Genomic DNA, 224,829 nt, shown 5'->3' with positions numbered 1-224,829 from the left:
TGAAATAGAACCTGAAACCGGATGCCTACAAACAGTCGGAGCCCGCAAGGGTGACGGCGTACCTTTTGTATAATGGGTCAACGACTTAGTGTAACGAGCAAGCTTAAGCCGGTAGGTGTAGGCGTAGCGAAAGCGAGTCTGAATAGGGCGTTCAGTTCGTTGCATTAGACCCGAAACCGAGTGATCTAGCCATGAGCAGGCTGAAGGTTGGGTAACACCAACTGGAGGGCCGAACCCATAACTGTTGCAATAGTTCGGGATGACTTGTGGCTAGGGGTGAAAGGCCAATCAAACTCGGAAATAGCTGGTTCTCCGCGAAATCTATTTAGGTAGAGCGTCGACCGAATACCCTCGGGGGTAGAGCACTGGATGGGCTATGGGGACTCACCGTCTTACTGATCCTAACCAAACTCCGAATACCGAGGAGTACTAGTCGGCAGACACACGGCGGGTGCTAACGTCCGTCGTGAAGAGGGCAACAACCCTGACCTCCAGCTAAGGTCCCCAAGTCATGGCTAAGTGGGAAAGGATGTGAGGATCCCAAAACAACCAGGATGTTGGCTTAGAAGCAGCCATCATTTAAAGAAAGCGTAACAGCTCACTGGTCTAAATAAGGGTCTTTGCGCCGAAAATGTAACGGGGCTAAAGCCATGCACCGAAGCTGAGGATACAACGTAAGTTGTGTGGTAGCGGAGCGTTCCGTAAGTCTGTGAAGGCGGACCCGTGAGGGCTGCTGGAGATATCGGAAGTGCGAATGTTGACATGAGTAACGATAAAGGGAGTGAGAGACTCCCTCGCCGAAAGACCAAGGGTTCCTGCTTAAAGTTAATCTGAGCAGGGTTAGCCGGCCCCTAAGACGAGGCGGACACGCGTAGTCGATGGGAACCACGTTAATATTCGTGGGCCTGGTGGTAGTGACGGATCTTGTGTGTTGTTCAACCTTATTGGATTGGTTGGGCGGCGAAGAGGTTCCAGGAAATAGCTCCACCGTATAGACCGTACCCGAAACCGACACAGGTGGTCAGGTAGAGTATACCAAGGCGCTTGAGAGAACTATGTTGAAGGAACTCGGCAAATTGCACGCGTAACTTCGGAAGAAGCGTGACCCTTTTGCACGCAAGTGTGATGGGGTGGCACAGACCAGGGGGTAGCGACTGTTTATCAAAAACACAGGGCTCTGCGAAGTAGCAATACGACGTATAGGGTCTGACGCCTGCCCGGTGCTGGAAGGTTAAAGGGAGAGGTGCAAGCTTTGAACTGAAGCCCCAGTAAACGGCGGCCGTAACTATAACGGTCCTAAGGTAGCGAAATTCCTTGTCGGGTAAGTTCCGACCTGCACGAATGGCGTAACGACTTCCCCGCTGTCTCCAACATAGACTCAGTGAAATTGAATTCCCCGTGAAGATGCGGGGTTCCTGCGGTCAGACGGAAAGACCCCGTGCACCTTTACTATAGCTTTACACTGGCATTCGCCAAGGCATGTGTAGGATAGGTGGTAGGCTTTGAAGCAGGGACGCCAGTTCCTGTGGAGCCATCCTTGAAATACCACCCTTATCTTCGTGGATGTCTAACCGCGGTCCGTTATCCGGATCCGGGACAGTGTATGGTGGGTAGTTTGACTGGGGCGGTCGCCTCCGAAAGAGTAACGGAGGCGCGCGATGGTTAGCTCAGACCGGTCGGAAATCGGTCGTCGAGTGCAATGGCATAAGCTAGCCTGACTGCGAGACTGACAAGTCGAGCAGAGACGAAAGTCGGTCATAGTGATCCGGTGGTCCCGTGTGGAAGGGCCATCGCTCAACGGATAAAAGGTACGCCGGGGATAACAGGCTGATGACCCCCAAGAGTCCATATCGACGGGGTTGTTTGGCACCTCGATGTCGACTCATCGCATCCTGGGGCTGGAGCAGGTCCCAAGGGTATGGCTGTTCGCCATTTAAAGCGGTACGTGAGTTGGGTTCAGAACGTCGTGAGACAGTTCGGTCCCTATCTGCCGTGGGTGTAGGAATATTGACAGGATCTGTCCCTAGTACGAGAGGACCGGGATGGACGTATCTCTGGTGGATCTGTTGTCCTGCCAAGGGCATAGCAGAGTAGCTATATACGGAATGGATAACCGCTGAAGGCATCTAAGCGGGAAACCAACCTGAAAACGAGTGTTCCCTATCAGAGCCGTGGAAGACGACCACGTCGATAGGACGGGTGTGGAAGTGCAGTAATGCATGAAGCTTACCGTTACTAATAGCTCGAGCGACTTCTTCGTTCCCATTGTTCATGCTCATCGAAGATGAGCATCATCTCTTCTGTCCTGACGCGCTTAGCGCTCCGGACGGGCCGCGCCACAAGGCGCGACGACCGCTGGTCTGTATGGCTGCCCAACTCAAACTCGAGAAAGGCAACACACAGACAGGTCGGAGAAAGACGTGTTCAAATCAAATAGAGCAAAACGCTCTCCAGCTTCTCGATACAACAGCACATGCAAAAGCATGTGTCAGTTGCGTTTCGCCGACCTGGTGGTTATCGCGGGGCGGCTGCACCCGTTCCCATTCCGAACACGGCCGTGAAACGCCCCAGCGCCAATGGTACTTCGTCTTAAGACGCGGGAGAGTAGGTCGCTGCCAGGTCTGCTAAACGCAACAAAAAATCTTCTCAAATCAAACTCCTCCGGCCAAGGCCGATACCAAAGGCCGCATCCAAAGCGGCCTTTTGCAGTTCTAAAGATTACTCGACATCCAAGTCGATCGCAGTCAACGCGGGGTGGAGCAGCCCGGTAGCTCGTCAGGCTCATAACCTGAAGGCCGCAGGTTCAAATCCTGCCCCCGCAACCAAATATCTACGTCACCATCAAAACCCCGTAGCCAAATGCTGCGGGGTTTTGACGTTTAAGGGAGGTGCGCTTGCCTACACAAGAAGCCGGCGTTGATCTCATCAAGCGTGCGTCGGCTGCTGTCGGGGATGAGCGTGCCAAGCTGTGGTCGGAATTGATCGCCTACCTGCATGACGATGTGGTTGCAGATGCATTGCTATTCCACATGGTAGGCTTCGCGCGGGTTTCCGAACGTCTCGATTTCAAGCCGACGATTGCGACGAACTCGATGCTGCAGCTTTCCGAGATCAAGATCAAGTAAGATCACATCAGCCAGAGATGGCGGCCAGAGCCGCCATCTCGTTCGCACAATGCGCGGCGATATGACGTCGCTGCACAGGTTTCTTCGAGGATTCCATGCTGAGTTTCATTCGAAAACGGGCCGTGGCCAGTTTGATCTCGTTGGTCGGACTAATCGTCATGGTTTTCTTCCTCTCCCGCCTGACGGGTGATCCCGCAGCGCTCTTCCTGCCGGTCGAAGCTTCTGCCGAGTTGAAGAACCAGTTTCGCGAATTGCATGGCCTCAACGATCCTCTGCTCGTTCAATTCGGTCGCTACGTTGGTGATGTGCTAACCGGCGACCTGGGAGAGTCTTTACGCAAAGCCCGTCCCGCGCTCGACGTGGTGCTGGAAGCCTTTGTCTGGACGTTGTGGCTTGCGGTTAGCACCATGACGCTCGTAACGGTCGCGGCGATCGTCGTTGGGTCCTTCGCCGCCTTCCGCGTCGGTGGTTTTTTTGACCGCTTCTCGTCCATCGTCTCGCTGATCGGCGCATCGGTGCCGGATTTCTGGCTGGCGATCGTTGCGATCGTGGTCTTTGCCGTCAATCTCACTTGGTTGCCGACGTCTGGTACAGGCTCCATCTGGCACTGGATCTTGCCGATCGGCGTGCTTTTTGTTCGCCCCTTCGGCATTATTGTTCAGGTGGTGCGCGGGTCCATGATCACGGCGCTGTCTTCCGCCTATGTGAAGACGGCGCGCGCGAAGGGCGTCAAATCCGGTCCGATCATCTTCATTCATGCACTTCGCAACGCCATGTTGCCCGTCATCACCGTGCTGGGCGACCAGGCTGCAAGCTTGTTGAACGGCGCCGTCATCATCGAAACGATTTTCGGCTTTCCGGGCGTTGGCAAGCTGATGATCGATTCCATTCTGCAACGCGACTTCAACGTCGTTCTAGCCGCCATTCTGGTCACGGCGGTCGCGATTTTCATCATGAACCTCCTGATCGATCTCGCCTATGCGTTTCTCGATCCACGCATTCGGCATTGAGGAGGAACGACGATGACCGACATGACGACTGCGACGGATATCGCCCACGAGCCGCCCTTCTATCAGCGCATGTTCCGTATGCTCCTGGCGGATAAGTTCGCACTCGCCGCAGCCATCTTTCTCGTATTTATCATCATTCTGGCAGTGATCGGCCCAAGCTGGCTCGGCGATGTCGCGACAAAGCAGAACTTGCGCGGCCGCAACGCCGCACCCTTCGACTTTGAAAAGGCGTGGGTGTGGTGGATGGGTGCAGATGCGCTCGGCCGTCCGCTTCTCGCCCGCATCATCGTCGCGACCCAGAACACGTTGATGGTGGCGGCAGGTGCGGTACTAATTTCATCGATCATCGGTACCGCCCTTGGTCTCGTTGCAGGTTTTTCCTCCGCACGCGTCAATCAGGTCATTATGCGGCTTGCGGACGTGATCATGTCATTTCCGTCGCTTTTGATCGCCGTTATCGTGCTCTACATCCTCGGATCGTCGATCCTCAATCTGATGCTGGTTCTGGCGATCACCCGTATTCCGGTCTATCTGCGCACCGCCCGCGCTGAGGTTTTGGAAATTCGCGAACGCATGTTCGTGCAGGCGGCACGGGTGATGGGCGCTTCCAACAAGCGCATTCTGTTTCGCCACATCCTTCCCGTTGTGCTGCCAACGCTGACGACGCTTGCCACGCTCGATTTTGCCTATGTGATGCTAGCCGAGAGCGCGCTCTCCTTTCTCGGCATCGGCATCCAGCCACCGGAAATCACCTGGGGTCTGATGATCAGCCAGGGTCGGCAGTATCTCACCAACGCATGGTGGCTCTCCTTCTGGCCGGGACTGGCGATCATTCTCACCACCATGTCGCTCAACCTCCTGTCCAACTGGCTGCGCATCGCGCTTGATCCCGTGCAGCGCTGGCGTCTGGAAATGAAGGGCCGCAAGAATGGCTGATCACCTGCTCGAAGTCCGCAACCTCTCGGTCGAATTCCACACCGTCAACGGCGTGGTCAAGGCGGTGCGCGACATCTCCTATCATCTCGACCGCGGTGAAACTTTGGCCATCCTTGGCGAGAGCGGCTCCGGCAAGTCCGTTTCCTCCTCGGCGATCATGAACCTCATCGACATGCCGCCTGGCCGCATCACCTCCGGCCAGATCCTGCTGGACGGCGTCGACCTGTTGACCATGCGACCAGGCGAACGGCGCGAGATCAATGGCCGTCGCATTGCTATGATTTTTCAGGACCCGCTCAGCCACTTGAACCCGGTCTATACTGTCGGCTGGCAAATCCGCGAAGCGCTAACGACCCACGGTACGGATGATGCCGAGGCAAAGGACGAAGCCCTACGACTGCTCGGCCGTGTAGGCATTCCGAGCCCCGACACATCGCTCGACAAATATCCGCATGAATTTTCCGGAGGCCAGCGCCAGCGCGTGATGATTGCCATGGCGTTGGCCTTGCGCCCGGATCTCCTGATCGCTGATGAGCCGACGACGGCGCTCGATGTCACGGTCCAGGCCGAAGTGTTGGCGCTTCTCAAGGAGCTTCAACAAGAAACCGGAATGGCGGTGCTGATCATCACACACGATCTAGGCGTGGTCGCCGAAATTGCGGACCGCGTGGTGGTGATGGAAAAGGGCGTGCTGGTCGAATCCGGCACGGTGCGCGATGTCTACAAGAACCCGCAGCACGCTTACACGAGGAAGCTGATTGCTGCGGCGCCTGGCAAGGGCGAATTACACGCGCCGCTTCCAGGTGCCGATCCGGTGTTGAAGGTTCGCAATGTTCGCAAGAGCTATGGCGCATTCGAAGCGCTCAAGGGCGTTTCCTTCGACCTGATGGCTGGAGAAACCATGGCTGTCGTCGGCGAGAGCGGATCGGGGAAATCCACACTTGCGCGCATCCTGCTCAGGCTGGACGAGCCCGATTCCGGCGAAGCTTTCTGGAAGGGCAGGGACCTCTTCACTCTGTCGCCCGCTGAACTTTACAAGTTGCGTCGCGACCTACAGATGGTGTTTCAGGATCCGACGCAATCGCTGAACCCACGCATGACGGTCTATCAGCTGATCTCCGAGGCCTGGGTCATTCACCCGGACATCCTGCCGAAGGCGAAGTGGCGTGAGCGAGTGGCGGAACTCCTGACACAAGTGGGGCTTGGACCCGAACATATGGGCCGCTACCCACACCAATTTTCCGGCGGGCAGCGCCAGCGCATCGCGATTGCACGGGCGCTCGCGCTTGAGCCGCAATTGATCATTTGCGACGAGGCAGTTTCAGCACTCGACGTATCGGTGCAGGCGCAGGTCATCGCGTTGCTCGACAAGCTGCGCAAGCAGATGGGCATCGCCTTCATCTTCATCGCTCACGATTTGCCGGTGGTTCGCGATTTCGCCGATCATGTCATGGTCATGCAAAAGGGTGAGGTGGTTGAAATGGGCACAGTGCGCCAGATTTTCGAGACGCCACGTCAATCCTATACTCAGGCCCTGCTGGCCGCCGGCCTCGACCCAGACCCGGATGTGCAAGCCGCGCATCGCGCTGCTCGCCTTGCGCGCGCATCCTGATTTGTAATTTCAAGGAGTCTTCATCATGTCAAAAAAGGCCTTCGTCGCTCTCGTCACATGCTTCAACGAGGACGAGACCATCAATTACGAGGCCACGCGCGCGCAGGTGCGCCGACAGGTGGCAGCTGGCAACAACATCATGTGTGCTGGCACCAATGGCGATTTCTCCGCGCTGACCTTCGACGAAAAGATCAAGCTTGCCGAATCTGTGGTGGATGAAGTCAATGGTCAGGTCGACGTCATCGTCAATGCTGGCATGCCCGCGACATTCGAGACGCTGAAGCTTGCACGCGAATTCGACCGGATCGGTGTGAATGCAATAGCAGTCATTACGCCTTTCTTTATCGCATGCACGCAGGACGGATTGATCCGGCATTTCTCCACCGTTGCCGATGCAGTGAAGACACCGATCTACCTCTACGATATTCCAGCCCGCACGCAGAACCACATCGAGCCTGAAACTGCGCGGACGCTTTCGGCACATGGCAATATTGCCGGGATCAAGGATAGTGGTGGCGCGAAGGAGACGCTGGAAGCCTACCTCGCGGTCGCCAGAGATGTACCCAGTTTCGAAGTCTACTCCGGCCCCGATCATCTCGTGCTCTGGTCGCTGCAAAACGGTGCAGCGGGCTGCATCTCTGGCCTGGGCAACGCCATTCCCCAGGTGCTGGCGGGGATTCTGAGGGGCTTCAACAGTGGCGACCTTGCCGAGGCGGAGCGCCAGCAAGCTCTATTCACCGCTTTTCGCACAGATCTTTATGCGCTTGGATTTGCGCCCGCCATGGTCAAGCGGGCTCTTTATGTCCAAGACAAGTCTGTCGGCGCTAGCCGTCAGCCGGCGCTTCTGCCCAACCCTAAGCAGGATGCGCAGATCGCGGAGATACTGAAGCGATTCAACATTATCGCCAACGCCTGATCGCCACCCGGTCTGTGTTTCCACTCGCGTTTTGATGCTCATTTTCACTATCTTAACCAACGACAGACAGCAGCGCTTTAGCCGCTGACGAACGTGCCGGGATTTCCGCTTCCGACCAGATAGCCGCAGATGGTAACGCCGCGGAGACCTCCTACCTGTCCGCGCCGCGGAGCACGCCCAAAACCACACTGGCGCGAGAGGGTTTCACGGAGGACCGCGTCAAGCTTGTCATGGCTGGCCCCATCGGGGCAATTCGCCGGACGCCAGATGCCTGGAAGGGCAAGCAGCGGGTAGGAGACACCGGGTGCTGATCGAGAGGAAAAAATATGCGATTGCCGCAAGCGACCGGCCAAGACCATTAGACCCCGAGCACCCAGCCTTGTGATGCGTACACCGTAAAGATGGTCATCGCCAAGAGCAATGATTGTGACCGGACGGTCAAACCCGTGGACTGCACGCAAGCATTTTGTTGCATTCTACGCAATCGAAGCCACATTAAACGTAAAGAGACATTAGGCCAACGAGAATGCGGACCTCCTCCAGGAACTGCCCGTTTCGATCCGCAGTCTTTTGACCACATGGGCCTCTGACGTTGCCATCATATGTCCAGTATGCAGTTTGACTGTTTGCTTAGCGGGATGGCTTGCCGGCCATTGCCAATTTCATGATCTGCACCTCCTGCTCCGTCCGGCTGATCTGTCTCGATAGCAGGACAGCTTCGGCTGTTCTTTCGTCGCGACGTAAGACGTTGTTGGCAATTACCCGGTTAACGGCTTCAAGCAGATCCTGCTTCCGCACCGGCGTTGTAAGGTTGCCGATTATGGTCAGTGGGCACACGCTGTGCTAGCCAGTATCAGCTAGGAGCCAACGCAAGGATAGCCTAATCTTTTTGCAATGCGATCTTTCTCGTTCCCTCCCGATCTCAAGATAACGAGGGCGCGGTGCTTGTCTTATTCCGGCATGGGAAGAGCCAGTCTAAATGAAATTAGGAAACTAATTTTCGTCACCGTTTGCCCAAAAGAGATGATGCTGGCGGGCGCGCATGGCGATATTTTTAGGCGCTCGGCCCAGAGGCGGCGGAGATATTTTTCGCAAAGTTTGAAGAAATATTTTCACAACAAATGCGAACATATCGCGGAATAGATAGCAAATTAGGCTAGTTGAACGTTACGTCAAAGCTAGTAGTTGACTATTTTGTTGCGAAATTTTCTTCCGAATTTTCATATGCCCAAAATATGCGCTGTTCGTCCATCTATTGCACTGCTCACGGCGTTTGCAAATTTAATTTCATCGATAAACTGATGGGCAACAGACACCCATAAGAGAATGTCGATGACCGCACCAAACCGCTCTGATTTCTCCTTTTCACACGATTACCGCCGTTTTGAACGCCTGCTTGATGGATTCAAGCCTAGCTTCGAGTTCGAGCCGGTGAGTCCGCTACCTGAGAGCGAGTTTGTCGACCGGTTGCGACGTATTCGTCGAGAAGCGGTCATGGCTGGACATGACGTGCTTCTTGTCCATGCTGACTCTATTGGATCATATCGCGTTTCGAACTCGTACCTGCGCTACATCTGCGATTGGGTGCGCGAAGGCGTTCTCGTCATTCCGACAGATGAAGACAAGCCGCTCACCCTCTTTTCAATATTCAGCAGCTCTGTGATCCTGCCGCCAGCTGGCGAGCCAGTGCTCGTTGAGGACATCTGGCAGGTCGGCACCTGGGGTCGTGAAACTTATAACCGCCCTGGCAAGACAGTTGATAAGGTCGTCGAGGCCGTTGCCTCCTTCGTCGAGCGCGAAGGCTTTTCGTCTGCACAGATCGGCTTGATCGGCGATGCGACATCGACCAGCTACTGGAACGGTCTCGCCAAGCGCTTGCCTAAGACTTCCCAGATCGCATGCAGCGCAATAATAGATCGTATGCAGAAGATCCGCTCACCACGTGAACAAGCGGTCGTTAGGGCCGCCGCACAGCTGGCAAGCATAGGGATTGAAGCGGCCTATCATGTCACCAAGCCAGGCGTGACCGACTATGAGATCTATGCGGCCTTCACTTATGCCCAGATGTCACGCGGGGGCGAAAGCGGTGACGGCTACCAGATCGGCATAAACGAGCATGGTACGCATTGCGGTAAGCCTTATGGCCATATCGTGCGCGACGGCGACCTGATCAACCTCTACATCTCGGCCGTTATCTACCAGGGTTATACCGCCCAGATCGCGCGCATGATTGCGGTCGGTGACATGACTGCCAAGCAGGAAGAAGTGCTTCAGATGTGCACCGAAGGCGTAGAAAAGGCAGCGTCCCTGGTCAAGCCCGGCGCTCTAATCTCTGATGTCGCCAATGCCTCCTTTGACCCTTATATCGCCCGTGGTTACCTCTCTTCGTCCGACAGCCGCACGATGCCCTACAACTGGGCTTCAGAGGACGACGGTAAGCCGCGGCTCGTCCCGCGCAAACATGTCTTCGACGAGGACTGGGAGCGTCAGGGTCGCAAGCTGATGCATGTCTATCCCGCAACGCTCGGGCCGCATAACCCGAATGTGGGACATTCGGTCTCGATGGTGAAATTCACCAACTACAACATCCAGTCCAACAACCACGATAAACTGGAAGAGGGGATGACTTTCGTCCTGCACTCGCAATGGCTGGAGCCCGAGGTCGCCGGTTGCAACGTCGGTGACTGCTATCTTGTGACGGAAACAGGTTCGGAAAACCTTAGCCACCACACACCCCTTGCCGTGCACCGGGTAAAAGCAACCTGACGCACTGTCTGAACGTGAATGCCAAAAATCATAATCCAGATGGAGAACAGATGATGTTTGATAATTTTCGTCGCCGCAAGTTTCTGGCCACGGCGGCCATCACCGTATTTGCGCTGACCACCGGACTCAGTGTGGGGGAAAGTCTTGCGCAGTCGGGTGAAAAGGTCACGCTGAAACTGGCCAATTCGCAATGGCTCGATGCCCTGCGCGGTAAGAACCTGTGGGCTGCCGTTGCCAAATACCAGGAAACCAATCCCAATGTGACGCTGGAACAGGTCGCCATTCCATCCGCCGAATTTAACGACAAGCTGACGACCGAAATGGGTGCGGGCCAAGGGCCGGATATTGCAATGATGCAGGAGGGTCTTTTCTACGCTATAGCAGACGCTGGCTTTCTCGTCGATCTTTCGGCTGCCACCGAAGGCATATCCCTCAACAAGACGAACGAAAACGGCAAAATCGACGGCACGCAGTATGGCCTCGCATGGCAGCGTGCGGTCTATGCCCTGATCTACAACAAACCGCTGCTCGATGCAGGCAATGCAAAGGTGCCGACCACGGTCGACGAACTGATTGAATCCGCCAAGGCGGCATCCGCCGCGACCCCAGGTGTAATCGGGTTTACCGGCCGCCACCAGATGAACGATTTCAGCGGCTGGTTCATGGACTTTCAGAACTGGGCCTACGGCTATGGCGTTAACTGGGTGGACGCGGACGGTAAGCTGACGATCGACACGCCGGAGGCTGCCGCGGCCGTCGCTGCCTTCAGGAAGGTCTATGCGTCAGGCATAATGCCGATCGGCGACAGCATGCCGACGCAGCGCACCCGGTTCAAGGAGAAGCACGTAGCATTCTCTATCGACAATTCCGGCGGTACGCTGAACATCGCGTCTGGTGGGGCTATTCAGAGCGGCGAACTCGGTTCGGCCCCGATCCCGTTCCCGCATCCGGGCGCGCATCAGCAAATCTTTGTCGGCGTCAGTAGCCATAGCAAACATCAGGAAGAGGCAGTCGCCTTCGTAAAGTGGCTGATGGGGCCTGTCGGTCAGCAGGCGATGCGTGATGCATCCGGTCCGGACACTCTGGCAACAGACGTCCCCGTCAGCGAGGCCTATGCCAAGACAAATCCCTGGGCTCCCACCTTTGCCAAGCTTGCTGAAAATTCCAGAAGCACATTAATCAAAGGGCATGAGGTCGAGACAGCACAGATCATGCGCTTCGTCATGCAGGCGGTCGAAAAGGTCATCCTCACCGATGCAGAGCCCAAAACAGCACTGGCCGAAGCTCAGGCAGCCGTTGACAAGCAGTTTTGATCCGGTTGCATCGGAAGGGAGCATGACGTGAGTGCGAGTGGCCTGAAAAACAGGAGCGGCATGGCCAGTTTTGTGCCCTATGCCTTCATTCTCCCACCCATGATCTATCTGATGGTGTTCATGTTCTGGCCGCTTGCGCGGCAGATGTACATGAGTTTCACCAACACGCGGATCATCAACCCCAACCGGGGCCGCTTGATCGGCCTCGGCAACTTCGAACGGTTGTTCGAAGACCCGGCCTTCTACCTCTCGCTGAAGGTGACGCTGGTCTATACGGTCTTGACCGTGATCATCGGTGTCACCCTCGGGCTCATCGCTGCGCTGGCGATCGACCGCCCATTCAAGGGTCGATCGGTGGTAAGGGCGATCCTGCTGTTCGGCTGGGCTGTTCCCGGCGTGGCGGCATCGCTGATATGGCTTTGGATGTTCAACGAGCGGTCCGGCATTCTCAACCGGATTGCAGAACTGATCGGGCTTGGCCGGTTCTCCTGGCTAACGAGCACCGATTATGCGCTCGGTTCGGTGCTTGCAGTCACCGTCTGGCAGGTTGCTCCCTTCGTGATGCTTGTCGTGCTGGCGACGCTGCAATCGGTTCCTGAAGAGGTGCGCGAGGCGGCCAAAATCGACGGGGCTGATCCGATCAGCACCTTCCGGGCGGTGACCCTGCCGCACATCCGCCCTGCGATACAGCTTGCCGCATTGCTGGTCACGGTCTGGTCGATCCGCCGCTTCGACGTAATCTACCTGCTCACCGGAGGCGGCCCGCTGGGGTCAACCAGTACGCTGGTCGTCAAACTAAGACAGACGGCTTTCGAAGGTCACGAACTGGGAATGGCAAGTGCCTATGGCGCGGTTGGTCTCGTCCTCGCGCTGTTGGTAGCCGCGATACATTACGTTGCCGAACAACGACGGATGAAAAGGATGTCGCGCTAATGGTGCCCCGGAAACTTCTTAACAAGGCATTGCGATATCTGCTGATCGGAGTACTGGTCATCGTTGCCGGATTTCCAGTCTACTGGATGGCGACTACGGCACTCAACCTGAACTCGCAGCTTTATGGCACCGGTCAGATTGGCTGGCCGCAGCTTCAAAACTTCCCCGATCTCGTCAGTGAACTGGGCAAGGTTCCGATCGGTCTGTGGCTGTTTAACACCCTGCTGATCGCGGCGGGAGGAACGATACTCAGCCTGACGCTCGGCGCGCTTGCAGGGTATGCGCTGAGCCGCTTCAAGTTCCATGGCAAGGGCATGGTCGGCTTTTTTCTGTTCATGACCCAGGTCGTGCCTGAAGCCCTTATCCTGGTGCCGCTCTATGCGATGTTCATCACTTTCGGGCTGCTGAACAGCCTATGGGGATTGATCCTTGCAAATGTCGGCTTCTCCTTGCCAGTCGCATGTTTCGTGCTGAAAGGCGCAATGGACGCAGTGCCTTACGAGATCGAAGAGTCCGCTATCATCGACAACTGCCCGCGGTTCAGTGTGCTGACGATGATCATTCTTCCGCTCATCATGCCTAGTATCGCGGCAGCGGCGGTCGTCTCGTTCTTTGCCGGCTGGAACGAATTCCTGTTCGCTTCGACCTTCCTCATGGACCGGAACCTGTGGCCGGCCAGTGTGGGGCTGGCCTCCTTCGTTGGACAGTATGAAACCCCAATGTCTGCAGTTCTGGGCGCAGCACTTGTTTTCAGCCTGCCCGCCATCGTTTTTTTTCTCCTCATCCAGCGCAAGATCGTGGCTGGTCTTACGACTGGCGCCGTGAAGGGATAATCCATGCCCGCTTTGTCATTCAAAGATATCTCGAAGTCTTTTGGCGATAACACCGTCATCAAGGCGTTCAATGCCGACATTCACGACGGCGAGTTCCTGGTTCTTCTAGGACCCTCCGGCTGCGGAAAGTCCACCTTGCTGCGGATGATCGCGGGTCTGAGCGAGATCACGACTGGAAACCTGCTGTTCGACGGTGAGGTTGCCAATAACTGGGAGCCGAAAAAACGCGGCGTCGCCTTCGTTTTCCAGACCTATGCGCTTTACCCGCATATGACGGTGCGCGAAAACATCGCCTTCCCGCTGGTCATGGATGCGTTCCGCAAATGGTACCATCTGCCGATCGTCAATATCGTCGCGCGCCACCGGCTGATGAAACGAGCGGATATCGCCGAGCGGACGCTCAAGATCGCCCGTCAGCTGGAACTCGAGCCACTGCTCGACCGTCGTCCGGTGAGCCTTTCGGGCGGCCAGCGCCAGCGCGTCGCCCTGGCGCGTGCGCTAATTCGTGATCCGCAACTCTATCTTCTTGACGAGCCGCTTTCCAATCTCGACGCCAAGCTCCGCACCCAGATGCGCTCCGAGATCTCGGCTTTGCATCACAAGGTCGGCAAGACCTTCGTCTACGTGACGCACGACCAGGTGGAAGCCATGACCATGGCAAGCCGCATCATCATCATGGACAAGGGCGTGGTGCAGCAGGTCGATACGCCGGACAATGTCTACGATAACCCTGCCAACACGTTCGTTGCGAAATTCATCGGTTCGCCCCCTATGAACCTTATCCCCGCGTCTATCCGTCCGGAAGGTGTAAAACTTATGGGACAAATTCCGGTCGACCATGGCGCAGAGGTACCGACCCGCCGCGAAGTAACCTTCGGCATTCGACCGGAAAAGCTCGAACTCAGAGCGGAAGGAGAAGGGCGCGTTCCAGCTCAAGTCGCCGTTGTTGAGCGCCTCGGAGCCGAGACCATCATTGGCTGCCGCCTGATGACGGACAAGGCCGGTAACGAGGATCTGCTGATCGAGCATGATCTCGCTTTCGTGCGGGTTTCCGGAAATCCCGGCATGCGGGTCGGTCAGGCTTGCTCGCTGGATTACCGATCTGAGGACGTGCTTTGGTTCAACGTCGATACTGGCGAACGCCTTTCTCTCAAGCAGAAGTGACAATCATGCAGAATTTCCATGTTTCCGCGACTGGTCACAGCCTCAACTATCTGCCCGAATATGTCGCAGTCTGGAAGGGTTTCTTTGCCGAAGAGGGCCTCGAAGTATCCGCCAGCGTTCCGGCTCCCTGGGATCTGGTGCTCAGTGACATCGCCGGAGGCAAGGCGCAGGCAGCGCTCGGCGGTATCTGGGTGCCGTCGATGTTTCTCGGCCGCGGCCAACGCTATGTACCTTTTGCGCAGGTTGCCGCGCGCGCGCCGCTGGCTATCGTCGGGCGGGAAAAGCCCGAGGATTTCAGCTGGCAGAGTATGCCCGGAAAAGTGATGTCGATGAAGGGCAGCAATGGTGCAAGCGTCGGTCTTTTTGTCAAACTGGTACTGCGGGAAAATGGCGTCGATCCTGCTACGGTCCGGTTTGTGCAGGATCTTGACGGCAAGATGCTGACCGACTTGTTTACCGGTGGGATGGGCGATTATCTGGTGATCGACTATCCTTCCGCATTGACACTTGAGGCGGCCGGCGGTGGATATATCGTGGCGCCGTTGGCGACAGAAGGCGGGAATATCCCATGGAGCGTCTATTACACCCTAGGTGAAATCGACGAGGCTCGTCTTGAGGTTTATACGCGGTTCGCGCGGGCATTGGGTCGCGGAATGAAATGGATCCAGGCAAACGATGCGGAAACTTTCCGCGACTTTCTGACAAAGACCTTTCCGAAATTCTCACCGGACCTTTTGGTCAGCCTTGCAAATGTCTATCGTGCCAACGGCATGTGGACGACGCCGCGTATTGACCCGCAAGCCTATGCACGCTGGCAGACCGGCATTGCAGGAGGATACCTCACCGAAGCAGCGATCCCTTACGCTGATCTGATCGATGAACGTCCGACACTTCAGTTCCTCACGGTTTGAACGTTCCCGGAGGACACGCATGCGCATAGCCATCATCAATCACAATACACGGCGTCCATGACACACTTCATCGCGAAGGCAGCACGACTGGTTGCCGTAACCGGTACCGCTATAGAAGGTCCTTCCGACGGCGCCCTTTCGGTGCGGGGGCTTATTGAAGGAGATCGTGAAGGCGCAGGCCGAAGGTTTTGATACGCGTATCAGCGCCTGCCTCGACGAGACCGGCCTAGATGCGGCATGCACGATGGCGGCAAAGCCGGTAACCGCCATTGGGGAGCCATCGTTTCATGCGGCCAGTCTGGTGGCGCACAGTTTCTGCGTGGTGACTACCCTGTCACGATTGGCCTCGGTCATCGAGGATAATATTCGGCGCTATGGTTTCGCCAATCGCTTCCGTTGCAGCTATGCAATCAGTATTCCGGCGCTAGCACTTGAAACAGGTGCCTTTGAGAAAATTTGAGATTTTCATTCGTGAGGTCATTGCAGAAGGCTCGGCTTTGGGCTGCGCGGGCATGGCAGAATTCGCCGCCGATCTGCAGCGTACCCACGGTATCCCCGTTGTCGAGGGCGTAGAATCGACCGCGACCCTGGTCAGATGCGGGTTGTCGACATCGAAGGGCAACATATAGCTGCGCCAACGCGGATTTTCGCTCTGGACAAACTCTCGTGAACACTTCGACTCCTCAGACGCCTTCAGCGCCCGGAACTTGTCTGAGGCGTCGAAACATCGTCGAGCAGTTTGACTAGACGGTCAATCTTTTCGTAGCGGGCAAGGCTTTCCGAACCCATGGCGGTTGCCACGCTCCAGGCCAGATAATTGATGACCGTCGTCGCTGCGACAAAGGAGTTGAAGGGCGAAGGCGACTGACAGCGGCATCGCAGGACGTGATTCGAGGCCTTAGCGCTAGCGGCGGCGCTGAGGTCGGTGATCAGCACGGTGATCGCGCCCGCCGCCCGTGCCTCTTTGATGATCGTCGGCAACAGCCGTGGCCTTCTGCGAAACGCGATGACAAGCAACACATCGCCTTTGGCGATCGAGGCAATTTCGTGGGAATAGCTGGCGCCGCCAGCTGGCAGAACCTGTACATCGTTTTTCATCAGCGTCATATAGTGTGCGGCCTGGTGAGCGAGACCGTATCCGCTGCGAAGCCCCATGATCCAGACACGGCGGGCCGCGACGATTGCGTCGCTGACCTCCTCAAGCGTCTTTTCGGATAGGCCTTCAGCCGTGGTGCGAATATTGTTGATGTCCATCTGGACGGTCTGAGCAAGGGACACTTTTTCTGATGGCACATGATCGGGATCCATTAGTCCGCCGCGCGGCGAACCCCAATGCTGATCGGCGCGGATCTGCCGCTTGGCATCCGGATACGTTTCATAACCCAAGGTCCGAATCAGCCGAGCTGCTGTCGCCTTGGACACCTGCGCCTTGTCCGCAAGCTCGCCTGCGGTATAGCTCGGCAAATCCATCTGATACTGGAGAAGGACGTCCGCCAAGCGTTTCTCCGCCGGCGATAGCGACGCATAGACCGCGTAGATTCTTGCTTCCAGTGAACGTGGGCGGCTTTGGGCATGCGCTGTAGCGGGAGATTTCACAGGAATTCCTTGGTTGGACAGCAGTACTGGCTGGAATCCTAACGCAATGTCGGACACAGCGGAATCTGTTTTCCGTCAGACAGAGGCGCGTATTGGCAGCGCCCTTCGCGAGGCGGTGCCAGCGCCTCGAAGTGGACGTAACGGCCTGCTCGATAACGTGATCCCGCCATCATTCGGATGCGCGCTGAGCTCTATACATTGATCTAGGAAAATCGATCATGGCTTTGACGGGCACTGTCAAGTTATCGGCCTCGGATTAAAGTACAGCACGAAGTCTGTGGTCAAGCGACCTGCAGATGGGTGATCTCGCTCCACATCTGCATCGCCGCCCCTCGCAGTTCGCGATAGTGGTGAGATGGGATCTCGTGGCGGGGAATTTGGAAGAGGTTGGCGCTTGGATCATGGATCGAGACGAAGCGCTGAAGCTGTCTTGGTGACTTGAGGCGTTTCATGATCCGCTCACGCCGCCTGACGGGTTGATGAGAATTCTCCGCCCGATTGTTCAGGCCCTTGTGCGAACGATGCTCGACGCCAGGCATGATTTCCCGCTTCGCCGCACCATAGGATCGAAGCTTGTCGGTGATCATAACGCGTGCGGCAGAAACTTGCCCTTTCAGAAGCTTGCACATCAAACGCTTTGCAGCCCTGGCATCACGGCGGCTCTGGACCAGAACGTCGAGGACGAAACCATCCTGATCCACGGCGCGCCAGAGCCAGTTTTTCTTTCCCGAATGGTGATGACTACCTCGTCAAGGTGCCATTTGTCGCCGAGCCTGCCGGCTGAGCGCTTCCGGATATTCTTGGCGTAGTGCCTGCCGAATTTCTCCGCCCACAATCTCACGGTCTAGTGAGAGACGATGATGCCTCGAGCTAAAAGCATATCCTCGACCATTCGCAGGCTAAGCGGAAACCGGAAATCAAGCCATACGGCATGGGCAATCACCTCCGCCGGAAACCGGTGACGACGATAGAGAGGAGCACGTCCAGATCTGGTCATGCCGACAGATCCCACAGATCGATCGCTGCTCGGGTAACGGTACAGTGCCGCCATATTTCATGAAGGATCTTTTTGAGGAGGTAGGTCAGTTGTGCATCATCATCCAAACAACCAACATTTTGGAAAGTGCACGCTTGGCACTAGGCAGAGCACGCTGATCGAAGTCGTGTAATTGCTAGCCCAAAACCTTCAAGCGAAGAACGCCCGATGGCAGGCAATACATCGCATCGCAGCCAAAAACGATCTATGCAACAGAGCCCGCTACCGAAATATTTGCAACCAACCCGTCTCAAATCTTTAAATGAGCGACGGGATTGCGCTAAGGGACATAGGAGGCGGATGGAAAGCTGTCTGCAAAGCCAAGACTTTCATGCTAGACAATCAGGAAGACACGAAATTGAGGGGCAAGCATCCTACAGAGGACATCATCTATGAACGCCTGATCGATGCGATCATCGACAAGCACCTGCGGGCCGGCGAGCATTTGAACGAGGTCAAGCTCGCCGAGGCTTACGATGTGCCGCGGTCGCGCGTGCGGCGTGTTCTCGAACGTCTTCGGGACGAAGATGTGGTCATCTTTGAACTCCATCGCGGCGCTTTCATCTGCCGCCCTACAGTCGAAGACGCCCGGCAGGTCTATGAGGCGCGGCGCGAACTCGAATGTTCTGCTGTCAGGCTGGCCTGCGAACGTGCCGTTGCGGACGATATCGTCCGGTTACGAGACCATGTTGAAAGGGAAAAGGAAGCATTCACCAACAAAAACGCCAGCGCAAACCGCGTCGCCAGCGAATTCCATTGCCTGATTGCCGAAATTGCGCGCAACCCGGTCTTCGAACGCATGTTGCGCGTCCTCGTCCGTCGGGGTGTACTCATCCAGTCGGTTTATGAACGAAAAGGCGGCAGTGCTTGCCTAACGCATGAGCATTCAGCATTAGTCGATTACATTGAGGCACGCGACGCCGAAAAGGCCATTGCCGAGATGACGCATCATTTCGATCATATTCTGGCAAGTTTCGATTTGACCGAGACGCGACGCTCGGAAATTGACATTTACGAATTTCTGCGTAACTGACGCGTTCAAACTCATTCCTTCATCCATTTGATTTCAAATCAAAAAGCTAATTCTCTGAATTGATATTCTCCGGCTGCGAGGACGTAAACAAGCTCGCAGCCCGTCATCAGGGATCGAAGTTTCAAGACGTTTTTTTCGATTTGCCTCGTCCTCGAAGGCGGAATTGGCACGTTTTATGCTCTCCATAATTGCACGCAATATTGCAGACATTATAGCGGGGAACTGACTTGCCCTTATTATTGAACACTCCTTGTCGCGATCTCGTCGGTTACGGGCCCACGCCGCCTTGCGGCACATGGCCGAATGGTGCGCGGCTGGCGATCAACGTCGTCGTCAACTACGAGGAAGGTTCTGAACGGTCCTTTGCCATGGGCGATGCCGATCAGGAACCCATGACCGAATGGGGCACCTATCCCTTCCCGAAGGAAATCCGGAACCTCGCTATGGAGTCCATGTACGAGTATGGCTCACGCGTCGGCATCTGGCGAATTCTCGATGCACTTTCCGAAGCCCGCATCCCCGCGACTTTCTTCGCCTGTGCCATCGCCTTCGAACAGAACCCGGACGTTGCAAAAGCCGTCATTGAGGGCGGCCACGAGGTCTGCAGCCACGGCTACCGCTGGGAGGAGGTATTCCGTCTCACGGAGGAGGAAGAGCGCGAGCACATCCGTCTGGCTATCCTCTCCTTCGAGAAGACCTGCGGCAAGCGGCCGGTCGGCTGGTATTGCCGATACGGTGCCAGCATCAACACCCGGCGGCTGATCGCCGAAGAAGGTGGCTTCCTCTACGATTCGGACGCGTACAACGACGATGTTCCCTATTTCGTCGACGTGGAGGGTCAGCGTCGGCTGGTCGTGCCTTACACCTGTGACATCAACGATCTCCGGTTCTGGATTTCGCCAGGGCTGGTGCAGTCGGAGGATTTCTTCCTCTACATGCGGGAGAGTTTCGAGGTTCTTTATGAGGAGGCCGCAAAGGGGCCGCGCATGATGTCGATTGGGCTCCATCCCCGCATGATCGGTCGTCCTGGCCGCATCCGCGCCCTCAAGCGCTTCTTCGACTTTGCCTGTCAGTATGGCGATGTCTGGTTCGCAACCCGCGAAGACATCGCGCGGGCTTGGCTTAAGCGCACAGTATGAGGCGGTGGGCGACGTCGCACCGGGTTCGAAATTAGCCTCTCCACGCTGCGCGTGGTTGGGTCAAAAACATTTCCCCGGGCGCGATGCGGCCCGGTCAGAAGATCGGAAGCATGACCAGCGTCGTGCCGCCCGAAATGCCGTAAATCTCACCCCGTAACCTTCGAGAAGGAGATTAACCCAATGCGCAAACTTCGACAGTCTTTAACATGGTCGCTCCTCGCCGCAGCGCTGCTGGCGACCACATCAGGCGCAATGGCGCAGGGTGCGAGCGAAACACTGATCGTGGCTGGCCCCCGTACGCCAGAATCTCTTGATCAGGAATATCCTCCGACCGAGGCCGGCCATGAAGCGCGGCGTAATATTTTCGAGCGTCTTCTCGTTTACGCGATGAAGGCCGATGCCAGTGGCGCGCAGGTCGAGGATTTCTCCAAGATCGAAGGCGCGCTTGCAGAGCGCTACGAACTGGCGCCTGACAACAAGTCAATCACTTTCTATCTCCGCAAGGGGGTCAAAAGTGCCGCCGGCAACGAGATGACTGCTGATGATGTCATGTGGACCTTCGAACGCGGCTGGAACATGAAGGCCACATTCCACTGGTACATGACGCAGATCCTGAAGATCGAAAGCTTTGATTCGTTCCAGAAGATCGACGACTACACGGTCAAAGTGACCATCCCGCATCCGTCACTGCTTCTCGCCCGCCTCTGGATCAACAACGACCTCGGCATCATCGATTCAACCGAAGCCAAGAAGCATGTGAGCGCCGACGATCCCTGGGCTTCGCGCCTTCTTTCAACCGACTCGGCCTCCTTCGCGCCCTATCATGTCACGAAATTCTCGCCGGGCCAGGAGGTCATCTACGAAGCTAACCCCAACTATTACCGCGGCGTGGCCAAGCTCAAGAAGATCATCTTCCGCGAAATGCCCACGTCTTCCAACCGTCTCGCAGCGCTGCAGGCCGGCTCGATCGACGTTGCCGAATGGCTGACGCCGCGCGAGATCGCGATGGCCGGCAACGTGCCCAATATTAAAGTCTGGAAGGTCTTCGGCAACTATACCCATCGCCTTGAAATGAACAATTCCAAGCCACCTTTTGACAAGGTCGAGGTGCGCCAGGCCCTCAACTATCTGGTGCCGCGCGACGAAATCGGAACGAGCGTCTACATGAACACCGCGCGCCCGACGAAGAGCCCGGTGTCGGAAATCTATCCCGCCTACACCGAAGACGGATTTGCCTATGAGGACAATCTGGCAAAGGCCAAGGAGCTGCTTGCGAAGGCCGGATATCCGGATGGGTTCAAGACCGAGCTCGGTTACCGGACGGGCGAACCGCTCGAGGAGCAGATGGCGGTGATCCTCAAGACCGCCTTCGCAAAAGCCGGGGTCGACATCGAGCTGGTCAAGCTGCCGGCCTCCAGCCTCGTCGAGCGCTACACCAAGGGCAACATGCCGATGTTCTTCATCCGCGACATGGCGATCGTTCCGGATGCAGCCTATGTCGCGAACCTGTTCATCAACAGCCAGTCGATGGTGAACTTCTCCAAATACAAGAACGCCGATGTCGATGCCCTGATCAACAAAGCGCTGACCTCAACGGACGAAGCTAGCCGCGAGGCCGATATGAAGAAGGTTCAGGAAACCGTGGTCAAGGAAGCGCCCTGGGTCTTCCTGTTCAACCCGGGTTATCAGCTTGCGGTGAGCGCCAAGGTAAAGGGCTTTTCCTGGTACACGCCCAACAGCAACAGCTGGTATGACTTCTCCAAATAGGCAGATTGTTCCAGGCCTGCTCCCGGGCGGGCGGTGTTGCCCGTCCGGTTCTTCGTCAATTTCGACTCGGCTATTCGCGATCGTGGAGAGAAGCCTATGTTCACCTCATTCCAGCAGGCGTGGCGGCAATTGCCCCGGAGCCTCCAGATCGTCTTTTCGCGTCTGGCACTCGTCGTCCCACAGATGTTTGGCGTCCTTTTCGTCACTTTCTTCATGATCCGGCTCCTGCCCGGTGACCCGGCGGTCCTACTGCTCGGCAACATGGCCACGCCGGAAGCCGTGGAGCGGCTGCGTGATCGGCTAGGTCTGAATGACAGCATCTGGACGCAGTTCGTAACCTATTGCGCCAACGTGCTGAAGGGAGATCTCGGTATCTCGATCTTTACGTCCAATCCCGTGACCGTGGACCTGATGGAACGGGCTCCCGCCACATTGGAACTGATTTTCTATGCCATGCTCCTCACTGTGCTCATCGGCATCTCCGTTGCCGTGATTTCGGTGGTGCGCCAAGGCGGGGTGGTGGACATCGGTTCGCGCATCTACGGTCTGGCAGCGGGTGCCATTCCCGATTTCTGGATCGGCCTCATCCTGATATACGTTTTATTCACGTTGCTGGGCTGGGCTGCTGCACCATTCGGTCGGCTCGACGCCCTCTTGTCCACTCCGCCGTATGTGACCGGCTTCTACACGATCGATGCCCTTATCGCCGGTGATATCGAAGCGTTTCGCTCGGCTTTCGGACGGCTTCTGTTGCCAGTGGTGACGATTGCCCTGGTCAATGCCGGCGCTCTTATCAAGATGACCCAGAGCATCTTCGCCGGTGTCTGGAAAAGCGAGTTCGTCCGCCATGCCCGGGCCTGCGGTGTGCCGGAGCGGGTCATCGTGCGTGCAGCGCTGCGAAACAGCCTTCCGCCGATCATCACAATGATTGGGTTCCTTGTCGGCTTCCTGCTCGGCGCCGCCGTACTTGTGGAGACCATCTTCTCCTGGGGCGGTCTTGGACAATACGCAGTTCAGGCGGTCATGAGCAGTGATTATCCCGCGCTTCAGGGCTTCATTCTGGTCGCCGCAGCTTTCATCCTGATTGTCTACCTGATCGTGGATATCCTTTACGAACTTGCAGATCCGAGGATCAAGGTATGAGTTCTCTTGGTCACGCACTTCGCCGTCCAGCGGCGATCATCGGTTTCAGCCTGTTGTTCCTGCAACTGGTGCTGATTGTCTTCGCGCCGGTTCTCAGCCCTTACAGTCCGGTTGACGCCGATCCTCTGGCAGCCCTGCAGCCGCCATCGCCAATACATTGGTTCGGGACCGACATAACCGGGATGGACGTACTTTCACGTGTGATCTACGCAACGCGCATCAATCTGCTCATCAGCGTCGTTTCCGTCGCAATCGCCTTTCTGATCGGAGTACCAGTCGGACTGCTGATCGGTTTTTACCGCGGCCTTCCATCGGGTCTCGCCATGCGTCTCTTCGATTTCATCCAAGCCTTTCCGATCTTCGTGCTCGGCATGGCGCTTGTTGCTGTCATGGGACAGGAGATATGGAACGTGGCAATCGTGCTTGCGGTGCTCTTCATACCCATTTTTGCTCGACTGATCCGCGCGGAGGTGTTGTCGCTCCGCGAACGGCCCTTCGTCGCCGCCGCACGCTGCGCCGGTGCCAATGATGCGGAGATCATGTTTCGCCATCTTCTTCCCAACGCGCTGATGCCTGCAATGGTGCAGGTTTCCATCTCGATTGGCATGGCTATCCTTTTGACGGCAGGATTGTCCTTCATCGGCGCCGGCGTGCGAATGCCTGTTCCAGAATGGGGTCTTATGGTGTCGTCTGGAGCACAGCAGATGATCCTCGGCGTATGGTGGGTTTCACTGTTTCCCGGCCTTGCGATCGTGATTTCGGTGCTCTGCTTCGCGCTGCTCGGCGACGTCCTGCGCGACATGCTGGATCCGACAAAGGTCTCGAACCCGTCGCGCAGGCAGGCGGTTGCAAACGATCCGGTGACAGCGGGAGAAACCAAATGACCCAAACTGGAAACATCACCGGTACCGCACCAATTCTGAAAATCGACCAATTGACCGTGGTTGCCGATACGCCGCGTGGTCCGCATGAAATCCTGCGTGCTATCGACTTCACGCTCATGCCGAATGAAATTCTCGGAATTGTCGGCGAGACGGGGGCCGGAAAATCGGTACTGGCACGCGCGATGATCGACCTTTTGCCGGACGGCCTCCGGCGGGGCAGCGGGGAAGTCTTCGTCAACGGGCGCGTTTTGAGCCAGATGCGCGACAACGAGCGGCGCAAGCTTCGGGGCGGCGAGATCGCCTTGATCGGCACAAATGCGAAAGCGCTCCTCGATCCGGTAGAAACCGTCGGCAACCAGATCGTGCGCGTGCTGCTCAGCCATCGCAGACTCTCCAGGGCTGCCGCCTGGGATCTCGCGGTGCAGTTGCTAGCCGACGTCGGCATCGTCAATGCACAGGACCGCGCCAAAGCCTACCCGCATGAACTTTCTGGGGGTATGGCGCAGCGTGTCGTCATCGCTATGGCGCTGATTGCCGAGCCGAGGATCGTGCTGGCCGACGATGCGACCCTTGGGCTTGATGCCACCGTCTCGGTACAGGTGCTCGATATGCTGGTCGAGCGCTCACAGCGCATGGGCGTTTCCGTCGTTCTGATCACCCACGATCTTGGCATCATTGCCCATTACTGCAGTCGCGTGGCCATCATGCGCGGAGGTCGGATCGAGGAAATACGCGATACCGCCGACTTCCTGACCAAACCGCAGACCGCCTATAGCCAAGCCCTACTGGACGCCGCCAAGGCTCGCCCGGTACCCGCCTCCCACAGATCGAAGGCAGAGGCGACGCCGCTGCTGGACATCCGAAATCTCGAAAAGACGTTTGCCGGCAGCCGGCCGGGAGACGTCGTCAGGGCGGTCGATGGCGTATCGCTGTCCATCGGCCGCGGCGAGACGCTGGCGCTTGTCGGCGAGAGCGGGTCCGGCAAGACGACCATCGGCCAGTGCCTTGTGCGTCTTATTGAAGCGTCGTCCGGGCAGATCGTCTTCGACGGTGAGGATGTGACGCGATGGCCGGAAGCGCGTTTCCGACCGCTTCGCCGCCGCATTCAGATGGTTTTCCAAGAACCCTACGTTGCCCTCAACCCGCGCTGGCGCGTGCGCGATCTGGTCGGAGAGCCTCTGCGCCTGGTGGGGGAAATGCCGACGGCCGACCGACTGAAGCGAGTACATGAGGTCCTTGAACTCGTCAATCTCACTATTGGTCACGCAGACCGGTTCCCGCACGAACTGACCGCCGGAGAACAGAAGCGGGTTGGCATGGCCCGGGCGCTCGTGACCAGACCGGACTTCGTAATATTCGACGAGCCGACCACAGCGCTCGACATTCGCGTCAGAGCGCAGATCATCGATCTGGTTCGGGATTTGCAAAGCAGAATGCAGCTCTCTGCTCTCTTCATCACCCATGACCTGAATTCCGTGCGGTCGCTTGCCCACAATGTCGCGGTCATGAATAGGGGCAGGATCGTCGAGACCGGGACGATGGACGAGGTGTTTTCCTATCCGAAAGATCCCTACACCCGCAAACTTCTGGCGGCCGAACTTGCCATCGAGAAGCAGGCCGAAGCCCTCGGCGTCCTTTCGTCACCTGTTATGGGAGAAATCCATTGACCACCGGTTCGATCCTGATCACCGGAGCATCCGGCCTCATTGGCCATCAGTTGCTTGCCCGCCTGACCAAGGAAGGCCGTCGGACAATTGGCATCGATGTCGTCGCGAAGCCCGGCCATCTGCCTGTCACAATTGCCGACTTGGGCGATGTCCACCGTCTCCATGAGCTTGCGGCGCGGGAAAATGTCACTTCCGTGATCCATTGCGGCGCGGTTTCCGGGCCGATGGTAATGATCGAAAATCCCCATCGCATCATCGAAATCAACGTTGGCGGAACGGCGAACGTTCTGGAACTGGCGCGCGTTTGCCGCATGAAACGCTTCGTCTTCTGCTCCTCGACCAGCGCCTACGGGCCGACGGCCGAAGAAGATATCGGCGAGCAGGGCATTCCAGAAGATGTGTGCCTGCGCCCGTCCAGCGTCTACGCCTCGACCAAGGTAGCCTGCGAGCAGTTGCTTGCAGGCTACCGGCAGCAGCATGCGCTTGACGCCGTTGCCGTGCGACTTTGCTGGGTCTACGGCCCGGGCCGCACGACCGATTGCGTCATCCGGACGATGATCGAGGATGCGTACGCCGGCAGACCAACGCGGCTACCTTACGGCGGAGGCTTCCCCCGGCAGTTCATTCACGTCGATGATGCGGTCGACGCGCTGCTACGCGCCCATGACGCCGCCTCTTGCCCCCGTCCTGTCTATAACGCCACAGGAAGGTCCTTCCTCACCATCGGCGAAATTGCGGAGACCGTCCGCACGGTCCTGCCGCAGGCGAATATAACCGTCGATCACGGTCCTGATCCGCTCGATGATTTCCAGCACAGGTTCGATATCAGTGCGATCCAGGGGGATCTTGGTTTCGCGCCGCGCTTCAGCCTGGAGGACGGTATCCGATCCTACTCCACCTGGCTACAGAGCCGGTAAACGCACTTCACTGTACGGAGAAACCATGACGACCTTCAGCCTGGAAAACCGCACCGCACTCGTAACCGGCGGCAGCCGTGGCATTGGTGCCGCGATCGTTGCACTTTTCGCCGAACGGGGAGCACGTGTCGGCTATTGCCATTATGACGACCATACCAATGCCGAAGCCCTTTCGGCACGTCTTGCGGCCGATGGATACGCCGTGTCGCACACTGCCTGCGATGTATCGCACGCAGAGGATGTCGATGCACTTGCGCTCTGGGCCTCAGGCACGCTCGGCCATGTTGATATTCTGGTGAACTGTGCGGGAATTGCCGGCGACGTGTCGTTTGACGATATCACGATAGAGCTCTTTGACCGGATGATCGGTGTCCACCTGCGCGGCACCTTCATGGTCACGAAGAAATTTTATCCGGCGATGGTCGCGCGCGGTTGGGGCCGGATCATCAACTTCTCCTCGCAGCTCGCCTACAAGGGTGCGCCGGACCTCTCGCACTATTGTGCGGCCAAGGCCGGGATCGTCGGCTTTACGCGCGCCTTGGCGTATGAGGCGGCTCCGAAGGGGATCACCGTCAATTCCATCGCCCCGGGACCCATCGAGACCGAGATGCTCAGAGGACTGAGCGACAGCTGGCGGGCCATGAAGCAGGCGCAGCTCCCGCTCGGTCGTTTCGGCACGGTGGACGAGATTGCGCCGACCGTGTTGCTGCTCGCCTCCGAAGAAGGCGCTTATTATGTCGGCCAGACGCTGTCGCCGAATGGCGGCGATGTGATGATCTGACGCATAGATACAGGAACCGTGACCATGTTCGACCTCGTTATCCGCAATGGCCGTGTCGCCACCGCTTCCGATGTCTTCGGTGCCGATATCGGCATCCGTGACGGGCGCATTGTCCAGATTGGTGAAGGACTGGGGCCTGGCGCCGAGGAGATCGATGCAGCCAGGCGCTTGGTCCTCCCGGGCGGCATCGACAGCCATGTGCATCTGTCGCAGAATTCCGGGGACGGCATCGTCATGGCGGATGATTTCGAAAGCGGCACGCTGTCGGCGCTCTATGGTGGCAACACATGCGTCATGCCCTTCTGCCTGCAGACGAAAGGCCAGTCACTGCGCGACGCGCTGGCAGCCTATCATGCGTTGGCAGAGGGCAATTGCTTTACGGACGTGTCGTTCCACATGATCATATCCGATCCCTCGCCGAATGTTCTCGGCCAGGAGCTTCCGGCACTCGTGGCGGATGGCTACAGCTCGTTCAAGGTCTTTATGACCTATGAGGGCCTGCGCCTGAACGATGCTGAAATCATCCGGACCATGGATGTCGCCCGCCACACCGGGGCAAAGGTGATGGTTCATTGCGAAAACGAGGATGCCATCCGATACCTGATCGGGCTGCACGAAGAAGCCGGGAACGTCAGCCCGCTGGCTCATGCCACGACACGGCCGGTAGCGGTGGAGCGAGAAGCGACGCATCGCGCCCTGTCACTGGCCGAAATCGTCGATGTGCCCGTGGTCATAGTCCATGTCTCGAATGGTGCCGCCATCGATGAGATTCGCTCTGCCCGAATGCGTGGCAGGGCGGTCGTTGCCGAGACCTGCCCGCAATATTTGATGCTGACGGCGGACGACCTCAACGGGATGGATTGGGAAGGCGCGAAGTTCGTCTGCTCGCCTCCGCCACGCGACAGGAAGGAGCAGGAGGCCTGCTGGACAGGTATCCAGACCGGCGTATTCGATCTCTTCTCATCCGATCATTGTCCGTTCCGCTACAATGATCCCACCGGTAAGCTCAATCCGCAAGGGCGAAAGAGTTTCCGGCATGTGCCGAACGGGATACCTGGCGTGGAAACCCGTTTGCCTATTCTGTTTTCGGAAGGCGTGATGAAGGGGCGGATAGACCTTCAGCGCTTCGTGGCCGTGACATCAACCAACCATGCCAAGGCCTACGGGCTTACCCGCAAGGGAAGCATTGCCGTCGGAATGGATGCCGATATTGCCATCTGGGACCCGGAAATCCGGCGGGTGATCCGGCACGCCGATCTGCATGATGGCGCCGATTACAGTCCTTACGAAGGCTTGGAGCTTCGCGGATGGCCGGTCAGCGTCATTCTCGGCGGCAAGGTCATGCTGAAAGACGGTGTGCTTCTCGGGAGCAGGGGTGACGGTCGGTACCAAAAACGTCCCGTTTGAGATCAGCGCTGCGAAAGTCGGTCATGGTAGTAGTAGAATAATCCCCCGCGGGCAGCGTAATCCGACCGGAGTGAAACAAGGATCCGCGTTGGTGCATCGATCACTAAAAAAACGCACTTCGGTCTTTGATGCGGGGACATAACAAGCTGGGCTTTGCAGTTCAACTCTGCATACTGCGTTAAACGGGACGGCTTTTGTGGGATAATAAGCAGCCGCTCTTGGCAGTGATTAACTATCTCGCGGATCAGCTCGGTATCGATCCACGTATATATGATCTCTATGCACATCTGGTACAGACTCGCTTTGATCACAGCCAGCATTTTTGAACTATCTAGGTTTGCCGGCCGCCTGCAAACAGGATCGGCGTGCGGCTCTGGTCGCTGTGTTCGAAGCGGCAGTAGATGGTGATTCCGGTTTGGGAAAGAAGTGGTGACGCCCGCAGCAAGGCGAAAAGCTGTCGCGCATCTAATGGACCACCACCAGATGAGCGAACGGCGGGCGTGTAAGCCATCGGCTTTTGCCGGATGATGATCCGTTACGAAACCAGGCGCAGCGATGACCATGACCTTCGCAAGCGCTTGAAGGCGCTGGCGCATGAACGCCGCCGCTTTGGATATCGACGCCTTCATGTGCTGCTTAGGCGTGAGGGTCACCTTGTGAACCACAAGCGGCTCTTCCGGCTCTATCGGGAAGAGAAACTGACGGTGCGCAAGCGCGGCGGTCGGAAACGAGCGATAGGCACACGATCACTGATGCTGATCCCGCTTGCCGCCAATGATCGCTGGTCACTGGACTTCGTGTCGGATCAGCTCACCGATGGTCGCAGGTTCCGGGTGCTTACGGTCGTCGACGATTGCACCAGGGAGTGCTTGGGCCTCGTCGCCGATACGTCTCTTTCTGGCCTGCGGATTGCCCGTGAGCTGGACCGGATCATCGAAAGACGTGGCAAGCCGAAGATGATCGTCAGCGACAATGGTAGCGAGTTCACCAGCAACGCGATCTTGCAATGGACGGATCGGACCAAGGTGGAATGGCACTACATCGCACCGGGCAAGCCGATCCAGAACGCCTTCATCGAAAGCTTCAATGGGCGGCTGCGAGATGAGTTCCTGAATGAAACTCTCTTCTCATCAGGGACCCATGCTCGATCAGCGCTTTCAAACTGGCACTACGATTACAACGATCATCGACCACACTCTGGACTCGGTCGGATGACACCTGCCGAGTTCGCTTAGACAATCAACCCGCGACGTGATGCGGTGCTGCGCAGCCGGAATGGCTCCGCACCGCAACCCGCCGCTACCGACCCGAATACAGCAACCCAAAACCGCTGGAGCGAACTCAAAACTGGATAAAACTTGGGGGCAACGTCACGATCTTTACACTTCTTTAAAGACAGATGGGCCGAGACGGCGTATTAATTGCCCCATGAGAGCCGCCGCCGGCAATGTCAATGTCTCCCGCGCCGGTCCCGAGGCGGACCAGCTCAAGTACGGGTCCAGCAAGATTTTGGCCTAAAAGGCGAGTCAGTTCATTTCAGAGAATTCATCAGATGCATCTCCGGCTTGCGAGGTCGGACCCAGCATGTCATCTTCCCCTGTCAGCAGGTTGGGAGATAGGTCCATGGAAATGAAATGGTTGGAGGATTTCCTGTCTCTCTGCCATTACAAGAGTTTCACGCAGGCTGCCAATGACCGCAATATCACACAGTCGGCGCTCAGTCGGCGTATCCAGCAGCTGGAGCAATGGGCCGGCCTTCCGCTGGTCGATCGCTCCACCTATCCGGTACACCTCACGCCTGCCGGCGAGAGCTTCCTGCCGCGCGCTAGGAAAGCGGTCGACGCCATTTCGGCGTTGCGCGAGGAAACGCTGCAGCGCCATTCAGCACCTGACGAGATCTTGTCCTTCGCTACCATGAGTACTCTGGTGTTGACTTTCTTTCCCCTCTGGATGGAAAGGGTGGAAGCGTCCGGTGAGCCATTCCGTACGCGCTTCTCGGAAGCCTATTCGTCTTTCGCCACCAATGTTTCCAAGCTCTTGCGCAGCGAATGCGATTTCCTGCTCACCTATGCTCACGATTGTGTTCCGGCGATCCGTGAACTCGTCGACTACCCCTATCTGACGCTCGGGTCCGAACGGGTGATTGCCGTTTCCGCTGGGGACGGTGAGGGCAAACCGATCCACAAGCTCGCGCTCGATGGCGCGCCGGTGAATTACCTCGGTTATCGCGACAGTTCCTTCTTCGCCCAGGCGCTGCCTCAGGCGATTTTCGATCGAGCGTCCTTCCAGCTCAACACCGTTTATGAGAACGGAATGTCTGCCGCACTAAAGGCCATGGCAGTTGCCGGACACGGCGTCGCGTGGGTTCCCGAGAGCCTAGCGGTGGCCGAGATGAAGAATGGGCAGCTGGTTAGGGCGGCAGATCCCACGTTCGACATGATCGTAGAAATCCGCCTTTACCGCTCCTTTCGCCTGCGATGCAAAAGCGCCGGCCGGTTCTGGAAGCGCGCCGAGGAGGTCGGCACGCTCACGGACCGCGTCGCTCTTTCTGCTTGATCTTCACGCAGCCTTCGCTGGCGGAGAGAACAGGCCTTCGAGAAAGCGAAGATCCGCCTTTTCATCGAGTCGCTCAAGGCCAGCGGAAATCGCCTCAGCTTCAGGTGCGCCGTCGAGGCAATCGGCAAATTTCGCCTGGCGATCCTCCTGTGAGAATGGATTTGCCAAGCCGCCCCGCGCAGCCTGACGCTCAGTCTCCAGTACGCGTCCATCAGCCAGTGTGACCTTGAGCCTGTGCGGCAGCTGGTAGGTTTTCGCTTCTGCCTCCTCGGCCGCGCTGTAATGGGTCATGCCAATCTTCGCGAGCAACGGATCGGCAGCGAAGACGTCGACTGCGGCCGGGGTGAAATCGGACAGAGACAGGGTTTTATTTCGTAGCGCCAGTGCGAGGCAATATTGCATGGAAAACCGCGCCTGCATCTCGTTCTTCGGTTCGGGATAGGCAAGATTGCGATAGTTGGCGATGCCGACATGGCAGTGCGCGGATACGATTGCATCCGGATCGATGTCCGTTTCGCGCGTGAGGTCCAGCGCCGCATCGACGATGAGGTGGGTAGAGCCGCAGCAGGGATGCAGCTTCGGCATGACCCCGACTGTCTCGATCGTATGTTCGCGCGTCGCCGCGATGTCCGCAACGTCATAGCCTACGGGCCGTGCGCCGCCGAACATTTCTACAAAGCCTTGCTCGCCCTCTAGGATATCAAGTCGCCCGTGCATGCCTTCGGCCGCCAATAGGGCCGCTTCCACCGCGTTGCGTGCGGCCATGCCCGCGTGGAAGGGTTTTACCGGCGTGCCGAATTGGCCCTTGGTGCCGGACGCCATGCTGGCACCGAGCGACAATGCGCGGGCGATGCCCGCCAAATCGAGACCGATCAGTTTCGCCACACCTGCGGCCGTGCCGATACTACCGACGGTGGAGGTGCCGTGCCAGCCTGCAGTATAATGCGAACCTGCGACGCCGCTACCGACAAAGGCCTGCGCCTGCAGCCCCACGAGATAGGCATCGACCAATGCGCGCCCGCTCGCGCCGACGCGATCGGCAACCGCAAGCAGGGCCGGCACGATGACCGCCGACGCATGGCTCATCCCCGGGCGAAAATTGTCGTCATAGTCCAGCGCGTGAGCCGCTGTGCCATTGACCAACGCGGCGAAGGACGGAGACTGCCGGCCACCGGTGACGAGCGCTGCTTCTCCGGTGAGTTGCCAGCCTAAAGCGCGAGCGACGGCAACCGTGCTCTTGTCGTTGCGGCCGGCATAAAGGCAGGCGATCGTATCGGTGATCGCTTCCCGAGCTAAGCGGCGAGCGGTGTTGCTGGGGGCGGGCGGAGCGGCGCACCAGGCGGCGATGGTTTCGATGACGGTCATGATCAAAGGCCTCTTGTCTGCTTTTGGCAATGCACTTTCTGGCGGTCCCGACAGACACGGTTCGTAGAAAACTGAGTTTGATGAGATCAACCATCAGGACGTGTCATCGAGCGCGGCAAGCAGCAGGCGCAGCAGCCTTCCCATTTTGAAGCGGTTGACTTCGCGGCAGGCAATCCCCGTATCGACGCGGTGGACGACAACCATGTCCAGCGCCGGGATGACGATGCAGTAGTGCCCACCGGCACCCATGGCGGCGTAACTGCCCTTCGGGGTTATGGCGCCGGGCAGGAACACGCCGTCCCGTTCCAGCCACCACATGTAACCGTAGCCGCCGTGGGTGCCCGCGTCGGAATAGGGCATGACGCATTCCTGCGCCCAGCCCGTCGGCAGGATATGCACACCGTTCCAGATTCCCTGCTGCAGGAAGAGTTGCCCGAAGCGGGCAAGATCCCGGCTCGACATCCGGAACGGATAGGCGCGGTGGTGGCTGATATCGAAGCTCTCGTGCCATCCATCCGGCGTTTCGCCCTCAAGTGCAAAATCCTCCATGCCGATTGGCCCGGCGATGCGGCGCGCAAAAGCGTGATGCACCGTTTCACCGGTCACATTTTCGAAGATCGTGCCGAGCGCATTGAAATCCCAGTTGTTGTAACACCAGAAGGTGCCGGGCGCATGCGAATGACGCTTTTCCTTGATCCGCTGCATCCATGGGGTTTCGTAGCCCGCCGGATGGTAGATGCCCGACCGGGCCGTCAGGAGATCATAGATGGTCGCCTGCCTTTCGATGGTGCTCAGCCCTTGGTAGTCGTCGATACTGAGACTTTCCAGCGTGGCCGAGAGGTCGATCCTCCCTTCCTCAACCTCAAAGCCGATCAAAGCCGCGAGGAAGCTCTTGCGCATGGAGTGGCAGAGAAACTTCTTTTCTGCGTCACCGATCGACAGCACCACCTTGCCGTGGCGGACGACGAGCAGCATATCGGTTGCCTGCGATGCCACGCAGGCGCGCACCGCTTTCAGCCGCTCCTCGCGAAACGCGGCATCGGTCGCAGTGGCTTTCCCTTGCCGATCGTGAACCGGATGCGAGTTAGAGGAGCCCTTGGTCACGCCACCACCTCGGCATCGCGGGCAACGGCCTCGATGCTGGCTTGCAGGAACTCCCGGGTATAATCCTCCTTCGCTTCGGATTTGCGAATCTGTCCAGCCGTCAGTTCCTCGATGATACGCCCCTTGTGCATCATGCCAGCCCGCTCGCAGATATGGGCGATGACCGCGAGGTCATGGCTGACCATCAGATAGGTCAAGTTCCGCTCGGACCTCAGGCGTTTGAGAAGATTGAGTATTTCGGCCTGGACGGAGACGTCGAGCGCAGAGGTGGGCTCGTCGAGCAGCAGAATATCCGGTTCGATGATCAGAGCCCGGGCGATCGCCACGCGCTGGCGCTGGCCGCCCGACAATTCATGCGGATAACGGTAGCGGAAGGACGCACCGAGGCCGACGGCGTCGAGCGTCTCCGCAATGCGTTCGGATTGCCGGTCGAAGCCATGGATCTTCAGCGGCTCGGACAGGACCTTTTCGACGATCTTGCGCGGATGGAGCGAGCCGAAGGGATCTTGAAACACCATCTGCACCCGGCGGAAAAAACCTTTGTCGCGCTTCTTCGGGAGTTCGCGCTCGTTGAGCGTCAGTGCGCCATCGTACTCTACGTTGAGACCGGAAAGCGCCCGCAAGATGGTGGATTTTCCGCAACCTGATTCCCCGATCAAGCCGTAGGCTTCCCCCTTGCCGATGCGGAACGACACGTCGTCCACCACGTGATTGCGGGCGTGCTGCGGGCCGAAGCTGATGGAGAGGCCAATTGCCTCAATGAGGGGTCGGCTCGGTTTCATACGAGAACTCCGTTGCGATAGACGGGACCATCGAGCCAGGACGGATCGCGTACCGGCACTTTCAGTTCATCGGTTTCGGCGTCGAGACGCGGCAGGCTCTGCAGCAGCGCCTGGGTGTAGGGATGCTGCGCCTTGCGCAGGTCCCTGGCCGGCAAGTCCTCCATGATCCGGCCGGCATACATGACCAGCACACGGTCGCAGAAGCCGGCGACGAGATTGAGATCGTGGCTGATGAACATCAGGCCTGTGCCACGCCGCGTCACCAGTTCGTCGAGAATGGTCAGCACCTGGCGGCGCACCGTCACGTCGAGCGCTGAGGTTGGTTCGTCGGCGATGATCAGGTCAGGCTCGGGGATCAGCATCATGGCGATCATGATGCGCTGGCCCATGCCCCCGGAAACTTCGTGCGGAAACAGTTTGAAGACGCGCTCGGGATCGCGGATTTGAACCGATTCCAGCATAGCGAGCGCCTTCACCCGCGCCTCCGCCTTCGGCGATCTGTGATGCAGGCGGTAAGCCTCGACGATCTGCTGGCCGATGCGCATCAACGGGTTCAACGAATATTTCGGATCTTGAAGGATCATCGAGATGCGGTTGCCGCGGATTTTTCGCATGTCCTTTTCGCTTGCCGCGAGAAGGTCGATATCCTTGAAGCGCATGTGGCCCGCGCTGATTGTTGCCACTTTCGGCGTCAGTTTGAGGAGTGCACGGCCCGTCTGCGACTTGCCCGAACCGGATTCTCCGACGATGCCGACTTTCTCTCGGCCGATGGTGAATGACACGCCCCGTACGGCATCGAATGTGCGTTGCGGTGTTTCGAAGCGGATCGTCAGATCCTTGACGTCGATGAGCGGCTTATCCATGTCTGGGATCCAGTATGTCGCGCAGGCCATCACCTAACAGATTGAAGGCGAGGCTGGTGAGCAGGATAGCGATTCCGGGGATCGCGGCGATCCACCAGCTGGTCATGACGAATTCGCGGCCGGAAGACAGCATCGTGCCCCATTCCGGGCTGGGCGGCTGAGCGCCGAGACCGAGAAAACCGAGACCGGCGGCGGTGAGAATGATCGCGGCCATGTTGAGTGTGACGCGCACGACGACGGAGGGAATACACATCGGCATGATGTGGCCGAAGATGATGCGCAGGCTCGAGGCGCCCTGCAGGCGTATGGCGGCGATGTAGTCCGACTTGCGGATAGTCAGCGTTTCGGCGCGCGCAAGCCGCGCGATCGGCGGCCAGGAGGCGAGCGAGATGGCGATGATCGCATTTTCGATGCCCGGTCCGAGCGCCGCGACGAAAGCCAGCGCGAGGATAAGGTTCGGGAAGGCAAGGAACACGTCGACGATGCGCATCAGCACGGTATCGACCCAGCCGCCGAGATAGCCCGCCGTCGTGCCGACGATGAGGCCGATCGGCGCCACGATGACCGTCGTCAGAAGCGCGATGTAAAGGGTGATCCGGGCCCCGAAAAGAAGACGGCTGTAGACGTCCCGGCCGAGTTCGTCAGTGCCCAGCCAGTGCTCCGTGGACGGCGCGAGAAGACGGGCCGCGAGGTTTTGCTCGAAGATGTCGTGGGTTGCGAGGAGTGGCGCGAAAAGTGCCGCCAAAAGCAGTATGACGATAACGCACAATCCGAAAAGTGCTGAACCGTTGGCGCGTAAGCGTCGCCATTGCAGCCAGAATTGCTGCATGCGGGCATGGAAGGGCGAGGTAGGCACCGGCGCGCGCAGCCACGCGCCAAGCCCGCTTCGGGCGTTGGCGGCAGGAAGGGGCGGAGAGATGATGGCTTTTTCTCTCATGTGGCCTCAGCGGGTTCTGGGGTCGAAGACGCGATAGAGAAGATCGCAGATCAAGTTGAGGGTGACGAAAATGACGCCGACCAGGAGCGAGCAGCCCACGACCGCATTCATGTCACCAACGAGCAGGGCATTGGTGAGGTAACGGCCGAAACCGGGCCACGCGAACACCGTCTCGGTTAGCACAGCGCCTTCGAGAAGGAAGGCATAGGAGAGCGCCACCACAGTCATGACCTGCACGGCGACATTGCGGAAGGCGTGGATCCATACGGTGCGCGCCCAGGACAGGCCTTTTACGCGAGCGGTGACGATATATTCCTGTGACAGCTGCTCGATCATGAAAGAGCGTGTCATGCGGCTGATATAGGCAAGCGCACCGAAGCCGAGGATCGAGGCGGGGAGGATGATGTGGCCAAAGACGTTGCGAAAGACTTCCCAGTTGCCGACGATGGCCGTGTCGATCAGGTAGAAGCCGGTGATCGGTTCGATATCGAATTCATAGATGAAATCGATGCGTCCCGGCCCGCCGATCCAGCCGAGCGTGGCGTAAAACAGCACCAGCCCCATCAGGCCGAGCCAGAAGTTTGGCGCCGAATAACCGATCAGCCCGGTGAAACGGATAGCGTTATCAAGCCAGGAATTGCGATACATGGCCGAGAGTACGCCGGCTGGAATGCCAAGCCCGGTGCCGATGATGATCGACAGTGTGGCAAGCTCGATCGTCGCCGGGAAAACGCGGGCGATATCGTCGATAACAGGCTTGCCGGTCGTCAGCGCATTGCCGAAATCGAGCGACAGGATGCCCTTCACATAAACGCCAAACTGATACCAGAGCGGCTTGTCCATGCCGAGCGCCACGCGCATCTGCTCGTAAGCCTGTTGCGTGGCGTTATCGCCGAGAATGGAGGCGACGGGATCGATCGGCAGCATTCTGCCGATGAAGAAGGTCAATGCCGCAAGCCCGAACAGGGTGACGAAGATCGGCAGCAGCGTCTTGCTGAGAATGGTCAGCAAGACGAAAACCGGATTGGGCTTCATCCTGTTCCCCGCATCGCTGCTGGGATCCGAGTGGGTGAGGTCCGCCATGATCGGGCCGCCTACTTGGATGCCAGGTCGTAATAGACACGGAAACCGTTCCAGGTCCAATTCTGAACCTTATCGCTCATGCCGAGAATGTTATACATCTGGAACATGATGGCCATCGGGCCGGTCTCCATGACGTCCTTCTGCAGAGAAGCATACATTTCGTTGCGCTTGGCGGGATCGCTTTCCAGTAGCGCCGCCTGAACGCGCTTGTTGTAATCCTCATTCTGGAATGCTGCGCGCCAGGATGGATACTGTGTCAGCTTGGCTTCCGGGCGGTTGTCCGGATTGAAGACAAGACGCGATGCATTGCCATGCGCATCCGGAACGCCCGTCTGCCATGCCTGCATGCCAGTCTGGAACTCACGACCACGAATGCGGGCGAACAACTGGGCATTGGCCATGCGCTCGATATTCAGTTTCACGCCGATCTTGGCGGCATTGGCCTGAACACTCTGGGCGATCGGTGCCGAATGCGGCAGGGTGCCGATCAGAACGCTAGCTTCGAAACCATTCGGATAACCGCCCTCGACCAATAGTGCCTTGGCCTTTTCGATATCGAGCTTGAAGGGCTGGCCTTCCTGGGCATCGAGAGCGCCAACGGCACCGAGCTGTGCGAAGCTTGCACGTGGTACGCCGAGATAGGTCATGACCGATTTGCCCAGACCGTCGTAATCAATGAGGTAGCGCATGGCGAGGCGCACCTTTTCGTTCTTGAAGATCGGGTCGTTAGCGTTAAAGGTCCAGAAGAATAGCTGCGGTTTGAGCACGCGTTCGACCTTGAGGCCCGGCTTGCCGTCGAGATCGGCCAGATCGTCCGGCGACAGGTCGCGGGCGATATCGACGTCGCCCTGTTGCAGCAGAAGGCGCTGCGTGCCCGGCTCGGCGACGTGGCGGATCAGCACGCGTTTCAGCTTCGGTGCTTCACCATAATAATCGTCGTTGGCCTGCAGAACGATGGACTCGCCGGCATTCCACTGGACGAGCTTGTAGGGGCCGACGCAGGCTGTGTTGGTCGCCAGGTATTTGTTGCCCATATCTCCGTTGACTTCCTTCGAGGTCAACGTCTTCTGGTCGAGGATGGCCGACACCCGGTTGGCGCCAATCGCCTGCAGGATCAGATTTGTCGGATAGGGCTTGTCCAGCTTCATCACCAGTGTGTTGTCGTCCGGCGCGGTGATGAGATCCGCGACGTTTTCCTTGTTAAAACCGTATTCGGTCATCGCCGCGGCATTGCCGAAGCCGAGCCTGATGACGCGCTGCATCGACCAGGCCAATTCCTTGGCGGTGGCGGCTTCACCAGTCGGGAATTTCATCCCCTCGTTCAAATGGAATGTGATCTGCTTGCGATCCTCGGAAACATCCCAGCTTTTGGCCAGCAGCGGCACGACCTTGGATTCGTCATTCGGATCGAAATCCACCAGTGAATCGCAGGTGTTCTGCAAGAGTTCGTTGGTAACGACTTCGCCGACCTGGGCCGGATCGAAAGTGCTGATAGCATCGATGTTCCACGCCATGACCAGCGCCGATGACGGCGTGGCCGCCTGCGCCGGCAAGGCGATGGAGGAAAGAAGGGCGGTCGCGGCAGCGATTGCCTTCTTATGATCGGAAAAATGTTTCGTCATCATGCTTTCAGTTCCCCTTGTTTTTAGATCTTGAACGCTGATTTTGGGCCGGGGGGCCTTTTGGCGCCCCCGGTTATTTCGTCTCACGCGGCCTCCTTCGGGCGCGGTTGCAGCGGTGGCTGCACATCGGCCGGGATCGGGCAAACGTAGGCGGTCTTGCCTAAGCGCGCCTGATGGTCGGCCTTGGCGGCGGCCAGGAGATCGGCGTCTTCCAGAAGGTCGATCGCCGTGCCGGCCATCATCTTTGCGGCATGGGTCATGCCCTTGTGGGCGGCGGGCGTCTTGCCCTGCGCCGTGACCTGCCAGGAATGTCCCGGCGTACCGATCGCGATCGTTGCGGCATGCGCCTGCACGGTTGGCATCAGCCAGCTGACGTCACCGACATCGGTGGAGCCGATCATCGGTTCGCCATGAACGTCGAGCGGAACGATGAAATCACAAAGTGGCGTATCTTCGCGGCGCGGCAGGCCGGTGCGCTGATAGGCGTTGTCGATGTCCTCGTCGCTCAGCGTCGCCTGGATCTTTGCGGCAAACGCCTTGTCCTCGGCATCGAAGGGGACCGGGCCGAGACGCTCCAGATTGCGCTGCATCGCCTCTTCCAGCGGTCTGTTGGCAAGCAGATTGGAGACGGCGCTCATGATCGAGATTTCGACAGTGGTGCCGGTCATCATGGCGGCACCGAGCGCCACCTGCTTGACGCGCTCGTTGAGGTCCAGCATGCCCTTCAGGTCACGCGAGCGGATAGCATAACGCACGGCCGACTTTGCCTGCACGACGTTGGGCGCGATGCCGCCGGAATCCAGCATGGCATAGTGGATGCGGCTGGAGTCCGGCACGTGCTCGCGCAGATAGTTGACGCCGACATTCATCAGTTCGACGGCATCGAGCGCGGAGCGGCCGAGATGTGGGGCGGCGGCAGCATGCGAGGCGCGACCGGTGAACTTGAAATCCATGCGAGTATTGGCGAGCGACTGCGCACGGGCGACTTCCGTGAAAGCGCTCGGATGCCAGGTGATCGCCGCATCAACGCCGTCAAAGGCGCCTTCGCGGGCCATGAAGGATTTTGCCGCGCCGCCCTCTTCGGCTGGGCAGCCGTAATAGCGCACGCGGCCCGGCTTGCCGGTTTTTTCCAACCAGTCCTTGATCGCGGTCGCAGCAAGCATCGCGGCGGAACCGAGCAGGTTGTGACCGCAGCCATGGCCGTTGCCGTTGCCGGGCATCGGCTTCGGCTCGGCAATCCCCGCTTCCTGACTCAGCCCCGGCAGCGCGTCATATTCGCCGAGGATAGCGATGATCGGCCCGCCTTGGCCGGCTTCACCCATGACGGCCGTCGGAATGCCCGCTACGTTATCGGTGACGCGAAACCCCTGCTGGCGCAGCATCGCCGCATGTTCGGCTACCGAGGCATACTCGGTGTAGGCGATTTCCGGCATGCCCCAGACGCGGTCGCTCAGGGCTTCGAACTCCGTCCTGTGCTCATCGACGAGATCCCAGATCGGCTCACTGTTCTGCATGTCAACACTCTCCAATACGACTTGCTGTCAAAGATGTTTTCCGAGGAAGCGGGCAAAGGTGAGGAACACCTTCAAGCGGTTTTCGAACCGGGCGAACCCATGCCCCTCATGGTCGATTCGCAGATACTCACAGTCGTGGCCGAGGCCGCTCAGGCAGGAATAGACGTCCTCGCTCTGGCCCATCGGTACGCGCGGATCGCGGTTGGCGTGGACGATGAGAAGAGGTGCCTTCATGCGGGAAATCCGGTTGATCGGCGAAAACCGCTCCAATGCCTCGCGCATCGCTGTCGGATCGCCATACTCGGCAGCACGCTGCTGACGCCCCCAGGGGCCGGTGGCAATAAGATGGGTGAGGAAATTGCCGACACCGTAGAAATCGACGCCGAGCGACCAGAGTTCGGGATCCTCCGTCAGCGCGGACAGAACCATGAAGCCTCCATAAGAGCGACCGAACACGCCGATACGGTTGGTGTTCACGTCATCGCGGGCGCCCACCGCCAGCCGGATCGCCTTCAGGTCGGCGACCGAATTCATCCGCTTCTCGCGATCGTCGAGCTCATGGAATGTCCGGCCATAGCCGGTGCTGCCGCGCACATTGGGCGCCACGACCATAACTCCCTGGCTCAGCAGGAACTGCACGTCAGCGCGAAAATCCGGCCGCCACTGCATTTCGGGTCCGCCGTGTACGATGAAAAGTACGGGGTAGCCATCGGTCGGCGGCGGCGTTTTCGGTGTGTAGACGCAGGCCGGTATGCCGAGGCCGTCGAAGCTCTCGAAACGCTCGATGACCGGATCGACAAAGCTCGACATATCGAGCCCTCTCGCATCCACGCCCACCAGTTCCTCGAAATGACCGACTCCAAGATCGAGCCTCCAGATTGTCGGCGGTCTCGATGCGCTCTCCAGCGGAAAAATCAGGGAGCTGCCATCTGGCGTGAAGGCGATCGAGCCGATCACGCCGGATGGTTGCTCCTCGAAAGAGATGAGGCCGCTGCCATCGCGATCGACGATGCCGATACGGCTCCAGCCATCTTCGTTTGCGAGAAACGCGATGCGGGTCTGATCGGGAGATAGCGCGAGCGCCTCGATATTGCGGTTGGGAAGCTCCACCACCGGCGCGGCGCTGCCGCCCTCAGCCGCAAACCGGCTGATTGCCATGAAGTCGCTGTCCTGGTCGCAGACGGTCACACCGCCGCTGCCATCCTTGAAAAGTCGGGCGGCAAGATAACGCGCCTTGCCCTCATGCGGCATCAGAGGGGTGAGGGCACTTTTGTCGATATCGAGACGGTAGATGTCCTGGTCGTTGCCTGAGCGGACAGATTCCCGCACTAGAAGCGATTGACCGTCCGGGGAAAAGGCCATCACTTCGCGCATGCCACGACCGCTGAACACGGTTGAGACCTCGCCGGTGGCTATGTCCATGACTTGCACATCCATGTCATGGGGCGATCGGGCGTTCGAAGCGTAAGCTATGCGCTTGCCATCCGGCGACCATGCACCCCACAGATGCACGACGGTCGGCGCTTTTGTCAGTGGCAGGGGCGCGGAGTCGAGATCCGGTAGCAACCATAGTTGATGGCGTTCGTCGCCGCCGCAATCCATGGTGAAGAGAATTCCGGCTCCTTTAGGGTTGAAAGCGAAAGCGCCGACCGGCTCCGGCATGCGCGTCAGCTGTCGCGCTGTCCCGACATTCTCCGTCAGGGGCCTGACAAAAAGCTGGTTGAAGCCGGTCTCGTCGGAGAGGTAGGCAAGCCATGCACCGTCGGGCGAAACCGCAGGCGTCTTGACGGCGCGAACTTCCAAAAATGGATTTATGGCTGCGGCTGTAAACATCTTCGCTGTCATGCGCCATGCTCCATCACAGCCCGCTCGGTGGGATGCAGCTGATGGCGAAGCCTCTCACCCGCAGCGACCAGCTCCTCGAACATTGCGCCCTTGGTGGATTGGTGATTTGCTTCCGTGACGATCGTGAAGCCTGCTTCGGGCCATGCCCGGTGCAGCCGCCAGGCCGACAGCATCGGCGTGACTGTATCATAGCGACCGTTGACGATCTGGCAGGGCAGGTGGCGTATCCGATCGACACCGGCGAGCAGCTGGCCAGGCGCCAGAAATGCGCCGTTCATGCAGTAGTGCGTAAACAGCCGTGCCACCGAAAGCGCTGACTTGGGATCCAGCAACGTTGCCACATGGGCGGGGTCGGGAAGAAATGTCTGGGTCTTGGCGGAGAATTCCCGCAAACTCAGTGCCGCGGCCACTTCCGTCTGCGCGTTACCGCATGTCAGTCTGCGATAATAGGCAGACAGAAGATCATGGCGCTCCGCCTCGGGAATGAAGGCTGCGAACTCTTCCCAGTGATCCGGAAAGATTGCGCGCATGCCGTTGAACCACCAGTCGATGTCGTCCGGCCCCGCCAGGAAGATGCCGTGAAGGCGAAAGCCGAAGCAGCGCTCGGGATGCGCCTGCCCATAGGCGAGTGCCAGACAACTGCCCCAGGACCCGCCGGCAACAAGCCAGCGATCGATGTCGAAATAATTGCGGATGGATTCGATGTCGGCGATCAGTGCCGAGGTCGTGTTGCCCTCAATGCTCGCATGTGGCGTGGACTTGCCCGCGCCACGCTGGTCGAACGTGATGACGCGGAATGCAGAGAGATCAAAACTTTCGATCTGTCCGCGGGATATGCCGGCTCCGGGCCCGCCATGAAGCAGGATGACCGGGATCCCTGTGTGGGCTCCGTAATCCTCGACATTCAGAACATGGCCGCCCCCCACGTCAAACTCGAAAATACGCTTTTTGCTGTCACCGTCTGTCATCATAGAAGGCCAATCACGACAAGCAGAAATGTGCGCATTTCTGCTTAAATTGTAGTCGGAGTTATATTTTGGGCATCATGGGCGAGAAGGTGCGCGAGCGTCCAATGCAAAATTGAAATCGCCCATTCCGCTTTGGAATAGTTTGGGATCTTAGCTGGAGAGCGGGTTCGAACGCAGTGTGGTCGGGCCCGACGTCGTCGAGATTCGATGTCTCCCTGCCAAAACAGGTCCGCGTTGGAGTGTTGATCGCCCAGTAACACTGATCGGTTTCGTTTGAATTAAGCGATCGGGAATTTCAATCGTTTTGGCCAACCATAGCGGTGTCGATGGTCCGAATCCATTCAACAGCGATGACCAGACGTAATTACCCGACCGTCGGGATACGATGTCTCACAGGTCGTTCATCAGCAATGTCTTTGATTGACGTCAGCCCAAGCAAGCCAATGTTGCGGTGAAGTTCATCATGCAAGATTGCGGCCGCTTTTGCCACGCCCGCCATACCACCAACAGTGGCAGCATAGAGGAACGGTCTCCCAACGAAAACAAACTGTGCGCCCAAGGCCAGGGCCTTTACGATGTCGGTGCCTCGCCTAATGCCCCCATCCAACATGACGGGAACGGCGTCGCCGATACTCGAGACAATACCGGGCAACGCGGTAAGTGGAGCTATTGCTCCGTCGAGTTGACGTCCGCCGTGATTCGAAACAATGATGCCATCAACCCCGTTCTCTACTGCGATCTTGGCGTCCTCGGGGTGTAGAATACCTTTGATGACGAGGTTGCCAGTCCACCTTTCGCGGATTCTGGCGACGTGGCTCCAGTCCAGGTGATCCTTCTTTCCGAAATCGCGCATCACGTTCGAGGCGATGATCGGAGCGCCGCGTGTGGCAAAGGAGTTCTCAAAATGCGGTATACCGTGGTTGATGATCGTCCGCATGAAGGTTGCGACCGTCCACTTGGGGTGAGTGAGCCCTTGCCAGGCGAGACGTAAGCTGGGGCGCAACGGGGTCGAGAAGCCCGCTCGGACGTTGTTTTCGCGGTTAGCCAGCACTGCCGTATCGACGGTGAGGACCAATGTCTTGAAACCCGCTCTCGCAACGCGTTCGATGAGAGCGTCGATTTTCTCAGGCTCACCCGGCAGATAGGCCTGAAACCAGGAGCGGGGTGCGGCCGTGGCAACGTCCTCAAGCCGGATCAACGAAGACCCGCTCATGATCATTGGAATGCCTGAGGCCTGCGCCGCCTCGGCTAGGACGAGATCACCACGGTAGGCCATCAGGGCGCTGATGCCCATCGGTGCGATACCGAAAGGTGCTGTCCACTCTTCTCCAAACAGCTTAGCCGCCGTGGTGCGGGCCGAGACGTTTCTTAGAACACGCGGCGCAAAGCCTATCGCCTTGAATGCCTCCTCATTCATCCGACGTGAGGCGTTCGTTTCACTTCCGCCCGCGATATAGCCGAACAAAGGCGCAGGGAGGTGGCGCCTCGCCAGCGCTTCAAAATCATCAAGCGAAAGGACGCTGTCCAAACGTCGTGCAGATTTTGCCGCGAAGATGGGGGATGTCATCTGCCATATCCAAGCTATTGACCGAGCAAGAAGCGCCGGAACACTGCCGAAAGTAGAAGGGCGCCGCGTGGCGCCCCAAGTTTTAGTCTTCGCTCGCCTCGAACGCAGCTTTCCTGTTTTTGCGAATGGTCGGCAAAATCAAAGTCAGCAACATGAGGGCCGTCAGTGCCAGAAGGACGGCGCTTATCGGTCGCTCGAAGAACACCAGCCAGTCACCCTGCGAAAGCAGCATGGCGCGTCGCAGGTTCGTCTCCAGCAATGGACCGAGAACAAACCCGAGAAGGAGCGGGCCTGGTTCGCATTTCGCCTTACGCAGAACGTAACCCAGAACACCAAACAGGATGACCAGGGCGACATCGAAACCACGGTTGCTGACGCTGTAGACACCTACGCAGCAGAACAACAGGATGGCCGGGTACATGATGCGGTAAGGGATTTGCAGCAACTTTACCCAGAGCCCGATCAACGGAAGGTTGATCACGAGGAGCATCGCATTACCGATCCACATTGACGCCACCAGCCCCCAGAACAGGCCGGGCTGGTTCTGGATGACGGATGGTCCGGGCGTGATGCCGTGGATCGTCATCGCACCAAGCATCATGGCCATGATGGAGTTGGAGGGAATGCCGAGAGTCAGGAGCGGAATGAAGGACGATTGCGCACCGGCATTGTTCGCGGCTTCCGGTCCAGCCACACCGGCGATAGCGCCGTGACCGAACTTTTCCGGCGTCTTGGACATGCGCTTCTCGACGGAATAGGCGCTGAACGCGCTTAAGGTTGCTCCGCCGCCAGGCAGAACGCCCAGAATGGTGCCGACGCCTGTGCCGCGCAGGACCGCGCCCCAGCTTTCCTTGAATTCTTCACGCGTCGGCCATAGGCGACCGATCTTGCTCTGTAGAACGCCGCGGACCTCCTTCGACTCGAGATTGGTTGCGATCTCCGCAATCCCGAAAAGACCAACAGCGATGACGACGAACTCGATGCCGTCATAAAGATCCGTCGATCCGAAGGTCATGCGGGCCGAACCGCTGTTGACGTCGATGCCAACCATGCCGAGCACAAGGCCAAGGCAAACCATACCGATTGCCTTGACCACGGAGCCATGCGCCAAGATCGTCGCTGCCAACAAACCGAAGATGCAGAGCGATACGTATTCTGCGGGCCCGAAGGAAAGAGCGAAGGACGAAAGCGTCGGACCTGCGACCGCCAGCGCAATCGTGGAAACAGTGCCCGCGAAGAATGAACCTAACGCCGCAATCGCCAATGCCGCGCCGGCCCGACCTTTTCGAGCCATCTGGTATCCGTCGATCGCCGTGACGACAGCCGAAGCTTCACCGGGAAGGTTCACCAGGATCGCCGTTGTGGAGCCACCATATTGCGCGCCATAAAAAATGCCGGCCAGCATGATCAGCGCGCCGAGTGGCGGCAGGAAGAATGTGACGGGTAAGAGAATTGCAACGGTCGCGGTCGGGCCAATGCCAGGCAAAACGCCGATCAAGGTGCCAAGAAGCGCCCCGATGAAGCAAAACATCAAATTTGTCGGTGTCAATGCTTCGGAGAAGCCAAGCATCAAGACGTCGAGAAATGCCATCGAAGTAATCCGATCAGGTCAGGATGGCGATCACAGAGGCCAAATGGGCATCTGGACGCCGAGTCCGTAGATAAAGAGAAGCGCGCCGAGCGTGGTCAGGATCGCGGTCGAGATGAAGATTTCTCGCCATCTCGATTCCGGGTCAGCGAGACTTCCAACGACAAGAAGCCAGATTGTCGCAACAACGAAGCCAAGGCTTTCTGCGGCGAAAGCAAATCCAGCAATGCCGATGACCAGAATGATCAAGGGCTTTGGATTGACGGCATCAAGGGCTTCGTAAGGTTTGGTCAAAGCTTTGATCAGCACAACGGCCCCGATCAAAGCAATGATGACGCAAAGCGACCTTGGCAGGAAGCCCGGCCCCATCATCGCCGGCGTGCCGAATGACAGGTCACGCCCGGCCCAAAGGCCAAGCGCTCCCAGAAAGATCATGACACAACCAGCAAGAATATCGGGAAAGTCCCGGGTCTTGGTTGCAGATTTCATGTTCATTGCTGCACCCACGGCGTCTTGTTCCAGATTTCCTGGAAGCGGGCGAGGCGGTTTGGCATTTCCTTTTCCCAATCGGGACCACTAAGATACGCCAGTGGCAACGCCATTTGCTTGGCCTGTTTCTGGAAGTCGGGATTGTCGAGCGTCGCCTTGACAGCTGCTGCAAAGCGATCGGCAATCTCGGCAGGCACTTCGCGGGGTGCGGCAATACCGCGCTCCGAAGTCATCTCTACGTTGAAGCCAGACTCGATGGCAGTGGGTACGTCTGGGAGCTGCGGCGACCGCTCTTTGCCGAAGGTGTTGATCATCCTGAGACCGGATGTGTCGTTGCCGGCAAATTCACTGACGTTCAGGCCGCCGCCATTGACCTGAGAGCCCAGGATTGCCGTGCGCGTTTCGCCCGCGCCATTGAACGGAATATGCGTGATCGTCGTGCCGGACTCGGCGCCGAGAATGATGATCGCCAGATGGTCATCGGTGCCGATACCCGAGGAGCCGTAGGATACGGCACCGGGCTTTGCCTTCGCCGCAGCCACGAAATCAGCAAGCGTTTTGATCTCAGAGTTCGCTGGCACAACGATTGCGGCCGGATCATCAACGATGCGCGCCACCGGCTTTATCGTCTTGGGATCGTATCCGAGCTTCCTCTGAACCTGCATGGAGAGAAAACCCGGCGTATTGATGAACGAGAAGGTGTATCCGTCAGGCTTTGCCTTTGCCAGCGCCGTGTAGGCGATTTCGCCGGATGCACCTGGGCGGTTCTCGATGACGATGTCGGCCCCGAGCTCCTTTTCGAGGAAGGGCTGCATCGCGCGTGCCATGACATCGGTGCTGCCACCGGGTGCAAAAGCAACGATCATCTGGATCGGACGATCCTTGGGCCACTCGGCATGAGCAAATTGGGCGGATGCGGTGAGAGCCGCGACCGCGAGCGAGAGAGCGAAAACGTTTCTTTTCAAATCCAATCCTCCTTTGGATGGTGGCCGTCAAACGGTGCGAAGACGTCACTGCCAGGGCAGACGCTTGGCGGCCGTAGAATGCTGCTGTGGTAATTGTGGATGAAGAAATGGCGCCGTGCGCGTAAGCACGTCATCCGACGCCGATATCCGTTGTGTGCTTGGTCAGTCGCTCGCGCGTCGATCAGCCAAGCTGTGCGCGCATGATGTTTTGGGTTGAACCGATCTTAGCTGCCTTGGCCAGTTGCGACAGGCTCAAAAAACACGTCTTGCCACGTGGCCAATTTCGACTTCAGCAGGCCTGCTTCAAACATGAAGTCCGCGAAGACCATCACACCTTTGGGCTGAACGCCCCACTCGTCTTTGACGGTCGCCAGCATTTTCTCGATTTGGTCGGCATTGAGAGACGATTTCTCCGAGGCTAAAAAGATTTCAGCCGCTTCTTTTGGATTGTCGCGAATGAAGTTGTCGGCCTCCTGGATCGCTGCGACGACAGCGAGCGAGGCGTCCTTACGATCTTCGATGAACTTGCCCGTCGTTGCCAGCAATCCGCTCGTGACCTGCTGTCCGAGATAGTCTGAGAAGTTGAAAAGCTTGTGGACCTTCGGGTTCGCATCTAGCACATCGCTGTAGGGATGGGGCGCAACATAGGCGCTGATGGTACCACCAGCAAGAAGGCCGCTCGTTGCGTCAGGATGTGGCAGTTGCACCATCATCGTGTCGAAGTGCTTTGCATCGCCGAAGGCTTTCTTTGCCGCCATTCGGACCAGCAGACCCTGTTGACCGGTCGTCGATGTGACGGCAATCCGATCATTGGCTCCGAGATCCTTGAGGTCCTTGATCTCTGCCTTGTTGGTGTAGAAACCATTGTCGCCTGCGACAAGTGCCGCAAGGCCGCGAATCTTGATTGAGTTCTTCGTCTTTTCCGCAGCGATCAGCATGCCGGGAAGGCCATAGGCACCGATGTCGATCGTTCCGCTGATCAAGGCGTCGTTGATGGCAGGCGCACCGCTGATCTTTTTGATCTCAACGGTCGTGTTGATGCCTTTTGCGGCCAGTTGCTTGGAGAAGAAGCCCTTCTGCTCCGCGACAACAACAGGCAGATAGGCATACCCATACTGGATAGCGATCGAGATCGGCTTTTCTTCTGCGGCTCTGGAAACGGTGGTTGAAACTGTGAAAAGCGACAGTGCGGCGATCGCGGCAAGAGCGGCGCGCCGGCGAAGTTTCTGTTGCATACTTCCTCCCGAAGTGCTTTTTGAAACGGCGTTGCAAAATAATGATGTCATCTCGGCTGCGCTGTCAACCGCTTTTGTGACGATCGTTGATTACTGCTGCCGGTGCCAAGACTGTGAGGAGGACAGATGGCTGGACATTCGCCCCATATCGCCGTGCGTGAAGACTGGCTCGCTTTGGAACAGGAGGAGGTTCTTTTCCCTGAGATGCCGATTGTGGACCCTCATCACCATCTGTGGGACCGCCCCGGTTCTCGATACTTGTTCGACGAACTCCTTGCTGACGCCCGGCAGGGCCATAGCGTCCAGGCGACGGTCTTCGTGCAGAGTAGGTCCATGTACAGCGCCGATGAACCCGACGAATTGCTCAAACCCGTGGGGGAGGTCGAATTCGCAAACGGCGTTGCAGCGCGCTCCGCCTCCGGGCTCTATGGATCGTTCAGAGCGTGTGCCGCAATCGTTGGCTCGTGCGATCTGATGGCGGGTGAGCGTATCGAACCAGTGCTTGATCGCATGGCCGCTGCTGGCGGAGAGCGCTTTCGCGGCATCCGCAACCAGACCGCCTGGCATGAAGATCCCGCGATTGCGACCAATCCCGTCCCCCCGGTAAAAGGGCTGCTTTTAGAGCCCGCATTCCGTGAGGGCGCACGCCGACTGGGCGCACGCGGTCTGACGCTCGATGTTTGGGCCTATCACACGCAACTCGCAGAGTTCGAGGATCTTGCGCGTGCCTGCCCGGGTACCACGATCATTCTCGACCACCTTGGTGGCCCGCTTGGGGCTGGCGCCTATAGAGGCAGGCGAGACGAGGTGCTGGCCGTATGGCAGGCTTCCATGGCGAGGATCGCTCATCTACCGAATGTCTCCGTCAAGCTTGGTGGTCTGGCAATGGGGGCAGGCGGGTTCGACTTTCATCTTGCCCATCAGCCGCCATCGTCTGAAGCGCTCGCAGCGGCGTGGGATCCGTACATCTCGTTTGCGATCGAACGCTTTGGCACGCAACGCTGCATGTTCGAGAGCAATTTCCCCGTCGATAAGGGCATGGTGTCGTACCGAGCGTTATGGAACGCCTTTAAACGGCTGACTCAAGGCGCCAGTGCTTCGGAAAAGCAGGACCTTTTCTTCTCGACAGCAGCGCGGATCTACAAGCTCGGCATTGAGCCGGAAGGAGAATTCTGATGTTTTTCGCACCGCCGCCGACGATAGAGACGGAAATCTTTTCCCGCATGCCGGGCCGCTTCCGGAGCCCCCGAAGAACCCGCTGGGCGGACGTAAACCGCTCCGGTATGGCGATCGATTCGTTCCTCGAAGGCCCTTGTTTCGACGGCCATGGCAACCTTTACGTCACTGATATCCCGTTTGGCCGGATATTCCGAATCATGCCCGACGGAGAGTGGGAGCTTGTCAGCGAATATGACGGCTGGCCGAATGGGATGAAGTTCCACAGCGAAGGCAGAATCTACATCACCGATTACAAACGCGGGATCCTGCAGCTTGACGTGGCTACCGGAGCGGTTTCGCCGGTGATCGAAGAATACTTCTCCGAAGGCTTCAAGGGGGTCAACGACCTCGTCTTTGCCGCCAATGGTGACCTCTATTTCACCGACCAGGGGCAAAGCGGACTTCATTCGCCGACCGGCCGGGTGTTTCGTTTGTCTGCGGCAGGGAAGCTCGAATGCGTCTTGTCCGACATTCCCAGCCCCAACGGGATCGTCATTGCCAAAGACATGAGTTATCTCCTCGTCGCGGTTACCCGCGCGCAGCAGATATGGCGGGTGCCGCTCCACGAGGGGATTGCAACCAAGGTGGGGGTCTTTCTCCAACTGCACGGGGGCATGGGCGGGCCTGATGGCCTGGCGCTGTCGGAGGATGGGGAGCTTTTCGTTGCCCATACGGGTTTTGGCTCGATATGGCATGTATCGCGTGTGGCAGAACCCCTGCACCGCATCCGATCATGTGCTGGTATTTCGACAACCAACATGGCCTTCGATCCAAAGGACCGGCACGTGATCTACATCACCGAATCTCAGACCGGCAGTATCTTGCGCGCGAGGTTGCCTGTGCGAGGGGAGGAATTGTGCATGGGTGCGGTTGTAAGCTAACGATACGCTGACCGGATTGATGAAGAAGAGGGTGATTATGGACGACGATTACGAGCAAGGTTTACCTCGGGTGAAAGGCGTGGCTTCCGCCGATCGGCTCCTTACCGTGCTGTCGGCGTTCCGTAGAGGTGACGATGCCCTTGAACTGACACAACTCGCGGAACGGACTGGCCTCGTCAAAAGCACGATCATGCGCTTGTGCGTTTCGCTTCAAAGTTTCGGTTTCATTGAGCGGATGCGGGACGGCCGGTATCGTTTGGGAACGGAAATTGCCAGACTTGGCTCCGTATACCTTCAATCCTATGCGCTTGAATCTGAAGTGATGCCGGTTCTGGAGCGGCTTGTCTCCATCTCGGGCGAGACCGCCTCGTTCTATATCCGGCGCGGCGATCAGCGCCTTTGCCTGTTCCGTCACGACTCGCCGTCGCCGCTCCGCATGCATGTGCGACCAGGTGATCTCAGACCCATGGATGCGTCTTCGATCGCGCAGGTTCTGCGCATGTTCGAGGCGGGCCAGACGGAGAGTCCCAAGGATATTGAGCTGCCCATCTATTCCAACGGGGTGACGGACCCTCACGTTGCTTCGATGGCCGCCCCTGTGTTTGGGGCTGGCCAACGCCTCCTGGGCGCGCTCGCGATCACCGGTCCCGCATCGCGGCTCACTGCTGATAAGGCTGCGGAGGTTGCTCAGCAGTTGAGCAGCTTTGCCGAAGGCCTGACGAAATCACTGGGTGGCGAGTTTTAAAAATGCAACGGCGTTGCATTTATTATTTGCAACGCCGTTTCAAAATGCTAACAAGGTGCTGCTCATCGGGAGGATGGGTACGCGCTCATGATTGTCGTGAACCCTCCGAGAGCTCATTTTCGCTAGGCGAAACTCGTGGAGGAGTTCATGATCAATTTCACAAGACGTCAGTCTTTGGCCTTTGCCGGGATCGGTCTTCTCGCAGCGTCCGGAGGGCCTATGGTGGCCCGGTCGCAAGAGAAGAAGACCATCAAGGTTGCCACACAGTACGGTACAAGCCATCTGGCGACGACTGTCGCGGAAAAGCTTTCGCTCTTCGAAAAGCACGCACAGAGCAATGGTATTGCCGGAACCGAATTTCAGATTCAGCGTGTCAGTGGCTCGACGGTCATCAATGACGGTATTTTCAGCGGCAGCCTTGATATTGGCGCCTATGGCTCAACTGCCCTGATCGCCGCCTGGGCCAAGACCAAGGGCTCCTACGACCTCAAGGGGATCGCGGGATGCAATGAAGCGGTTTTGACTCTGTATACCAACGATCCGTCGATCAAGTCGATCAAGGACATCAAGCCCACGGACCGTATCGCGGTAACTGGCACGACGTCGCCGCAGGCCATCATGTTGCAAATGGCGGCAGAGAAAGAATTCGGCAAGGGGGAAGCCAAACGCTTTGATAAGCAGATGGTCCAGTTGCCGCACCCGGACGCCACGACCGCACTGATATCCGGCAACGGAGTGACACTCTACTTCGCCTCGCCGCCGTTCATCAGCACGCTTGAGGCATCGAAGAAATGCTTCAAAGTCACCGACGGTCGCGACATCATGGGAGGGCCTTACTCTGGCGCGCTCTATGCTTCGACCCAAAAATTCGCTGAGGCCAACCCGGAAGTGCTGACAGCATTTGTCGGTGCGCTGAAGGAAGCGATGGACCTGATCCAGAGCGATCCCCGACAAGCTGGCGAAATCTATATGGCTGCAGAAAAGACGAGTCTGTCAGCAGCCCAGGTTGAAGAGGCCATCCGCGGTCAGGTCTTCACCACCGAGCCAAGCGGGATGCAGAGGTTTGCGGACTTCCTCGCCGGGACCGGCGCGATCAAGCAGGCGCCCGCCAGCTGGCGCGATATGTTCTTTGAGCCTGTCAGTAAGGGGAATGGCAGCTAATGGATATGAACAACCAATTCGCAAACGGCGCTCAGGGCATGGACACATCCTCCCCATTGCTCTCGGTCAACGGTGTTACGCTCCAGTACAAGACCGGTGCAGCCATTCTCACCGCGACCTACAAGGTCAGCTTCAACGTTCAAAAGGATGACCGTTTCATCCTGCTGGGCCCGTCTGGCTGTGGAAAGTCGACACTGTTGAAGAGCGTTGCCGGATTCCTGGCGCCGGTCGAGGGCGACATCAAGCTTGCAGGCAAGCCGGTTAAAGGACCGGGACCCGATCGCATGATGGTGTTTCAGGAGTTCGATCAACTTATGCCGTGGATGACGGTGATCGACAACGTCATGTTCCCGATGCGCCGGGCCGGACGCTTCCCTAAATCCGAGATCCGCGACCGGGCGAGGCGGGTGATCGACAAGGTGGGACTGTCGAAATTCGAGAATTCCTACCCACACATGTTATCCGGCGGCATGAAGCAGCGCGTGGCAATTGCACGTGCTCTGGCAATGGAGCCGGCGATGCTTCTGATGGATGAACCCTTCGCCGCTCTCGATGCCCTGACGCGCCGCCGTATGCAGGAGGAGCTTCTGGAGTTGTGGGACGATGTGCGTTTCACGCTGCTCTTCGTGACGCACTCGATCGAAGAGGCAATCATCGTCGGCTCGCGCATTCTTGTGCTCTCACCGCATCCTGGCCAGGTTCGCGCGGAACTGGACGCGACCGCCTATGGGCATCAGCACCAGGGCGATGCGGACTTCATGGCCTTCAATCGAAAGATCAACCAGATGCTTTTCGGCGATCAGGAGGTTGCTCATGACTAAGGTTCTCACGGCTCCGGCGAGCCTGCCAGCCAGACCCGATCTCGAATATAAGACCCTCGATATCGCACAGATCGGTAGCATCAAGCAGGATGTCGGCTTTTGGGAGGGTCTGTTCAACATCACTGGATTTCGTCGTGCGCTGGTTCTGATCGGGCTGTGCATCATCTGGGAGGCTTACGCCCGTTATCTCGGCAACCCGCTGATGTTTCCGTCTTTTAGTGAGACCATCACGACGCTCTGGGCCGACATCGTTTCCGGGCGGCTGCCTTCAGCGGCAATAACATCCCTCCAGGTTCTTGTAACCGGCTATGCGACCGCGATTGCTCTTGCAGCAGTGATGACAACACTTGCAATCTCGACCCGTTTCGGGACCGATCTGCTGGCGACGCTGACGGCAATGTTTAACCCGCTGCCCGCCATCGCGGTTCTTCCGCTCGCACTTTTATGGTTTGGCCTCGGCACCAGCAGTATTGTCTTCGTGATCGTCCACTCCGTCCTTTGGGCGGTATCGCTCAACACGTTTACGGGTTTTCTTTCCGTCAGTCAGACTCAGAAGATGGCTGGCCGGAACTACGGCCTCGGCGGGCTGCGGATGGTGTTTTTCATCCTCATTCCTGCAGCCTTCCCGTCGATCCTGTCCGGTTTGAAGATTGGCTGGGCGTTCGCTTGGCGCACCCTGATCGCTGCCGAACTTGTCTTCGGTGTTTCAGGAAATGCTGCTGGCCTTGGCTGGTACATTTTCGAAGCCCGGAATGCACTCGAAACCTCCGGCGTGTTTGCTGGCCTGCTGACCGTCATCGTCATCGGCCTCGTGGTTGAAGGACTTGTCTTCCGTACGATCGAGCTTTTGACGGTTCGCAAATGGGGCACCCAGAACGGCTAACGGCAACACAGCAGAGGCTAGCCGGTGCAAAAACAGATTGGTGCCGGCTGCCAGTCTCAGAGAGATCGCGTTGACCTTTTGCCTTGGCCAAAGCCTCGTGATCTTTCCCAATCACCACCGATTTCTAAAAAACGAGGCGCACAAATGAATGCGACTGAAATGACAGACGCGCAGGTTCGAGGCCGAGTCATGGTCACGGGAGCCCAACTGGTCTCCGAAGCCATGCAACTCTTGGCAGACCACCGGCTTGAGCCGATTTTTGCACCCGCCTATTCGACGCCCGATGATCTTGCCGCCATGGCACGGGATAACGAGGTCGATGCGATACTGGTGCGGCAAGGGTCGATCGACCGGTCGGTGATCGCGGCATCGCCGCGGCTGAAGGTTATCGCCAAACATGGCAGTGGCGTCGACAACATCGACCTTGCGGCAGCAACTGAAGTGGGCGTCCCGGTTCTCAGGGCGCTTGCCGCCAATGCCCAGTCGGTGGCGGAACTCGCGATCAGCCTGACGGTTAGCCTGATGAAGGATGTCCTCTCGCTTGATAGTCAGGTGAAGGCTGGCGGTTGGCCGAAAACGAAGTATGTGGGACGCGACCTTGCCGGCGCTGTCTTCGGCGTGGTCGGTTTCGGGGAGATCGGCCAGCGCGCCGCTGCCCTTGCCCGTGGACTTGGGATGAAGGTTATCGCCTATGATCCGTTCGCGGCGGACACGTCCGAGATCACGGTCAGTCGAGACCTCAGCGAGATACTGAAAGCTGCTGATGTTGTCAGCCTGCACTGCCCGCTCATGCCGCAGACACACCATCTCATTAACGCCGAGCGCCTGTCACTGATGAAACAGGATGCCTTTTTGATCAATACGGCTCGTGGGGCGGTGGTGGATCAGGCCGCGCTCGTTACAGCGCTGCAATCGAAGTCGATAGCCGGCGCCGCCCTCGACAGTTTCGAGGAGGAGCCGCCTCCCAGCGACAGCGTGCTTTGGACTTTGCCCAATCTCATCGCTACACCGCATGTCGGCGGCGCGAGCCGCTCGGCCCTGCGCAACATGGCGGTACAGAGTGCCACCCACATCATCGGCGTGCTCGAGGGCAGGGGCTATGACAGCCAGGCTCTTGCCAACAAAAACCTCGCTTCTGCCGCCTGAAATCATCGATACTGAGGAGAAATAGAATGATTGGATTCCGCGTTTGTAAGCGTGAACGCAAGGTCGAGGCGAAATGGGTAGACGCCTTTCGTGCTTTGCCCGTTGCCAATATCAGCGACGTCATGAGCCGCATGACGGCAGGCGGTGCGGCTCTTCGTCCCTACTATACCGGCGGTATGATGGTCGGTCCGGCAGTTACGGTGAAGGCTCGCCCTGGCGACAATCTCATGGTGCACAAGGCGCTTGATATAGCGGAACCCGGTGACATCGTGGTTGTCGATGCTGGCGGTGATATCACCAATGCTATTATCGGGGAGTTGATGGTGGCGCACGCGGTTCAGCGCGGCCTCGGCGGAATCGTTATCAACGGCGCGATCCGCGATAGCGCCGAGCTTTCCGCCGGTACTTTCCCGGTCTTTGCTCTTGGGGTCACTCATCGCGGCCCTTACAAGGATGGGCCAGGCGAAGTGAATGTTCCGATCTCGATTGGCGGGATGGTGATCAACCCCGGCGATCTTGCATGCGGAGATGCGGATGGATTTCTCAGCGTCCATATTGACGACGCGGAAACTGTTTTCGAAGCGGCGGCGAAAAAGCACGCGGCGGAGACGAAGCAGATGGAAGCAATCCGCGCAGGCAAGAACGACCGAGCCTGGGTCGATGCTGCCCTTTCGAAGCTAGGTTGTCTCTCTGCCTAAGAAGCACTAGCCGCCGTACCTTACGGCGGCTACTCTTTGACGGGATGAAAGCACGCATACGTCAGAGCTGTCTGTCGAAGTAGGTGGCCGTCTGCTCATACCCCTTCAAGCGCCGGCTAATGAAAGAGTTTGATCGGGCTTGTAACTGGCCTTTGCTTCAACGATACGGATATTGGGAGATACGGCTTTCAAAGGCACGCTTCCACACGTCTCTACGTCTGAACTAGAGATCAGCGCTATTTGACACTCTCACCTCGACGCTGATTTGGAACACCGCTGGCTAAGGTGACAACTTTTCGAAACATGTGGATCGATGCTTCGGCACACGCAAAGTCCATGACGGCCTTAGAATAGGTCGGTGTCCCTGGTACGCATCTCCTAGCCCATGGAGTGACCTCAGGGCCGGATGTCGAGGTCAGATCACTTGAACACGGTGGGCTTCATCTGATTGCCGTCGTGATAGAAACCTCCCGGTCGCTCGCTTTAGGGAGAACCGCCACGGTCGCACTCGTTCCGACAATAAGGGCGCTGGCATCCGTGTCCTTGTCCAGCCTGACGCGCACCGGTACGCGTTGTGCAAGCCGAACCCAAGTGAAATTCGGCGTGACATTAGCCAAAAGGGTGCTACCCGCTGTTCTCTCGCGATCCTCGATACCCGCCGCGATGCTCTCGACATGGCCCTTCAGCGGATCTTTCATTCCCATAAGCGTAATCTTAACTGGATCGCCGACAGTGATGTGGGACAGTTGGCTCTCATCGAAATATCCCTCGACGCGGATCGTACTGGTAGCGACCAATGCCATCACGCCCTTGCCAGAAGCCACATAATCACCCGGACTCAGTGCAAGATTGGTAATAATACCGTCAGCGGGCGACACAACGTCTGTACGAACGAGATTGAGTTGGGCGAGATTGTAACTCGCCTGCGCCTGTTCATAGGCCGCTTCGGCTTGCTCAAGGGCAAGTTGGGCCTTGTCCACGGATTGTTGCGAAACGGTAGAGCCTTCCTGTAGTCTCCTGTATCGCTCAGCTTCGGTTTTGGCATTATCCAGCGTAGCGGTTGCCTGCGTGACGCTTGCCTTGGCGCTGTCGAGTGCAATCTGGAAGCGCGAGGGATCGACCTTAAGAAGCGTCTGGCCCTTTGTCACTCTCTGATTGTCATGAACGAAAACCGCCGAGACAAGCCCGGTAACATCCGGCGTAATTGTGACGACATTGGCGCGCACATGGCCGTCTCGAGTCCACGGCGTCTCCATGTAGGCGATCCACAATTGCCATCCGAAAAAAATGGCAACGACCGTAATGCCAAGCGTGACGACCAGCCTCATGGAACGGAAAAGAAAGGACTTCATGACGCATACCTTTGAAAGACATCCGCTGTCGCAGCAAAAATCAGCACGAACAATGACAGGTTGAAGAGTGCGGGGTGCCAGACCAGACGATAGACATGCAAGCTAGCAAGACCCTTCTTTGCTAGTCCATGCAGCACGAACGCAAGGATCGACAGCATCAGCAGTTTGGGGAGATAAACTCCGAACAATACGACTTCGCCAAACATGCGCGTCTCCTACTCTGCCGCCATGGGGTTTAAACGGGTCAGGCTTCGAGCACGCGTTCGTTCGAGTATCGGGGGAGAGGCGTGCGGAAACAGGCTGCATCTAAGGTCGGTCAGGGCCGCAAGCATGCGAGGCTTGTCGAATTCATCAAGTGCGTCATCGATGCTCGACAGGATCGCTGGCGAAGGAGCATTCGTAGCATCGTGAACTGTCTTTGACCTAAACCAGATTGCGACACCGGCGAAAATGGGATCGAGCCGTCGCGCTTGCGACGTCGTCATGACAGAAGCTTCTTCGTGCAGAGCGGCTAGTCGCGTCCCAATCCGCAATTCGGTTATCATGTCCAGGTCGCTCAGCGTGGTGCCGGAAGTTGCAGCCCGACGCGGTACAAATTGAGCAAGCCGATCGAGTCCTCGGGCGGCATACCAGGTCGGTGATCTCAAGAAACGACCGTCAGCGATGGCGGTCGCTTCACGCCAACCCAGCTTGGCAATGCGCTGAGCCTTACGCGATGCACCGAGCGAGTGTGTCAGTGCGCTCCACGCGACGGCGAATAGCACGCCCAGCGTCGAGGCCACAGCACCGTCGGCAAATGAAATGAAATCCGAAGAATAGGTTGCCGTCAATGCGATGGTCGATGCGGTACCGACCGTCATGACCATACCCGGGAGCATGAATTGCGGTCGACTCATGATCGTTCCGAACAGTATGAAAGGGAGCGCAAATACCAGCACCAACCCCCAGAACGAGCTGACGCCCGGGAGAATTCCGAACAAGAATATGCCAGCTCCTAGATTGCTGACGGCATTGAAGATCGCCATAGCCTTTAATCCCGGCAGGGGGTTGTCCAACGCTCCGAAAAATGGCCCGGCAATGAGTACCATCAGAGCGAAACCCGCACCGGCCTGCCAGCCCGAATAGAGCCAGAGAAGGCTCGCGATGAAGCCGGACAGCGCGATAGATGCGCCCGTAATCGCAAAGACGACGATGTCGTGATGCCAGCTGGTTTGAACCGAACGCGTAGACTGAAGCTTCACATGGCGGCGCGCCAGGGTGCCGGCTGAAATCTCTCTCAGCAAAACCTGACAATCCTGCGTCATATCGATGAGATGCAAAATATCGACGAGCGTGCTTCTGATCAGCAAGCCATCCCAATCTCGCCGCCCCTCCACGATATGGGTCAGTTGCGCATGCTTCTCGCGAAGACGCGCTGCGGTCTGGTCACTATCTTTCTCGCCTTGATCCTTCGACGAAATCCAGAGCTGGAAGTCCGTAAGGAGATCGGCGAGGTCGACATCGATGGCGCCCCTTTCCCGAAGGATCGCCAGTCGGTCGCCAAATGCGTGTAAAACGATCGGTACAGGCGCTATCCGCTCCTTGAACGCTTTAAGGTGGAACGTCAGGTTCGCCGCAGCGACATCGTAACGAAGGTGAACGATCAGATTATCGAGGGCACCGACATCTGAGGCGAGGCGTTCGCTCTGCTTTAACGCATCGCTGTCGCGGCCGTTTTCGATGACTGCGCCAATCCAACGACAGATATCCTTCAGGAGGTTTTCAGCTGTTTTACGCACCGTTCCTGTGAGGCCGGTAGGAAGCACAACGCTGTTGATGACCGCAGCACAAACGATGCCCAGAATGATTTCCTCGGCGCGGGCAACGCCGGTACCGAAAACGCTGTCAGGAGCATAGATCGAAGGGAACGCGATCAAAGGGACAGTGTAACCGGAAAGCAAAAATGCATAGGATCGGGGAGACCTGTCGAACAATGCCAGGAAGGTCAAAAAGCCGGTCCACAGGCACACGACAAGCACAAACAGGACAGGGGCGTTCGCAAGCTGCAGCGTAAAGAAAACAGCTACGCTTGCCCCAACTACTGTTCCTGCCGCCCGGAATGCCGTCTTCGACTGCGTAACGCTAGCCAGCGGATTGGCGACAATGTACACAGTGGCCATAGCCCAATATGGGCGGGGGAGCCCTGCCGCAAGAGCGATGTAAAGGGCGGCCATGGACGCTGCGAAGGTCTTTATTGAAAAGATCCATTCGGTCAACGTCGGGAACGCGATGCGTGCTCTCATGTCGCGTTGTCCGCGAACATTTCGTCCAGTACTCCATCATCGACGAAGGTGGACATCGTACGGATCACCCTTAGTGCGGCAATAAGATCATCCCGACTATGGGCTCGCAGCACCTCGGCCCGGATTTTCGTCAGATGGGTTTCGACTCGCAGTCGTAGCTTCCGACCCTCATCCGTGAGCCAAAGCATCTTGGCTCGTCGGTCGCCGGGGTCTTCTTGCCTTTCGATAAGCTTCTGCTCGGCAAGCAAATCCAGAAGGCGAACGAGAGCTGGGCCTTCGACCCCGATTTCTTCTGCGACCGCGTTCTGCCGGACACCCTCTCCCAACCTGCCGATGGTGATCAAAGGGAAGATCGAAGCTTCAGATAGGCTTCCTGGTGGGTACCCACACTCGCGACACAGCATGTCTGCAAGCTTGCGCCCGAGCTTGCGCAACTGCCGCTCTGCACGCGGCAGGGAACTGGTCACTAAAAATCTAAGCTCATCATCGGTCATATGTTTATAGATAATATGTTATCTAATTCAGTCAAGTGCCCATCCGGGATCATCATGGAGAATTTTTCAAGCGTACCAGGCCTAGCGAAGATGAGACCTCAAAGGTGGCTCAGGTGTGAGAGCTGGACACAACCCACCACGCGATGAATATCGGACTGCGGGACGCGCAAGCGTAACGGTTCCGTTCAGGAGCTAGGGAAGTTTGGTCCTCGCTGTACGTTACCTCAGACTGCGTGCCCCGCTGGGAGCGTCATCCGAGTGACGCATGGGTATTCGCTCATAAAAATATACGCTCTTTGTCCGGGTTGTGGGAGAAGAACGCGGCTGATTAACAGTCCTTCAATGTGACAAAAGCGGAGTGGTACTTCCGCTCCACGGCGCCATTCAGGGTGAAGGTCTGTTGTCAGGCGCAGCGAAGCGGAGCCGGATGCATCGAAACTGCTCAGTTCGGCTGCCTCGAAGATGAAAGACCGTTTCACCGTTGGATAAAGCGCCTTGAACAGGCTTTCCTTGGCTGAAAAAATCAGCCCGGTCATGAAGGGATCGACATCGTTGCCGAGATTATAGCGCTCATTTGCGGTCAAGGCCTGCGGGGCGATATCGTGGGCTTCCTCCTCGGTCAGTAGCTTTTCGATATCGATGCCGACGCCGCGAAAACGCAGGGAAGAGCTTACGAGGGCAATCGCCTGTCCTTGGCTATGGGAGATCGCGCCGATGACGCCTTCGGGCCAGATGGGGGCACGATCCTCACCCATGCCGGGAAAGATGGTGCGGCCGATTATGCGGCGCGTGCCCTCCGCCGCGCATCTGCGCCCGGCAATGAATTCCGCCTTGCGTCTTTGCGTGGCGTTTGAAAGCTGGAGCGGCAAGGAGGGAACCTCGCCGCCGCCGTCTTCGGCGCTGTAACGAAGGGTGAGGCAATGGCAATCGTGTCTGTCGTCTGGCCAGGGCCAGATTGCTTCCGGCGAAGCACCGGGCGCGGCTTCGCGATGAAACGCTGTAGCGACGGACATTTTCTTTTCCCTCAATGAAACGCCTCGAATTTAAGCCGCAAGCGTGGCGCCGCCATCAACCACGATCTGCTGCATCGTCACATGGCCGGCCTGATCGGAGGCGAGAAACAGCACGGTATCGGCAATGTCGTCAGGCCTTGCGATCTTGCCCAACGGAATGCCGAGTTTGAACTGTTCGGGAAGACCGGCAACCAGCCGTTCCTTGCCGGCGGGATCGCTCAACATGCCCGCCAGCATGGGCGTATCGGTGGAGCCGGGTGAAACGACATTGCAGCGCACGCCATAGGGAGCGAGCTCAAGGGCGGCGCAGTGGCTAAGGCTGACCAGCGCGGCCTTGGACGCGCAATAGGCCATCATGCCGATGCGCGGCACGACAGCGGCGTTGGAGCCGACATTGACGATCGCGCCACGCCGCTGGCGCTTGAAGGTGCCGCTCCACTGCCGCAGCATATGGAACGGCCCGGCGGCGTTGACATCCATGCAAGCCTTCCAGTCCTCAGGTGTGAGGCTTTCACTGTCCCCCAACCGCAAGATGCCAGCGGCGTTGACCAGAATATCGAGCCCACCCCATTCGCTTTCGATTGCCTTGCAGGTCGTCTCCACCTCCGTCGCATGGGTGATGTCGAGGGCGATCTGACGGAAGGGCGCTTCGGCCGTTTCCGCCAGAAGATCGAGGCCGATGACGTCGGCCCCTTCCTCGATGAAACGTTCGGCGATGCGGCGGCCGATACCCTGCGCCGTGCCCGTCACCAGCACGCGCCGCCCGATAAATCTCTGTAGTCTCATCTTGTCCGTCCGCTCAGGCCGCCAGCCGCTTTTGGTCGATCAACGCCCACCAGGCGGACAGTGTGGGCACACGTGCCAGTTCATCGAAGCCGACTGTCACGCCACGCTCCTTAAGTTCGCCTGCAAGTTTCATCACCTGCAGGGAATCCAGGCCGTAGAAGATGAGGTTCTCATCAGGGTCGATTTCGCTTTCGTCTTCCACCATTTGCAGGACGCGTGCTTTCAGCCATTCACTGATATTCCCTGCCTCTCCAGCGCCGACAACGGTTGCGGTATCGATCACCACCCCGCAGCGTGTCGCTACATATTGCAGCGCCATGCGATGCTCCGCCTCTGAAAAATCGGCAACGCCGTCACCAATCATGAAGGGCTGAATATCTTTCATGAAGGCTTCCGCCGCTGTCATCATGCAGCCGATATGGGCGTAGACGCCGCCGATAATGATCTGATCGCGGCCCCATTCCTTCATTCGCTCGGCAAGATCGGACCGCTGAAATGCGCTGTATCGCCACTTGGTCAGCACGACGTCGTCCGGTGTAGGCGCAAGCTTATCCACTACCTTCTGCAATTCGGGATCGACCACGGTAAGCCCTGGTCCCCACATGTCGTTCAGCAGCGCGCGATCGCCGGGCGGTTGGTTATGGGGCTGGGCGGTATAGATGACCGGTACGCCGTTCTGAACGGCCCATGCCTTCACCTTGGCGAGATTATCGATGAGGGTGGTCATCAGCTTGCCGTCGGCCTCGTAGAACCGAAGGAAGTAACGCTGCATGTCGTGGACGAGGAGCACGGCGCGTTTCGCATCGGGCTTCCATTGTGTCTTGTTGGCCGGAAAGCTCGCGGCGACCGGCATCGGATAGTCGGAAATGGTGGGGATTGTCATGATGACCTCGGTTTGTGCTGCGCTAAGGTGCGCTTGATCTTTGGTTTCGGGACGCTCTTTTGAACGTCCCTTTTGCTTTGCGCTGTGTCTCAGGCGCTGATGGCGACGGGTGTCGCAAGCAGGTCGCGCAGGCGCTTCTTGTCGATCTTTCCGACGGCAGTCAGCGGCATGGCGTCAATGAAGCGCACGCGGTCCGGTAGCTTGTAATCTGCGACGCCGAGACCAGCGAGATGCTGGCGGATGGCCGGCGCCTTAAGAGCGGGATTGCGCGAAACGACGAAGACGCAACTCTTCTCGCCGAGAAGTTCGTCCTGCATCGCCACAAGGGCGGCATGGGTGACATCCGGGTGCCGAAGAATGAGGTTTTCAACCTCTTCCGAAGCGACCTTTTCGCCGCCGCGGTTGATCTGGTCCTTTACCCGGCCCACGACCCGGAGATAACCTTCGGGCGTGCGCTGCACGACATCGCCGGAATAATAGAAGCCGTCCCTGTCAAAGACCCTGTCATTGTGTTCAGGTGCGCGGTAATAGCCGCGAAACGTATAGGGGCCGCGGGTCGCCAGCATGCCGGCCTCGCCCTCGGGCAGGTCATTGCCGTCTTCGTCAACGATGCGGATTTCGTCATCGGGGCTGATCGGCCTGCCTTGCGTGGTGAAGACGAGATGCTCGGGGTCACCGGCGCGGGTGTAATTCACCAGACCTTCCGCCATGCCGAACACCTGCTGAAGGTTGCAGCCCAGCACCTCCGGCACCTGACGAGCAAGCGCCTCGGCGAAGCTTGCGCCGCCGACCTGCAAGAGCTTCAGAGATTTCAGCCGTCCAACATGGGCGGGAGCGGCCTGCAGCCATAGCGCGACTGCAGGCGGCACCAGCGGCACGATGTCGATACTGTGCTTTTCGATCAGATCGAAGCAGGCCAGGGGCTCCGGGTTTGCGGCGAGAACGACGGTGCCGCCTGCGTGAAAGACGCCGAGCGCACCGGGCGAACTCATCGGATAATTATGCGCGACCGGAATGGCGCAGAGGAAGCGGGTCTGCGGTGATAACTTGCAAATCTCGGCACTGGCACGGATGCTGTAATCATAGTCGTTATGCGTGCGCGGAATGAGCTTCGGCGTTCCCGTGCTGCCGCCGGAAAGCTGGAACAGCGCCACCTCGTCGGCTGCCGAAGGTGCGAAAGCGGGCGGATTGTCCGGCGGCTCGGCCATCATCCGTTCCAGGCTTCGCTCGGGATCGGTCTTCCCAAGCAGCAGGGTGAGGGCAAGCCGAGGGGAGGCGAGTTTTAGCGCATCCAGAAACGCGTCGTCGGTGAAAAGCTCGTGCGCGCGGGAGGCAATCACCAGTTTTGGCGCGATCTGTTCGGCATAGGCGGTCATTTCCAGCCGGCGATGGCTGAAGATTGCATTGACGGGAGCGGCGCCGATTTTCATCAGCGCGAAAAAGACGATGTAGAACTCGGCGACATTGGGCAATTGCACCAGCGCCGTGTCGCCCCTGCCGATGCCGGCCACGGAAAGATGACCGGCGAGGTTCGAGGATTGCCGATCCAGATCGGCATAGGTGAAGCGGCGATCGCCACAGATCAGTGCGGTGCTATAGGGATGACGCGCCGCCTGTTCAGTCAGAATGGCGCTCAGCGGCCGGTCGATCCAGTAGCCGCGTTCGCGGTATCGGCGAACGAAAGAATTGGGCCAGCGTTGGAATTCGATTGTCATGATATGTCCCTGGGAAAAATCAGGCAGAAAGACCGCAAGCGTTCAGCATGGTCTTGAGCTTCGTCTGTACCTCGGCCCATTCGGCATCGGGCTGCGAGGCCTCGACGATCCCGGCGCCTGCGAAGAGCCGCACGGTTTGCCGCTGCACGGTGCCGCAGCGGATCGTCACCACCCATTCGCCGTTGCCCTGTGCATCCGTCCAACCGACCATGCCGGTGAACAGGCCGCGCTCGAAGGGCTCGACAAAGCGGATCAGGCGACGGGCGCGCTCGGTTGGGAAACCGCACACCGCTGGCGTCGGGTGCAGTAGGCACGCCAGTTGCAACGCATTGGTATCGGGATATGCGAGACGGCCTTCGATGCGGGTGGAAAGATGCCACAGTGCCGCCGTGCTGATGAGCGACGGCTTTTCGGGCACATCGAGTTCGGCGCAGACCGGTGAGAGCAGAGAACGGATATCCTCGATAACCAGGCTGTGCTCGTAGTGGTCCTTTTCGGAGACCAAGAGCCGATCCGCATTCGCCTTGTCCGCCGTCGGATCAACCATGCGCTTTGCCGATCCCGCCAGCGGGTTGGAGGTGATCTTGTCGCCCTGCTTACGAATGAGCAATTCCGGGCTGACGCCGATCAGATCGCCGCCATCGGGCAGCGGAATGCGGAACTGGTAGCCTTCGCGGTTCTGCTTGGCGAGGTTCGCCAGCAGTCCCTCGACATTCACCTCGGATGCGAAGGTCAGTTCGCGCATGACGGAGAGTACCGCCTTGCGCACATCGGAATGGCGGAAGTTGACGATAGCGTGTTCGACCGCGCGCTTGAAACCGCTCTCGTCCGGCAGGCTGCTCTGGCCCACAAGCGCTGGCATACCTGAATCGGTAACAGTCTTCACTGTCGCCCCGAAATTCCACTCATAGTTGTGCGGCACGTAAAGGCATGACGCCTCACCGACATCGAAGGGGATTGCGCCGATGGCGATCGGGTTCTCCTGTCCAGCTTTGCGCGCACGCTCGAAAGCCCTGGTCAACGTCTCTTGCAGCGGGCTCTGCGCGCTCTCGCCGTCGCGTGCAGGAATGGAGATTCTTTCACGGACACCCTTGGCGCGTAATTGGCCGCTGCCCGAGGTAAATAGAAATTCTTTCGTAAAATCAGAGACGTCGTCGGAATCGACATCATTCGTCCTGAGCGCTCCCGTTTTCATGGGGTGCCTCCTATGTGGTGGTTGACGATGGCTTATACTTGAGTATGTTGATCATGTTTTGTCAACCGGTACAAATTCACATGCAAGATTTAACGCCGATGCAAGCGGCCTATTGGGTCGGTCGCGAAGTGGGCGGACCACTCGGAAAAGTTACACCGCATCTTTACCTCGAATTTGAGGGACCGACGCTGGACACGGAAAAACTGGCCGTGGCAGTCGATAGGCTTTGCCAGCGTCACCCCATGCTCAGTCTCAGGATCGATGCGGAGGGACGCCAGTCCACCGATCCCTTTGCCCGCTCGCTTCGCCTCGATGTGGAGGACATGACCGCGCTCGATTCGCAGGCGCTGATGCGCCGGCTCGAAGCAAAGCGTGAGGAATGGGGCCACCGTCGTGCCGATCTTCGCGTGGCGGCGCCAGCGGCAATCTCGCTCAGCCTGTTGCCGGAGGGACGTTGCCGCTTGCATGTCGACACGGATATGCTTGCCATCGATCCCGCCAGTACGCGCATGGTCGTGGAGGACCTCGCCATGTTCTACGAGACGGCGGACGAGGAATTTTCCGGAGAGGCACCTGTGTCCTTCTTCGACTGGGCCGGGCGTCTGGCATCCGATCCTGCTTTAAGGGAGCGACAACACAGGGATCGCCTGTGGTGGCGGCAAAGGCTTATCGGTATGCCCGATGCGCCTCCGCTGCCGTTTCTGCCCGACGATCCGTCGCGCGTAGTCCGTACAGATCGGCTCTCTGCAATGCTTTCAGCCGCCGAACTGCGCAAGCTGGAACAGGCCGCACGGCGGTGCTCGGTGACCACATCGACACTTTTGCTCGGCGTTTTCGCGATCACCTTGTCGCAAGCGACGCGGGCGAACAACTTCCGTCTATCCGTGCCGTCCTTCTGGCGTGAGCCGCTGGTGGAAGGCGTCGACGATATCGTCGGTGAGTTTTCCAACGTGCTGATGCTGAGCGTGGATATCCACCCTGAAGACCGGATCGAAACGCTCCTTTGCCGGCTGTTCGAACGAATGGCTGAACTGCTGGCCCATCAATCCTATCCGGGCGTCAGCGTTATGCGCGATCTTTCCCGTCAGCGCGGCAGCATGCAAAACTCGCCGGTGGTCTTCACCGCCGGGGTCGATCTGCCTGGAGCCGATCTTTTTTCTGAGCGTGTTCGACAGCTCTTCGGTCCGATGATCCACACCGTTTCGCAAGGGCCGGGCGTGGCGCTGGATGCACAGGCGACAGCGGTGGATGGTGGGTTGCTGATCAACTGGGATGTGCGGCTCGATGCGCTGCCGGAACATTGGCTGGCATCGCTCTTCGAAACCTATACGGGCCTTTTGCGTCGGCTGGCAGAGAAGCCGGATCTCGTCTGCGAGAGCGTCCAGCGCTTGCATGGCGCACAGCCGGAAACAGTATCGAATCCAGAAAGTAAACGCATGGAACGCCCTCTCGAACCGCTGCAACAGGCCTATCTGCTCGGTCGTGGCACGCATTTGCCGCTCTCCGGCGTGGCGATGCAGGAGTTCCGTGAATATCGCGGCCGCATCAGTCTTTCCCTCCTGCAAGCTCGTCTCGCCGAGATGGTGGGACGCCATGAAAGCCTGCGAACGCGCATCGATGAGCGGCGTCTGGTGCAGACGGTTCACGATGAAACACAGGTCAATCTCGCTGTGGTCGATCTGTCAGGCCTTGCTCCTGCCGATGCAGAAAAGCGTCTGGACGCGGCGAGGGAGGAATTCTCCCACGCGCATTTCGACCTTTCTTTCTCCCCATGGCAGGTTACGGTTTTTCTCCTGCCGGATAGCGGCGCGAACGCCGATACTATCGTCGTATTCTTGCGTTTCGATGCGCTGATCCTCGACGGTCGCGCCATTGCCAGTCTTGCGGCAGAGCTTTTCGATGGCGTTGTGCCACTCGAAAACCCCGTCGTCGCCGGACCGTCGAAGCAGGATTTGGCGGCGCTGCGTCCGAAAGATGCGGCCTATTGGGCGGAGAAGCTGAAACAGGCCGAGGTGCCATCGCAACTTCCGTGGAAAGCGCCCCTCGAAACCATATCCACCTCCCGCTACAGCCGCCGAGGTTTAACGGTTGAGAAACAGCGTTTTTCTGCATTCTCGCGGATCGGCGCAAAGCAACGGCTGTTCAAGAATTCGGCGCTGATGGCCGTCGTTCTCGATGTGCTTTCGCTCTGGCTTAACGAGGGCGCTCTGGTCGTCGGCGTTCCCGTCGCGCCGCAGGCGGAGGGCGCGTTCGCCAATCGGTCGAGCTTCATCGCCGTCCAATGGGATGCCAGTAAGGGCGAATTTGCGCAGAGCGCATCCGAATTGCAGGTGGATGTGCTGGAAGGGCTGGATCACCTTGCCTTTTCCGGTGTGGATCTCAACCGCGTGTTGCTCAACGCCAATCCCGGAGGGCTTGCCTTGCCCATCGTCATCACCAACGGGCTGAGTTGGCCCGCGCTGTCGCCGCAATCGACCATGCGTTGGACAGATGGGCTGACTCAGACGCCGCAGGTGGCGATGGATGTTCGCTTTTCGCACAACCCCCATGGCGATCTCGTACTCGATATCGATTATGCCGAAGAGGCCATCGATGCCGACATGGTGTCCGACATCCTCGCCGCCATCGATCGCGCTATGGCGCGGATTACGGAAAGCGGTGATTTCTCGTTCAACGCACGGGACGTTGTCGATCTGGCCCATTACCGGTTGAACGGCGACGAAAGGACTGTCGTCTGCCCGCCGTTTTTAGACCGGATCGCCGGACATCTGTTTGATGGAGATCCGGACCGACCGGCGCTCATCAGCGGCAAACGCCATATCTCCTATGGCGAACTCGGCGATATGGTGGCGGGTGCCATGGCCGGCCTGAAAGCACGCAACATCGGCCGTGGCGACGTCGTGGCAATCTGCCTGCCGCGGAGTGTCGAGCATACGGCGATCACGCTGGCCGCTGCGCTGACGGGCGCCATCTGGGTTCCGATCGATGCCGCTTCGCCGGAAGATCGCCTGCGTTACCTGTTGACCAATTGCCGCCCCGCCATCATCATCTCCAGCACTGTGCCGCAGGGTTTCGCAAGCGTCGATCCCGCAGATATTTTGTCCGCTTCCGCGGGTGCCCACACGTCCATGGAGGATATGGCGGCACTGTCGCGCAGCGAGGAGCCGGCCTATTATCTCTATACCTCCGGCACCACGGGCAAACCGAAATGCGTCGTGCTTTCCAATCGAGCGACAGCCAATGTCATCGGCAGCACGCTTGACGAATGGGCGGTGACGGAAAAGGACGTGTTCATCTCGGTTACTCCGCTGCACCATGATATGTCTGTCTTCGATGTGTTCGGCGCGCTGGTCGCAGGCGCGACGCTGGTTCTGCCGGAGCCGGGCGAGGAAAAGGATGCCGTTCGCTGGAACGAACTGGTGGCGGAACATAAGGTGACGCTCTGGTGCTCGGTGCCCGCCATCCTCGAAATGCTGCTCTCCTGCCGCCAGGGCGATCAACTCGCCTCGCTGAGGCTCGTCGCCCAGGGAGGAGATTACATCAAGCCGGTAATCATCGACGAACTACGCCGCATGAATCCCGCGACGCGGCTGGTTTCACTCGGTGGCCCGACGGAGACGACGATCTGGAGCATCTGGCACGAGATTGCCACTGAGGATGTCGCGGCCATACCCTATGGCCATCCGCTGCCGGGCAATCGCTATTTTATCCTGAATGATCGCGGCGATCATTGCCCGGTCGGCGTCGTCGGGCGCATCCATACGGTCGGCGTCAACGTCGCGCTCGGCTATCTGGAAGAGGGCGCCATCACCCAGACCGATTTCGTCACCATCAAGGATGATCGTGGCCATTCCGTCCGCGCCTTCCGCACCGGAGACCGGGGCCGCTATAGGCCAGATGGCAAGATCATGTTTGCCAGCCGGGTGAATGGTTACGTCAAGGTGCGTGGCGTTCGTGTCTCGCTGCCGGACGTGGAGAACGAATTGATCCGCCATCCCGCCATCCAGCGGGTGCTGGTGGTGGATTATGGTGTGGAGCAGAAGGGCGAGGCGGCCATCGGGGTGCTTTATGTCACGGCACCCGGCCTCGAACTCTCCAGCGCGGATCTGCGCAGTTTCGCCCGCAGCCATTTGCCGGAGTCGCATGTGCCGGGCCGGTTCCTCAAGGTCGAAGACCTGCCGCTCTCGGCCAATGGCAAGCCGGATCGCCGCCGCGCCCGTGAGCTGTTGATGACAGCGGGGCTCGGCGCGGAGCCGGTGACGAAGATCGCAGCACCCCGCCCTGCCGCAAATGATCGAGGCGACAGGCGGATACTCGATATCTATCTTGGCGTACTCGGCAAGAACCCGGTGAATGTGGATGCCAATAGCGACCTCATCGCGCTTGGTCTTCTGCCCTCCCATCTCAAAACCGTCTCGGCGGAAATCCGCACGGCCTTCGGCGTGGAGCTGACCGCGCAACAGCTCTTGCGGTGCCGCAATGCCAACCAGGTTGCATCGCTGCTGGCTGCGAAGGCGGCGTAAGCCAAATCCGGTCGGCCAGGCCCGATCACAGAAACAGTGCAAGGAAAGAAAAATGGCGCAAATGAATACCGCCGATGGCTGGCTTCCGCTGACGCAGCCCCAACTCGATTTCTGGGAAGAGTTTTCCTTCCATCCCGACGAGCCGGTCTCCACCGTCGCCCATTACATCGATTTTTCCGGTGCCGTGAACGAAACTGCGCTCATTGCGGCGATCACGCGCACCGTGCGCGAATCCGACGTTCTGTCGATCCGTTTTCGCCTCGGCGAGAATAGCGAGACGCCGCAGCAATGCTGCGATCCCGCTCATGCGCCGCAGGTGATGCTTGTCGATCTTTCCGCCGAGCCCTCACCCTTCGATGAAGCGCTGCGCCGAATGAACGCCGACGTGGAAGCCAGACTCGACCTTCGCGCCGACCGGCTCTCCGCCCAGGTGCTCTACCGCATCGCGGATGATCGCTATCTCTGGTACATCCGCGCCCATCATATCGTTGTGGATGGATATGGCCTGACACTGGTCGAGCAGCGCTGCGGCCAGCTTTACGGGCATTATTGCGGTAACGGCGAGCCGGGGCCGGACTTCCATTCCTTCGCCAGCTTCCTCGCTGAAGAGGAGTCCTACAGAAACAGCCGCCGTTTCGAGAAGGACCGCGATTTCTGGACTGCCTATCTTTCCGCCTCCGCCGATCTACCGGTTCTCGACAAGGATTGCGAGGACTATGGTGGCGGTGGCCTGCATGGGGATGCTGCCCTGCCGGAGGGCTTCAGTGCGCGACTGCAGCAGATGGCCGTCCGGCTGGGGATCGGCTGGCCGGATCTTCTGGTTCTGCTATGTGGCCTTTATCTTCACCGCGTTCTCCCACGCCCGGATCGGGAGGTGTTGACTCTCTGGCTGCCATTCATGAGTCGCTGGGGCAGTGTCGGGGCGCATATGCCCGCCATGCTGGTCAACATTCTGCCTTTCCATCTCGCGATCGCGCCGGGGGAGAGTGTCGGCGCCTTTCTGGCACGTAATGCAGCCGATCTTCGTCGACAGCGCCTGCATGGCCGCTACCGCATCGAACAGATCGCCGCCGACCGGCAAATTCCGAAGGGCCGGCGGTTTTTCTTTTCGCCGCTCATCAATGTGCTGCCGTTCAGCGCGCCGGTCTTTGCCGGGCTCGATGTCACGCGGCATATTCTTGCCAATGGCCCGGGCGACGGCTTCAACCTCACCTTCCGCGGCGAGGATGACGGGAGCGACCTGAACCTTCACATCGATGCTGACTCTGCTTTGACAGAGGCAGACGATTTCGCCCGTTATTGCGAGGAACTGCCACAGTTTATCGACGCCATGCTGCGCGAAGAAGCTATGATCCTTGCCGCGCAGGAAGCGTCCTCGACCGCCCGGCAAGCGGCCCGGTAAAATCGACGCGACGCCAGCTTTGGAGCTTCGCTGATCAACGAAACCCGGCTTCACATGAAAGCCGGGTTTTTCATAATGCCGATCGTTTCAGGTGAGCGTCGTCAGTAGACGGCCGGAGGCACCGGGTTCGGCGAAACGGCTGAAGATGTCGCTGGTAGTGCTGCGCAAGCGTTCTACGTCGTCGGGGCCGTATCGGTCGGAGCGGTAGCTCATCAGCACGCGGATCGACCTTTCGCCGCCGATGGTTTCCTCCATGACCTCGAATTGCAGGCCCAGCATGGATTCGTGCTTGTCGGGATCGATCTGGCGGAACTCCACCGGCTTGCCGTCCGGTGTCATCAGCGTGCCGTTCAGCTTGTTCTTGGCGTGGATCTGAATGAAAACCTCGAAGAGATGGTCACGACCGGGTGTCATGCCCAGCGCCTCCTCAACAAGATCGATGGGGATTTCGCTGTGGTCCAGCGAGGTATTGATGGTGTTCTTCACCGTCGAAATCAGCGCGCCGACCGTCATGTCGTTCTCAAACCGAACACGATGGGCAACGACTGTGGTGAAATAGCCGATCGTATCGAAGTAGCGGCTATCGGTACGGCCCGATGCGGATGTGCCGATGACGAGGTCGTTCAGGCCGCCGAGATGACGAAGCGATGCGGCAATTGCGGCATAGACCACGTTGAACAGCGACGCGCTGTTCTGCTTTGCTATAGCGTACAAGCCGTCGCTGACATGCTTTTCCAGCTTAAGCTCGATCCAGCCGCCCGCTGGCGCTTCGTCATGCGAGGCCTCATCCTGCACACCGCCCTTGCCACCGATGCTGAGGCTCTTAGGAGCATCGCGCAGCATGTCGGTCCAATAGGAAAGATGGTCGGTGTTAAGGCCGGAGGCCACCTGTTTCCTAGCGAACTCATGGAAAGGCTGCGGTTCGGTCGCAAAGGCGGGAGCCCTGCCTGCGGCCCTGGCCTTGTAGGCCTCTGTCAGCTCATCCATCATCAGGTTCACCGACCATTCGTCCAGCACGATATGGTGGAAAAGGAAGGAGAGCACTTGCCTGCCCGTCTGTGGATCCCGCAGGAAGCGCAGCCGCATTGGCAGTTCGTTGGAGAGATCGAAGCGCCAGCCGGCCTCCGCATGCCGATCCACGCCCTCACTCTCCTCGCTGGTCCAGAACCATTTGTAATCCGGCAGATCATGCATCGGCACGATCCTCTGGATAACGGTATCACCCTCAACGCAAAACTGCGTTCGCAAGCCGGGATGGCGCTCGATGATGTCGAGGAAGGCGCATTGGAAGGCGTGCTCATCCACTGGGTCGAGAAAGTCGAGCGCAAAGGGAATGTTGAAGATGTCGCCAAAACCAAAGGCGGCGTAAGCCTTCCATAGCGACATCTGCGCAAGCGACAGCGGTGCGGTCAGTGAACCACTCGCTGTCGGTTCTCCCAGCGCCGGTGCTTTTGCATCGAGGCGTGTTGCCTGTTTGGCAAGCGAAGCGGCGGTCGGGTAGCTGAAGAGATCGTTGAAACGCAGTTCGATGCCGTGATTGGCGAGGAGGCGACCGATGATGCGCGTCGCGATCAGGGAATGGCCGCCGAAATCGAAGAAGTCATCCTCCGGCTGCATATCAGGAGAGGAAAGTGCTTCGCGAAATTCTGCTAGTATGATCGCGGCGGTGTCGTCTTCGCTCCCACCAGCGGCTTGCAAGACTGGCAGTGCCGCCGCATCCCTCTCGCGTTGGGCGAAACCGGCAAAATCCGCTGCGCCTTCGAGTTGGCTGACGAAACGCTCCAGCAGGAAGGCCGTTGCATGTGGCGACATTTCCTTCCCACCCGTCAGTTCGAGGCGGATATCGCCTGCCACTGTCGGGCCAACAGCAAGCGTGAGGCCAAGACCGGATTGCAGCGAGGGCAAATGCAGGGGCTCGAATTGCAATCCGTGCTCCGGTACCGGCTCGCTGGGAGGTGCCAGCGCATGCAATGTCAGAGTAGCGATGGCATCATGATCGTCGCTTCGTCCTTCCAGCCCCGCCAAGACGGCGTTTTCCGCCTGCTCCTGCGACTGGCCGCGAACGATCGATACCCGCGACCCAGCTTCTACCGATAATCCTGCGGCGGCAAAGGGTTGGATACGGAGCGTTACAGTGTTGAGGCCACCATCGGCGGCGAGATAAAGGGCGAAGCGCGCACCCAGACGTGCCAGAAGCGCATTCGGCGTGGTCGGGCTTTCAAGGTCGAGGAGGCTCGCGGGAAGGTCAACGCCATGACTGTGGCTTGTCGGTCTGCCGAGCTTGTTCTGCCGCAGCGCCACCACCGTCGCGCCGGAGGCTGGCGGATGCAGCCAGATCAGCGGAACCGGATCGATGCCGCCGTGCTCGACCTTGCGGCGGGCAAGCGGCTGCAGCGTCTGCCGCGCATAGGCAGCAGTGATGCCGTCCAGCAGAATATGAGGCGAGAGGACTTCGCAAAGCAGGGCGTGAACAAGAACGCCAAGCAGGATGTCGCCTTCGCTCAGAAGCACGACGGCCTGAAACGGCGGATCGATCTCGGCATCGAAAGGCCGCGCCTGGAGATCGTGCAACAGGGTCAGCGCCTCGCCCTTGGACGGAACATGCAGGAGTTGCACGAGAGACGGGGAGTGGGGTTCGATACTCTTGGTCAGGACGCCGTCCTCACCGAAAGTGAAACGGGCCCGCAGTTCAGGCCAGGTCTCGCATAGTATATTGAGAGCTTGCGTCAGGCGCAGCAGATCGCATTCCTCGCCGATGCGATAGGTAAGAAGATGCCGGAAGACCTGATCGGGATCCTGAAACTGCTCGAACCAGACACGTTCCTCATAGGGGCTCGGCGGGGCCGTGTTTTCCGATTCGTGGCCTGCTTCAATGCGGCGTGAGAGCATCCTACTCGAGTCTGCTGCCATGGTCCTCTCCTTGATATTGCGGGTATCGCGCTCCGGCGCGAAGATTGTCGCTCGCGGGCTCAATGCTCCGTGAGCGAGCGTTCGATCAAAGCCTGCCATGCGGCAAGCGTCGGTTGCCGGGCAAGCTCGTCATAATCGAGCCGCCGCCCGGCGATGCGGGATAGTGGTGGGATGAGACGCATCAGCATCAGGGAATGAAGCCCGTGGCCGAACAGATTGTCACCCGGCTTGATGCCGCCAGCCTCATCGCCCAGAACGTTTTCGAGAATGGCCTTGAGCTCTGTCATCGTTCTTGTCGCTCCGCAGCTGAGGCCGCGTCACTCATCGAAATGATCGTGAACGCCGCTGGCGCCCCGGCGCCAGTAACCGGAGGCGCGTGTCCATTTGGGATTTGCGCCGCGCTCATCGATCAGAAGGGTACGCAGTATCTTGGCGATCTTGGATTCACAGGCGACCCAGCTGAAGAAATCACCCTGCGGCAGGTCAAGTCTGCTGAGTGCATCCACCAACGCATCATGATCCGGTCGGTCGCCCGCCGTCTTCGTGACCCAGATGATCGACGCATCCGCCTTGGTAACAAGTTCCTGTCGGTCGGCGTCGCTCTCTACCTCGATCAGCGCCACAACGCGGCTTCCCGCTGGCATTTCCTCAAGCCGCCGCGCGAGCGCGGGAAGGCCGGTATCGTCGGCGATCAGCAGATGCCAGTCGAAGGTAAACGGCACGGTGAAGGAGCCGCGCGGCCCGGCTACCCAGGCCTTGTCGCCCGCCTTGGCAGACCTCGCCCAGTTGCTGGCGGGGCCATCGTGGTGGATGGCGAAGTCGATGGCGAGTTCGCCCTTCTCGGCGTCGAAGCTTCGCGGCGTATAGTCACGTGCCAGCGGGCGCGGTGCGCCTTCAGGAAACTCGATGCCATTTGGGCCGATCACCGGCAGGCTCGGTTCGGTTTCGCCGGGCCGGGCAAAGAACATTTTGACATGGTCGTCAAAGCCGAGGCTGGTGAAGCCTTCCAGTTCCGCTCCTGTCAGGATGATGCGCACCATGGAGGGATTGAGTTTTTCCACCCGCGAGACGGTCAGCGCCCTCAGCTTCACCGTGTGACGATGTCGTTTGGGTGTGCGGTCCGGAACTTCGGGATCGATCGTTTCTAATATGCTCATTTCTATTGTCTTTCCTGGGATGTTGCCGATGGGCTGGCGGTCTCGCAGCCTCGGATCGGCTGGCCAAAGAACCGCTTCCCTTCTGCCTCGTAAGGGCGCTCTCAGGCATCGTTGCATAAGATTGGCCAACCATAACAGGCGGTTCCGGCGCCTGCAATATAACTTTCTTCAAAAACTCAAGTTATAGTTGGGGCGCTGGTTTATCGGCTTTTCGCCCAGCTTTCCACTTCGTCCAGCGTGTGCAGCGCGCTTGGAATGGAAGGCGTGGTCACTTTGGTGGAATCGAGAAAAACAATCCTGCCGTCGCGTGCAGGCTTTACGAAACGCTCCCAGCCGGGAATGATCTTTTCCAATGCAGCACGGGTTCCGGCCTCGCCGCGGATAGGGCTGGTATAGCTGTTCATCACCACCAGCAGATCGGGATTGAGCTTGCCGAAAGCCTCGGGGCTGAGCGGCATCATCAGGGTGGACCCCATGGCGCCTGACGCGGCGGCGGCCTCGATCTTCAGCCGCTTGTAACCGAGATCCTCCAGCGCCTGCACCGCGCCGGACATATCCCCCACCGCATTGATCTGGTCGGTCAGCAGAATGGCCAGATAGGTCTTGTCCTTCGCCTTGTCTCCCAGTGTTTGCTTGACCGCCGCAAGTTTCGTTTCATAGACCTTGCGCCGTCCAGCGAAGACATCGCTTCTGCCGACCAGATCGGCCAGGTCCTTCTCCACGCTGAAGCCATAGGCTTTGCCGGCACTTGCCTTTTGCAGATAGACCGGCGCGACGGTGGACAGCTGCGAGGCCTTGCCGCTGTCCATTTCTGTGGCGACAATCAGGTCCGGTTGCAGCGCCCGCAATTTTTCGAGGTCGATCTGGCCGACGGCGCCGAAGCCTTTCGGTTTCGTGTGGCCTTCACCAAGAACCGTATCGACGAAATCGACGGCGGTGGCGAATGTTCCGTCGCTGTTGCGGCCATAGGCGCCGACTACATGGGCCCCGAGATCCATCAGCGGTACGCCGAGCAGCGGCTCATGCATGACGACGATGCGTTGCGGATTGTCGGGTATGGAAACGCTGCGACCGGCGGCGTCGGTGACGGTGCGCTCGGCGGCAACGGTGGTGCCTGCAGCTAGAAGGGCGGCGATGAGGATTGCTGTTCGCATGGCATTCTCTTTGATGGTTTTAATGGCTGTTGGTTCTGCGCAACGACTGGAGGCGCAGCGTCAGGATGAAAAGCGGCACGCCGATCAGCGTCAGCGCGAGGCCGATCGGCATCGGCGTGTCGGCCAATAGCCCGCGGGACAGCGTATCGGCGGTCACCACCAGGATGCCGCCGGTGAGTGCCGAAAGGAGAAGCTTGGCGCGGCCGACGGCAGGTGAAATGAAGCTGGCAAGGTGCGGGGCGATGACGCCGAGAAAGGTCAGTGGACCCACGGCCGTCACCGAGGAGGCGCTGAGAAGGACGGCGAAGACGATGACGAGCGGGCGCGAATGCTTGACGGTTTCTCCCAGCGCCATGGCCATTTCGTTGCCGAGGTCGAAAACCGCAAGTGCTCGGCCCAGTAGGAAAATGCCGACGAGGCTCATGGCGAAAAGCGGGGCGAAGACGAATATGGTCTGCCAGTTCGCCTGAAACAGCGAACCGGCCATCCAGTCCGCCAATGACAGGGAGGTTTCCGCCGGCGTGTAAAGCAGAAGCACGGAGGATACGGAGGAAAGCGCGGATTCGATGGCAATCCCCATCAGGAGGATGGCAAGCCCGCTTGAACGGTCACGCCCGACGAGCGCGATCAGCAGAAAGGCTACCCCCAGCCCGCCTCCGACCGCCGCAAGCGCAACCATTGTTTTCGGTGCGGCAGGCATCAACACCAGAAGCAGCATGATGGTCGTCATCGAGCCCTGGCTCAAGCCAAAGAGACCTGGATCGGCCAGTGGATTGCGGGCGACGGATTGCAGCATCGCCCCTGCCAGCGCCACGCTCCAGCCGGCCATGAAGCCAAGCAGGATACGCGGCAATCGCACCGTCCATAGCGCATAGGCCTGATCGTCAGCGATCTGCTCTCCCATAAAGCTGCGCAGCAGATCCATAAGCCCCGTGTCCGTATTGCCGAGACTGACGGAGAGGGCCGCAAGCACCAGCGCCAGCAAGAGCAGTGCGAGGCCTGCTTTCAGGTTGCCGATATTGATCTGAAGACCGCTATCCAGTCTCAGCACCGCTTTGCCATCGGTCGCGACATCCCGTTTCATGCGAGACCCCGTGTCGAGGGCGAGAGATAGAAGCGCTTGACGATGACGATGAAGACGAGGCCGCCGAGCAAATCCATGAAGAGCCCGGTATTGACGACATAGGGTGCAAACAGGGTTTGCGCGCCAAGATCGGCCAGCACGCAGAGCCCCGCGCCGACAAGGGCGGAGGCAGGAAGCGCGAGGGTGAAATGAACACCCAGCAGCGGCCGGATCATATGCGGCACGATGAGCCCGACGAAACCGATCGGACCGCAGATCGCAACTGCAGAACCGGACGCAAGCATGGCAGCGAAAAGCGCGATGCGCGATACCAGCGTCACGTTCACTCCGGCGGAGGCGGCTTTTTCCGCGCCTAACAGGACCAGCGTCAGCGGTCGGGCGAGTGCCAACAGGATCACAAGCGCGATTCCCCCGATCCACCAGAAATCGAGCAGGCGCTCGGCATAGACATGGTTGATGTTGCCGCCTACCCAACTCAGGAATTCGGCGCGGCGTGTGGGGTTGGAAAGGAGCAGGGCATTGGTCATGCCGATGAGCAGCATGGAGACAAGTGCACCGGAAAGAATGAGTGACAGTCCCCGCGGGTCGTTTGCCCGTCCGGCAAGCCGCGCAACGAGGAAACAGGCGGCAAAACCGAAACCAGCACCGGCGAGCGCGGCAAGGCCTTGCAGTTCGGCAGAGAGGTCGAAAACCAGGACGCCTGCAATGACGAACAGCGTCGCGCCGGCATTCAGTCCAAGGGTGGAGGGAGAGGCAAGCGGGTTACGCACGACGCCCTGAAGGACGCAGCCGCTGACGGCTGTGGTCGCCCCCACATAGATGGCGATCAGCAGCCGCGGCACATGTTGATAGAGAAGCACCGACTGCTCATAGTTGTCTGCCTCGCCACGCCCAAGCGTCGCCACGATCTCGGCAAACCTCATGCCGCCGGACATCACCACGAGGCTGAGGGCGAGGATGGCGGCCAGCAGCACTGCGGCGGCAAAAATCGGCATCACCTTCGACCTCATGCGGAAATCGCCTGTTCCTGCTGCTCGAGCCGGGGCACGCAGATGAGCCGCCCCTGACGGGAGAAAATATCGGCCTGAAGATCGAAGACATCGGAGACATTGGCGGGCGTGATGGTCGCGGCCACCGGTCCGGACGCCAGAACGCGGCCTGCCTTCAGCATGATGACATCATCGGCGAAGGTGGAGGCAAGATTGAGATCGTGCAGCACGACGATCACGGTCTTGCCGTGCCTGTCTGTCAATTCGCGCACCAGTCCAAGAACGGCGTATTGATATTTCACGTCGAGATGGTTGACCGGCTCGTCCATCAAGATCACATCCGTATCCTGCGCAAGCACCATGGCGATGAAAGCGCGCTGGCGCTGGCCGCCGGAAAGCGTGTTGACCTGCGCACGTGCCTTGTCTTCCAGCCCGACGGTTTTCAGCGCCTCGGCAAACAGAACCCGGTCGCGCTCGGTGGGTCCGCTCGCAAGACCGTAGCGCGCATATCCGGCAAGTTCGATCAGTTCTCCGAGCGTCATATAGTCTGGGCAGTGGCACTCCTGCGGCAGATAGGCGATGCGCCGTGCCAGATGCCGGCGTCCGATCTCGCGGATCGAGCGACCCTCTAGCGTGATTGTACCGGATGACAAAGGCAGGAAACCCATGATGGTTTTCAACAGGGTGGACTTGCCGCAACCATTGGGTCCGACCAACGCGGTAACATGGCCGTTGTGGAAGCGGGCGGAGAGCCCGCGCAGGACGGAAACATGTCCGTAGCTGGCATGAAGGTCCATGGCGTCAAGCACCGGATACAACTCCTGTTACGCATGCGCCCATGCCTCGAGTTTTCGCATGGGTGGTATAACTACCTGAATTTCCTTCACGAACCTGCTGAAACAAAGCGGACTCGATGATGGGGTCTTGATGCGACACTAAACTATAGTAAAACTCTCCACAAATCGAAATTTGCCAAACCAGCACGCAGGCTCTGTCCCGTCTGCGTCAATCGAGGTACATTATGTCAGCCGCAGCCAAGCTCCATGTCGGCATGTCGCTAGCGCCAACATGGCTCAGCGGCGAGGCATGGCGCCGGGCGGATAGTGGAATCGACGGGCTGTTTTCCAGCGATTATTTCGTCGATCTGGCCAAGCGTGCGGAAGCGGCGCATGTGGATTTCGTCTTCCGTCCGGATACGCTGTTCCTGCGCATGGAGGGTCTGGAAAGCGGCGGTGGATTTGCCAGCCTCGATCCCACCCTTCTTCTTGCGGCGATTGCCCGCGAGACCAGCCATGTCGGGCTGTTGTCCACCGTTTCGACCACCTTTCTGCCGCCTTACGTCGTTGCCCGGCAACTCCAGTCGCTAAACTGGCTGAGCGATGGCAGAGCGGGATGGAACATCGTTACCGCCCTAGACGGTCACGAAAATTTCGGCCTCAAGCAGATGCCCTCGCCTCAGGAGCGCTATGAGCGTGCCGCCGAATTCACCGAAGTGGTGAAAGCGCTCTGGGCGAGCTTTCCGCACGAGGCGCTGATGCTCGATCGAGACAGCGGACGTTTCGCCGATCCCGCTCTGGTTCATCCGGTGTCCCATGAGGGCAGGCATTTCAGCGTCAAGGGCCCGCTCAACCTGCCTGCTCATGTCAGCCGCATTCCCTTGGTTCAGGCAGGTGCCTCTCCGGAAGGTCGCGATTTCGCGTCATTGGTTGCCGATGCCGTGTTTGCCTCCACGCCCGATATGCAGGCGGCCATCGAGCTGAGGGCCGATTTGCGCCGACGGGCTCAGGAGCACGGCCGCAACCCGGATGGGGTGAAGCTGATGCCCGGTCTCAGCCTTTATCTTGCCGACACAGCAAGCGAGGCGATGGAGCTTTTCGCCGAGACCCATGCCCGCGCCAACCGCGCGCGCATCTTTACTTCAATCCGGGACATGACGGGCCTTGACCTGTCTGACTGGCCGCTGACACGGGTTCTTAACGCTTCCGACCTGCCGCCACCGCTGGAAGCACCGAGAAGTCGCACGCATGCAAACCTGCTGCGGCGGCTGATAGAGCGCGAAGCGCTGACCGTCCAAGATCTGCTGCGGCGTCCGGAAGTTATGGGGTCGGGTCACTGGCAGATCATCGGTACGGTCGATGACGCCGTTGCAACGATCCGTCACTGGACGCATGCCGGCGCGATAGACGGATTCGTCGCGGTGCCGGGTGGTTCCGTCGCCTCGATGCGGCTGGTGCTGGAACAGTTGTTGCCCGCTCTCGCGGACGTCGGGCTTTTTCGCTCTGCCTATTCCGGCAGTACCTTCGCGGAGCATTTGGCCGAATAGCCTATGCGCCCCCGGATTCGGCGCTCGCCCGTCTGGCCGCTTCGATCAGCAGGGGAAAATGCTGTTCGCTCTCGGCTGTGGCGACGAAGGAAACGATGGTGACGACACAGCAGACCTCGCCCTGTGCATCGAAGACAGGCGCTGCTTTGCCCGTCAGGGCTGAAAACAGGTGTTCGTTAAGTTCCGCGCCGCCTGCTTTGCGAATGGATTGTAGAGCCGCGGCGTCGGGGCGAGTGCCGCGAAAGGCGGCTGGTTGCAGCTTGCGCACGGCGGCCACTCTTTCCGCCGGAAGGTGGGCCTGGAAAACGAGTCCGCAGGCGCTGTTATCCAGCGGCAGAATGTCGCCCAACGCCACGGTGCTGAGCGAGAAGCTGGCGCTGCGTGCCCATCGAACCAAGGTCGGGCCGCGCTCTGTCCAGATTGCCACGCCGCAACTGGCGCCGATCCTGGCGGCAAGCGCGTTCATTTCACGACCCGCAGTCTCGACAGGATTGATCCGCCGGAGTGCGCTGATGCCAATCCCGAGCGCTGCCGGACCAAGATCGTAACAGCCGCTGGCGGGATCCTGCGTCACGAGTTTTTCTCGTACTAGCGTCTGCATGTAACGATGGGCGGTGGAACGTCCGGTGCCTGCGCGTTTGGCCAGCTCGCCAAGCGCAAGCGCTCTATCGGATTGGGCGAGAAGGTTGAGAAACCGCGCCGCGATCGAGACGGATTGGATAAGCGCCGAGCGCTTTTCGCCCTCGTTCTCCGGCAGTTCGTCCGCTTCGTCATCCATGGAGTTCAAAGACCTTTCCTCCCTTGATCGACCATCCCTATCGCATCTCGGCGTAAATCGGAATGGATCTCGCAGCCCTTTCAATGGCTTCTCTGGCGGAACCGTGATGGCTGCGAGAGGCGGTCTCTGAGCGCTGTTGTAAATATGACACATCTGCGTATGGAACTCTGGTTGTCCACCATACGGAACGCATTCCTTATTGCGAAATGCATCACGCTTCCGTTACGTGAAGATGACTTTAATACTCATGTTTTTTAGGGGTTTGTGATGGGGTTCAGCTCTTGCAGTCGTTTGATGAGTGGGGTCAGCGCTCTGACGCTGGCGACGGTGTTTGTGACGCCGGTTTTCGGTCAGGATCAGCGTGCGGAACCGGCGGGAGCGACCGTGTTGAAGCCGATCGTCATAACGGGTGAAAAAGTCTCCCGAGACATGAAAAACACTGCTTCGTCCGTTTCTGTCGTAACCGCCAAAGAGATAGAGAAGGACAAGACCGGCGATCCCACCGTGTCCGAAGCGATCAAGGATATTCCGAACGTCATTTATACGGACAATGTCAGCGCACCGATCATCCGGGGACAGGATACGCAAGGACCGAATACTGGCTCGATCGCCTTCTTCACCGGTACCGTGCCGCGTGCCACCATCAATGTGGATGGCCACTATCTCGGCTATAATGAGTTCATCTACGGTGCGACTTCGATCTGGGATCTGGAAAGCATCGAGGTGTTCCGCGGTCCGCAGACCACCTCTCAAGGGGCAAACGCCATCGCTGGCGCCATCGTGGTCAATACGAAGGATCCGACTTTCACGCCGGAAACTTCCTATCAGGCCGAGATTGGCAATTACCACCAGAAGCGCGCGTCCTTCGCTTCTTCCGGCCCGTTGATTGAGGATCAGCTGGCCGCGCGCATGGCGATCGATTACTCCGGCCGTGATACGTTCATCGACTACATCAATTCCAACTTTGCCCATGAAGGCACCGATCAGGATTTCAAGGAATTCAACGGTCGTTTCAAGCTTCTGTGGGAGCCGCCGGAAGTGCCCGGCCTGTCGACAAAGCTGACCTACTCCTACAACGCCTCCAACCGTCCCGGCCAGGAGGCGGCATCGCGGCCTTTCGAAGACCTCCAGCACGTTACCACAACGATGCCGAACTTCCGCCAGTACACCAATGTCGGCATTCTCGATATCAATTACGATTTCGAAAACGGCGCGAAACTATTCAACCAGACGCAGCTCTCCTCTTCCATCGTCCACCGCAGGGTAGGTCTGCCCAACAGAGGGGATGCCGATATCGACCTGACCAACGCCTCGCATGAAAGCCGGGTGACATTCGGCGATCAGGAGGATGTGCTGAGCGGTGTCGTTGGACTGTTTTACGCGCATACCGAAGCCGAAGAAGTTCTTTATCTCGCAGGAACGTCGCGCTTCAATGATACCAAGGATAATCTTGGCCTCTTCAGCGAACTCAGCTATCGCTTGACCGATCAATGGACCCTGACGGGCGGCCTCCGCTATCAGCGCGACCAGATCGAGCGTTCGGGTTATAGAGCGCTTGCCACCGGCAACAGCTCTGTCAATTACGACGAAACCTTTTCGGACATCTTGCCGAAAGCGTCGCTGGCCTATGCCATCAATGACGACTGGACCGTGGGCGGCCTGATCAGCCGCGGCTATAATCCCGGCGGTGTCGCATTCGATCTGACGACAAGCAAGTGGCGGACCTTCGACAAGGAGACGCTTTGGAACTACGAGCTATTTACGCGTGCCAATCTCTTGGACGATACGCTCACAGTGAACGGTAACCTGTTCTACACGGATATGAAGAACGCGCAGTTCAATGTTCCGGTTGTTGTTTCATCCGGCCTGAGCGAATCCTACACGGTCAATGCGCAAGAGGCTCACGCCTATGGTCTGGAGCTTGGCGCAGACTATAAGGTTCTCGACAATCTGACGCTAAAGGCCAGTGCGGGTCTCTTAAAGACGAAGATCGACGAGATTTCCAGTAACACGCAGTATGCCGGAAAGGAATTCGCCAAGTCGCCGGGTTACAGCTTCACCATCGGCGCCAGCTGGGATGTGACGGATAAGTTTACCGTCTCAGGCCAGGTTCGCCATGTTGACGGTTATTATTCCGATACGGACAACAAGGCCCTTTATGCCATCGATCCCTATACGATCGCGGATGTGCGGGCGAGCTACAAGCTTCGGGACGAACTCGAGGTCTACGGTTACGTCAAGAACATCTTCGATGAGCGCGCCCCAACGCTACTGAAGGAAAATCGTGGCATTGGCGGCATCGAGGCCAGCATGACCGAACCGCGCATGTTCGGCGTCGGTGTGCGGGGCACGTTCTGAGCGCTTGGGGCACGGGCCCATGAACCGATGCAATTCATATCCTCGTCGCGACGAGCTTGAGGGCGGCGAGGTAATTATCCCCGCGCTGGTCGTATCGCGTCGTGAGGCTGCACATGTGCTTGATGCGGTCGAAGAACCGTTCCACGAGATTGCGCTGGCGGGATCCTCCGGTTGACGCTGATTGTTTGCCTTCGATTGGACTTTCAGAGATATTCGCCCAGCATTCTCGTCGCTTGGCAAAGTTGAGAATTGCGTCGGTGTCATATGTTCTGTCAGCAAGGATCGTTTCGCCTGGCTGGAGTTTGCTCGGCAGCTTTTCGGCCATAGGTGTATTGGCAGCTTGGCCAGCGGCGACTTTGCACTCGGCCCTCCAGCATGACACCGTCCTGATCGACCGCGCGCCAGAGCCAGTGCTTTGCGGCTGATCGAAACGACGGCTTCTTAGGTTGCCATTTGACACCAGCCGACCGGCTGAGCGGTGACGGATCTCGCTGGCAAAGGGTGGGCCCAATTTCTTCGCTCACAAACGGCCTGTCTGGTGCGAGACAGTTAATCCTCGTGCCGCTAGCGCATTCAAAAGTTGAATATAATATTAAATACATCGAATGCGAGTATTCAGCAAACTCGGCGGGAAAATGTCGTGGAGGTGGAGGGGAACGCGGTTTGTCGTGCCCCTTCATCACCTAACATGCTCCGAGTTCCATTCACTTTACGATGCCACTTGCGGTGAAAAAAAAGGCGCGGCCCTTCCTGGCCGCCGCCGCTGCCAGACCGTCAGCGGCACCTTCACCGGAGCGGACAAGCACGCGGGCAGCAAATTTGCCATCGCGAAAACATCCCACGAGTCCACGCTGGTTCCCTGGCACCCGGTCATCGATCGGCGGCTCGGACGGAAGGTGTCCGGTATCGTTCCAGGGTGTCTTGATCTTCCTGGTGCGAGGTCGAAGGCGGGATATTGGGCTTTGAGCCAAGATAGGCTTGTTTCATGTAGCGCTGGAGCGTGCGGATCGATACGCCGGACTGTCCGGCAACCTCTCGCATACCACGGCCCTCAAAATGCAAAGCATAACAGGCATCGCGAACGCCATCCTCATCCATGGCCTTTGGTCGTCCTATGACGCTTCCCCTTGCCCTTGCTTCCGCCAAGCCCGCCCGCGTTCTCTCCGCTATGACTGCACGCTCGAATTCCGCAAGTGCGGCCATCATATGGAACATTAAGCGACCGCCCGGTGAGGTAGTGTCAATGTTCTCCATCACTGAACGGAAGTGGACTTGTCGCTTTCCAAGTTGATCAATCAGTTGCACAAGTCCGGATAATGAGCGGCCGAGGCGATCCAGACGCCAGACCACAAGCGTCCCGCCTGGCGTTAGACTTTCAAGAGCGGCTTCCAACCCCTCTCGAGCAAAACTGTAGCCTGATCGACCCTGATCTTCGTAGATGCGATTGCACCCGGCGCCTCGAAGCGCGCTAAGTTGGAGATCAAGTCTTTGTTCCTCCGTCGAAACGCGCGCATACCCTATTATCATAAGTTATTTGTCCGTCACCATATGTAGCTAGAGGGCAAAGGCTCCCTCTGCTCGCCCACTGCAACAGCATGGTTGCCCTATCCACCCTCCCTTTCATCATTGCTGTAAGAAGCGTGGACAGGTATCTGGATACCGTTGCGGTGGCCACAATTGCGTAAGGGCATTAATATTGTTTGGAGCTTTGCGTTAAAAATTTAATATTTATTGTTATCACTTGGCAGTTGTAAATGTTCTATTACGAAACAATCGCAGGCGGCGGAAATTCGTTGTTGCTGTGTAGCGAGAACCATTGTTGCGCCCTGCTACACAGCAATGAACTGTCACAACTCCGCAAGTGAGCTGACTGTCAGCTTACCCAGGTGCCGGCTAAGCGTTCGTCGGCAGACATTCAACTCCTTTGCAACCTGTGAAGGGCGCCGTTTCAGCCGTTCGATTGCGTGCTGAGCTCCAAGCACCTGATCCATTGTCAATGCTCTCGGGCGGCCAAGCCGTGCACCCCTGACCTTTGCGGCCGCCATGCCGGCCCGTGTCCGTTCGCTGATAAGCGAGCGCTCGAACTCGGCAAGGGCTGCCATCATATGAAACATCAGCTTGCCGCCTGAAGAGGCGGTGTCGATATTTTCGCTGAGCGACCGGAAATGGACGTGACGTTTTCCGAGTTGCTCCAAAAGTCCGACCAACCCGACGAGTGAGCGTCCAAGCCGATCGAGCCGCCAGACCACAAGCATATCACCTGGCAAAAGCGCGCTTAAGGCTGCTTCCAGGCCAGCGCGTTCGAAATCGGAACCGGATTGCCCGTGATCGGTAAAGACCCGGTCACATCCTATCCTTTCCAGAGCTTGTACTTGAAGGTCGATCTTCTGCTCTCCTGTCGATACACGCGCATATCCCACGATCATTTTGATACTCACTTTCCGGCTCAGGACGGACGATGCGGCGCGAGCGGAAGTTTTATTGTCCTGAAAGCCCTTTTTTACACAGCTGATCCGAACGGCCGGGCCCTTGACAAAAAGGGTCCTTTCTGTCGCCCCCCGGCGACGGATTAACGCACGTCAAAATTCTTCAATGATTTCAGTTCGTGGGTTCCGAAGAATCGTTAAATAGTAGATGCGACGCCATATGGTCAGAATCGACCAATTTTGTCGGGTGTCTCTACTGGGGCAAGCGCTGCGGACACTGGCGCCACGCCTCAATTGCTGGATTTCTCCGTCCCGAGTCTGCCTTGGTGCACTGATGTGTTGGGGGCGCGTCTTGTGCCGAGCTCCCGCGCGGGAGTGGTTTCGGGTCAGCGCTTCATTCTGCCGCCTTCCGGTTTTGGGGGCAGGCATTGATGCGCGGCAACCTGGATATATCGGACATCAATCTCGCTGCGGAAACGGCAAGTGAAGCCTCGGCGTCCGGTTCCTTTCCGGTCGTTACGTGGCGCATCACACGGAATGCTCTGTCGAATGTCTTGATGCTATCCCACGGCATTGCGATTGTGGGGTGCGGTGGACTTACGGATTTGCTTCTGTGGCGAGAGCCGCCGTTTCGCCCTGATTTTAGCGAAGTCTCGATCGCCTCTGTGGTGTTTTACGTTCTCGTTTCTGTGGTCATCGGGAACTATTCAGCAGAGTCGGGTGCGAAGGTTTCCGTTGGCTATTTGAAGTCAGCGATAGCATGGCTCGGTGCCGTTCTCCTCCTTGCTCTGGTGAGTTTGGCGGTTAAGAGCAGCGGTCAATACTCTCAAGTTGGTTCGACCTTTTTTGCTCTAGCAGGCCTGGTTGCAATTACGGCTGTCAATGGGCTCGCGTCACGGTTCATAGCGGTGCGCCTTAAAAAGCGCTCCATCGCGTTTGCTCGGGTCCATATGGTGACCTTACAGGCGCACCCGACCCAGTTCGACGTTGTCTGGGTGCCTCCGCCTGGGATCGAAGTCATCGAGAGACATTTCATTCCTGTATCGTCTCCTGAATTCCCGGAGCAATGCCGTGACGTTCGGGCCCTCCTTCAGCGGTCGGTGGCGAAAGGGTGCTGCGATCAGATCCTGCTTGCAGCGTCGTGGCAGGACGCCAGCGGGATCTCAGCCCTTCTGCGGGAAATCGGGCCGTTGCCAGCGCCGGTCGTTCTCCTGGCAGATCCAGCGTTTGTTGGACTGAGTCAGCATCGTCGCATCACCTTAGGGGATGATGTCGGCTTCGAGCTGCAGTCTGCCCCATTGGGATTGAGTGCGCGGTGGGCCAAGCGTGCGTTAGACGTTGTCGCTGCGGCTGCGTTGATCGTTCTTCTTAGCCCGGTGATGCTTCTGGCTATTTTGGCCATATGGCTCGAAACAGGTTCCCCGATCCTCTTTCGCCAGGACAGACGCGGTTTCGGCGGGGTGCCATTCAAAATCCTGAAATTCCGAAGCATGACTGTTACCGAAAATGGCGCCGATATTCCGCAGGCGCAGCGCCAAGACCCACGCATCACACGTGTTGGGCACTTTCTGCGACGCACAAGCATCGATGAGTTACCGCAGCTGTTCAACGTCCTGAACGGCGAGATGTCGCTCGTCGGACCAAGGCCGCATGCGATGGCTCACGACGACTACTACGACCGTTTCATCGAGCACTATGCGTTCCGTCATCATGTGAAACCAGGAATCACCGGCTGGGCTCAGGTGAATGGCCTGCGAGGCGCAACAGAGACGTCCGAACTCATGCGGTCTCGTATCGAACATGACCTCTGGTACATCAACCATTGGTCGATCTGGCTAGACGCGAAGATTATTTTCCTCACCGCTTTAAAGGTCTTCCGCGATGACAACGCCTATTGATGTCAATGTGCGGCCGGCCGCCGGAAGAGGCTGGTACGTATTTCGCTCTGTGGCACGCGGGGAGGGGTTGGCTGAGGCCAATCTCACTAAGCAGGGTTTCGTTCATTTCCTGCCAAAGGTCATAGTCACGAAGCGGCATGCCCGTCGGTATATTACCCAAAAGGAATGGTTGTTCCCGCGGTATGGGTTCCTTCTGATGGATCTGTCCCGTGACAGATGGCGAAGTGTCAACGGGACTTACGGTGTCGATCAGTTGGTCATGGGGCTTGATGGTCCTCAACGCGTTCCAACCAGGGTGATCGAAAACCTGCAAGCAGCGACAGGTCCAGACGGTCTGTTCTCTCCCGATGCTGAATTGCTCCCTGGCGTGACAGTGCGAGTGAGGCAGGGCCCCTTAACGGGAACGCTGGGGGTTTTGCAAAACCTGGATGGTCGGGGGCGTGTCGAACTTCTCCTTGATCTCATGAATAGCCAGGTGCGGACCACGGTTGCCCGCGAGTGGATTGAAATCAAAGCATAGGGTCCCGCAGTTGTGGGATTTGTTTGGGAAATAACCCGGTTGGAGCATGGCTTCACCCGGATGGCGGTAGCGTGGAAACCGCCGGAATATCATTCCGAAGGAAGAGAAACGTTGAAGATAGTGGTAATTGGTGCGGGCTATGTCGGTTTGGTCTCCGGGGTCTGTTTCGCCGACTTTGGCCATGACGTTGTTTGTGTGGAAAGTGATGTGTCCAAGATTGAAGCTCTCCTGGCCGGAAGAGTTCCAATCTACGAGCCCGGTCTTGAGGAACTCGTTGCCAATAACAGGCGTGCTGGGCGGCTTTCATTCAGCAATAATCTCTCCGATGCTCTGGACGGTGCAGATGCGGTGTTTATCGCAGTAGGCACACCATCGCGCCACGGTGATGGGCATGCGGATCTCTCCTATGTCTACGGGGCGGCCAGGGACATAGCTCGATCCGTAAAGCGGTTCACAGTCGTGGTAACGAAATCGACAGTTCCCGTAGGTACCGGTGACGAGGTCGAGCGCATCATTCGCTCGGAAAACCCGGCCGCCGATGTTATCGTCGCATCCAATCCAGAATTTTTACGTGAAGGTGCGGCAATCACCGATTTCAAGCGGCCTGATCGCATTGTGGTCGGGACGCAAGACGAGCGGGCCCAAGCCGTCCTTACGGAAATCTACCGGCCTCTCTTCCTCAATAAGTCTCCGATAATATTCACGGACAGACGGACCGCAGAACTGATCAAATATGCCTCCAACGCATTTTTGGCCATGAAGATCACTTTCATCAACGAGATCGCCGATCTCTGCGAGCGGGTCGGCGCGAATGTACAGCACGTGGCGCGGGGGATAGGCGCTGATGGGCGTATAGGTTCAAAGTTCCTTCATGCTGGCGCTGGTTACGGTGGGTCCTGCTTTCCGAAGGACACGCTGGCACTGGTGAAGACAGCGCAGGACCATGGTAGCCCCGTTCGCCTGATCGAGACGACCGTCACCGTCAACGATGAACGTAAACGGGCGATGGCGAGCAAGATCATTCTGGCCTGTGACGGTGACGTCCGGGGTAAAACCATTGCAATTCTTGGGTTAACCTTCAAGCCAAACACTGATGACATGCGCGAGGCGCCGTCTCTGTCGATTATCAAGGCACTTGAAGAGGCGGGTGCCACGGTACGCGCTTATGATCCCGAGGGTGTCAAGTCAGCGCGCGCAATGCTGCCCAACGTGGTGTTTTGCGACAATGCCTATGAGGCTGCGGAAGGTGCCTGCGGAATTTCACTGGTGACTGAATGGGATCAGTTTCGAGCACTCGACTGGTCGCGGCTTCGCCTGCTGATGTCCGAGCCGGTCTTCATTGATTTGCGCAATGTTTACACGCCGGAAGAAGTCACCAGACACGGCTTTTCATACCATTCCATCGGGCGACCGGTCTCTCCGGGCAATTGACCCTTTCTCATCCAGCTCTGCGACCCACCTCAACGGCACGGACCCTCCCCGGCTTGCCGCTCCCGGGCAACTTAATGATAGGAGCTTTCGCATGAAGCGAAGACAGTTTTGTTATTCGGTCTTATCGCTCGTTGGCGTTTCGAGTTGCTCGTCGCTTCCAGGCAGCGGCCCGGGCGCGCGTGACGTCGCGTCCAAAGCCACGGCATCCTTAAGGGAAACTGCTACGAGCGCGTTCAAATACGTATCGGTTGACCTTACTCAACAGGTTCTTGCTGTTTTGGGAGATCCTGGTCCGGGCTCTTTTTTGCGAAGTTTTGGCAAGGGACGGAGTGGCCCGCCAGAACTGATGGTCGGCGTCGGAGATACCGTGTCCATCACCATATTTGAATCGCAGTCGGGTGGATTGTTTGTTCCCAATGACGCGGGTTCTCGGCCCGGCAACTATGTGACACTTCCTTCGCAAACCGTAGATCAAAAAGGCTATATTTCCATCCCTTATGCTGGGGCGGTTCTTGCAAAAGGTCGCACGCTGGGTGTGATCCAGGCAGATATCGTCAAGAGGCTGTCGTCACGGGCCATCGAGCCTCAAGTGGTTATCTCCGTTACGAGTCAAGCCTCTAACGAGGTAACCGTGATCGGTCAGGTTGGGTCGCCCGGCAAGCTCAATATCAATTCCGGCGGAGATCGCGTGCTCGATATTCTGTCGCGCGCCGGGGGTATTACCAATGCAGGGTATGAGACGTTTGTGACTCTGCAACGGCGCGGCACTAAGGCAACGATCTATTTCTTGAACTTGGTGGATGACTCGAAAGAAAATATCTATGTAGCGCCAGACGACACGCTCTATGTCTATCAGGAGCAACGGTCATTTACCGCCTTCGGGGCTTCGGGTAACAGCGGACAGTTCAAGTTCGAGCAGGAGCATGTATTGCTCTCGGATGCCGTGGGCAAGGCCGGGGGACTTCTCGATTCTCAAGCCGATCCCGGCCAAGTGCTGCTGTATCGACTGGAGCATCGCGCAAACCTCGAAAAGATGAAGGTGAATCTCTCGGCATTTGCTCCAGACGTTCTGGAGGTGCCGACAATCTATCGCGCCAATTTCCGCGATCCCTCTTCATTCTTCGTGGCCAAGAAATTCTTCGTACATGATCGTGACGTGCTTTACGTCACAAACGCCGACCAGGTCGAATTGTTCAAGTTCCTCACACTCATCACCGGCATTGTCGGCGCGGCAGCCTCGACGGCCGCAGACGCCGCTACAACCAGAAATGCGGGCCGGTATCTCAGCCAATGAACTCTAACAGAGAAGTGAGTTCCATAACTTGCCCCCATTGTCAGCTCATGGAGATCTTGGACATGAAACGTCTTTTGCTGTTGCTGGGAATATCTGCATCAGTCCTTACGCAGGCATTCTCTTTCCCTGCCGTTGCACAGAATGCTTCCACGGCGGTAAGTGGCGGGGCCTGCGGCGGATCATATAATCTGCCGGACAAGCTCCCTGGCCAGCAACTTTCGGATTTTAAGTCCAATCCGGAAGCGCTGCTGAAGAGCAATCCGGTTGGTGGGCTGCAATTGAGCGGTAAAGTCAAGGCGCTGACGGAGACGGACCCGTCAGCCGCAGTTGATGCGCTCCTCGAGATTGCACGCTCGGCAAATTCGACGCAAGCAGCGGCCATCGGATCAGGCTTGGGGCAGGCGGCCACGGCAATCATGGCGGTTGACAAGCTGTGCGGTGACGACATTGCGCGCAGGATTGCCAGCTCCGGCTTGAGTGACGTGCTGATTGGCTACAACATGGCGACGACCGAAACACTGATGCTGTCTGCCAGCGGCGTAGATGGTGGTGCTGGTGTCGGGGGGGGAGTTGGTGTCGGAGGGGGAGTTGGTGGCGTCGTGAACGGAAGCAGAGGTGCTCCTTCAGTCGGCGCGACAACAAGTGCGAGCGGCAGCTCAAGTCATACCAACACCGCAGATACGTTCAGTTTTTCGGGCTCGACCATTACCTGCTCGACATCGGTTAGTCCCCGGCGGACGTGCTGAGTATCTGCTGTCAAGTTGGGAGCCGTTGAGCCCCGCTGATACGGTACAAGAAGCATCCCGTCGATAGATATCGGATTCGAGAGTTTGTCAGGGACAGCCTGAAACTGAATCCTGAAAAATCAATGAAAACAAAGCAGTCGAGTGTGTGTCTCGCTTAATCGCTATTTGACAGACATGAGAGTGCTTTCACAAGGATCCGGCATGTCCGATCGCGCAGTAGACAATCGCCTTGAAACTATTCCGCCTAAAGAGAATCCAACAGGAGTACAAACAACAATTGACGTCGTCGGGCTCATAGCTGCTTTACGTCGACAAAAGATGGTCGTTGTCATCGCGACATGTTCAGTCCTCTTGCTCGGCGCGGTCTACTGCGTTTCAGCGGTGCCTCGTTACACGGCTACGAATGAGATTATTATCGATAGCCACAAGAACCTTTCGGACCTGACGGCAAGCCTGGCCGACGCGACGCTAGATACGGCTGCTATTGACAGCCAGGTCGAGGTTATCAAATCGGATAACGTCGCAGCGTTGGTGAGCCAAGAGTTGCAGCTTGATCAGAACGAGTTGTTTTTGAATGGCGGTGGTTTGTTGTCCGCCGTCAGAAGCACAATTTCGCATATCGTCAACTTCGGGTCATGGTTTGTCTCGCCGTCGGTCAACGAGGAGGAAAGGCGGCAGGCTGTCCGGGAGGCCATCATCGCAAAGCTTGAGAGCAATCTTGAGGTCAAGCGTGTTGCGCGAACCTATATTCTGACCGTCAGCTATACATCGCCCAATCCCAAGTTATCCGTCGATATCGCCAACGCCTACGCGGATGCCTACTTCACGGATCAATTGAATGCCCGCTATGAGCAGGTCAAGCGCGCCAGTGGCTGGCTTCGGGATCGCCTGACCGAACTCAAGTCAAGTTCAATTCAGGCCGATATGGCGATCCAGCAGTTCAAGGCGAAGCACGGGCTGGTGTCTTCAGGTGATGGCAAGTTTATCGGTGACCAACAGGTTACTGAACTGACCTCGCAACTGTCTGCTGCGCATGATCAAACCGCTAATGCCGAAGCCCGCCTGAAGCAGATTACGGATATTATTCAATCGGGTAGAACCGATGTCGCCGTCACGGATCAATTGGGCAGCGCTGTTATCAATGATCTGCGCACCAAATATCTCAAGGCAGCCAAGACGGCGCAGGAACTGACCAGCAAACTCGGCCCGACGCACTATCAAGTGGTCAGTCTTCATAAGGATATGGATGAGTACCAGCGGCTAATCTTCGTAGAGTTAAAGCGTATCGCGATGACCTATACTTCAGACCTTGAGGTCGCACGGACGCGCGAGAAAACGCTGAACGATTCAATGAACACCCTCGCGGGGGAGCAGACGTCGTCCAACGAGGTCATGGTGCAATTGCGTCAATTGATCCGGGAATCGGACAGCTACCAAAACCTGTATACGACATTCTTGCAGCGCTATCAGGATGCACTTCAGCAGCAATCGTTTCCAACGACAGAGGCGCGAACCATCACCAGCGCCACCCTGCCCAGCAAGCCAAGTTGGCCCAATATACCGTTTGTGATGGTCTGGTCGGGCTTGGTGGGTCTGATGCTTGGCGGTGGTCTGGCGGCATGGCGGGAATATAATGATCAAGGCTTCCGTACGCCCGATCAGGTGCGGGAGAGCACCGGACTTCATTTCATTGGCATGCTTGAGAAGCTGCCTAGCAAAAAAAATGAGCCCGAACAGTCAGAGAGCCCTGATGCCCGCCATGTGCTTATACGTGAGCCTATTATGCGGCACGTGCTTGAAATGCCTCTGTCAGGCTTTGCCGAAACGTTGCGGTCAGCGAAGGTCGAGGTCGATCTTCAGATCAATGCGGGGCGGAAAGTCATTGGCATCGTCTCTGTGATGCCCGGCGAAGGCAAGACAACAACGGCGAAGAACCTGGCAAGTCTCATTGCTTTGCAGGGCGCTCGTGTTCTCCTTATCGATGCGGACTTTCGTAATCCCGGAATGACGCGACGCATGGCTCCCCATGTTACGGCCGGGTTGATCGAGGTACTTCGGAGAGAACGGCCACTGGAGGAACTTTTGTTGCGGGAGCCGGAAAGCGGCCTCCTGTTCTTGCCAAGCGTCACGAAGAAACGGATTCTCGACAGTCAGGTTCTCCTTGCCTCAAATGAGATGGAGAAATTGCTCGAGGAAGCCGCTGCCAATTTTGATTATGTGATCGTTGATCTGCCGCCACTGGGACCCGTCATCGATGTCCGCGGGATCAGCCGCTTCTTCAATGCCTTCGTCTTCGTGGTCGAATGGGGCACCACGCCGCGCCGTGTCGTTCGGCGAGTGCTGGAAGAAAACAGAGATATCTACGAAAAAACCGTTGGCCTGATCTTCAACAGTGTCATCAGCGCACGGATGAAGAAATACAATTACGGTGAATCGCGCGGATACTATTACGGAAAGTATGCGTACTATTACACGGATAGCGGAACCGGTAAGGAGAGGGCGGGTGGCAAGAAAACGCGCTTGTGAGACGCTTTCTCTATTTGGTCCTGACGATCGGGGCCAGCAGCCTTCTCTTTCTGACGGCCGGCAACGTGCTGCTGGATATCTTGCCGACCAGTGATGTTCGCCGTCTCGGTCGCGCAGCTGAACTCGCAGCACTCAGTCGTCAGTCGGCTACCCAGCGGGCAGGGTTACTCGATGCCAACAGTTGGATAGACCCCAAGGTTCTGACAGAGGTGGCAGACTCGAAAGCGATGAAAGCCGCAGAAAGCAGCTGTCTGGACGAGGTGTCGCGTGGTGTATTGGCAGTCCGGCTGGGCGCGCTCGATCAGGCAATTTGGTCCGAAGCCAGGGATCGGGACATCCAAAGCCTTCTTGCTGCTGCAAATCGAGCTGTGAAACATCGGCTTCAATGCACGCCGACCGATGGCAACGCATGGATGCTTCTTGCCCAAATTCTGGTGCAGCAAGGCGGTGACATGGCGAGCCTCACTCGCTTGCTAGATCTTTCGTATTTTTACGCTCCAGCGGAAAAATGGATCATGATTCCTCGCTTGCGACTGGTGGGAACTTTGGTGGATACAGGGAGGATTTCTATTCCGCCACAGCACGGACTTGACATTGAGCGCGTCATCAGGCTGGGCGAACCTCGCGAGATCGCCTCGCTCTATAGTGAGGCTGGAGAAAGATCGCGACAGTTGATGCGAACCGTGATTGACCGGCAACGTCTCGATCGCCAGGTGCGGATCTTGAAGATCATTGATGCGCTCGGGGTTTCCTATCCTGTGCCTTTGAACTGTCGACCGCCGGTTTTGAACGGTCCACCGGGGGTGGAGCTTGATCTGAAGCGTCCGGCGGAACTCGTCGTCGCCTGTGCAGAATAGGGTTTACGGAATTATCAAAGATCCACACAGTCATCCGGCAGGGACGGAGTATCGGGCCAATGCGATGAGGAGAGCGGGGGCATGGCAGCAGCCGTTTTTCATGGGAATGCGTGCCGTCTTTTTTCTCGTCCTTGTCTTCCCGATGCTGACATTCGGTGCGGTGGATTTCGAACCGCTGGCCGTTATTACCATGGTGGTCGCGGTGAGCGCGGCGATCATGTGCTGGCGTCCGTTTCCATATCCGCGTTTGTCCTTCATTTCGGGGGTGGCGCTTGTCTGCCTCGTCGTTCTCGCGTTGACCCAATATGGGCAATCGTTACGGCTCCTCGACAACCCGTGGGAGCATCCCGCCTGGAGTTATATCAGGTCGCTTGTCGGACCGGTCGAGGGGGCCCTGTCCGTGACACCGGAGCAGACCAAAGCTGATATCATCGTATGGTCACCGCTCCTGACTTTTGTCGTGGCGCTTCATCTCTTCAACTGTAGAGGCGAGGCCTTCCTGCTCCTGTCGATATTGTCGTATCTCGTAGCGGCGATGGCAGCGATCAGTCTTTGCCAGTTCCTGCTTGCCCCTATGACGGTCGGGTTTGAGACGAAAACCGCCTATATCGGCAGTCTTACCGGCTTTTACATCAACAGGAATTCCGCTGGCACCTATTTTGGCATCGGTATCGTTATCAATGCCGGTTTGCTGGGTTTCTACTTGCAGAGTAGTAGCCTCAGGGCCCTTGCCAGCAAGGTCTTGAACCCCGGTCGCCTGACCAATGTGGAAAAAGCGACGTTTTATATGATAGTTGGTCTGCTCATGGACGTATTGGCGCTCGCGGCTACCCAGTCGCGTGGTGCAACGGCGTCGGTCTTCATCGGGCTGATCTGTCTCGTGTGGCTCCTCAATGGAGGGAAGAGGCGCCGTCGCCGTTCCGCCCCGAGATCAATTCCTCGAGGGTGGCGTTTGGCGCTCATCGTCAGTTTGATGTCGACAGCGACAGTGGTTGTTGCACAAGAAGCGATCTACCGCATGGGGGCTCAATCGGTCGATCAGGCACGGCTGTGCACATTTTCATCGACGGCGCAGGCGGTGCGAGACAATTGGCCGCTTGGCTCCGGTTTCGGCAGTTTCCCGGATGTGTTCCCCGCCTATCGCTCACCGCAATGTTCCGGTATCGAGGGAGTCTGGGATGCTGCCCATAACTCTTACCTTGAGGGAGCGCTTGGGATGGGCATCGTTTTCGTCGTCGTTTTAGGGGTCGCGCTGACAGCGCTCGGATGGGCGCTTGTGACAGGCTTGCTCGAGCGGTCCCGCTACCGCTTCGCGCCGGTCATTGGCCTGACAAGCCTTCTCGTTGTCGCCTTGCATTCACTCGTAGATTTCTCCCTGCAAATCCCCGGAAACGCGCTCCTTCTTGCAGCCCTTCTTGCTGGCTGCGTGACGATCTCACTGGGAGAAAGACCATCGTTCGATCCGATTGCGGATACGGCAATGCAGCGCAGGCCGGCGGCAGATCAATCCTGATGCGAAAGTTGGTTGATTTCTTCGTGAAGCTCCTGCCTGTGCGGGAAGAGGTGACAATCGCGCGCCCCGCTGCAAGAGTTCCCGATGGTGTGCGTGTGTACGTGATCGGCGATGTCCATGGTCGCGCGGACCTGCTTGCGCAAACCTTTGCCAAAATCGATGCCAATGAGGCCGCACACCCCTTCAAGCGTAATGTCACGGTGCTTCTAGGGGACTATGTTGATCGCGGTTTGCGGTCCCGCGAGGTCATTGATCAGTTGATCGAACGGCAGATGACACGGCGTGTGGTGACGCTGCGTGGCAATCATGATGACAGCATGCTGCGTGCGCTGAACGATATGGACATCGCACTGCGGTGGCTGGCTGCGGGAGGCCGCGAAACACTCCATGCCTACGGTATTACTGTTCCCGTCAATATCGACCGTGATAACGTTCATACCGTGATGGCTCTGGCCGTGAAGCAAATTCCCGCCGAACATAAAAGCTTTCTCGAAAGGCTCCGCCTCTACGTAACGATCGGTGACTACGCCTTTGTTCACGCAGGCATCCGACCAGGAATCGCACTTGAAAACCAATCAGCGGTGGATCTTATGTCGATCCGGCAACCTTTTCTCGACTGTGTCCTGCCGCATGATTTCATCATCGTGCATGGGCACACGCCGGTCACTAGCCCGGTTTTCAGGTCGAACCGGATCAATGTCGATACGGGCGCCTATATTACCGGGAATCTCACCTGTCTGGTTTTGGAAGAGGACAGGCAGTTTATTTTAGAACCCCGGAATGAAACTTGCCAAACTGTGCCGGGAAAAATCAGATGCGGCACAGAGAGCTGAGAGCATCGCACTGCTTCTTTATCGCTGGGCGACACGGTGGCTCCCTAAGCCGGTATTGTTACCCGATCACAGGCCCGACGGGCATCACCCGGGTATAACGCTGAGAAACGTCGCGTTATGAATCGAAAAGATCGCGACAGCGTCAAGTACGCCCCCCACGCGTTTTTTGCGATGTTAGCATTGCGACTGGTCTCTGCGGTATGCCCTGCCTTGCTTCCGGCTAGATCAAAATCACGGTCTCGAGAACGGCGCTCTCCTCGATTGGCTTGCAGGCAGCCTATGTCCCGTTGGTTATTTACTGTGTGCTTTGTTCAGTGAAACGAAGTCAGACGAAGTCGATGCCCAACCGCCTATCTGACGAGGCACCGCCTGCGCCCGCTTCGTCTCAAACAAACGCTGTTCCGTAGCGCCTACGGGCACGCAGAGCTTCAATCCAAAGGATGGAATATGACAGGTAAGATTGTCCCTGTGATCATGGCAGGGGGCAAAGGCACGCGGTTGTGGCCGTTGTCACGTGCCACGGCAGCCAAGCAGTTTTTGACATTGATTGGCGACGAGACACTTTTTCAGTCCACTCTCTCGCGCGTAGCCGACAAAACTGTCTATGAGGCACCCTTGGTGGTGACCAATGAAGACTTCCGGTTTCTGGTCGCCGAGCAGGCGCGCGCCAAGGATATGGCGCTGTCTGGTATCGTTCTGGAACCTCTGGCGCGCAACACCGCGCCCGCCTTGGCCGCGGCAGCGCGTATTGTCGCGGATAGGTTTGGTGAAGACACCATGCTGTTTGTGCTGCCGTCGGACCATGCGATCACGATGGATGACAATTACCAAGCCGCCACCTCTGCCGCTTTGAGGGCGGCCGCGAAGGGAGAGCTGGTGACCTTCGGCATCACGCCGTTAGAGCCGGCAACAGGCTATGGCTATATCGAACTGGGCGGTCAGCTGGAGAAGGGCGCCTATGCGGTTGGTCGGTTTGTGGAGAAACCGAATGCCGAGACCGCCCAGGCGCTGATCGATACCGGCAATTATTACTGGAACTCAGGCATGTTCCTGTTTTCGGCAGCCGCAATTATCGCTGAATTGGAGCTTTATTCGCCTGACGTTGTGACGGCTGTGGATCGTGCGGTTGCGGAGGCAACGCTGGACGCTGATTTTATTCGGCTTGATCGCGATGCATTTGCGCAAGCACCTTCGATTTCGATCGACTACGCGGTGATGGAAAAGACCGCCAATGCCGCCGTTGTCCCGTCCTCCATCCAATGGTCGGATCTGGGAAGTTGGGATGCGGTCTGGAAAATCGGAGAAGTGGACGGCGACGGTAACGTGGTGCAGGGCAATGTCACTGTACGCAACACCACAAACTCGCTGGTAATTTCCCGCAATGCCCATATGGCCGTGCAGGGCATGGATGGCGTGGCCGTGATCGCCTCGGAGGATGCGGTTTTGGTGGGGCGTCTGGACAATGCGCAGGATGTGGGCAATCTGGTGAAGTTACTGGCCGCCGACCGGAAAACGGCAAGCCTGACCGAAACACATCCAACATCGCTGCGTCCCTGGGGTGGGTATACGTCGATCCTTAACGGTGATCGCTTCCAGGTGAAGCGCTTGTTCGTTCATCCCGCCAAGAAGTTGTCCTTGCAAAAGCACCATCATCGGGCGGAGCACTGGATCTGCGTGAAGGGAACGGCGGAGGTCACCATCGGCGATCAGGTCACCATCTTGCACGAGAACCAGTCCATCTACATCCCCCAGGGAGCCGTGCACCGGCTTGGCAATCCGGGTAAAATTCTGCTGGAAATGATCGAGATCCAGACTGGGTCTTATCTGGGCGAGGACGACATTGTCCGCCTTGTCGATGAATTCGGCAGGACCTGATCGGGGAGCTGGGAAGCAGCCCGATACTGGACGCAAAACCTCATGAGAAACATACTCTTCCACATTTGTGCGACTCTGCTGGGTCTGGCGCTGGCTGTTTTCGCCCTGCGATATACCACTGACCTATGGGCGCCGGCTGTCGTTTTCTCCCTCCAGCTGCATGCCGGTGTCGCAATGATGCTGTTGGCGCTGTTTTGTCTCGCTTTGCGACCCGGTGCAGTCTCGATGGCTATGTTGTGCGCAACCCTATTGGTTGTTTGCCATGCTGTTCTGATGATTTGGAATTCGCTGCCGCCGACATTCTCGACCGAGACCACCAGCACGCGAAGCCTGCGAGTGCTGTCCTTTAACGTCCTGGGCGAAAATCTTGAAAACGGTGGTGCGATCGCCGACTACATCCTGCAATCGGGGGCAGACATCGTCTATGTCATGGAAGCTGCCCCGGTCGGCTTACATCTGGATCGCCTGTCAAAAATCTTCCCGTATCGCATCGGCTGCGGAGACCATACGAGCACATGCGATCTGCTGCTGTTGTCAAAATATCCGCTGGAGACGGTTTATGTCGGCAATCTCAGTGATTTGCGCAAGGATCGGTTTGCAACGGCCCAAATTCATCTGGGCAGCGTCACGCTGTCTCTGGCCGCAGCGCATCTGAGCAAACCTTATTTTGACAAATACCATACAGATGAGCTGGCGGGACTTGGTGAAGTCCTTAGTAAGATCGACGGTCCTTTGGTGCTCGCGGGTGATTTCAACGCGGCAACCATAGCCCCCGACATGCAAGGCCTTTTGAAGCGCACTGGATTGACGACGGCTGGCTTGGAGCCAGCGACGTGGCCGACCGGCGCAGGAATTCTGGGCGTTCCCATCGACCATATTTTCATTCGTATGCCAGTGATGGCGCAAAAATTGTCCCGCATCCCGTCGAGTTTTGGTTCCAACCATTACGGGTTGATCGCAGACCTCACCGTTCCGAGCGGCGGCCTCTCGCCCGGACTCTGACCGGCTCTGCCCCTTCATTCAACACGACCTTTTGGAAGGCGTTCTCACCATGAAAAATGGGAACTTGAAGGCACCCCCGTTGCCGGTGGTGATCCTGTCTACGGCTGATATTGATGCGCCGATCTGGACCAATAAACAGCATATTGCGGCGCGCCTCGTGGCCGAGCGTGAGGTCCATTATATTGAATCCCTTGGTCTGCGGGCACCGGGATTGAGCGTCAAGGATCTGCGCCGGATCCTGGCGCGGATTTCGATAATCCTTTGGAAAAGGCGCGATCCTCCAAACATCAACGCATCTGGCAAGCGCCGTGAAGGCGTCGAGGCGTTACATAGACATCTGCCCATGGTTATCCCGTTTCACGCCTTTGCGCCGGTGCGTGCGTTCAATCGGTGGATGATCAAGCGCCGTATCCAGCCGCACTTGCCGGAGCGCTATGCGCTTTGGAGCTTCTCACCCCTCACCTACGGGCTGGAGGAACGGGCGGAGATGGTCGTGTATCATTCGGTCGACCTGTTGCACACGATTGACGGCATCCCGCGCAAAGCGTTGCTTCAAGCAGAGCGTCGGCTGGTTACGCGGGCCGATGTGCTGGTTGCATCAAGTACAGGTGTCGCAAACCATCTGCGGGCCCTCCATGCGAACCCGATGGTGTGGGAAAATGTCGCCGACATCGATCTGTTTCAGGGGCTGCGCGCACCGGCATCGGATCGTGAGCGGCGCGCTATTTTCGTCGGCAACCTCACACCCAGCAAAATCGACTTCGCAATATTCGAGGCCATCATCGCCAAGGGAGTACGGCTTGCGCTGGCAGGACCGTTCAGCATTGATGGTACGAAACGTGACCCCGCGCTTGCCCGGCTGCTGGCCTCGCCACATGTCACCTATCTTGGCACGCTGAACCAGCAGGAAATGGCGGTAGAAATTGGCAAGAGCTGGGTCGGGATCATCCCCTATCACCTCAATCAATACACAACGGGCGTGTTTCCAATGAAGGTCTACGAGTATCTGGCTGCTGGTTTGCCGGTTGTCGCAACGGCTTTGCCAAGCATATCGGGCCTTGCGATCCCCGGGGTCACGATCGCCTCACCACAAGAGTTTGCCGAGGTCGTTGCTCGTGCTTGTACAGGCGAATACGCTCCCCCGCCGGGTGATTTCAGCAAAAACAGCTGGGATGCGCGCCTTGAACAGATCCGGACATTACTCGATTCCGGCCGACAACAGGCCGTGGAAGCTGCGCTTTAGGATGTCGATGCGCTATGTTCGCGACGCGCTACCGCTTATGCGCAGTCTCATTGCTTATGCGGCGATGCCGGCAGCAGGGATAATCACGGCCCCAATCTTGGCGCACGCCCTGGGCGCCACCGGGCGAGGGCAGTTAGCGGGTATTCTTCAGCCCATGACCCTGGCCGCTGCCGTGGCAGCGCTCGGTGTACCCTCTGCCGTTACTTATTTCATCGGCCGGCAGTCTCCACCAGGCAAGGTCATTCGGTTGGCGGTGGTCATAGCACTGATCATGACTTTTCTCGTAGGTTTGGCGTTGTTCTGGTACTCTGCGAGAATTGCCGAGCAACTCGATATAAGCCGTACTTTCTTGCTGCTGATTTGGGCGGCGTTCTTGCCGAGTGCCTTGATCGCCATACGACGTGGGCACATTCAGGGGTTGCGGCGATATGGTGCGCTTGATCTTGAGCGGATGCTGGGGTCAGGTTTGCGCGTGGGCGCCATCGTCCTGCTCTGGATAATCGGCGTGAAATCCGTGATCGCATTTGCCGCCATCTATATGATTGCCGGACTCAGCGCTTCGGCGGTGCTTCGGCTTCCGGGGAATGCGAATGCCGCAAACACATTGAGACGCCAAAGCGGCAACATAATCCCGGAATTTACAAGCGCGTCTTTTTTCTCATACGCGATACTGTCCGCCTTCGGGACGATTGCGGCTACAGTGTCAGCCCGCCTCGATCAGGCGATCATGCCTGCAATTGTCGCGACCAATGACCTGGGATACTATTCTGTTGCCGTCACCGTTGCAGAAGTGCCTGGAATTATTACGGCAGTGCTTACACGCAACGTACTGGCCGAAGTGGCTGGCGGCATCCACAGACAATCGGTGCTTCGCTCGATACTGGTCGGCGGATTTGCGCAGGTGGCCTTGACCATCGTAATCCTCGTAATCCTTCCCTATGCCGTTCCTATTGTGTTCGGTGGGGATTTTGCGCCTGCTGTGGCATTAATCCGGATTCTGCTGCTGGGTACCTTTATCGGTTACTGGGCCAATGTCGTCGCCGCGTATCTCGGTGGACTGGGCAGGCCCGGCTACAATTCTTTGGGGCAGGCCGCCGCCGCGTTCACGACGATCATTCTGTTTTGGGCTGCCTGGCAGCGAATGGACGCTGCGACAGCTGCATGGATCAGCGTCTGGTCGCAGGCCGCTGCACTCGCGACGGCGCTTGTTCTGGTTACTCGGCTAAGTCCGCGCGGACAAAGCCGGAATGTTTCAAACCCAAATGCGGAAGACGCAAACTAATATGCTTCTCACAGAACCGGCTCGTCTCTGGCTCCTGTCCACGCGGTACCATCGCGAAGGTAAACGCCGAAAGGCACGGCTGATTAAAGCCTATCTTTTCCTTTTTTTTCGTGCCGCTCTCCCGCCGGAAGCGGTACTTGCGGGGCTTCCATCTCTTGGTCATTTTGCGATGAATATCGTTGTTCATCCCAACGTATCCCTGGGTCGCGATGTGAGGCTGTGGCATTGCGTTACGCTGTCAGTCAGCGATTCCCCCGGGACCAAATCGCGATTGACCATCGGCGACAGAGTAGAGATCGGCACGGGTGCGGTGATCATCGCCCCCCTGCGCAGCAGCATGTCCATTTGCAACGATGTCAGGATTGGGGCGAACTCGGTTGTGACCCGTTCGATTACACAGCCTGGCACCTATGCCGGCGCCCCCGCGGTGCGCGTCATACCACGCGAAAAGGTTGAATAATGCGTATCCTCTTCGTCACGCTTGAGGTCTTCGGCGGCGCGAAAAAAGGCGGCGGTGAACGCTATGTAACGGAACTGGCCCGTGCTGCGCGAAACCGGGGGTTGACTGTCGATGTCGTTGTTGTGCGGTCCTTGCGCGAATTTGCAGAACTTGGCGATCTCGATGAGCCGGCGCATGCTATTTCTCTACGCCGTTTTTTCGACTTGGCGTATCGATGTGACATTGTCCATGTTCACCAGCTCAACACGCCTGGTTTTGACTATGCAGCGCTGATGGCCAAGTTGCTGCGCAAACCGCTGGTCTTGACCGACCATGGCGGAGGCGCGCTCGCCCCTGGCCGGGCTCTGGGACGCTTGCGGCTGCGTCTCATCGATGCCGCAGGCTATGTGAGCGCCTGGAGCAGGCAGGACCTGGATCCAACGGGTATTATCAAACAGAATGTGATCATTATGGGCGGTGGCGATCATTTGCCAGACGCAGATCCACTTGAGCAGTGCTATGACTTTGGCTTCATTGGCCGCTTGGTGCCTCATAAGGGCGCCCATATCGCGGTTGAGGCTCTACCCGTAGGACGTCGTTTGGTTTTGGCGGGGCAACCTAGAGACCAAGCCTATTTCGCTTCTCTGAAACAACTGGCGCGCAACAAGGATGTCACCTTCGTTTCGGACGCGACTGATGAAGTTGTCGCCAGTCTCCATAAGTCCATAGGGTTTCTTCTCGTCCCCTCCGTCGAGCATTATCAGCGCCGTGATTTTTCCCGCCCTGAACTTTTGGGTCTTGTCGCGCTAGAGGCGCTGGCGGCCGGGACGCCTGTCATCGGCTCGGATGTCGGTGGGCTTGGGGAACTTCTCAAAATGGCAGGCCAAATCACTGTTCAGCCGGGCGATGTTCCTGAATGGCATCAGGCCCTTTTAAAGGCAGCGGGCAGTCGTTTTCCATCTGTGACCAGTTCCGCCTTCACATGGGATGCCGTCGCGGGGAAATGCATCGAACTCTATAGATCTCTTTAGATCGAATTTTGTACTGCGCATCGTTGATCGTGTGTGCTTAGCTGAGGGGCAATTGAGTGCAACTGAAGACCTATAACGATTTACAGAAGGATATTGTCGGGAATTTATGGAAGATCCCGAATGATGTTGATTTAATTGTCGGTATTCCTCGCAGTGGCATTCTGGCAGCGAGTTTCATTGCGCTTTCGCTGAACCTGCCTCTCGTCGATCTCGATGGATTTTGTGCGGGCCGCGTGTTTGAAACAGGGACGACACGGCGGCGGGGAAATGCGTCGAAGCACTATCGTCGTGCTCTCATTGTCGACGATAGTAGCCGCACTGGAGAAGCGTTGGCCAAGGCGGTTGAAAAGCTGGACACCACAAGCGTCGACTTGCCGCCCATCACCACCTGCGTGGTTTACGGAACATCGTCTATTCGGGGCCGTGTCGATGTAGTGATGGAAATCATTGATAAGCCGCGGATTTTTGAGTGGAATGTGTTGCATCATCCGGGGATTTTGAAAGACGCATGCCTCGATATTGATGGCGTTCTTTGCCATGATCCCAGTTACGCAGAAAATGATGACGGACCGGCTTACCTCGATTTTCTAAAGCAAGCCCGCCCGCTTTACCTGCCGAGCCATCCGATCAAGGCGCTCGTGACTAGCCGTTTGGAGAAATACCGTCCGGAAACGGAGGAATGGTTGCGGCGCCACGGCGTTGTCTACGAGCAATTGATCATGCTCGATCTTCCAAGCGCCGCAGAGCGACGCCAGGCGGGCGTGCATGGATCGCACAAGGCGGCCTATTATCGGACGAGTTCGGCAAGGCTGTTCGTCGAGAGCGAACTGCATCAAGCCAATGAAATTGCGAGAATGAGCGGCAAACCTGTTCTATCCATTGAAGGGCCGAGGCTATGTTTGCCGAACAGCTTTTCTCCTCAGGCCCTGAAGCAACGGATCACAAATGTGCGTCTTTTGGCGCGGTGGTTGCGTGGCTGTATTGGCGACAAATGGGTTGATCGTCTTCGCGTTGTTTATATGCGGCTGTCGCGCGCTAAATCCAAAAAGCTGTAATCCCGATGAAACTTTTGTTTGTGTCGAGATCGACACCATTTCATCGACTTGGCGGCATGGAAATACTGTCCTGGGCTCTTGCCAAGGCCATCGTTCTACGCGGGCATCAGGTTGAATTTCTGACCACCGGCATAACGGGCTTTCTTCCGGGCGCATCTGTTGATGGTATTACCGTCCATGCACTGGATTGCGCAGCAGGGCGCTATTCAAAAGCCTGGTGGAGCAAGTCACGTTCTGTCTTTCTGGACCAATATGCCGACAACGTCGATCTGGTGATGGGCGTTGGGGGAGGCGCGCATGGCGTTCTGGATGCCAAAATAAGAGGAAAATGTCGGACGCCGGTCATCTTGCAGTCGCATGGCACGCCTTGGGGGGAAATTGTCTCGAAGCTGGCCGTCCGGTCGCCCATTTCCTGGGCGGGGGCAGCCCGGAACATTCCCTATCTGGTGCGGGACTGGCGGCTTGGACACTATTCCGGGATCGTCTCTATCGGTCCTGCCGTCGATGAGGCACTCCGGCGCAAACCCATGTCGAAGCTTGTGCACCACACGCCCGTCACCATGATTGAGAATGGTGTGAACGAAGGGGAGCTGAGATTTGACCCGGCAGCTCGCAGCCGCCTTCGGCAGAGATTGGGCATAGGTCCGTCCACGGCGATAGTTGTTTCCCTAAGCCGCGTGATCTTGCAAAAGGGGGTTCGTGAGTCACTGGTTGGCTTTGCGCGCCTTGTGTCGAAACGCCCGGATGTTGCCTATCTGATCGCGGGGGAGGGCGATGCGCAACCTATGCTCCGAGCCTTGGCAAAAGACTTGAACATTGCCGACAAGGTGCATTTCATCGGACCGGTCTCTCGTGCCGATGTTCCAACGGTTTTAAGCGCCGCAGACGTTTTCCTGTTCACGTCGCTGAGACAGGAAGGTCTGGCGATTGCACCGCTTGAGGCGGCAGCGTCCGGCTTGCCCGCCGTTCTGTCCAGCCACCTGAGGCTTCCGGAACTCGTGGCCAGATATGCGCCACCAACAGAACCGGACGCCGTGGCTGATGCGCTCCAAGCCACATTGGATAGTGCGCCACCTCGCAACACAACTCTTTTGCCCAAGCGTTATTCTCTTGAGCACGCGACCACCCGATACCTTCAGCTTTTTGAAGAGACCATTTCACGCCGCTGACATCCGTCGCGCGCGCGTAGACAGGTTGCTCCTCCCACTCCTTATCACCGTCCGCGCACCTGTTGCGACACGTCGCTGACGGCTGCCCAAACACCGTAACATTACGACACCCGTCATCTTTGAACCTTGATCTCACGCTGGTCACACCAATGGCGCGAGCGGGCGCGGCCGTGCGCACGTGCCGCCATGATTTTCCCACCTGCCCAATTTTCCCCGAGCCACCCCCATTGATGAAGGTTAAAATCGTGCGACATCTCGACGTAGTATTGGCCCATGACTATCTCACCCAGCGTGGCGGAGCGGAACGGGTCACCGTGGAACTCGCGCGGGCGCTCAACCCGCGTTATTTGATAACCGCGATTTACTCCCCGGAAGATGCATTCCCGGAAATGAACCGGATTTCGATACAATCGACCGCGTTGAGCAGAGTGAAGTTGTTCCGCCGAGATTCTCGTCTGGCGCTGCCATTGCTTGCTTCTACATGGAATTTTATCAGGCCCGTGCGTGCGGATGCCGTGGTGTGCAGTTCATCTGGTTGGGCGCACGCGTTGCGGACTGCGGGGGCAACCCGAAAGATCGTCTATTGCCACAACCCGGCACGATGGCTTTATCAGGCGGATGATTATCTACTGGATCGCCCATGGCCAGTGCGGGTGGCGTTGGGCCTCTTGCGAGCGGGTCTGTTGAAATGGGATCGCAAGGCGGCGGCCTCCGCGGATGTCTATATCGCGAATTCCACCTCGGTTGCAGAGCGCATTCGGCAAGTTTACGGCCGCGAAGCCCGCGTGGTTTTCCCGCCGGTTTCGGTTGATCCAACCTTGCCGGCAGAGCCAGTTCCGACGCTCGCGGGTAAAACCTTTTTCCTCATGGTGGGACGGTCACGTGGATACAAGGGAGCGCAGCCGTTGGTGGAGGCGTTCAGGGGTATGCCCGAGCACGTGCTTGCCGTTGCCGGTGGCGGCAAGATTCTGGATGCGCCTGCCAATGTTGTGTCGACCGGTTACGTCAGCGAGGCGAAGTTGCGTTGGCTCTATGCCAATGCGCGGGCGTTGATCTCGGTGTCACGAGAAGACTTTGGATTGACGCCAATTGAAGCGAACGCGTTCGGCACGCCGGTTCTGCTCTTACGGGCAGGTGGATTTCTCGATTCGACGGATGAAGGCACGAGCGGTCTTTTCATCGACGACGCGACACCAGAGGCGATCCGCAGTGCTGTGCGTGCTTTCCCGGACACATGGGATACCGACGCCATCAAGCGTCATGCCGAGAAATTCAGCCCTCATCGGTTTCACGAGGCCATCCGTCGCATCGTTGCGGAAACATGCAAAGCCGGGTGAAATGATCGCGGCTCCAGGTACGGACTGAAGGGGAGGAACTATGCGCCGAAGACGTCTGCTGAAAGCCTCACTACTGTTCGCTACAGGCTGTGCCGCGTGGCCGGTTAGCGATGTTCACGCCGCCATCGAAAGAGAAATCTATGACGTTAGCGATTTCGGCGCAAAGGGTGATGGACGCAATGATGATACCGATGCGATCCGGACCGCAATGGCACGGGCGGCGGCATCCAGAAGACCCGCGACTGTCCATTTCCCCAAAGGCCGATATATCTTCAGCACCCTGGAAGAGCAGTTTGACGACATCGAGTTCAGCGGCGATGGGGCGGTCCTTGTATCGACATTGCCAGTCGGCACTCCTCAGCCGGCAATCTGGTTGCACGCCAGGAAGCTTTGGATCCACGATCTATCGCTTGATTATACCGATGCGATTGATGTGCGCCGACCCGGCGTCGTCGAGAGCCGCAAGCCCAACGCCTACGGTTTGCGCCTTGGCGGCGCGCGTGATCCGCATTTGTGGAATGCAGAGCTGGTCCGGGTCGAACGCGTTCAGGTCACCAATGCGCGGGGCGGCGGAATCCAGGTCTCCTATGCCAGTAACGTTACGGTTCGCGGCTGCCGCATACGCCAGGTTTTGGGCAACGGATTGGGTTTTGACGGTTGCGTGGCCAATGTTCTTGCCGAAGACAATGACATTGCCCTGACGGGTGACGATTTGCTGGTTATTGTCACGGACTTCCGTGTTCCCAACGGCACGCGAGACGTGATCTTTCGCCGTAACACTGTGGCGAAAGGCTACGCCAAGGGCATTGCTTCCAGCGGAGTTCACGGCATGGTCATCGAGGAAAACACCGTGAGTGACACGTTCGCGGGCGGAATTGTGGTGTTTTCCGATAGCTATTATCGGCTGGGGCGATCGATAGACGTGACTGTCAGCGGCAACACCGTTAAGGCGGCAGGCCGCTTCTTTGGCGAAGGACAGTTTCGTAGAGAGGCATCACCCGTTGGCAACTCGATTTATGTTGCCGGTGGATCGGCAAACGTGGCCATTCGCGGCAACACGCTCATCGGATCGGTGCGCGACGGCATCGTCGTGACGACAATTAAAGGCCTGTCGATCGTCAAAAACAATGTGCTCGACCATCCGGGAGTGGGCATATTGGTTGGTGATCCAAGCGATATAGACACGAAGCGGGTCAGTCATTTTCAAATCGCATTCAATTCCGTCCGGGACAATCGTGATGGCATCATCGTCGGATCGGCAACAGACGGCACAATCACGGACAACGTGATCACGCTGGCTCCCCCGGGTAGGGGGCAAGCACTTGTTGTGGCTAACAGCAGCGCAGTCATCGTCCTGAAGTGAACGATTGGCACATGATTGCCGTGGAATGCATCTTCCACAACTGCTCATAAAGGTGAAATTTGGATACGCTGAACCAAATTCTATTCATCGGGATCTGCTTTTTTATCCTGTTGCGCTTCTACTGGTTGGCCTTGCGGAACACGCCATGGAAAGGCTTGCTGTCTGCGCTGGCATGTATTTTATATATATTTTGCTTGTATGGCTCGGCCTTGATGCAAGTAGCAGGTCTCAGCAGCACGAAGCTTCTGGGACCCCATATTCTGCCGCCTGCCCAGGCCTATGAGCTGGGTGGACTGGCAGGCAAATGGGCGATCGAATTATGTGTGATTTTGCTGGGTGAGGTTATGGCCGGGTTTCTCGTGCCACAGCGTAACCCCGCCATTTCTCAACGCTCCTTTTCCAGAGCGTCTGGCGAATTCAATTTTGTTATGCGCAACGCCGCCCTTGCGTTGATCGTAGTCGGTTCCATTTCAACACTGGCGTTTCATTCCGACCTGTCCAGCCGTGCGGATGGAGGGCAGGGGGTGGTGACCATTCTCAAGACCTGCCTGGCGGTGGGGTTGTGCGTGTTTGCCTTCCATAACTTCTTCAATCAGAGGATTTATTATCTGGTCAGTGCTTGCGGGATGATCCTGCTGGTCACGGGGGCGGTCAGAAGTCCGGTTCTCTCCGTGGCCCTGGCGTTTTTCGCGGGCAAGATTGCGCGCGGAGAAGTCACTGCGGCTATGCTGATGCGATACGCCGTTTACGGGCTTGTGCTTGCGGTTGTAGGCGGGGCCATGTCGAACTTCCGGGGCGACGTTGTTTCAGGAAGGGGGGCTGATCTTTATACCGCGTTTGCGGAGTCGATCGAAAACCCTTTTACCGCCGTATATGGCGGAGGTATCGATACGCTTGATGGCTATCGCCTGGCACAATTTGTCCAGCCTAACGAACCGGCTCGTCCTGGGAATATTCTTGTGGCCATCACGACTTTTGTCCCTCGCGCTCTCTGGCCCGACAAGCCACAGGATCTGAGCCTCGACATCACCAACCGGTATCTACGGTGGGACCAAGGGGGTATTTTCCTGTCTTTGGTCGGTTACCTCTCTATCGCATTCGGCGGTTACATTCAGGCACTGCTTGCACTTTTCATATTGATGACCGGATTGTGCGGACTATACCGAAAGGTGTTTGCAACCTTTTACGGATTTATAGTTCTGCTGATGACCTTCCGCCTATTCCTGGGCGGGTCTCCATTCGATATCTATTTCTGCCTAGTATACCTGCTCATTTACACTCTCGCTCAAATCCCCTTCAAGCTGATTTGGGTTGGTTATTCTCGGAAAACGTACTCAGATGGTTGGCCTGTATAACGTTATGGCGCTCCGTCTCTTAACCAAACCGTTAAGGACAGCGCGAGGTTAAGGAGGTCGATAGGCACGCAGGTGATCTCGGCCATTCCACCGGTTCGCGTGCCGATCGAGCGAAGATGCTCAAGGGTGAGCCAACAGCTTGATCACCTCCAGGGAAGTGCCTTCTTCCGCTATTCATAAAGGCGCTGGAAAGTTTTGCCGCCATTGCTCCGGCCGAAGCACGAGCCGGTACGATATGCGCCACTGCGCCTTCTGAACATGATCGGTGTACGCCGCGACGATCTCAGGGGCGGAGCCTACGAGACGTCGTCAGCGCGTGAATGCCCATACGCCTCTTAACACCTGTAATGGGCAATTTCGGCTCCGACCCTCTGACTGGCCGAAAGCGACGCGGATGCCACCGTCTTACCCTTAAGACCGCCAGCAACACCAAAGAGGAGTTTCCCATGCGAGAGCCCATGCTGAATGAACTATCGTCGATCCGACCTGTCTGCATGCAGAGGAGCGGTGAAATTCGTGATCTTCTTTTCCGTGGTCAGATTTTCGCTCGGAGGCAGGTCGCATGAGACGACTTCCACGATCCTTTGATGTGGTCATCGATAATCTCTCTCACGTCGCGGCCGCATATTCTGATGGCGTAGCCGCGCGGGTACAGCACGAAATCTGGAGACGCCTCTCCAACATTTTTAAAACGGAGGACTGGGAGGTATCCGAGAGCCCTTCGGGTGTAAAAATTTCTTCTCGTGCCAGCGACGCGATAGCATATCCCCGGGCAGAACTTGTGGAGGCAGCGCTTGTCGCAGCCGCGCGACGCCCGGTTACGATCAAGACTCAACAGATCGTACCGAGTTTGAGCGCTCATTTTGGAGAGACCGAGAAGATCGCTCCGCTTGTCGAACTCGACCCTGGACAATACCGGATGGATATGTGTGCCGCAGCGCTCGCCTATGATGCGTTGAATGTCGGTGAGATGCGTTTTGCCGAGCAGGCCGTTGTGGGTGGAGAACGCTACGACCGACCGCTTTACCACGAGTGCCTTGCCCGACTGTTGGATCCAGACGGTGCCGTCGTTCTTCCCGGAACCTATATCGCCGCCCTGGAACGCCTCGGATTGACGCGGGTCTTTGACTGGTATGTCGTTCGGGAGACCATCCGCCAGCTCGAGTATCGGCACGATGTTGCGATGGGCTGCAATGTTTCGGCGCTCTCTGCTGTGGATGACATTTGGTGGACATCCGCTTTTGCTCAATTGCGCCGACGACCAGATATTGCCAAACGGCTTGTCATCGAAATTACCGAAAATGCAACACTCCCAAGCGTGACGGATGCCATGGCCTTTATTTCGGCCGTCCAGGGAGCCGGTGCGCGTGTCGCTCTCGATGATTTCGGTGTGGGTCACCTTTGCCCCGATTTTGCTGGCGAAGCCAACGCCGACATCGTCAAAATCGATGGGTCATATGTGCGCAACCGGCTTTCCAACGACGATGGGCAGGATCGGCTCCGGGATTTGGTAAGCCTCGTCGGCAAGTTCGCGCCGATCGTTGTGGTCGAGGGTATAGAGATCGCCGATGACCTGCACGCGGCGAAGGCAGCCGGTGCGAAATATTTTCAAGGCTATTACTTTCAGGCACCGGTATTTCCCGATCGTTTGGTCAATCGGTCTCATACGATAGAACGGGAGGAGGTCCGTTGACAGGCGAAGAGAGCAAGCCGCTTGGCTGGATGTTGGTAAAGGGCAAGGTTCAAATACGTGCCGGAGAAACCCTGGCGAGTCTCTCGATGGACAGTGCGCAGGCAGGATACGGGCGGACTAGCGCTCTACTTGCCCGGCTGGCCAGATTCCGGCCTCTCGATGACCGGCCGGAGCATGCCTGGGCACATGCTCATATCTGTGATCAGAAAATTCAACGAATTGTTAGCGATCCGTCGTTCGGCTTCGGCACGGACGATGTTCGGACCATTATGTCGAGCTACCAAGCGGGTTTGATCGCAGGGCTTGACGGTCTGAGCTTTTCCTTTGACGATCGGATGCACGCACCATTTAGCCGCGACGAACTTCGTGACGTCAGCGCGATGGGTTTTCGCCATGGAGATGCCATACGGCAATGGTGGGCTAGCTACACGGCGTTGGTAACGGCCTATTTCGATGGAAGGTTGGTATGAAGAAAACCTCCAAGACTGCTCAATCTGAAGACACTCTCCCGCTTTTATTCATACCAGCACGTTGAATATCGCCTCGATCGTTTTGCATTCGTTTTGATTTTGCGAAGTGTGGTGCTGGTTTTCTTACTATGGTTGGCACTGCTCGTGACACTTGCAATCGCTGCACGACAGCTTTTGCGTTGTCAGCTTTCCATTCTGGGACCGGATGCGAAGGGCTGCCGCGAAACGTGGCACGGTCTATATCGCCTCGCTGCAGCATGACTGGGCAGTCAAGCCACAAGCTCAACTGAGCTACGCCATCGCCAATCTCCATTATCAGATCGTGGACGGCACGAGCGTCACTGTTTCTGACACCGATCGTTCATAACAGCATAGACCGCTTCTCCGGCAGCCGTAGCCTCGGCGCGTCTTACACGTGCGGGAAATGACAAGTGCTCGCTTTACGCAGACGCGTCTGCCAAGGCCTGCCTGATCAATCCTGCCGACAATTATTCCTGCAAAACAACAGAAGAGGTTAAGATCAAGTGTTGAAGAAGCCAGCCGTGACCAAAATCCTGACAAACCAGATTGAAACCGCTCTTCAACCGTCAGGCGTGACGACGAGTCTTCCCTCCGTTGAAGCGACCGCGAAGATTGTCAGCGCCTGGGTGAAGAAGAACCACATACCGGCCGCGGCGCTGCCCGGGCTGATAACTGTCGTGTCGAGCAGCCTTCGGAAGGCGGCTTCAGGCAGCCCCACAGATGTCACCGCTTCCACTCGCGCACCAGCTGTTCCGCGCCATCAATCGGTTACAGATGAATGGATTATCTGCCTGGAAGACGGGCTCAAATTTAAATCCTTGAAAAGGCATCTGCGGCGTAAGTACGGCCTTACTCCTGATGAATATCGCTCAAAGTGGGGGCTACCCTCGTCCTACCCCATGGTGGCACCAGCCTATTCTCGCCGCCGCTCTGCACTGACCCAGCGGTTAATATGGAACAAGAAAGCAGATGGGACACAGTAAACGAGGACCGACGAATTGAAAAAGCGTGGAATATCAGGACCGCGCTAAGCGTTTGGGAGAAGCCAAACCGCCAAAAATTTAAGACCGGGCATGGATCAATTCCAGCATCTGCAATCCGTCACAGGGTGCCTTCTCTCTGCACAATTTGGTCGCTGTCGGGCAAGTGGCGTTCACGTTGCCGTGCAGCAGAACCGGAGGGATGCCAATGTGGTTATCAAGTTCTTCGGAGAAAACCGCCGGGCAGCAGGAGCGTCGTATGGTCGTAGGATGTCGGGAGCAGTAACTTCGACTTGATAGTGACGGTGGTGGTTTGGGGCTTTATAATGTTGCTGAGAATGGTCGCGTCGAGCAGATAATCCATTAAAGCTCGATCTCTCGACCTTCTTCGCGTGAACGTGAGATTTCGAGTTCTGCTCCAACGAGGGACGACCGGAGCAGGGCCGTAAGAATGCCGCCTCTTTTAGGGGGCTTTCCGGCTAGCGTTTCGCTTCGAATTTCCGTGGTTTCACGCCTCGGAAACCAGAAATTCGAAAGCAATATTCGTATGATAGGCCCTACGGGAGGCATTTGCAAAAAGCTCCTCGGCGTAAGCCTCGAGGAGCTTTTTGCGTTTGTCCTCTGTCGATCTGAGCGGATGCAACGCGCTCGCAGATGCTCGTCCAATGACTACCCGCTTCAGGCGGGTTGGTCTCACGCAGGTGGCGGCGCTTCAGATCATGGCGTCCTCGCGATAGCGGAAGCCTTGCGGATAGCGTCGATCATCAGGGCGAGCGAGGTGGACGCTGCTGTATCCGTCCGCATTGTCAGCCCCACGGGGCCGCTTGTGTCGGAGGTGTCGAAGGGTAGAACCGCAAGCGCCCCCGCCTCGACATCGCCGACGACCACACCCTCTGAAATGATCCAGACGGCATCGCTCATGCGGACATAGGCGCGTCCGAAGGAATCTGAGACCGTTTCGATCTGCGTCCGCGGCATAACCACGCCTTGCGAGATCAAAAATTGGTCGACGATCGGCCGGATCACCGAATTGCGGGTCGGCATCAACATTGGGTAGTTTGAGAGCTCGGTGAAGAGATCAGCCTTGTTAGACAGCAATCCATGGTCAGGGCGAACAACGAAAACTACCCTTTCCGAATAGAGGTGTTCGAAGCTGAGCCCCGTCATTTTTTCGGGAGCGGCAAGCCGGCCAACGACGAGATCGAGATCGCCCTGCCGCAATTGCTCCAGCAGGATTGCGTTTTCTCCAGTGACAATCTTGACGGGCGCCTGCGTTACGTCACCGAGAAAGCGCGTCATGGCGTCCGGCATGATGCGCGCCGATACCGTCGGCAGTGCGCCGATGCGCACTGGCGGATCGGTCTGCGCCGCTTCCCGCGAGACAGCGTCGACCGCTTGGCGAAGGGCGGTCATCGTGGCACTCGCATGTCGCAGGAAGATGTCGCCAAGCCGCGTAGGGCGAATTCCGCGGCCTTCGCGTTCGAAGAGCGCGATACCCAGCACATCCTCCAATTCTCTCACCGTTTTGGTGACGGCCGGCTGGCTGATATGAAGTGAGTCTGCTGCCCGCATGACGCTCTTTTGCCGCGCCACCTCGACAAAGGCTTGCAGATGCCGGAGCTTGATACGTGGATCGAGGAGAGAAGCCATAACCACCAAGTTATGAGAGGTGTTGAAAATCTCATTTTACTTAACTGACGCCATCTTGCAATCTCCGAGCTAAGAGGAGTGAGAGATGAATTTTCTTCACGTTGACGGCGTCGCGATTCATTACCGGACCGTGGGTCTTGCGCCGGGAAAACCGGTCATTGCCTTCGTCAATTCGCTCGGCACCGATTTTCGGATATGGGATGACGTCATGCGCGAGTTGGGCGATAGCTATGCCTATGTGCTGCATGACAAGCGTGGCCATGGGCTCTCTGGCGTTGGCGTCGCGCCCTACACGATCGAGGCTCATGCGCATGATCTCATCGCGCTTCTCGATCACTTGAAGATTGATAGGGTCATCGTCTGGGGACTTTCGGTCGGCGGGCTTGTCGCACAGTCGCTTGCGACAACGCATCCCGAACGTGTCAGCGCTCTGATCCTATCAAACACCGCCCACAAGATCGGCACGACCGAGATGTGGAACGCGCGTATCGATGCCATAAAAGCGCAGGGGCTGGCGAGCCTTGTCGATCCCGTGATGGAGCGCTGGTTTACCCCTACTTTCCGACGGAGCGACAATTCGCTTTACGCCGGTGCTCGCGCCATGCTCGCCCGTCAGGAGGCAGAGGGCTATTGCGGCACCTGTGCCGCGATACGCGATGCCGATTATACGGAGGCTGTGACGCGCATTGCCGCACCGACGCTTTGCGTTGGAGGCGATCAGGATGGCTCGACGTCGCCAGACCTGGTGCGAGCGCTCGCCCAACTCGTTCCCGGCAGTCGGTATGTTGAGATTTCTCATTGCGGGCATATTCCCTGCCTTGAGCAACCGGCTGCCTACGCAGCTGCGGTCGCGGACTTCCTGAGGGATATTCCCCAGGCCAATGCCGTAGCGATGCGCCTGGACCGTTACAGCCAGGGCATGGCCACCCGTCGCGTCGTATTGGGTGATGCCCATGTCGACCGGGCGAGCGCGCAGGCGACACCCTTCGACCAACCGTTCCAGACACTGATCACCGAAAGTGCCTGGGGCACTGTGTGGTCCAGCGATCGATGGACAAAGAGAGAGCGTTCGAACGTGACCATCGCGCTTCTCGCCGCACTTGGGCAATCCGAGGAGATGGCCATGCATGTGCGAGCGACCGCCAACACCGGCGCGACTGAAGACGATATTCGTGAGGCGCTGATGCATGTCGCGATCTATGCAGGAGTGCCCGCCGCCAATCATGGCTTCAAGATCGCCAAGCAGGCGTTGGCCGACCGGAACGCATCTTCCCCGCAAAAGGAGCAGACGACGTGAGCAATCATCCACCGGAAACCGGCCCCTTCTTTGCCCGTGATCGGGAGATGCAGCCGCAAGCCTATACACCCTGGTACAAGACCTCCGTTTTGCGCTCTCCGCAGCGTGCGCTGATTTCGCTTGAGGGTACCAAAAGCGAAATCACCGGTCCGGTCTTTGGCCATGGTTTGTTGAACCCGCTCGATAACGATCTGATCCTCAACTATGCCAAACCCGGCGAAATGCCTGTCGGACCGCGTATCCTCGTGCATGGCCGCGTGCTTGATCAGCGCGGTGCGGGAGTTGCTGGCGCGCTTTTGGAGTTCTGGCAAGCCAATGCCGGCGGGCGCTATCGGCACAAGAAGGAGAGCTATCTCGCCGCCGTCGATCCGAATTTTGGCGGTGTCGGCCGCACCATCACCGACGAGAATGGCTATTACTGGTTCAAGACCATTCAGCCAGGTCCCTATCCGTGGCCGAACGGCGTGAATGACTGGCGCCCGGCCCACATTCATTTCTCGGTCTTCGGTCATGGTTTCCAGCAGCGGCTGATCACCCAGATGTATTTCGAGGGCGATCCGCTCATCTGGCGGTGTCCGATCGTCAAGACGATTCCGGATGAGGAGGCCATCCGCCGACTGATCGCGCCGCTCGACATGAACGCTACGATCCCGATGGATATGCGCGCCTACAAGTTCGACATCGTGTTGCGTGGCCGCCGCTCCACCTTCTTCGAGAACCGCCCGGAGGGGAACTGACATGGTACAGCCGCTCGACTATCTCAAGGAAAGCGCCTCCCAGACGGCTGGTCCCTATGTCCATATCGGCTGCACGCCGAATTTCGTCGGCATCAACGGCGTCTTCGAGCGCGATCTCGGTGCAGGAAAGCTCTATGACGACCAGGCGACCGGCACCCGTATCACCATTCGCGGCACCGTCTTCGACGGCGGCGGTTATGCGCTGAAGGATGCGCTGGTGGAAATCTGGCAGGCAGACGCTCAAGGGCTTTACAACAGTCCGAGCGAAACGGCTGGCGCTGCCGACCCCCATTTTACCGGTTGGGGCCGCTCGCCAGGTGATATGGAGACTGGGGAATTCCTGTTCGAAACGATTAAGCCGGGCCGCGTTCCATTTAAGGACGGGCGCTTCATGGCGCCGCACATCACCTTTTGGATCGTCGCGCGTGGCATCAATATCGGCCTGCATACGAGAATGTATTTCCCCGAGGAGGGTGCCGCAAACGCAGCCGATCCGGTGCTTGCTCGTATCGAGCACAAGGACCGCGTTCCAACACTGATCGCAAAGCCGGATGGTGACAACGCCTATCGCTTCGACATTCGCCTGCAGGGCGATGGCGAAACCGTTTTCTTCGATATCTGACTGCCATGAGCCTCTCGCCCTTCGATCATCCTTTCCTGTCCGGTCTCTTCGGCGATGCCGAGATCGCGGCGCTATTTTCCGCAGAGGCCGATATTGCCGCGATGATCCGCTTTGAAAGGGTTCTGGCGCTGGCCGAAGCGGAATGCGGCGTGCTTGCCCCCGATATTGCCGATGCAATCAACGTCTCGCTGGCGGACTTTACGCCGGATATGGAGGGGCTTGCGGACGGCATGGCGCGTGATGGCGTGGTTGTTCCGGCGCTCATTCGCCAGATGCGCGCGGCGGTTGGTGGGGCTGCCGCGGAGAAGGTACATTTCGGTGCAACGAGCCAGGATGTGATCGATACCAGCCTGATGTTGAGACTGAAAGCCGCGAACCACATCATTCAGGGTCGATTGGAGGCGGTGATCGGCGATCTCGAAGCCCTTCTGGAGCGTGACGGCGACAAGCCACTGATGGCTCATACGCGAATGCAGGCCGCAATCGGGATCAAGGCCGCCGACCGGATTGACGCCTGGCGATCACCCCTGGAGCGGGCGCGATCCCGGCTTATGCATTTTGCCATGGATGGATTTTCACTTCAGTTCGGTGGTGCTGCGGGAACGCTCGAACGCTTCGGTCATGGCGGTCCGGCTTTGCGCGCGGTCCTCGCTGACCGTCTCGGCCTTCATGATCGTGCGCAATGGCACAGCCAGCGTGACACTATTTGCGAGGTCGCTGGCCTCCTGTCGCTTGTTACCGGTAGTCTTGGAAAGATTGGTCAGGACATTTCGTTGCTCGCCCAAGCAGGTGACGAGATAAGCCTTGCAGGTGGTGGTGGTTCTTCCGCCATGCCGCATAAGCAGAACCCGGTTGCAGCTGAACTTCTGGTCACCCTCGCGCGCTTCAACGCGACGCAGGTTTCGGCGCTTCATCATTCGCTTGTGCACGAGCAGGAGCGTTCGGGTGCCGCGTGGATGCTGGAGTGGATGGCGCTCCCGCCCATGGTTCTGGCAACCGCCACCGCATTGCGGACGGCTCGCCGGCTTGTAAGTGACATCACACGGATCGGGCAGGAGGATCATCTCAGATGAGGATGAGCCACTCGTGAGACGTATGGAAACGCCGCGGCCGCGTGGAATGGCCACGTTCGGCTTATGAATTGAAATGATTGAATAAAAAGAAGAGAAATCACTCGAAGAATCCGTCAAAAAAGCTGTGTTCTCCCTCTGCTTAAACGTTGACAAAAAAATGAACTAACTGGTACAAACATTCATCGGTCGGGTTTGTATGGGCTTGGGAGAGCTCTTTCGATAGACAATCCGGCAGGAACAAGGGAGCGTTCGAAGTCTGCGGGCAGAGAGCGGAAGACGACTGAGGGACAGGCTGACACCTGACTTGAACGTCGCGGAGGAACCATGTCATACAGTCTCGATTTCTCGGCGGTCATTGATCGCCTTCCCGAGCTGCTCGTTGCGTGTCTTGCCACCATTGGCCTGGCGATTGCCGGCATGTCGCTGGCGACCGTCATCGGGATTTTGGGCGTTGTGGCGCGACGGTCGCGCTTTAAGCTGTTGCGCGGCCTTGTCATTGGCTTCGTCGAACTGATCCGCAATACGCCCTTCCTGGTTCAGATATTTTTTATCTTCTTCGCCCTGCCGCAGCTCGGTTTGCGCCTCAACCCGACAGTGACCGCCATCGTCGCGCTGGCGCTTAACGGTGGCGCCTATGCGATCGAAATCATTCGTGGCGGTGTAGACGCGGTTCCCAAGGGGCAGGTGGAGGCAGGGCTTGCGCTTGGACTCGGTCGCGCGCAGATATTCCGCCACATCATTCTCAAGCCTGCGCTACGGGCAGTCTACCCATCGCTCACCAGCCAGTTCATCATGTTGACGCTCACGACCTCCGTTTGCACGTCGATCGCCGCTTACGAACTCACCTCGGTGGCGCAGAAGATCGAGGCGGATACCTTCCGCTCCTTCGAAGTCTATTTTTCTATCACGCTGCTCTACCTCGTGATTTCCTCGCTGATGATGGGCGTCTTCGGTCTCATCTCGCGCATCTCTTTCAGCTACCCGGTCAAGTGAGGAGACGATCATGGCAAGCATAGGCCCCAACGAACTGTTCTTCCTCATGCAAGGCCTGAAGTGGACCATCGCATTGACCTTGATCGGCTTTGCAGGTGGTGGTGTCTTCGGCCTTCTCGTGGCATTGGCCCGTACTGCCGAAGCCCCGTCCATCCGTCGCGCAACTGCTAGCTATATCGCCGTCTTTCAGGGCACACCGCTCCTCATGCAGCTCTTCGTGGTCTATTACGGCGTGGCTTTGCTCGGCTTCAACATCGATGCGTGGATCGCTGTCGCCATCGCTTTCACACTGCATGCGAGCGCCTTTCTCGGTGAAATCTGGCGGGGCGGCATCCAAGCTGTTCCGAAGGGGCAGACGGAAGCGGCTCGTGCGCTTGGCCTGCACTACAGGTCGATCATGAAGGATGTGGTCCTGCCGCAGGCGCTGCGCATTTCGTTGCCGGCCACCATCGGTTTCCTGGTGCAGCTCATCAAAGGCACGTCGCTTGCTGCCATTGTCGGCTTTGTCGAATTGTCGCGCGCTGGCCAGATCGTCTCCAACCAGACGTTCCGTCCGCTTACCGTTTTCGCCATCGTTGGCCTCATCTATTTCCTGATCTGCTGGCCGCTCTCTCTTTGGGGAGCTGGCGTCGAGAAACGCCTTCAGACCGCCGCTCGATAGAGCGTCGTGGAAAGACCCGTCGTGCCTTTTGGAAATCGGCTTCGATTTTCAGAGCGATGGGGGAGGAGATCTACTTTCGTGACCATGCATCCATCAGTTTACAAGGAGGAGAATATGATGAAATCCAGCATGACTTTCGGTCGCCGCAGCGTGCTTGCGCTTATGGCCGCCGTCGCAACTCTGCCTTTCATGGCGCCGGTCGACGCCTTTGCCGGCACCGTCGAAGAAGCCAAGGCCAAGGGCAAGGTCGTTATCGGGATTCAAGGCGACAACGCGCCTTGGGGCTTTGTCAATTCGAGCGGCGTGCAGGACGGCTTCGACGCGGATATCGGCAAGGCATTTGCCGAGTATCTCGGCGTGAAGGCCGAGTTCGTCCCGCTTGCGGTCGCCAACCGTATTCCAGCGCTACTGACGGGCAAGGTCGATGTGCTCTTCGCCACAATGGCAATGACGGCTGAACGCGCCAAGAGCATCCAATATTCGAAGCCCTATGTCGGCAATGTGTTTTCCGTCTATGCCGCTAAGGACAAGAAGATTGCCGGCTTTGACGATCTGACCGGCGTCAGCGTCGGCGTTCCGAAGTCGAGCGCTATGGATACCGCAATCACTGCTGGAGCCGGTACGAAAGCCAACATCCTTCGTTTCGACGACGATGCGTCCAACATCCAAGCTATCATTTCCGGCCAGGTCGACGCCGTTGGCGGAAACATGTTCTACGGTGATCGCCTGAACAAGGCAGCCGATGGCAAGTTCGAATCCAAGTTCGAATTGACCACCATGTATAATGGCGCCGGTACCCGCCCGGGTGAAAAGGACTGGAACGAAACCATCAATAAGTTCCTCGACCAGATCAAGTCCGATGGCCAGCTCGCGAAGATCTACGACAAGTGGATGAAGCGACCGATTCCGAATTTCCCGGAAAGCCTGCCCGACATTCCGTTCACCGTTAAGTAAGCAGGAGCTTACATGCCCCAATCCCACGCCACGGAGGCTCCGCTGATCGCCCTAGAAGGGGTGGGAAAGTGGTATGGAGCCTATCACGCGCTCAAAAACGTCAACATCACAGTCCGCAAAGGCGAAAAAATCGTTCTTTGCGGACCGTCCGGCTCTGGCAAATCAACGCTGATCCGCTGCATCAACCATCTGGAGGAAATCCAGGAAGGAAGGATCACTGTCGAAGGCACCACGCTGACCGATTCCGCCCGCGCCATCGATGCCGTGCGTCGGGAGGTGGGCATGGTGTTTCAAAGCTTCAACCTCTTCCCGCACAAGACCATCATGGAAAACTGCACGCTTGCGCCGATGCGGGTAAAGGGTCTCGACAAGGCGACCGCCGAGGAAACCGCACGCAAATATCTCGCTCGCGTGCGCATCCTCGATCAGGCCGACAAGTATCCCGCCCAGCTTTCCGGCGGCCAGCAGCAGCGTGCGGCGATCGCCCGCGCACTATGCATGGAACCGAAGGCCATGCTCTTCGACGAGCCAACCTCGGCGCTCGATCCTGAAATGGTCAAGGAAGTGCTCGACACCATGATTGGTCTCGCGCGCGACGGAATGACCATGATCTGCGTGACTCACGAAATGGGTTTTGCCCGCCAGGTGGCCGATCGCGTGGTCTTCATGGCATCCGGCGAGATCATCGAGGAAGGGCCGCCGGAGGAGTTCTTCCGCGATCCCAAACACCAGCGTACGCGCACCTTCCTCGGCGAAATTCTGGCGCACCACTGAAGCAAGCGGCGGGGTGGCCCGCCGCGCCTTTTACGCCGCACGAACGGTCCAGATCCATGACAGAACGAACCGCCTATCAAGTCGGCCTCATCGGTGCCGACATCCAGCTCTCAAAATCGCCGGCACTTCACATGCGCGAGGGTCGCGCGCACGGTCTCGATTATGTCTACGAACTCGTGGACATCAATGTCCGAAACGTGCCGGAGACGGCACTGCCTGAGCTGCTAACGGAGCTGGAAGCCCGTGGCTTTGCCGGGACCAACATCACGCACCCGTTCAAACAGGCGGTCATCGCCCATCTTAACGAGCTTTCCGAGGACGCCCGCATGCTGGGCGCCGTCAACACGGTGGTCTTCAAAGATGGCAAGCGCATCGGTCATAACACCGACTGGTACGGTTTTTATGAAAGCTTTCTACGAGGTCTGGCCGATGCCCCGCGTGAGAGGGCGCTGCTCATCGGCGCTGGCGGTGCCGGCGTCGCCGTCGCCCATGCCGCCTTGAAACTCGGTATCGGCAGGCTCGATATCTTCGACCAGGACGACGCGCGTGCTGAAAGGCTTGCGCAGCAACTCAGCACGCGCTTTGGCGAGGGCCGAGCTGCGCCAGCCAAGACGCCGGCAGCCGTGCTGCGTGATGCCGATGGTCTTATCCACGCGACCCCCGTCGGCATGCCGGCTCATCCCGGCATCCCCGTCGATCCCGATTTGATTGCGCCGCGCCACTGGGTTGCGGATATCGTCTATATGCCGCTCATCACCACGCTGATTGAGACGGCTGCTACGAAGGGCTGTCGCACGTTGCCAGGCGGCGGTATGGCGATTTTCCAGGCTGTCGGTGCATTCCGACTGTTCTGCGGGCGTGAGCCGGATGCGGAACGGATGAGCGCGCATTTTGCCGAGATGTTTCAAGCGGAGGCAGTCGCATGAGTCTGTTTTTCGTTCTTAACGGACCGAACCTCAACCTGCTCGGGCAGCGCCAGCCGGAAATCTACGGCCGTGAGACGCTTTCCGATGTCGAAGGGGCGTGTCGCGACATAGTGGCAGCTTCGGGTCATGAACTCTTCTTCGCGCAGAGCAATCGGGAATACGAGCTAATCGACTGGATTCACGAGGCGCGCGGCAATGCCGCTGGCATGGTTATCAACCCCGGCGCTTTCAGTCACACGTCGATTGCCATCCTCGATGCGCTGAACGCCTATGAGGCGCCCGTGATCGAGGTCCATATTTCCAACATTCACAAGCGGGAAGTCTTTCGCCACCATTCCTATGTGTCGACACGAGCCGACGGCGTCATCGCGGGTCTCGGTATCGAAGGCTACAGCGTGGCGCTTCGCCGTCTCATCGCTCTTCAGACCCGATAGCGTCGATATGTTCGGGCCGAACCACATAGCGCAAAACCATCTCCGCCACATGGCGCGACAGCGTTTGCTGCGCATGCGGCGTGAAAAGGTCTTCGCCGAAGATAGAGGAGAAAGTCGGAGCGTTGGAGACGTTGAAGAAGGAAAGAGCGCTGATCTGCCAGTGGAGTTCCAGTGCCTCGATCCCTTCACGGAAAACACCGCTCTCCTGACCCCGCTTCAGCACCGCCTCCAGTGCGGCAATGGCCGGACGGTTGAGGCTACGGATCGTCTTCGACATCTGCACATGCCGGCCATGATGGATGTTTTCGATCATGACCATGCGGATAAAGGCAGGGTTTCGGCGGTGATGCTCGAAAGTGTAGCGACAGAGTGCGTCGAGTGCCGTCATTGGGCCCAGATGATCCAGCGCCAGATCGCTCTCGCCGCCGCGCACCTTGCTGTATGCCTCTTCCAGAACGCGCTGGTACAGGCCCTCCTTGTCGCCAAAATAATAATAGATCATGCGTTTGGACGTCTTCGTCCGTGCGGCGATCTCGTCTATCCGAGCGCCCGAAAGGCCGTTTTGGGAAAATTCCTCCATCGCGACCGCCAGAATGTCGCGCCGCACGCCTTCCGGATCGCGCTTGGCCGAACGCGCCTTCTTGCCCTCAGTGGTCGTCGCGGTGCTCGTCATGTTTCCCCCGGATGCTTGGCATCCGCGTTTTCCACGTTCCATATTAACCAACTCGTACATAAACACGAAAGGTAAGGCAATATGGCCCAGTACCAGACAGACAAGCAAAGCGTGATGATGCGGACGTCGATGGCGACGGTGTCGATCAGCGGCGAGTTTCCTGAAAAGCTGGCAGCGATTGCCCGTGCAGGCTTTGACGGTGTCGAGATATTCGAGAATGACTTTCTGACTTACGACGCATCGCCACGCGAGGTGGCGAAGATCGTGCGCGATCACGGTCTGGATATCACGCTTTTTCAGCCGTTTCGGGATTTCGAGGGCATGCCGGAGCCTCACCGCAGCCGCGCCTTCGAGCGAGCAGAGCGCAAGTTCGAGATCATGCAGGAACTCGGCACCGACCTCATGCTCATTTGCTCGAACGTATCGCCAATCTCGCTCGGCGGTATCGAGCGGGCGGCAGAGGATTTTCATGCGCTGGGAGAAATGGCGGCCCGCCATGGCGTGCGCGTCGGCTACGAGGCCCTGGCTTGGGGACGCTACATCAACGACCACCGCGATGCCTGGGAAATCGTGCGGCGGACCGACCATCCGAATGTCGGTATCATTCTGGACAGTTTTCACACCTTGTCCCGCAAGATCGATCCAAATTCGATCCGTTCCATTCCCGGCGACAAGATCTTCATCGTGCAGCTTGCGGATGCGCCGCTGTTCGACATGGACCTCCTCTATTGGAGCCGCCATTTCCGCAACATGCCGGGTGAAGGCGATCTGCCGGTGGTCGATTTCATGCGCGCCGTGGCGGCCACGGGTTACACCGGCCCGCTCTCCCTTGAAATCTTCAATGATCAATTCCGTGGCGGATCAGCCAGGGCTTTGGCCGAGGACGGGCATCGCTCGCTCGTCAATCTGATGGACCGCGTCCGGCGCCACGAACCCGATATCCGTCTTTCCATGCCCGCGATGCCGGACCGTGTCGAGGCGAAAGGGGTGGAGTTCGTCGAGTTCACCTCGGCGCCCGAGGAACAACAAACCCTCATCGATCTGCTTGGTACTCTGGGCTTTCGACGCAGCGCGCGGCACCGCAACCGCGCTGTCGATCTCTATACTCAGGGCGAAATCCGTATCCTGATCAATACAGACGACAGCGGCGACAGCTTTGCGGGCGCTTCCTACGCCGTACATGGCACCAATGCCTATGCATTCGGTCTCAAGGTCGATAATGCCGAGCAGGCGCTGACACGTGCAAGCGCGCTCGGCGCACCTGTCTTTTCCGAGCCTCGGAGGCCCGGCGAAGTCGCGGTGCCCGGCATTCAGGGCGTCGGCAACGGCGTCATCTACTTCCTCGATGATCATGCCCCGCTCGCCGGAATCTGGGAGAGCGAGTTCGAGCCATTGGTCGATGGAGCAGACTTGCCCACTGCGCATTTGACCCGTATCGATCATCTTGCCCAGACAACCCATTACGACGAGATGCTGACGTGGCTTTTATTCTACACGTCGATCTTTTCGACCCGCCGTACACCGATGGTCGACGTGGTCGATCCGGGCGGATTGGTGCGAAGCCAGGCGGTCGAAAGCGAGCCGCGCCCGCTTTTCCGCCTGACCATGAACGGCGCGGAGAACCGTAAGACCTTTGCGGGCAAGTTCCTTGCCGAAGGCTTCGGCACCAGTATCCAACATATTGCATTTGCCAGTGACGACATCTTTGCGACTGCCGAGGCCCTGAAGTCCACGGGCTTTCAGGCGCTTCCGATCTCGCGAAACTACTATGACGATCTCGAGGCGCGCTTCGGTCTTGAGCCAGATTTTTCCGATGCGCTCCGTGCCGCCAGCATCCTTTACGACCGCGACGAACACGGGGAGTATTTCCAGATCTATAGCCGCACTTTCGGCGAGGGGTTCTTCTTCGAAATCATCGAGCGAAGGGGTGCCTATAACGGATATGGCGCCATGAACGCACCCTTCCGGATTGCCGCCCAGCGCCGGCTTCGGCGACCGGAGGGCTTGCCGAAGTTATAGTCGTTCTGTGTCGGAAGCAGACAGGCACCACTTTGTCAGCGGTAGCCCACACGGTGGTGTATGGCACCGGAGGGAGCAGAGAACGGTATCGCCGCATGGAACAGCGCTTGGACGTGGCAGTGCTATCGAGGGAGCTGCGCGACAAATCCAATGAGGAGCAAATCTCTCGCAAGACCACGCTCCTCATCAAGGCAAGACTTTTTTGTTTGCCTAAGCACGCCAACCTCTACGCGGCAAGGTTTGCGATCCGTTCAAGCCTAGCCCAGGCTTCTCGACACTGCCTGTCGTGTTTTCCCGTTACGGTGCAGGATGAGGATCACTGTGGTCGTGCCGCAGATCGCCGCGATGGGCAGCAGGGTGTAGAGAAGTTGCTGCGGCCCCATGCCGCTTGCCAGGAGCCAGCCAGCGACGAGAGGGCCGACGATCGAACCGAGGCGGCCGACCGAGACGGCGAGGCCGACGCCGGTGCCGCGCACTTCGCTCGGGTAGCATTGCGGCGCGATACCGTAGAGCAGCGCCTGTACGCCGATGACTGTCGCGCCGACAAAGGTGCCTGCGGCCAGCGCCGCCGCTACGTTGCCCGCGGGCAACATGGCGAGAGACGTGATCGCCAGCATCAGCCCGATAAAGCAGAGCGCTGAAGAAAAGGCGGGTCTGCTGCCGTCCAGCAACCGGCCGCCAAGGACCGCACCGGCTGCACCGCCGATGTTGAAAACGATCTGTACCATCGACGCGGTCTCACGGGCAAAGCCGAGCGAAACGAGAATTTGCGGAAGCCAGTTGAGTAGCAGATAGACGACGATGAGGCCGAAGAAGAAAGCGGCCCAGAGCAGCAGCGTCTGTGGCAGTGCGCCTGGCGCCATCAGCACGTCGCGACGACGCGCAGGTACCCTAGCATCGCGTGTCACGCGGAACGGTCCCATCATGAGCTGGAGCGGCAGAACCAGCAGCAATGGCAAAATCCCACCCACCAGGAATATCGAACCCCAGTCGTCATGCAGGCCAAGCAGGGCGATGAGGCTGGCGAGAGCTCCGCCGAGCGGCACGCCGGCATACATGATAGCAACTGCCCTGCCGCGCCGCTCGGGCGAGACGGATTCAGCGGCAACGGCGATGAGGTTTGGCAGCGCGCCGCCAAGTCCGACGCCGGTCAGGAAACGCATCGCCACGAGATGTTCGAACGTGTCGGAAAAAGCTGTGCCGATCGAAAACAGGCCGAAGACGACCAACGATAGGGCAAGGCCGTTGCGCCGTCCGAACCGGTCGGCGATCACGCCCCCGCAAAGTGCGCCAAGCACCAGCCCGAAGGTTGCGGATGAGAGGAAAACGCCCAACTGTGACGGTGAAAGTCCAAAGGCGGAAACAAGTTTCGGAACGGCGACACCCGCCGCCTGAAGGTCGAAACCTTCGATGATCGCGGCGAGAAACACAAGCACAAGCGCGCGCGTTCCCGTCCCCGCATGAAGATGCGTGGCATTTGTCATGATATTCTCCTCCCAAAGGCCGCCTCGGCGGCAATCATGCTTTCATTCAACCTGCGTTTGGCATCGCTTCAGCGACGGCTCCTCCAGTCCTCCCGAGCCCGTCCCGTTCCTCAAAATCCGCCGCCCGAGGGTGACGGCAGACATCCTGACCGCGCTATCCGCATATTTCGCTGGCGTCACGCGCCCTTCCAGATGCGCGACAACAATTGGCGCAGGACCTCGCGTTCTCTCGGCGTCAGCGCACTGAATGTGCGTTCCTCCTGCGCCATGACACGGGCACGCCATTCGGCGACGGCTTCCGCGCCGGTTTCGCTCAAGTGCAGATGCTGAATGCGCTGGTCTTCGTCGTCGGCAAGGCGATCGATCCATCCCTTGGTGTCGAAATGCGCAAGGATGGGTGCGAGATTGGCCCGTTGCAGCCGCGCCTGGCGCCCGATCTCGGCAGCCGTGATGCCTGGCGTTTCGTCGATCAGGCAGAGAACCGTGAAAGGGATAGGCTTAATCTCATCGCCTAGCGCCTCGGCAAAGCCCGCCAGATCGAGGATCGAGGCTCGACGCAGATGGTAACCGAGGAGATCGTCCATGACCGGCGTCCTCATCGCCGCAATGTCCCGCACCTTCGCCCTCACGCGCCGCCCTTCTTGAAAATCGTCAAAATTGCCTCTTGTCAGTTTCATATCGCTATGGGATATAGCAGTCAATCGCTATTTAACATAGCAATGTTCGAGGTCGGGAGTCTCGAACGCTCACGGGAGGATAGACCATGGCATCTGCATCAAACCTATTTCGACGCGTAAATCCGATCAGCGGTGAGGTGGCGAGCGAAGCGCCGGCGCAGACGCCGGACGAAGCCCGAGCCGCGGTCGACGCGGCAGCCCGCGCCATGCCGGCCTGGGCCGCCCAGGGGCCGAATGCGCGCCGCGCCGCTCTCCTGAAAGCTGCCGATGCCGTTAGCGCGAAGGGTGACGCCTTCGTGGCGGCGATGATGGCCGAGATCGGTGCGACCGAAGCCTGGGCGCGTTTCAACGTCATGCTTGCCGCGTCTATGCTGCGCGAGGCAGCGGCACTCACCACGCAAGTCGCTGGCGAAGTGATCCCATCCGACAAGCCGGGATGCCTTGCCATGGCCATCCGTGAGCCAGCGGGCGTCGTGCTTGGTATTGCGCCGTGGAATGCGCCGGTGATCCTTGGTGTCCGTGCGCTGGCAACCCCGCTCGCCTGCGGCAATGCCGTGGTGTTCAAGGCAAGTGAACTGTGCCCGAAAACCCATGGGCTGATCGTCGAGGCCTTGGCGGAGGCCGGGTTACCGGACGGGCTTGTCCAGCTTGTCACCAACGCACCGCAGGATGCCGCAGAAGTCGTCGGGGCACTGATCGATCATCCAGCTATCCGACGTGTGAATTTTACCGGTTCCACCGCGGTCGGGCGCATTGTCGCGATGCGTGCGGCGCAAAATCTCAAACCCTGTGTTCTGGAACTCGGTGGCAAGGCGCCGCTTGTCGTGCTGGACGATGCGGATCTCGACGAGACCGTGAAAGCCGCCGCCTTTGGCGCTTTCTTCAACCAGGGCCAGATCTGCATGTCGACGGAACGGATTATTGTCGTCGACGCGGTGGCGGATGCCTTCCTTGAAAAATTTGCCGCCAAGGTCCGGACGCTCACCGCTGGCGATCCTCGCCAGGGTGCTGCACCGCTCGGTGCAGTGGTGGACGTCAAAACCGCCGAGAAGCTGAAGGGGCTGATCGACGACGCCATTGCCAAGGGCGCGAAGGTGATCGCGGCGGGCGAACCGGATGGTGTACTCGTCCCTGCGCATATCGTTGCGGACGTGACGGCCGGAATGCGCCTCTATTCCGAGGAGAGCTTCGGGCCCGTTGTTGCGGTGATCCGGGCCAAGGATGAGGCTGATGCGATCCGCATTGCCAATGACAGCGAATATGGTCTCTCGGCTGCCGTCTTCACCAAAGATGCGGCGCGCGGCCTGAAGGTCGCCCGGCAGATTCGCTCCGGCATCTGCCATATCAACGGCCCGACGGTGCATGACGAGGCGCAGATGCCTTTCGGCGGCGTCGGGGCTTCGGGCTACGGGCGCTTTGGCGGCAAGGCCGGTATTGCGGAATTCACCGAGCTTCGCTGGATCACGGTCGAGACCGAAGCTGGACGCTTCCCGATCTGATCCTACGTCGAGCCTGTCCTCGCCTTCAAATCATTTAAAAGGAAACCAATTTCATGACCGAGACTAGCAGCAAGGCGGACGTCGTCGCCGTCGATATTGCCGAAGGCATCGCCTGGGTCCGTTTCAACCGCCCGGAAAAGCGCAATGCGATGAGCCCCGAGCTGAACCGCCGGATGATGGACGTGCTGGACGAGCTGGAATTCCGCGAGGATGTTGGCGTTCTTGTCCTCAGCGGCGAAGGCACGGCCTGGACGGCCGGCATGGATCTCAAGGAATATTTCCGCGAAACCGAGGCCAAGGGTCTGGCCGGCGTGCGTCAGAGCCAGCGCGAGAGTTATGGCTGGTGGCGTCGGCTGCGCTGGTATCAGAAGCCGACCATTGCCATGGTCAATGGCTGGTGCTTCGGCGGTGGTTATGGCCCGCTCTTCGCCTGCGATTTGGCTTTTGCGGCAGACGAGGCGAAATTCGGCCTGTCGGAGATCAACTGGGGCATTCTGCCGGGGGGTGGCGCAACCAAGGTCGCGGTAGAGCTGATGCCCTTCCGTCAGGCCATGTACCACGCCATGCTTGGTGAGCCGATCGACGGCCAGAAGGCTGCGGCCTGGGGCCTCGTCAACGAAAGCCTGCCGCTTGCCTCGCTAAAGGACCGGGTGACCGAGGTTGCCAAGGTGCTGCTGGCCAAGAACCCCGTAGCGCTCAAGGCTACCAAGGATGCGGTGCGCCGCGTCGGCGTCATGACCTATGATGAGGCTGAGGATTATCTTGTGCGCGCCCAGGAGGCCGCCAATTCCTACGACAGTGAAGGTCGCAAGGAGGGCATCCGCCAGTTCATCGACGAGAAGACCTACAAACCCGGTCTCGGCTCTTACGACAAGAGTAAAATTCACAGCTGATAGAGGTTTTACTGGGAGGAGGACCAACATCATGCATAACTGGCTAGCCCCCGATCCGGTGGGCCTGCATGCGCAGGCGCGCCCGGAAAAACTCGCCCTTGTCGATCTGGCGTCCGGGAGGCACTGGACCTATCGGGGCCTCGACCGGGCGATCGAGCAGGCAAGAGCGGCAATCGACGCGCTCGGCCTTGCGCCGGGTGACAGGCTCGCGTCGATTGCACGCAACTCCGCCGATCTTGTGATTGCGCAGCAGGCCTGTCTGCGATCCGGCCTTATCTTTACGCCACTGAACTGGCGGCTCGCGGCTGCCGAGATCGATGCTATTCTCATCGACTGTACCCCCGCGCTGATCCTGGTCGACGGATCGTCGGCAGGTTTCACGGTGCCGGATGGCGCAAGACTGCTTGATATCGCAGCGTTTACCGCGCGTTGCGAAAGTGCGGCGGCAGGCGAACGAGGCTCTCCGCATGATGCCAACCGGCCTTGCGTCCTTCTCTACACCTCCGGCACGTCCGGGGTGCCGAAGGGCGTCATTCTAACCCCCCAGACACTGTTCTTCACCGGCGTCAATTTCGGCGTGCTAGGGCAGGTAACATCTCAATCTGTCTTTCTCGCGGAATCGCCCTTCTTCCATGTCATCGGCCTGGTAACCTCCGTCTGGCCGCCATTGGTTCAGGGCGGTACGGTGCTGGTCTCATCCGGCTTCGATCCGGTCGTTACCAATTCCCGGCTTGCGGACCGCGCGCTCGGCATCACCCATTACTTCTGCGTCCCGCAGATGGCGACGGCGTTGAAGGACGCCGATGGTTTCCAGCCGGAAAACTGGTCGCTCGCTGCGCTTTTCACCGGCGGCGCTCCAAACCCGCCTGCCAATATCCGTTGGTGGCTGGAGCGTGGCGTTGCCATGGTGGATGGCTACGGAATGACCGAGGCCGGAACGATCCTTGGCATGCCGCTCGATCCAGCGCTGATCTCCAATCATGCGGGCGCGGTTGGCCAGGCGGGACCGGCCACTGCCATTCGCATCGTCGATGCCGAGGGCCGGGAGGTGCAGGACGGGACCGCTGGCGAGATCATCGTCAAAGGGCCGCATGTCACACCCGGTTACTGGAACCGACCGGAAGAGCGCGATGCCGCCTTCACGCCGGATGGCTGGCTGCGCACCGGCGACATTGGACTTCGGGATGCCGATGGGTTCGTGACCGTTGTCGATCGCCGAAAGGACATGTTCATTTCGGGCGGTGAGAACGTCTATCCGGTAGAAATCGAAAGCGTCCTTGCCGAACATCCAGCGGTCCTCCAGGTGGCGGTTATTGGTGTGCCGGACCCGCGCTGGGGCGAGGCGGGGCATGCCTTCGTTATCCTGTCACCAGGATGCGAAGACGCGGAGGGCGAACTTCGTGCCCATTGTGAGGCGCGGCTTGCCCGCTTCAAGGTGCCGAAACATTTCCGGATTGTCACGGAACTGCCCCGTACCAGCACGGGCAAAATCCGCAAGAACAAGCTCCGGGAGAGTCTTTCCGCCTGACCGTCCCGTACCCCCCATCTAGCAGCGCCGCAAGCGACGCTAAGCCAGTTAGGAGACAATCATGCGCACGCAAGTCGCTATCGTCGGAGCCGGTCCCGCCGGACTTATCCTTGCTCATCTCCTCCATGCCTCCGGCATCGAGACGGTGGTGATCGAGCGGCAGACACGCGCCTATGTGGAGGGACGGGTGCGGGCAGGGGTGCTGGAACAGGGAACAGTGGACTGCCTGTCCCGCCTTGGGCTGGACAGGCGCTTGCGCGAGGAAGGGCTGCGCCATTCTGGCACGCATCTGTCAGCCGATGGCGATGATTTTCGCATCGATCTAGAACAGGCTTCGGGTGGTGCTTGCGTTACGGTCTATGGCCAGCAGGAGGTGACGCGCGACCTTTTCGAAGCCGCCGAGGCGCGGGGTCTGACGATCCTCTTCGAAGCGAGCGACGTCGGTCTCCACGATATAGAGACGGAAAAACCCTTCGTTACCTTCCGCACGCCGTCCGGGGAGGTCCGGGTCGACTGCGATTTCGTGGTCGGCTGCGACGGGTTCCATGGTGTCAGCCGCCAGGCGATCCCCAGCCATGTTTTGCGCATCTTCGAGCGTGTCTATTCGTTCGGCTGGCTCGGCATTCTCACCGAGCGTCCGCCTGTCAGCGAGGAACTCGTCTATGCCAGTCACGAGCGCGGCTTCGCGCTTGCCTCGATGCGTTCCATGACGCGCAGCCGCTATTATATCCAGTGCGATATGGGCGAGCGGCTGGAAGACTGGCCGGACGAACGTATCTGGGATGAACTGGCCGTGCGGCTTGGACCCAATCTCGGCGCACGGCTCCAGCGCGGGCCTTCCTTCGAAAAAAGTATTGCGCCGCTGCGCAGCTTCGTTGCCGAGCCGATGCGCTATGGCCGACTGTTCCTTGCAGGAGATGCCGCCCATATCGTGCCGCCAACTGGAGCGAAGGGCCTCAATCTCGCAGTCTCCGACGTGACCATGTTGGGTCAAGCGCTGGCGGAATTCTACGGCGAGCGCTCGGGCGCGGGGATCGACACCTATTCGGCGCGAGCGCTGGGGCGCGTCTGGAAGGCCGAACGTTTTTCATGGTGGTTTACCACACTCACGCATCGCTTCCCGGAAACGGGAGCTTTCGAGCGACGAATGCAGGTGGCAGAACTCAGCTACCTACGAAGCTCATCACGTGCGCAGGCAAGTTTTGCTGAAAACTACGTCGGCTTGCCCTTATAACGGGTGACGGCGCGCTTAGACGAGAAGCCCTTTCAACTCCGCCTGGACTGCACCCAGCGCAGGCAGATAGCGCTCGACCAAATCCTGCATGGAAGCTGCGGAGGCGGCGACACCGACATTGAGGGCGGCGATCGTCTTGCCCCGTGCATTCTTCAGCGGCACGGCCAGCGAGCGCAGGCCGATCTCGACTTCCTGATCGATCATCGCGTGACCACGGGCGGCGGTCGCTTCGATTTCAGCCATGAGAGCATCGATATCGGTCAGCGTCATCGGCGTGCGCGCAACGATGTCGGAGCGCTCCAGAAAAGCGCGGCGGTCTTCCTGGGACAGGGAAGCTAGAAGGACCCGCCCCATGGAAGTGCAATAGGCGGGCAGCCGCGACCCCGGCATCAGCGCAATCGACATGACGCGACGCTGGGCGGCGCGTGCGACATAGACGATTTCGGTATCATCGAGGATTGAAACGGATGTGCTTTGTCCGATGTCTTCCGACAGTTGATCGAGAAAGGGCTGCACGATGCGCGGCAGTGGCATTGAAGCAAGACAGCCCGTTCCAAGTCGAAGTACCTTTGGTGTGACCGTGAAGAATTTTCCATCATAGGCGGCGTAGCCGAGCTCGGCCAGCGTCAAAAGACAGCGTCTTGCGGTCGCACGATCCAGTTGGGCAATCTCTGCCGCCTCGGAAATCGACAGTTTCGGCCGTTCGGCGCTGAAGGCTTCGATAATGCTCAGCCCTTTGGCGAGGCCACCCATCATGTCGCGTCCACTCACAGCCATGTGCCGCCTCTTTCAATATTGTGCGATAATCGAACAAACATACTATATCGCACAAATGGGCTTGATGTCGATCCGAGTTGGGATTTACCTGAACCCTGAGCGGGCCACACGACAGGTCGCTGGAGGAAAACGGTATGGACAAGAGGATAGACAGCCTGGCGGATGCTGTGGCTGATATCGAAGATGGCGCAACGATAATGATCGGCGGCTTTGGTGGCTCGGGCGCGCCCATCGAGCTCATTCACGCTCTTATCGACCGCTTCAAGGAAACGGGTAACCCCTCAGGGCTCACGGTTATCAACAACAATGCCGGCAATGGCCGTATCGGCATCGCGGCGATGATCGATGCTGGCATGGTCAAGAAGATGATCTGCTCCTTTCCGCGTTCATCCGATCCGCGGGCCTTCACAAATCGCTACCTCGCAGGCGAAATCGAATTGGAACTGGTGCCGCAGGGCACGCTTGCCGAGCGCATTCGCGCCGGCGGTGCCGGCATTCCCGCCTTCTACACGCCGACCGGTTTCGGTACCGAACTTGCGCAGGGCAAGGTGATCGCCGAATTCGACGGTCGCAAATATGTGCAGGAGCGCTGGTTGAAGGCCGATATAGCGCTGGTCAAGGGGCATCTCGGCGACACCCACGGCAATCTCACCTACCGTCTGGCCGGGCGCAATTTCAATCCGCTGATGTGCATGGCGGCCAAAAGGACCGTCGCGCAGGTGTCTAAAATCGTGACGCCAGGAGAGATCGATCCGGAGCAGGTGATCACGCCAGGCATTTTTGTCGATGGGGTCGTGGAAGTGGCTGATCCGCAACAGGAAGAAGCGCTGATCCGAGCAGGAGTGGCATACGCATGAGTGACGCACCCATGATCGATACTTGCGACGACATCAAGCTTTCCAACGCGCAGATTGCCTGGCGGGCCGCTCAGGATATTGCCGACGGCGCCTATGTAAACCTCGGCATCGGTTTCCCGGAAATGGTCGCAAAGTTCCAGCCCAAGGGCCGCGAGGCGATCTTCCATACGGAGAACGGCGTCCTGAATTTCGGTGAAGCGCCGCCCCCTGGTGAAGAGGATTGGGATCTCATCAATGCCGGGAAAAAGGCCATCACGCTGAAGCCCGGTGCGGCCTTCTTCCACCACGCCGACAGCTTCGCCATGGTGCGGGGCGGGCATCTGGATGTGGCGATCCTTGGGGCCTATCAGGTTGCTGAGAATGGTGATCTTGCCAATTGGCGTGTCGGCTCCAAGGGCGTGCCCGCGGTGGGTGGCGCGATGGACCTTGTGCACGGCGCAAAACAGGTGGTGGTCATCACCGAGCATGTCACCAAGGATGGCAAGCCGAAACTGGTCGAGCGTTGCACCTTTCCCCTCACTGGCGTCGGCTGCATCACGCGCGTCTATACCAGCCACGCGGTGATCGACATTGTGAATGGCAAATTCGTCGTACGGGAAAAGCTTGCAGCCATGACTATGGATGAGCTTCAAGCCATGACGGGCGCGAAGCTCCATATCGATGGCCATGTCAACGACCTCGTGGTTCCGGCGCTGTAAGGAGTAAAGTAATGACCGAAGCCTTTATCTGCGCTTATATTCGCACGCCCATCGGCCGTTTCGGCGGATCCTTGTCATCTATTCGTGCTGACGATCTCGGCGCAGTGCCGCTCAAGGCGCTGATGGCACGTTATCCGACCGTCGATTTCGAAGCCGTCGATGACGTCGTCTATGGCTGCGCCAACCAGGCGGGGGAGGATAATCGCAACGTGGCGCGCATGTCGTTGCTGCTGGCAGGTTTGCCGGTTTCGGTTACAGGCACCACGATCAACCGCCTGTGCGGTTCCGGCATGGATGCTGTCATCACTGCCGCTCGGGCGATCAAGTCGGGCGAAGCTGAATTGATGATTGCGGGCGGCGTGGAATCGATGAGCCGCGCGCCCTTCGTTCTGCCAAAGGCGGAGTCTGCCTTTTCGCGCAACGTGGAAATCTATGACACCACCATCGGCTGGCGCTTCATCAACCCGATGATGAAGAAGCAATATGGCGTCGACTCGATGCCTGAAACTGGCGATAATGTCGCGATTGACTTCAATATCGCCCGTGAGGATCAGGACGCCTTTGCCTTGGGAAGCCAAGCGAAGGCCGCTGAAGCCCAGGCCAATGGGCGCCTTGCGAAAGAAATCACGCCGGTGAGCGTGCCGCAGAAAAAGGGTGAACCGCTAATCGTTGATCGCGACGAGCATCCGCGTGCGACCTCCATGGAGGCGCTTGCCAAGTTGAAGCCGGTCAATAAAATCGAAGGTGGCACGGTGACAGCCGGTAATGCATCCGGCGTCAATGACGGCGCGGCAGCGCTCATCATCGCTTCCGAAGCTGCTGCCAGGAAGCACGGCCTGACCCCCATCGCCCGCATTCTGGGCGGCGCGACGGCAGGCGTTCCCCCGCGCATCATGGGCATCGGTCCCGCACCGGCAACCAAGAAGCTGCTTGCCCGCCTCGGCCTCGCTCAGGAGCAGATCGACGTCATCGAACTCAACGAAGCGTTCGCCTCCCAAGGCCTGGCGACGCTGCGGGATCTCGGCATTGCCGATGACGACCCGCGCGTCAATATCAATGGTGGAGCCATCGCGCTCGGCCATCCACTCGGCATGTCCGGCGCCCGCATCACCGGCACGGCAGCACTTGAGCTTTCCTTGTCCGGTGCGCGTTACTCGCTTTCCACTATGTGCATCGGCGTGGGACAGGGCATCGCGGTCGCGCTGGAGCGGGTATAGGCTGCTCGGCTCAGCGCCTCAAGCATCTGGTGACCCTAGTTCCGAGAAGAGCGCCTACGTGCGATTATTAGATCCCCGGTTCACGAGGGACGCTTTGCGTCACGGAAACGGGGGCCGGATCAGAGTTTCCAAAAAATTTAGCAATGCACGATAGGGGCGGGTGGACGAAACCGTGTGTGCGGCGCAGACCAAACCATGTCGCTGCAGGCAATGTACAGCTGATTAAACCCCAAAGCTCTGCTGGTTGGTCATCGGTTGTTTTTCGTGATGGCAAATCTAGCAAAGATTGGTGGTATCGGTATGATCAGGCGGTCGACCGCGAGAGCCCGGCTTGATCGTATGAAACGTGGCGCCACACCGTGCTTTTGAGCAGCGTCCATTCAGTTTCACTCAACCATCAGAGTCTTAACGAAGTCGGCGCTCTCATGGGCATGGATGCGGGTGAAGCGGATCAGTTCATCGAAGTGACGCTGCATTTTGCGGATGGACTCGGCATTGTTGAGGACCAGATACATGCCACCCACGAAGATCGCCGCGCGCTGCGATCCGAAGATCGTATGGGTACGGCAAGCGGGTGGCGCTTAAAGAAAACGCGGTATTTATTTGTGCTCAAATCTTATGCTCAGCCTGCGGTGCCCCGCGCGGCTGACGATCGGAGAACCACGGTTCTCGTCATACGTGATGTCAAGGCCGCCATTGCTGCGGACTTGTGCCGTCAAGCTCTCTGTCCAGGTAAAAGGCTGCGCTAATCATGGCCAGATGCGTAAACGCTTGTGGGAAGTTTCCGAGCAATTCACCACAGTGATCGAACTCTTCTGCGTAGAGGCCCAGGTGGTTGGCATAATTCAACAGTGCTTCGAAGGTCGCACGCGCTTTCTTCACATCACCAGCCCTTGCCAAGCATTCCGCATACCAGAACGAGCAGGCAGAGAACGATCCTTCCTGACCGCTCAACCCATCTTCGCTCTTATAGCGATGAACAAGGCCGTCATCGGCAAGCGTGTCACCGATCGCGTCCAGAGTTGCCAACCAGCGCGGATCCGTGGCGCTTACGAACCTCACAAGCGGCATCAGCAGCAGAGAAGCGTCGAGGGTGTCGCCACCCTTGGTCTGGACGAAGTGTCCTTTCTCCTCGTTCCAGAAGTTTGCCCAGATGTCCTCATAGATATTGTTTCTAACATCGATCCACCGGCTGAAGGGTGCCGCGAGCGATCGCTTGCTCGCCAGGCGAATAGCGCGGTCGACGGCCACCCAGCACATGAGGCGCGAATGCAGGAAATGCTGAGGGCCGCGCCGCATTTCCCAGATGCCGGCATCAGGCTCCTCCCAATGTTCGCAAACATAGTTGATGATGTCTCGCACCCCGTTCCACCCATCATGGGAAATGGCGTGGCCATATTTGTTGCTGAGATAGACGGCATCCATCAACTCGCCATAGATATCGAGTTGCACCTGTTTCGCCGCGCCGTTTCCGATCCGCACGGGTCGGGCTCTGCCATATCCACTTAAGTGATCGAGAGATACCTCATCCGCGACCGTGCTCCCGTCGACGGCATACATGATGTCGAGCTTTCCATTTGTACCGCATCGCATCGCGCGTTTGCCGATCCAGGATGTGAAGTCTTGCGCCTCCTGCTGATAGCCAAGCCGCATCAGAGCATAGACCGTGAAGGATGCGTCGCGGATCCAGGTGGCGCGATAGTCCCAGTTTCGAATTCCGCCAGGCGCCTCTGGTAGCCCGAAGGTTCCGGCGGCGATGATCGACCCGTGTCGGCGTGACGTCATCAGTTTCAGCGTCAGGGCAGAGCGGGTCACCATTTCGCGCCACCGACCACGATAGGACGATTGCGCAGCCCAGTCCTGCCAATACTGGATTGTCGCGTCCTCGAACCCCGCGACGTCCGCCAAGTTCATTGGCTCTTCGTCGGCACCGGTGAGAATAAAATCGGCTGTTTCTCCAGCGGTCAGCTTCTCCTTGCAGATAACGTCGCCATCGAGCGTCTGAAGCGCGAGATTGGACGTGAGCCTGATCCCGTCGCAGTGCTTGGGCCGCCACAGCGCGGTGTGCCCATCGATCTCGGCAGTTTCCTTCTGCCTTGCATAGTCGAACCGGGGCGCACAGCGTAACGTGATGGCCACCGTCCCGCGTGTCACTTTCAGTCGCCGCACCAATTTCGTAGAGGTTGAGGCGCTGTCTTCCCTGACGGCCATGAAGTCCGTGAGTTCGGCGCTGGCATTCTCGCCCATCCAGCGAGTGACCAGCACATTGGTGTCTGGCCGATAATGCTGCACGATCCGAACATCGGGAATATCCGGCAGGATTTCAAAGAGACCACCTCGGTCCGGATCGAGCAGGCCGGCAAAGATGGTTGGGCTATCGAAATTTGGCCAACACATGAAATCAATTGCACCGTCTCTGGCAATAAGCGCCAGTGTTGCCAGATCGCCGACGATACCGTGATCTGAGATTGGCCGCGGGATGGGCCTGCTGGCGGTCTCGTCTTTTGAGAGACTATGGCTTTCGACTTCAGAGGGAGTGCGGACGTCCATTCGATAATCCATCAAGTGTGATCGCATGCCGGACGAAAGAAGCGTCTTATTTCGATTTGTCGAAAGGTCGAGCAGTATCTTCATCCATGACATTGTCTTCAAAACGTCAGCATTCGCCTTGCGTTCCAAGGCCACCGATCTCTTGGCGAACGGACTGTGTCCCTTGGCGAAGGTGGAAGGTGCCGAGACGTGGAAATGTGCTAGACACCAAGTCATGATTTCCCGGTGCGGAACTCAGGGACGACCTCACGGCCCGATGGCATCATGCGTGGAGGAGCGGCGACCGCTCGATATAATGTATTCCAGTTGGTACCCGCGCCTTTCAAAGACATCCATGGACCGGTTTGGTTTACAAGCATTCGGTATTTAAGATGTTTTTTATCCATTTCCTCTAGGGTCTGCCGATGCTTGGGCGGCTAAGCGCTGTGGGGGAGAGTAAGAGCATGACAATATCCCAAAAGGTGAAGTCCATTGGTTTCAGGACGACGGGTGGTATGGCTTTGCTGCTGATATCTGTCGTGTTGGTCGCCGTTGTGGGTATCCGGGGGATGGGAAGCCTGACGGGTGCTGTATCCCAGACAGTGGATACCTCGAAGGTTTTGATCGGCGCGAACAAGGCAGAAGGCGCGATCATTCAGTATCTTGTCAGCAAGGATCCCAAATGGATTGACGAGGCTGTCGGTGCTCTCGATACGGCGCAATCGAAGCTGAACGTGCTTGCTCTTTCCATGAACGAAAAGGCTGAGCTTTCCAGCGGCATCGCCAAGACGTCTGACGCGGTGAAAGCTCTGGCTGCCTCGCAGGATGCTGTTCAGAAGGCCGGTGTGGCTTTGCGCGATGCGGCGGGCAGTATGGTGACGCTCGCCGAGCAGACGGAAAAGACGTCTCAGGATATCGCTAACCAGGCGGAGACCAATTCCAACAATGCGCTGGTGACACTCAACAGCATTCGCATTCTGATTCAGAACGCCAGCACCTTCAGTGAAGGCGCCAATGCAGTCGAGCTTGCGCTGGTTCGCGCCTCGGGGCAGGGCGGTCAGATTTCGACCGATCAGCTTAAGGCGCCGATGGCGCGGGCCGAGGCGGGTTTGGCTGAAGTCGTGAAACTCGGTGGGACACCGGACATCCAGCCAATCATCAGCAATCTGGCAGAAACATTCTCGGATATCGAGAGTGCGATTGCCAAAGACAATGGTGCCGCGCTGGTCTCGACGCAGGACTTTGCGCTGTTCTCGAAAATCTCCACCATCACCCAGGCGCTCGACGAAGCGCTGCGCAAATCCGCCGAGACCGAACTTGCCGCCAAAAGCGAGAAGGACAAGGCCCGCTCCAAGGCACGCATCATTTCCGGCACGGCGCGCAATTTCAGCAACGTCTTGAAGGACACGCTTGCCCAGGTCGAACGTTATCGCGTCCAGCCGTCGCCAGAGTCCGCGGAGGTGATTGCGGCTGGCCTGAAGAAGGCCGAAGCGCTGGGCACCATGCTATCGAAAACCTCCGGGACCGACGTGACGGCCAATCTCGCGCAACTCCGTCAGTCCTTCGACGCGATGAAGACCAATCTGACCACATCCGACCAGCAGGCGTCGCTGGTCGTTTCCACATTGCAAAGCGTCACCGATGGCATCGTGAAGATCGCCGGCGAAATTGCCTCGAGATCGGAGCGTCAGGGCAGCCAGGGCACATCATGGATGTGGGGTGCGGGCCTGTTCAGCCTTGTCTTGGCGATGGCGATCGCGCTCTTCATGGTGCGCTCCGTAGCGCGGCCGATGATGCAGGTGGCGCAGGCCATGGCGCGGCTGGCACGGGGAGAGGCCGACACCCAGCTGAAGCTTGCCAAGACCGATAATGAAATCGGCGAGATGATCGGTGCGCTGCAGGTGTTCCAGCAAAATGACCGTGCCCGTATCCATGCCGAGGCCGAAGCCAATCGGGAAAGACAGCAGGCCGAGCACATGCAGCGTGAACGCGAGGCCGAACGCATGACGGAAGCGCAGGCGATGGAGCATGCCTTTCGCCAGATATCCACGGGGCTTGATGCGCTTTCCAAGGGTGATCTCACGGCACGCATCGGCGCAGTCGATCCACGCTACGATCGGATCAGGGACCATTTCAACAGTGCGGTTTCCACCCTTGAGCAGGCGATCGACGCGGTGATTCAAAGCGTCGGCACCATTCAGTCGGGCCTGTTTGAAATCTCAAGTGCCTCCAACGATCTTGCCCGCCGCACGGAGCAGCAGGCCGCGTCGCTTGAAGAAACGGTTGCAGCCCTTGGTGAAGTGGCGAGCGGCATCAACGGAACGGCCGATGGTGCGAGCCATGCCCAAAAGACCGTATCCCTGGCAAAAACCAATGCGGAAAATGGCGGTGTTGTGGTGGAACGCGCCATCAGTGCGATGAGCGAAATTCAGGGATCTTCCGCAAAGATCGGCAACATCATCGGCGTGATCGACGAAATCGCATTCCAGACGAACCTATTGGCGCTGAATGCCGGGGTGGAGGCGGCCCGCGCTGGAGAGGCCGGCAAGGGTTTTGCTGTCGTCGCTCAGGAAGTGCGCGAACTGGCGCAGAGATCGGCCGGTGCCGCACGTGAGATCAAGGCCCTGATCTCCACATCATCAGCTCAGGTCACGACAGGCGTTCAGCTCGTGGACGAAACCGGCATGTCGCTGAAGGATATTTGCGAACAGGTGGGCGGCATCAGCGCCATCATCGACAGGATTGCGGCTGCGGCACGTGAACAGGCGGTGAGCCTGCGTGAAGTGTCTGCAGCTGGCGATGCCATGGACAAGGTGACCCAGCAGAATGCGGCAATGGTTGAGGAGACGACCGCGGCAGCACAAACACTGGTGCACGAGACCGAAAGGCTGGCGCAGATGGTGGGGCAATTCGCCACGACACGGTCCGTGAGGGGCGGTATGCATGCCGCGGCAGCTTAAGGCTGCCGCTGGCTGATCTCTTACGCGCCAATCGGATGACTGACCGCTTCGCAGAGCCGATCAAGCCTTTGTTAGGCCTCGACGGGTTCGCACACGTCGTCCAGTAGGAAATGCACGATCACGTAGCGTGTCGTGTATGTGTGACCGCTGTCTGCTACGTCTTCTTCGCTCCCGCCATCAGAAGGGTGCCACTGCTTGTAATGCGGGTTGTTGGCAATGAGCGTGATCGCCTTGCCCGAAAGCTTGCCGTCCAGCCGGTAGCGCGCTTCCGCCAGGGGCCAGATCTTCTCGAAGGCGTCTTGGGTAATGCGAGCTTTTAGAGCTTTTCTCGCGGTCGGCTCTCTGGTGCCACTGCCGGCCTCTGCCGGTGGAATGGAGAGGTTCACTTCCTCGGCATTGTCGAGCAGCGCCGAAAATTCCTCTGGCCACATGCGTCTCATCTATTGCTCCTCCCAAAGACAATGATCTTACAGCGACAAGATGATAGCGCCTTTGCGCCGACAGGCAATGGCGGATTTTGTGTCCGCGGAAAAACGAGCGAAAGCGCCGATTGAAAAGCGGGTTGGATGCCTGTGGCGGCGGCGTGATGAAGCTGCTAAACGCTGGCGAAACAGACACGAGGAGAACCCGATCATGATCCAGCCCACGGCTGCCTTCAAGGATAATTTGCAATTGCTGCCTTCGATCGAGGGGTTGGCGCAGATCAATCTTATCGATGTGGACGGTAAGGTCGTCGCCACCATCGAGAACCAGCCGGGCAAGCAAGGTTCTCTCTCAGTCTATCAATATCTCCAGCAATCCTTCGGGGTGCTGAGCAAGGACGCAGCGATCCACGGGCTTGATGTTTTTGCCGAGCACACCGTCGATGCAAAGAGCCGTCCCGGCGCGCACCCGAACATCGACCGCTTGCTTGATATCGTGAACGGCGCTTCTCCATTGAAGATCGAGCTTGTTGCGCGATAATGAGTGCGTGGCCATCAGCAAAAAAGGCCGGGCATTGAACTGCCCTTTATCTGAGCCGTTCTGATCCACCATACACGGAATACGATAAGCGCCTGAGAGCCCTTGGGCGCATGGCCTTTCACAGCTAGTGTAGTAAAGCACCCAGTCTCAAAGCTGCCGCGCGCCTTTTGGCTCAGGCGCTCATAGGCTGAGCGAAGAGCTCGTGCAGTATCCTCCCGCTGAACTTTGGCTCAATCGCTAGGGGTAGACCTTGCTGTAAAAGACAGCAAGTCAGACACTCGCGGCCGCAGGAAAGTGCTGCGGCTCCCTCGTGAACCGCGACCTATCGTTCCCAGCAATGAGCACTCGTTTCGTCTATTTACTGGTGGAGATTTGATTGATAAATGAATGACGCTGGCCATCACTGGATGACGCTTGTTTTCTTTTGATGCTGCCCGGTATGCCGAAGGCCTTTCACCGTTCTGAAAAGATCGGTGCCATCTGCTCTATCCTCTGAAGCAGAGCAATTCCGCGGCCTGCGGTCAGTTCATCATGCTTGGGAGGTTCGATGTCATGATAAACCCAAAAAGTGCGCCTGCAGGCGCTACAAAAGTTCGATACTTTATTCTGTTCATGTGTTTTATCGGCATTTCGATCAACTATCTCGATCGCGCCAATATGAGTGTTGCACTTCCCTTCATCGACTCCGAACTGGGATTGAACCTCACCAACACCGAGAAGGGATTGATCCTCGGGGCGTTTTTCTGGGCCTATGACGGCATGATGCTGTTAGCCGGCTGGATCACCGACAAGCTTGGCGCGCGCAAGACCTTTTCGCTCGCCGCCGTGTGGTGGTCGGTCTTCACCGCATTGACGCCGCTCGCCTACAGCTTCTGGACCTTCTTCGCGGTTCGTTTTGCGCTCGGTGCGGGCGAAGCCCCGGCCTATCCGTCTGCCACGAAAGCCGCGTCCCGGTGGTTCCCAAAGAGCGAGCGCGCCTTTGCAACGGCAGTGATCGATTCCGGTTCCCGCGTCGGCACCGTATTGGCGCTGCCCATCGTTACTGCCATTATCGCTGTGGCAACCTGGCACTATTCCTTCATCATCCTCGGCGCCGTCGGCATCATTTGGGCTTTCTTCTGGTACGTAACATACCGCGATCCCACCGAGCATGAGCGGGCAAACGACCTGGAGCGCCGCTACATTATCGAGAATGGTGGGCGAACCGTCGAGAACGACGATCCCGAAGCTGCCAAGATCAAATGGGTCGATCTCTTCAGATACCGCACCATCTGGGGCATGATGATCGGCTTCTTCTGCCTCAACTTCGTGATCTACTTCTTCCTCACTTGGTTCCCAAGCTACCTGAAGACCGCGCGCGGCCTCAACCTCGCGGAACTCGGTCTCTATGGAATGCTGCCCGGCCTCTCCGCGGTCGTCACAGCCTGGATTGCCGGCGCGCTGGCCGATAGGGCAATCCGCAATGGCGCGAATGTGACCACCGTGCGCAAGATCATCATGGTCGGTGGTATGCTTGGCGGCGCTGCCATCCTGCCGGCATCGTTGACGCAGTCGCTCTACATGGCGCTGTTCTTCCTGGCGATCTCCTACAGCAGCCTCGCCATTGCCGCGACGGGCATCTGGTCGCTGCCGGCCGATGTCGCGCCAAGCTCCCGCCACGTCGCCTCGATCGGCGGCATCCAGAACTTCGCCTCCAACATCGCCGGCATCATCAGCCCGCTGCTTTTCGGCTTCCTGTTGGATATGTTCGGCGGAAGCTACACCCCCTCCTTCATGATGGCGGCCGGCATGGCGCTCGTCGGCGCCTTCTCATACGCCTTCATCGTCGGTCGCGCAGAACCTCTTCCAATCCTGCCGCCGCGGTCTTGATGGGTTTTGGCTGAACAGCACAAAAAATCATGACGGCCTGACTCGGCCGTCATGGCGTGCAGGACGAGACACCAAGCAAACGGGGGTGGCGGACGACATTTTGCAACGCTGCGAGGCGTAAAATCCGCGCGCATTCTGCAGCCGTCAACTCTCCGTGGTTGTCAGCACCAGTTCTTTCCTTGGCATTGGAAGCAGAAGTCTGCTGCATGTCGTGAGAGCGTGTGGGCCGATAGGTAGCGTGATTTAAATGATCTCTTATGCGACGTTCACGTCGTGGAGATCGAGAGAGACAAAATCGACGATCCACTGCTCGCGCTGCATGGAGAAAATTATGCTTGGAAGAGTTTCGACTGTACCACGATGGAGCGGCCCCACCAAAAAGGCTTGATCTAGGACCCGGTCAATAGCTGAAATCGGTAGCGTTGACAGGATAGGTTTGCGTCAATCGAAAAAGCTGTTCCGGAAGCTGTTTGCCCCAACAGCTATAGTCTCAGGGCAGAGCGTTATGGCGGAGAGGGTGGGACTCTCTACCATTCTCCGCATAAACTATTGATTTTTAATAATCGAAATTTCCGCTCGGGTACGAGCGTGGGTATTTGATACCCCGGCCATTGTCAACAATTAGCTAGCTTCCGACTGAGCTTGACGGTCTCTCGCCGAAGATCGAGCATGAAAAAAGCCGTGGTCGAAGGGATGGGACCCTACACGGCTTTTTCAGGAGACTGTTCTCAAATGGTGAACAATAGCCGTGAGATTGTAAAGCCCCATTTGACGGGCAATTGAGCCGGGGGCTCGGATACGACCCCTGCGACGCCGCGCCGAACTATATCCAGCCAGCCAAAAATGTTGACAAGCCCAAGAAAGCCAAGCGTGTTCTGGGCGAACTGGCCGCTGCGGCTCTCCAGTCGCTAGAGGCGTCCGTCGCGTTTCCGTCGAAGAAAACGCATGACGACGTGCTGCGGGCGAATACCGGGTGGGCTATGGACCCGGTGGGCTGGGCGCAGCGTCAGGCGGCTTCGGCGGAACTGGAGCGGCAGACGGCCCACATCGCCGATGCCTTGGCCGGGGCCGGCGTGAACGTCGTCCTCGACGGCGACGTGACGTTTATCGGGGCGGTCACGGGCGTGGTCGAACAGCAGCGCGTCTACCGTGCCTGCCGGTTCTTACCGACCGTCGCCGCGCGCGACAGACGGCCTACAGTGAACGGGCTGAAACTCTTCATCAGCGGACACAAGCATTCGAAGTACTTCAGATACGCGGTCATGACTTGCTCGGAGCCGGTCCCGTTCAGCGCGAACCTTCAGGGCGACATGCGCGGTGCGATCCAGGAACTGAACCGGCGCATTTCGAGGTGGGCGCACAACGCCCAGAAGAAGTACGGGGTGGAAGTCCTGTACCGGGGCATTGAGTTCACACGCGCCACGGCTGCGGAGCGCGATGCTGAGGCTCATGCTCGCGGCCAGGCGTCGAACCTGTCGGAGCGGTACGGTGCGGCCACGGTGCTATACCACGTCCACGCCAACGTCTTGTACTGGCCGACGCGGGTGCTGAAGGAGAAGGGCAAGACTTGGGAAGACTTCCTTCGTTTCACATATGAGGCGACCGGCGCATGGTGGAAGGACAACGGCAAGGTCGACTCCGTCGAGGAACTGGTGAAGTACTGCTCCAAGCCGAACGACACGCTACGGTCGTCCACCGATGAACTGGTGTGGCTGTACCAGGCCACCCAGCGGCTGAAGCTCTGCCAGCCGCTCGGCGACTTCAAGGACTGGATGAAGGCGCTCGACAAAGCCGGGGAAAAGGTCGTGCGCGTCCATGTCGGACGTGGCGACGGCCGGCTGATGCGCGTGAGGAAGAGGAAGAAGTCGGACAAGGATTCGGACGACGAGAAGAAGAAGGACAGCGAGGACAGCGAAAAATCCGACGCCGCGACCGACGTCGAGAAGAAGGCGCCGCCGTCGAACATGTTGCTCGGCATGACGCTGCCCCAGTGGCGGCACTCGCCGTGGGCGGAGCCTCTGATCATGGTACAGCGATACGATCCGACGAAACCGTTCGGCGAGGCCGGCGGCGACATCGAAGCGTGGAAGCGTGCCGCACGCGAGATGTGGGACGACAACTGGGGGCCGGAGCCGGAGGAGGCGCTCCGGGTGGCCCAGATGGCTCGCGAGGCCGTCATGTCGTCCGACGATATACGCGAAGCGGCGGAAGCCGCTGAAGCTTATATAGTCCACACATGTAGGCCAACTGTCCCAGCACCCGGAAACGTCGACGAGGAAGTGCCGCCGGAAGAGCTTGACGAGGACGCGGCGGACCTCGCCGCGCTCTTCGAGGGAGGCACGGTCGTCCGTCTGGTGCCTCGAACGACCGACGAAGACGACGAGATTCCGTTCGAAGCGCCCGCCGTCTTGGCGCGATGGGCGAAGATGCGGGCGGACCTCTCCGAGAGCGAAGCCCGCTGGGCTGAGTGGCGGGCGTCTGCCGCCCATGTTCCGGGTCAGCCCCCGGAGCATGGTTGCCGCATCGCGGCGTGACGTCGGGCAACCGTCGTCACTATGACCTGACGTGTCAGGTCTCGTCGTCCGGGAGGACGGCGACGATGCCCCGGCCAGGCGCCGCGCGAGCGCCCTCGGAGAGCGGACGCTTTGAGCACCCCGAAGGGGAGCGGAAAAGCATTAGTCCGTCTCTACAGGTTTGTTTCCGGCTCCGCCGGCGGTCACGATTCTTCCACCGACACCGGAGGAACATCATGTTGAACGTTCAGAACATCATCACGTCTGTCATCGTCGCGGCGCTTCTCACGAATACGGCGTCCGCCAGCGAGGGGTCCGTCGTATGGAGGTCGGCGTCGTCGGGCGTGCTGACGACGCCGGCTCCGATCGCCGAACCTCCGGCAACGCCACCTGCTGAGGTGCCGGTCGTGACCTACAGAGGCAACAGATACGCGTGGGGCGTGCGCGAGTCCGTGCTGCTACTCCCCGACGTCTCGGGCGGTTCTGGCCGGTACGAATACGCGCTGGCGACCGCGACGCCGCTTCCTGCCGGTCTCTCATTCGACAGCGCGACGGGCATCTTCTCCGGGCGCCCCCGGACTGCCGGGCAATATCAATGGTCGATCCTCATCCGCGACATGGCGACCGGGGCCAGGACAACCGCCGTAGCCGTCGCCTTCTTCGTGGAGTGAGCAGGCATGGCCTATCAGTTCGTGCACATGGAGTGCTTCTCCCGGAAGGGTTCGAAGGGACGCTCCACGTCCTTCGTCTTCGGCGAAGCCCGTCGCGATCCCGCCGCCTCCTTTCATGTTGCGACGCCCGCGCCGCCGGTCATCGTGTACGGCGTGAGTGTGGACGAGGTCGAACGGATGCACGATGCCGCAGCCGATGCCGCTCGCACGACGCCGAAAGGCGGCAAGGAACGGCGCGTGCGGCAGGATCAGCACACGCTGCTGACGGTTGTGGCTTCGCATCCCGTGACGATGGAGGCGGTTCGCGGCGACCCGGCGATGCGAGCGGAAGTCGAGCGCTGGGAGAGACTGACCGTTGCGTGGCTCCGGGAGCAATACGGCGACCGTCTGTCCTCGGTCGTCCGTCACGAAGACGAAACCCGGTGGCATGTCCATGCCTACGTCCTGCCCGACGATCCTGCGATGCGCGCGACCGCGCTCCACCCAGGCCAGTCTGCGAAGAGCGCCGTGATGCTGGCCGGTCCCGCCGACGGAGAGGATTCCAAGACGCTGAACAAGCGCGGCGACCGTGAATACAAGCGGGCCATGCGCGAATGGCAGGATTCGTACCATGCCGCCGTCGCCCAGCCGTGCGGTCTCACCAGGCTCGGACCAGCCGGACGCCGCCTGTCGAGAACGGAATGGCAGCGGGAGAAGGTCCAGGCCCGCGCCCTTCGGGCATCTCTCGATCGGGCAGCCGTCGTCAAGAGCAAAGTCGAATCCTTCGTCGCGACGAAGAAGTCCGAGACGGAATCCTTGGTCGCGACGGCGGCGTCGGAAGCCGCCGCGCTGCGCGCCGATGCCGACGCCGCGCAGGCCCATGCCGTGCGACGCCTCGCGGAGGCGAAGACGGCCACGGATGCGGCGAAGGCCGTACATGACGCCGCCGTGGCCGAGCAACAGAAGGCGCGCTCCATGATGAGCCGTGTCCGACAGGAAGCCGCGAAGGTCCGCGCAGCGTCGGCCAGACTTCAGAGATTGCCGTCGATGCTGCGGACGGCTCTCGACGGTCTTCGCCAGAGCCGTGTCGCCGACCGTATCCGCGCAACGGTCGCCGGGGAGATGGATCGGCTGCGCGACCAGGCGTCGTCTGCCGAGCGCCGCGCCGACGCCGCCGACAAGCGGGCCAGCGCCGCCGAGTCGCTTCGCTGGAAGGCCGAGGAACGCGCCCGGACTCTCGACGGCGCTCTCGCGGAGACAGCGGTGCAGCGCGACGCCGCGCGGCGCGAGGTGCAACGCCTTCGCCCCCCGGAGCCGGAACCATCCCTCGGTGCGGGGTTCGGCATGAAGCCCACACCGGGGCGGCGGTGACTGGCTGTATTGTCAACAATTACAGTCCGTTAACCAGCGTCAACTTTCTTGCAAAACAGGGTAGTTCTACGCTTGCGGAAATCGAAGGCGGGCGTCATGGTGATCTGGTCAGCAAGACGAACGCCCTGCATGCGCAGGGATGTCCCGAGGCGCTGACCGTTCGTTGCTCTCGTGGCACGTTTCTCTGCAAACGCAGGGATGTACCGTTCTACATAGAGAATAGCGACGCCTCTGCACACGCAGAGATTTCAGTCCACCGCCGTATGGCGGCTCTGAAGTATATGGTTTGGATCGACGGATGATTTCCAAGGTTCACAACTGTTCCCCGCCGTGAGGCGGATTGAAAGGGAGGCTCCGGCCTCCCTTTCTGCTTTCAACGCCGCGTTCGGCGTTTCTGGCTCCGGGGTGCCCAGAGGCTGAAAGCCTCCCGGAATCGCCGGAATCCAAAAATGAGGACGCCGGAAGTGGCCTTCTAAGCTCGTCCGAACGCCGCCGACGTATCCCAACCTACCCGGAATCGGCATCGAATCTTTCGTCCGGGCGCCGCGACGCCCGTCCGGGTTTGCCTCGAATCCAGCCGGCACGCATGCTGTTGGAAGATTGGAGGCGTCGGCATGAGCAAGGATTCGAAAGACAAGCGACGTCGGACATGCGTCGATGAACTACGGCGCGATCTCGCGCGCCGCCGCGAACGTCGAGCGGACCCAGCAGGCAAGATGATGCTACAGATCCTCGCGCTGCTCTCCGCCGTGCTTGCCCTCGCGCCGCCGGTCCCGGCTCTCATCTACGATTTGCCGCAGCCTCGGCTCCGGCCTCGTCGGTCGCCGTGGGACCCACCGGCCGGCTATCCTAACGGACGTGAAGCGTGGTCTAGGGAACGTGGCCTCGAACCTGAACCCGCACGAACGCCGCTTCCGATCTCGACGCCGCGACTGCGGCCGACGCCTGCGCCTCGTCCGTGGAAGCGCCTCGTGCGCGATCTCGACAGCCGCTCGATGCGACGCGGCGAGGAAGCGCGGGAACAGATGTTGCAGCGGGTGCCGGAGGAAGCACGGCTCTGGCTCGGGGCACTGATCGCCTCCGACGACCGGACGGCTCTCCGCATGCTGGGCCTCGGCGCGGATCGCACGACGCTCCGGGAGCGCGCACTTGTGGCGGCGCGGGTCGCGCCGACGTTCGAAGATGAACCGACGCCCGCCGTCGATGCCGACAACGCGCCGGTCCCCGGCAGGAAGTGAAGGAGAATGGCATGGAAATGGAACTGCATGGCAACGCCAGGGCGCTCGGGCATCTGACGGAAGACCAGCGGCGGCGTCTCGACGCGCTCGACGCCTCGTACATCGACCTGATGTCGAGCGGGACCCCGGCGAAGGCAGACGTCGAGGCTCTGGCGGAGGCCGTTGTCGCCTTCTATGACGGACTCGCAAAAACAGGTGTCGGACACGAAAACGGGGCCTGATGGCCCCGCGTGGGTAAAAAGGAGGGCCAGAGAAGGCCGTACAGTGCTTCTAGCGGGGCGTCCCGTATCTGTACTCACCCGGATTCGTTGCCGCGCCGTGGTGTCATCCGGGCGAGTTCCGCCGCTACAAACGCCGCCGCACTGGCTGCCGCCTCGTCAAGCCAGTCTTCCGCTCGCTGGATTCGACGTCCGGCGATCCGCTCGGCAGCATGCCACGCCGACGCCTCGGCGGCTTTCTTCGCGTCCGTCAGCGTCGACGCCTCGCCTTCCGCTATCGTCTTGTCCGTGTCGCCGTCGAGGACTTCCCACGAATACGCGCAACCGTCGCCGCGCCGCACGATGAGCAATTCAATCCGGGCCTCCGTCTCGTCTTCGTCGGCGATCTGGCCGTCCCGGACGGCGACAAGCTCCGTTGTCATTCCAAGCGCCGACGCCTCGCTCCCCGGAAAGACGCCTGCGTCTGGCTCCCACGGAAATGTCGTCTCGTAGATGTACTGCAACTGCATGCCCGTCACCTTCCTCACGCTGCCAGCTTGTCGAGTGCGCGGACGCCCATGCGCTGAACGTCGCGAGCGAGTTCCTTCCCGGCTCCGGGCAGCCGGGACCGGCGGACCTCACGCTCGACGCCTGTCTTACGGCTCCTGATGGCGATCACGGCCAGATAGAAGAGGACGCCGCGCGCGTCCCGGTGCGTCGTTTCCGTCACCAGCACGTCGAACGCGATGCCCTTGATTGTCGTCGTTGTCGTTTCCATGGAAATCTCCATAAAGCCTTGTTTTACAAGGTTTTTATAGCAGATTCAAAGGGTGGAGCCCAGGATAGCCCAGGCAGAGGACCAACAAAGATCTAACGCGACGTCTCGAGGTGCGGCATTCGAAGCGGGAGGGCGGTCAATGGAAATCGATGCGCAGGGGTGCGGGAGCGCAGCGACCCGGTGCGCGTCTATTTCGATTGACGGACCGGAGCGACCCAATCCTACCGCCCCCGGTGTAGGTCTTAGAAAGGCCCCTTGGCCGCATCTGAGCCCTGCACCGGACTAGGCCCCCGCCAATGAGGGTGGAGGAGGCCAAGCGGAGCGCGGCAGGGGGCCGAAGCCCCCGCGAGGCGACGGCGCCGGTTCACGATGAGGGCGCGTCCTCGCTCATGTACGGGGTGAGGTCAAGACCTTCGGGGAGTGGCAGGCTGCGCAGCACTTCAAGCTCCTGCTGTCCGAGATGCTTCAGGCCGTAGCGCTTCGAGACAGTGTCGAGTGCATGCCCCGTTTGAAGATCATGGGTTCGCTCACCTACGCGAGCCATCCGCATGATGTCCTTTGCGGTGTGGCGGGTGGAGTGGAACACTTGCACCTGCCTCTCATGAATACCGACGTCCTTGAGCATTCGGTTCATCCGCTTGCTGGCTGCGTCGGCAGGGTCGGAGACGCGCCGCTTTCCGTAGTAGAAAGCGGCAGGAAACAGCCATTCGTCGTCTTGACGGGACTGGGTATACCTGATGAAGCCCAGCGTCTCGAACGTCTCGTGGAGGGCGATTAGGCGCCGCGAGGGCTTGTTCTTCGTCTTGCGCTTCTGGGTCCCGCCGCCTTCGGCGATGAGGTCTGTCCGAAGGTCAAGGACCCAGCACTCCGTGCCGTCGTCGCCTCGCATGCGATATATGTCCTTCCCCTGAAGGAAGATGAGCTCCGCTATGCGGGCGCCTGTGATGGTACCGAGCAGCGGCAGCCACTTCATGTCCGCCCGCTCTTCCTTCGCCGCGTGCGCGAACCAGCGGTTCAATTCCGGGACCGCGAACGGGAGGCGTTCGACCGATGGGGTTGCGTCCGAGGAGATGCGAATCTCGACGTCGGTGAGTGGCGAGCGAAAGCTGTGCTCCGCCGCGATGTCGCGGAAGAGGACCCTCAGGGGCGACAGGTAGTTGTCCTCGATCGACTTCACGGAGAGCGTCGGCAATCGGTCCTCAGGGGGCAGCCGGTCATTATAGTCCGCCGCATCTTGCCGAGGCTTGCCCTTGAGGTGCGGTATCTTCGAGTAGTTCCCTGGCACACGCACGAGGAGGTTCGCGAACCGTTGGACGTCGTAATATGTGTACTTGTTGGCGGGCTTGTCCCCGGCGAACGCGATGAAATCCAGAACGCGATTCCGGTCGGTGTCGATCTTCTTCGTCGCGATACCGAAGCCACTGCGGACTTCGACCCAGTCTTCGAGCACCTCCGACAAGAGTGGGCGAACCGGGCCTCCGTCGAGCGACATCTGGACGGCCTGTGACAGCGACGTCATCTGATCTTGCAGGAGGGCCAGGGCATCCTCGACGCCGCCCTGCTGCGTGCGGGGGAGAGTGCGCACCTTCGCCTCCAACGCTTCCATGCCGTCCGCAAGGGCGCCCAGGTGTTCGCCGATCGGCACGACGGTCGCCAGCACCTCGTTCTGACCCGTCAGGCGGGCGTTCTCGGTCTCGACAGCCAGCAGCCGCTCCGAGTTCGTCCTATACTCCTCGAACTGGTCGGCCATCTCGGCGAGCTGGCCCTGTAGCTCGGCTATGAGGGCGTCTCGAAGGTCCGGTTTCGACATGGCATTCATCTCCTGTGATCTCGCGGCGATGAATAGGCGCTCGGCGTGACCGGAGAGTAAACGGGCGATCCGTCTCGCGGAGGTAGCCGAGATCGTCCCCAGCGGGATTCGGATCGGGGTTCGCCCGAGTCGGGAGTGGAGATCAGCAGGAACGGCGATCTGGAAGCGGACGCCGGATTTTCGATAGGTGAGATACATGATTCGCCGGGTATATCCGTGGGTAGGAACATCCCGAAAACGGCGAATTTCTCTTTAAAATCAAGTAGTTACCAGTGGCGGAGAGGGTGGGATTCGAACCCACGATACCCTTGCAGGTATGCCGCATTTCGAGTGCGGTGCATTCGACCACTCTGCCACCTCTCCGGCGCGCTGTGGTAAGCGGGCCGTTCATAGCCACAGCCATGGCACCATGCAAGCGTAAAATTCTGTTTTGCCTTGAAAACTATGCGAATTGCGGTCCTGCGCGAATACAGGGTTTCGATGAAGCGCCGGCTAAAGAGGTTTGGGGTGTTGGAAGACTGGGTTCTCAAAGATTTCAACGGCGAGCGGCGGCATGTTTGGGCGTAACCGTGTCTAATCCGGGGCCTCCAGCACGCGCGCCCAAAGACGACGATTGCCGTGTTGCAAATCTCCGCAGCCTCCAACACTTTGCCCATCTGCGGGCTCTCTGGCACGTTCATTTTTATTCGGCTATGGTGCTTCTGATTTGAATGGGTCCGGCATTTGAGTGGTCGTTGCCGTTGGGGCAATGCCAACTTTCGGTCGGGGCTTAATGCGATTTTTGGTACTCGGAATATTAATGCGGTGGCGTGCTCGAAAAAGATGCTGCCTTAATACGCTTGCTCCAAGGGGATGTCTTTGCACTATGTCAGCGGCGGCGAATGTGGGCGGATCTTTCGCGAGTTTGACTGGGACAACAATCCCCTTGGACCAAAGGACGCGTGGCCCGTCGAACTGAAGGTGCTGGTCAATGTCATGCTGGGCTCGCTTCAGCCCATGCTGATTGTCTGGGGTCCACAGCAGATCACGCTTTATAATGATGGCTATTCGCTCATGTGCGGTAACCGTCATCCGGACGCCTTCGGAAAGCCGTTTCAGGATCTCTGGTTCGACATCTGGGACAAGGTCGAGCCCATCATCAGTGCAGCCTATGCTGGTCAGGGCACCTCGATGGATGACATCGAGTTCACGATGTATCGCAAGGGTTATGCGGAGGAAACGCATTTTGCCTTTTCTTATACGCCGGTCCGTGATCATTCAGGGACTGTGCTTGGCATGTTCTGCGCGTGCTCGGAAATCACCGGCGAGGTGCTGTTGCGGCGTGAGCAGAAACTGCAGCAAGAGCGCCTGCGACAGGTCTTCGAGCTCTCTCCCGGCGGTATTGCCACATTGATCGGCCCCGACCACATCTTCGAGTTTGCCAATGAGGAGTGCTACTCCATCATCGGTGCCGGGCGTGATGTCATCGGGAAGCCTCTTGCCGAGGCGCTTTCGGAAGTGGTGCGGCAGGGGCATATCGAAAAGATCGATGAGGTCTACAAGACCGGACAACCCTTTGTCGCGAGAGGTCAGCCGATCGAACTGAACCGTGGACCGGGTGGCGAAAAGCAGGACCGATTGATCGATCTGGTCTATCAGCCGATGCGCGATGCCGTGGGCGATATTTTCGGGATACTGGTTCAGGCGCAGGATGTGACCGAGCGCCTGGCCGAAGAGCGGCACAAGGAACTGGTGGCGCATGAACTGGGGCATCGCCTGAAAAACCAGCTTGCCATGGTTCAGGCTATAGCATCGCAAACCTTGCGATCGGCACCGGATATGACTGTGGCGCGACAGACACTCGCCGAGCGCATCAATATCTTGAGCCGCGCCCATGATACGGTGATTCAAGGAGGACTTGGCTCCTCGACGGTGCGTAATCTTGTCGGGCAGATGCTGGCGGTCCATGAAGACCCGAACGAACCTCGCTTTAGTGTGGATGGGCCGGAGATCCACGTCGGCTCCCGTCCGGCGCTGTCGCTTTCCCTTATTCTGCACGAGTTAGCCACCAATGCGGTGAAATATGGGGCACTTTCAACGCCGGACGGCAAGATCGAGATTTCGTGGCGCGTCGTTGACGGTGACCGGGAGACATTCGAATTCTTGTGGCAGGAAAAGAATGGTCCACCTGTGCGTTCGCCAGACCGCGAAGGGGCGGGCTCTCGATTGATCAAGGCAGGCGTATCCGGTGTCTCAAGCAGCAAGGTCATGGTTCTCTATGAGCCGAGCGGTCTTCAGTGCAGGGTTGTGGCCGATCTTCGCACTTTCCAGCAGGATCACTGAGTGAGAAAATAGCCGCAGGCGGGGCTTTGTTGTCCCGCGCGGCGCTTCATATTCGAGACAAGTCTGGGGCAATTGTTTTGTCGACTTGCCGGGTCATTCACGCTCGGCTGCGATGCATGCTGGCCAGCACGTGTTGTCGACGTGCTCTAGAATTTAAGCCTGTAGCGAATATGGCCATCGCTCTTTACGTAGCTGTCATAGAGCGCCTGTGCACGGTGATTGTCTTCATCCGTATGCCAGTAAAGCCGCGACCATCCATTTTCGTGACAGATGCGGATGAGATCCTCAATCAGTGCACGACCGATGCCCTTGCCGCGGATCGCGCCATCGACAAAGAGATCTTCGAGGTAACAGTCCGGCGTCTTCGCCCAGGTGGATTCGTGAAAATGGTGGATGGCGAAGCCTGCGACCGTGCCGTCCAGAACGGCAAGTCGGATGGAAAGCCGCGATGCCGGGTCCAATAACCTCTCCCAGGTATGATCGGTCACGTCGTCTGGCAGATCGACCTTGTAAAATTTGAGGTAGGCCTTCCACAGGCGGAGCCAATCATCCCGGTCATTGCTGGTGGCATCGCGGATCGTCAGTGTCATCGTCTCTGTCAGGCTCCGGCTTCGTCCAACAGCCGCATCATGTCATCGCTCAAGCGAAGGTTGACCGCGCGCTTGAAACTCTCCAGCTGCGAAAGGCTCGTGGCACTGGCGATCGGTGCGGTGATGGACGGTTTTGCCAACAGCCAGGCCAGCGCAATATCGGCATGTCGCGCGCCGGTCTCCGCCGCAATCGTGTCCATGGCGCCCAGAATCGCAAGCCCACGAGGATCGAGATAATTGGCGACACGGTAAGAGCGAGCGACGCCTTCGGTATCGGCTTTGGTGCGGTATTTGCCGGTCAGGAAACCCGCAGCGAGGCTGTAATAATTGATGACACCGATTTCTTCGCGGGCGCAAAGATCTGCAAGCGGGCCTTCAAACTTGTCGCGGGTTAAGAGATTGTATTCCGGTTGAAGAACATCGAAGCGACCAAGTCCCGTCTTTTCGGCGACTTCGAGTGAACCCTGGAGTTGCTCAGCGTCGTAGTTGGAGCAACCAATGGCCCTAACCTTGCCGGCCTCCTTCAGTTGGGCGAAGGCGCCAAGCGTTTCCTCCAGAGGCACGGCATCATCCGGCTTATGGGCGAGATAGAGGTCGATATAGTCGGTCTGCAGCCGACGGAGAGAATTTTCGACGGCCGTGGCGATCCAGTTGGCGCTCAGTCCCGTCTTGCGCTCATTATTGTCGAAGCCGACCTTGGTGATGATAACCGCATCGTCGCGCTTCACGGAGCCGCTCTTCAGCCACTTGCCGATAATCGTTTCGGACTCTCCACCCTGATGACCGGGTACCCAGGCGGAATAGACGTCTGCGGTGTCGATGGCGTTGAAGCCGGCATCGAAGAAGGCATCCAGCAGTTGAAAGGAAGTCTTCTCGTCTGCGGTCCAGCCAAAGACGTTGCCACCGAAAACGATAGGCGCGACGGAAAGGCCGGTGCGGCCAAGTGTTCGGTTCTGCATGGAGCTTCTCCTCTGGTCTGTCTGAAATCTTTAGCGGTGCTACCAGGCGATGACTATTGAATTTCCTTGATCCAATCATCTCGGTAGGGAGGCAAACGCCTGTCAGGAGGAGAGGTTTCGGAATGCTGTCGGTGGCTTTGTGTGATGCTGCTGCCAGATGCGCCGCAGATGACGTGCGGATGCAAAGCCAGCACGCTCCGCAACGGCTTCCATATCGAGCCTGGACTGGGAGATGATATCGCGCGCCAGCGTCACCCGGATCAGATTGACATAGTCCACGACGCTCAATCCCGTCTGCTCCCGAAACAGCCGGGAAAGATGCCGCTGGCTGAGATGGGCAATGTCCGCAAGGCGCGCCAGAGTCCAGTCAGCCGCCGGATCCGCGACGATGGCATCCTGAGCCCGGTGAATAGACGGGTGAATGTGATTTCGACCTGAAAGCCAGGGTGAAATTTGCGGGTCTTGGGCCGTTCGGCGAAGATAGACAACCATGATCTGAGCGATACGGGCGGCCACCTCCGGGCTGACGAGTGTCGAGACGAGATGCAGGGTGAGGTCTATGCCGGTGGAAATGCCGGCACTCGAGAAGCGCTTGCCATCCTCCACGAACAGCCTGTTTTCCTCAACGAAGGCAAGAGGCGCAATGCGCTTCAGATCCGCGATGCAATGGGTATGGGTGGTGCAATAATGACCATCGAATAGTCCGGCCTCCGCAGCGATCAGCGCGCCAGAGCAGATGCTGACGATTGTCGTGTCTGGCCTTGCCGTTCGCCGCAGCCAGTCGGAAATGGCGCGCCTTTCGTGAGCGACCTCCGGCTGCTGCTGAGACGTGGACGAGCTTCCGGAGATCAGGATCATCGCCTGTGCGGGCAGAACCTCTGGCAGAGGCTCCAGCCCGCAGAGACCAAGCCCTATCGTCGTCGTCTGATTTGGCTGGGCTGCGATGTAGCGGCAATCGAAGCGGATTTTCTGCTGTTGTTCATTGGCGTAGCGAAGCACTTCCAGAGGCCCGGCAACATCCAGCAGCAGCGTATGCGGCGGCAGCACCACAAAAACGGAGATCACCTCTGGTTCGTTGCCGGGCATTTGGCTCATCAGGCGGCCTTTCTCATGCCATCAATTGCATCTTCTACGGTTGCAATGCGCGCAAATCGTCCAGCCAGCACCAGTTCGGTGCGTTTGGCGATTTCGGCGGGAGAAAAGATGTCACCGGAGGCGTGCGTCATCGGGAAGGTCAGGGTTGCTTCTGTCACATAGTCGACCTTATAGCCCAGATCGGCGCCATGGCGCGTCGTGGTTTCGCAGCATTGCTCGGTGCGAATGCCGGAAACGATCAGGTGGTTGATCCCCTGTTGGGTCAGCCAGATATCAAGACCCGTGCCAACGAAGGCGGAGTGCCGGCTTTTTTGGAAGGTGACGGTCGGGTTGATGCTGATTCCGTCGAATGTGCGGATGAAGCCGCTAGTGGCCGAAAAGGCGCGGTCTCCATCGACATGGAAGATCTGCACGACAGGAATGCCTGCCGCGTTCGCTCCATCGATCAATGCCTGTTGCGCCGCCAAGAATTTCGGCAGACCGCTCTCTTCGAAGTAGGGCGCGTGCCGGAAGGATTCCTGTACATCGATAACAAGAAGCGCGGTATGGTGGGACATTTTTGTATCTCCAGTTTCAATCTGGATATCGTTTTAAACCCATTATTTGAAGGCGAAATGCGCGTATCAGACGAAAAGAGGACGTATCAAGCCATCACTGTCTTTGCAGGTTAGAGGTAAAGTGGTTACTTGCGGATGATGTCGTCCAGCCAGAGGTTTCGTCGCCCCTTCAGGGAGTGAAGCGATGGACGCGCCAATAGCCGATGCCGGACAGAAGCAACGCAGCAGTGGTCGCTGCTCCACAAGCAAGTGGCCATTGAAGGATGGGATTGCGCAGCACCAGCAGCGTGAACATGCCGTAGTTGACCAGCAATGATATCAAAGTGATGCTGACTGCGATGAAGCGGCTGTTGTTTGCAAAGACACTCACCTGCCGGAGGTAGACGACGGCAAAAGCTGCGGCTGACAGGGTGCCGATTGTTTTGCCTAGGAGAATAGGAATGCCTGCTTTGGATACCAGCAACCAGGTGACAAGGGCATCGAGTGCCATAACCATGATCTGAAACGAAATAAAACGAGCGAATATCACGCCAAACCTCGATGATGAGCTGGCGTCATCATAAGCGCTCAATCAGGCGCTGTCAGCAGAGACCTAACGAAGCGCGAAAGCTCCGAAGAACGCCATCGCAACACCGATGTTCAGCCCCGCGAGCGTCGCTAAAAGCGTCAAAATCGAAACGCCGCTTGCCGCCATAAGGGCTGCGGCTGCGAAGACTGCCACCACAAGAATGCCAACCATCGCAACCGCGAAGGTCGAACGTGTTGCCGCAGCACTCAAGCCAAGGCCGATTCCGATAATGAATTCCATGATGCCGCTCCTCCCAAAGCAATCAGACATGGCATCTTCTCCTCAAAAGCCTGCAATGTCTCCTCAATGGCATGCACTTCTAAGATACAGAATGTAACACATCATAACGATTCTGCCAGTTTTATTCAAACTGTCATCAAGGCGTCGCGGTTCCCGAATCGTAGCGCATCGGTTACCATGGGGCATGAGCGATATTTTCAGTCAGCCGGCGCTGAGCAACCTCACCGAGTTTTCCGTTTCCGAACTCTCCGGATCCATCAAGCGGACGGTGGAAACCGCGTTCGATCAGGTGCGGGTACGGGGCGAGATTTCCGGTTATCGCGGACAACACACATCCGGTCACGCCTATTTTTCGCTGAAAGACGATCGCGCGCGTATCGATGCCGTCATCTGGAAGGGAAGCTTTTCCAAGCTGAAATTCCGCCCGGAAGAGGGCATGGAAGTGATCGCAACGGGAAAGATCACGACCTTCCCCGGATCGTCGAAGTACCAGATCGTTATCGAAAGTCTCGAGCCCGCCGGTGCTGGGGCACTCATGGCGTTGCTGGAAGAGCGCCGCCGCCGGCTGGCCGCAGAAGGATTGTTCGATCAGGCGCGCAAGCGCCGTCTGCCCTACATGCCGCATGTGATCGGTGTGGTGACCTCACCGACGGGTGCCGTCATCCGCGATATCCTGCACCGTATTTCGGATCGCTTTCCGGTTCACGTGCTCGTCTGGCCCGTCAAGGTTCAGGGTGAGGGTTCGGGCGAAGAGGTCGCCAATGCCATTCGTGGATTCAACGCACTGCCTCAGGGTGGTGCCATACCCCGCCCGGATGTGCTGATCGTCGCGCGTGGCGGCGGCAGTCTTGAGGACCTGTGGAGCTTCAATGACGAGATTGTCGTGCGAGCGGCGGCAGAAAGCGCAATCCCGCTGATTTCGGCCGTCGGTCACGAGACCGATACGACCTTGATCGACTATGCCGCAGACGTCCGCGCGCCAACCCCGACGGGGGCGGCGGAAATTGCTGTGCCGGTTCGGGTCGATCTTGAGGCGCAACTCGCCGGTCTGGCGGCGCGTCTCTCCGGCTCCACGCGGCGGCACATGGATAACCGTGCCCAGGGGCTTCGTGCTCTTGTGCGTGCTCTTCCCTCCCTCGATCAATTGCTGGCTCTGCCTCGCCGTCGGTTTGATGAGGTCTCTGCCGGTCTGGGCCGCGGGCTTGAGCTCAACACCATGAACAAGCGCCGCAGCTTCGAGCGCACTGCCTCCGGATTGCGGCCGGATGTTCTCGGCCATGGTCTGCGCCAGCACCGCCAGCGTGTGAATGAACGCATGCAGCGGGCGGAAGCGTTGATTGAGAGGCGCCTGTTGCAGGCCAAGGCCCGGGTCTCGTCATCGGACTCGTCCTTGCGTGCTCTGCCGATGCGCCTCTCCGGCCAGTTAGACCGGCAGAAAGAACGGCTGCTGGCGTCGGTGCGGCGTGCCGACACGGCTATTCTTCATCGCATGACGCAGAACAGATCCGGCCTTGCTGCGCATGAGCGTATCCTGCAGTCGCTGTCCTACAAGAACGTCTTGAAGCGCGGCTATGCGGTCATACGAGACGAGGAGAACCGGCCACTGACACGTGCCGCCGCCGTCGCTCCGGGCTCGATGATCTCGGTAGAATTTGCCGATGGGGGAATATCGGCTGTTGCAGGCGGGGACTCTTCAGGGCAAGTTGAGTCATCAGCGGGCCAAGTGCGAAAGAAGCTGAGTAAGCCTATAGCGAGTGATGCCGGCAACCAGGGTAGCCTGTTTTAATTAGCGACAGATGAGTCTTCATTTCCGCATTGCGGGAATCTTCCGCCGATGTCGACAATTGTTTGCGGCACTTTTTCTGAATATTATTAAAGTATAAGTGATTCTTGGCATTCGTTTTGGGGGCGGGCGTAATGGAATATCAGGAAAAATCTTAGATTTTTTGGAAGAAGTCCGTCGATTCCCACCTTGCTTTGCCTGAGTTGTACCAGAGGAAACGTTACTATCTCTCCGCAATTGTCGAGCACTTGCCGGCGATGAAATCCGGCCTTGATATCGGTTGTGGCAATGGCGAATACACTGCCATGATGTTACCCAAGGTGGAAAAGCTCTGTGGCTACGATATTTCTCCAGGTCTCTTGGAAAAAGCGAAAGCCGATTTTGCGCATGAGCCGCGCATGAACTTTTATCTCGCAGACGTCAACGCCATCCCAGAGAACCCCCAAAGCTTCGACGTGGTTTTGTGTATGGGTGTGACAAGCTGCGTCATCGACGACAACAAGTATCGCGCGCTTATTGGACAAATTGCCGATTTTGCCCAAGAAAATGCCTTTGTCATCATGGGAGACACGCTGTCTCATTCGCAAAATTTATTGCTGGATGATCCAAGCGGTTACGTCGCCATGTACCGAAGCATGGACTATTATTTAGCTACTCTTCGTGAGAACGGCCTTGAGCTCGTAAGTGAATTCAAAATCATCGACAGCCATGGCGGGAGAACAGCAAACAAACTGTTCCTCTTTTGGAAACCGAGACGCGCGCATTGATGACGCGCTCCGGCTGTCGATGCGATCTGACCGTCACCGATCGTCCAGCCCCTGAAGACATTGCGGCCATCGGTGCCAATCTTTCCGCGTTCAACGATGCCGATGTCGGAGCTGCCGACAGGATGCCGCTTGCAGTCATCGTTCGGGGGGATGATGGCGCCTTACTGGCCGGGATCAGCGGATACACCGCCTGGGGCTGGCTTTACGTGCAGTGGCTCTGGGTTCACGACAGTCTTCGCGGCCAGCAGATGGCGGGTCGCATGTTGACCGCGGCGGAAAATGAGGCGCGCGGGCGCGACTGTCATTCTGCCTGGATCGACACATTCAATCCGGTGGCGGAGAAGGCTTACTCCCGCCAGGGTTACGAGGTCTTCGGTGAGCTGCCGGATTTTCCGATCGGCCGCACCCGGAAATTTTTGAAAAAGCGGCTCTGATCGCGTCTGATTGAAAATCTCAGGCGGCGAGGCGTCCGCCGGTCATCGGTTCGGGAGCGCCGGTCGTGGTCGGGAAGCTGATCGGCATATTGCGCAGCACGCGGACCGCCAGAAAAGCAAAACATTCGGCCTCTACGGCGTCGCCCCGCCAGCCCAGCGTTTCGGCAGGCTGGGCGTCGACACGGGCGCGCTCTGCCAGCATGCGCATCAGTGTCGGATTATGGCGACCGCCGCCGCTGACAAACAATCTCTCCGGGCGCTGCGAAAGCAGGTCCAGAGCCTTGCCGACGGCAGAGGCGGTGAAGGCCGTCAGCGTGGCGGCGCCATCTTCCAATGAAAGCCCGTCTGCCATGCTCGCACCAAAATCGAACCGATCCAGCGATTTCGGGAAGCGAGCGGAGAGATAGGGATGCTGGAGCAGCTTTGCCAGGCGCTCTTCATTGACTTGTCCTGATGCGGCGATCAGGCCGTCGCGGTCCATGTCGCCGCGCCCGTGCTGCTTGATCCAGTCATTGATCGGCGCATTGGCGGGGCCTGTGTCAAAGGCGACAACGTGGCCCTTGCCATCGGTCCAGGTGACGTTACCGACACCGCCGAGATTGAGGATCGCGGCACTGCCATCCTGCGTCACGCCCTTCAGCAGCGCCGAGTGATAGGCGGCGGCCAGCGGCGCGCCTTGTCCGCCAGCGCGAACATCGGCGCTGCGAAAATCATAGGCCACCTTGGTACCGAGAAGCTTCGCCATCAATCCGCCGTCGCCCAGTTGACGGGTGGCGCCCAGACGGCCCGGCTGCGGCGCGCGGTGCAGGACGGTCTGCCCATGGAAGCCGACGACGCCGATATCGGATAGCGACAACCCGGCATCTTTCACCAGGGCTGCCACGGCAGCGGACTGAGCGCGGGTCAGCGCGTCCTCGGCGCGTGCGAAAATCTCCGGCTCCGGTCCGTCGAAATTCCACTTGCGGGCCGCAGCCAGTGTCTCTTCCAGAAGGTCGCGAACGGCTTGATCATAGGGTGCAAGTGTATAGGCGCCGAAGCGCTCGACGCGTTCACCATCGGTCTTGAGAAGCGCGACATCGATGTTGCCGTCAAGCACGGTTCCCGTCATCAAACCTACGGCCCAGATCGGTTCCATTTCGTCTCTCCTCAATGCGTGTTGATCATGTCGCCGATGGCAGCGCGAAGGGCGAAAATGCCGCTATCGACGTGCCGGCTCGGATGCACCCGGTTGGTCAGCAAGGTCCAGGCGCGTCGCTTGTCGAAATCGATCCAGAGACCTGTGCCGGTAAACCCCGTATGGCCGATGACGCTATCGTTGCAAAACGCGCCGCCCGACCAACCTTCATAGGGACGCTCCCAACCATGGGTGCGTCTGTTCGAAAGCGGTTGGCGCATCAACCTGCCAACGCCATCGTCGTTCTCGTTCCCCGTCAACAGCGAGTGGGCATAGTCGAGAACGGCATCCGCGGTGCCAAACAGACCGGCATGGCCAGAGCCCTGAAGTGCGTAGCAATTCTCGTCATGCACCTCCCCGCAGATCATCCGGTTGCGCCAGGTGCAGAACTCGGTGGCTGCAGTTTTTGCAGGATCGCCGTGAAAAGCAAAGCCCGGGCCGGCATCCATCTCGCGGATGCGCTTGCCAGCCAGTCTTTCCAGAGCGATGCCGAGAAGGATGTAATTGATATCCGAATAGGTAGGCTCGCCATGGCGCCATTCGCGCTGGAGCACGAAGGCCCGCAGACGGTCCGGGTCATCCCCATAGGTATAGATCGGCTCCACCGCCGGAAACGGAGTCTGGTGGCCCAGGCACTGACGGAAGGTCACCTTCCGTTCCCAGCATTCGGGAGCGTATTGCCGGAAATCGGGGATGAGCGTCGTGATAGGACTGTCGAGATCGATAGCGCCGGAAACGGCCAATTCGAGGATCTTGCGCGTGGTGAAAATGACTTTGGTCAGCGAGGCGAGATCGAACCAGGTGTCGAGCACCATCGGGCGCTCGCCACCGACCTTTTGCGCGTGACCGACCGCCCTCGTCAGGCGATTGCCGTCGCTATCGACCATGCCGAAGACGCCGCCAGGAATACGGCCAGCATCGACAGCCTTTTTTAGCAGGTCGAAACTAGTATCGAAAGGCGTCAGGAGCGGCGAAGATTGTTCGGCCATGAAGGTTTCCTGCTCAATTTGCTGCCGCTACTTCAAGCTTCACGCGGTGGTCTTCGCCAAAATACTCCCAGCGTGCGGGCTCAGGCTCGAAGCCCTCAGGACGCAACAATGTCGGCACGGCCTCGGTGTTCAACTCAAACCTCTCGCGCCGCCGTTCCATGGTCGGCACCGCTGCAATCAGCTTCTTGGTATAGCTGTGCTGAGGATTCGACAAGACGGAGCGGGCGTCGCCGATTTCGACGATCTGACCCGCATAGAGAACGGCGACCCGGTGGGCGATGCGTTCGACCACGGCCATGTCGTGGGAGACGAAGAGATAGGCGAGGTCACGTTCCTTTTGCAGGTCAATCAGAAGATCGAGCACGCGCGCCTGAACCGAAACATCGAGTGCGGAGACAGCCTCATCAAGCACGAGAATGGAAGGATCGAGCATCAAGGCGCGGGCGATGCAAAGGCGCTGGCGCTGGCCGCCGGAAAACTCATGCGGATAGCGGGTGAGGCTATCGGCGGGAAGGCCAACGCGGTCAAGAAGTGCTGTCATTTGCGAGGTGATCTGGCCGTCGATCCGACGTCCCGCTGCAATGACCGGCTCAGCCAGAAGGCTTTGCACATCAAGACGCGGATTGAGAGACGCATAGGGGTTCTGAAACACCATCTGCATCGGCTTCTGCGCGTTTGTCGATTGGGAAGACGGAGAGGATTGTGTGGTGAAGGAGCCGCGTGTCGGCTTGACCAGACCAAGCAGAGCCCGCGCCGTGGTCGATTTGCCCGATCCGCTTTCGCCGACGACCGCAAGCGTCTCGCCCCGACAAATATCAAACTCGACAGCTTCCACCGCATGGATGGCGCCTGCGGGTTGGCGAAGAATGCCGGTCGTGGCAGGAAAGCGTACGGTCAACTCCTGAACCGAAAGTGCGGTGGGCTCGTTGGCGTGTTTCGTACGAGGTGAGTCAGCACGCACATGCTGGCCGTTGGCAAAATGCGGGACGGCGTTCAACAGGTGCTGCGTGTAGCTGTGTTGCGGACGGTCGAGAATATCGTCCGCCTTTCCCTGCTCCACAACCTTTCCAGACTGCATCACCAGCACGCGGTCGGCAATCCCTGCCACAAGTCCGAGATCATGAGTGATGAAGATGAGGCCGGTGCCGGTCTCTCGCTGAAGCTCGGCGAGAAGCGCCATGATCTGTGCCTGTACCGAAACGTCCAGCGCCGTCGTTGGTTCGTCGGCAATGAGGAGACGAGGGGACGCTGCGAGCGCCATCGCAATCATCACCCGCTGCAGCATTCCGCCCGAAAGCTGGTGCGGGTAGTAGCCGAGGCGTCGCGCCGCGTCTGGAATGCGCATGCGGTCTAACGCCCGCAATGTCTCTGCACGCGCCTCTGTCCCGCCCTTGCCTTGCAGGCGAAAGACTTCCTCGATCTGCTTGCCGATGGTGAGCACCGGATTGAGCGAGGTCATCGGCTCCTGAAAGATCATGCCGATCTCCAACCCTCGGATTTGCTCCATCCGTTTCGTGTCGAGAGTGGCGAGATTCTGCGTCTTTCCATCTGCGAGCGACAGATCGATCCGGCCATTGGTGATCCTGCCGCCGCTGTAGTCGATGAGACGATTGATCGAGAGCGCGGTGACGGATTTGCCGGAGCCGCTTTCGCCGACGATGGCCAGCGTTTCGCCGGCATCAAGTGTGAAGCTGACGCCTTCCACGATCGGCTTCGCGGCATTGCCGCGACCGAAACCGACGCTGAGGTTTTGTACAGAAAGAAGCTCTGTCATGATGCCACCCGTCGCATGCGGGGATCGAGCAGATCGCGAAGTGCGTCGCCCAGAAGGTTGAAGCCGAGAATGCCGAGCATGACGGCGAGGCCCGGGAAAATCAGCAGCCATGGTGCCATCTCCATCAGGTTGATGCTGTCTGCCAGCATTAGGCCAAGCGAGGAGTCCGGCGGCTGTGTGCCAAGGCCAAGGAAGCTCAGGCCCGATTCCGTCAGAAGGGACCATGCGAGCGCCAACGTCACCTGCACGGTGAGCGGCGCCACCAGATTGAGCATCAGGTGCCGGGTGAGGATGTAGGATGTGGAACTGCCGAAGGTGCGGGCCGCATCGACGAAATCGCGCGCCTTGATCGACAGCGCCGGTCCGCGCACAACGCGCGTGAAGATCGGCGTATAGACGAAGGCAATGGCGAGAATGCTGGTGAAGGTACCCGGGCCGACCACGGTGATGAAGAGCAGGGCAAGCAGAATGGCGGGGAAGGCGAGCAGGATATCCATCAGTCGCATGACAATGCCGTCCCACAGACGCCCGACCCAGGCGGCGGTCAGTCCCAGGACCGTGCCGATGACGGCGGCGATGCCGACAGAGGAAAAGGCGACGAGGAAAGATTGACCGATGCCGATCATCAACCGGCTGAGCACATCGCGCCCAAACATGTCGGTGCCCATCCAGTGGGCGGCGCTCGGGCCTTGCAGGCGGTCGATGCGGAATTGTTGCAGCGGATCGTAGGGCGTCAGACCAAGCCAGGCGGCAAGCGCCAGCAACAGGTAGGTTAGGACGATGGCCGCGCCAACGCAGCCGCTCGGGTGGCGCAGAAGCCTAGACAACAGAGAGGTCATGACCGGCTCCCCAAGCGAATGCGCGGATCGAGCGCGACGTAGGCGAGATCAACGATGAGGTTGACGATCATGAAGTTCAGCGCGACGAACAGCACCGCGCCCTGCACCAGCGCATAATCACGCTGGAGAATAGCTTCCAGCGTCATGCGCCCGATGCCAGGAAGCGCAAAGATCTGTTCGACCAGCACCGCGCCACCCAGCAGATAGCCGAACTCGACACCGCAAAGTGTGATGACGGGAATGAGAGCGTTGGGCAGGGCGTGCCGCCAGATGACGTTGCGACGTGCCACACCCTTGCTGCGGGCGGTGCGCACATAATCGTCGCTCAAGACATCCAGCATAGCTGAGCGGGAAATTCGTGTGACGGAGGCGGTGAAAGACAGTCCAAGCGTCAGCGCCGGAAAAAACAGTTGCGAGAGGTTGGCGATCGGATCCTGGGTGAAAGGCACATAGTCGCCCATGGCTGGCAGAATGCCGAAGCCCGCCGAGAGAATGTAGATGATGCCGAGGCCAAAGACGAAGCTCGGCGTGGACTGCCCGATCATGGCGAAGATGCGGACGCTGAGATCCGAGCCCCGGCCAGCGCGCGTTGCCGCAAAGACACCGAGCGGAAGCCCGAGGAGAAGCGCGATCGCCACCGACAGGCAGGCGAGTTCGAGTGTCAGTGGGAAACGTTGGAGAATGACGTCGAGCACCGGCTTACCGTAAGTGACCGAGAGACCAAGGTTGCCTGATACGACCCCAGAGAGCCAGCGCCCATACTGAACGAGCCAGCCCTGATCGAGGCCGAAATAGGCCGAGAGGGCTTGCTTCTGTTCCGGCGTGAGAAGCCCAGCCTCTGTGCCGAGCATGGCGGTGATGGAGTCACCGGGAACGAGGCGGATAGCGACGAACACCAGAACGGAGACACCCAGCATGACGAGCGGGAATGTCACGAGACGTCGTAGCAGGTAGGTCATGTCGTCATCCGCCTCATGCACGTATTACTTCAGAGTAACCTTGGAGAGGCCGAACAGAGAACCATCCGGTGTTGCTACGAAGTTTTCGACATTCTGCTGCTGCGCCGTGTAAGCGTAGTTGGTGTAGAGCCAGATCCATGGCGAAACTTCCGCCAGATGCTTGTCGAAAGCGGCAAAGATTTCCTTGCGCTTGGCAACATCGGTTTCGACGCGGCCCTTCTGCATCAGGTCGTCAAGCGTGTCGTCGATATAGTGCGCGACCTTCTGCAGGTTGCCCGCCTTCGTCCAGTAGCGGTTATACATGGTGTACGGATCGGCCCGGCCACCATTCTGCGCCACGGCCATGTCGAAATCGCCTTTCAGCCAGGTATCGACATAGACGTTGAGTTCCATCATCTTGATGTCGAGTTTGATGCCGATTTCCTTCAACTGCGACTGGATGACCTGGGCTTCGGCGGCAGCGGTCGGCGGTTCTCCGGTTGCGGCGATCACGGTTGCCGAGAAGCCATCCTTCAGCCCTGCATCGGCCATCAGTTTCTTGGCTTTTTCCAGATCCTTCTTGTAGCAGAAGAGGCTGTTCGGGTCCGAGCGATAGAGCGGCATCGTCAGCGGTCCGGTGACTTCGCCTTCGCCAAGCAGAGCCGTATCGAGCACATCCTGGCGATCGATGGCACAGGAAATCGCCTGACGCACGGCAAGCTCTGTCATCGGCTTGCGCGAGGCATTGAGCTGCAGCGCGTGGTAGGAGAGAATCGGCTTGCGGTTCAAGGTCAGCCCGGCCACCTTCGGCACGAGCGTTGCGACCAGAGGATCGTTCAGCAGAGCGAAATCGACTTTCTTGGCGCGGAGTGCTGCGAGAATGGCGTTCTCATCCGGCAACACGCTGATGTCGATGCCATCGACACCCACCTTGCCGCCCGCCCATTCCGTGTTGGCTTTCAGCACTTCCTTCTGGTTCGGCTCCCAGCTTTCGAGCTTGAACGGGCCGCTCCCTACGGCTGCCGTGCCGATCTTGCCAGCCGTTATCTCGGAAGCAGGCACGATGGCTGCATTGATGCTGCCCATGGCGGTGAGCAGTGGAACGTCTGGCTGCGACAGGTTGAAGACAACGGTCTGAGCATCCGGCGTATCGATGCTGGCAATCGAGAGATAGTTGGCGCGGGCGGCTGCCGCTGTCGCCTGGTCGAGAATGCGTTCGAAGGAGGCTTTCACGTCGGCAGAGGTCACAGCTGCGCCATTGTGAAACTTCGCCGTCGGGTCGAGTTTGAAGGTCAGCGTCTTGGCGTCGGGCGAGAAGGTCCATTCTTTTGCAAGCGCCGGCACCACCTTGAGATCGCCATCCAGGCGAACAAGCGGCTCGTAGATCAGTTCAAGCAGGCGTATCGAGGAAAAGGCCGTCTGCTTGTGCGGGTCAAGGCCCGTGGCATCCTGTGCCCACGCCATTTTTAACGTGGCTGCAAATCCGGGGGTGGCGGTAGCGGTCAGCAAGCTTCCGGCGATTGCCGCACAAGCCAGCCATTTTCGAGCGATCATTGTCATGCTTATTCTCCCTCTGGTTGGCTGATCCCGTCCTTTTCGAACGCCGGGTATGCAGCAGGTCTCGCGTTCAATCGGTTTTTTCAGTCAGCGCTTTGCGCAAAAAGCCGTCATTTCGAACAAGTGCCGCCTCGGCCTCTTCCCGGCTCAGTCCGCTCAGGATCATCAGGATCGCGAGCTTCACATTGTTGCCGCTGACCGTCAGGTGTTCTTCCGCAACGTCACTCGTGCAGCCGGTTGCCTCCATGATGATGCGGATGGCGCGGGCGCGTAGCTTCTGATTGCTGATGGTTAAATCCACCATCAGGTTCTCGTAGGTCTTGCCGATGCGGATCATGCTGGCGGTCGTCAGCATGTTCAAGACGAGCTTCTGGGCGGTGCCTGATTTCAACCGTGTTGAGCCCGTCACCACCTCCGGCCCGACGACGGGCGAGATGGCAATGTCGGCCATGTCGGCCAGCGTCGAATGCGGATTGCAGGTCAACGAAACAGTCTTCGCGCCGATGGATCGGGCATGGGTCAGCGCGCCAACCACATAAGGCGTGCGCCCGCTCACTGCGATGCCGACCACCACGTCGTTTGCGGAAAGATTGATCTCCGCAATATTGCGCTTTCCTTCCTCCACGTCATCCTCGGCGCCTTCCACCGCATGTAGAATGGCGCGTGGGCCGCCGGCGATCAGACCGACAACCATGCCTTCCGGCACGGAAAAGGTGGGAGGGCATTCGGATGCATCGAGGACACCAAGACGTGCGCTGGTCCCCGCGCCGATATAGATCAACCGTCCGCCGCTGCGAAAGGCGCGAACGATCTCCTCCACCGCCTCGGCGATTTGCGGAATGACCTTGGCGACGGCGTCCGGCACGAGCGCATCGTCGCGGTTCATGACCCTCAGGATCTCTTCCGTCGGCAGCAGATCGATCGACATGGAATTGGGATTGCGCGCTTCAGAAACCAGCTGCTCAAGTTCCGCCATCAGGTGCAGGTGCGACATGGATCCTCACTCGATTTTTTAACAGATTAAGATCGAATATTCCTCATGTCAATTAATATAGGAATATATTATTCCATCTTTTGCAGCTAGAGATGCGCTCCGCTTCCGTTCAGGACGACAGCTGTTTTGCCAGGATGATCGCACCGGATACGGCGTCGCCATCTGCCTGTTTCAAGCGCTTGCGCACGTCGGGTGCAAGCCACGGCTCCAACGGTCCGGAAAGACCACCGAGCAGTGTGACCGCCGGTGCGCCATACTCGATCAGGCGACGGACGAGGCCGTCAATATGGCCGGCCCCGGATTGAACGATCTGCCGGGCGGCGGCGTCTCCCTGGTCGGCATGACGCAGAACGAGGGGCGCGAGTGTCGCGTAATCCGTCGCGGTTGCCTTATCCATCCAGCCGACGATATTGGCGGGAAGGTTGTCGAAGCGGTTCAGGACTTCGGAGAGAAGTGCGGTCTTATCCCGCCGCCCGTCGAAGGCGAGCAAGGCTGACTGGATCGCCTTCAGCCCCATATCGGCACCGCTCCCTTCATCGGAGATTGGAAAGCCGTAGCCGCCTGCGCGCTTCTCCTCACCGCCGACAAGCGCCAGCCCTATCGAGCCGGTGCCGGCAATGACAATGCCGCCATCGTGACCGGAATGGGCACCGAGGCAGGCGGCAGCGCCGTCGGAGGTAAAGCAAATATTGCCGAAAGGGTGGGGCAGGGCTTCCAGTTGTTCGCGCGAGCCTGCACGCGTCAGCCCGGCAATGCCAATGCCTGCCACAACATTTGGTGCGCTGGAAGAGTCAAGCCCGGCCTCTTCGGCTGCACCCGTCCAGGCCCGCAGCACGGAGGCCCAGGCGTTTGGTACGCCGAGGCGAGTCGTCGCTGGCCCGGACAAGCCTTGCCCGATGACGTGGCCGGCCTCATCGACGATCCTTGCACGGCAGCCGGTGCCGCCGCCATCGACGCCGAGATAAAGTGTCTGGTCGCTAAGCGGCTTCGTCATAGCGACACGCGACGAATGTTGGCGCCGCATTGGGCGAGCTTGCGGTCAAGCTGCTCATAACCACGGTCGAGATGATACACGCGCTTGATGATGGTTTCACCTTGCGCCGCAAGCGCTGCAAGCACGAGGCACACGGAGGCGCGCAGATCGGTTGCCATGACAGGCGCGCCCTTGAGGGATTGCTGCCCACGGACCGTGGCGACGGAACCGTTGAGCGCGATGTTCGCGCCAAGCCGCGACAGTTCCGGGACATGCATGAAGCGGTTTTCAAAAATGGTTTCGCGGATGACGCTGGCGCCGTCGGCAATCGACGCCATCGCCATGAATTGTGCCTGCAAATCCGTCGGAAAGCCTGGATAGGGTTCGGTGGTGAAATCGGCAGGCTTGATCGGCAAATGACCTTCGACCACGACGCCACGATCTCCGGGCCAGATGGTGGCGCCCATGCTTTCCAACACCTGCAAGACCGATGAGAGATGTTCCATACGGGCATTGACCAGCTCGATACGGCCGCCGGTGATCATTGCCGCTGCCGCGTAGGTCCCTGCCTCGACACGGTCCGCAATGGCGTGGTGGCTCGCAGCGCGCCAGTTCGTGCTGCCCCTGACCAGAAGCCGATGCGTGCCAGCGCCTTCGATCTGCGCACCCATAGAAGAGAGACAGGCGCAGAGATCGACCACTTCCGGTTCACGCGCGGCGTTTAGGATTTCGGTTTCGCCGGTGGCGCAACACGCCGCCATCAGCGCCGTTTCGCTGGCGCCGACGGAGGGGCCGGGCAGGACAATGCGCGCGCCTTTCAATCCGTTAGGGGCATCCGCGACGATATAGCCGCCTTCCACGGCAATCGTCGCACCAAGGGCTGAGAGGACTTTCAGATGCATATCGACCGGGCGCGCGCCGATCGCGCAGCCTCCGGGGAGCGAAACGCGCGCCGAGCCGAAACGAGCGAGCAGGGGGCCGAGCACCAGGATCGAGGCGCGCATCTTGCGCACGGTCTCGTAGTCCACTTCGCCTGGCGTCACGTCTCGCGCATTGATGGTCGTACCGCCCGCATGTCTTTCCACCTCGGCACCGTAAAGCGAAATGATGCGCAGCATGTTGTCGACATCGGACACCTTGGGCAGGTTCGTCAGCTCAAGCGGATGAGGTGAGAGAAGGGCGGCGGCAATCTGCGGCAGAGCCGCGTTCTTGGCGCCTGCAATTGGGACCGCGCCATCGAGCCTCGTTCCGCCGGTGATATGCAGCTCATCCATAAAAGACCTTCCGGGTCAAAACTGATGCTGAAATCTGGATAGCCAATCATAAGATAAGCGCTATAATATTCCAGAGAATTTTTAATTTGCGAATATCTTATTCCGGTTGGGGGAGCGCATGTCCGTCTTGAAGGTCATCCAGGCGAAATTGGAATTCATGACGGATGCCGAGCGCCAGATCGGCCAGTTCATCGTCGATGATCCCGATCGCATGGTGCAGCTTTCTTCTGCAGAACTCGCCGCCGCGACCGGGCGCAGCCAGTCCAGCGTGGTAAAATTTTCGCAGAAAATTGGATATGATGGCTATCAGCAGCTGAAACTTGCAGTCACCAAGGCCAAGGCGCAGGAGTGGCGTGTGCCATCCGGCATGATCCACGGAACGATCGATGCCGGGGACAATTTCGTCACCATCCAGCAGAAGCTGGTGGCGAGCAAGGTCTCCGCCATGCAGCAGACGATGGAGGTGAATGCCGAAGACGCCGTTACCGCTGCGGTCTCTGCGCTGGCATCGGCAAGGCGCATTCATCTCGCCGGTATCGGTGCGTCTTCGCTCGTGGCGCGGGATTTCTCCTACAAGCTATTGAAGCTCGGATTGGTGGCGCTGATGGATCGCGATCCGCATGTGCAAATGGCCAATGCCGCGTCGCTCAACAGTCGGGATGTGCTGTTTGCCATCTCCCACTCCGGCAGTACCAATGAGACGATCCGGCTGGCGGAACTGGCGAAAAAGGGCGGCGCGACGGTCGTGACGCTGACTGGTCTTCATGGCAATCGGCTCAGCCAGATCGCCGACATCACGCTCCATACGGTGGCGGATGAGGAACGCGTGCGATCCTCCGCCATCACGTCCCGCGATGCGCAGCTTGCCATCTGCGATCTGGTCTTTCTGCTGTTGATCGCCAAGATACCCGGCGCCAATGACGCCATTCATGCCAGCGAGGCCGCGGTCTCCGTTCTCAAGTCGTGACCATGTCTACTTGATCGCGCCTGCCGTCATGCCGTTGATGAACTGCCGCGACAACGCGATGTAGAGAATGATGATCGGCAGTGCCGAAAGCGTCAATCCTGAAAACAGCACGCCCCAATCCGTGGCGAACTCGCCCATGAAGGTGGTCAGTCCCTGCGGCAAGGTCTTCAGATTGTTGTTCTGAATGAAGATCAGCGGGAAGAAGAAATCATTCCAGATCGGCACGACGTTCTGGATTGCGGCGATCACCATGGCCGGTCGCACCAGCGGCAGCATGATGGACCACATGATCCGCGCTTCATTGGCGCCATCCATGCGGGCAGCATCCTCCAACTCGTTCGGCAGGCTGCGGATGAAGCCGGTGAGGATGAAGACGGTCGTCGGCAGCCCGGTGGCGACATAGATGAAGATCAGCGACAGCCGCGAGTCAATCAGCCCGAAATCCCGCATCTGGATGAAGAGCGGAATGATTGCCAGTTTCAGCGGCAAGGTCAGCCCCGCCAGGAAGAATAGCAGGATCAAACCGGAACCGCGGAACTCATAGCGCGCAATGGCGTAAGCGGCCATGGTGCCGAGGATCAGGATCAGCGCAATCGAACTCGCCGTAACGATCAGCGAATTGCCCATATAGAGCAGGAAGTCCGTCTCGTTCCATACCCGAAGGATGCTTTTGACATTGGTGAAATCGGGAATGGAGAAGGGGGACTGGAAGATTTGGGCATTGGTCTTGAAGGCGGAAAAGAACATGATGATGATCGGTGTCAGCATGACGATGCTGTTGCCGATCAGCAGGATCTGGATCAGGCCATCCCAGCCATAGGTGCGGAAGCTGCCGCGGTCGATTGCCTTCATCATAGCTGGATCTCCCGTCTGCGCAGTCTGACAGTAATGATGCTGGAAACCACGGCAATGAACAGGAAGATCAGCACCGCAAGCGCGCTGCCGGGACCGAAGTTTTCCGCCGAGGCTGACATGCTGCCAAAGGCTGTGCGGTAGAAATAAAGCCCGAGCACATCCGTTGCCTCATGCGGATTGCCGTCCACACCGGCCATGATGAAGGGAAGTTCGAACCAGTTGAAGGCACCGACGAAGAGCAGAGTAAAGACGACGGTCGCCGAAGGGGCGACAAGAGGCCAGACGATCTTGCTCATCTTCACCCATTCGCTCTCGGTCTCCATGCGCACGGCGTCGAGAATTTCCGATGGTATGCGCTGCATCCCCGCCAGGAAGACGAGCGTCGGAAAGCCGACCATGTGCCAGGCATTGGCAACGACGATGGCCATCAATGCCGTGGAATCCTGGCCGAGCCAAGGCTGTGCCAGGCTGCCAAGCCCGACGGCTCTGAGACTGGCATTCACGGCGCCGAAGAGCGGGTGGTAGAAGAGCTTCCACATCAGGCCGACAATCACGGTGGACAATACCACGGGCAGGAAGACGGCAATGCGGTGAAAGCGCGCGCCCCAGAGTTCGCGCCAGAGGCAATAGGCGAGAATGAAGCCGACGCCGTTCTGAAGCACCATCAGGGCGAAGAAGACAAAGATATTGTGCTTGAAGGCATTGATCGTGCGTTCCGAGAACGGATACTCGAACAGCACGCGGTAGAAATTATCGAACCATACGAAGTCGCCGCGGACCAGGCCTCGCCACTCATAGAAGGCATAGGCGAAGGCCGACAGGATCGGGTAGACGAGAAACAGGCACATGAAGGCGATTGGCGGGACCACGAGGGCCGCAATCCAAAGTCTTCTGCCTGTCAACTTGCTGGACATCATCGAACCTATCCCAACGGCCTCAACTCAGTGGAGCCGGCCACTCTCATCAAGAGCGGCCGGCCCAATCCGGCTGTACCGTTCGATCACTTCTTGAACGGCGCATACCAGGCCGCGAGACCATCGGTCATCGACTTGCCGACTTCGGCCGGTGTCGCCTGCCCGTTCAGCATCTTCGATACACCTGCCTGGATCAGGTTCGAACCCGTCGGCTCACCGTAGCGGAAGTTGACAAGCGTCATATAGGGGATCGAATCCTTGTTGAGCGCGGCGACCTCGGCCAGCAGAGGATTATCGAAGGTGACGCCTGGAACGGCAGAAACGTTGTTCAGCCCGTTGGCAAAGGCCTGTCCGAAGTCCTTGCTGGAAACATAGTTGAGGAACTTTAGCACAGCCTCCGAATCCTTCGGCTTGGCATTCCCGCCGAAGCCGGAGTCGTAGAAGAGGCCAACGAGCTTCTCGTCCTCTGCCTTCAGACCGGGGGCGGCGAAGACGCCCATCTTCAAATCCGGGTTCTGCTTGGCGAAGTTGGCAAGCTCGAAGGAGCCGCCGGCAAACATGCCGGCCATGCCGGAGGTGAACAGCTGCTGCGCGGAAGCGTAATCGAGACCGACGAAGCCATCGGGGAAATACTTGGAGATTTCCTTGAGTTTGGTCAAAGCCTCGACATAGCGCTTGTCGTTGAAGTCGGTCTTGCCCGCCATCAGGTCGGCATAAAAGGCCTTGCCCATGATCGAGGACGTGAGAGCGGAGACGATGGTCTCGTTCTGCCAGCCGGTTGCCGTGCCATTGGCAAACGGCATCACGCCCGCCGCCTTCAGCTTCTCGCAAGCCGCAATGAACTCGTCCCAGCTCTTCGGTTCGGTGATGCCGTTCTTCTCGAAAATCTCGGTGTTGTAGATGACGAGCATGGTCTGGCTTGCGGCCGGAACGGCATAGAGCGTCTTGTCCGAGCGCATCGTTGCAGAGGCAAGAGCCGATTCCGAGAAGCCCTTCAGCGCCGGGATCTTGGTATCGTCCAGCGGCATGAGGTAGCCAGCACCCGCCAGGTTCTCAATGCCGCCATAGGTACGGGTCATCATCAAATCTGGACCCTTGCCGCCTGCAAGAGCTGTAGAAAGGACGGTGTTGTAGCTCGTTGCTTCGAAGGCCTCGAACTTGACCGTGATGTCCGGGTTCGCCTTGTTGAAATCGGCGAAGAACTTTTCATATTCGGCCTTATCTTCCTGGCGCCAGGTCCAGAAGGTCAGGTCTGCTGCGAAGGTTGCGCTGGCCGACAGGATGGTGCTGCAGGCAATTGCCGCTCCCAGTAAAAATCGTTTCATCTGTTCCTCTCCTTCTTTTTTGGTTTACGCGAGTTGTTCGATCACACCGCAAGTCGCTGCGATGTTTCACGGCTGAAGTAATGGACCTTCTCAGGCTCGACGGTAATCGTCACCGGCATGTCAGGGGCATATTGCGTATCCGGTCCACAGCGCACTGAGACTGGTGCGCCTTCCCCCATCCGCACGTAAACATAGGCGCTATCGCCGAGATATTCGGTGTAGACCACCTTTGCGGCAAAGCCGTTCTTGCTCGTATCCGACGAAATCGACATGCCGTCCGGCCGCACACCCATTAACAATTCTCGCTCTGGCGACGACGGCAGGCGTGGCATCAAGATTTGGCCGATGCCGGGCGCAGTGAGCTGATTGCCGTCTCGCTCCACATTGAGCATGGCCATGCGTGGCGAGCCGATGAAGTTCGCGACGAACACATTGGCAGGCGTCTCGTAAAGCTCCCGCGGGGAACCGAACTGCTCGATGCGGCCACCATTCATTACCACGATGCGGTCGGCCAGCGTCATGGCCTCGACCTGGTCATGGGTCACATAGATGGTCGTGCCGCCGATCTCCCGATGGAGACGGGCGATCTCGAGGCGCACTTCCGAACGCAGTGCCGCATCGAGGTTGGAAAGCGGCTCGTCCAGCAAAAGAAGCTGCGGTTTGCGCACCAGCGCCCGGCCGATGGCAACACGCTGCCGCTGTCCGCCGGACAATTCGCGCGGCTTGCGCTCCAAGAGAGCTTCCAGCCGCAACATGCGCGTGGCTTCGCCGATACGCGCTTCGACTTCCGGCTTGCTGAGGCCCATGAGCCGCGCACCGAAGGCCATGTTCTCATAGACATTCATATGCGGGTAAAGTGCATAGGACTGGAACACCATGGCGATGCCGCGTCGTGATGGCGCGATCTCGTTCATGCGCTTGTCGTTCAGTCGAAACTCGCCATCGGTGATCGGATCGAGACCGGCAATCAGGCGAAGAAGCGTCGATTTTCCGCAGCCGGACGGCCCGACGAAGACGATCAACTCGCGGTCGTTCACATCGAGATCGATGCCATGGAGAACCTCGACAGCCTTGAAACGCTTCTTGATGCCGCGCAGTGACAGTTGGGCCAAGGTCAGAACTCCATTTCGGTCAGGACGTGCCGCTGGTCGGTGGGTGCGCAAGTGCAGCGTCTATCGCTGCAATCGTCTTGGCTGCATCCACATGATGAATGCTGTGCCAGCCGAGCCGGCGAGCCGTCTCGATATTTTCCAGCGTGTCGTCGATAAAGATGATCTGTTCGGGAGAGACAGCCTCGCGTTGCTGAACTGCGAGATAGATATCATCGGCCGGCTTCTCCATCCCCATCTCATGGGAGAGATAGCAGGCGTCAAACAGGTCCTCGCTCGTCATTTCTTCGATGATATGCCGCCAATGAATGGCCTGGGTGTTGGACAGGCAGACGACACGATGTGTGGATTTCAACTGCTGCGCATAATCGACCATGCCGGTAAAGACGCCGGCGAGAAGTGCCGTCTCCGCCTCGATAATCTGTTCAGTCGTCAGACCATAGAGGAGAGATGCGCGCTTCAGATAGTCATCTTCGCTGATCTGGCCGAGGCGAAACTGCATGTTGAGTTGCAGGAGGTCGGCACTTGGCACGGCAGTCGAGGACCAAAGCCCACCCGCTTCAAGGGCAGCCCGGCGCTTTTCGACATTCAACTCGATGAAGACGCCGCCGACATCGAAGACGATGAGCTTTTCGTCGCTGTGTCTATCCGGCTTGACCACCACATATTCTCCGCAGGAAGTACCCTATGATGCGAAGGAAAAACGCGCTACGTCCCTCTACTGGCTCCACATTGGCAAAAGCGACGGGAATTATCAATTCCTAATTTCGTGAAAATTACGAATAAAATATTTTCGCCTGATGGCCATAAACAGGATCGCCGGCATAGGGTGGTGCCCATGCCGGCGATGCAGGTGAACAGTCACTCGGATTGAAACCTACTGATCAAAAATGCCGGTCTGGGACGCGACCTTGCGATAGGCCGCCCCTGCTGTAAAGCCGCCGTCAATGACGAAGTCTTCGCCGGTGATGAAGCTGGAGGCGTCGGACGCCAGGAAAAGTACCAGTTCGGCGATCTCTTCCGGTTTGCCGCTGCGCTTCATCGGCGTCATGTCGATCATCGGCTTCAGGTGAGGGCTGTTGGCGTTCAGACCCGTGACGACGAGACCGGGGCAGACTGCGTTGACGCGGATGGCTTTAGGGGTCAGTTCCATCGCAGCACTACGGGTCAGGCCGCGCAGGCCCCACTTGCTTGCCGTATAGGCTGGATCATAATGGCCTGAAAAGCCGCTATTGGAAGAGATGTTGACGATCGAGCCACCACCGGATTTTGCCATCAATTCCGTCACCGCCTGAATGCCGAGAAAGGCACCGGTGAGGTTGACCTTCAAAACGCGTTCCCACGCCTCAAGGCTGGTGGTTTCGACGATGGTGCGGTTGATGATGCCGGCATTGTTGACGAGGATATCGATGCGGCCCTTCCATTCGATTGCAAGCGTCACGACGCCTGCCCAACTCGCGGGGTCTGTCACATCGAGGTAGATGAAGCGGGCCTCGCGCCCCTCTTCCTGCAGACTTTCGGCAAGCGCCCGGCCTTCCTCAGCCAGCACATCGGCGATGATGACCGCCGCACCCTTTGAGGCGAAGAGGCGGGCTTCGGCCTCGCCCTGACCGCGCGCGCCGCCGGTAACAATAGCAAGACGTCCGGAAAGATCGGTCATGCTCAATCCCTCGCTTCTACCGTGTGCTGTCGCTGCTCTCCAAGGCCCTCGATACCAAGCGTCATGACCTGGCCTGGCTTCAGGAACACAGGTTCTGGCTTGATACCCATGCCCACGCCGGGCGGCGTGCCGGTGGCGATCACGTCGCCGGGCTCAAGCGTCATGAACTGGCTGATATAGCTGACGAGATGCGCAACGCCGAAGATCATCGTATTCGTGTTGCCCGTCTGCCGGCGCACGCCATCCACATCAAGCCACAAGGCAAGCTTCTGAGGGTCTGCCACCTCGTCGCGCGTGACCAGCCAAGGGCCCGTCGGCCCAAACGTGTCATGGCTCTTGCCCTTGGTCCACTGGCCGCCGCGCTCGGACTGGAAGGCACGCTCGGACACATCATTGACCACGCAATAGCCAGCGACGTAGTTCAGCGCGTCCGCTTCGCTCACATATTTCGCCCGTGCGCCGATGACGACGCCAAGCTCGACCTCCCAATCGGCCTTCTTCGATCCCCGGGGGATTTCGACATCGTCATTCGGGCCGACGACGGCTGAGGTCGCCTTCATGAACAGGATAGGCTCCTCAGGTGGTGCCTTGCCGGTTTCCTTCGCATGGTCTGCATAGTTGAGGCCGACGCAGATGAACTTGCCAGGGCGAGGCACACATGCACCGATGCGGTCGACCGGCACTTGCGGCAGCGTCGCCAGCTCGATGGCCGCGAGCCGCGCGAGACCGGCATCGGACAGGACATCGCCGGTGAAGTCTGCGATGACGCCGGAAAGGTCACGCACTGTGCCGTCCTGGGCGAGGAGGGCAGGCTTTTCAGCGCCTGCCGGGCCGTATCGCAACAGTTTCATCAGGCTCTCCTGAAACCTTCTAGAACGGAATCGTCCACATCCGGGAGGTTGACGACGATGTTGTCCGGCGTGCGGGTGGTCAGCCACACCAGCTCTTCCGTCGTCGACATGTTGACTTCGATATGCGGCCAGTTCGGCGGCACGAAGATGAAGTCGCCTTCCTCCATGTCGAGATACTCTTTCCAGTTCTCGCCGAAATAAATGCGGGCCTTGCCCTTCAGCACATAGCCGCCGGTCTCCGCTTCGCCATGATGATGCGGATAGGAGCGGTAACCCGGCTCGTTGGAAACCTTGCCGAACCAGATATTGGTGGCAGGCGTGTGCTGCGGGCTCACACCCGAAACGCGCACGCAGCCGCCGGACTGGCCGGTTCCTGTGTCTTCCTGGCCCTTTCGGGTGATGAAGGGTCTAATGGCATTGCTCATGGAATCTCTCCTCCTCTGCAGGCTTCTATCAATCGGGCACGACGGCCAGCGCCTGGATCTCGATCTTGGCGCGGTCTTCCATCAAGGAGACCACTTGGACGGCCGCCATGGGCGGGAAGTGGCGACCGATGATCTCGCGGTAGATCGCGCCGATTTCCTTCATGCGCGATTTGTAGGAGACGCGGTCGGTGAAGTACCAGGTCATCTGGATCAGATGTTCGGGCTTCGCATCCGCTGCCTTCAGCACGCTGACGATGTTGATCAGCGTCTGGCGCACCTGTTCGACAAAGTCGTCCGAATGAAACTGGCAATGCTCGTCCCAGCCGATCTGGCCGCCGACCTGTACGATGCGCCCGCGCGCACTGATCCCGTTCGAGTAGCCGATAGGCTTTGCCCAGCCGTCCGGCTGGATGATTTCATGCATCATGTCTTGGCTCCAGATAACGTGTGAGACCTGCGCGCACGTCGTCAGGCCAGGGATGGGATTTGTGGTCTTCAAGCGAGGTCATCACGATCCTTTGGCGGACCGACCAGATGATGTCGCCACGGACGGTGACGATGGTTTCAAGATCGAGCGAGGCACGACCGATCGAGCGCACATGCACGGAAAAATCGAGCGTGTCGCCATAGACGGCAGGCTTCTTGAATTCGAGGTTCATGGTCACCGTGGGCAGGCCGAGCTTGCGCTCGAACATCAGTTCTTTCCAGGTGATGCCGAAGGAGGCGAACATCGCCTCGTTGACATCGACGAGCATGGAGAGATAGGCCGGATGATAGGCAATCCCCGTGAGGTCGCAGTCGCCGAAGCGCATGGGTTTGGAATGGGTGAAGGGCATTTCTTCTTGAACTCCGTTTAGCCTGCCATGACCTCGCCGCCGGCAATCGCGATTGCCTGGCCGGTCACAGAACCCGCAGAAGGTGAGGCGAGCCAGAGCGCGGCGTCCGCCACTTCCTGCGGCTGGATCAGCCGCCCTTGCGGGTTGGACTTGGTGAATTCCGCAAGCGCTTCCTCGCGGCTGCGCCCGGTCTTCTGCATGATGGTGTCGAGCGACTGCTGGATGATCGGCGTATCGGTAAAGCCGGGGCAGACGGCGTTGACCGTTACGCCCTTTTTCGCCAGTTCCAGTGCCAAGGCTCTCGTCAGACCGATCACGCCATGCTTGGCGGCGCAGTAGGCGGAAACATAGGCGTAGCCTGTCAGCCCCGCAGTCGATGCGATATTGATGATGCGTGCGCCATCTCCATAGGCTTTCAGGTCCGGCAGGACGGCTTGCGTCACGTTGAACACGCCCGTGAGATCGACCGAGAGAACATGGCTCCACATCTCGGACGATGTCTTTTCGAAGGGCGCGCTGGGTGCTTCACCGGCATTGTTGACGAGAATGGAGACAGCACCAAAGGTCTGACGTGCTCTCTCAAGTCCGTCCGCAATCGCTTCCGTCTTCGTCACATCGAAACCGTCGAGCACGAAAGCCTGGCGACCGATCTCTGACGCAACCGCTTCGAGCGGCTCGCGGCGGCGCCCGGCGAGCGTTACATTGGCTCCCGCCTGCGCCAGCGTGCGGGCGATGGCAGCACCGATGCCGCTTCCGGCACCGGTGACGAGCGCGTGCCGTTCTTCAAGGGGGAGAGCATTCAGCATGGCGCTCTCACTTAGCCGCGTTGGCGCGTTCGAGGTTCGCCTCATACTGGAACTTGCCGGACATGTACTGTTTCGGCCAGGGCACGTTCTTCAGACCGATCTTCGCCGCCTCGTGCAGAGCCCAGGCGGGATCGGCCAGATGCGGACGCGCTACGGCGCAGAGGTCCGCACGGCCTGCAGAGATGATGGAGTTGGCGTGGTCCGCCTCCGAAATCGCGCCGACGGCGATCGTCGGAATGCCGATCTCGTTACGGATCTTGTCGGAAAAGGGCGTCTGGAACAGTCGGCCATAGACCGGCTTTTCCTCTTTCCAGACCTGACCCGATGAGCAGTCGATTAGGTCTGCGCCCGCATCCTTGAACATCTTGGCGAAGACGGCGGCATCTTCCGGCGTGTTACCACCTTCCGTCCAGTCATGGCAGGAAAGGCGAACCGAGATCGGCTTGTCGTCCGGCCAGGCTTCACGCACGGCGGCGAAAACTTCCAGCGGGTAGCGAGCGCGGTTCTCGTAGGATCCGCCGTACTCATCCTCGCGCCGGTTGGTCAGCGGCGACAGGAAGGACGAGATCAGGTAGCCGTGGGCCGCATGGAATTCCAGCCAGTCGGCGCCGGCTTCCGCTGCACGCTGCGTGGCGGCCACGAAATCGGCTTTTACCCGGTCCATATCGGCGCGGTCCATGGCCTTTGGAACGACGCTGTGTTTCAGATAGGGGATCGCCGAGGCGGAGAGAAGCGGCCATCCGCCTTCCTCGAGCGGCTGATCGATACCATCCCACGCCCGTTTTGTTGCACCCTTGCGTCCGGCATGACCAAGCTGAATACCGACCTTGGCGGCGCTATTGGTGTGGACGAAATCGACAAAGCGTTTCCAGCCCTTCGTCTGCTCGTCGTTCCACAGCCCAAGGCAACCGGGGGTGATGCGGGCATCCGGAGAGACGCAGGTCATTTCGGCAAAGACCAGGCCGGCGCCACCAAGCGCGCGGGCGCCGAGATGCACCATGTGAAAGTCATCGAGAAGGCCATCGGTCGCCGAGTACATGGCCATCGGAGAGACAACGATGCGGTTTGGCAACGTTGTGCCTCGCGCCGTATAAGGCGTGAACATCGGCGGCAGGCAACGCTCATTCTCCTTGACGGCAAGGCCGGAATGACGGGCGAACCAGTGCTCGTAACCCTCGAGCCATTCCTTGTCGCGCAGACGCAGGTTCTCGTGGCTGATGCGCTGTGAGCGCGTCAGCATGGAATACATGAACTGTTCAGGCGGGAGCGTATCGGCATAGCGATCGCCGACGACTTCGAACCATTCCATCGCATTGCGGGCGGCATTCTGGATGCGGGCCACATCGACGCGGCGGATGTCTTCATAGGTTTTCAGCACATCGGCGATGCTGTCCTTGCCGTGGCCAGCCTTATTGAACTGGTTGGCAAGCTCGATCGCATCATCGATCGCAAGCTTCGTGCCGGAACCGATGGCGAAGTGCGCGGTGTGAGCGGCGTCGCCCATCAGTACCACATGGGAGTTGCCGTTGAAGTGGCTCCACTTGCCGCAGATCAAGCGGTTGAAATTCAGCCAGGCCGAGCCGACCATATGCCGTGCATTGGTCATCAACTCCGCGCCTTCCAGCGTTTCGGCGAAGAGGTTCTGACAGAAATCGATCGATTCCTGTTGGGTCATCTGGCCGAGGCCATGGTCCTCGTAAGCCTTTTCGGTGGTTTCGACGATAAAGGTCGAGGTGTTCTCATCGAACTTGTAGATATGCGCCTGGAACCAGCCATGATCGGTCTTGCGGAAGTCGAAGGTAAAGGCGTCGAACAGCTTGTTGGTGCCGAGCCAGATATAGCGGTTCGGGCGCTTCACGAGATCCGGCTCGAAAATTTCCGGATAACGGTTACGAACCTTGGAGTTGAAGCCGTCGGAGGCGATGATCAGATCGGCATCGGGAAAGTCCTGGTCGCCACCTGCATCGGTCTCGAAAATGAGTTCGACGCCGAGTGCCTCACAGCGGCTCTGGAGAATGTTGAGAAGCTTCTTGCGACCAATGCCGACAAAGCCGTGGCCGGTGGTGCGCTGGCGCGTGCCTTTGAAGAGCACTTCGATGTCGTCCCAGTGGTTGAAAGCCTGCTGGATTTCGTCAGCGCTTTCCTTGTCCCATTTCTGCATGGACGCCATGGTCTGGTCGGAGAAGACGACGCCCCAGCCGAATGTGTCATAGGGGCGGTTGCGCTCGACGACGCGGATATGATGCTCGGGATGCAGCTTCTTCATCAGCAGGCTGAAATAGAGCCCTGCCGGGCCTCCACCGATACAAACGATACGCATGTAACCCTCCGTGGCTTTGAGAGCACCTTCACGAGCTCTTATTTGAAGATTAAACTAATTTTGGATGTTGAGGCTGTCAAGTATGCAGATGCATATATCGAAATTTATTTTATGCTTAAAATAAATGGTCGCAGGGGTGGTGCCTGCGACCGTTGGAAATTAGGGTTCGTGTGCCAAAAGCGTTCGCCGCAGCCGCGCTAACGCTTTGTTTTCAATATAAGAGGCTGCAAGCCATGATATCTTCAACTCGCAAGAGCGGCCTGCTGTCGCGCGACAGGCACACGAATGCCCGCCTCCTCCAATAGCGGCAGGACGGTATCCCGGAAGTATGGGAATTCCTCGGCGTAATCGACGAAGGAAAGCGTCGTTCCAGCAAAGCCAGCCTTTTGCAGCGAGATCAGGCCGTCTGCCACCTGTTGCGGCGTTCCGACCAGCGGGAAGCCACCATGGCCGGCTGCCATCCGATCCCTGATGAGCGCCAGGAGATCGTGTGGGAAGGAATGGGCATGGGCAAATTGCAGCTTCACCAGATTATCCACGGCGTCCCAATCGGCGCTGTCCTTGCCGAAATGCTGCAGATAGTCGGTCGCTTCCCTCTCTGTCGGACGGCAGACGACATGCGAGAAGGTCAGTACGCCCGTGTTGCGACCCGCTTCCGCGCCCTTCGCCTTCAACTCCGCTATCTCCGCGGCGGAACGGCTGAGATCGATTGCCGGGGTGAAGAGGAAGTCGGCATTGCGCAGTGCAAAGTCACGGCCTTGGCCGGAGCCCGCGGCATTGAGGATCGGCACTTTACGGGAAGGGCGCGGATCGCCGAGAATATTCTTCAGGTGGAAGAACGTGCCATTGTAATCGAAGGCTTCCTCTTTCTCCCAAAGTGCCTTGACGACATCGAACCACTCGTCGGCATAAGCGTATCGGCTCTCATGATCGGCCGGAAGATTAAGTCCCAGTGCTTCATATTCGGGCTGGTTCCAGCCGGCGACGATGTTCAGACCGATGCGGCCATTGCTGATCTGATCGATCGTGGCGATCTGCTTTGCCACTACGGCGGGATGATTGGCGGCGGTATGAATGGTGGCGAAGACATTGATGTTGCGTGTGCTCGCCAGCAATCCGGCAGCCCAGGTCATTGTTTCCAGCACGTTGCCGTGAAAATTCGTCTCGCCGCCATAACCGATCCAGCGTGCGATCGGCAGCATGAAGTCGATGCCGGCCTCATCCAGCAGGCGGGCGAGTCTCAGATTGTTGTCCCAACTGTTCTTCCAGCGCTCTGGCACTTTGGTGACGGACATGCCGCCCGAACAATTGGATGCGAATGTGCCAAGCAAAAACTGCCCGGCGGCGAACATTGAGTTCTCCGTCATGGTTCGTTCCCCATTTTTCTAATAGAATTTACGATAGAAAATCTATTTTAAACTTCAAGCTTGTCAATGGGCAATCGAGAGATCACAAAAGCGGACATAAGAGCAGGGCGACGACACCGATGAGCAGGCAGAAAAACGACGACGAGCACCGCCATCCGAACAATGATGAGGCATTGGACCGACGTTGGCATCTTGCCCGCACGCCCGTCGAAGTCGATCTGGCAGAGGCCGAGTTCGCGCTGATGCGCGCTTTCGAAGCTTTTGGCCGTTGGCAGGCAGAGTGCTTGGGCTCGGTCGTCGATCTGGCGGTGAGCGGACCCGAAAACGCGATGCTGCATATCATTCGCATGAATGAGCGGCCAAAATCGATCAAGGATCTGGCGCGACTGGCCAATCGCGAAGACATCCCGAACATGCAATATAGCCTGCGCAAGCTGATCGCAGCCGGTCTGGTTCAGAAAAGTGGCAGCGGACGGTCCGGCGTGGTCTATAGCGTGACGGAGAAGGGCAAGCTGGTGACCGATCGCTACGCGGATGTGCGCGCCTCGCTCCTGGCAAAGGCGGTTCAATCGGTGCCGGAGCTCCGCCATCGTCTTGAAGATGCCACCACCACGCTCGATTTGATGACCGGTATCTACGAGCACGCGGCGCTGAGTGCCGCGACCCACCGTCGCCTGCCAAAAGAACCTTTGGAAGAATGACAGTCTGGGACTTGTCCAGCTAGATTGAAGGGATACGATGAGCGAATAGATCTCAAACCGTCAAGCTTTTGCGCAATCGCGTACGAGCTTCCAGAGCAGTTTGGCGGAAATATCCCAGTCGAAATCCGATTTGCGTTTGCGACCCTGTGCGATTAAATTGTGCCGAAGTTCCTCGTTTGTTGTAATTGCATCAAGCCCCTGCGCCATCTTTTCGACAGAGTATGGATCGACCAATAATGCTGCTCCACCTGCCACTTCGGGCATAGAAGATATATTGGAAGTGATCACTGGCGTTCCACAGGCAAAGGCCTCGAGTGTCGGCAAGCCGAAGCCTTCAAAGCTCGACATATAAGTGACAGCGCGTGCGCCGCGATAGTAGGCGGGCATCTCCTCCACGGGAATTATTCCTGTAAACACGACCTTATCACCTATGCCATATTCCATGGCTCGACGGCTTAAATCATGGTTGTGTTCTCCTGTAAGCACCAGTCGAATCTCACGGGAGGGCAAGCTTGATGCTGCGTAAGCGCGAACTAACCTATCGAGATTTTTGTAGTTGCGGTGATTGCCTGAGTAGAAGACATATTCGTAGCCTGGAGCGTGGCGTTCGCCATATTCAGTGAAGCGGGCGCTGACCCCGTTATACACGAGATGCACTTTTTCTGCGGCAATACCCGACCATTCTAGAAACTCTGAACGGACGAATTCAGAAACACAGGCAATACCCGAGCTTCTGCGATAAAGCCGCTTGTAGATATGGTCGTAATATATGCGTTTCGCCTCGCCATAAAAGCGCCGATGCGTTAGATCATGTACAATGACAAAAGAGGGTAGTTGACAAAAAAGGGGCGGGACAAAACCAGCGCTGAAGAAGACACCTTTTGAGCCACGCCCTAAAAGCGATCGACTGATAGCAAATGGCGAAAACGGAGAACCGATAGACCCCTTTACCTCAAGGTCAACGGCTTTCATGTTCGTCGGCATTCGGTCTTCAAGCTCGCGCATAACAATGCCGATGCCCGTTTCATTGGGCCAACGCCTATCGGCAAATATGGTCACGACATGACTCTGCAGCAAATCTTCTCTCGATAACATCAAATTTTACCGTACGACTGGTTTGACCGGACGGATGCCGAGATGTGGAAATGATTCGATTCAAAATATCGAGACATCTCTCCCAGTATGCTAAAATTCAGCGCAGTGTCGGTTTTGAAGTTGCTCCGATTCTTCATCGCTTCTCCATATTTTTATAAAAATGTATCTTGATATACATCGAAATCTCCATTCTAATTAAATCATTATTACTTCATATTTTTAATAGAGGAATAATCAATGGGATTCTTCAGATTTGGTATTCTAATATTTCCGTTTTAGAGTTTGGATAATTAAGGCATACTGCATGATATGAAAAATCGTCCGCAATTGAATATTTATTATGTTTTTAGAAATCCATTGCGACACTTTTTGATATATTTAGTTTCTTTGATGAAATAGATCGGCCGCGTCGATGCGCGGCCTTAGGTTTACTTTCGGATGTTTCACGATCCTATGCCGCAAGCCTCGTCAGATAGGCATCGGCCTCTTCCGGCACGGCGAACCAGGGGAAGAAGTCGCGCGGATCGTTGAAGCCGTTGGCGATGCGCTTTGCCAGCGCGGGGAAGGCCTGAGCCGAGCCCATGATGTTGAGCACATGCGGCGGCGGAGGTGCGAGCAGCGCATTGGTCCAGCCGACGACATATTGCGCGTAGTTCCAATAGGCTTCGAAGGTCGCCTGTTTGAAGGCGTCGTCGAATGGCCTGTCGCCATGGGCCAGGATGGCGTCCATATAGTATTTGGCGGCTTTCGATGCGTTGTTGGAGCCTTGGCCGGTGATCGGGTCGTTGAGGCAGACGGCATCCGCCAGACCGAGAACCGTTGCACCCGATGGCAGCTTGCCGATCGGCTTTCGTACCGTAGGCGCGAAGGCTCCTGCCAGACGGCCATTGTCATCCGTCAGAGAGACATTGACGCATCGCTCCGCTTCCCATGGCAGGAAGGTATCGAGAATCCACTTCGACTTTTCGAGGTGCGCGTCTGGAGAGTTTACATCCTTCCAGCAATCCATCGGGCCTCCGGGAATGCCTTCGAACACCATGATGTCGCACGGACCGGTGGTCGTCAGCGCCGGGAAAGTAAAGTATTCGCCGACACCGGGAATAAGATTAAAATTGACTGCCGAATGGCCGGGGCGCGGTGCCATGCCCTTCACGTAGGTTAGCGCCAGCGCGCGCTGCGGCTTGTCATAGGGAGAGCGTTGCGGATCGCGCTCGAACATCTTGGCGATATCCCCCTTGCCGGCCGCGACGATCACCAGATCGCTTTCCTTCGCGTAGGTTTCGAGATCGTCTATCCCGGCATCGTGAATGGTCAATTGACCGCCGCGATGCTCGAATTCGGTCAGCCAACGGGGAATCTTGACGCGCTGGTCGACGCTCTGGGCCTTGCTGTCGAGCTTTCCGTTCCATTCGATGGCCTTGCCGCCATCCGGGGCGGGAACGACGAAATTGATCGAGTCGACGGTGGGGCAGCTGTTGCCCCAGAAGTTCAGGCCGAGGTCACGCTCGTTCTGCAAGGCTTGATCGAACATGCACTGGCTGGACAGTACCCGGCCGGCGGCGATCTCTTCGGCCGTTCTGTTTTGCACGATATGGACCGCGTGCCCTGCATCCAGCAGGCCGCAGGCGAGTTGCAGGCCGGACTGGCCGCCGCCGACAATGGTGAAACTGCGCTTCTTCGTCATTTCCATTCTCCCTGTTTTCTCAAGTTCCGCTGTGATGTTCCCGTTTATTGATCTCAACGCGGCTCAATCCATGAGGCGCGGTATCGCCGCTTCGTTGCGTTCCGGTCCCATGGCGGTGTAGCCACCATCGACGCGAATATCGGTGCCGGTAATGAAGCTCGCATTGTCGGAGAGGAGGAAGGCTACCGCTTCCGCCACTTCTTCCGGGCTGCCGGTGCGTCCCAGCAGATGGAAATCCTTGGCGACATGATCGGCCTTTTCACGAGTGTTCTTTGTCAGCTCGACCATCACATTGCTCCAGGTCCAGCCGGGAGACACGGCGTTGACGCGAATACCGTCTGGGGCCAAGTCCATCGCCTGGTTGCGGGTCAATTGCAGGATCGCGGCCTTGGAGACCGGATAGACCCAACGCCCCGTTTGCGCGACGCGCGACGAGATGGAGCCGAAATTGACGATGGCGCCCTTGTTCTTGGCAAGGTGCTTGTGGGCGGCCTGCATCAGCGCAATCGAGCCGACGACGTTGATGTCGAATGCCTTCAGCCAGTCGGCGCGGGTGGTCTCGACGCCGTTGTCCAGATAGGTGCAGGCGACATTGACGAGGAAATCTAGGCGATCGGTGGCCTCTATCGTCTTCTCAACGAGGGCGCCGATATCGGCATCGCTGGTAATGTCGGTGCGGATGAAGTGGACCTTCTCGCCTGCGCGCTCCGCCGCGGCTTGGCCTGCCCCTTCGTTGATGTCGGCGATCACCACCGATAGGCCGTAGCCGGCAAGCACCTTGGCAATGCCTTCGCCAATCAGTGTTGCGCCGCCGGAAATGATCGCAGTTTTCCCTTGAAGTCCGCGCATGGTCGTCTCCTTGCAAGTGTCAGCAGAAAGGGTGTGTGAATGTCAGGCCGCAGCTTGCGGCGGAGCCGCTGCCGTCAAAAACGCGCCGTTGCCGTAGATCAGCGGATTGTCGTCTTCCGGTGCGCAATGCGTTTTGGCGACGGTGCCGATCAGGATCAGATGCGTGCCGAATTCCTTGACCTCGGCAATCTCGCACTCGAAGGACACACAGGTCTGGGACAGGACCGGAGCGCCGGTCATGATCCCTTTAATCCACTCGCCCGCAGCAAAGCGTTCCTCACGCACGAGGCCCGCCCGTCCGGCAAAGACTTCCGCCACTGGCTGCTGATCGAGGGACAGAACGTTGACGGCGAAGACGCCGCTTGCTTCCACCACGGCGGCAACCGAACTCGAGCGATTGACGCAGGCCAGAAGCGAAGGGGGCTCGGTCGATAGCGAACAGACGGCAGTGGCGGTGAGCCCACAGCGGTTACCCTCTGCATCCATGGAGGTGATGATGGTGACGCCACCGGTCAGCTTACGCATGCCGGCGCGGAATTCCTCGCTGCTCATGTTTTTGTTCCCTTTGCGAATGGATTTCGCATTCGTTTTATGTTTAAACTTTCGATGATGTTCCGGCGAAGAGGTCCAATCGGCAATCCAGATTGCGCAGGGATTTATCCAGTTTCGGCAACAGGCGGTCTGAAACTTCACTTTTGTCATTTCGGCGAGTGACTGATGATCGATATCGGCAAGCGGCAGCCAGAAACCCGTCCTGTGGTGGACACCCATGACGTGGATGAGGCGCGAGAAGCGATCGGGCGGATCTTCTGCCCGCATTTTCTGCTGGCCGAAGGAACGTGGAAGAGCGATTTTCACGCGGTTCACGATGTGGTCGAGGAGCCGGGTCACTCTATCAATGTCGTGTCCTATGGATCAGCGGTCGAGATCGATCCTGGTGAACTGTCGCGCTTCTTTCTTTTGCAGCTTCCAGTCAGGGGCAGTGCCGTTGTTCGGTGCGGAGACAAGGAAACCCACGTTGCAGAAGGGCGCACTGCAACACTGTTGTCGCCAACGCTGTCCACCCGCATGCGCTGGGCGGAGGGATGCGAAAAATTGATCGTGCTCTTGGAGCGCGATCTCGTCGAAAGCCACTTCGAGACTCTGGCGCATGTTCGATGCGCCCGCATCGAGTTCGAACCTGCCATCGATTTGACTGGCGGTGTCGGTCAGGGGATCTTTCAGCACAGCATGCTGATGTCGGGTGCCGCAAAGAACCTCGGCCATTTTCCCGAGGCCTATCGGATTATGCTCCGGGACGGGCTGGTCAATCTGCTGTTGAGCGGGTTACGCCACAACGGCAGTGGCCTTCTTCAACGATCGAACCAAGGCGCTGGGCCTGTGCCGGTTCAACGGGCCGAAGACTATATCAGGACGAATGCCGAGCGTTCGATCACGGCAGCCGATATTGCGGAGGCAGCCGGCGTTCCTCTGCGCACCCTTCAGGACAGCTATCGCAAAGCCAAAGGGCAGACATTGATGGAGGCGGTGCAGGATGCCCGGCTTGAGCTTCTGCGGCAAAGCCTGTTGAGGCCATCCGCCGATATCAGTGTTGCCGATGCCGTCTTTGCCTCCGGTCTCGGCCATCTCGGACGTGCCGCCATTGCCTATCGGGAACGATATGGCGAAACGCCTTCGCAAACGTTGCGACGGAGCAGGGGCTGGTCCTGACGTGGTCCGTCACGCGGATCCCTGTGGTCGATCAAAGATCTCTTCATGACGAAGCACATTGTAACGGCAGCGGAGCAAGTCTCATCCGCGCTGCCAGATCGAGTCAAAATGCTTCAAGCCTAAATAAATCTAGGTGCTGTAATGAGTGGCCTTAGGCAGTGAGGTTGGAAAGTGGCGCCTAGTCGAGTTTTTGCGCAAGAAATGTGCATCTGCATAAAGAGTTTCGTCCGTTCTCATGCAAAAATACGCAGTTTGCGCGCCAAATGACGAGGTCTGGTAGTTATTTTAGGTTTAAATCTTTCTCTGTTGACATCTGCCAAAAAGTGGAAATATGATTTTGCATATAAAGGCGCAATAGTCATAAGGGGAACCACCATGGCCGAACGGTCATTTGCGCGTGAGGTCGAAGATCTCAAGCTCGGTGAAGGCGAAATCTTCAGCGGCGAAGGGATTCTCGCCATTACCAAAGCGCTGCTGCAATCCGGCGTGTCCTATGTCGGCGGCTATCAGGGATCGCCGATCTCCCATCTCATGGATGTTCTGGCAGACGCCAAGGATGTGATGGAGGAACTGGGCGTTCACTTCGAATCCTCGGCTTCAGAGGCAGCCGCCGCCGCCATGCTCTCCGCATCCGTCATGTATCCGGTCCGTGGCGCCGTGACGTGGAAGTCGACAGCCGGAACCAACGTTGCCTCGGACGCGCTGTCAAACCTCTCATCGGGTGGCGTGACAGGTGGCGCTCTCGTCATCATTGGTGAGGATTACGGCGAAGGCTCCTCGATCATGCAGGAGCGCAGCCATGCCTTTGCGATGAAATCGCAGATGTGGCTTTTGACACCGCGTCCAAATTTGACCTCGATCGTCGATGCGGTCGAAAAAGGCTTCGAGCTTTCCGAAGCCTCCAGCACGCCGGTCATGCTGCAGGTTGGCATCCGTAGCTGTCATGTTCACGGCCAGTTCGTTGCCAAGGACAACAAGCGCCCGGCCTACACGCTGAAACAGGCACTCGAAAATCCGGTGCGCGATCTTAATCGCATCGTTCTGCCGCCTGCGTCCTTCCAGCATGAAAAAGACAAGCTGGAGCGTCGTTGGCCAGCGGCAGTCGAGTTCGTGAAGACGAACGCGTTGAACGAATTTTTCGGTCCCTCCGAAGGTGAAGTTGGTCTGATCCTCCAAGGTGGCCTTTACAACAGCACCATGCGGGCGCTTCAGCATCTCGGCCTCGCCGATGTCTATGGCAACAGCCGCATTCCGCTTTACGTCATGAATGTCTCCTACCCGTTGATCGACGACGAAATCATCGCGTTTGCCGCCGGCAAAAAGGCGGTGCTGATGGTGGAAGAGGGCGCGCCGGAATATATCGAGCAGGCGCTCCACACATTGATTCGCCGCCGCGACATCCAGACGAAAGTGTCCGGCAAGGATCTGCTGCCCATGGGTGGCGAGTATACGACGCCGGTGCTGATCAAGGGTCTGACCGGTTTTCTGGAGGTCAATGCGCCGCAGCTTCTCGGCAACCGACCGCCGGTTCCAGATCCTTCCGCCGTGTTGAGCGACCCTAAGGTGAAGGCGCTGGCCGAAGTCGTACCCGCGCGTCCGGCTGGTTTCTGCACCGGCTGTCCCGAGCGGCCTATCTTCGCGGCGATGAAACTGGTCGAAAAGGAACTGGGGCCCCATCACGTGTCTGCCGATATCGGCTGTCATCTCTTTTCCATCCTGCCGCCCTTCAATATTGGTGGCACGACGATGGGCTACGGCCTTGGTCCGGCGTCGGCCTCCGCCTTCAATGTGGAGGCCGACAAGCGTTCGATTGCGGTCATGGGCGATGGCGGCTTCTGGCACAATGGTCTTGCAACTTCCGTCGGTAACGCCGTCTTCAACAAGCAGGATGGCGTGACGATCATCGTCGATAATTACTATGCCTCCGCCACTGGCGGGCAGGATGTCCTGTCGTCACGCGCCGACAATCCCAACCGCAAGACCAACAATTCGATTGTCAAAGCGGTGAAGGGCATCGGCGCGACCTGGGTCAAGCAGATCGACCGCACCTATGACGTGGCGAAGATGCGCGACACATTGAAAGAAGCGCTAACGACGGACGAGAAGGGTCCAAAGATCATTGTCGCTTCCTCGGAATGCATGCTGAACAAGCAGCGCCGCGTGAAGCCGCAATTCGCCAAGGCGGTCAAGGACGGCAAGCGCATGGTGAAGGAACGCTTCGGTGTGGATGAGGATGTTTGCACCGGCGATCACGCCTGCATCCGTCTATCCGGCTGTCCGTCGCTTTCGGTCAAGCACACCGACGATCCGCTGAAGGACGATCCGGTGGCTGCGATCGATAACTCCTGTGTCGGTTGCGGCAATTGCGGTGAAGTCTCGGAAGCTGCCGTTCTCTGCCCATCCTTCTATCGGGCCGACGTGATCCACAATCCGACGAAGACAGACAGGTTTCTCTATCGCCTGCGCTCCGCGGTCATTCAATGGCTGCAAAAGCGCAGGAACGCGTCGCGCGTTCTGTTTCCGGCCTAAGGAGGAGAGATGATCATGGATAGCTTGCAAACACAGTTTTCGTCCGTCCTTTCTGCTGATAAGCCCCTTTCGATTGCCATCCTTGCTATGGGTGGCCAGGGCGGCGGGGTTCTGGCGGACTGGATCATATCGCTAGCCGAAGGCCAGGGATGGGTTGCGCAGACGACGTCTGTCCCCGGTGTCGCCCAGCGCACGGGCGCAACCATCTATTATCTCGAACTGCTGAAAGCACGCGAGGGTGAAAAGCCGATCCTCTCGCTGATGCCGACACCCGGCGACGTCGATATCGTCATCGCCGCGGAATTGATGGAGGCCGGCCGCTCGGTCATTCGCGGCCTCGTCACGCCGGACAAGACGCTTCTGATCGCTTCCACTCATCGCTCTTATGCGGTTGGTGAAAAGGAAAAGCCGGGCGATGGCATCGGCAATCCAACCGTCGTGGTCGATGCGACCGATTTCGCTGCCAAGAAGACGATTGCTTTCGACATGGATACGCTCGCGGTCAAGAATGGAAGCGTGGTGTCCTCTGCACTTTTCGGTGCGCTGGCGGCCTCTAAAGCGCTGCCCTTCTCCAAGGATATCTTTGAAGCAACGATCAAATCGGGCGGTAAGGGGATCGAGGCCAGCCTTCGCGCCTTCAGCGCCGCTTACGAGCGGGCGACCAAGGGCGAGAATGACAAGCTTTCCGCCACGCCCGCCAAGAAGCTGGAAGAGCTACCCGCTTCCGTTGGGCATCCCGCACTGGATAAACTCATTGGCCGCATTCGCACGGAGTTTCCGAGAAATGCGCATTCCATGCTCTATGCCGGTGTGAAGAAGCTGACGGAGTTTCAGGATCCGGCCTACGCGGATGAGTATCTGAGCCTCGTTGCCTCGCTCCACAAGGCCGATGCTGCGAATGGCGGGGCGGACAAGGACTATGCCTTCACGCTTCAGGCCGCAAAATATCTGGCTGTCGCCATGTCCTATGACGATGTCATCCGTGTCGCGGACCTGAAAACGCGTTCCGCCCGCTTCGAGCGCGTGCGCAAGGAGGTCGGCGTCAAGGGCGATCAGCTGCTCTACACGACGGAATACATGCATCCGCGCATGGAAGAAGTGTGCGGCACGCTTCCACGTGGGCTTGGCCAGTGGATCGAGACCAGCCCGAAACTCTTCGCTTTCCTCAATCGCCGCATAGACAAGGGGCGCCGGGTGAAGACCGGCACTTTGTTCTGGTTTCTCGGGCTTTACGTCACGTCCGCTTTGCGACGCTTCCGCCGGGGCAGCTTGCGCCACCATATCGAAGTTGCCCACCGCGACGCCTGGATTCAAAAAGCGGAAGAAATTCTACCGGCCAATTACGATCTCGCTGTGGAAGTCCTTGGTAACCGCCGTCTGGTGAAGGGTTACTCGGATACCCATTCGCGTGGCCTGTCCAAATTCGATCGCGTGATGTCGGCGCTGCCCCTGTTGCGAGATCGTGAGGATGGCGCTGCCTGGATGCGCCGTTTGCGTCAGGCGGCACTTCTGGATGAGCAGGGAATCGCGCTGGATGGTGCATTGAAGACCGTGGCGACGCTCTAAGTGTCGGCTACGAGATCACAACGATAAGAACGGCGGCGCCCTGAACGGGGAGGACCGTCCTCATCTCACCATTTCACTTCGTGTCGAATGTGCGGGACTCGGTCTCGCACACAAGGGGGAACTTTGTCATGACACAGTCAATCGAATTACCGTCTCATGCTGTAGCAAAATCTGCTGAAATCTCATCGCACAAAAGCTTCTTGGTGGTGGCGCTCTGCTGGTTCGCAATCTTTGCCGAAGGCTATGATGTCGGCGTTCTTGGCGCCATTCTGCCAGCCCTGGCGACGGACCCCGCCTGGAAACTGACGCCGCTCGAACTGGGCGCGATGGGAAGCTATACCGTGATCGGTATGCTGATCGGCGGTATCGTTATTGGCACGCTCAGCGAAATTTATGGCCGCAAGCCGCTCTTCATGGGATGCCTCAGCCTGTTTGCCGCCTGCATGATCTTGACCTCTCTGGCGCCCACACCGTTCTGGTTTGCGGTCAGCCGGTTCGTCGCCGGTCTTGGCCTTGGCGGCATCATACCCGTCGCAGCGGCGCTTACGGTGGAGTACTCGCCCAAAAGCCGCAAAAGCTTCAATTACGGCCTGATGTATTCCGGCTACTCGCTCGGCATCCTAGCAGCAGCGCTCTTCAGCCGGGGCTTTCTGGCAGAGTATGGATGGCGGTTGATCGTGCTCTTTGGTGCCGCACCACTTCTCGTCGTGCCGGTTTTCTATTTCCTGCTGCCGGAATCGATTGAAAGCCTTGTCCTGCGCGGCAAGCAGAGGGAAGCGGCTGAAACAGCCAAGCGTATGGGTGTTGCCGTTCCGAAGACCGTCCAGAAAAGTGCAAAAGGTCCGGGGTGGTCGGCTGTTTTGAAAACTATCTTCGCCCGTGACAAGGCGTTCGAGACAATATGCTTCTGGGTCGGTCTGTTTCTCGGTCTTCTTCTCGTTTACGGTCTTGCGCAGTGGCTACCGCAGATCATGCGCAAGAATGGCTACGATCTGGGCGACAGCCTGCTGTTCCTCGCGGTCTTCAGCCTCAGTTCGGCCATTGGCGGCATCGTGCTCGGCACCTGGGCGGACAGGTTCGGGATCAAGCGCACGGTTGCGCTCTCCTATCTGGTCGGCGCCATCGGAATTGCGGCACTCACCTTCAAGAGTTCCATTCTTCTGAACTATGTCTTCGTCGCCATCGCCGGTTTCGGTACGGTCTCAGCTTCGCTCATTCTCACCGGGTTTCTGGCGCAACGGCTTGATCCTACAATCCGTTCGGCGGGTACGGGTTTTGCGCTCAGTTTCTCCCGTATCGGCGCGCTGACAGGCCCGCTGCTCGGCGGCTTGATAGCCAGTACAAATCTTGCGCCGGAGTGGAACTTTTACATATTTGCGGCTGTAGCGGCCTTGGCGGCACTCGCGACTGTGTTAATACCGTGATCGACGAGAGCGTCTTAAGTCCGTTGGGGCGTACGAAGGGTGCTTTGTATTTAGACCCTACGCGTCGTGCTATCCGAAAATCGACTTGGATTTTCGGACCGATGCCGTGGTCGATATGAGACGACGTTATTGCAGTGTTTCGAGTTTAAGGGAGGGACTTTTGAGACTAGGTGCACCGAAGGAAATCTATGAGAGCGAAGCGCGCGTTGCGATGACGCCGGAGAGCGCTCAGGCCTTGCAGAAATTGGGCTATGAATGCCTCATCGAAACCGGGGCTGGCAAATCTGCCGGTTTCTCCGACGAAGCCTATCGGGCAGCGGGCGTAACAGTGGTGGAAAGCGCAGACGCGCTTTACATCGGTTCCGATATCATCGCCAAAGTCCGTCCACCGGAAGCCTCCGAGATCGATCGTCTTTCGCCAGACAAGACGCTGATTTCCTTCTTCTACCCGGCGCAGAACCAGGCTCTTCTGCAGCAGGCAAAGGACAAGGGTGCCGCCGTCATCGCCATGGATATGGTGCCGCGCATTTCCCGCGCCCAGAAGATGGATGCTTTGTCTTCCATGGCAAACATTGCCGGCTACCGTGCCGTGATCGAGGCGGGTAATAATTTCGGCCGCTTCTTTACGGGACAGGTGACCGCCGCCGGTAAGGTGCCGCCTGCCAAGGTTCTGATCATCGGTGCGGGCGTTGCCGGTCTTGCTGCGATCGGCACTGCCACATCGCTTGGCGCGATCACCTATGCCTTCGATGTGCGCCCGGAAGTGGCAGAGCAGATCGAGTCCATGGGCGCCGAATTCGTCTATCTCGATTTTGCCGAACAGCAGGATGGCGCTGCGACCGGCGGCTATGCCGCTCCGTCGTCGCCGGAATTCCGCGAAAAGCAACTGGAGAAATTCCGCGAGCTTGCGCCGCAGATCGACATCGTCATCACCACGGCGCTGATCCCGGGTCGCGATGCACCGAAGCTGTGGCTGGCCGATATGGTTGCGGCGATGAAGCCGGCCTCCGTCATCGTCGATCTTGCCGCGGAACGCGGCGGCAATTGCGACCTGACCGTTCCGGACCAGCGCATCGTTTCGGACAATGGCGTGATCGTCATCGGCTATACGGATTTCCCAAGCCGCATGGCCGCACAGGCCTCGACGCTCTATGCCACCAACATCCGTCACATGATGGCCGATCTGACGCCGGGCAAGGACGGGCAGGTCGTGCACAATATGGAAGACGATGTCATCCGTGGTGCGACGGTTGCCTATCAGGGCGAGATCACCTATCCGCCACCGCCACCCAAGATCCAGGCTATTGCGGCGCAAAAGCCGAAGGAGAAAGCCAAGGAACTGACGCCTGCGGAAAAGCGGGCGCAGGAAATCAAGCTGTTCAAGACGCAGACCAGAAATCAGGTCGCTCTTCTGCCTGTGGGCACGGCACTGCTTCTTCTCGTCGGCACTTACGCGCCTGCGAGCTTCATGAGCCACTTCATCGTCTTCGTTCTGGCCTGCTTCATCGGCTTCCAGGTTATCTGGAATGTCAGCCACTCTCTCCACACGCCACTGATGGCCGTGACAAATGCCGTATCGGGCATCGTCATCCTGGGAGCGTTGCTGCAGGTCGGTTCGAGCAACTGGCTCGTCGTCATTCTGGCGGCACTCTCGGTGCTGATCGCGACGATCAACATCGTGGGTGGCTTCCTCGTGACACGGCGCATGCTTGCCATGTTCCAGAAGTCTTGAGCCGGGGGAGGGGATAATCATGACACTTGGTATTGTTTCGGCGGCCTATGTTGCCGCAGCGGTTCTTTTCATCCTGTCGCTTGGCGGTCTCTCCGGTCAGGAAAGCGCCAAGCGCGCCGTCTGGTACGGCATCACCGGCATGGCGCTTGCCATCATTGCCACGGTCTTCGGGCCGGATGTCGGCCATTGGTTCATCGTGCTGGTGATGCTGGCAGGCGGGGCGGTTCTCGGCCATTTCGTGGCAAGCCGCGTGCAGATGACGGAAATGCCGCAGCTCGTGGCGGCGCTCCATTCCTTCGTCGGCCTCGCAGCCGTCTTTATCGGCTTCAACGCCCATATCGAAGAAGCGCATGTCGCTTCTCTCGATGAGGCGGCGCGCTCGGCGCTGACCGGGTTCGCCGCACTTCTGGCGCACAAGACGCCGGTGGAACTGGCAATCATGAAGGTCGAGGTATTTCTCGGCGTCTTCATCGGTGCCGTGACCTTTACCGGCTCGGTCGTCGCCTTCGGCAAGCTGGCCGGCAAGGTGGATGGCAAGGCAAAGAAGCTTCCGGGCGGACATCTTCTCAACGCCGCAGCGGCTGCTGCATCCATCCTGTTGCTTATCCTCTATTGCAATGGTGCGGGTGCCTGGACGCTGGTGCTGATGACACTGCTAGCCTTCTTCATCGGCTATCACCTCATCATGGGCATTGGCGGCGCCGATATGCCGGTCGTGGTTTCAATGCTCAACAGCTATTCTGGCTGGGCGGCCGCGGCAATCGGCTTTACGCTGGGCAACGATCTGCTGATCGTCACCGGCGCGCTGGTGGGCTCGTCGGGTGCGATCCTGTCCTACATCATGTGCAAGGCGATGAACCGCTCCTTCATTTCGGTCATCCTCGGCGGTTTTGGCGGCACTGCTGGTCCGGCAATGGAGATCAGTGGCGAACAGGTGGCGATCGATGCCGAAGGCGTTGCCGCGGCGCTGAACGATGCCGATAGCGTCGTCATCGTGCCGGGCTATGGCATGGCGGTGGCGCAGGCCCAGGCGGCGGTTTCGGAGCTGACGCGCAAGCTTCGCGCAGCCGGCAAGACCGTGCGTTTCGCCATCCATCCGGTGGCAGGCCGCTTGCCCGGCCACATGAACGTGCTGCTGGCGGAGGCCAAGGTGCCTTACGATATCGTCCTGGAAATGGACGAGATCAACGACGATTTCCCCAGCACCGATGTCGTCATCGTCATCGGCTCCAACGACATCGTCAACCCGGCAGCACAGGAGGACCCGAATTCCCCGATCGCCGGCATGCCAGTGCTGGAAGTGTGGAAGGCAAAGCAGGTCTTCGTCTCCAAGCGCGGCCAGGGCACAGGCTATTCCGGCATCGAGAACCCGCTATTCTTCAAGGAGAATACCCGGATGTTCTACGGTGACGCGAAGCAGAGCGTCAGCGCACTGGTGCCGCTGCTTTCATAATGTAAAAAGCGGGGAGGCCTCGTCATTTCAAGACAGAGGCCTCACCACCGGTGCTCGTTGTTGTCGCCTAACGCCAGAACTCGACCAAGCCGCCGGATGTTTTCAGGACCGGATCGGTTTCGGGAATAGGAAGAGATTTGATCAGCGCCAGCATCTCATTGCTCGGCGCATCGCGCTGAATGTCTGCCTCCTGCCCCGGAGGGTAAGCGCCAACCACCTGAAAATCGCCTGAGCTTTCCAGCCGCTTATGCCCGGTTCCCGCAGGCAGAAGCAGGCAGTCGCCTTGGCTCACATCCAGTATCTTTCCATCCGGCCCGCCGATTTGCAGCTTCGCCTGGCCCCGTCCCACACCCAGAACTTCATGGGCACCGCTATGATAGTGATGATAGGCGAAGACGCCGTTTCGCCAGATACCGGTCCAGCCATTGTCGTCAAACATCTCCTCAAAAGCCGATGAGTCCATATCGGCCCGGATCTGGCTATAGAGGAGAACGGGCAAGGTTGGATGATTGGGAACCCAGTCGCTTGGTGCCAGGGTAAAGTGGTCTATCTTCATCTGCTCATCCTCAACCAAGTTAGCGGTGTCGATTAAACACCGATAGCGGCTTAGGGTTCAGTGCAGACAACCAGGGACGAGCGTGATTGGTCTTTACCCGATCCTGTGAAGGAAGCTTCAAATATCGTGACGACGGATATTGCGCAGGATCTTGTGCAGGGTCGTCACGAAAGCGCGATATTCCTCGTCGTCGATGTCTTTGAACATCCGGCACATGTCGTTGTACATGATCGGCCAGACATCTTCGAAAACGGCGCGGCCCTCATCGGTGATTGTCACATCGCGCACCCGCATGTCATCGGCACGCGGCACGCGGCGTACGAGTCCCTGTTCCTCAAGCGAATCCAGCGTTCGGCTCATGGTCGATTGCTCGGTGACGGCGAAGACGGAAAGCTCGTTGATGGTGAGCGACGATGAGACGTTGAGAACGGCAAGGGCGCGCATCTTCACGGTGGTGACGTCGCGCGCCTTCAGATCTTCGGCGAGGTTCGCATTCCAGCGCGCCATGATGCGGTTCATGATATAGGGCGCAAAATTGTTGAGCCCGATCTCGCCGAGGCTGGGAATGCGTTTGGTCTGGTCGTCGGGATTTCCGAGGAACTCGACGGAAAAGCCGTTATCCATGAGCTTTGATCCCTTTATCAACGCAAAGAAGAGGCAAGCAGGAAACCGGAACCACCTGCAAGACCCGGGCCTGGATGCGTGGACGCTCCGATATGATAGAGCCCCGCAACATGGGTCTTGTGGTTAACCGAGCTTTTGAACGGACGCCAGAGAAAGAATTGGTCGAGACCGCAGAAACCGCCATAAGGATCGCCGCCAACGAGGTTCATGTTCATCGCTTCCAGGTCTGATGGGGCATACGCCCGACGCTTCAGCACGATCTCGTCGAAATTCTCGATCTGCGCGCGCAGCATCGCCTCGATGCGGTCGGCAAAGGCCTCTCGCAGCGGCTCCGTCCAGCGTCCGTCAGCGGGGCAGGCCAATTCACTCGCCGCATCGCCCTTGATGTGACGCGGCGTATCCGGCACTTGCAGCCATAAAATGGCGGCGCCATCCGGCGCGCGGCTGGGATCGAGCGATGTCGGCTGACCGACGCAGACCGTCGGCTCTGCAGGCAGAAGCCCACGTTCGGCCTCGTTGGCGGAGCGGGACACGCCATCGAGACCGGGTGTGAGATGCAACAACGCCACCTTGCTCAGTTCTTCCCCGGCGCGCCAGCGGGGTGCTGCCTTCAGCGCATAATGGATCTGCATATTGCCTTTGCCATATCGATAGCTGGCAAGTCCTTCCTGCACCGGCTGCGGCAGGCTGGTAGACGACGCGCTGAGCAGCCGCTCATAAAGCTGGTGTGGCGTGACCGATGCGATGACGCCCTGGACTGCCCGCAATTGTTTCCCATCAGCAAGCGTGACGCCGGCTGCCTTGCCAGAGGCATCGACATCGATATGGTTCACATCGGCGTTGCGCATGATGCTGCCACCCTGATCTGTGATCAGCCGCTCGAAGGCTATGAGCAGATTATCCGCCCCACCTTTGACGATGGGACAACCAGCCGCCTCAATGGCAAAGCCGATGACGCGGGTCATCTCGGCGGAATAGGCGCTTTCCGGCCCAAGGCCGCAATGCAGCGCCCAGGGGGCGAACAGCCCGCGCAGTTCTTCCGAGCGATAGGTGGTTTCAAGATAACCGCGTGCGGGCGCCAAGGCCTCGCCGAAAAACGCGGTCAGCCCCTTCAGGCCGCGTTTCCACACTTCGCGACCGAGCAGCTTGGCTGTCGCCGTGGACCAGAGATTGCCGCCGAGCAGGCCGAAGACGAAACTGGCATTGCCGGCGAAGCGTCCCATCTCCCGGTCGAACGCCTTGCCGTCTCCCTCGGCGATCGCGTCAAAATGGGTGATGTTGCGGGCGCGATCCATGGAGAGGATGGCATGGGTGCCATCTGGTCGCAGCACACCGGTTGGTGTTGCCGTATGGCAGAATTCCAACCCTCTCGCCTCCAGATCCTTGCCGAGAGCGGCAAAGGCCGGTGAGGTGAGGAACAGAACCATGGTCGTCGCCATGACATCGTGACTGAAGCCTGGAAGAGTGATCTCTTCGGTCCGAAGGCAGCCGCCGATGCGATCGTTTCTCTCGAGCAGCAAGACGCGTTTGCCTTTCTTACCGAGGAGAGCCGCAGCCACCAACGCATTGATGCCGCTTCCGACGATGATGTAATCAGGATCAGCCATGGGAAACTCCGGGAGAAGCGAAGCGCATCTTCATGATGGGGCGATACGGAGGCGTGAGCCACGTCTCCGACCGACAGACAAAGCCATGACAGGCTGGCTTAAACGACGAGCGCCAGCGCCCGTACCGGCGAACCGGTTCCCTTGACCAGCTTCAGCGGTGCCGCAATCAGGATCGCGCCTTTGGGTGGCAGCTGATCGAGATGGCAGAGGCTAGCAAGACCGTATTTGTTGGCCTTGTGCATCAGATTATGAGCAGGGAAGGGCGGGTTCATGCCGCCAGCGGAGCCTGCATCCGTGCCGATGGTTTCCTGACCCCAGCCGATGATGCCTTTGGAGAGTAGATAGTCGATAGCTTCGGCGGTTGGGCCTGGGGAATGCGGACCGTTCTCATCGGCGTTCAGGAAGGTTTCCGTCGAGCCGTTGCGCTTGTACCAATCGGTGCGCAGCAGCACCCAGGTGCCGGGCTCGATTGCGCCATGCTCGGCTTCCCATTCCTGAATGCTTTCGACAGTCAGCAGATAATCCGGGTTTTCGGCTGCTTCCTTCGAGCGGTCGATGACGTTGACGGGCGCGACGAAGTTCTGCGGCGGAATGGTGTCGGTCGTGTTTTCGGCATTGTCCTTGCCGGTAATCCAGTGGCACGGCGCATCGAAATGGGTGCCGGTATGTTCGCCAAGCTCCAGCCAGTTCCAGGCCCAGAACGGACCGTCCTGATCATAGGCGGAAATGGTGTGGACTTTGACGTTGGGCGTGTTCTTGCCGAACTGTGGCGGCAGGTAAAGAACCGGCGTGTCCGGCCCAAGCGGCGCGGTCAGATCCACCACCTTCACCTTGCCGGAGAGCAACCCGCTGGCAAGCCCTGCAATCGTCGAAGCGTCGGTCATTCAAGTTCCCCTTATTTTGAACCGTCTGTTCCTGCTTCGTCAGCGCTGCTGGAAGAAGCAGATGCGATAATGGGAAAAACCTATGACCAAAAATATGGATATGCAAGAATTTTGTTTAAGCTTAAATTGTTTTTCGGATAGAGTTCGAATGGCACTGCTTTGCACTGAGATCAAGCGCTATGAAGGACATAGCGGTGGTTGCGGATCGCACGCGATGAACTCTCGCAGCTCTCGAGATATTTTCAAATCTGTGTATGCATATTTCAGCGGCGGTGGCGATCACGGATCGATGCCAATTTGAGAACCCTCAAGCCGGGACAAAGGCCCGCCTGCCGCACCGGAAACATTGCTTGAAGCTTTGAGAATGTTGACCCTGCGCGGCGAATGGTGTTTGAGACTACTAATAAGAGCATGGAGCGTGAAAATCAGGCAAGGGTTTTGCCGTTTTGACATGCGTTAAAACAAGAAACTTGAAGGGCATGATCCGAACTTCAGAGATCACGGCACATTTCAAGACAAGGGATGGGTTATGTCGGCAATCGATCTAGAAGCGATCATCAGCGGTACACAAGATGGCAAGAAGCAGGAACTGCGCCTGTGGTTGCGTCTGCTGTCCACGACCAAACTCATCTCCCAGGAAATCCGCCGCCGCCTGCGTCGCGAATTCGGCGCGACGCTGCCGCAGTTCGATCTCCTCTCGCAGCTTTACCGCGAAACCGACGGCCTGCGGCTTGGCGAACTCTCCAAGCGAACCATGGTCACCAACGGCAATATCACCGGCCTGGTCGAGCGCCTGGAGGCCGATGGCCTCGTCATCCGCGAACGCCTCCCCGACGACCGCCGCGTCATCGTCGCCTATCTCACCGACAAGGGTCGCACCACCTTCGACGCCATGGCAAAGGCCCATGACGGCTGGCTGAAGGACATGATGGCGGACGTCGATCCCATCGTGATTTCGGGCCTGATCACGCATGTGGGACAGGTAAAGCAGTCGACGCGCAATCATCTTTCGGGGGATGATGGGGACGAGGAATAAGGTTCGGCACCTATACGATATCGTGACAGCGTCCATATCCTGAACGCCAGACATGGTGTACGTGACTTACGGACTACCCGAGGCACACTATCTTGTTTTTCATGGCTGGCTTAGGGTCGTTCCCCTGCGGCCGTTTTGCGGGGTAGCCTTGCCCTCTACAGCCTGAAGGGCTTCGTCGGCGGCCTTACGCGCCTCCTCTCGCGCTATATGCAGCCTTTCGTCCAACTCAGATTGCTCAGCCGGCGTTCTTTCTGAATATGTTCCCTGTGCTCGCTCTCCGCTTGGAAGCAAGCTTACCGTGTGGAGCAAGTTAATCACGAAGACTATCGCCGCACAGAGGAGAACTATGCAGACGAATCCCAGCCGCCCTCTCATTCTGCCTTTCCGCATAGTCACCCGCCTTCAAACCCAATAGAGTTTAAAGCGTATTGGGTCCGGCAGCGAAGCGGTGGTTTCCATTCGATGCCAGCTTTAGATGCTCCAGCCAGCTAGCGGGTCTCGAAAGTCCTTTGAAACCCGCGCTGTATATGGAGAAGCGAAGAATCACTGCGGCTTCTTCTGCTTGCTGGCCTCTACGGCCTTCGCACCCAAAGTAGGAGCAGCAGGCGGTGGTGCCTTGTCCTTCTTCGGTTTGCGGATTTCCTTGTTGCTTCTTACTTGACCCTTAGCCATGGGAATCTCCTCTTCAGAAGAGGAAGTAGTCGCTGTTTGCGGGGGAATAGCAAGAGAAATCGCAACGGTGCTCTGAGGGAAATGCAGGCCTAGCCGAAACCGTTGATTCTAGGGAGATTTTACCAAGCATTGGAAAATTTGGTGGAGCTAAGCGGGGGCTCCACCAATCAGTCATATGTGGTTGAAATACCTGATAATGAATGTTAAATAGCGATCAATCTTGGTCTGAATGATTGGTCTGAAATGTCAAGAAGCTCCCGCCGCTACCTCGATTTGCGCGGCCTGAAATACTGGTTCAAGCGCGACATTCCCCACGCAATCCGCCCCCGGTTTGGGGGCAAAAGCGCTTACCTCGTGAACCTCGAAACAGGCGACATTCGTGCAGCCATGCAACGCCGTGATGAGATCAAGCGGCAAACCGACAGGCTCTTTCGCGATGCACGGGAGGGTCGATCAGTGGCTCCAGCGACAGACACGATACAAGAGCGAGCCGAGACGTGGGCGAGAGAAGCCGAAGAAGCTAAGCGCGATCCTCACGGCTGGACGGCCAAAATCACGGGCCGCGACCGGAATGACGTTGAGGACCATGAGGTTGCCGATCCTCGCGAGTTCATTGAGGCGGAGGCCGAGCAGATTGAGTGCCGCTATGGCGAGCGGGATAGAGACCGTTTCCTCAACCTTGTCCAAGGAAGGGTTGACGTGGATCACTACATGGAAGCCTACCTCAAGGAAGCTCGCCTCGCCCCGAAGACCACGGACGAGCGCCGGAACCTCATCAAACGTTTTGCCGAATGGGCGAAGCTCCAAGGCAAGTCGCTCCTCCAGATCGACCGCGCCTACGCTGGCCGCTACTTCTCCGAGGCGATTGCGCCATTGAACGACCCGCACCGCGAAGAAGCATGTTGGCAGCGTCAAGCTGTATTGGGATTTCCTGATTGCCCGAGGCCATGTGATCGGGGCGAACCCATGGGAGGGACAGCGTTTGCCAGATAGAGGCCGAAGGGTCGAGCGTGGAGACGACAAGGAAGAGCGGCCATTTACCAATCAAGAAATGAAGACGCTCCTTTATTCGCCATTCCCCGACCGTATGAGCCGGAAATTCGAAAGTCAGTTGCTAGACGCTATCCGCATATCCGCCCTCTCGGGGATGCGTCTCGCGGAAGTCGTCACTCTTTGGGTTGAGGAGTGCCCCATTGACGAGAAGGGGGGCGGATACTTCGATATCCGGCAGGGCAAGACGGCAGCGGCAGCGCGGCGCGTCCCCATTCATCCGGACCTGATCGCGATCATCCAGCGCCGAATCAAGGACAAGCAGCCTCAAGACTGGTTATTCCATGAACTGGCGGATGAGAAAAACGCGGGCGACGTGTTCGGCAAGCGGTTTCGTCAGTATCGCCAGAAACTCGGCGTTGATGACGTTGCACCGGGGCGCCGGAGGAGTTTGGTCAACTTCCACTCCTTCCGCCGTTGGTTCGTCACTCAGGCGGAGCGGGCTGGAATCCCTGAAAGCACGATTTCTTCCGTCGTGGGCCACGAGGAGGGCCGTAAGTCGATTACGCTCAGCGTCTATTCTGAGGGACCGGCGTGGCAACAATTGCGGGCTTGTGTGGATGCTGTGAAGCTTCCCACGACCAGCGAAGAGGCCAGCCAGGAGAAGGCGGCGTAGCCGTTAGAGATAGCTATTCCGCCACGTCACATTGGCTGGATTGACAAAGGCGGGTATCGCTATGGACTTCGGCAACGTCTTGTAATTTACGCTTTGCAGCACTTTGTCTGTTAAGGCCAATTCTCCATTGCCTAGTATGCGGATATGCTGGCCGTCATAAAGTCGATGGATATCAACCCGAAGGCAAAAGCTGTTGTCGCGGCTATCAGCACCGCCATTTGTTACCGGGACAATGTGAGCGGCTTCTAGCACCTGCGGAAGTTCCTCCCCGGTGACTACACATTTGCTTGCATACGCATCAAGGACGGAAGAGCGGAACTTCGCTTGCCCCTTTCGAACAACTACCTGCGCCGTCGCCTTCTGGCGTTCGATGATGGAAGGCAGCTCTGAATGCTGAACCTCTTCAAGCGCTTTCTGCGCATTTACAGGACCCGCAAAGATTGAGGTTGTCGCTGGAACATTAACCGCATTTGCCTCGAACAGTTCGTCCAGAATGAAGCGCTGATCATAGCCGTCCGTCGAGTAGTCTCGCCTCAGAATGTCGAAATTAGCAAGGAAGAGCAGGAACTCCCTTGCGAGGCGGTGATCGTTGGCGGCGGGAGTGCAATCGGGCCAGCCAGCGATGATGACAGGCCCCTTATGGCGATAGCGCAGCACGTAGGTCACCATGTTCGCCACGGTTTCCTTGGCCCCTGCCAAGGGGATCACGACCTTGATTAGCTCGTTAGGAGTCAGAAACGCTTCGGCGATACCCGCTGTCTGTCCTATGGTATTTATGACCTCAAGGATCAACTGTAGCGGTTTGATCTGTAACCCTGCTGCTCTCCACTTCGCCACTTCGGCAGCGGAATGGATTTCTGGGTTCGGAAGGACGGTTTGCTGGACCATCAGCGCAGCGAACTCGCCTTGCGTTATCCGCCCGCTCGACACCTGCTTTCCGAGATCAGTCAGCTGAATGATGCCCCGCGTTGGCTTGAGAAGCCCTGTTCCTTTCCAGTACTGTCCAGAGTTCCTTATAAGATTCCGATCAGCTGTTCGGCCAAGGTCAATATCCGTCTTGGTGTCTGCCTGAACTTTCGCAAGGTCTTTTGCTACTTGCTCGCTCGACGGGGCCTCATTCTCATGCCTCGAAAGAGCCCGAAGCACACCGAGGAAGACGGGGGCCTCAAGCAGCCCTTCGGAAGGTGCGACAGACAGCCAGCGCCACTTGTAAGTGTCGAAGGGCTTGACGGGAGGTATCATGCCACGTCCGATCGCTCATGACCGGCTTGAGCCAACTCTGCCTTCTTCAACATGCTGCCGATAGCCCTCCCCAAAAGAGGCGGCACCGCATTGGCGATCTGGCGATAAGCGGAGGTCTTCGTGCCATGAAATTCAAAGGTATCGGGAAACGACTGAACGGCAGCTAATTCGCGTGCCGTCATTCGCCGGTGGTTACGAGGATGATGAAGCACCACAACACCGCCCCTTTCGTCGCCTCTCGCAGTGACAGTCGGTGCGGGTTTCGTCGGGTCAATCCGGCGGTGCCCAAGGTGACCATTGAAGCGCAACTTGTACTTCGAACATTCATGGTTAGGAATATGAGGGGCATCTTCCGGCTCCGGGAAGTGTGCCAGCGCCTTTCCGACTGAGAGCCATGGTTTCACGCCCGCCGCGCGAGAAATCGCCGGGTCCCCATGTGTGGCAGGAGGAGGAAAGACAAAATCGTCAGAAAGATCGCCACGGACCCCAAGGATCAGTAGACGCTTTCGAGCTTGGGGCACTCCATAGTCTGCCGCGTTAATAAGCTGATGCCGCACCTTGTAGCCTAGAGCAGCAAACTCCGTGATAATCGTCTTTAGGACTTCGCCTTTTGCAAAGGACGCGAGTCCTTTGACGTTCTCTCCGACAAAGAACCGGGGGCGCTTTTCAGCCACGACCCGCACCATCTGTTTATAGAGTTGATTACGCGGGTCTTCTAGCGACCTCGCCCAATTGGCCACCGAGAAGCCTTGGCATGGGAAGCCTCCAACAACCACGTCACAATCTGGTATCTCATCTCCGGGGATGGAGGTGATATCGCGTTCATCGACATGTGCGCCGATGTTTTTCTCATAGGTCCGCACTGCGTCGGTAAAGATGTCGTTGGCCCAGACAACCTGTAATCCTGCTTGAACGAGACCCAAGTCGAGACCTCCAGCCCCAGAGAAAAGAGAAACCACGCGCATCAAGCAACTTCCTTTAGAGGTGCGGCTTCCAGCAACTGAGCGCCAAGCACCTTACCGAACAAAACAGGAACGGCATTCCCGACCTGCCTGTAACACGAGTTCATCGCGCCGACAAACTCAAAGTCTAACGGAAATGTCTGAATAGAAGCTTGCTCACGAATTGACATGCGTCTGTGATTGTTTGGGTGCTGAATAGCGCACACTCCTCCTCCGCCATTGCCACGAGCCAAGATTGTCGGAGATGGCTTGTCAGGATCGGTAGTCCGATGGCCCGTGAAATTCCGGTTTGTAACCTTGTACTTTGAGAAGACGTGATTTGGCAGGATTTCGCTCGAAGATGGCTCCGGGATGTGAGCAAGTGCCTCCCTGATCGTGACCCAATTCCGAAGCCGCTTGTCTTTGCGGCGGGGGTCCGCGTGGGTTGGCGCGGGGAAAACAAAGTCACTGCTGCGGGGGAGATCGTCTCGCACTCCCGCGATAATGACGCGCTGGCGGGCTTGAGGAACGCCATAATCCGCCACGTTGAAGAGGCGCTTGGACACCCGGTAGCCAGCGGCAGCGAAGTCGCGTTCGATTTTCTCGATTGCACGACCGCCCGCAAGGCTGAGTATGCCCCTCACGTTTTCAGCGAGAAAGTACTTGGGCTGCTTATCGCGTACGACCCGAAGGAATTCCAAATAGAGCCGGTTACGCTCATCCTCTTCGAAGCGAAGCATATTCGCCTGTGAGAAGCCTTGGCAGGGGAAGCCCCCGACCACAACGTCGGCGTCCGGTATTGTTGAGGACGGTATGCTGCAAATGTCGCCAAGCGCGATATGGTCGCCAATGTTGCGGGAGTACGTGGCGACGGCATCCTTATCGAAGTCGTTTGCCCACACCACTTTATGACCGGCTTGGATCAGGCCTAGATCGAGCCCGCCCGCGCCGGAGAAAAGTGACACTACCTTCATGATACCTTCCTAAGAACGAAGAAGCCCCGAGCGTAAACGAGCGGACTCCCTTTGTGAACCCCTCACGGAAACACATCACAAGTCATTGCGTTAGGGGATCAAGTTTCGGGCAAGGTCTGATGCACCCGCAAGAAAGACTCGATATCTGCTTTGAGAGCTCCCTCGTCTCGAAGCTCACATTCCCAGAGAACAAGGACGCGCCACCCAAGAGCCTCAAGTGCGGCCACGTTTTCAGCATCACGGGCCACAGTACGCGCCAGCTTAGGGACCCAATATTCTCTCCGGCTCGTGGGAATGGCTGACGCTCTACAAGTGTCACTGGGATGCTGATGCCAGAAGCAACCGTTGACGAAGATCACGGCCTTCCACTTTGGCAGGACAATATCAGGCTTTCCGGGCAGGTCCTTACGGTGCAGACGGTAGCGCAAGCCCATCCCATGAACGAGGCGCCTAACCAGCATCTCGGGCTTGGTGTTCTTGCTTCGAATTTGAGCCATCAGCGCGCTACGCGTCTCAGGTTTCATAAAGTCCATTGTGATCCTTCCACCTGATGTTCGCCTAATGCGCTTTCGTGGCATAAGTGGGGAGTTTCAAATTTGACAGAAAAATCCGAAGCATCGACCTCGACAGGTGATGAGCCGCATTACCCCCCGTGGGGGTCGCCCATAGGGGGGCGCATGGAACTCTACGTCTTGCTGTTGATAAGTGCTGCGGCCTTCGGGGGATACCTGTTGGGGCTTGAAGGGTGGCGCAACGCTTCGGGCTTGATGGGGACCATGCTTGCCGCTCTGATATTCGCCGTCCCAATGGGCTTTTGGTTCCTGTTCAATGGACTTGCCTTTGCCTTGAAGGGAGGGCGCGGGGGCTTTCGAGCAAATGATGTCAGGGATGTGACGACGCTGTTGCTTGCAGGGGTGGCATTCTGGATATGCGGTGTTGTCGTCGGATGGGTGCAGCGGAAATGGCGACGCAGGTAGTCCAACAGGGCTTGGGCTAGCTGGACTGCTCGTCATTGCTCCTCAATAGTCCAACACGAATGGTTGTTGACTTTTTGGACTATTTGTCCGAGAGGATTTAAGAATCTATTTGGACTATGGAGGCACACATGACGAATACCAGCTATCGCGGACAGCTTGTCGGATATGCCCGCACCTCGACCACAGATCAGAAGGCAGGACTTGCCGCGCAGGTCCGAGACCTAGAGGCCGTAGGATGCGACAGGGTATTCAGCGAACAGACATCAGCGAAGGACGCCAAGAGACCGGAGCTTCAAAGGGCGCTGGACCACCTCCGGGAAGGCGACACTTTCATTGTCACCAAGCTTGACCGTCTTGCCCGTTCGGTCGCTGATTTGGTGGCAATTGTCGGCACCCTAACAGCCAAGCGCGTAAGCCTCCGTATTCTCGCCATGAACCTCGACACTTCGACACCCACGGGAAAGCTCATGCTGAACCTCTTGGGGTCCATTGCGGAATTCGAGCGGGAGTTGATGCTGGAACGCCAGCGAGAAGGCATTGCCGACGCCAAGGCCAAGGGAATGTACAAGGGACGCGCACCAACGGCCCGGAAAGAGGCACAGAGGATCATTCAGCTACGGGATGAAGGAAAGTCTGTTCCGGAGATCATGGCTGCCACCAAGGCTAGCAGGTCGAGTGTGTTCAGCATCCTGAAAGAGGCCGGGAGGACGAGTAAGGCCGGAGCCTAGCCAATTCAATGCGAGAGGAGGGCGAGGGAAACCCGTAGCTTCCTCTCCGCTTGTGCGACTTCAATCATCCTCGCTGTGTCGTCTACATTCAGCCACCCGTCTGGCCCCTCTCGGTAATGCCGGAGGCGGCCCGCATTCATTTCTGATATGTCGGCATCTAGGCGTTCAAGTGCTTCGGCGTGTGTTGATTCGATATGGTAGGTCATCGCCACCTCCAGCTTGTTCTTTAAACGTTCCGTGAATCGAGCGCCGCTGTCAACCGCGTAGGGGCGGTGCTGGCAGATTTCTTTGCTGCGACATTCTGTCCATTTGCTCCCGATAATGGGAACTGACGATCTTCGTTGCAAAGCTCAAGGGCCTCAACCGCAAGGTCTCTCTCGTGTTTCGGTAATGGGACGATTTTACGTACTTCATTCCCACTATGGGGAACCTCCCGGTAATGGGACAAGATATTGATTTTAAACATTAAAATTATCTGTAATTTGCCGCTCCATAACTAAGCATAGGAGTTTGAGACATGCGAATAAGCCAAGCGAAGCCCACCAGCCTCTCTCTCTTTGTGGACGCCATAATTGAGATGGAGCGGGTAGCAGAACCCATCAGCGTTCCTGCCAGCCATGCCCTTCGAGCCGCGATTGAGGCGATGGATCAAGCGTTCCAGCTTGCGGGTCTTTTGGCATCAGGAGTCGATCCGAAATCGAAGGAAGTGCGAGTGCCGTTCACGTTTGCTGTTGCCAAGCTGATGCAAACGAATGAATTGCTTGGACTACCGGCGAATAGCCCGGAAGCGATGTGCCTCGACATACTTAGCGGGGTTGCGGAGCCCAGTTCTTCGCAACGTTCTGGTGACGGAACGCCTCACCCGATCATCGCTTAGTCAAGACGCCCATTTTCTCCAAACCCTCGGTTCACCACCGGGGGTTTTGATTTTGGAGAACAGATATGAACGCACTCGCTGACCACAGGCGATGGAAATCATGCAGGTGAAGATCGCCCGCCTGACGCAGGAGCGGGGCGCCGGATTACACCCTAGTTAAGGACTTTCCTGCCGTCGGTTTCACGCCCTTCTCCATTTGCCTTCCTTCGTCCATCTATCAGTTATCAGGCATGGAATAGACAGCACCTGATCCCCCCTCAAACACAATCGCCACTCCGTAAGTTGCACCAACCGTTGCGCGACGGATGGCGGCTGTTTTTCAACCATGGAATAGGAGACCAATCCACATGAGCCTAAAAGCTCTGAACCCCTTCCGGCATGAGCCGATCATGTTTCACGATCAGCACGGGCGAGCTTGCTACCGCGTCCCGCTGGACAAGCACGGACGGCAGTATGCGCTCGTCACAGTGAGCGACTTCAATCGAGTTCGGGAAAGCGGAGCGACTGGCGTCTGGTACTTGGACACGAACGGCTGCGGTAAGCGTTACGTCCGCACCTGTGTTCCCATTCGCCGGGGCAGAAACGCGGCAGTTATGCCCGCCCGTATCATTTGTGAAGCGCGACCACAGTCAGTAGTCCGGTACGTCAACGGCGATACGCTTGACCTTCGCCCGGAAAACATCGTGCTGCATCGTGGGAAATCCAAGCGCACAGACACGGTTATGGCGGAGCGCGGTGCCTCGCTGCGGGCGAGCCAATGACGGCAAATGCGCCAGCCGCATCACGGACGCGAAATGCGACGATAGCCCGCGAGGAGGCTGCCGAGTTCCACCACAAGGGCTGCCTCGTATTGGCTGATCGCGGGTACTCACGGGAGGAAATCGCGGCAGTGATGGGGCTCTCATTACGCAGCGTACGAAGATCACTGTCGTCCCCATGCCGTGCCTACGAGTTGGAGAAGCAGGAGGTCGAGGAGCGCAGGAGATACGAGGAATGGCAGCGCACCGCTCGGGGCCACTTCCGCTTCACACGCGACGACGACTTCAAAACCGTGACCGAAGCCCGCGTTCTTCCTTTGCGCCGCCAGATCGGCAACCTTCTTCGGGAAGGCTTCCGCAAAGCTGACATTGCCCGGCGATTACAGGTTTCCAAGCAGGTCGTGCAGTATCATGTTCGCGTGATGGAGAGAGCGGCAGAGCGGGGCCAGACCGTCAGTGTTTGATTTGAGATGAAATCCAGTTAAATCATTGATATAAAATGGTAAAGTTCCTTGGATGACGAGTAAAAAACCCTATTATAGTGGACCTGTTGTGGTTCACGGGGGCTGATGCCGATCAGTTGCCTGTCGAATAATCTGTGAACCTCAAACTGAGTTGCCGCAGAGGCGACGACCCACGCACTGATCCCGCCCTTGTCGAGGCAGTTCCTCTTCTTCTTCAATTTGGATGACGAGGAAGACCTATCCACTTCGGCACCCTCAAGACCTCGGTCTTATCCAGCCTTCCTTCTTCACCGTCATCAGACTTCACCACGTAAGCTCACCAAGACTTGCGCTTGATCCTTGGTGTCTCCTCGCACCGCATCCTGCTAAACGTCCCACAGAAAGGAACACATGAGCAAACCCGAAAACCATCCGCATATCCTGATCTACACCGATGGCTCTTGCCACGGAAACCCCGGCCCCGGTGGCTACGCCGCCACCCTCCGGCGCATTGCTGCCGATGGCTCTGAGTTGAAATGCCATCGTGTCTTCGGCCTCGAACCGAAGAATACCACGAACATCCGCATGGAAATGACCGCTGTTGCCAAGGCGCTCGAACAACTCAAATCCGACGAACCGCTGCCCATCGTCATCCGTCCTGACCTTGAACTGATCGTCAGAACGACGACCGACTACCTGCCGACATGGCTGACGAACGGGTGGCGCAAGAGCGACGGGAAGCCGGTGAAGAACCGTGATCTTTGGGAGCGGATCGTTGCCGCTGGCGAAGGCAAGCCGATCACCTGGGAGTGGGTTCGGGGCCACACCGGGGACCCACGAAACGAGCAGGTAGACCGTCTTGCGGCGGAGCAGATGGAACTGGCTCGCCTGAAAGCCGCCTCCCTCATATCCTGACCAACTGCCGCCGCCCCATTCGGCCACCGTCCGGCCCCACCTTACACACAACACAGCCTCGTCCTCGTGACGGGGCTTTTTCATTTGGAGAATTGAATGAACGATCATCTGGCATCTGCCATCATCCGGGAAGCCGAACGGATCGGCGCTAATCCCGCTGACCTCGCCACCGTTATCTCATACGAGACAGGCGGCACCTTCGATCCTTGGAAGAAGGGTCCGGTGACGCAATGGGGCGAGCATCGCGGCCTTATCCAGATGGGCGAGCCGCAGCGCCAGAAGTACGGCTATCACAAGGGAATGCCCGTCGAAGACGCCGTTCGTGCCTCGGCTGACTACCTTGTGGATGCTGGTTTCAAACCCGGAATGGGCCTCCTCGCAATGTACTCGGCTATCAACGCCGGGGGCATCGGGGAGAAGTATTACGACCGCAGTGACGCCGGGAATGGTGGCGCTCCGGGCACCGTTCGTGACAAGGTTCGCTACCAAATGTCGGGCCATAAGGCTAAAGCCGTGGCGCTCCTGAATGGGGAGTTCACGCCGACCGAGACGAACTATTACGACGAGGGTGACGCACAGGGCCTCCCGGAGATCAGGACGAGCCCGAACGATGTCATCATGCCGCCCACTCCGCAGACCTATGTGGAGCAGAACGCGAACCCCGAGCCGACCCCTTACTCCTTCATAGAGGGCGTCGGTGCCCAATACGAGAGCTTCGGGATCACCTCGCACCTCTCGCGCTGGATGTCGGAAAGTGGGGCTGACCCGTACTTCACTATTGGCGATGAGCGCGGCACGCACCTCACCAAGCAATACCCTTCGCAATACCACGACTTCCTCCTTTCCTCGGGTTCGGAGTTCAATCTTCGAAGCCGTGAGCAGTGGGTTCGGGAGGACTTGGTTCGTCAAGCCCGTATGGGCGTCTCCGGCACCGCAGCGAATATCTCGCAGGGCTTGGTGGCGGGAGCCATTGATCCCGTCTCCGTGGCGGTAGGTGTCGGTACTGGTGGTATGGGCGGCGCAGCCTTGGGCGTCGGTCGGGTAGGCCGTGCGCTTTATGGTGCCGTCTCTGGTGCGGCAGTCAACGCCGCTCTGGACTTCGCTTCCGGCGAGGTGACAGACAACCCTTATGCCGATCCGGTTACGGCCGGAACGTTCGGTGCCGTGTTCGGTGCCTTCGGTGGAGCCCTTGCAGCCAACCGTGGTTCATCGTTCGAGGCCCACGCGGCCTACGATACAGCGGCCAGCGTTCGGCGCGGCATCAAGCCCCCGGAAGTGGCCCCGGAAGGCGGCTCGATCCAGTTATCCGGCTCGGGAGGAGCAGCGCGTAACCCCGAAATGAGGGACAGCCTGATTGGACTTGATCGCGGTCTGTCCATCGAAATGTCCGACGAGAGTGTGCCGAAAGGCTTCGGCGGGTGGTTCCGAAAGGGCGACGTGACGGGTCAGATGACCACGGCAAAGAATCCGTTCACCCGCCTGATCGGCGCTCACTTCTTCGAGGAGACCGCTGGTTTCACCGATCACAGCGTTGTCCCGGACAGCGTAAACTCCCGCTTCACAGCGGCTCACCGGAAGGCCGAGGGCAACTTCAACGCCTCGTATCTCCCGGCCAAGAACGCCTTCATCAAAGAGGCGGGGCTTTCCCGGCTGAACCTAACGGGACAGGCCAAGCTCGAACGAGACTTCAACCGCATGGTTGCGGACTATATCTGGGACCCGGCTCCGTCACCGGATTCAAACCCCCATGTGGTCAAAGCCGCTGGAGCGTTCCGCAAATCTATGGCCGACTTCGCTCGGGATATGGAGGAAGCGGGTCTTTGGAAGGGTGGACCTGACGCCAATTACGTCCCGCTCGTCGCGGACCATAACGTGATCGCACATGTGGACCAGATGGTTCACCACGAGGTCATGGAGAAGTTCTTCAAGGATGCCATCAAAGACCACGGTGGCGCTCGGATTTCCGATGACCTGGCCGCCCGCATGGCGAAGGGATATTGGGCCAACATCCGAAAGGCTGGTTACGGCATCGAGGACGCCATGTCCAAGTCGCTCCATCTGGAAGACAGGGACGGGTTCAAGAAGGCGTTTCAAGAGGCGCTAGAAGATCAAGCAAACCTCACAAACAAAGAACTTGATGAAGTATTCGACATCCTCTCTGGCCTCATGGACGCAGCGAAGAAGACGGAGGGCGATTCCTCGAAAGGCGTTGGCTACCTCAAGCGCCGTACTCTCATGAACCATAGCTACAAGGCCACGATCCAAACCCGTGACGGGAAGCTGATCGAGCTTCGCCCGCGTGACCTGTTCGAGCAGGACGCCGAGCTTCTGTTCCGGCGATACTCCCGCTCAATGTCGGGCAGAATTGCCTTCGCCAAGACTAAGATTTTCAACCCGGAGACGGGAGAACTGATCGTAGACGGCATCCGCTCCACTAGTGACCTCGACAAGCTCAAGCAGTCCCTCAAGGAAAGCTATCGGCTTATGCCGGGGAACCTTGCGGACAAGGAGGGCGAACTCAAGAACGCGCTGGAGAACATCGACTTCGGGTGGGCTAAGATCAACGGCACCCCTGTCTACGGCTCGGAGAAGGCTCACGCGCAGTGGGCTCGTCGGGTCAAGTCGATGCAGTTCATCCGGCTCATGTCGAACATGGGCCTCAATCAGGTGCAGGAAACGTGGAAGATCGTCTCCCTGACGGGGTTCCGTGCGGCCATGTCGCAAATCCCCGCCATTCGGGAAATGAACCGTGCAGTCTCCACCGGCAAGCTCGGGAAGGACAAGCTCCTCAACGAACTGTCCGACATGACCGGCATCGGTATGGACAACCTCTGGAACCGCTACGACCTGCGTCTGGACGATGATCGTCTCGGCGCGCAGACGGGCGGGCGGCTCACTCAGGTTGTTGATAACGTCCTCGACGCGGGACAGCGGCTCACAGCCAACGTCTCGTTCATGCGTCAAATCCAAGACTACCAGCAGCGTTGGGCCATGAAGGCAATCACGCAGCAGATCGCGCATATGGCTCGTAAGACCCGCAACGTGGATGGGTCCTTCGATTACTCGAAGCTCAAGCCCCGTGATAGGGACCGGATGGCTTCAATCGGCCTCGGTGAGGCTGACGCGAAGAACTTGTTTAGGGACCTTCTGGAACACTCCGAGTTCGACGGGAACAAGATCGTTGGCATCAACACGATGAAGTGGGACCCGGCCACCGTTTCGAAGTACCGCGTGTTTCTCAATCGCTACACCGACCGACTCGTGCAGCAGAACGATTATGGCGCTTTGTCGAAGTGGATGAGTCGCCCCGTTGCGTCGATGTTTGTGCAGTTCCGCACCTTTGTCTTTGGCGCGTGGGCCAAGTCCACCCTCTGGTCTCTGAACCACGGGGCGTTCACCGATCCCAAAATGCTTGTGCTCTTCCTCGGAGAGATTGCAGCCGGTTCGGCCACCTTCGCGGTGCGGAAATCCGCCGAGGCCGTCACCGAAGAAGGGTGGGAGAAGTATTGGGAGGAGACCATGGACCCGGCGAACCTCTTGAAGAACGGGTTCGCTCGGACGGCAACCGCTTCGGTGGTCCCGATGTTCCTCGATAGTGTGCTTTTAGCTACCCCGCTCGGTCCCCAGTTCGGTCAGTCTCGTGCCTCGGGATCGGCTACAGACGTGTTCTTGGGCACTCCCGCAAAGGATCAGTGGGACAGCGCCGTAAGCTTCACCAGAGGTGCGGCTACATCTGTCTGGACGGGAGAAGACATGACCCAAAGCCAAATCCGGCAGGGCATCCGGGCGTTCGCGCCGCTCGGAAACTGGGTGCCGCTAACGGCTGCCCTTGGTGCGCTAATCGAGGATATGCCGAAAAGGTAAGGACTTGCGGGCAGTTCCGCCGGGGGAACTCGGCGGCGCTCTCTCAACCGTTCCGACAGCCTAGCAGAAGCCGCCTACCTGCAATCAAATTCCAACTTGGTCTGACACGTTGGTCTGAATTGGTCTGAGGTCTCGGCAATGTTCTGCGTTAGTGCCTTGATTAAACTCAAAAATCCATGCTCATTGAGAATTTGGTGGAGCTAAGCGGGATCGAACCGCTGACCTCTTGCATGCCATGCAAGCGCTCTCCCAGCTGAGCTATAGCCCCATAAGGGTTCCGGTATGTTTGATCCGGTTCCGGGAACCGAAGCGGTTGTTTCCGTTCGGTGGCGGCTTGATACTTCTCATGAATGAAGATGGCAAGCCGAAAAATTCGCCCGGCGACATTTTTTTGTGGCCGGGCGAAAAAACTTTGAAAAATCAGGACTCTTCGTCGTCACCACCGACGCCGATGATGCCGGTCATGTCGTCATCATCGTCATCTTCATCGGCTTCGAGGAAGGTGTCGTCGTCATCGTCCAGCTCGACATCGTCATCGCCGATATCATCAGGAACTTCGTCGTTGGTGTTATCGCCATCGGCGTCTTCCAGCGATACGAGTTCGACGTCCGTGCTTTCGGTATCGACTTCCTGCACGTCCTCTTCTTCGGCCTGTTCCATCTTGGCCTGCGCCGTTGTTTCCTCGAAGAAGGAAAGCGGCCAGGACTTGCCGGTATAAGGGGAGACCACGGGATCGCGGTTCAGGTCGTAGAATTTCTTGCCGGTATCCGGGTCGGTGCGCTTGGTTCCAAGTTCCGCTTTTGCCACTGTCAAAGCCTCGAATTTTTGAATGAGTTCGGTCTTAACGCCGTGAATTCGGCAGTAGACGGTAAATTTATAGCCGGTCCCCTTAATCCCTGCGGTCTTGCCTGTCAAAGATAAACTGCATGGGATTGCAGGGGTGGAAGTTTTCCGCCGCTCGCGGGGTGAATGCCCGCATTCTTTATGATAAAGCCCGCAGCCGAGGCAAACGTCCATTCGAGATTTTATCCCCATGACTTTTATTATCGCCATCGATGGCCCGGCGGCCGCAGGCAAGGGTACGCTTTCGCGCAAGATCGCCGAGGTTTACGGCTTTCATCACCTCGATACCGGCCTGACCTATCGCGCCACCGCCAAGGCACTTCTTGATGCGGGCAAGCCCCTGGGTGATGAGGCAATAGCGGAAGCGACCGCGCTTCATCTGGATCTCGCCGGACTGGATCGCTCGGTTCTTTCGCGACATGAGGTGGGCGAGGCGGCCTCGAAGATCGCGGTGATGCCTGCCGTGCGGCGCGCTCTGGTAACGGCGCAGCGTGCCTTTTCTCTGCGGGAGCCCGGCACTGTTCTGGATGGGCGCGATATCGGCACCGTCGTTTGCCCGGAGGCACCGGTGAAGCTTTACGTCACGGCCTCGCCGGAGATCCGCGCGAGACGGCGTTATGACGAGATTGTCGCTGGCGGCGGTACTGCCGATTACGAAGCTATTTTCGCAGATGTGAAGAAGCGTGACGAGCGGGATATGGGCAGGGCTGATAGTCCTTTGAAACCAGCAGAAGACGCGCACTTGCTTGATACGTCGGAAATGGGTATAGAGGCGGCGTTTCAAGCGGCAAAAGTCATTATCGATGTCGCGATGAAGAAATGAGAATTGCACGGGAACCGGCAGGTCCGATTTCCGTTCTGGACTATCCTGAAAGCATGCCCTGCGCCGGAAAGCCTTGCACGACAAGGCGGGCATGGATTTCGGGAATGATCAACGCAAACCCCCGGCGCTTGTGTGTCCTTGAATAGATGGACACTTC

197 protein-coding genes, 3 tRNA genes, 2 rRNA genes and 7 pseudogenes (1 of these 209 running past the window's edge) are annotated in these 224,829 nt (G+C 58.4%); 114 read left to right on the top strand and 95 right to left on the bottom strand.

Annotation, left to right across the window (positions count from 1 at the left end):
* The 4 genes and pseudogenes from QE435_RS03805 to QE435_RS03790 form a co-directional block, all read left to right on the top strand.
* Positions 1–2,260: ribosomal RNA gene (locus QE435_RS03805) — 23S ribosomal RNA — on the top strand; it begins 673 nt to the left of the window's first position.
* A 246-nt stretch (positions 2,261–2,506) separates the two neighbouring features.
* Positions 2,507–2,621, top strand: a 5S ribosomal RNA gene (rrf, locus tag QE435_RS03800).
* Between the two features lie 127 nt (positions 2,622–2,748).
* Positions 2,749–2,825: transfer RNA gene (locus tag QE435_RS03795), tRNA-Met, on the top strand.
* A 93-nt stretch (positions 2,826–2,918) separates the two neighbouring features.
* Positions 2,919–3,125, top strand: a pseudogene (locus QE435_RS03790) (peptide ABC transporter substrate-binding protein); the annotation flags it as partial.
* Between the two features lie 7 nt (positions 3,126–3,132).
* On the opposite strand, the gene QE435_RS03785 reads toward QE435_RS03790, so the two are convergent.
* Entirely contained in the window at positions 3,133–3,285 is a 153-nt protein-coding gene (locus QE435_RS03785) for a hypothetical protein (RefSeq protein ID WP_349041166.1), read from the bottom strand.
* On the opposite strand from QE435_RS03785, the gene QE435_RS03780 reads away from it, so the two are divergent.
* The 11 genes from QE435_RS03780 (at position 3,221) to QE435_RS03730 (ending at position 15,979) form a co-directional block, all read left to right on the top strand.
* Positions 3,221–4,135, top strand: coding sequence for an ABC transporter permease (locus QE435_RS03780; RefSeq protein ID WP_274102886.1), 915 nt, complete (start codon positions 3,221–3,223; stop codon positions 4,133–4,135). The two genes, QE435_RS03785 and QE435_RS03780, sit on opposite strands and share 65 nt — an antisense overlap.
* 12 nt (positions 4,136–4,147) lie before the next feature.
* Complete coding sequence (locus QE435_RS03775; protein WP_349040307.1) at positions 4,148–5,071, top strand: ABC transporter permease; 924 nt, start codon at positions 4,148–4,150, stop codon at positions 5,069–5,071.
* Entirely contained in the window at positions 5,064–6,683 is a 1,620-nt protein-coding gene (locus QE435_RS03770; RefSeq protein ID WP_349040306.1) for an ABC transporter ATP-binding protein, read from the top strand. Before QE435_RS03775 ends, QE435_RS03770 begins: the two co-directional genes overlap by 8 nt.
* Positions 6,684–6,708: 25 nt before the next feature.
* Positions 6,709–7,599 carry a dihydrodipicolinate synthase family protein gene (locus QE435_RS03765; RefSeq protein ID WP_349040305.1) on the top strand — a complete coding sequence of 297 codons (891 nt, stop codon included), beginning with the start codon at positions 6,709–6,711 and terminating at the stop codon, positions 7,597–7,599.
* 1,332 nt (positions 7,600–8,931) lie between these two features.
* A complete protein-coding gene (locus QE435_RS03760) occupies positions 8,932–10,365 on the top strand; it encodes a Xaa-Pro peptidase family protein (RefSeq protein ID WP_349040304.1) in 1,434 nt (477 codons plus the stop codon).
* A 50-nt stretch (positions 10,366–10,415) separates the two neighbouring features.
* Positions 10,416–11,678: an extracellular solute-binding protein gene (locus QE435_RS03755; protein ID WP_349040303.1), complete on the top strand. Its 1,263-nt coding sequence runs from the start codon at positions 10,416–10,418 to the stop codon at positions 11,676–11,678.
* Between the two features lie 60 nt (positions 11,679–11,738).
* Positions 11,739–12,611 carry a sugar ABC transporter permease gene (locus QE435_RS03750; RefSeq protein ID WP_309769517.1) on the top strand — a complete coding sequence of 291 codons (873 nt, stop codon included), beginning with the start codon at positions 11,739–11,741 and terminating at the stop codon, positions 12,609–12,611.
* The gene (locus QE435_RS03745) at positions 12,611–13,444 is read left to right on the top strand and encodes a carbohydrate ABC transporter permease (RefSeq protein WP_309769516.1); all 834 of its coding nucleotides are present in this window, start codon (positions 12,611–12,613) and stop codon (positions 13,442–13,444) included. The genes QE435_RS03750 and QE435_RS03745 overlap by 1 nt, the downstream gene beginning before the upstream one ends.
* 3 nt (positions 13,445–13,447) lie before the next feature.
* Positions 13,448–14,608: an ATP-binding cassette domain-containing protein gene (locus tag QE435_RS03740; protein WP_309769515.1), complete on the top strand. Its 1,161-nt coding sequence runs from the start codon at positions 13,448–13,450 to the stop codon at positions 14,606–14,608.
* Between the two features lie 5 nt (positions 14,609–14,613).
* On the top strand, positions 14,614–15,519 hold the full coding sequence (locus QE435_RS03735; RefSeq protein ID WP_349040302.1) for an ABC transporter substrate-binding protein: 906 nt from the start codon (positions 14,614–14,616) through the stop codon (positions 15,517–15,519).
* A 154-nt stretch (positions 15,520–15,673) separates the two neighbouring features.
* Complete coding sequence (locus tag QE435_RS03730) at positions 15,674–15,979, top strand: aspartate/glutamate racemase family protein (protein ID WP_349040301.1); 306 nt, start codon at positions 15,674–15,676, stop codon at positions 15,977–15,979.
* A gap of 233 nt (positions 15,980–16,212) precedes the next feature.
* Here the strand turns inward: QE435_RS03730 and QE435_RS03725 are convergent, their stop codons facing one another.
* On the bottom strand, positions 16,213–17,115 hold the full coding sequence (locus tag QE435_RS03725) for a MurR/RpiR family transcriptional regulator (protein ID WP_309769512.1): 903 nt from the start codon (positions 17,113–17,115) through the stop codon (positions 16,213–16,215).
* A 281-nt stretch (positions 17,116–17,396) separates the two neighbouring features.
* Positions 17,397–18,112 (bottom strand): annotated as a pseudogene (locus QE435_RS03720) (IS6 family transposase).
* A gap of 370 nt (positions 18,113–18,482) precedes the next feature.
* Between QE435_RS03720 and QE435_RS03715 the strand changes: the two are divergent.
* The 11 genes and pseudogenes from QE435_RS03715 (at position 18,483) to QE435_RS03665 (ending at position 31,445) form a co-directional block, all read left to right on the top strand.
* The gene (locus tag QE435_RS03715; protein ID WP_309769511.1) at positions 18,483–19,184 is read left to right on the top strand and encodes a GntR family transcriptional regulator; all 702 of its coding nucleotides are present in this window, start codon (positions 18,483–18,485) and stop codon (positions 19,182–19,184) included.
* A gap of 227 nt (positions 19,185–19,411) precedes the next feature.
* Positions 19,412–20,323: an allantoinase PuuE gene (locus QE435_RS03710; RefSeq protein ID WP_349040300.1), complete on the top strand. Its 912-nt coding sequence runs from the start codon at positions 19,412–19,414 to the stop codon at positions 20,321–20,323.
* Positions 20,324–20,503: 180 nt separating this feature from the next.
* Positions 20,504–22,090 (top strand): ABC transporter substrate-binding protein, encoded by a 1,587-nt coding sequence (locus tag QE435_RS03705; RefSeq protein ID WP_349040299.1) that lies wholly within the window; start codon positions 20,504–20,506, stop codon positions 22,088–22,090.
* A 96-nt stretch (positions 22,091–22,186) separates the two neighbouring features.
* Positions 22,187–23,233: an ABC transporter permease gene (locus QE435_RS03700; RefSeq protein ID WP_349040298.1), complete on the top strand. Its 1,047-nt coding sequence runs from the start codon at positions 22,187–22,189 to the stop codon at positions 23,231–23,233.
* The gene (locus QE435_RS03695; RefSeq protein WP_349040297.1) at positions 23,230–24,117 is read left to right on the top strand and encodes an ABC transporter permease; all 888 of its coding nucleotides are present in this window, start codon (positions 23,230–23,232) and stop codon (positions 24,115–24,117) included. Before QE435_RS03700 ends, QE435_RS03695 begins: the two co-directional genes overlap by 4 nt.
* Entirely contained in the window at positions 24,114–25,784 is a 1,671-nt protein-coding gene (locus tag QE435_RS03690) for an ABC transporter ATP-binding protein (protein ID WP_349040296.1), read from the top strand. Before QE435_RS03695 ends, QE435_RS03690 begins: the two co-directional genes overlap by 4 nt.
* The gene (locus QE435_RS03685; protein WP_349040295.1) at positions 25,781–26,701 is read left to right on the top strand and encodes an NAD(P)-dependent oxidoreductase; all 921 of its coding nucleotides are present in this window, start codon (positions 25,781–25,783) and stop codon (positions 26,699–26,701) included. Before QE435_RS03690 ends, QE435_RS03685 begins: the two co-directional genes overlap by 4 nt.
* Before the next feature lie 25 nt (positions 26,702–26,726).
* Positions 26,727–27,482 carry a 3-oxoacyl-ACP reductase family protein gene (locus QE435_RS03680; RefSeq protein WP_309769504.1) on the top strand — a complete coding sequence of 252 codons (756 nt, stop codon included), beginning with the start codon at positions 26,727–26,729 and terminating at the stop codon, positions 27,480–27,482.
* A gap of 18 nt (positions 27,483–27,500) precedes the next feature.
* On the top strand, positions 27,501–28,889 hold the full coding sequence (hydA, locus tag QE435_RS03675) for a dihydropyrimidinase (RefSeq protein WP_349040294.1): 1,389 nt from the start codon (positions 27,501–27,503) through the stop codon (positions 28,887–28,889).
* Positions 28,890–29,306: 417 nt separating this feature from the next.
* Positions 29,307–30,244 (top strand): annotated as a pseudogene (locus QE435_RS03670) (IS3 family transposase); the annotation flags it as partial.
* Positions 30,245–30,512: 268 nt separating this feature from the next.
* A complete protein-coding gene (locus QE435_RS03665) occupies positions 30,513–31,445 on the top strand; it encodes a LysR family transcriptional regulator (RefSeq protein ID WP_306929329.1) in 933 nt (310 codons plus the stop codon).
* Between the two features lie 3 nt (positions 31,446–31,448).
* Here QE435_RS03665 and QE435_RS03660 read toward each other — a convergent pair whose 3' ends face one another.
* The 15 genes from QE435_RS03660 to QE435_RS03590 form a co-directional block, all read right to left on the bottom strand.
* Positions 31,449–32,810 (bottom strand): MmgE/PrpD family protein, encoded by a 1,362-nt coding sequence (locus tag QE435_RS03660; RefSeq protein WP_349040293.1) that lies wholly within the window; start codon positions 32,808–32,810, stop codon positions 31,449–31,451.
* Between the two features lie 93 nt (positions 32,811–32,903).
* Complete coding sequence (locus QE435_RS03655; RefSeq protein ID WP_349040292.1) at positions 32,904–33,914, bottom strand: serine hydrolase; 1,011 nt, start codon at positions 33,912–33,914, stop codon at positions 32,904–32,906.
* Positions 33,911–34,696 (bottom strand): ABC transporter ATP-binding protein, encoded by a 786-nt coding sequence (locus QE435_RS03650; RefSeq protein WP_349040291.1) that lies wholly within the window; start codon positions 34,694–34,696, stop codon positions 33,911–33,913. Before QE435_RS03650 ends, QE435_RS03655 begins: the two co-directional genes overlap by 4 nt.
* Positions 34,693–35,559 carry an ABC transporter ATP-binding protein gene (locus tag QE435_RS03645; protein WP_349040290.1) on the bottom strand — a complete coding sequence of 289 codons (867 nt, stop codon included), beginning with the start codon at positions 35,557–35,559 and terminating at the stop codon, positions 34,693–34,695. The genes QE435_RS03650 and QE435_RS03645 overlap by 4 nt, the downstream gene beginning before the upstream one ends.
* Complete coding sequence (gene nikC / locus QE435_RS03640) at positions 35,552–36,496, bottom strand: nickel transporter permease (RefSeq protein WP_306929338.1); 945 nt, start codon at positions 36,494–36,496, stop codon at positions 35,552–35,554. Before nikC ends, QE435_RS03645 begins: the two co-directional genes overlap by 8 nt.
* 6 nt (positions 36,497–36,502) lie before the next feature.
* A complete protein-coding gene (locus QE435_RS03635; protein WP_162746159.1) occupies positions 36,503–37,531 on the bottom strand; it encodes an ABC transporter permease in 1,029 nt (342 codons plus the stop codon).
* A 59-nt stretch (positions 37,532–37,590) separates the two neighbouring features.
* Positions 37,591–39,204 (bottom strand): ABC transporter substrate-binding protein, encoded by a 1,614-nt coding sequence (locus QE435_RS03630; RefSeq protein ID WP_349040289.1) that lies wholly within the window; start codon positions 39,202–39,204, stop codon positions 37,591–37,593.
* Positions 39,205–39,284: 80 nt separating this feature from the next.
* Positions 39,285–40,715 carry a M20 family metallopeptidase gene (locus tag QE435_RS03625; RefSeq protein WP_349040288.1) on the bottom strand — a complete coding sequence of 477 codons (1,431 nt, stop codon included), beginning with the start codon at positions 40,713–40,715 and terminating at the stop codon, positions 39,285–39,287.
* A gap of 27 nt (positions 40,716–40,742) precedes the next feature.
* The gene (locus tag QE435_RS03620) at positions 40,743–42,560 is read right to left on the bottom strand and encodes a S9 family peptidase (protein ID WP_306929342.1); all 1,818 of its coding nucleotides are present in this window, start codon (positions 42,558–42,560) and stop codon (positions 40,743–40,745) included.
* On the bottom strand, positions 42,557–43,528 hold the full coding sequence (pip, locus tag QE435_RS03615) for a prolyl aminopeptidase (protein ID WP_349040287.1): 972 nt from the start codon (positions 43,526–43,528) through the stop codon (positions 42,557–42,559). Before pip ends, QE435_RS03620 begins: the two co-directional genes overlap by 4 nt.
* Before the next feature lie 364 nt (positions 43,529–43,892).
* Positions 43,893–45,095 (bottom strand): alpha-hydroxy acid oxidase, encoded by a 1,203-nt coding sequence (locus tag QE435_RS03610; protein WP_349040286.1) that lies wholly within the window; start codon positions 45,093–45,095, stop codon positions 43,893–43,895.
* An 82-nt stretch (positions 45,096–45,177) separates the two neighbouring features.
* Positions 45,178–46,686, bottom strand: coding sequence for a tripartite tricarboxylate transporter permease (locus QE435_RS03605; protein ID WP_306929348.1), 1,509 nt, complete (start codon positions 46,684–46,686; stop codon positions 45,178–45,180).
* Positions 46,687–46,716: 30 nt separating this feature from the next.
* Complete coding sequence (locus tag QE435_RS03600; protein ID WP_309769494.1) at positions 46,717–47,178, bottom strand: tripartite tricarboxylate transporter TctB family protein; 462 nt, start codon at positions 47,176–47,178, stop codon at positions 46,717–46,719.
* Positions 47,175–48,137, bottom strand: a complete 963-nt coding sequence (locus tag QE435_RS03595; protein ID WP_309769493.1) for a tripartite tricarboxylate transporter substrate binding protein — start codon at positions 48,135–48,137, stop codon at positions 47,175–47,177. The genes QE435_RS03600 and QE435_RS03595 overlap by 4 nt, the downstream gene beginning before the upstream one ends.
* Positions 48,138–48,361: 224 nt before the next feature.
* Positions 48,362–49,372: an ABC transporter substrate-binding protein gene (locus QE435_RS03590; RefSeq protein WP_349040285.1), complete on the bottom strand. Its 1,011-nt coding sequence runs from the start codon at positions 49,370–49,372 to the stop codon at positions 48,362–48,364.
* A 126-nt stretch (positions 49,373–49,498) separates the two neighbouring features.
* On the opposite strand from QE435_RS03590, the gene QE435_RS03585 reads away from it, so the two are divergent.
* From QE435_RS03585 to QE435_RS03550, 8 genes are all read left to right on the top strand, one after another.
* The gene (locus QE435_RS03585) at positions 49,499–50,548 is read left to right on the top strand and encodes an amidohydrolase family protein (RefSeq protein ID WP_349040284.1); all 1,050 of its coding nucleotides are present in this window, start codon (positions 49,499–49,501) and stop codon (positions 50,546–50,548) included.
* Positions 50,545–51,471, top strand: coding sequence for an SMP-30/gluconolactonase/LRE family protein (locus tag QE435_RS03580; protein WP_349041125.1), 927 nt, complete (start codon positions 50,545–50,547; stop codon positions 51,469–51,471). Before QE435_RS03585 ends, QE435_RS03580 begins: the two co-directional genes overlap by 4 nt.
* A gap of 37 nt (positions 51,472–51,508) precedes the next feature.
* Positions 51,509–52,216, top strand: coding sequence for an IclR family transcriptional regulator (locus QE435_RS03575; protein ID WP_306929356.1), 708 nt, complete (start codon positions 51,509–51,511; stop codon positions 52,214–52,216).
* Between the two features lie 147 nt (positions 52,217–52,363).
* Positions 52,364–53,377: an ABC transporter substrate-binding protein gene (locus QE435_RS03570; protein WP_349040283.1), complete on the top strand. Its 1,014-nt coding sequence runs from the start codon at positions 52,364–52,366 to the stop codon at positions 53,375–53,377.
* Positions 53,377–54,198 carry an ABC transporter ATP-binding protein gene (locus QE435_RS03565; protein WP_349040282.1) on the top strand — a complete coding sequence of 274 codons (822 nt, stop codon included), beginning with the start codon at positions 53,377–53,379 and terminating at the stop codon, positions 54,196–54,198. The genes QE435_RS03570 and QE435_RS03565 overlap by 1 nt, the downstream gene beginning before the upstream one ends.
* Positions 54,191–55,081, top strand: coding sequence for an ABC transporter permease (locus tag QE435_RS03560; protein ID WP_306929360.1), 891 nt, complete (start codon positions 54,191–54,193; stop codon positions 55,079–55,081). The genes QE435_RS03565 and QE435_RS03560 overlap by 8 nt, the downstream gene beginning before the upstream one ends.
* Before the next feature lie 144 nt (positions 55,082–55,225).
* Complete coding sequence (locus QE435_RS03555) at positions 55,226–56,227, top strand: hydroxyacid dehydrogenase (RefSeq protein WP_349040281.1); 1,002 nt, start codon at positions 55,226–55,228, stop codon at positions 56,225–56,227.
* Positions 56,228–56,253: 26 nt separating this feature from the next.
* Positions 56,254–56,925: an RraA family protein gene (locus QE435_RS03550; protein WP_349040280.1), complete on the top strand. Its 672-nt coding sequence runs from the start codon at positions 56,254–56,256 to the stop codon at positions 56,923–56,925.
* 440 nt (positions 56,926–57,365) lie between these two features.
* Here QE435_RS03550 and QE435_RS03545 read toward each other — a convergent pair whose 3' ends face one another.
* The 9 genes from QE435_RS03545 to QE435_RS03505 form a co-directional block, all read right to left on the bottom strand.
* Positions 57,366–58,277, bottom strand: coding sequence for an HlyD family secretion protein (locus tag QE435_RS03545; RefSeq protein WP_349040279.1), 912 nt, complete (start codon positions 58,275–58,277; stop codon positions 57,366–57,368).
* Positions 58,274–58,483, bottom strand: a complete 210-nt coding sequence (locus tag QE435_RS03540) for a DUF1656 domain-containing protein (RefSeq protein ID WP_306929373.1) — start codon at positions 58,481–58,483, stop codon at positions 58,274–58,276. Before QE435_RS03540 ends, QE435_RS03545 begins: the two co-directional genes overlap by 4 nt.
* 9 nt (positions 58,484–58,492) lie before the next feature.
* Positions 58,493–60,559 (bottom strand): FUSC family protein, encoded by a 2,067-nt coding sequence (locus QE435_RS03535; protein ID WP_349040278.1) that lies wholly within the window; start codon positions 60,557–60,559, stop codon positions 58,493–58,495.
* The gene (locus QE435_RS03530) at positions 60,556–61,026 is read right to left on the bottom strand and encodes a MarR family transcriptional regulator (protein ID WP_349040277.1); all 471 of its coding nucleotides are present in this window, start codon (positions 61,024–61,026) and stop codon (positions 60,556–60,558) included. The genes QE435_RS03535 and QE435_RS03530 overlap by 4 nt, the downstream gene beginning before the upstream one ends.
* 251 nt (positions 61,027–61,277) lie before the next feature.
* Positions 61,278–62,066, bottom strand: coding sequence for a 4'-phosphopantetheinyl transferase superfamily protein (locus QE435_RS03525; protein WP_349040276.1), 789 nt, complete (start codon positions 62,064–62,066; stop codon positions 61,278–61,280).
* 30 nt (positions 62,067–62,096) lie between these two features.
* Positions 62,097–62,852, bottom strand: a complete 756-nt coding sequence (gene dhbA, locus QE435_RS03520) for a 2,3-dihydro-2,3-dihydroxybenzoate dehydrogenase (protein ID WP_349040275.1) — start codon at positions 62,850–62,852, stop codon at positions 62,097–62,099.
* A 13-nt stretch (positions 62,853–62,865) separates the two neighbouring features.
* Positions 62,866–63,735 (bottom strand): isochorismatase family protein, encoded by an 870-nt coding sequence (locus QE435_RS03515; protein WP_349040274.1) that lies wholly within the window; start codon positions 63,733–63,735, stop codon positions 62,866–62,868.
* Positions 63,736–63,824: 89 nt separating this feature from the next.
* A complete protein-coding gene (locus tag QE435_RS03510) occupies positions 63,825–65,450 on the bottom strand; it encodes a (2,3-dihydroxybenzoyl)adenylate synthase (RefSeq protein ID WP_349040273.1) in 1,626 nt (541 codons plus the stop codon).
* 19 nt (positions 65,451–65,469) lie between these two features.
* A complete protein-coding gene (locus tag QE435_RS03505; protein ID WP_349040272.1) occupies positions 65,470–66,645 on the bottom strand; it encodes an isochorismate synthase MenF in 1,176 nt (391 codons plus the stop codon).
* Positions 66,646–66,725: 80 nt separating this feature from the next.
* Here QE435_RS03505 and QE435_RS03500 point away from each other — a divergent pair, with 80 nt between their 5' ends.
* Entirely contained in the window at positions 66,726–71,168 is a 4,443-nt protein-coding gene (locus QE435_RS03500) for an amino acid adenylation domain-containing protein (protein WP_349040271.1), read from the top strand.
* A 52-nt stretch (positions 71,169–71,220) separates the two neighbouring features.
* The gene (locus QE435_RS03495; RefSeq protein ID WP_349040270.1) at positions 71,221–72,570 is read left to right on the top strand and encodes a condensation domain-containing protein; all 1,350 of its coding nucleotides are present in this window, start codon (positions 71,221–71,223) and stop codon (positions 72,568–72,570) included.
* A gap of 87 nt (positions 72,571–72,657) precedes the next feature.
* Here QE435_RS03495 and QE435_RS03490 read toward each other — a convergent pair whose 3' ends face one another.
* The 7 genes from QE435_RS03490 to QE435_RS03460 form a co-directional block, all read right to left on the bottom strand.
* On the bottom strand, positions 72,658–75,480 hold the full coding sequence (locus QE435_RS03490; RefSeq protein WP_349040269.1) for a condensation domain-containing protein: 2,823 nt from the start codon (positions 75,478–75,480) through the stop codon (positions 72,658–72,660).
* 59 nt (positions 75,481–75,539) lie between these two features.
* A complete protein-coding gene (locus tag QE435_RS03485) occupies positions 75,540–75,767 on the bottom strand; it encodes a phosphopantetheine-binding protein (protein ID WP_349040268.1) in 228 nt (75 codons plus the stop codon).
* 30 nt (positions 75,768–75,797) lie between these two features.
* On the bottom strand, positions 75,798–76,637 hold the full coding sequence (locus QE435_RS03480; RefSeq protein WP_349040267.1) for a siderophore-interacting protein: 840 nt from the start codon (positions 76,635–76,637) through the stop codon (positions 75,798–75,800).
* Positions 76,638–76,837: 200 nt separating this feature from the next.
* Positions 76,838–77,791 (bottom strand): ABC transporter substrate-binding protein, encoded by a 954-nt coding sequence (locus tag QE435_RS03475; protein WP_349040266.1) that lies wholly within the window; start codon positions 77,789–77,791, stop codon positions 76,838–76,840.
* Between the two features lie 19 nt (positions 77,792–77,810).
* The gene (locus QE435_RS03470) at positions 77,811–78,875 is read right to left on the bottom strand and encodes an iron ABC transporter permease (protein WP_349040265.1); all 1,065 of its coding nucleotides are present in this window, start codon (positions 78,873–78,875) and stop codon (positions 77,811–77,813) included.
* Complete coding sequence (locus QE435_RS03465) at positions 78,872–79,885, bottom strand: iron ABC transporter permease (protein ID WP_349040264.1); 1,014 nt, start codon at positions 79,883–79,885, stop codon at positions 78,872–78,874. The genes QE435_RS03470 and QE435_RS03465 overlap by 4 nt, the downstream gene beginning before the upstream one ends.
* Positions 79,882–80,682 carry an ABC transporter ATP-binding protein gene (locus tag QE435_RS03460; RefSeq protein WP_349040263.1) on the bottom strand — a complete coding sequence of 267 codons (801 nt, stop codon included), beginning with the start codon at positions 80,680–80,682 and terminating at the stop codon, positions 79,882–79,884. The genes QE435_RS03465 and QE435_RS03460 overlap by 4 nt, the downstream gene beginning before the upstream one ends.
* A 203-nt stretch (positions 80,683–80,885) precedes the next feature.
* On the opposite strand from QE435_RS03460, the gene QE435_RS03455 reads away from it, so the two are divergent.
* A complete protein-coding gene (locus QE435_RS03455) occupies positions 80,886–82,187 on the top strand; it encodes an NtaA/DmoA family FMN-dependent monooxygenase (RefSeq protein WP_349040262.1) in 1,302 nt (433 codons plus the stop codon).
* A gap of 1 nt (position 82,188) precedes the next feature.
* On the opposite strand, the gene QE435_RS03450 is transcribed toward QE435_RS03455, so the two are convergent.
* On the bottom strand, positions 82,189–82,965 hold the full coding sequence (locus tag QE435_RS03450; RefSeq protein WP_349041124.1) for an IclR family transcriptional regulator: 777 nt from the start codon (positions 82,963–82,965) through the stop codon (positions 82,189–82,191).
* Positions 82,966–83,259: 294 nt separating this feature from the next.
* On the opposite strand from QE435_RS03450, the gene QE435_RS03445 reads away from it, so the two are divergent.
* A complete protein-coding gene (locus QE435_RS03445; protein WP_349040261.1) occupies positions 83,260–85,323 on the top strand; it encodes a TonB-dependent receptor in 2,064 nt (687 codons plus the stop codon).
* Positions 85,324–85,357: 34 nt separating this feature from the next.
* Here QE435_RS03445 and QE435_RS03440 read toward each other — a convergent pair whose 3' ends face one another.
* Positions 85,358–85,648 (bottom strand): transposase, encoded by a 291-nt coding sequence (locus QE435_RS03440; protein WP_349041123.1) that lies wholly within the window; start codon positions 85,646–85,648, stop codon positions 85,358–85,360.
* 9 nt (positions 85,649–85,657) lie between these two features.
* Positions 85,658–85,739, bottom strand: a pseudogene (locus tag QE435_RS03435) (IS6 family transposase); the annotation flags it as partial.
* A 189-nt stretch (positions 85,740–85,928) separates the two neighbouring features.
* Here QE435_RS03435 and QE435_RS03430 point away from each other — a divergent pair.
* A pseudogene (locus tag QE435_RS03430) lies at positions 85,929–86,174 on the top strand (hypothetical protein); the annotation flags it as partial.
* Between the two features lie 19 nt (positions 86,175–86,193).
* Here the strand turns inward: QE435_RS03430 and QE435_RS03425 are convergent.
* Positions 86,194–86,850 carry a recombinase family protein gene (locus tag QE435_RS03425; protein WP_349040260.1) on the bottom strand — a complete coding sequence of 219 codons (657 nt, stop codon included), beginning with the start codon at positions 86,848–86,850 and terminating at the stop codon, positions 86,194–86,196.
* 320 nt (positions 86,851–87,170) lie between these two features.
* Positions 87,171–87,749 carry a recombinase family protein gene (locus QE435_RS03420; RefSeq protein ID WP_349041122.1) on the bottom strand — a complete coding sequence of 193 codons (579 nt, stop codon included), beginning with the start codon at positions 87,747–87,749 and terminating at the stop codon, positions 87,171–87,173.
* A gap of 431 nt (positions 87,750–88,180) precedes the next feature.
* On the opposite strand from QE435_RS03420, the gene QE435_RS03415 reads away from it, so the two are divergent.
* The 24 genes from QE435_RS03415 (at position 88,181) to QE435_RS03300 (ending at position 115,685) form a co-directional block, all read left to right on the top strand.
* A complete protein-coding gene (locus QE435_RS03415; RefSeq protein ID WP_349040259.1) occupies positions 88,181–89,647 on the top strand; it encodes an exopolysaccharide biosynthesis polyprenyl glycosylphosphotransferase in 1,467 nt (488 codons plus the stop codon).
* Positions 89,631–90,167 (top strand): transcription termination/antitermination NusG family protein, encoded by a 537-nt coding sequence (locus tag QE435_RS03410; protein ID WP_080670334.1) that lies wholly within the window; start codon positions 89,631–89,633, stop codon positions 90,165–90,167. Before QE435_RS03415 ends, QE435_RS03410 begins: the two co-directional genes overlap by 17 nt.
* Before the next feature lie 111 nt (positions 90,168–90,278).
* Positions 90,279–91,598: a UDP-glucose/GDP-mannose dehydrogenase family protein gene (locus QE435_RS03405; protein WP_349041121.1), complete on the top strand. Its 1,320-nt coding sequence runs from the start codon at positions 90,279–90,281 to the stop codon at positions 91,596–91,598.
* A gap of 91 nt (positions 91,599–91,689) precedes the next feature.
* A complete protein-coding gene (locus QE435_RS03400) occupies positions 91,690–92,892 on the top strand; it encodes a polysaccharide biosynthesis/export family protein (RefSeq protein ID WP_029658604.1) in 1,203 nt (400 codons plus the stop codon).
* 62 nt (positions 92,893–92,954) lie between these two features.
* Positions 92,955–93,638: a hypothetical protein gene (locus QE435_RS03395; protein ID WP_349040258.1), complete on the top strand. Its 684-nt coding sequence runs from the start codon at positions 92,955–92,957 to the stop codon at positions 93,636–93,638.
* A gap of 201 nt (positions 93,639–93,839) precedes the next feature.
* Positions 93,840–96,164, top strand: coding sequence for an AAA family ATPase (locus QE435_RS03390; RefSeq protein WP_349040257.1), 2,325 nt, complete (start codon positions 93,840–93,842; stop codon positions 96,162–96,164).
* A gap of 14 nt (positions 96,165–96,178) precedes the next feature.
* Positions 96,179–97,021, top strand: a complete 843-nt coding sequence (locus QE435_RS03385; protein WP_349040256.1) for a hypothetical protein — start codon at positions 96,179–96,181, stop codon at positions 97,019–97,021.
* Positions 97,022–97,121: 100 nt separating this feature from the next.
* Positions 97,122–98,534 (top strand): O-antigen ligase family protein, encoded by a 1,413-nt coding sequence (locus QE435_RS03380; RefSeq protein WP_349040255.1) that lies wholly within the window; start codon positions 97,122–97,124, stop codon positions 98,532–98,534.
* Complete coding sequence (locus tag QE435_RS03375) at positions 98,534–99,367, top strand: metallophosphoesterase (RefSeq protein ID WP_349040254.1); 834 nt, start codon at positions 98,534–98,536, stop codon at positions 99,365–99,367. The genes QE435_RS03380 and QE435_RS03375 overlap by 1 nt, the downstream gene beginning before the upstream one ends.
* A 447-nt stretch (positions 99,368–99,814) precedes the next feature.
* Positions 99,815–101,242 (top strand): mannose-1-phosphate guanylyltransferase/mannose-6-phosphate isomerase, encoded by a 1,428-nt coding sequence (locus QE435_RS03370; RefSeq protein WP_349040253.1) that lies wholly within the window; start codon positions 99,815–99,817, stop codon positions 101,240–101,242.
* A gap of 42 nt (positions 101,243–101,284) precedes the next feature.
* Positions 101,285–102,244: an endonuclease/exonuclease/phosphatase family protein gene (locus QE435_RS03365; protein ID WP_349040252.1), complete on the top strand. Its 960-nt coding sequence runs from the start codon at positions 101,285–101,287 to the stop codon at positions 102,242–102,244.
* 49 nt (positions 102,245–102,293) lie between these two features.
* A complete protein-coding gene (locus tag QE435_RS03360; protein ID WP_349040251.1) occupies positions 102,294–103,487 on the top strand; it encodes a glycosyltransferase in 1,194 nt (397 codons plus the stop codon).
* 7 nt (positions 103,488–103,494) lie between these two features.
* Positions 103,495–104,769 carry an oligosaccharide flippase family protein gene (locus QE435_RS03355; RefSeq protein ID WP_349040250.1) on the top strand — a complete coding sequence of 425 codons (1,275 nt, stop codon included), beginning with the start codon at positions 103,495–103,497 and terminating at the stop codon, positions 104,767–104,769.
* A gap of 1 nt (position 104,770) precedes the next feature.
* Entirely contained in the window at positions 104,771–105,229 is a 459-nt protein-coding gene (locus tag QE435_RS03350) for a hypothetical protein (protein WP_349040249.1), read from the top strand.
* The gene (locus QE435_RS03345) at positions 105,229–106,239 is read left to right on the top strand and encodes a glycosyltransferase family 4 protein (RefSeq protein WP_349040248.1); all 1,011 of its coding nucleotides are present in this window, start codon (positions 105,229–105,231) and stop codon (positions 106,237–106,239) included. Before QE435_RS03350 ends, QE435_RS03345 begins: the two co-directional genes overlap by 1 nt.
* 56 nt (positions 106,240–106,295) lie before the next feature.
* Positions 106,296–107,294, top strand: a complete 999-nt coding sequence (locus tag QE435_RS03340; RefSeq protein WP_349040247.1) for a phosphoribosyltransferase family protein — start codon at positions 106,296–106,298, stop codon at positions 107,292–107,294.
* A 5-nt stretch (positions 107,295–107,299) separates the two neighbouring features.
* Entirely contained in the window at positions 107,300–108,463 is a 1,164-nt protein-coding gene (locus tag QE435_RS03335) for a glycosyltransferase family 4 protein (RefSeq protein ID WP_349040246.1), read from the top strand.
* Between the two features lie 119 nt (positions 108,464–108,582).
* Positions 108,583–109,800: a glycosyltransferase gene (locus QE435_RS03330; RefSeq protein WP_349040245.1), complete on the top strand. Its 1,218-nt coding sequence runs from the start codon at positions 108,583–108,585 to the stop codon at positions 109,798–109,800.
* Positions 109,801–109,840: 40 nt separating this feature from the next.
* A complete protein-coding gene (locus QE435_RS03325; protein ID WP_349040244.1) occupies positions 109,841–111,163 on the top strand; it encodes a right-handed parallel beta-helix repeat-containing protein in 1,323 nt (440 codons plus the stop codon).
* 59 nt (positions 111,164–111,222) lie between these two features.
* Entirely contained in the window at positions 111,223–112,518 is a 1,296-nt protein-coding gene (locus tag QE435_RS03320) for a hypothetical protein (RefSeq protein WP_349040243.1), read from the top strand.
* Positions 112,519–113,368: 850 nt separating this feature from the next.
* Positions 113,369–114,211, top strand: a complete 843-nt coding sequence (locus QE435_RS03315; protein WP_349040242.1) for an EAL domain-containing protein — start codon at positions 113,369–113,371, stop codon at positions 114,209–114,211.
* Positions 114,208–114,681: a hypothetical protein gene (locus QE435_RS03310; RefSeq protein WP_349040241.1), complete on the top strand. Its 474-nt coding sequence runs from the start codon at positions 114,208–114,210 to the stop codon at positions 114,679–114,681. The genes QE435_RS03315 and QE435_RS03310 overlap by 4 nt, the downstream gene beginning before the upstream one ends.
* Positions 114,682–114,886: 205 nt before the next feature.
* Complete coding sequence (locus QE435_RS03305; protein WP_349040240.1) at positions 114,887–115,048, top strand: hypothetical protein; 162 nt, start codon at positions 114,887–114,889, stop codon at positions 115,046–115,048.
* A gap of 175 nt (positions 115,049–115,223) precedes the next feature.
* Positions 115,224–115,685 (top strand): MucR family transcriptional regulator, encoded by a 462-nt coding sequence (locus tag QE435_RS03300; RefSeq protein WP_349040239.1) that lies wholly within the window; start codon positions 115,224–115,226, stop codon positions 115,683–115,685.
* A gap of 714 nt (positions 115,686–116,399) precedes the next feature.
* Here QE435_RS03300 and pcaQ read toward each other — a convergent pair.
* Complete coding sequence (pcaQ, locus tag QE435_RS03295) at positions 116,400–117,332, bottom strand: pca operon transcription factor PcaQ (RefSeq protein WP_349040238.1); 933 nt, start codon at positions 117,330–117,332, stop codon at positions 116,400–116,402.
* 85 nt (positions 117,333–117,417) lie between these two features.
* On the opposite strand from pcaQ, the pseudogene pcaD reads away from it, so the two are divergent.
* From pcaD to aroQ, 11 genes and pseudogenes are all read left to right on the top strand, one after another.
* Positions 117,418–118,209, top strand: a pseudogene (gene pcaD, locus QE435_RS03290) (3-oxoadipate enol-lactonase); the annotation flags it as partial.
* A gap of 15 nt (positions 118,210–118,224) precedes the next feature.
* Positions 118,225–118,629, top strand: a complete 405-nt coding sequence (gene pcaC / locus QE435_RS03285) for a 4-carboxymuconolactone decarboxylase (protein WP_349041120.1) — start codon at positions 118,225–118,227, stop codon at positions 118,627–118,629.
* Positions 118,626–119,366, top strand: a complete 741-nt coding sequence (pcaH, locus tag QE435_RS03280; RefSeq protein ID WP_306929453.1) for a protocatechuate 3,4-dioxygenase subunit beta — start codon at positions 118,626–118,628, stop codon at positions 119,364–119,366. The genes pcaC and pcaH overlap by 4 nt, the downstream gene beginning before the upstream one ends.
* A 1-nt stretch (position 119,367) precedes the next feature.
* A complete protein-coding gene (gene pcaG / locus QE435_RS03275; protein ID WP_349040237.1) occupies positions 119,368–119,988 on the top strand; it encodes a protocatechuate 3,4-dioxygenase subunit alpha in 621 nt (206 codons plus the stop codon).
* Positions 119,989–119,993: 5 nt separating this feature from the next.
* Complete coding sequence (locus tag QE435_RS03270) at positions 119,994–121,061, top strand: 3-carboxy-cis,cis-muconate cycloisomerase (RefSeq protein ID WP_349040236.1); 1,068 nt, start codon at positions 119,994–119,996, stop codon at positions 121,059–121,061.
* A gap of 324 nt (positions 121,062–121,385) precedes the next feature.
* Entirely contained in the window at positions 121,386–122,054 is a 669-nt protein-coding gene (locus tag QE435_RS03265) for an amino acid ABC transporter permease (protein ID WP_306929459.1), read from the top strand.
* 10 nt (positions 122,055–122,064) lie between these two features.
* Positions 122,065–122,715, top strand: coding sequence for an amino acid ABC transporter permease (locus tag QE435_RS03260; RefSeq protein WP_349040235.1), 651 nt, complete (start codon positions 122,065–122,067; stop codon positions 122,713–122,715).
* A 114-nt stretch (positions 122,716–122,829) separates the two neighbouring features.
* On the top strand, positions 122,830–123,669 hold the full coding sequence (locus QE435_RS03255) for a transporter substrate-binding domain-containing protein (protein ID WP_309769464.1): 840 nt from the start codon (positions 122,830–122,832) through the stop codon (positions 123,667–123,669).
* Between the two features lie 12 nt (positions 123,670–123,681).
* Entirely contained in the window at positions 123,682–124,443 is a 762-nt protein-coding gene (locus QE435_RS03250; RefSeq protein WP_306929464.1) for an amino acid ABC transporter ATP-binding protein, read from the top strand.
* A gap of 56 nt (positions 124,444–124,499) precedes the next feature.
* Positions 124,500–125,369: a shikimate dehydrogenase gene (locus tag QE435_RS03245; RefSeq protein WP_349040234.1), complete on the top strand. Its 870-nt coding sequence runs from the start codon at positions 124,500–124,502 to the stop codon at positions 125,367–125,369.
* Positions 125,366–125,803, top strand: a complete 438-nt coding sequence (aroQ, locus tag QE435_RS03240) for a type II 3-dehydroquinate dehydratase (protein WP_349040233.1) — start codon at positions 125,366–125,368, stop codon at positions 125,801–125,803. The genes QE435_RS03245 and aroQ overlap by 4 nt, the downstream gene beginning before the upstream one ends.
* Here aroQ and QE435_RS03235 read toward each other — a convergent pair.
* Positions 125,781–126,476: a TetR family transcriptional regulator gene (locus QE435_RS03235; protein WP_306929470.1), complete on the bottom strand. Its 696-nt coding sequence runs from the start codon at positions 126,474–126,476 to the stop codon at positions 125,781–125,783. The two genes, aroQ and QE435_RS03235, sit on opposite strands and share 23 nt — an antisense overlap.
* 117 nt (positions 126,477–126,593) lie before the next feature.
* Between QE435_RS03235 and QE435_RS03230 the strand changes: the two genes are divergently transcribed.
* Positions 126,594–128,495, top strand: coding sequence for a bifunctional sugar phosphate isomerase/epimerase/4-hydroxyphenylpyruvate dioxygenase family protein (locus QE435_RS03230; protein WP_349041119.1), 1,902 nt, complete (start codon positions 126,594–126,596; stop codon positions 128,493–128,495).
* A gap of 257 nt (positions 128,496–128,752) precedes the next feature.
* Here the strand turns inward: QE435_RS03230 and mhpT are convergent, their stop codons facing one another.
* Both mhpT and QE435_RS03220 read right to left on the bottom strand, forming a co-directional pair.
* Positions 128,753–129,979 carry a 3-(3-hydroxy-phenyl)propionate transporter MhpT gene (mhpT, locus tag QE435_RS03225; RefSeq protein WP_349040232.1) on the bottom strand — a complete coding sequence of 409 codons (1,227 nt, stop codon included), beginning with the start codon at positions 129,977–129,979 and terminating at the stop codon, positions 128,753–128,755.
* Between the two features lie 176 nt (positions 129,980–130,155).
* On the bottom strand, positions 130,156–130,563 hold the full coding sequence (locus tag QE435_RS03220; protein ID WP_306929474.1) for a MarR family transcriptional regulator: 408 nt from the start codon (positions 130,561–130,563) through the stop codon (positions 130,156–130,158).
* Positions 130,564–130,742: 179 nt separating this feature from the next.
* Between QE435_RS03220 and QE435_RS03215 the strand changes: the two genes are divergently transcribed.
* From QE435_RS03215 to pobA, 4 genes are all read left to right on the top strand, one after another.
* Complete coding sequence (locus QE435_RS03215; RefSeq protein WP_349040231.1) at positions 130,743–132,155, top strand: aldehyde dehydrogenase; 1,413 nt, start codon at positions 130,743–130,745, stop codon at positions 132,153–132,155.
* A 53-nt stretch (positions 132,156–132,208) separates the two neighbouring features.
* On the top strand, positions 132,209–133,048 hold the full coding sequence (locus QE435_RS03210) for a p-hydroxycinnamoyl CoA hydratase/lyase (protein WP_349040230.1): 840 nt from the start codon (positions 132,209–132,211) through the stop codon (positions 133,046–133,048).
* 31 nt (positions 133,049–133,079) lie between these two features.
* The gene (locus tag QE435_RS03205) at positions 133,080–134,576 is read left to right on the top strand and encodes an AMP-binding protein (RefSeq protein ID WP_309769456.1); all 1,497 of its coding nucleotides are present in this window, start codon (positions 133,080–133,082) and stop codon (positions 134,574–134,576) included.
* 61 nt (positions 134,577–134,637) lie between these two features.
* Positions 134,638–135,810, top strand: coding sequence for a 4-hydroxybenzoate 3-monooxygenase (gene pobA, locus QE435_RS03200; RefSeq protein WP_349040229.1), 1,173 nt, complete (start codon positions 134,638–134,640; stop codon positions 135,808–135,810).
* A gap of 15 nt (positions 135,811–135,825) precedes the next feature.
* On the opposite strand, the gene QE435_RS03195 is transcribed toward pobA, so the two are convergent.
* A complete protein-coding gene (locus QE435_RS03195; protein ID WP_349040228.1) occupies positions 135,826–136,587 on the bottom strand; it encodes an IclR family transcriptional regulator in 762 nt (253 codons plus the stop codon).
* A gap of 134 nt (positions 136,588–136,721) precedes the next feature.
* Here QE435_RS03195 and QE435_RS03190 point away from each other — a divergent pair, with 134 nt between their 5' ends.
* The 3 genes from QE435_RS03190 to pcaF are packed head-to-tail and all read left to right on the top strand — an operon-like array spanning position 136,722 to position 139,359.
* The gene (locus QE435_RS03190; RefSeq protein WP_349040227.1) at positions 136,722–137,444 is read left to right on the top strand and encodes a 3-oxoacid CoA-transferase subunit A; all 723 of its coding nucleotides are present in this window, start codon (positions 136,722–136,724) and stop codon (positions 137,442–137,444) included.
* Positions 137,441–138,142, top strand: a complete 702-nt coding sequence (locus QE435_RS03185; RefSeq protein ID WP_349040226.1) for a 3-oxoacid CoA-transferase subunit B — start codon at positions 137,441–137,443, stop codon at positions 138,140–138,142. The genes QE435_RS03190 and QE435_RS03185 overlap by 4 nt, the downstream gene beginning before the upstream one ends.
* Before the next feature lie 11 nt (positions 138,143–138,153).
* Positions 138,154–139,359 (top strand): 3-oxoadipyl-CoA thiolase, encoded by a 1,206-nt coding sequence (gene pcaF / locus QE435_RS03180; RefSeq protein ID WP_349040225.1) that lies wholly within the window; start codon positions 138,154–138,156, stop codon positions 139,357–139,359.
* 386 nt (positions 139,360–139,745) lie between these two features.
* On the opposite strand, the gene QE435_RS03175 is transcribed toward pcaF, so the two are convergent.
* Positions 139,746–139,883, bottom strand: a complete 138-nt coding sequence (locus QE435_RS03175; RefSeq protein WP_349040224.1) for a hypothetical protein — start codon at positions 139,881–139,883, stop codon at positions 139,746–139,748.
* A 160-nt stretch (positions 139,884–140,043) separates the two neighbouring features.
* Positions 140,044–141,909, bottom strand: a complete 1,866-nt coding sequence (locus QE435_RS03170; protein WP_349040223.1) for a glycoside hydrolase family 15 protein — start codon at positions 141,907–141,909, stop codon at positions 140,044–140,046.
* Between the two features lie 443 nt (positions 141,910–142,352).
* Here QE435_RS03170 and QE435_RS03165 point away from each other — a divergent pair, with 443 nt between their 5' ends.
* The gene (locus QE435_RS03165; RefSeq protein ID WP_349040222.1) at positions 142,353–144,848 is read left to right on the top strand and encodes a HAMP domain-containing methyl-accepting chemotaxis protein; all 2,496 of its coding nucleotides are present in this window, start codon (positions 142,353–142,355) and stop codon (positions 144,846–144,848) included.
* A gap of 71 nt (positions 144,849–144,919) precedes the next feature.
* On the opposite strand, the gene QE435_RS03160 is transcribed toward QE435_RS03165, so the two are convergent.
* Positions 144,920–145,279, bottom strand: coding sequence for a hypothetical protein (locus QE435_RS03160; protein ID WP_349041118.1), 360 nt, complete (start codon positions 145,277–145,279; stop codon positions 144,920–144,922).
* A gap of 202 nt (positions 145,280–145,481) precedes the next feature.
* Here QE435_RS03160 and QE435_RS03155 point away from each other — a divergent pair, with 202 nt between their 5' ends.
* The 8 genes and pseudogenes from QE435_RS03155 (at position 145,482) to QE435_RS03120 (ending at position 153,673) form a co-directional block, all read left to right on the top strand.
* Positions 145,482–145,811 carry a DUF2322 family protein gene (locus QE435_RS03155; RefSeq protein ID WP_349040221.1) on the top strand — a complete coding sequence of 110 codons (330 nt, stop codon included), beginning with the start codon at positions 145,482–145,484 and terminating at the stop codon, positions 145,809–145,811.
* A gap of 552 nt (positions 145,812–146,363) precedes the next feature.
* A complete protein-coding gene (locus QE435_RS03150) occupies positions 146,364–147,680 on the top strand; it encodes an MFS transporter (protein ID WP_082546522.1) in 1,317 nt (438 codons plus the stop codon).
* A gap of 273 nt (positions 147,681–147,953) precedes the next feature.
* Positions 147,954–148,233 (top strand): annotated as a pseudogene (locus QE435_RS03145) (DUF6429 family protein).
* A 226-nt stretch (positions 148,234–148,459) separates the two neighbouring features.
* The gene (locus QE435_RS03140; RefSeq protein ID WP_349040220.1) at positions 148,460–150,214 is read left to right on the top strand and encodes a hypothetical protein; all 1,755 of its coding nucleotides are present in this window, start codon (positions 148,460–148,462) and stop codon (positions 150,212–150,214) included.
* Positions 150,215–150,429: 215 nt separating this feature from the next.
* Entirely contained in the window at positions 150,430–150,864 is a 435-nt protein-coding gene (locus tag QE435_RS03135) for an Ig domain-containing protein (protein ID WP_349040219.1), read from the top strand.
* A gap of 6 nt (positions 150,865–150,870) precedes the next feature.
* A complete protein-coding gene (locus QE435_RS03130) occupies positions 150,871–152,214 on the top strand; it encodes a hypothetical protein (RefSeq protein ID WP_349040218.1) in 1,344 nt (447 codons plus the stop codon).
* A 614-nt stretch (positions 152,215–152,828) separates the two neighbouring features.
* Positions 152,829–153,452 carry a hypothetical protein gene (locus QE435_RS03125; RefSeq protein WP_349040217.1) on the top strand — a complete coding sequence of 208 codons (624 nt, stop codon included), beginning with the start codon at positions 152,829–152,831 and terminating at the stop codon, positions 153,450–153,452.
* Positions 153,453–153,463: 11 nt separating this feature from the next.
* The gene (locus QE435_RS03120; RefSeq protein ID WP_349040216.1) at positions 153,464–153,673 is read left to right on the top strand and encodes a hypothetical protein; all 210 of its coding nucleotides are present in this window, start codon (positions 153,464–153,466) and stop codon (positions 153,671–153,673) included.
* 74 nt (positions 153,674–153,747) lie between these two features.
* Here the strand turns inward: QE435_RS03120 and QE435_RS03115 are convergent, their stop codons facing one another.
* The 4 genes from QE435_RS03115 to QE435_RS03100 all read right to left on the bottom strand — a co-directional run bounded on the left by QE435_RS03115 (position 153,748) and on the right by QE435_RS03100 (position 156,600).
* Positions 153,748–154,179, bottom strand: a complete 432-nt coding sequence (locus QE435_RS03115; RefSeq protein ID WP_349040215.1) for a hypothetical protein — start codon at positions 154,177–154,179, stop codon at positions 153,748–153,750.
* 14 nt (positions 154,180–154,193) lie between these two features.
* Positions 154,194–154,427: a hypothetical protein gene (locus QE435_RS03110; protein ID WP_349040214.1), complete on the bottom strand. Its 234-nt coding sequence runs from the start codon at positions 154,425–154,427 to the stop codon at positions 154,194–154,196.
* Positions 154,428–154,791: 364 nt separating this feature from the next.
* Positions 154,792–156,237 (bottom strand): site-specific integrase, encoded by a 1,446-nt coding sequence (locus QE435_RS03105; RefSeq protein ID WP_349040213.1) that lies wholly within the window; start codon positions 156,235–156,237, stop codon positions 154,792–154,794.
* A gap of 273 nt (positions 156,238–156,510) precedes the next feature.
* A tRNA-Ser gene (locus tag QE435_RS03100) sits at positions 156,511–156,600 on the bottom strand.
* Between the two features lie 495 nt (positions 156,601–157,095).
* On the opposite strand from QE435_RS03100, the gene QE435_RS03095 reads away from it, so the two are divergent.
* On the top strand, positions 157,096–158,559 hold the full coding sequence (locus tag QE435_RS03095) for an HWE histidine kinase domain-containing protein (protein ID WP_349040212.1): 1,464 nt from the start codon (positions 157,096–157,098) through the stop codon (positions 158,557–158,559).
* A 146-nt stretch (positions 158,560–158,705) separates the two neighbouring features.
* Here QE435_RS03095 and QE435_RS03090 read toward each other — a convergent pair whose 3' ends face one another.
* From QE435_RS03090 to QE435_RS03065, 6 genes are all read right to left on the bottom strand, one after another.
* Positions 158,706–159,149 (bottom strand): GNAT family N-acetyltransferase, encoded by a 444-nt coding sequence (locus QE435_RS03090; RefSeq protein WP_349040211.1) that lies wholly within the window; start codon positions 159,147–159,149, stop codon positions 158,706–158,708.
* An 8-nt stretch (positions 159,150–159,157) separates the two neighbouring features.
* Positions 159,158–160,108, bottom strand: coding sequence for an aldo/keto reductase (locus QE435_RS03085; protein WP_349040210.1), 951 nt, complete (start codon positions 160,106–160,108; stop codon positions 159,158–159,160).
* A 102-nt stretch (positions 160,109–160,210) separates the two neighbouring features.
* Complete coding sequence (locus QE435_RS03080; RefSeq protein WP_349040209.1) at positions 160,211–161,203, bottom strand: helix-turn-helix domain-containing protein; 993 nt, start codon at positions 161,201–161,203, stop codon at positions 160,211–160,213.
* The gene (locus QE435_RS03075; RefSeq protein ID WP_306929543.1) at positions 161,203–161,760 is read right to left on the bottom strand and encodes an isochorismatase family protein; all 558 of its coding nucleotides are present in this window, start codon (positions 161,758–161,760) and stop codon (positions 161,203–161,205) included. Before QE435_RS03075 ends, QE435_RS03080 begins: the two co-directional genes overlap by 1 nt.
* A 169-nt stretch (positions 161,761–161,929) precedes the next feature.
* Positions 161,930–162,331, bottom strand: coding sequence for a hypothetical protein (locus QE435_RS03070; protein ID WP_349040208.1), 402 nt, complete (start codon positions 162,329–162,331; stop codon positions 161,930–161,932).
* A 21-nt stretch (positions 162,332–162,352) separates the two neighbouring features.
* On the bottom strand, positions 162,353–162,568 hold the full coding sequence (locus QE435_RS03065; protein WP_309769442.1) for a hypothetical protein: 216 nt from the start codon (positions 162,566–162,568) through the stop codon (positions 162,353–162,355).
* A 184-nt stretch (positions 162,569–162,752) separates the two neighbouring features.
* Here QE435_RS03065 and xseA point away from each other — a divergent pair, with 184 nt between their 5' ends.
* The 3 genes from xseA (at position 162,753) to QE435_RS03050 (ending at position 165,552) form a co-directional block, all read left to right on the top strand.
* Complete coding sequence (xseA, locus tag QE435_RS03060) at positions 162,753–164,354, top strand: exodeoxyribonuclease VII large subunit (RefSeq protein ID WP_349040207.1); 1,602 nt, start codon at positions 162,753–162,755, stop codon at positions 164,352–164,354.
* A 191-nt stretch (positions 164,355–164,545) separates the two neighbouring features.
* Complete coding sequence (locus QE435_RS03055; protein ID WP_349040206.1) at positions 164,546–165,118, top strand: methyltransferase domain-containing protein; 573 nt, start codon at positions 164,546–164,548, stop codon at positions 165,116–165,118.
* Complete coding sequence (locus QE435_RS03050) at positions 165,118–165,552, top strand: GNAT family N-acetyltransferase (protein WP_349040205.1); 435 nt, start codon at positions 165,118–165,120, stop codon at positions 165,550–165,552. Before QE435_RS03055 ends, QE435_RS03050 begins: the two co-directional genes overlap by 1 nt.
* Before the next feature lie 19 nt (positions 165,553–165,571).
* Here the strand turns inward: QE435_RS03050 and QE435_RS03045 are convergent, their stop codons facing one another.
* From QE435_RS03045 to murA, 9 genes are all read right to left on the bottom strand, one after another.
* Complete coding sequence (locus QE435_RS03045) at positions 165,572–166,687, bottom strand: anhydro-N-acetylmuramic acid kinase (protein WP_349040204.1); 1,116 nt, start codon at positions 166,685–166,687, stop codon at positions 165,572–165,574.
* A gap of 11 nt (positions 166,688–166,698) precedes the next feature.
* The gene (locus QE435_RS03040; protein WP_349040203.1) at positions 166,699–167,715 is read right to left on the bottom strand and encodes a serine hydrolase domain-containing protein; all 1,017 of its coding nucleotides are present in this window, start codon (positions 167,713–167,715) and stop codon (positions 166,699–166,701) included.
* A 13-nt stretch (positions 167,716–167,728) separates the two neighbouring features.
* Entirely contained in the window at positions 167,729–169,489 is a 1,761-nt protein-coding gene (locus tag QE435_RS03035; protein ID WP_349040202.1) for an ABC transporter ATP-binding protein, read from the bottom strand.
* On the bottom strand, positions 169,486–170,328 hold the full coding sequence (locus QE435_RS03030; protein ID WP_349040201.1) for an ABC transporter permease: 843 nt from the start codon (positions 170,326–170,328) through the stop codon (positions 169,486–169,488). The genes QE435_RS03035 and QE435_RS03030 overlap by 4 nt, the downstream gene beginning before the upstream one ends.
* Positions 170,325–171,287, bottom strand: coding sequence for an ABC transporter permease (locus QE435_RS03025; RefSeq protein WP_349040200.1), 963 nt, complete (start codon positions 171,285–171,287; stop codon positions 170,325–170,327). The genes QE435_RS03030 and QE435_RS03025 overlap by 4 nt, the downstream gene beginning before the upstream one ends.
* A gap of 24 nt (positions 171,288–171,311) precedes the next feature.
* Entirely contained in the window at positions 171,312–172,820 is a 1,509-nt protein-coding gene (locus QE435_RS03020) for an ABC transporter substrate-binding protein (protein WP_349041117.1), read from the bottom strand.
* A 73-nt stretch (positions 172,821–172,893) separates the two neighbouring features.
* Positions 172,894–173,817: an N-acetylmuramic acid 6-phosphate etherase gene (gene murQ, locus QE435_RS03015; RefSeq protein WP_349040199.1), complete on the bottom strand. Its 924-nt coding sequence runs from the start codon at positions 173,815–173,817 to the stop codon at positions 172,894–172,896.
* 109 nt (positions 173,818–173,926) lie between these two features.
* Positions 173,927–174,811, bottom strand: coding sequence for an N-acetylglucosamine kinase (locus tag QE435_RS03010; RefSeq protein ID WP_349040198.1), 885 nt, complete (start codon positions 174,809–174,811; stop codon positions 173,927–173,929).
* Entirely contained in the window at positions 174,808–176,064 is a 1,257-nt protein-coding gene (murA, locus tag QE435_RS03005) for a UDP-N-acetylglucosamine 1-carboxyvinyltransferase (protein ID WP_349040197.1), read from the bottom strand. The genes QE435_RS03010 and murA overlap by 4 nt, the downstream gene beginning before the upstream one ends.
* Positions 176,065–176,182: 118 nt before the next feature.
* Here murA and QE435_RS03000 point away from each other — a divergent pair, with 118 nt between their 5' ends.
* Positions 176,183–177,031, top strand: coding sequence for a MurR/RpiR family transcriptional regulator (locus tag QE435_RS03000; RefSeq protein ID WP_349040196.1), 849 nt, complete (start codon positions 176,183–176,185; stop codon positions 177,029–177,031).
* 6 nt (positions 177,032–177,037) lie between these two features.
* Here the strand turns inward: QE435_RS03000 and QE435_RS02995 are convergent, their stop codons facing one another.
* The 13 genes from QE435_RS02995 to QE435_RS02935 all read right to left on the bottom strand — a co-directional run bounded on the left by QE435_RS02995 (position 177,038) and on the right by QE435_RS02935 (position 189,499).
* Positions 177,038–177,886: a carbohydrate ABC transporter permease gene (locus QE435_RS02995; protein ID WP_349040195.1), complete on the bottom strand. Its 849-nt coding sequence runs from the start codon at positions 177,884–177,886 to the stop codon at positions 177,038–177,040.
* Positions 177,883–178,803: a sugar ABC transporter permease gene (locus QE435_RS02990; protein WP_306929568.1), complete on the bottom strand. Its 921-nt coding sequence runs from the start codon at positions 178,801–178,803 to the stop codon at positions 177,883–177,885. Before QE435_RS02990 ends, QE435_RS02995 begins: the two co-directional genes overlap by 4 nt.
* Positions 178,804–178,886: 83 nt before the next feature.
* Positions 178,887–180,125, bottom strand: coding sequence for an extracellular solute-binding protein (locus QE435_RS02985; protein WP_349040194.1), 1,239 nt, complete (start codon positions 180,123–180,125; stop codon positions 178,887–178,889).
* 41 nt (positions 180,126–180,166) lie between these two features.
* A complete protein-coding gene (ugpC, locus tag QE435_RS02980; protein ID WP_349040193.1) occupies positions 180,167–181,237 on the bottom strand; it encodes a sn-glycerol-3-phosphate ABC transporter ATP-binding protein UgpC in 1,071 nt (356 codons plus the stop codon).
* Between the two features lie 19 nt (positions 181,238–181,256).
* Positions 181,257–181,898, bottom strand: a complete 642-nt coding sequence (locus tag QE435_RS02975) for an HAD family phosphatase (RefSeq protein ID WP_349040192.1) — start codon at positions 181,896–181,898, stop codon at positions 181,257–181,259.
* 213 nt (positions 181,899–182,111) lie between these two features.
* A complete protein-coding gene (locus tag QE435_RS02970; RefSeq protein WP_349040191.1) occupies positions 182,112–182,894 on the bottom strand; it encodes a glucose 1-dehydrogenase in 783 nt (260 codons plus the stop codon).
* Positions 182,895–182,896: 2 nt separating this feature from the next.
* A complete protein-coding gene (locus QE435_RS02965; RefSeq protein WP_349040190.1) occupies positions 182,897–183,745 on the bottom strand; it encodes a fumarylacetoacetate hydrolase family protein in 849 nt (282 codons plus the stop codon).
* Positions 183,745–184,170 (bottom strand): cupin domain-containing protein, encoded by a 426-nt coding sequence (locus QE435_RS02960; RefSeq protein WP_349040189.1) that lies wholly within the window; start codon positions 184,168–184,170, stop codon positions 183,745–183,747. The genes QE435_RS02965 and QE435_RS02960 overlap by 1 nt, the downstream gene beginning before the upstream one ends.
* 28 nt (positions 184,171–184,198) lie before the next feature.
* Positions 184,199–184,594 (bottom strand): RidA family protein, encoded by a 396-nt coding sequence (locus QE435_RS02955; RefSeq protein ID WP_162723217.1) that lies wholly within the window; start codon positions 184,592–184,594, stop codon positions 184,199–184,201.
* The gene (locus tag QE435_RS02950) at positions 184,587–185,006 is read right to left on the bottom strand and encodes a thioesterase family protein (protein ID WP_349040188.1); all 420 of its coding nucleotides are present in this window, start codon (positions 185,004–185,006) and stop codon (positions 184,587–184,589) included. The genes QE435_RS02955 and QE435_RS02950 overlap by 8 nt, the downstream gene beginning before the upstream one ends.
* A gap of 17 nt (positions 185,007–185,023) precedes the next feature.
* Positions 185,024–185,812, bottom strand: coding sequence for an SDR family NAD(P)-dependent oxidoreductase (locus tag QE435_RS02945; protein WP_349040187.1), 789 nt, complete (start codon positions 185,810–185,812; stop codon positions 185,024–185,026).
* Between the two features lie 7 nt (positions 185,813–185,819).
* Entirely contained in the window at positions 185,820–188,132 is a 2,313-nt protein-coding gene (locus QE435_RS02940; protein ID WP_349040186.1) for a bifunctional salicylyl-CoA 5-hydroxylase/oxidoreductase, read from the bottom strand.
* 242 nt (positions 188,133–188,374) lie between these two features.
* Positions 188,375–189,499, bottom strand: a complete 1,125-nt coding sequence (locus tag QE435_RS02935) for an LLM class flavin-dependent oxidoreductase (protein ID WP_349040185.1) — start codon at positions 189,497–189,499, stop codon at positions 188,375–188,377.
* A gap of 119 nt (positions 189,500–189,618) precedes the next feature.
* On the opposite strand from QE435_RS02935, the gene QE435_RS02930 reads away from it, so the two are divergent.
* Positions 189,619–190,200, top strand: a complete 582-nt coding sequence (locus tag QE435_RS02930) for a winged helix DNA-binding protein (protein ID WP_349040184.1) — start codon at positions 189,619–189,621, stop codon at positions 190,198–190,200.
* 60 nt (positions 190,201–190,260) lie between these two features.
* On the opposite strand, the gene QE435_RS02925 is transcribed toward QE435_RS02930, so the two are convergent.
* The 4 genes from QE435_RS02925 to QE435_RS02910 all read right to left on the bottom strand — a co-directional run bounded on the left by QE435_RS02925 (position 190,261) and on the right by QE435_RS02910 (position 194,380).
* On the bottom strand, positions 190,261–191,259 hold the full coding sequence (locus QE435_RS02925) for a glycosyltransferase family 1 protein (RefSeq protein WP_349040183.1): 999 nt from the start codon (positions 191,257–191,259) through the stop codon (positions 190,261–190,263).
* A gap of 487 nt (positions 191,260–191,746) precedes the next feature.
* On the bottom strand, positions 191,747–192,979 hold the full coding sequence (locus QE435_RS02920) for a styrene monooxygenase/indole monooxygenase family protein (RefSeq protein WP_349040182.1): 1,233 nt from the start codon (positions 192,977–192,979) through the stop codon (positions 191,747–191,749).
* A 63-nt stretch (positions 192,980–193,042) separates the two neighbouring features.
* Positions 193,043–193,828, bottom strand: coding sequence for an SDR family oxidoreductase (locus tag QE435_RS02915; RefSeq protein WP_349040181.1), 786 nt, complete (start codon positions 193,826–193,828; stop codon positions 193,043–193,045).
* A 42-nt stretch (positions 193,829–193,870) separates the two neighbouring features.
* The gene (locus QE435_RS02910) at positions 193,871–194,380 is read right to left on the bottom strand and encodes a flavin reductase family protein (protein ID WP_306929592.1); all 510 of its coding nucleotides are present in this window, start codon (positions 194,378–194,380) and stop codon (positions 193,871–193,873) included.
* Positions 194,381–194,545: 165 nt separating this feature from the next.
* On the opposite strand from QE435_RS02910, the gene QE435_RS02905 reads away from it, so the two are divergent.
* From QE435_RS02905 to QE435_RS02880, 6 genes are all read left to right on the top strand, one after another.
* Complete coding sequence (locus tag QE435_RS02905) at positions 194,546–195,538, top strand: AraC family transcriptional regulator (RefSeq protein ID WP_349040180.1); 993 nt, start codon at positions 194,546–194,548, stop codon at positions 195,536–195,538.
* A 375-nt stretch (positions 195,539–195,913) separates the two neighbouring features.
* Positions 195,914–198,067: an indolepyruvate ferredoxin oxidoreductase subunit alpha gene (locus QE435_RS02900; RefSeq protein WP_349040179.1), complete on the top strand. Its 2,154-nt coding sequence runs from the start codon at positions 195,914–195,916 to the stop codon at positions 198,065–198,067.
* 15 nt (positions 198,068–198,082) lie between these two features.
* Entirely contained in the window at positions 198,083–199,633 is a 1,551-nt protein-coding gene (locus QE435_RS02895; protein WP_349040178.1) for an indolepyruvate oxidoreductase subunit beta family protein, read from the top strand.
* Between the two features lie 128 nt (positions 199,634–199,761).
* Positions 199,762–201,057: an MFS transporter gene (locus tag QE435_RS02890; protein WP_349040177.1), complete on the top strand. Its 1,296-nt coding sequence runs from the start codon at positions 199,762–199,764 to the stop codon at positions 201,055–201,057.
* A gap of 160 nt (positions 201,058–201,217) precedes the next feature.
* Positions 201,218–202,789 carry a Re/Si-specific NAD(P)(+) transhydrogenase subunit alpha gene (locus QE435_RS02885; RefSeq protein WP_349040176.1) on the top strand — a complete coding sequence of 524 codons (1,572 nt, stop codon included), beginning with the start codon at positions 201,218–201,220 and terminating at the stop codon, positions 202,787–202,789.
* Between the two features lie 19 nt (positions 202,790–202,808).
* Positions 202,809–204,242 (top strand): NAD(P)(+) transhydrogenase (Re/Si-specific) subunit beta, encoded by a 1,434-nt coding sequence (locus QE435_RS02880; protein WP_349040175.1) that lies wholly within the window; start codon positions 202,809–202,811, stop codon positions 204,240–204,242.
* A 67-nt stretch (positions 204,243–204,309) separates the two neighbouring features.
* On the opposite strand, the gene QE435_RS02875 is transcribed toward QE435_RS02880, so the two are convergent.
* The 4 genes from QE435_RS02875 to QE435_RS02860 all read right to left on the bottom strand — a co-directional run bounded on the left by QE435_RS02875 (position 204,310) and on the right by QE435_RS02860 (position 207,913).
* Positions 204,310–204,798 carry a cupin gene (locus tag QE435_RS02875; protein ID WP_349040174.1) on the bottom strand — a complete coding sequence of 163 codons (489 nt, stop codon included), beginning with the start codon at positions 204,796–204,798 and terminating at the stop codon, positions 204,310–204,312.
* A gap of 117 nt (positions 204,799–204,915) precedes the next feature.
* Positions 204,916–205,422 carry a MarR family transcriptional regulator gene (locus QE435_RS02870; protein WP_306929605.1) on the bottom strand — a complete coding sequence of 169 codons (507 nt, stop codon included), beginning with the start codon at positions 205,420–205,422 and terminating at the stop codon, positions 204,916–204,918.
* A gap of 17 nt (positions 205,423–205,439) precedes the next feature.
* Entirely contained in the window at positions 205,440–207,029 is a 1,590-nt protein-coding gene (locus QE435_RS02865; RefSeq protein WP_349040173.1) for an NAD(P)/FAD-dependent oxidoreductase, read from the bottom strand.
* A 98-nt stretch (positions 207,030–207,127) separates the two neighbouring features.
* Entirely contained in the window at positions 207,128–207,913 is a 786-nt protein-coding gene (locus QE435_RS02860; RefSeq protein ID WP_349040172.1) for a cyclase family protein, read from the bottom strand.
* A 529-nt stretch (positions 207,914–208,442) separates the two neighbouring features.
* On the opposite strand from QE435_RS02860, the gene QE435_RS02855 reads away from it, so the two are divergent.
* Positions 208,443–208,949: a MarR family transcriptional regulator gene (locus tag QE435_RS02855; protein ID WP_306929608.1), complete on the top strand. Its 507-nt coding sequence runs from the start codon at positions 208,443–208,445 to the stop codon at positions 208,947–208,949.
* Positions 208,950–209,492: 543 nt separating this feature from the next.
* Here QE435_RS02855 and QE435_RS02850 read toward each other — a convergent pair.
* Positions 209,493–209,621: a hypothetical protein gene (locus QE435_RS02850; RefSeq protein ID WP_306929610.1), complete on the bottom strand. Its 129-nt coding sequence runs from the start codon at positions 209,619–209,621 to the stop codon at positions 209,493–209,495.
* A 243-nt stretch (positions 209,622–209,864) separates the two neighbouring features.
* Between QE435_RS02850 and QE435_RS02845 the strand changes: the two genes are divergently transcribed.
* Both QE435_RS02845 and QE435_RS02840 read left to right on the top strand, forming a co-directional pair.
* Entirely contained in the window at positions 209,865–210,614 is a 750-nt protein-coding gene (locus tag QE435_RS02845; RefSeq protein WP_349040171.1) for a DUF6538 domain-containing protein, read from the top strand.
* Positions 210,604–211,287, top strand: a complete 684-nt coding sequence (locus QE435_RS02840) for a tyrosine-type recombinase/integrase (RefSeq protein WP_349040170.1) — start codon at positions 210,604–210,606, stop codon at positions 211,285–211,287. The genes QE435_RS02845 and QE435_RS02840 overlap by 11 nt, the downstream gene beginning before the upstream one ends.
* Before the next feature lie 3 nt (positions 211,288–211,290).
* Here QE435_RS02840 and QE435_RS02835 read toward each other — a convergent pair whose 3' ends face one another.
* From QE435_RS02835 to vsr, 4 genes are all read right to left on the bottom strand, one after another.
* Positions 211,291–212,529 (bottom strand): HNH endonuclease signature motif containing protein, encoded by a 1,239-nt coding sequence (locus tag QE435_RS02835; RefSeq protein WP_349040169.1) that lies wholly within the window; start codon positions 212,527–212,529, stop codon positions 211,291–211,293.
* Positions 212,526–213,494: a DNA cytosine methyltransferase gene (locus QE435_RS02830; protein WP_349040168.1), complete on the bottom strand. Its 969-nt coding sequence runs from the start codon at positions 213,492–213,494 to the stop codon at positions 212,526–212,528. Before QE435_RS02830 ends, QE435_RS02835 begins: the two co-directional genes overlap by 4 nt.
* Entirely contained in the window at positions 213,494–214,444 is a 951-nt protein-coding gene (locus QE435_RS02825) for a DNA cytosine methyltransferase (protein ID WP_349040167.1), read from the bottom strand. Before QE435_RS02825 ends, QE435_RS02830 begins: the two co-directional genes overlap by 1 nt.
* Before the next feature lie 98 nt (positions 214,445–214,542).
* Positions 214,543–214,977: a DNA mismatch endonuclease Vsr gene (vsr, locus tag QE435_RS02820; protein WP_349040166.1), complete on the bottom strand. Its 435-nt coding sequence runs from the start codon at positions 214,975–214,977 to the stop codon at positions 214,543–214,545.
* Positions 214,978–215,121: 144 nt separating this feature from the next.
* On the opposite strand from vsr, the gene QE435_RS02815 reads away from it, so the two are divergent.
* Together QE435_RS02815 and QE435_RS02810 are read left to right on the top strand one after the other, a co-directional pair.
* Complete coding sequence (locus tag QE435_RS02815) at positions 215,122–215,421, top strand: hypothetical protein (protein ID WP_349040165.1); 300 nt, start codon at positions 215,122–215,124, stop codon at positions 215,419–215,421.
* Positions 215,422–215,549: 128 nt separating this feature from the next.
* Entirely contained in the window at positions 215,550–216,149 is a 600-nt protein-coding gene (locus QE435_RS02810) for a recombinase family protein (RefSeq protein WP_349040164.1), read from the top strand.
* Positions 216,150–216,154: 5 nt separating this feature from the next.
* On the opposite strand, the gene QE435_RS02805 is transcribed toward QE435_RS02810, so the two are convergent.
* Positions 216,155–216,355, bottom strand: coding sequence for a hypothetical protein (locus QE435_RS02805; protein ID WP_349040163.1), 201 nt, complete (start codon positions 216,353–216,355; stop codon positions 216,155–216,157).
* A 311-nt stretch (positions 216,356–216,666) separates the two neighbouring features.
* Between QE435_RS02805 and QE435_RS02800 the strand changes: the two genes are divergently transcribed.
* The 5 genes from QE435_RS02800 to QE435_RS02780 all read left to right on the top strand — a co-directional run bounded on the left by QE435_RS02800 (position 216,667) and on the right by QE435_RS02780 (position 223,006).
* Complete coding sequence (locus QE435_RS02800) at positions 216,667–217,026, top strand: hypothetical protein (RefSeq protein ID WP_349040162.1); 360 nt, start codon at positions 216,667–216,669, stop codon at positions 217,024–217,026.
* 347 nt (positions 217,027–217,373) lie between these two features.
* Positions 217,374–217,787 (top strand): hypothetical protein, encoded by a 414-nt coding sequence (locus QE435_RS02795; RefSeq protein WP_349040161.1) that lies wholly within the window; start codon positions 217,374–217,376, stop codon positions 217,785–217,787.
* Entirely contained in the window at positions 217,784–218,248 is a 465-nt protein-coding gene (locus tag QE435_RS02790; protein ID WP_349040160.1) for a hypothetical protein, read from the top strand. The genes QE435_RS02795 and QE435_RS02790 overlap by 4 nt, the downstream gene beginning before the upstream one ends.
* A gap of 390 nt (positions 218,249–218,638) precedes the next feature.
* Positions 218,639–219,142, top strand: coding sequence for a ribonuclease H (locus QE435_RS02785; RefSeq protein ID WP_349040159.1), 504 nt, complete (start codon positions 218,639–218,641; stop codon positions 219,140–219,142).
* Positions 219,143–219,238: 96 nt separating this feature from the next.
* Positions 219,239–223,006, top strand: a complete 3,768-nt coding sequence (locus tag QE435_RS02780; protein ID WP_349040158.1) for a hypothetical protein — start codon at positions 219,239–219,241, stop codon at positions 223,004–223,006.
* 192 nt (positions 223,007–223,198) lie between these two features.
* On the opposite strand, the gene QE435_RS02775 is transcribed toward QE435_RS02780, so the two are convergent.
* Together QE435_RS02775 and QE435_RS02770 are read right to left on the bottom strand one after the other, a co-directional pair.
* Positions 223,199–223,274: transfer RNA gene (locus QE435_RS02775), tRNA-Ala, on the bottom strand.
* 152 nt (positions 223,275–223,426) lie between these two features.
* On the bottom strand, positions 223,427–223,813 hold the full coding sequence (locus QE435_RS02770) for a TIGR02300 family protein (protein ID WP_306930240.1): 387 nt from the start codon (positions 223,811–223,813) through the stop codon (positions 223,427–223,429).
* A 226-nt stretch (positions 223,814–224,039) separates the two neighbouring features.
* On the opposite strand from QE435_RS02770, the gene cmk reads away from it, so the two are divergent.
* Positions 224,040–224,672 (top strand): (d)CMP kinase, encoded by a 633-nt coding sequence (gene cmk, locus QE435_RS02765; protein WP_349040157.1) that lies wholly within the window; start codon positions 224,040–224,042, stop codon positions 224,670–224,672.
* Positions 224,673–224,829 lie beyond the last annotated feature (157 nt).

Origin of the sequence: Agrobacterium sp. SORGH_AS 787 (assembly GCF_030819035.1) — a bacterium.
GTDB classification, from domain to species: domain Bacteria; phylum Pseudomonadota; class Alphaproteobacteria; order Rhizobiales; family Rhizobiaceae; genus Agrobacterium; species Agrobacterium larrymoorei_B.
The sequence above is the reverse complement of the archived record's forward strand: the minus strand, read 5'-3'. Positions and strand labels throughout refer to the sequence as shown.

Coding starts and splice junctions, on each gene's coding strand:
- QE435_RS03780 (WP_274102886.1), top strand. CDS start 3,221: ATGCTGAGTTTCATTCGAAAACGGGCCGTGGCCAGTTTGATCTCGTTG.
- QE435_RS03785 (WP_349041166.1), bottom strand. CDS start 3,285: ATGACGATTAGTCCGACCAACGAGATCAAACTGGCCACGGCCCGTTTT.
- QE435_RS03775 (WP_349040307.1), top strand. CDS start 4,148: ATGACCGACATGACGACTGCGACGGATATCGCCCACGAGCCGCCCTTC.
- QE435_RS03770 (WP_349040306.1), top strand. CDS start 5,064: ATGGCTGATCACCTGCTCGAAGTCCGCAACCTCTCGGTCGAATTCCAC.
- QE435_RS03765 (WP_349040305.1), top strand. CDS start 6,709: ATGTCAAAAAAGGCCTTCGTCGCTCTCGTCACATGCTTCAACGAGGAC.
- QE435_RS03760 (WP_349040304.1), top strand. CDS start 8,932: ATGACCGCACCAAACCGCTCTGATTTCTCCTTTTCACACGATTACCGC.
- QE435_RS03755 (WP_349040303.1), top strand. CDS start 10,416: ATGATGTTTGATAATTTTCGTCGCCGCAAGTTTCTGGCCACGGCGGCC.
- QE435_RS03750 (WP_309769517.1), top strand. CDS start 11,739: ATGGCCAGTTTTGTGCCCTATGCCTTCATTCTCCCACCCATGATCTAT.
- QE435_RS03745 (WP_309769516.1), top strand. CDS start 12,611: ATGGTGCCCCGGAAACTTCTTAACAAGGCATTGCGATATCTGCTGATC.
- QE435_RS03740 (WP_309769515.1), top strand. CDS start 13,448: ATGCCCGCTTTGTCATTCAAAGATATCTCGAAGTCTTTTGGCGATAAC.
- QE435_RS03735 (WP_349040302.1), top strand. CDS start 14,614: ATGCAGAATTTCCATGTTTCCGCGACTGGTCACAGCCTCAACTATCTG.
- QE435_RS03715 (WP_309769511.1), top strand. CDS start 18,483: ATGCTAGACAATCAGGAAGACACGAAATTGAGGGGCAAGCATCCTACA.
- QE435_RS03705 (WP_349040299.1), top strand. CDS start 20,504: ATGCGCAAACTTCGACAGTCTTTAACATGGTCGCTCCTCGCCGCAGCG.
- QE435_RS03700 (WP_349040298.1), top strand. CDS start 22,187: ATGTTCACCTCATTCCAGCAGGCGTGGCGGCAATTGCCCCGGAGCCTC.
- QE435_RS03695 (WP_349040297.1), top strand. CDS start 23,230: ATGAGTTCTCTTGGTCACGCACTTCGCCGTCCAGCGGCGATCATCGGT.
- QE435_RS03690 (WP_349040296.1), top strand. CDS start 24,114: ATGACCCAAACTGGAAACATCACCGGTACCGCACCAATTCTGAAAATC.
- QE435_RS03680 (WP_309769504.1), top strand. CDS start 26,727: ATGACGACCTTCAGCCTGGAAAACCGCACCGCACTCGTAACCGGCGGC.
- QE435_RS03665 (WP_306929329.1), top strand. CDS start 30,513: ATGGAAATGAAATGGTTGGAGGATTTCCTGTCTCTCTGCCATTACAAG.
- QE435_RS03660 (WP_349040293.1), bottom strand. CDS start 32,810: ATGACCGTCATCGAAACCATCGCCGCCTGGTGCGCCGCTCCGCCCGCC.
- QE435_RS03650 (WP_349040291.1), bottom strand. CDS start 34,696: ATGAAACCGAGCCGACCCCTCATTGAGGCAATTGGCCTCTCCATCAGC.
- QE435_RS03645 (WP_349040290.1), bottom strand. CDS start 35,559: ATGGATAAGCCGCTCATCGACGTCAAGGATCTGACGATCCGCTTCGAA.
- nikC (WP_306929338.1), bottom strand. CDS start 36,496: ATGAGAGAAAAAGCCATCATCTCTCCGCCCCTTCCTGCCGCCAACGCC.
- QE435_RS03635 (WP_162746159.1), bottom strand. CDS start 37,531: ATGAAGCCCAATCCGGTTTTCGTCTTGCTGACCATTCTCAGCAAGACG.
- QE435_RS03630 (WP_349040289.1), bottom strand. CDS start 39,204: ATGATGACGAAACATTTTTCCGATCATAAGAAGGCAATCGCTGCCGCG.
- QE435_RS03625 (WP_349040288.1), bottom strand. CDS start 40,715: ATGCAGAACAGTGAGCCGATCTGGGATCTCGTCGATGAGCACAGGACG.
- QE435_RS03620 (WP_306929342.1), bottom strand. CDS start 42,560: ATGACAGCGAAGATGTTTACAGCCGCAGCCATAAATCCATTTTTGGAA.
- pip (WP_349040287.1), bottom strand. CDS start 43,528: ATGACAGACGGTGACAGCAAAAAGCGTATTTTCGAGTTTGACGTGGGG.
- QE435_RS03610 (WP_349040286.1), bottom strand. CDS start 45,095: ATGACATCCCCCATCTTCGCGGCAAAATCTGCACGACGTTTGGACAGC.
- QE435_RS03605 (WP_306929348.1), bottom strand. CDS start 46,686: ATGGCATTTCTCGACGTCTTGATGCTTGGCTTCTCCGAAGCATTGACA.
- QE435_RS03600 (WP_309769494.1), bottom strand. CDS start 47,178: ATGAACATGAAATCTGCAACCAAGACCCGGGACTTTCCCGATATTCTT.
- QE435_RS03590 (WP_349040285.1), bottom strand. CDS start 49,372: ATGCAACAGAAACTTCGCCGGCGCGCCGCTCTTGCCGCGATCGCCGCA.
- QE435_RS03585 (WP_349040284.1), top strand. CDS start 49,499: ATGGCTGGACATTCGCCCCATATCGCCGTGCGTGAAGACTGGCTCGCT.
- QE435_RS03575 (WP_306929356.1), top strand. CDS start 51,509: ATGGACGACGATTACGAGCAAGGTTTACCTCGGGTGAAAGGCGTGGCT.
- QE435_RS03570 (WP_349040283.1), top strand. CDS start 52,364: ATGATCAATTTCACAAGACGTCAGTCTTTGGCCTTTGCCGGGATCGGT.
- QE435_RS03565 (WP_349040282.1), top strand. CDS start 53,377: ATGGATATGAACAACCAATTCGCAAACGGCGCTCAGGGCATGGACACA.
- QE435_RS03560 (WP_306929360.1), top strand. CDS start 54,191: ATGACTAAGGTTCTCACGGCTCCGGCGAGCCTGCCAGCCAGACCCGAT.
- QE435_RS03555 (WP_349040281.1), top strand. CDS start 55,226: ATGAATGCGACTGAAATGACAGACGCGCAGGTTCGAGGCCGAGTCATG.
- QE435_RS03550 (WP_349040280.1), top strand. CDS start 56,254: ATGATTGGATTCCGCGTTTGTAAGCGTGAACGCAAGGTCGAGGCGAAA.
- QE435_RS03545 (WP_349040279.1), bottom strand. CDS start 58,277: ATGAAGTCCTTTCTTTTCCGTTCCATGAGGCTGGTCGTCACGCTTGGC.
- QE435_RS03540 (WP_306929373.1), bottom strand. CDS start 58,483: ATGTTTGGCGAAGTCGTATTGTTCGGAGTTTATCTCCCCAAACTGCTG.
- QE435_RS03535 (WP_349040278.1), bottom strand. CDS start 60,559: ATGAGAGCACGCATCGCGTTCCCGACGTTGACCGAATGGATCTTTTCA.
- QE435_RS03525 (WP_349040276.1), bottom strand. CDS start 62,066: ATGTCCGTCGCTACAGCGTTTCATCGCGAAGCCGCGCCCGGTGCTTCG.
- dhbA (WP_349040275.1), bottom strand. CDS start 62,852: ATGAGACTACAGAGATTTATCGGGCGGCGCGTGCTGGTGACGGGCACG.
- QE435_RS03515 (WP_349040274.1), bottom strand. CDS start 63,735: ATGACAATCCCCACCATTTCCGACTATCCGATGCCGGTCGCCGCGAGC.
- QE435_RS03510 (WP_349040273.1), bottom strand. CDS start 65,450: ATGACAATCGAATTCCAACGCTGGCCCAATTCTTTCGTTCGCCGATAC.
- QE435_RS03505 (WP_349040272.1), bottom strand. CDS start 66,645: ATGAAAACGGGAGCGCTCAGGACGAATGATGTCGATTCCGACGACGTC.
- QE435_RS03500 (WP_349040271.1), top strand. CDS start 66,726: ATGCAAGATTTAACGCCGATGCAAGCGGCCTATTGGGTCGGTCGCGAA.
- QE435_RS03495 (WP_349040270.1), top strand. CDS start 71,221: ATGGCGCAAATGAATACCGCCGATGGCTGGCTTCCGCTGACGCAGCCC.
- QE435_RS03490 (WP_349040269.1), bottom strand. CDS start 75,480: ATGGCAGCAGACTCGAGTAGGATGCTCTCACGCCGCATTGAAGCAGGC.
- QE435_RS03485 (WP_349040268.1), bottom strand. CDS start 75,767: ATGACAGAGCTCAAGGCCATTCTCGAAAACGTTCTGGGCGATGAGGCT.
- QE435_RS03480 (WP_349040267.1), bottom strand. CDS start 76,637: ATGAGCATATTAGAAACGATCGATCCCGAAGTTCCGGACCGCACACCC.
- QE435_RS03475 (WP_349040266.1), bottom strand. CDS start 77,791: ATGCGAACAGCAATCCTCATCGCCGCCCTTCTAGCTGCAGGCACCACC.
- QE435_RS03470 (WP_349040265.1), bottom strand. CDS start 78,875: ATGAAACGGGATGTCGCGACCGATGGCAAAGCGGTGCTGAGACTGGAT.
- QE435_RS03465 (WP_349040264.1), bottom strand. CDS start 79,885: ATGAGGTCGAAGGTGATGCCGATTTTTGCCGCCGCAGTGCTGCTGGCC.
- QE435_RS03455 (WP_349040262.1), top strand. CDS start 80,886: ATGTCAGCCGCAGCCAAGCTCCATGTCGGCATGTCGCTAGCGCCAACA.
- QE435_RS03450 (WP_349041124.1), bottom strand. CDS start 82,965: ATGGATGACGAAGCGGACGAACTGCCGGAGAACGAGGGCGAAAAGCGC.
- QE435_RS03445 (WP_349040261.1), top strand. CDS start 83,260: ATGAGTGGGGTCAGCGCTCTGACGCTGGCGACGGTGTTTGTGACGCCG.
- QE435_RS03440 (WP_349041123.1), bottom strand. CDS start 85,648: ATGGCCGAAAAGCTGCCGAGCAAACTCCAGCCAGGCGAAACGATCCTT.
- QE435_RS03425 (WP_349040260.1), bottom strand. CDS start 86,850: ATGATAATAGGGTATGCGCGCGTTTCGACGGAGGAACAAAGACTTGAT.
- QE435_RS03420 (WP_349041122.1), bottom strand. CDS start 87,749: ATGATCGTGGGATATGCGCGTGTATCGACAGGAGAGCAGAAGATCGAC.
- QE435_RS03415 (WP_349040259.1), top strand. CDS start 88,181: ATGCGCGGCAACCTGGATATATCGGACATCAATCTCGCTGCGGAAACG.
- QE435_RS03410 (WP_080670334.1), top strand. CDS start 89,631: ATGACAACGCCTATTGATGTCAATGTGCGGCCGGCCGCCGGAAGAGGC.
- QE435_RS03400 (WP_029658604.1), top strand. CDS start 91,690: ATGAAGCGAAGACAGTTTTGTTATTCGGTCTTATCGCTCGTTGGCGTT.
- QE435_RS03395 (WP_349040258.1), top strand. CDS start 92,955: ATGAAACGTCTTTTGCTGTTGCTGGGAATATCTGCATCAGTCCTTACG.
- QE435_RS03390 (WP_349040257.1), top strand. CDS start 93,840: ATGTCCGATCGCGCAGTAGACAATCGCCTTGAAACTATTCCGCCTAAA.
- QE435_RS03380 (WP_349040255.1), top strand. CDS start 97,122: ATGGGAATGCGTGCCGTCTTTTTTCTCGTCCTTGTCTTCCCGATGCTG.
- QE435_RS03375 (WP_349040254.1), top strand. CDS start 98,534: ATGCGAAAGTTGGTTGATTTCTTCGTGAAGCTCCTGCCTGTGCGGGAA.
- QE435_RS03370 (WP_349040253.1), top strand. CDS start 99,815: ATGACAGGTAAGATTGTCCCTGTGATCATGGCAGGGGGCAAAGGCACG.
- QE435_RS03365 (WP_349040252.1), top strand. CDS start 101,285: ATGAGAAACATACTCTTCCACATTTGTGCGACTCTGCTGGGTCTGGCG.
- QE435_RS03360 (WP_349040251.1), top strand. CDS start 102,294: ATGAAAAATGGGAACTTGAAGGCACCCCCGTTGCCGGTGGTGATCCTG.
- QE435_RS03355 (WP_349040250.1), top strand. CDS start 103,495: ATGCGCTATGTTCGCGACGCGCTACCGCTTATGCGCAGTCTCATTGCT.
- QE435_RS03350 (WP_349040249.1), top strand. CDS start 104,771: ATGCTTCTCACAGAACCGGCTCGTCTCTGGCTCCTGTCCACGCGGTAC.
- QE435_RS03345 (WP_349040248.1), top strand. CDS start 105,229: ATGCGTATCCTCTTCGTCACGCTTGAGGTCTTCGGCGGCGCGAAAAAA.
- QE435_RS03335 (WP_349040246.1), top strand. CDS start 107,300: ATGAAACTTTTGTTTGTGTCGAGATCGACACCATTTCATCGACTTGGC.
- QE435_RS03325 (WP_349040244.1), top strand. CDS start 109,841: ATGCGCCGAAGACGTCTGCTGAAAGCCTCACTACTGTTCGCTACAGGC.
- QE435_RS03305 (WP_349040240.1), top strand. CDS start 114,887: ATGCGAAGGGCTGCCGCGAAACGTGGCACGGTCTATATCGCCTCGCTG.
- pcaQ (WP_349040238.1), bottom strand. CDS start 117,332: ATGGCTTCTCTCCTCGATCCACGTATCAAGCTCCGGCATCTGCAAGCC.
- pcaC (WP_349041120.1), top strand. CDS start 118,225: ATGCGCCTGGACCGTTACAGCCAGGGCATGGCCACCCGTCGCGTCGTA.
- pcaG (WP_349040237.1), top strand. CDS start 119,368: ATGGTACAGCCGCTCGACTATCTCAAGGAAAGCGCCTCCCAGACGGCT.
- QE435_RS03270 (WP_349040236.1), top strand. CDS start 119,994: ATGAGCCTCTCGCCCTTCGATCATCCTTTCCTGTCCGGTCTCTTCGGC.
- QE435_RS03265 (WP_306929459.1), top strand. CDS start 121,386: ATGTCATACAGTCTCGATTTCTCGGCGGTCATTGATCGCCTTCCCGAG.
- QE435_RS03260 (WP_349040235.1), top strand. CDS start 122,065: ATGGCAAGCATAGGCCCCAACGAACTGTTCTTCCTCATGCAAGGCCTG.
- QE435_RS03255 (WP_309769464.1), top strand. CDS start 122,830: ATGATGAAATCCAGCATGACTTTCGGTCGCCGCAGCGTGCTTGCGCTT.
- QE435_RS03250 (WP_306929464.1), top strand. CDS start 123,682: ATGCCCCAATCCCACGCCACGGAGGCTCCGCTGATCGCCCTAGAAGGG.
- QE435_RS03245 (WP_349040234.1), top strand. CDS start 124,500: ATGACAGAACGAACCGCCTATCAAGTCGGCCTCATCGGTGCCGACATC.
- aroQ (WP_349040233.1), top strand. CDS start 125,366: ATGAGTCTGTTTTTCGTTCTTAACGGACCGAACCTCAACCTGCTCGGG.
- QE435_RS03235 (WP_306929470.1), bottom strand. CDS start 126,476: ATGACGAGCACCGCGACGACCACTGAGGGCAAGAAGGCGCGTTCGGCC.
- QE435_RS03230 (WP_349041119.1), top strand. CDS start 126,594: ATGCGGACGTCGATGGCGACGGTGTCGATCAGCGGCGAGTTTCCTGAA.
- mhpT (WP_349040232.1), bottom strand. CDS start 129,979: ATGACAAATGCCACGCATCTTCATGCGGGGACGGGAACGCGCGCGCTT.
- QE435_RS03220 (WP_306929474.1), bottom strand. CDS start 130,563: ATGGACGATCTCCTCGGTTACCATCTGCGTCGAGCCTCGATCCTCGAT.
- QE435_RS03215 (WP_349040231.1), top strand. CDS start 130,743: ATGGCATCTGCATCAAACCTATTTCGACGCGTAAATCCGATCAGCGGT.
- QE435_RS03210 (WP_349040230.1), top strand. CDS start 132,209: ATGACCGAGACTAGCAGCAAGGCGGACGTCGTCGCCGTCGATATTGCC.
- QE435_RS03205 (WP_309769456.1), top strand. CDS start 133,080: ATGCATAACTGGCTAGCCCCCGATCCGGTGGGCCTGCATGCGCAGGCG.
- pobA (WP_349040229.1), top strand. CDS start 134,638: ATGCGCACGCAAGTCGCTATCGTCGGAGCCGGTCCCGCCGGACTTATC.
- QE435_RS03195 (WP_349040228.1), bottom strand. CDS start 136,587: ATGGCTGTGAGTGGACGCGACATGATGGGTGGCCTCGCCAAAGGGCTG.
- QE435_RS03190 (WP_349040227.1), top strand. CDS start 136,722: ATGGACAAGAGGATAGACAGCCTGGCGGATGCTGTGGCTGATATCGAA.
- QE435_RS03185 (WP_349040226.1), top strand. CDS start 137,441: ATGAGTGACGCACCCATGATCGATACTTGCGACGACATCAAGCTTTCC.
- pcaF (WP_349040225.1), top strand. CDS start 138,154: ATGACCGAAGCCTTTATCTGCGCTTATATTCGCACGCCCATCGGCCGT.
- QE435_RS03170 (WP_349040223.1), bottom strand. CDS start 141,909: ATGGACGTCCGCACTCCCTCTGAAGTCGAAAGCCATAGTCTCTCAAAA.
- QE435_RS03165 (WP_349040222.1), top strand. CDS start 142,353: ATGACAATATCCCAAAAGGTGAAGTCCATTGGTTTCAGGACGACGGGT.
- QE435_RS03160 (WP_349041118.1), bottom strand. CDS start 145,279: ATGTGGCCAGAGGAATTTTCGGCGCTGCTCGACAATGCCGAGGAAGTG.
- QE435_RS03155 (WP_349040221.1), top strand. CDS start 145,482: ATGATCCAGCCCACGGCTGCCTTCAAGGATAATTTGCAATTGCTGCCT.
- QE435_RS03150 (WP_082546522.1), top strand. CDS start 146,364: ATGATAAACCCAAAAAGTGCGCCTGCAGGCGCTACAAAAGTTCGATAC.
- QE435_RS03135 (WP_349040219.1), top strand. CDS start 150,430: ATGTTGAACGTTCAGAACATCATCACGTCTGTCATCGTCGCGGCGCTT.
- QE435_RS03130 (WP_349040218.1), top strand. CDS start 150,871: ATGGCCTATCAGTTCGTGCACATGGAGTGCTTCTCCCGGAAGGGTTCG.
- QE435_RS03125 (WP_349040217.1), top strand. CDS start 152,829: ATGAGCAAGGATTCGAAAGACAAGCGACGTCGGACATGCGTCGATGAA.
- QE435_RS03120 (WP_349040216.1), top strand. CDS start 153,464: ATGGAAATGGAACTGCATGGCAACGCCAGGGCGCTCGGGCATCTGACG.
- QE435_RS03115 (WP_349040215.1), bottom strand. CDS start 154,179: ATGCAGTTGCAGTACATCTACGAGACGACATTTCCGTGGGAGCCAGAC.
- QE435_RS03110 (WP_349040214.1), bottom strand. CDS start 154,427: ATGGAAACGACAACGACGACAATCAAGGGCATCGCGTTCGACGTGCTG.
- QE435_RS03105 (WP_349040213.1), bottom strand. CDS start 156,237: ATGTCGAAACCGGACCTTCGAGACGCCCTCATAGCCGAGCTACAGGGC.
- QE435_RS03090 (WP_349040211.1), bottom strand. CDS start 159,149: ATGACACTGACGATCCGCGATGCCACCAGCAATGACCGGGATGATTGG.
- QE435_RS03085 (WP_349040210.1), bottom strand. CDS start 160,108: ATGCAGAACCGAACACTTGGCCGCACCGGCCTTTCCGTCGCGCCTATC.
- QE435_RS03080 (WP_349040209.1), bottom strand. CDS start 161,203: ATGAGCCAAATGCCCGGCAACGAACCAGAGGTGATCTCCGTTTTTGTG.
- QE435_RS03075 (WP_306929543.1), bottom strand. CDS start 161,760: ATGTCCCACCATACCGCGCTTCTTGTTATCGATGTACAGGAATCCTTC.
- QE435_RS03065 (WP_309769442.1), bottom strand. CDS start 162,568: ATGGAATTCATTATCGGAATCGGCCTTGGCTTGAGTGCTGCGGCAACA.
- xseA (WP_349040207.1), top strand. CDS start 162,753: ATGAGCGATATTTTCAGTCAGCCGGCGCTGAGCAACCTCACCGAGTTT.
- QE435_RS03050 (WP_349040205.1), top strand. CDS start 165,118: ATGACGCGCTCCGGCTGTCGATGCGATCTGACCGTCACCGATCGTCCA.
- QE435_RS03045 (WP_349040204.1), bottom strand. CDS start 166,687: ATGGAACCGATCTGGGCCGTAGGTTTGATGACGGGAACCGTGCTTGAC.
- QE435_RS03040 (WP_349040203.1), bottom strand. CDS start 167,715: ATGGCCGAACAATCTTCGCCGCTCCTGACGCCTTTCGATACTAGTTTC.
- QE435_RS03035 (WP_349040202.1), bottom strand. CDS start 169,489: ATGACAGAGCTTCTTTCTGTACAAAACCTCAGCGTCGGTTTCGGTCGC.
- QE435_RS03030 (WP_349040201.1), bottom strand. CDS start 170,328: ATGACCTCTCTGTTGTCTAGGCTTCTGCGCCACCCGAGCGGCTGCGTT.
- QE435_RS03025 (WP_349040200.1), bottom strand. CDS start 171,287: ATGACCTACCTGCTACGACGTCTCGTGACATTCCCGCTCGTCATGCTG.
- QE435_RS03020 (WP_349041117.1), bottom strand. CDS start 172,820: ATGATCGCTCGAAAATGGCTGGCTTGTGCGGCAATCGCCGGAAGCTTG.
- murQ (WP_349040199.1), bottom strand. CDS start 173,817: ATGTCGCACCTGCACCTGATGGCGGAACTTGAGCAGCTGGTTTCTGAA.
- QE435_RS03010 (WP_349040198.1), bottom strand. CDS start 174,811: ATGACGAAGCCGCTTAGCGACCAGACACTTTATCTCGGCGTCGATGGC.
- murA (WP_349040197.1), bottom strand. CDS start 176,064: ATGGATGAGCTGCATATCACCGGCGGAACGAGGCTCGATGGCGCGGTC.
- QE435_RS03000 (WP_349040196.1), top strand. CDS start 176,183: ATGTCCGTCTTGAAGGTCATCCAGGCGAAATTGGAATTCATGACGGAT.
- QE435_RS02995 (WP_349040195.1), bottom strand. CDS start 177,886: ATGATGAAGGCAATCGACCGCGGCAGCTTCCGCACCTATGGCTGGGAT.
- QE435_RS02990 (WP_306929568.1), bottom strand. CDS start 178,803: ATGATGTCCAGCAAGTTGACAGGCAGAAGACTTTGGATTGCGGCCCTC.
- QE435_RS02985 (WP_349040194.1), bottom strand. CDS start 180,125: ATGAAACGATTTTTACTGGGAGCGGCAATTGCCTGCAGCACCATCCTG.
- QE435_RS02970 (WP_349040191.1), bottom strand. CDS start 182,894: ATGACCGATCTTTCCGGACGTCTTGCTATTGTTACCGGCGGCGCGCGC.
- QE435_RS02965 (WP_349040190.1), bottom strand. CDS start 183,745: ATGAAACTGTTGCGATACGGCCCGGCAGGCGCTGAAAAGCCTGCCCTC.
- QE435_RS02960 (WP_349040189.1), bottom strand. CDS start 184,170: ATGAGCAATGCCATTAGACCCTTCATCACCCGAAAGGGCCAGGAAGAC.
- QE435_RS02955 (WP_162723217.1), bottom strand. CDS start 184,594: ATGCATGAAATCATCCAGCCGGACGGCTGGGCAAAGCCTATCGGCTAC.
- QE435_RS02950 (WP_349040188.1), bottom strand. CDS start 185,006: ATGCCCTTCACCCATTCCAAACCCATGCGCTTCGGCGACTGCGACCTC.
- QE435_RS02945 (WP_349040187.1), bottom strand. CDS start 185,812: ATGCTGAATGCTCTCCCCCTTGAAGAACGGCACGCGCTCGTCACCGGT.
- QE435_RS02940 (WP_349040186.1), bottom strand. CDS start 188,132: ATGCGTATCGTTTGTATCGGTGGAGGCCCGGCAGGGCTCTATTTCAGC.
- QE435_RS02935 (WP_349040185.1), bottom strand. CDS start 189,499: ATGACGGAGAACTCAATGTTCGCCGCCGGGCAGTTTTTGCTTGGCACA.
- QE435_RS02930 (WP_349040184.1), top strand. CDS start 189,619: ATGAGCAGGCAGAAAAACGACGACGAGCACCGCCATCCGAACAATGAT.
- QE435_RS02920 (WP_349040182.1), bottom strand. CDS start 192,979: ATGACGAAGAAGCGCAGTTTCACCATTGTCGGCGGCGGCCAGTCCGGC.
- QE435_RS02915 (WP_349040181.1), bottom strand. CDS start 193,828: ATGCGCGGACTTCAAGGGAAAACTGCGATCATTTCCGGCGGCGCAACA.
- QE435_RS02910 (WP_306929592.1), bottom strand. CDS start 194,380: ATGAGCAGCGAGGAATTCCGCGCCGGCATGCGTAAGCTGACCGGTGGC.
- QE435_RS02905 (WP_349040180.1), top strand. CDS start 194,546: ATGATCGATATCGGCAAGCGGCAGCCAGAAACCCGTCCTGTGGTGGAC.
- QE435_RS02900 (WP_349040179.1), top strand. CDS start 195,914: ATGGCCGAACGGTCATTTGCGCGTGAGGTCGAAGATCTCAAGCTCGGT.
- QE435_RS02895 (WP_349040178.1), top strand. CDS start 198,083: ATGGATAGCTTGCAAACACAGTTTTCGTCCGTCCTTTCTGCTGATAAG.
- QE435_RS02890 (WP_349040177.1), top strand. CDS start 199,762: ATGACACAGTCAATCGAATTACCGTCTCATGCTGTAGCAAAATCTGCT.
- QE435_RS02880 (WP_349040175.1), top strand. CDS start 202,809: ATGACACTTGGTATTGTTTCGGCGGCCTATGTTGCCGCAGCGGTTCTT.
- QE435_RS02875 (WP_349040174.1), bottom strand. CDS start 204,798: ATGAAGATAGACCACTTTACCCTGGCACCAAGCGACTGGGTTCCCAAT.
- QE435_RS02870 (WP_306929605.1), bottom strand. CDS start 205,422: ATGGATAACGGCTTTTCCGTCGAGTTCCTCGGAAATCCCGACGACCAG.
- QE435_RS02865 (WP_349040173.1), bottom strand. CDS start 207,029: ATGGCTGATCCTGATTACATCATCGTCGGAAGCGGCATCAATGCGTTG.
- QE435_RS02860 (WP_349040172.1), bottom strand. CDS start 207,913: ATGACCGACGCTTCGACGATTGCAGGGCTTGCCAGCGGGTTGCTCTCC.
- QE435_RS02855 (WP_306929608.1), top strand. CDS start 208,443: ATGTCGGCAATCGATCTAGAAGCGATCATCAGCGGTACACAAGATGGC.
- QE435_RS02850 (WP_306929610.1), bottom strand. CDS start 209,621: ATGGCTAAGGGTCAAGTAAGAAGCAACAAGGAAATCCGCAAACCGAAG.
- QE435_RS02845 (WP_349040171.1), top strand. CDS start 209,865: ATGTCAAGAAGCTCCCGCCGCTACCTCGATTTGCGCGGCCTGAAATAC.
- QE435_RS02835 (WP_349040169.1), bottom strand. CDS start 212,529: ATGATACCTCCCGTCAAGCCCTTCGACACTTACAAGTGGCGCTGGCTG.
- QE435_RS02830 (WP_349040168.1), bottom strand. CDS start 213,494: ATGCGCGTGGTTTCTCTTTTCTCTGGGGCTGGAGGTCTCGACTTGGGT.
- QE435_RS02825 (WP_349040167.1), bottom strand. CDS start 214,444: ATGAAGGTAGTGTCACTTTTCTCCGGCGCGGGCGGGCTCGATCTAGGC.
- vsr (WP_349040166.1), bottom strand. CDS start 214,977: ATGGACTTTATGAAACCTGAGACGCGTAGCGCGCTGATGGCTCAAATT.
- QE435_RS02815 (WP_349040165.1), top strand. CDS start 215,122: ATGGAACTCTACGTCTTGCTGTTGATAAGTGCTGCGGCCTTCGGGGGA.
- QE435_RS02810 (WP_349040164.1), top strand. CDS start 215,550: ATGACGAATACCAGCTATCGCGGACAGCTTGTCGGATATGCCCGCACC.
- QE435_RS02805 (WP_349040163.1), bottom strand. CDS start 216,355: ATGACCTACCATATCGAATCAACACACGCCGAAGCACTTGAACGCCTA.
- QE435_RS02800 (WP_349040162.1), top strand. CDS start 216,667: ATGCGAATAAGCCAAGCGAAGCCCACCAGCCTCTCTCTCTTTGTGGAC.
- QE435_RS02795 (WP_349040161.1), top strand. CDS start 217,374: ATGAGCCTAAAAGCTCTGAACCCCTTCCGGCATGAGCCGATCATGTTT.
- QE435_RS02790 (WP_349040160.1), top strand. CDS start 217,784: ATGACGGCAAATGCGCCAGCCGCATCACGGACGCGAAATGCGACGATA.
- QE435_RS02785 (WP_349040159.1), top strand. CDS start 218,639: ATGAGCAAACCCGAAAACCATCCGCATATCCTGATCTACACCGATGGC.
- QE435_RS02780 (WP_349040158.1), top strand. CDS start 219,239: ATGAACGATCATCTGGCATCTGCCATCATCCGGGAAGCCGAACGGATC.
- cmk (WP_349040157.1), top strand. CDS start 224,040: ATGACTTTTATTATCGCCATCGATGGCCCGGCGGCCGCAGGCAAGGGT.